General features: G+C 60.6%; 215 protein-coding genes and 4 tRNA genes (2 of these 219 running past the window's edge). 102 read left to right on the forward strand and 117 right to left on the reverse strand.

Translation table 11 applies throughout. From position 1 onward, the window contains the following. Nucleotides 1-331 carry the 5' portion of an IBR domain-containing protein gene (locus tag KF814_02205; protein ID MBX3234940.1) on the reverse strand. Its footprint begins 113 nt before the window's first position, so the window shows 331 of its 444 coding nt (coding positions 1-331); it begins with the start codon at nt 329-331; its stop codon lies beyond the left edge, outside the window. Between the two features lie 269 nt (nt 332-600). Here KF814_02205 and lnt point away from each other — a divergent pair, with 269 nt between their 5' ends. The 7 genes from lnt to KF814_02240 all read left to right on the forward strand — a co-directional run bounded on the left by lnt (nt 601) and on the right by KF814_02240 (nt 8,948). Then, nucleotides 601-2,127 carry an apolipoprotein N-acyltransferase gene (lnt, locus tag KF814_02210; protein MBX3234941.1) on the forward strand — a complete coding sequence of 509 codons (1,527 nt, stop codon included), beginning with the start codon at nt 601-603 and terminating at the stop codon, nt 2,125-2,127. 21 nt (nt 2,128-2,148) lie between these two features. Further along, nucleotides 2,149-3,292 (forward strand): peptide chain release factor 2 gene (gene prfB, locus KF814_02215; GenBank protein ID MBX3234942.1). Its coding sequence is split into 2 segments (ribosomal slippage): nt 2,149-2,217 and nt 2,219-3,292, totalling 1,143 coding nucleotides; the frame shifts between segments, so codons are not numbered across the junction. Between the two features lie 110 nt (nt 3,293-3,402). Beyond that, a complete protein-coding gene (gene lysS, locus KF814_02220) occupies nt 3,403-4,884 on the forward strand; it encodes a lysine--tRNA ligase (protein MBX3234943.1) in 1,482 nt (493 codons plus the stop codon). A gap of 2 nt (nt 4,885-4,886) precedes the next feature. Continuing rightward, on the forward strand, nt 4,887-6,164 hold the full coding sequence (locus tag KF814_02225) for a lipoprotein-releasing ABC transporter permease subunit (protein MBX3234944.1): 1,278 nt from the start codon (nt 4,887-4,889) through the stop codon (nt 6,162-6,164). 150 nt (nt 6,165-6,314) lie between these two features. Next, nucleotides 6,315-6,977, forward strand: coding sequence for an ABC transporter ATP-binding protein (locus KF814_02230; GenBank protein ID MBX3234945.1), 663 nt, complete (start codon nt 6,315-6,317; stop codon nt 6,975-6,977). Nucleotides 6,978-7,076: 99 nt separating this feature from the next. Next, nucleotides 7,077-8,294 (forward strand): conjugal transfer protein TraF, encoded by a 1,218-nt coding sequence (gene traF / locus KF814_02235; GenBank protein ID MBX3234946.1) that lies wholly within the window; start codon nt 7,077-7,079, stop codon nt 8,292-8,294. A 48-nt stretch (nt 8,295-8,342) separates the two neighbouring features. Next, complete coding sequence (locus KF814_02240) at nt 8,343-8,948, forward strand: hypothetical protein (GenBank protein MBX3234947.1); 606 nt, start codon at nt 8,343-8,345, stop codon at nt 8,946-8,948. A gap of 8 nt (nt 8,949-8,956) precedes the next feature. Here the strand turns inward: KF814_02240 and KF814_02245 are convergent, their stop codons facing one another. From KF814_02245 to KF814_02290, 10 genes are all read right to left on the reverse strand, one after another. After that, a complete protein-coding gene (locus KF814_02245) occupies nt 8,957-10,018 on the reverse strand; it encodes a GAF domain-containing protein (protein MBX3234948.1) in 1,062 nt (353 codons plus the stop codon). Nucleotides 10,019-10,042: 24 nt separating this feature from the next. Continuing rightward, nucleotides 10,043-10,849 carry a tryptophan synthase subunit alpha gene (trpA, locus tag KF814_02250; protein ID MBX3234949.1) on the reverse strand — a complete coding sequence of 269 codons (807 nt, stop codon included), beginning with the start codon at nt 10,847-10,849 and terminating at the stop codon, nt 10,043-10,045. A 115-nt stretch (nt 10,850-10,964) separates the two neighbouring features. After that, a complete protein-coding gene (gene trpB, locus KF814_02255; GenBank protein MBX3234950.1) occupies nt 10,965-12,155 on the reverse strand; it encodes a tryptophan synthase subunit beta in 1,191 nt (396 codons plus the stop codon). Between the two features lie 49 nt (nt 12,156-12,204). Further along, nucleotides 12,205-12,834 (reverse strand): phosphoribosylanthranilate isomerase, encoded by a 630-nt coding sequence (locus KF814_02260; protein ID MBX3234951.1) that lies wholly within the window; start codon nt 12,832-12,834, stop codon nt 12,205-12,207. 4 nt (nt 12,835-12,838) lie between these two features. Continuing rightward, entirely contained in the window at nt 12,839-13,153 is a 315-nt protein-coding gene (locus tag KF814_02265) for a hypothetical protein (GenBank protein ID MBX3234952.1), read from the reverse strand. After that, nucleotides 13,150-13,974 (reverse strand): indole-3-glycerol phosphate synthase TrpC, encoded by an 825-nt coding sequence (gene trpC, locus KF814_02270; GenBank protein ID MBX3234953.1) that lies wholly within the window; start codon nt 13,972-13,974, stop codon nt 13,150-13,152. The genes KF814_02265 and trpC overlap by 4 nt, the downstream gene beginning before the upstream one ends. A gap of 2 nt (nt 13,975-13,976) precedes the next feature. Continuing rightward, complete coding sequence (gene trpD / locus KF814_02275) at nt 13,977-14,990, reverse strand: anthranilate phosphoribosyltransferase (GenBank protein MBX3234954.1); 1,014 nt, start codon at nt 14,988-14,990, stop codon at nt 13,977-13,979. Nucleotides 14,991-15,084: 94 nt separating this feature from the next. Continuing rightward, nucleotides 15,085-15,648 carry an aminodeoxychorismate/anthranilate synthase component II gene (locus tag KF814_02280; GenBank protein MBX3234955.1) on the reverse strand — a complete coding sequence of 188 codons (564 nt, stop codon included), beginning with the start codon at nt 15,646-15,648 and terminating at the stop codon, nt 15,085-15,087. Nucleotides 15,649-15,733: 85 nt separating this feature from the next. After that, entirely contained in the window at nt 15,734-17,236 is a 1,503-nt protein-coding gene (gene trpE, locus KF814_02285) for an anthranilate synthase component I (protein ID MBX3234956.1), read from the reverse strand. A gap of 12 nt (nt 17,237-17,248) precedes the next feature. Next, a complete protein-coding gene (locus KF814_02290; GenBank protein ID MBX3234957.1) occupies nt 17,249-17,956 on the reverse strand; it encodes a LysM peptidoglycan-binding domain-containing protein in 708 nt (235 codons plus the stop codon). Nucleotides 17,957-18,192: 236 nt separating this feature from the next. On the opposite strand from KF814_02290, the gene KF814_02295 reads away from it, so the two are divergent. The 3 genes from KF814_02295 to ligA are packed head-to-tail and all read left to right on the forward strand — an operon-like array spanning nt 18,193 to nt 23,059. Further along, complete coding sequence (locus KF814_02295) at nt 18,193-19,146, forward strand: AAA family ATPase (GenBank protein MBX3234958.1); 954 nt, start codon at nt 18,193-18,195, stop codon at nt 19,144-19,146. After that, the gene (locus tag KF814_02300; protein ID MBX3234959.1) at nt 19,146-21,047 is read left to right on the forward strand and encodes a hypothetical protein; all 1,902 of its coding nucleotides are present in this window, start codon (nt 19,146-19,148) and stop codon (nt 21,045-21,047) included. Before KF814_02295 ends, KF814_02300 begins: the two co-directional genes overlap by 1 nt. 2 nt (nt 21,048-21,049) lie before the next feature. Next, complete coding sequence (ligA, locus tag KF814_02305) at nt 21,050-23,059, forward strand: NAD-dependent DNA ligase LigA (protein ID MBX3234960.1); 2,010 nt, start codon at nt 21,050-21,052, stop codon at nt 23,057-23,059. Here ligA and KF814_02310 read toward each other — a convergent pair. From KF814_02310 to KF814_02335, 6 genes are all read right to left on the reverse strand, one after another. Further along, the gene (locus KF814_02310; GenBank protein ID MBX3234961.1) at nt 23,034-24,347 is read right to left on the reverse strand and encodes an HlyC/CorC family transporter; all 1,314 of its coding nucleotides are present in this window, start codon (nt 24,345-24,347) and stop codon (nt 23,034-23,036) included. The genes ligA and KF814_02310 overlap by 26 nt on opposite strands. Before the next feature lie 285 nt (nt 24,348-24,632). Further along, entirely contained in the window at nt 24,633-25,313 is a 681-nt protein-coding gene (locus tag KF814_02315; GenBank protein MBX3234962.1) for a septal ring lytic transglycosylase RlpA family protein, read from the reverse strand. An 11-nt stretch (nt 25,314-25,324) separates the two neighbouring features. Next, nucleotides 25,325-25,735: an ACT domain-containing protein gene (locus KF814_02320; GenBank protein ID MBX3234963.1), complete on the reverse strand. Its 411-nt coding sequence runs from the start codon at nt 25,733-25,735 to the stop codon at nt 25,325-25,327. A gap of 26 nt (nt 25,736-25,761) precedes the next feature. Further along, on the reverse strand, nt 25,762-26,064 hold the full coding sequence (locus tag KF814_02325) for a cupin domain-containing protein (protein MBX3234964.1): 303 nt from the start codon (nt 26,062-26,064) through the stop codon (nt 25,762-25,764). A gap of 90 nt (nt 26,065-26,154) precedes the next feature. Continuing rightward, the gene (locus KF814_02330) at nt 26,155-29,697 is read right to left on the reverse strand and encodes a vitamin B12-dependent ribonucleotide reductase (GenBank protein ID MBX3234965.1); all 3,543 of its coding nucleotides are present in this window, start codon (nt 29,695-29,697) and stop codon (nt 26,155-26,157) included. Between the two features lie 327 nt (nt 29,698-30,024). Then, a complete protein-coding gene (locus KF814_02335; GenBank protein ID MBX3234966.1) occupies nt 30,025-30,465 on the reverse strand; it encodes a DUF4359 domain-containing protein in 441 nt (146 codons plus the stop codon). 73 nt (nt 30,466-30,538) lie between these two features. Here KF814_02335 and KF814_02340 point away from each other — a divergent pair, with 73 nt between their 5' ends. Beyond that, nucleotides 30,539-30,829, forward strand: coding sequence for a hypothetical protein (locus tag KF814_02340; GenBank protein MBX3234967.1), 291 nt, complete (start codon nt 30,539-30,541; stop codon nt 30,827-30,829). Between the two features lie 9 nt (nt 30,830-30,838). On the opposite strand, the gene KF814_02345 is transcribed toward KF814_02340, so the two are convergent. Then, nucleotides 30,839-32,104: an MFS transporter gene (locus KF814_02345; protein MBX3234968.1), complete on the reverse strand. Its 1,266-nt coding sequence runs from the start codon at nt 32,102-32,104 to the stop codon at nt 30,839-30,841. A gap of 241 nt (nt 32,105-32,345) precedes the next feature. Continuing rightward, entirely contained in the window at nt 32,346-32,753 is a 408-nt protein-coding gene (locus KF814_02350) for a hypothetical protein (protein ID MBX3234969.1), read from the reverse strand. Nucleotides 32,754-32,897: 144 nt separating this feature from the next. Between KF814_02350 and mtaB the strand changes: the two genes are divergently transcribed. The 3 genes from mtaB to KF814_02365 all read left to right on the forward strand — a co-directional run bounded on the left by mtaB (nt 32,898) and on the right by KF814_02365 (nt 37,401). Continuing rightward, nucleotides 32,898-34,253 (forward strand): tRNA (N(6)-L-threonylcarbamoyladenosine(37)-C(2))-methylthiotransferase MtaB, encoded by a 1,356-nt coding sequence (mtaB, locus tag KF814_02355; protein MBX3234970.1) that lies wholly within the window; start codon nt 32,898-32,900, stop codon nt 34,251-34,253. Further along, nucleotides 34,250-35,608 carry a tRNA (N6-isopentenyl adenosine(37)-C2)-methylthiotransferase MiaB gene (gene miaB / locus KF814_02360; protein ID MBX3234971.1) on the forward strand — a complete coding sequence of 453 codons (1,359 nt, stop codon included), beginning with the start codon at nt 34,250-34,252 and terminating at the stop codon, nt 35,606-35,608. The genes mtaB and miaB overlap by 4 nt, the downstream gene beginning before the upstream one ends. Before the next feature lie 743 nt (nt 35,609-36,351). Beyond that, complete coding sequence (locus KF814_02365; protein MBX3234972.1) at nt 36,352-37,401, forward strand: hypothetical protein; 1,050 nt, start codon at nt 36,352-36,354, stop codon at nt 37,399-37,401. Nucleotides 37,402-37,419: 18 nt separating this feature from the next. Here KF814_02365 and KF814_02370 read toward each other — a convergent pair whose 3' ends face one another. The 4 genes from KF814_02370 to KF814_02385 form a co-directional block, all read right to left on the reverse strand. Continuing rightward, nucleotides 37,420-38,136: a ribonuclease H-like domain-containing protein gene (locus KF814_02370; protein ID MBX3234973.1), complete on the reverse strand. Its 717-nt coding sequence runs from the start codon at nt 38,134-38,136 to the stop codon at nt 37,420-37,422. Then, nucleotides 38,133-38,534, reverse strand: coding sequence for an 8-oxo-dGTP diphosphatase MutT (mutT, locus tag KF814_02375; GenBank protein ID MBX3234974.1), 402 nt, complete (start codon nt 38,532-38,534; stop codon nt 38,133-38,135). The genes KF814_02370 and mutT overlap by 4 nt, the downstream gene beginning before the upstream one ends. 107 nt (nt 38,535-38,641) lie before the next feature. After that, nucleotides 38,642-39,364, reverse strand: coding sequence for an A/G-specific adenine glycosylase (locus KF814_02380; GenBank protein MBX3234975.1), 723 nt, complete (start codon nt 39,362-39,364; stop codon nt 38,642-38,644). A gap of 157 nt (nt 39,365-39,521) precedes the next feature. Next, nucleotides 39,522-39,887, reverse strand: a complete 366-nt coding sequence (locus tag KF814_02385; GenBank protein MBX3234976.1) for a hypothetical protein — start codon at nt 39,885-39,887, stop codon at nt 39,522-39,524. Nucleotides 39,888-40,311: 424 nt separating this feature from the next. On the opposite strand from KF814_02385, the gene KF814_02390 reads away from it, so the two are divergent. Beyond that, nucleotides 40,312-40,602, forward strand: a complete 291-nt coding sequence (locus KF814_02390; GenBank protein ID MBX3234977.1) for a PilZ domain-containing protein — start codon at nt 40,312-40,314, stop codon at nt 40,600-40,602. A 165-nt stretch (nt 40,603-40,767) separates the two neighbouring features. Further along, nucleotides 40,768-41,388, forward strand: coding sequence for an acetate uptake transporter (locus KF814_02395; GenBank protein ID MBX3234978.1), 621 nt, complete (start codon nt 40,768-40,770; stop codon nt 41,386-41,388). Between the two features lie 43 nt (nt 41,389-41,431). Here KF814_02395 and KF814_02400 read toward each other — a convergent pair whose 3' ends face one another. Continuing rightward, nucleotides 41,432-42,154 (reverse strand): SDR family oxidoreductase, encoded by a 723-nt coding sequence (locus KF814_02400; protein MBX3234979.1) that lies wholly within the window; start codon nt 42,152-42,154, stop codon nt 41,432-41,434. 120 nt (nt 42,155-42,274) lie between these two features. Between KF814_02400 and KF814_02405 the strand changes: the two genes are divergently transcribed. Genes KF814_02405 through KF814_02415 form a run of 3 tightly spaced genes read left to right on the forward strand, consistent with a single transcriptional unit; the run spans nt 42,275 to nt 43,072 of the window. Then, nucleotides 42,275-42,493: a hypothetical protein gene (locus KF814_02405; protein ID MBX3234980.1), complete on the forward strand. Its 219-nt coding sequence runs from the start codon at nt 42,275-42,277 to the stop codon at nt 42,491-42,493. A gap of 2 nt (nt 42,494-42,495) precedes the next feature. Continuing rightward, nucleotides 42,496-42,756: a type II toxin-antitoxin system RelE/ParE family toxin gene (locus tag KF814_02410; GenBank protein MBX3234981.1), complete on the forward strand. Its 261-nt coding sequence runs from the start codon at nt 42,496-42,498 to the stop codon at nt 42,754-42,756. 7 nt (nt 42,757-42,763) lie between these two features. Continuing rightward, nucleotides 42,764-43,072: a hypothetical protein gene (locus KF814_02415; protein MBX3234982.1), complete on the forward strand. Its 309-nt coding sequence runs from the start codon at nt 42,764-42,766 to the stop codon at nt 43,070-43,072. 22 nt (nt 43,073-43,094) lie between these two features. On the opposite strand, the gene KF814_02420 is transcribed toward KF814_02415, so the two are convergent. Further along, nucleotides 43,095-43,637, reverse strand: a complete 543-nt coding sequence (locus KF814_02420) for an NUDIX hydrolase (GenBank protein ID MBX3234983.1) — start codon at nt 43,635-43,637, stop codon at nt 43,095-43,097. A gap of 27 nt (nt 43,638-43,664) precedes the next feature. Here KF814_02420 and KF814_02425 point away from each other — a divergent pair, with 27 nt between their 5' ends. The 8 genes from KF814_02425 to KF814_02460 all read left to right on the forward strand — a co-directional run bounded on the left by KF814_02425 (nt 43,665) and on the right by KF814_02460 (nt 55,064). After that, entirely contained in the window at nt 43,665-44,849 is a 1,185-nt protein-coding gene (locus KF814_02425; GenBank protein MBX3234984.1) for a methyltransferase, read from the forward strand. 189 nt (nt 44,850-45,038) lie between these two features. Beyond that, complete coding sequence (locus tag KF814_02430) at nt 45,039-46,565, forward strand: trehalose-6-phosphate synthase (protein ID MBX3234985.1); 1,527 nt, start codon at nt 45,039-45,041, stop codon at nt 46,563-46,565. 149 nt (nt 46,566-46,714) lie between these two features. Beyond that, nucleotides 46,715-48,685: a hypothetical protein gene (locus KF814_02435; GenBank protein ID MBX3234986.1), complete on the forward strand. Its 1,971-nt coding sequence runs from the start codon at nt 46,715-46,717 to the stop codon at nt 48,683-48,685. Nucleotides 48,686-48,936: 251 nt separating this feature from the next. After that, complete coding sequence (gene lon / locus KF814_02440; protein MBX3234987.1) at nt 48,937-51,333, forward strand: endopeptidase La; 2,397 nt, start codon at nt 48,937-48,939, stop codon at nt 51,331-51,333. Nucleotides 51,334-52,066: 733 nt separating this feature from the next. Then, on the forward strand, nt 52,067-52,756 hold the full coding sequence (locus KF814_02445; protein MBX3234988.1) for an HNH endonuclease: 690 nt from the start codon (nt 52,067-52,069) through the stop codon (nt 52,754-52,756). Nucleotides 52,757-52,791: 35 nt separating this feature from the next. Continuing rightward, the gene (locus KF814_02450) at nt 52,792-53,226 is read left to right on the forward strand and encodes a DUF1810 domain-containing protein (protein ID MBX3234989.1); all 435 of its coding nucleotides are present in this window, start codon (nt 52,792-52,794) and stop codon (nt 53,224-53,226) included. A gap of 134 nt (nt 53,227-53,360) precedes the next feature. After that, entirely contained in the window at nt 53,361-53,780 is a 420-nt protein-coding gene (gene msrB, locus KF814_02455) for a peptide-methionine (R)-S-oxide reductase MsrB (GenBank protein MBX3234990.1), read from the forward strand. A gap of 204 nt (nt 53,781-53,984) precedes the next feature. Next, a complete protein-coding gene (locus KF814_02460) occupies nt 53,985-55,064 on the forward strand; it encodes a hypothetical protein (GenBank protein MBX3234991.1) in 1,080 nt (359 codons plus the stop codon). Nucleotides 55,065-55,201: 137 nt separating this feature from the next. On the opposite strand, the gene KF814_02465 is transcribed toward KF814_02460, so the two are convergent. From KF814_02465 to KF814_02480, 4 genes are all read right to left on the reverse strand, one after another. Further along, nucleotides 55,202-55,615, reverse strand: a complete 414-nt coding sequence (locus tag KF814_02465) for a response regulator (GenBank protein ID MBX3234992.1) — start codon at nt 55,613-55,615, stop codon at nt 55,202-55,204. A 98-nt stretch (nt 55,616-55,713) separates the two neighbouring features. Continuing rightward, the gene (locus tag KF814_02470) at nt 55,714-56,292 is read right to left on the reverse strand and encodes a DsbA family protein (GenBank protein ID MBX3234993.1); all 579 of its coding nucleotides are present in this window, start codon (nt 56,290-56,292) and stop codon (nt 55,714-55,716) included. 159 nt (nt 56,293-56,451) lie between these two features. After that, entirely contained in the window at nt 56,452-58,389 is a 1,938-nt protein-coding gene (locus KF814_02475; GenBank protein MBX3234994.1) for a response regulator, read from the reverse strand. A 129-nt stretch (nt 58,390-58,518) separates the two neighbouring features. Beyond that, complete coding sequence (locus KF814_02480; protein MBX3234995.1) at nt 58,519-59,307, reverse strand: cyclase family protein; 789 nt, start codon at nt 59,305-59,307, stop codon at nt 58,519-58,521. A 141-nt stretch (nt 59,308-59,448) separates the two neighbouring features. Between KF814_02480 and KF814_02485 the strand changes: the two genes are divergently transcribed. The 5 genes from KF814_02485 (at nt 59,449) to KF814_02505 (ending at nt 66,179) form a co-directional block, all read left to right on the forward strand. Beyond that, entirely contained in the window at nt 59,449-60,588 is a 1,140-nt protein-coding gene (locus KF814_02485) for a hypothetical protein (protein MBX3234996.1), read from the forward strand. A 175-nt stretch (nt 60,589-60,763) separates the two neighbouring features. Then, the gene (locus tag KF814_02490) at nt 60,764-61,117 is read left to right on the forward strand and encodes a hypothetical protein (GenBank protein ID MBX3234997.1); all 354 of its coding nucleotides are present in this window, start codon (nt 60,764-60,766) and stop codon (nt 61,115-61,117) included. Between the two features lie 31 nt (nt 61,118-61,148). Then, nucleotides 61,149-62,510: a DUF3391 domain-containing protein gene (locus tag KF814_02495; protein ID MBX3234998.1), complete on the forward strand. Its 1,362-nt coding sequence runs from the start codon at nt 61,149-61,151 to the stop codon at nt 62,508-62,510. 179 nt (nt 62,511-62,689) lie between these two features. Continuing rightward, nucleotides 62,690-63,934, forward strand: a complete 1,245-nt coding sequence (locus KF814_02500; GenBank protein ID MBX3234999.1) for a DUF3391 domain-containing protein — start codon at nt 62,690-62,692, stop codon at nt 63,932-63,934. Nucleotides 63,935-63,986: 52 nt separating this feature from the next. Next, nucleotides 63,987-66,179 carry a B12-binding domain-containing radical SAM protein gene (locus KF814_02505; protein MBX3235000.1) on the forward strand — a complete coding sequence of 731 codons (2,193 nt, stop codon included), beginning with the start codon at nt 63,987-63,989 and terminating at the stop codon, nt 66,177-66,179. 79 nt (nt 66,180-66,258) lie between these two features. Here the strand turns inward: KF814_02505 and KF814_02510 are convergent, their stop codons facing one another. Next, nucleotides 66,259-66,894 (reverse strand): peroxiredoxin, encoded by a 636-nt coding sequence (locus tag KF814_02510; GenBank protein MBX3235001.1) that lies wholly within the window; start codon nt 66,892-66,894, stop codon nt 66,259-66,261. A 197-nt stretch (nt 66,895-67,091) separates the two neighbouring features. Between KF814_02510 and KF814_02515 the strand changes: the two genes are divergently transcribed. After that, a complete protein-coding gene (locus KF814_02515) occupies nt 67,092-67,460 on the forward strand; it encodes a pentapeptide repeat-containing protein (protein MBX3235002.1) in 369 nt (122 codons plus the stop codon). A 16-nt stretch (nt 67,461-67,476) separates the two neighbouring features. On the opposite strand, the gene KF814_02520 is transcribed toward KF814_02515, so the two are convergent. The 4 genes from KF814_02520 to KF814_02535 all read right to left on the reverse strand — a co-directional run bounded on the left by KF814_02520 (nt 67,477) and on the right by KF814_02535 (nt 71,880). Continuing rightward, nucleotides 67,477-70,428 carry a DUF748 domain-containing protein gene (locus KF814_02520; protein MBX3235003.1) on the reverse strand — a complete coding sequence of 984 codons (2,952 nt, stop codon included), beginning with the start codon at nt 70,426-70,428 and terminating at the stop codon, nt 67,477-67,479. A 13-nt stretch (nt 70,429-70,441) separates the two neighbouring features. Then, nucleotides 70,442-70,518 (reverse strand) — tRNA-Arg (locus tag KF814_02525). Between the two features lie 14 nt (nt 70,519-70,532). After that, a complete protein-coding gene (locus tag KF814_02530) occupies nt 70,533-71,654 on the reverse strand; it encodes a site-specific integrase (protein ID MBX3235004.1) in 1,122 nt (373 codons plus the stop codon). A 28-nt stretch (nt 71,655-71,682) separates the two neighbouring features. Next, nucleotides 71,683-71,880, reverse strand: a complete 198-nt coding sequence (locus KF814_02535) for a helix-turn-helix domain-containing protein (GenBank protein ID MBX3235005.1) — start codon at nt 71,878-71,880, stop codon at nt 71,683-71,685. 273 nt (nt 71,881-72,153) lie between these two features. Here KF814_02535 and KF814_02540 point away from each other — a divergent pair, with 273 nt between their 5' ends. Continuing rightward, entirely contained in the window at nt 72,154-72,657 is a 504-nt protein-coding gene (locus KF814_02540; GenBank protein ID MBX3235006.1) for a JAB domain-containing protein, read from the forward strand. Between the two features lie 182 nt (nt 72,658-72,839). Here the strand turns inward: KF814_02540 and KF814_02545 are convergent, their stop codons facing one another. The 12 genes from KF814_02545 to KF814_02600 all read right to left on the reverse strand — a co-directional run bounded on the left by KF814_02545 (nt 72,840) and on the right by KF814_02600 (nt 87,224). Next, a complete protein-coding gene (locus KF814_02545; GenBank protein MBX3235007.1) occupies nt 72,840-73,046 on the reverse strand; it encodes a hypothetical protein in 207 nt (68 codons plus the stop codon). A 157-nt stretch (nt 73,047-73,203) separates the two neighbouring features. After that, on the reverse strand, nt 73,204-74,226 hold the full coding sequence (locus KF814_02550; protein MBX3235008.1) for a hypothetical protein: 1,023 nt from the start codon (nt 74,224-74,226) through the stop codon (nt 73,204-73,206). A gap of 79 nt (nt 74,227-74,305) precedes the next feature. Next, nucleotides 74,306-74,581 (reverse strand): hypothetical protein, encoded by a 276-nt coding sequence (locus tag KF814_02555; GenBank protein MBX3235009.1) that lies wholly within the window; start codon nt 74,579-74,581, stop codon nt 74,306-74,308. Continuing rightward, nucleotides 74,578-75,771: a hypothetical protein gene (locus KF814_02560; protein ID MBX3235010.1), complete on the reverse strand. Its 1,194-nt coding sequence runs from the start codon at nt 75,769-75,771 to the stop codon at nt 74,578-74,580. Before KF814_02560 ends, KF814_02555 begins: the two co-directional genes overlap by 4 nt. Nucleotides 75,772-75,865: 94 nt before the next feature. Beyond that, nucleotides 75,866-76,129 carry a hypothetical protein gene (locus KF814_02565; protein ID MBX3235011.1) on the reverse strand — a complete coding sequence of 88 codons (264 nt, stop codon included), beginning with the start codon at nt 76,127-76,129 and terminating at the stop codon, nt 75,866-75,868. Nucleotides 76,130-76,317: 188 nt separating this feature from the next. Continuing rightward, entirely contained in the window at nt 76,318-77,316 is a 999-nt protein-coding gene (locus tag KF814_02570) for a replication initiation factor domain-containing protein (protein ID MBX3235012.1), read from the reverse strand. A 9-nt stretch (nt 77,317-77,325) separates the two neighbouring features. Then, the gene (locus KF814_02575; GenBank protein MBX3235013.1) at nt 77,326-77,616 is read right to left on the reverse strand and encodes a helix-turn-helix domain-containing protein; all 291 of its coding nucleotides are present in this window, start codon (nt 77,614-77,616) and stop codon (nt 77,326-77,328) included. A 680-nt stretch (nt 77,617-78,296) separates the two neighbouring features. Beyond that, on the reverse strand, nt 78,297-79,730 hold the full coding sequence (locus tag KF814_02580) for a hypothetical protein (GenBank protein MBX3235014.1): 1,434 nt from the start codon (nt 79,728-79,730) through the stop codon (nt 78,297-78,299). A gap of 12 nt (nt 79,731-79,742) precedes the next feature. Next, nucleotides 79,743-80,963, reverse strand: a complete 1,221-nt coding sequence (locus KF814_02585) for a hypothetical protein (GenBank protein ID MBX3235015.1) — start codon at nt 80,961-80,963, stop codon at nt 79,743-79,745. 29 nt (nt 80,964-80,992) lie between these two features. After that, nucleotides 80,993-81,913 (reverse strand): IPT/TIG domain-containing protein, encoded by a 921-nt coding sequence (locus KF814_02590; protein ID MBX3235016.1) that lies wholly within the window; start codon nt 81,911-81,913, stop codon nt 80,993-80,995. A gap of 621 nt (nt 81,914-82,534) precedes the next feature. After that, on the reverse strand, nt 82,535-82,936 hold the full coding sequence (locus KF814_02595; protein ID MBX3235017.1) for a hypothetical protein: 402 nt from the start codon (nt 82,934-82,936) through the stop codon (nt 82,535-82,537). A 13-nt stretch (nt 82,937-82,949) separates the two neighbouring features. Continuing rightward, nucleotides 82,950-87,224, reverse strand: a complete 4,275-nt coding sequence (locus tag KF814_02600) for a hypothetical protein (GenBank protein MBX3235018.1) — start codon at nt 87,222-87,224, stop codon at nt 82,950-82,952. Between the two features lie 456 nt (nt 87,225-87,680). On the opposite strand from KF814_02600, the gene KF814_02605 reads away from it, so the two are divergent. Further along, nucleotides 87,681-87,917, forward strand: a complete 237-nt coding sequence (locus KF814_02605) for a hypothetical protein (protein MBX3235019.1) — start codon at nt 87,681-87,683, stop codon at nt 87,915-87,917. A gap of 367 nt (nt 87,918-88,284) precedes the next feature. On the opposite strand, the gene KF814_02610 is transcribed toward KF814_02605, so the two are convergent. From KF814_02610 to rph, 3 genes are all read right to left on the reverse strand, one after another. Beyond that, a tRNA-Pro gene (locus KF814_02610) sits at nt 88,285-88,361 on the reverse strand. Further along, nucleotides 88,352-88,966: an XTP/dITP diphosphatase gene (locus KF814_02615; GenBank protein ID MBX3235020.1), complete on the reverse strand. Its 615-nt coding sequence runs from the start codon at nt 88,964-88,966 to the stop codon at nt 88,352-88,354. Before KF814_02615 ends, KF814_02610 begins: the two co-directional genes overlap by 10 nt. A 1-nt stretch (nt 88,967) precedes the next feature. After that, nucleotides 88,968-89,711: a ribonuclease PH gene (rph, locus tag KF814_02620; protein ID MBX3235021.1), complete on the reverse strand. Its 744-nt coding sequence runs from the start codon at nt 89,709-89,711 to the stop codon at nt 88,968-88,970. Between the two features lie 500 nt (nt 89,712-90,211). On the opposite strand from rph, the gene KF814_02625 reads away from it, so the two are divergent. Both KF814_02625 and KF814_02630 read left to right on the forward strand, forming a co-directional pair. After that, complete coding sequence (locus KF814_02625; protein MBX3235022.1) at nt 90,212-91,354, forward strand: response regulator; 1,143 nt, start codon at nt 90,212-90,214, stop codon at nt 91,352-91,354. A 31-nt stretch (nt 91,355-91,385) separates the two neighbouring features. Further along, nucleotides 91,386-91,985 (forward strand): hypothetical protein, encoded by a 600-nt coding sequence (locus tag KF814_02630; protein MBX3235023.1) that lies wholly within the window; start codon nt 91,386-91,388, stop codon nt 91,983-91,985. Between the two features lie 62 nt (nt 91,986-92,047). Here the strand turns inward: KF814_02630 and metH are convergent, their stop codons facing one another. Further along, nucleotides 92,048-95,737 carry a methionine synthase gene (metH, locus tag KF814_02635; protein MBX3235024.1) on the reverse strand — a complete coding sequence of 1,230 codons (3,690 nt, stop codon included), beginning with the start codon at nt 95,735-95,737 and terminating at the stop codon, nt 92,048-92,050. A 196-nt stretch (nt 95,738-95,933) separates the two neighbouring features. Here metH and KF814_02640 point away from each other — a divergent pair, with 196 nt between their 5' ends. Beyond that, nucleotides 95,934-96,713, forward strand: a complete 780-nt coding sequence (locus KF814_02640; protein MBX3235025.1) for a hypothetical protein — start codon at nt 95,934-95,936, stop codon at nt 96,711-96,713. Nucleotides 96,714-96,860: 147 nt separating this feature from the next. Next, nucleotides 96,861-97,313: a hypothetical protein gene (locus KF814_02645; GenBank protein MBX3235026.1), complete on the forward strand. Its 453-nt coding sequence runs from the start codon at nt 96,861-96,863 to the stop codon at nt 97,311-97,313. Nucleotides 97,314-97,419: 106 nt separating this feature from the next. Here the strand turns inward: KF814_02645 and KF814_02650 are convergent, their stop codons facing one another. Both KF814_02650 and KF814_02655 read right to left on the reverse strand, forming a co-directional pair. After that, nucleotides 97,420-97,689: a DUF2007 domain-containing protein gene (locus KF814_02650; protein ID MBX3235027.1), complete on the reverse strand. Its 270-nt coding sequence runs from the start codon at nt 97,687-97,689 to the stop codon at nt 97,420-97,422. A gap of 182 nt (nt 97,690-97,871) precedes the next feature. Continuing rightward, complete coding sequence (locus KF814_02655; GenBank protein MBX3235028.1) at nt 97,872-98,156, reverse strand: hypothetical protein; 285 nt, start codon at nt 98,154-98,156, stop codon at nt 97,872-97,874. Between the two features lie 50 nt (nt 98,157-98,206). On the opposite strand from KF814_02655, the gene KF814_02660 reads away from it, so the two are divergent. The 4 genes from KF814_02660 (at nt 98,207) to KF814_02675 (ending at nt 102,921) form a co-directional block, all read left to right on the forward strand. After that, nucleotides 98,207-98,962, forward strand: coding sequence for an iron-containing redox enzyme family protein (locus KF814_02660; GenBank protein MBX3235029.1), 756 nt, complete (start codon nt 98,207-98,209; stop codon nt 98,960-98,962). Further along, entirely contained in the window at nt 98,959-99,837 is an 879-nt protein-coding gene (locus KF814_02665) for an SUMF1/EgtB/PvdO family nonheme iron enzyme (protein MBX3235030.1), read from the forward strand. Before KF814_02660 ends, KF814_02665 begins: the two co-directional genes overlap by 4 nt. A gap of 153 nt (nt 99,838-99,990) precedes the next feature. Then, entirely contained in the window at nt 99,991-102,243 is a 2,253-nt protein-coding gene (locus KF814_02670) for a PAS domain S-box protein (GenBank protein MBX3235031.1), read from the forward strand. 33 nt (nt 102,244-102,276) lie between these two features. Further along, nucleotides 102,277-102,921 (forward strand): response regulator, encoded by a 645-nt coding sequence (locus KF814_02675; protein MBX3235032.1) that lies wholly within the window; start codon nt 102,277-102,279, stop codon nt 102,919-102,921. Between the two features lie 34 nt (nt 102,922-102,955). Here the strand turns inward: KF814_02675 and KF814_02680 are convergent, their stop codons facing one another. The 3 genes from KF814_02680 to KF814_02690 all read right to left on the reverse strand — a co-directional run bounded on the left by KF814_02680 (nt 102,956) and on the right by KF814_02690 (nt 104,238). Further along, nucleotides 102,956-103,510 carry a hypothetical protein gene (locus KF814_02680; protein MBX3235033.1) on the reverse strand — a complete coding sequence of 185 codons (555 nt, stop codon included), beginning with the start codon at nt 103,508-103,510 and terminating at the stop codon, nt 102,956-102,958. A 127-nt stretch (nt 103,511-103,637) separates the two neighbouring features. Continuing rightward, entirely contained in the window at nt 103,638-103,961 is a 324-nt protein-coding gene (locus KF814_02685) for a hypothetical protein (protein MBX3235034.1), read from the reverse strand. 52 nt (nt 103,962-104,013) lie between these two features. Continuing rightward, nucleotides 104,014-104,238, reverse strand: a complete 225-nt coding sequence (locus KF814_02690; GenBank protein MBX3235035.1) for a zinc ribbon domain-containing protein — start codon at nt 104,236-104,238, stop codon at nt 104,014-104,016. Nucleotides 104,239-104,320: 82 nt separating this feature from the next. Here KF814_02690 and KF814_02695 point away from each other — a divergent pair, with 82 nt between their 5' ends. From KF814_02695 to KF814_02705, 3 genes are read left to right on the forward strand one after another with little or no spacing between them, the layout of a single operon-like run. Then, nucleotides 104,321-104,584 (forward strand): hypothetical protein, encoded by a 264-nt coding sequence (locus KF814_02695; GenBank protein MBX3235036.1) that lies wholly within the window; start codon nt 104,321-104,323, stop codon nt 104,582-104,584. Nucleotides 104,585-104,595: 11 nt separating this feature from the next. After that, nucleotides 104,596-105,807, forward strand: a complete 1,212-nt coding sequence (gene hemW, locus KF814_02700) for a radical SAM family heme chaperone HemW (protein ID MBX3235037.1) — start codon at nt 104,596-104,598, stop codon at nt 105,805-105,807. A 22-nt stretch (nt 105,808-105,829) separates the two neighbouring features. Further along, nucleotides 105,830-106,030, forward strand: a complete 201-nt coding sequence (locus tag KF814_02705; protein MBX3235038.1) for a hypothetical protein — start codon at nt 105,830-105,832, stop codon at nt 106,028-106,030. Between the two features lie 13 nt (nt 106,031-106,043). On the opposite strand, the gene cax is transcribed toward KF814_02705, so the two are convergent. Beyond that, nucleotides 106,044-107,114 (reverse strand): calcium/proton exchanger, encoded by a 1,071-nt coding sequence (gene cax, locus KF814_02710; GenBank protein ID MBX3235039.1) that lies wholly within the window; start codon nt 107,112-107,114, stop codon nt 106,044-106,046. Between the two features lie 32 nt (nt 107,115-107,146). On the opposite strand from cax, the gene KF814_02715 reads away from it, so the two are divergent. Both KF814_02715 and KF814_02720 read left to right on the forward strand, forming a co-directional pair. Beyond that, on the forward strand, nt 107,147-107,818 hold the full coding sequence (locus KF814_02715) for a hypothetical protein (GenBank protein MBX3235040.1): 672 nt from the start codon (nt 107,147-107,149) through the stop codon (nt 107,816-107,818). Nucleotides 107,819-107,869: 51 nt separating this feature from the next. Beyond that, complete coding sequence (locus KF814_02720; protein MBX3235041.1) at nt 107,870-108,163, forward strand: ATP-dependent Clp protease adaptor ClpS; 294 nt, start codon at nt 107,870-107,872, stop codon at nt 108,161-108,163. Between the two features lie 50 nt (nt 108,164-108,213). On the opposite strand, the gene KF814_02725 is transcribed toward KF814_02720, so the two are convergent. Next, a complete protein-coding gene (locus tag KF814_02725; protein ID MBX3235042.1) occupies nt 108,214-108,525 on the reverse strand; it encodes a hypothetical protein in 312 nt (103 codons plus the stop codon). Between the two features lie 233 nt (nt 108,526-108,758). Here KF814_02725 and KF814_02730 point away from each other — a divergent pair, with 233 nt between their 5' ends. The 4 genes from KF814_02730 (at nt 108,759) to KF814_02745 (ending at nt 111,726) form a co-directional block, all read left to right on the forward strand. Next, complete coding sequence (locus KF814_02730) at nt 108,759-109,436, forward strand: DUF3386 domain-containing protein (protein ID MBX3235043.1); 678 nt, start codon at nt 108,759-108,761, stop codon at nt 109,434-109,436. Beyond that, on the forward strand, nt 109,436-109,891 hold the full coding sequence (locus KF814_02735) for a DUF5069 domain-containing protein (GenBank protein ID MBX3235044.1): 456 nt from the start codon (nt 109,436-109,438) through the stop codon (nt 109,889-109,891). Before KF814_02730 ends, KF814_02735 begins: the two co-directional genes overlap by 1 nt. Before the next feature lie 292 nt (nt 109,892-110,183). Then, nucleotides 110,184-110,783, forward strand: coding sequence for a hypothetical protein (locus KF814_02740; protein ID MBX3235045.1), 600 nt, complete (start codon nt 110,184-110,186; stop codon nt 110,781-110,783). A 385-nt stretch (nt 110,784-111,168) separates the two neighbouring features. Continuing rightward, nucleotides 111,169-111,726: a universal stress protein gene (locus tag KF814_02745; protein ID MBX3235046.1), complete on the forward strand. Its 558-nt coding sequence runs from the start codon at nt 111,169-111,171 to the stop codon at nt 111,724-111,726. Nucleotides 111,727-111,996: 270 nt separating this feature from the next. Here KF814_02745 and KF814_02750 read toward each other — a convergent pair whose 3' ends face one another. Genes KF814_02750 through KF814_02770 form a run of 5 tightly spaced genes read right to left on the reverse strand, consistent with a single transcriptional unit; the run spans nt 111,997 to nt 115,749 of the window. Further along, nucleotides 111,997-112,725, reverse strand: coding sequence for a TPM domain-containing protein (locus KF814_02750; protein ID MBX3235047.1), 729 nt, complete (start codon nt 112,723-112,725; stop codon nt 111,997-111,999). Beyond that, nucleotides 112,722-113,480 carry a hypothetical protein gene (locus KF814_02755; protein MBX3235048.1) on the reverse strand — a complete coding sequence of 253 codons (759 nt, stop codon included), beginning with the start codon at nt 113,478-113,480 and terminating at the stop codon, nt 112,722-112,724. Before KF814_02755 ends, KF814_02750 begins: the two co-directional genes overlap by 4 nt. Before the next feature lie 48 nt (nt 113,481-113,528). Beyond that, nucleotides 113,529-114,797, reverse strand: coding sequence for an FAD-dependent monooxygenase (locus KF814_02760; protein MBX3235049.1), 1,269 nt, complete (start codon nt 114,795-114,797; stop codon nt 113,529-113,531). Between the two features lie 8 nt (nt 114,798-114,805). Further along, entirely contained in the window at nt 114,806-115,375 is a 570-nt protein-coding gene (locus KF814_02765; GenBank protein ID MBX3235050.1) for a hypothetical protein, read from the reverse strand. Then, nucleotides 115,372-115,749, reverse strand: coding sequence for a hypothetical protein (locus KF814_02770; GenBank protein MBX3235051.1), 378 nt, complete (start codon nt 115,747-115,749; stop codon nt 115,372-115,374). Before KF814_02770 ends, KF814_02765 begins: the two co-directional genes overlap by 4 nt. A 191-nt stretch (nt 115,750-115,940) precedes the next feature. Here KF814_02770 and thiS point away from each other — a divergent pair, with 191 nt between their 5' ends. From thiS to KF814_02815, 9 genes are all read left to right on the forward strand, one after another. After that, complete coding sequence (thiS, locus tag KF814_02775) at nt 115,941-116,141, forward strand: sulfur carrier protein ThiS (protein ID MBX3235052.1); 201 nt, start codon at nt 115,941-115,943, stop codon at nt 116,139-116,141. Continuing rightward, the gene (gene cysK, locus KF814_02780; GenBank protein MBX3235053.1) at nt 116,138-117,067 is read left to right on the forward strand and encodes a cysteine synthase A; all 930 of its coding nucleotides are present in this window, start codon (nt 116,138-116,140) and stop codon (nt 117,065-117,067) included. The genes thiS and cysK overlap by 4 nt, the downstream gene beginning before the upstream one ends. Nucleotides 117,068-117,244: 177 nt before the next feature. Beyond that, nucleotides 117,245-118,063, forward strand: coding sequence for a molybdopterin-synthase adenylyltransferase MoeB (gene moeB / locus KF814_02785; GenBank protein ID MBX3235054.1), 819 nt, complete (start codon nt 117,245-117,247; stop codon nt 118,061-118,063). Nucleotides 118,064-118,093: 30 nt separating this feature from the next. Beyond that, a complete protein-coding gene (locus KF814_02790) occupies nt 118,094-119,335 on the forward strand; it encodes a threonine synthase (protein ID MBX3235055.1) in 1,242 nt (413 codons plus the stop codon). Next, the gene (locus KF814_02795) at nt 119,332-119,604 is read left to right on the forward strand and encodes a MoaD/ThiS family protein (protein ID MBX3235056.1); all 273 of its coding nucleotides are present in this window, start codon (nt 119,332-119,334) and stop codon (nt 119,602-119,604) included. The genes KF814_02790 and KF814_02795 overlap by 4 nt, the downstream gene beginning before the upstream one ends. Before the next feature lie 2 nt (nt 119,605-119,606). Further along, nucleotides 119,607-119,846: an NIL domain-containing protein gene (locus KF814_02800; GenBank protein MBX3235057.1), complete on the forward strand. Its 240-nt coding sequence runs from the start codon at nt 119,607-119,609 to the stop codon at nt 119,844-119,846. Nucleotides 119,847-119,917: 71 nt separating this feature from the next. Continuing rightward, nucleotides 119,918-120,721, forward strand: a complete 804-nt coding sequence (gene moeB / locus KF814_02805) for a molybdopterin-synthase adenylyltransferase MoeB (protein MBX3235058.1) — start codon at nt 119,918-119,920, stop codon at nt 120,719-120,721. 1 nt (nt 120,722) lies between these two features. Further along, nucleotides 120,723-121,232, forward strand: a complete 510-nt coding sequence (locus tag KF814_02810) for a M67 family metallopeptidase (protein MBX3235059.1) — start codon at nt 120,723-120,725, stop codon at nt 121,230-121,232. 81 nt (nt 121,233-121,313) lie between these two features. After that, the gene (locus KF814_02815; protein ID MBX3235060.1) at nt 121,314-121,649 is read left to right on the forward strand and encodes a hypothetical protein; all 336 of its coding nucleotides are present in this window, start codon (nt 121,314-121,316) and stop codon (nt 121,647-121,649) included. A 104-nt stretch (nt 121,650-121,753) separates the two neighbouring features. On the opposite strand, the gene KF814_02820 is transcribed toward KF814_02815, so the two are convergent. From KF814_02820 to KF814_02880, 13 genes are all read right to left on the reverse strand, one after another. After that, a complete protein-coding gene (locus KF814_02820) occupies nt 121,754-121,963 on the reverse strand; it encodes a hypothetical protein (protein MBX3235061.1) in 210 nt (69 codons plus the stop codon). Nucleotides 121,964-122,005: 42 nt separating this feature from the next. Then, the gene (locus KF814_02825; protein ID MBX3235062.1) at nt 122,006-122,200 is read right to left on the reverse strand and encodes a hypothetical protein; all 195 of its coding nucleotides are present in this window, start codon (nt 122,198-122,200) and stop codon (nt 122,006-122,008) included. Between the two features lie 130 nt (nt 122,201-122,330). Further along, nucleotides 122,331-124,007 (reverse strand): ABC transporter ATP-binding protein, encoded by a 1,677-nt coding sequence (locus KF814_02830; protein ID MBX3235063.1) that lies wholly within the window; start codon nt 124,005-124,007, stop codon nt 122,331-122,333. A gap of 72 nt (nt 124,008-124,079) precedes the next feature. Next, the gene (gene def, locus KF814_02835) at nt 124,080-124,610 is read right to left on the reverse strand and encodes a peptide deformylase (GenBank protein ID MBX3235064.1); all 531 of its coding nucleotides are present in this window, start codon (nt 124,608-124,610) and stop codon (nt 124,080-124,082) included. Nucleotides 124,611-124,688: 78 nt separating this feature from the next. Further along, nucleotides 124,689-125,492, reverse strand: a complete 804-nt coding sequence (locus tag KF814_02840) for a HEAT repeat domain-containing protein (GenBank protein ID MBX3235065.1) — start codon at nt 125,490-125,492, stop codon at nt 124,689-124,691. Between the two features lie 15 nt (nt 125,493-125,507). After that, nucleotides 125,508-128,624: an efflux RND transporter permease subunit gene (locus KF814_02845; GenBank protein MBX3235066.1), complete on the reverse strand. Its 3,117-nt coding sequence runs from the start codon at nt 128,622-128,624 to the stop codon at nt 125,508-125,510. A 13-nt stretch (nt 128,625-128,637) separates the two neighbouring features. Continuing rightward, nucleotides 128,638-129,801, reverse strand: a complete 1,164-nt coding sequence (locus tag KF814_02850; GenBank protein ID MBX3235067.1) for an efflux RND transporter periplasmic adaptor subunit — start codon at nt 129,799-129,801, stop codon at nt 128,638-128,640. Then, nucleotides 129,798-131,153: a TolC family protein gene (locus KF814_02855; GenBank protein ID MBX3235068.1), complete on the reverse strand. Its 1,356-nt coding sequence runs from the start codon at nt 131,151-131,153 to the stop codon at nt 129,798-129,800. The genes KF814_02850 and KF814_02855 overlap by 4 nt, the downstream gene beginning before the upstream one ends. Nucleotides 131,154-131,242: 89 nt before the next feature. Next, nucleotides 131,243-132,337, reverse strand: a complete 1,095-nt coding sequence (locus tag KF814_02860; GenBank protein MBX3235069.1) for a spermidine/putrescine ABC transporter substrate-binding protein — start codon at nt 132,335-132,337, stop codon at nt 131,243-131,245. Nucleotides 132,338-132,377: 40 nt separating this feature from the next. After that, entirely contained in the window at nt 132,378-133,154 is a 777-nt protein-coding gene (locus KF814_02865) for an ABC transporter permease (protein MBX3235070.1), read from the reverse strand. Next, the gene (locus tag KF814_02870; GenBank protein MBX3235071.1) at nt 133,151-133,954 is read right to left on the reverse strand and encodes an ABC transporter permease; all 804 of its coding nucleotides are present in this window, start codon (nt 133,952-133,954) and stop codon (nt 133,151-133,153) included. The genes KF814_02865 and KF814_02870 overlap by 4 nt, the downstream gene beginning before the upstream one ends. Before the next feature lie 94 nt (nt 133,955-134,048). Next, nucleotides 134,049-135,191 (reverse strand): ABC transporter ATP-binding protein, encoded by a 1,143-nt coding sequence (locus KF814_02875; GenBank protein MBX3235072.1) that lies wholly within the window; start codon nt 135,189-135,191, stop codon nt 134,049-134,051. Nucleotides 135,192-135,233: 42 nt separating this feature from the next. Further along, nucleotides 135,234-135,509, reverse strand: coding sequence for a hypothetical protein (locus tag KF814_02880; protein ID MBX3235073.1), 276 nt, complete (start codon nt 135,507-135,509; stop codon nt 135,234-135,236). A gap of 131 nt (nt 135,510-135,640) precedes the next feature. On the opposite strand from KF814_02880, the gene glgC reads away from it, so the two are divergent. From glgC to KF814_02895, 3 genes are all read left to right on the forward strand, one after another. Then, on the forward strand, nt 135,641-136,879 hold the full coding sequence (glgC, locus tag KF814_02885; protein MBX3235074.1) for a glucose-1-phosphate adenylyltransferase: 1,239 nt from the start codon (nt 135,641-135,643) through the stop codon (nt 136,877-136,879). Beyond that, on the forward strand, nt 136,854-138,716 hold the full coding sequence (locus KF814_02890) for a hypothetical protein (GenBank protein MBX3235075.1): 1,863 nt from the start codon (nt 136,854-136,856) through the stop codon (nt 138,714-138,716). Before glgC ends, KF814_02890 begins: the two co-directional genes overlap by 26 nt. 126 nt (nt 138,717-138,842) lie before the next feature. Then, nucleotides 138,843-139,910 carry a DEAD/DEAH box helicase gene (locus KF814_02895; protein ID MBX3235076.1) on the forward strand — a complete coding sequence of 356 codons (1,068 nt, stop codon included), beginning with the start codon at nt 138,843-138,845 and terminating at the stop codon, nt 139,908-139,910. A gap of 37 nt (nt 139,911-139,947) precedes the next feature. Here the strand turns inward: KF814_02895 and KF814_02900 are convergent, their stop codons facing one another. Next, nucleotides 139,948-140,979, reverse strand: coding sequence for a hypothetical protein (locus KF814_02900; GenBank protein ID MBX3235077.1), 1,032 nt, complete (start codon nt 140,977-140,979; stop codon nt 139,948-139,950). Between the two features lie 610 nt (nt 140,980-141,589). On the opposite strand from KF814_02900, the gene KF814_02905 reads away from it, so the two are divergent. Next, complete coding sequence (locus tag KF814_02905) at nt 141,590-143,254, forward strand: hypothetical protein (GenBank protein ID MBX3235078.1); 1,665 nt, start codon at nt 141,590-141,592, stop codon at nt 143,252-143,254. A gap of 120 nt (nt 143,255-143,374) precedes the next feature. After that, nucleotides 143,375-143,450 (forward strand) — tRNA-Arg (locus tag KF814_02910). Nucleotides 143,451-143,563: 113 nt separating this feature from the next. Here the strand turns inward: KF814_02910 and KF814_02915 are convergent. After that, complete coding sequence (locus KF814_02915; protein MBX3235079.1) at nt 143,564-143,746, reverse strand: hypothetical protein; 183 nt, start codon at nt 143,744-143,746, stop codon at nt 143,564-143,566. Between the two features lie 123 nt (nt 143,747-143,869). Here KF814_02915 and KF814_02920 point away from each other — a divergent pair, with 123 nt between their 5' ends. Next, on the forward strand, nt 143,870-144,331 hold the full coding sequence (locus tag KF814_02920) for a CoA-binding protein (protein MBX3235080.1): 462 nt from the start codon (nt 143,870-143,872) through the stop codon (nt 144,329-144,331). A gap of 113 nt (nt 144,332-144,444) precedes the next feature. On the opposite strand, the gene KF814_02925 is transcribed toward KF814_02920, so the two are convergent. From KF814_02925 to KF814_02985, 13 genes are all read right to left on the reverse strand, one after another. Beyond that, nucleotides 144,445-144,921 (reverse strand): hypothetical protein, encoded by a 477-nt coding sequence (locus KF814_02925; GenBank protein ID MBX3235081.1) that lies wholly within the window; start codon nt 144,919-144,921, stop codon nt 144,445-144,447. A gap of 71 nt (nt 144,922-144,992) precedes the next feature. Next, nucleotides 144,993-145,589 (reverse strand): DUF3365 domain-containing protein, encoded by a 597-nt coding sequence (locus KF814_02930; GenBank protein MBX3235082.1) that lies wholly within the window; start codon nt 145,587-145,589, stop codon nt 144,993-144,995. A 297-nt stretch (nt 145,590-145,886) separates the two neighbouring features. Beyond that, complete coding sequence (locus KF814_02935; protein MBX3235083.1) at nt 145,887-146,354, reverse strand: ankyrin repeat domain-containing protein; 468 nt, start codon at nt 146,352-146,354, stop codon at nt 145,887-145,889. Between the two features lie 20 nt (nt 146,355-146,374). Then, entirely contained in the window at nt 146,375-147,709 is a 1,335-nt protein-coding gene (locus tag KF814_02940) for a BamA/TamA family outer membrane protein (protein ID MBX3235084.1), read from the reverse strand. Nucleotides 147,710-147,832: 123 nt separating this feature from the next. Then, complete coding sequence (locus KF814_02945; GenBank protein MBX3235085.1) at nt 147,833-150,007, reverse strand: LTA synthase family protein; 2,175 nt, start codon at nt 150,005-150,007, stop codon at nt 147,833-147,835. Between the two features lie 23 nt (nt 150,008-150,030). Next, on the reverse strand, nt 150,031-150,948 hold the full coding sequence (locus KF814_02950; GenBank protein ID MBX3235086.1) for an NAD-dependent epimerase/dehydratase family protein: 918 nt from the start codon (nt 150,946-150,948) through the stop codon (nt 150,031-150,033). 22 nt (nt 150,949-150,970) lie between these two features. Further along, nucleotides 150,971-152,125 (reverse strand): DegT/DnrJ/EryC1/StrS family aminotransferase, encoded by a 1,155-nt coding sequence (locus tag KF814_02955; GenBank protein ID MBX3235087.1) that lies wholly within the window; start codon nt 152,123-152,125, stop codon nt 150,971-150,973. A 42-nt stretch (nt 152,126-152,167) separates the two neighbouring features. After that, the gene (locus tag KF814_02960) at nt 152,168-152,554 is read right to left on the reverse strand and encodes an EamA family transporter (protein MBX3235088.1); all 387 of its coding nucleotides are present in this window, start codon (nt 152,552-152,554) and stop codon (nt 152,168-152,170) included. 16 nt (nt 152,555-152,570) lie between these two features. After that, nucleotides 152,571-153,425 (reverse strand): hopanoid biosynthesis-associated protein HpnK, encoded by an 855-nt coding sequence (hpnK, locus tag KF814_02965; protein ID MBX3235089.1) that lies wholly within the window; start codon nt 153,423-153,425, stop codon nt 152,571-152,573. Beyond that, nucleotides 153,422-154,588 carry a bacteriohopanetetrol glucosamine biosynthesis glycosyltransferase HpnI gene (gene hpnI / locus KF814_02970; GenBank protein ID MBX3235090.1) on the reverse strand — a complete coding sequence of 389 codons (1,167 nt, stop codon included), beginning with the start codon at nt 154,586-154,588 and terminating at the stop codon, nt 153,422-153,424. Before hpnI ends, hpnK begins: the two co-directional genes overlap by 4 nt. 214 nt (nt 154,589-154,802) lie before the next feature. Beyond that, entirely contained in the window at nt 154,803-156,173 is a 1,371-nt protein-coding gene (locus KF814_02975; GenBank protein MBX3235091.1) for a sigma-54-dependent Fis family transcriptional regulator, read from the reverse strand. Further along, nucleotides 156,170-157,543 carry a hypothetical protein gene (locus tag KF814_02980; GenBank protein MBX3235092.1) on the reverse strand — a complete coding sequence of 458 codons (1,374 nt, stop codon included), beginning with the start codon at nt 157,541-157,543 and terminating at the stop codon, nt 156,170-156,172. Before KF814_02980 ends, KF814_02975 begins: the two co-directional genes overlap by 4 nt. Before the next feature lie 95 nt (nt 157,544-157,638). After that, on the reverse strand, nt 157,639-158,322 hold the full coding sequence (locus KF814_02985; protein MBX3235093.1) for a tetratricopeptide repeat protein: 684 nt from the start codon (nt 158,320-158,322) through the stop codon (nt 157,639-157,641). A 609-nt stretch (nt 158,323-158,931) separates the two neighbouring features. Between KF814_02985 and KF814_02990 the strand changes: the two genes are divergently transcribed. Then, nucleotides 158,932-159,447: a hypothetical protein gene (locus tag KF814_02990; GenBank protein ID MBX3235094.1), complete on the forward strand. Its 516-nt coding sequence runs from the start codon at nt 158,932-158,934 to the stop codon at nt 159,445-159,447. 63 nt (nt 159,448-159,510) lie between these two features. Here KF814_02990 and KF814_02995 read toward each other — a convergent pair whose 3' ends face one another. Next, the gene (locus tag KF814_02995) at nt 159,511-160,125 is read right to left on the reverse strand and encodes a RidA family protein (GenBank protein MBX3235095.1); all 615 of its coding nucleotides are present in this window, start codon (nt 160,123-160,125) and stop codon (nt 159,511-159,513) included. A gap of 380 nt (nt 160,126-160,505) precedes the next feature. On the opposite strand from KF814_02995, the gene KF814_03000 reads away from it, so the two are divergent. Both KF814_03000 and KF814_03005 read left to right on the forward strand, forming a co-directional pair. Further along, nucleotides 160,506-160,955, forward strand: coding sequence for a hypothetical protein (locus tag KF814_03000; protein ID MBX3235096.1), 450 nt, complete (start codon nt 160,506-160,508; stop codon nt 160,953-160,955). A gap of 248 nt (nt 160,956-161,203) precedes the next feature. Continuing rightward, complete coding sequence (locus KF814_03005) at nt 161,204-162,685, forward strand: hypothetical protein (protein ID MBX3235097.1); 1,482 nt, start codon at nt 161,204-161,206, stop codon at nt 162,683-162,685. 188 nt (nt 162,686-162,873) lie between these two features. On the opposite strand, the gene KF814_03010 is transcribed toward KF814_03005, so the two are convergent. The 8 genes from KF814_03010 to KF814_03045 form a co-directional block, all read right to left on the reverse strand. Beyond that, nucleotides 162,874-164,115, reverse strand: a complete 1,242-nt coding sequence (locus KF814_03010; protein MBX3235098.1) for a hypothetical protein — start codon at nt 164,113-164,115, stop codon at nt 162,874-162,876. 248 nt (nt 164,116-164,363) lie between these two features. Next, nucleotides 164,364-164,930 (reverse strand): DUF2294 family protein, encoded by a 567-nt coding sequence (locus KF814_03015; GenBank protein MBX3235099.1) that lies wholly within the window; start codon nt 164,928-164,930, stop codon nt 164,364-164,366. Between the two features lie 19 nt (nt 164,931-164,949). Next, nucleotides 164,950-165,147, reverse strand: coding sequence for a hypothetical protein (locus tag KF814_03020; protein MBX3235100.1), 198 nt, complete (start codon nt 165,145-165,147; stop codon nt 164,950-164,952). Between the two features lie 295 nt (nt 165,148-165,442). Continuing rightward, nucleotides 165,443-166,849 carry a sigma-54-dependent Fis family transcriptional regulator gene (locus tag KF814_03025; GenBank protein ID MBX3235101.1) on the reverse strand — a complete coding sequence of 469 codons (1,407 nt, stop codon included), beginning with the start codon at nt 166,847-166,849 and terminating at the stop codon, nt 165,443-165,445. A gap of 287 nt (nt 166,850-167,136) precedes the next feature. Beyond that, complete coding sequence (locus KF814_03030) at nt 167,137-169,155, reverse strand: PAS domain S-box protein (GenBank protein MBX3235102.1); 2,019 nt, start codon at nt 169,153-169,155, stop codon at nt 167,137-167,139. A gap of 31 nt (nt 169,156-169,186) precedes the next feature. Next, nucleotides 169,187-169,540, reverse strand: a complete 354-nt coding sequence (locus tag KF814_03035) for a P-II family nitrogen regulator (GenBank protein ID MBX3235103.1) — start codon at nt 169,538-169,540, stop codon at nt 169,187-169,189. 65 nt (nt 169,541-169,605) lie between these two features. Next, nucleotides 169,606-172,929 (reverse strand): DUF2309 domain-containing protein, encoded by a 3,324-nt coding sequence (locus KF814_03040; GenBank protein ID MBX3235104.1) that lies wholly within the window; start codon nt 172,927-172,929, stop codon nt 169,606-169,608. Then, nucleotides 172,926-174,626: an NADH-quinone oxidoreductase subunit L gene (locus KF814_03045; protein ID MBX3235105.1), complete on the reverse strand. Its 1,701-nt coding sequence runs from the start codon at nt 174,624-174,626 to the stop codon at nt 172,926-172,928. Before KF814_03045 ends, KF814_03040 begins: the two co-directional genes overlap by 4 nt. A gap of 375 nt (nt 174,627-175,001) precedes the next feature. Between KF814_03045 and KF814_03050 the strand changes: the two genes are divergently transcribed. The 3 genes from KF814_03050 to KF814_03060 all read left to right on the forward strand — a co-directional run bounded on the left by KF814_03050 (nt 175,002) and on the right by KF814_03060 (nt 176,427). Next, nucleotides 175,002-175,367, forward strand: a complete 366-nt coding sequence (locus KF814_03050) for a response regulator (protein ID MBX3235106.1) — start codon at nt 175,002-175,004, stop codon at nt 175,365-175,367. Between the two features lie 144 nt (nt 175,368-175,511). Next, the gene (locus KF814_03055) at nt 175,512-175,922 is read left to right on the forward strand and encodes a response regulator (GenBank protein MBX3235107.1); all 411 of its coding nucleotides are present in this window, start codon (nt 175,512-175,514) and stop codon (nt 175,920-175,922) included. Nucleotides 175,923-176,031: 109 nt separating this feature from the next. Continuing rightward, nucleotides 176,032-176,427 (forward strand): VanZ family protein, encoded by a 396-nt coding sequence (locus KF814_03060; GenBank protein MBX3235108.1) that lies wholly within the window; start codon nt 176,032-176,034, stop codon nt 176,425-176,427. Here the strand turns inward: KF814_03060 and KF814_03065 are convergent. The 3 genes from KF814_03065 to KF814_03075 form a co-directional block, all read right to left on the reverse strand. Next, on the reverse strand, nt 176,424-176,846 hold the full coding sequence (locus KF814_03065) for a hypothetical protein (protein ID MBX3235109.1): 423 nt from the start codon (nt 176,844-176,846) through the stop codon (nt 176,424-176,426). The two genes, KF814_03060 and KF814_03065, sit on opposite strands and share 4 nt — an antisense overlap. 36 nt (nt 176,847-176,882) lie before the next feature. Then, entirely contained in the window at nt 176,883-177,737 is an 855-nt protein-coding gene (locus KF814_03070; protein ID MBX3235110.1) for a hypothetical protein, read from the reverse strand. Nucleotides 177,738-177,858: 121 nt separating this feature from the next. Next, a complete protein-coding gene (locus KF814_03075; protein MBX3235111.1) occupies nt 177,859-179,631 on the reverse strand; it encodes a SagB/ThcOx family dehydrogenase in 1,773 nt (590 codons plus the stop codon). A gap of 284 nt (nt 179,632-179,915) precedes the next feature. On the opposite strand from KF814_03075, the gene KF814_03080 reads away from it, so the two are divergent. The 17 genes from KF814_03080 (at nt 179,916) to tadA (ending at nt 192,578) form a co-directional block, all read left to right on the forward strand. Continuing rightward, nucleotides 179,916-180,338 (forward strand): hypothetical protein, encoded by a 423-nt coding sequence (locus KF814_03080; GenBank protein ID MBX3235112.1) that lies wholly within the window; start codon nt 179,916-179,918, stop codon nt 180,336-180,338. Nucleotides 180,339-180,424: 86 nt separating this feature from the next. After that, nucleotides 180,425-181,192 (forward strand): tetratricopeptide repeat protein, encoded by a 768-nt coding sequence (locus KF814_03085; protein MBX3235113.1) that lies wholly within the window; start codon nt 180,425-180,427, stop codon nt 181,190-181,192. 49 nt (nt 181,193-181,241) lie between these two features. Continuing rightward, complete coding sequence (locus KF814_03090) at nt 181,242-181,559, forward strand: tetratricopeptide repeat protein (protein ID MBX3235114.1); 318 nt, start codon at nt 181,242-181,244, stop codon at nt 181,557-181,559. Nucleotides 181,560-181,581: 22 nt separating this feature from the next. Continuing rightward, nucleotides 181,582-181,782, forward strand: coding sequence for a hypothetical protein (locus KF814_03095; GenBank protein MBX3235115.1), 201 nt, complete (start codon nt 181,582-181,584; stop codon nt 181,780-181,782). Nucleotides 181,783-181,846: 64 nt separating this feature from the next. Next, nucleotides 181,847-182,929 carry a hypothetical protein gene (locus KF814_03100; protein MBX3235116.1) on the forward strand — a complete coding sequence of 361 codons (1,083 nt, stop codon included), beginning with the start codon at nt 181,847-181,849 and terminating at the stop codon, nt 182,927-182,929. 54 nt (nt 182,930-182,983) lie between these two features. Then, nucleotides 182,984-183,802, forward strand: coding sequence for a class I SAM-dependent methyltransferase (locus KF814_03105; protein MBX3235117.1), 819 nt, complete (start codon nt 182,984-182,986; stop codon nt 183,800-183,802). 57 nt (nt 183,803-183,859) lie between these two features. Beyond that, the gene (locus tag KF814_03110) at nt 183,860-184,171 is read left to right on the forward strand and encodes a PqqD family protein (protein MBX3235118.1); all 312 of its coding nucleotides are present in this window, start codon (nt 183,860-183,862) and stop codon (nt 184,169-184,171) included. Nucleotides 184,172-184,176: 5 nt separating this feature from the next. Further along, a complete protein-coding gene (locus KF814_03115; GenBank protein ID MBX3235119.1) occupies nt 184,177-185,088 on the forward strand; it encodes a radical SAM protein in 912 nt (303 codons plus the stop codon). Beyond that, on the forward strand, nt 185,081-186,196 hold the full coding sequence (locus KF814_03120) for a radical SAM protein (protein MBX3235120.1): 1,116 nt from the start codon (nt 185,081-185,083) through the stop codon (nt 186,194-186,196). The genes KF814_03115 and KF814_03120 overlap by 8 nt, the downstream gene beginning before the upstream one ends. Before the next feature lies 1 nt (nt 186,197). Further along, nucleotides 186,198-186,356, forward strand: coding sequence for a hypothetical protein (locus KF814_03125; protein ID MBX3235121.1), 159 nt, complete (start codon nt 186,198-186,200; stop codon nt 186,354-186,356). 73 nt (nt 186,357-186,429) lie between these two features. Then, entirely contained in the window at nt 186,430-186,636 is a 207-nt protein-coding gene (locus tag KF814_03130; protein MBX3235122.1) for a hypothetical protein, read from the forward strand. A 10-nt stretch (nt 186,637-186,646) separates the two neighbouring features. Then, a complete protein-coding gene (locus KF814_03135; GenBank protein ID MBX3235123.1) occupies nt 186,647-187,552 on the forward strand; it encodes a hypothetical protein in 906 nt (301 codons plus the stop codon). Then, nucleotides 187,549-188,607 (forward strand): radical SAM protein, encoded by a 1,059-nt coding sequence (locus tag KF814_03140; protein MBX3235124.1) that lies wholly within the window; start codon nt 187,549-187,551, stop codon nt 188,605-188,607. Before KF814_03135 ends, KF814_03140 begins: the two co-directional genes overlap by 4 nt. Continuing rightward, the gene (locus tag KF814_03145) at nt 188,576-190,255 is read left to right on the forward strand and encodes a nucleotidyltransferase family protein (GenBank protein MBX3235125.1); all 1,680 of its coding nucleotides are present in this window, start codon (nt 188,576-188,578) and stop codon (nt 190,253-190,255) included. The genes KF814_03140 and KF814_03145 overlap by 32 nt, the downstream gene beginning before the upstream one ends. A 171-nt stretch (nt 190,256-190,426) precedes the next feature. Then, nucleotides 190,427-191,032 (forward strand): sigma-70 family RNA polymerase sigma factor, encoded by a 606-nt coding sequence (locus KF814_03150; GenBank protein ID MBX3235126.1) that lies wholly within the window; start codon nt 190,427-190,429, stop codon nt 191,030-191,032. Next, nucleotides 191,029-192,045, forward strand: coding sequence for an anti-sigma factor (locus tag KF814_03155; GenBank protein MBX3235127.1), 1,017 nt, complete (start codon nt 191,029-191,031; stop codon nt 192,043-192,045). The genes KF814_03150 and KF814_03155 overlap by 4 nt, the downstream gene beginning before the upstream one ends. A 44-nt stretch (nt 192,046-192,089) precedes the next feature. Further along, on the forward strand, nt 192,090-192,578 hold the full coding sequence (gene tadA, locus KF814_03160) for a tRNA adenosine(34) deaminase TadA (protein ID MBX3235128.1): 489 nt from the start codon (nt 192,090-192,092) through the stop codon (nt 192,576-192,578). On the opposite strand, the gene KF814_03165 is transcribed toward tadA, so the two are convergent. Genes KF814_03165 through KF814_03175 form a run of 3 tightly spaced genes read right to left on the reverse strand, consistent with a single transcriptional unit; the run spans nt 192,575 to nt 204,444 of the window. Further along, complete coding sequence (locus tag KF814_03165; GenBank protein ID MBX3235129.1) at nt 192,575-193,333, reverse strand: 4'-phosphopantetheinyl transferase superfamily protein; 759 nt, start codon at nt 193,331-193,333, stop codon at nt 192,575-192,577. The genes tadA and KF814_03165 overlap by 4 nt on opposite strands. 15 nt (nt 193,334-193,348) lie before the next feature. Next, entirely contained in the window at nt 193,349-195,061 is a 1,713-nt protein-coding gene (locus KF814_03170; GenBank protein ID MBX3235130.1) for a cyclic peptide export ABC transporter, read from the reverse strand. 17 nt (nt 195,062-195,078) lie between these two features. After that, nucleotides 195,079-204,444 (reverse strand): amino acid adenylation domain-containing protein, encoded by a 9,366-nt coding sequence (locus tag KF814_03175; protein ID MBX3235131.1) that lies wholly within the window; start codon nt 204,442-204,444, stop codon nt 195,079-195,081. Nucleotides 204,445-204,745: 301 nt separating this feature from the next. Between KF814_03175 and KF814_03180 the strand changes: the two genes are divergently transcribed. Beyond that, nucleotides 204,746-204,835 (forward strand) — tRNA-Ser (locus KF814_03180). A gap of 453 nt (nt 204,836-205,288) precedes the next feature. Here KF814_03180 and KF814_03185 read toward each other — a convergent pair. Then, a complete protein-coding gene (locus tag KF814_03185; GenBank protein MBX3235132.1) occupies nt 205,289-206,818 on the reverse strand; it encodes a DUF2779 domain-containing protein in 1,530 nt (509 codons plus the stop codon). A gap of 126 nt (nt 206,819-206,944) precedes the next feature. Here KF814_03185 and KF814_03190 point away from each other — a divergent pair, with 126 nt between their 5' ends. Next, entirely contained in the window at nt 206,945-208,330 is a 1,386-nt protein-coding gene (locus KF814_03190) for an MATE family efflux transporter (GenBank protein ID MBX3235133.1), read from the forward strand. Nucleotides 208,331-208,355: 25 nt separating this feature from the next. Here the strand turns inward: KF814_03190 and KF814_03195 are convergent, their stop codons facing one another. Further along, nucleotides 208,356-209,708 (reverse strand): 2-dehydropantoate 2-reductase, encoded by a 1,353-nt coding sequence (locus KF814_03195; GenBank protein ID MBX3235134.1) that lies wholly within the window; start codon nt 209,706-209,708, stop codon nt 208,356-208,358. A 92-nt stretch (nt 209,709-209,800) separates the two neighbouring features. Between KF814_03195 and KF814_03200 the strand changes: the two genes are divergently transcribed. Beyond that, nucleotides 209,801-210,532 carry an NAD-dependent deacylase gene (locus KF814_03200; GenBank protein MBX3235135.1) on the forward strand — a complete coding sequence of 244 codons (732 nt, stop codon included), beginning with the start codon at nt 209,801-209,803 and terminating at the stop codon, nt 210,530-210,532. On the opposite strand, the gene KF814_03205 is transcribed toward KF814_03200, so the two are convergent. Then, nucleotides 210,518-211,246 (reverse strand): HAD-IA family hydrolase, encoded by a 729-nt coding sequence (locus KF814_03205; protein MBX3235136.1) that lies wholly within the window; start codon nt 211,244-211,246, stop codon nt 210,518-210,520. The genes KF814_03200 and KF814_03205 overlap by 15 nt on opposite strands. 312 nt (nt 211,247-211,558) lie before the next feature. Here KF814_03205 and KF814_03210 point away from each other — a divergent pair, with 312 nt between their 5' ends. The 9 genes from KF814_03210 (at nt 211,559) to KF814_03250 (ending at nt 223,030) form a co-directional block, all read left to right on the forward strand. After that, nucleotides 211,559-212,725, forward strand: coding sequence for a response regulator (locus KF814_03210; GenBank protein ID MBX3235137.1), 1,167 nt, complete (start codon nt 211,559-211,561; stop codon nt 212,723-212,725). A gap of 387 nt (nt 212,726-213,112) precedes the next feature. Further along, nucleotides 213,113-215,860, forward strand: coding sequence for a valine--tRNA ligase (locus KF814_03215; protein MBX3235138.1), 2,748 nt, complete (start codon nt 213,113-213,115; stop codon nt 215,858-215,860). Further along, nucleotides 215,857-216,738, forward strand: a complete 882-nt coding sequence (gene nadC, locus KF814_03220; GenBank protein MBX3235139.1) for a carboxylating nicotinate-nucleotide diphosphorylase — start codon at nt 215,857-215,859, stop codon at nt 216,736-216,738. Before KF814_03215 ends, nadC begins: the two co-directional genes overlap by 4 nt. A gap of 11 nt (nt 216,739-216,749) precedes the next feature. Next, entirely contained in the window at nt 216,750-217,601 is an 852-nt protein-coding gene (locus KF814_03225) for a biotin--[acetyl-CoA-carboxylase] ligase (GenBank protein ID MBX3235140.1), read from the forward strand. Nucleotides 217,602-217,633: 32 nt separating this feature from the next. Then, entirely contained in the window at nt 217,634-218,404 is a 771-nt protein-coding gene (locus KF814_03230; GenBank protein ID MBX3235141.1) for a type III pantothenate kinase, read from the forward strand. Nucleotides 218,405-218,531: 127 nt separating this feature from the next. Beyond that, complete coding sequence (grpE, locus tag KF814_03235) at nt 218,532-219,089, forward strand: nucleotide exchange factor GrpE (protein ID MBX3235142.1); 558 nt, start codon at nt 218,532-218,534, stop codon at nt 219,087-219,089. A 46-nt stretch (nt 219,090-219,135) separates the two neighbouring features. Next, nucleotides 219,136-221,067 carry a molecular chaperone DnaK gene (gene dnaK / locus KF814_03240; protein ID MBX3235143.1) on the forward strand — a complete coding sequence of 644 codons (1,932 nt, stop codon included), beginning with the start codon at nt 219,136-219,138 and terminating at the stop codon, nt 221,065-221,067. Between the two features lie 81 nt (nt 221,068-221,148). Then, nucleotides 221,149-222,261, forward strand: coding sequence for a molecular chaperone DnaJ (dnaJ, locus tag KF814_03245; protein MBX3235144.1), 1,113 nt, complete (start codon nt 221,149-221,151; stop codon nt 222,259-222,261). 31 nt (nt 222,262-222,292) lie between these two features. Continuing rightward, a complete protein-coding gene (locus KF814_03250; GenBank protein ID MBX3235145.1) occupies nt 222,293-223,030 on the forward strand; it encodes a 16S rRNA (uracil(1498)-N(3))-methyltransferase in 738 nt (245 codons plus the stop codon). 6 nt (nt 223,031-223,036) lie between these two features. Here the strand turns inward: KF814_03250 and KF814_03255 are convergent, their stop codons facing one another. From KF814_03255 to alaS, 9 genes are all read right to left on the reverse strand, one after another. Further along, on the reverse strand, nt 223,037-224,017 hold the full coding sequence (locus KF814_03255) for a hypothetical protein (GenBank protein ID MBX3235146.1): 981 nt from the start codon (nt 224,015-224,017) through the stop codon (nt 223,037-223,039). A 2-nt stretch (nt 224,018-224,019) separates the two neighbouring features. Further along, nucleotides 224,020-225,696: an IPT/TIG domain-containing protein gene (locus KF814_03260; GenBank protein MBX3235147.1), complete on the reverse strand. Its 1,677-nt coding sequence runs from the start codon at nt 225,694-225,696 to the stop codon at nt 224,020-224,022. A 235-nt stretch (nt 225,697-225,931) separates the two neighbouring features. Further along, nucleotides 225,932-226,396 carry a RidA family protein gene (locus KF814_03265; GenBank protein ID MBX3235148.1) on the reverse strand — a complete coding sequence of 155 codons (465 nt, stop codon included), beginning with the start codon at nt 226,394-226,396 and terminating at the stop codon, nt 225,932-225,934. 11 nt (nt 226,397-226,407) lie between these two features. Beyond that, nucleotides 226,408-227,562, reverse strand: a complete 1,155-nt coding sequence (locus tag KF814_03270; protein MBX3235149.1) for a phosphopentomutase — start codon at nt 227,560-227,562, stop codon at nt 226,408-226,410. Nucleotides 227,563-227,625: 63 nt separating this feature from the next. Continuing rightward, nucleotides 227,626-227,952, reverse strand: a complete 327-nt coding sequence (locus tag KF814_03275; protein MBX3235150.1) for a PilZ domain-containing protein — start codon at nt 227,950-227,952, stop codon at nt 227,626-227,628. A 27-nt stretch (nt 227,953-227,979) separates the two neighbouring features. Continuing rightward, nucleotides 227,980-228,669, reverse strand: a complete 690-nt coding sequence (deoC, locus tag KF814_03280) for a deoxyribose-phosphate aldolase (GenBank protein ID MBX3235151.1) — start codon at nt 228,667-228,669, stop codon at nt 227,980-227,982. A 55-nt stretch (nt 228,670-228,724) separates the two neighbouring features. Further along, the gene (gene mltG / locus KF814_03285) at nt 228,725-229,777 is read right to left on the reverse strand and encodes an endolytic transglycosylase MltG (protein ID MBX3235152.1); all 1,053 of its coding nucleotides are present in this window, start codon (nt 229,775-229,777) and stop codon (nt 228,725-228,727) included. Further along, nucleotides 229,674-230,276 (reverse strand): Holliday junction resolvase RuvX, encoded by a 603-nt coding sequence (gene ruvX, locus KF814_03290; protein MBX3235153.1) that lies wholly within the window; start codon nt 230,274-230,276, stop codon nt 229,674-229,676. The genes mltG and ruvX overlap by 104 nt, the downstream gene beginning before the upstream one ends. Before the next feature lie 2 nt (nt 230,277-230,278). Next, on the reverse strand, nt 230,279-230,686 hold the 3' end of the coding sequence (gene alaS, locus KF814_03295) for an alanine--tRNA ligase (protein MBX3235154.1). It continues 2,223 nt past the right edge of the window; 408 of the gene's 2,631 nt are visible here — the last part of the coding sequence; its start codon lies off the right edge, out of view; its stop codon occupies nt 230,279-230,281.

Here is a 230,686-nt window from a genome sequence, read left to right on the forward strand (position 1 = left end):
TGACTTTTTCTCCTCGCCCCCTCAACATAATCCATTCCGCTGCGTGGCGGGCCAACAGTTCCGGCGCAAACCCCGCCCATGCGAACAGTCGTTGGGTATTGAGGGTGACCAAAACCGTTACGGAGTCGGACGCCGCCCCGAACGCGAAGACGTACTGGTAGGCCAGCCGAAAGACGAGCTGCGGGCCGTCCGGTGCGACCACTCCACCGGAAGTGCAACGGGGACATCGTACATGAATGAGTCCCTTCCGTTCGTCGAAGCCATCCGGAAACCGGATGTTGTCCGGAACAACTACGGCGCCGCAGTTGGGTGTGGGACAGATCCGCGTCATGACTCCACTCACGCGACCAGGCATATAGACCTATTAGAGAGGCCGTTCAACCTAGGTGCCACCCTAGGTCGAACACCTGGGGTAGCGGGAGGTTCCCTGTAGGCCACGGAAGCCGCGGTTGAAACAACTCAACGGTTTCGTTAAGTTACGTGGTGATGACTCTCTCCAGGGGCCGCCTCATTCTGCTTGCCTGCCTCAGCGGCATTCTGTACCCCTTGTCCTTTCCAGCATTTGATCTTGGATTCTTGGCCTGGATTGCCCTCGTCCCTATGCATATCGCGATCGAGATGAGCGAGCCGCGCCGGGCCTTCCGAGCCGGCTGGTTGTGCGGGACCCTGGCCTTTACCGGTTCCATGTTCTGGGTCATTACGGCCATGAATGTGTACGGCAAAGTGCCGTTCGGAATCGCCATCCTCGTGATGCTCCTGCTCACGGTCTATCTGGGCCTCTACATCGCTCTGTATGCCGGTATCCTGGCATCGATCAGGAACGCCTGGCCAGGCTTCGGCCTGTTACCGGCTCCGTTTCTGTGGGTCGCGCTGGAACTCATCCGCACGTATTTTTTATCCGGCTTGCCCTGGTCCCTCTTCGGCTATTCGCAGTATCAATGGCTGCCGATCATCCAGATGGCGGACCACTTCGGGGTGTACGGCGTCTCGTTCCTGCTCGTACTCGTCAACACGGCGATAGCCGAAGGGCTGCTCTGGTCCGTCAAGGCATACCGGGGCTTTCAGATCCGATCCTATCCCTGGCCTTCCGCGGTGGCGGCGGGGTCTGCCTTCACGGTCGCGCTCATCTATGGCACGACCCTGCTCTCTTCGGCGGAACAGGGGCCGACTCGCACCATCTCCGTCGGCGTCGTACAACCGAACGTCGATCAAGCCCAGAAATGGGACGTTGCCTTCCGCCAGGAAACCATGAATCGGTACCAGCGCCTCACGCAGGGGCTCGGCGAGGACCTCGACTTGGTGGTGTGGCCCGAAGCGGCGACGCCGTTCGTCTTCGACATGGAGCCGCAATACCGCCTGCTCGTCACGGACATCGCGCAACGGGCTGGAGCGCCGTTGCTCTTCGGAAGCCCGGCCCTTCGCCGTTACCCGGACGGCCGTCCCTATTTGATGAACAGCGCCTACCTGCTCAGCACCGACGGGCAGATCCTGGGACGGTACGACAAGCAACATCTCGTCCCGTTCGGCGAATACATTCCGCTGCACAACTCGGTGCTCTTCTTCCTGGATAAGCTGGTAGAAGGTATCGGCGACTTCGAACCGGGCCCGGGCCCGACGCTGCTCATGTTCAAACCGCGCGAGAAATTACCTCCGATGGCGGCCGCAGCGACTGCGCCGGATTTCCATCTCCGATTCGGTGTCGTCATATGCTACGAGGTCATCTTTCCAGACCTCGTCCGCCGATTCTCCGCCAACGGCGCCGATTTCATGGTGACGGTAACCAACGACGCGTGGTTCGGTCCTTCCTCGGCCCCCTATCAGCATTTCGGCATGGTGGTCTTTCGCGCCGTGGAAAACCACGTGGCCTTTGCACGCGCCGCCAACACCGGCATCTCCGGTTTCATCGACGCCTACGGTCGCGTCACGGAAGCCTCGCCGATATTCACCCAAGGCGCATGGAAAGGGACCCTGACCGTCGGCCACCAGCAGACGTTTTACGCGCGATATGGTGATCTCTTTGCGTATGGCTGTGCTATAATCGCGGCGCTTTTGTGCCTCAAAGGGTTCTTCTTCCAGGGCTCCGAACCCGAGCCGGCCGGTGAGACGCCGGCCGGTCGCCCAGCTTGACCCAGAAAGGACCGTGCCATGTTGTTGGATGAAATTCGGACCCGTGTGCGAGCCGTCGGGGAATTGGTGGCGGAGTTACGGGGGCATCTTTGACCTCGATCGCATGACGACCGAACTGACGGAGCTCGACGAGAAGACCTCCCGTCCGGATTTCTGGAAAGACCCGCAGAGCGCCGCCAAACTCAATCGCCGCAAAGCCGTGCTCGAACGGGGACTGGCCCGTTGGCAGGAAACCGAGCGTCGCCACGGCGACATCGGCGCGATGCTCGAACTGGCCGCCGAGTCCGGCGATGATGAACTGGGGCAGGAACTCGCCACTGAACTGACTCGCCTCGAACAGGGCGTCGAACAGCAACGCATCGAGCTGTTGTTGTCCGGTGAGCGTGACGGCAGCAACGCCATTTTCTCGATCCACCCCGGAGCCGGCGGCACCGAATCCCAAGATTGGGCCCAGATGCTCTTGCGCATGTATGTGCGTTGGGCGGAGCGCAAGGGCTTCAAGGTCGAGACGCTGGATTTTCTCCCCGGCGAAGAGGCCGGTATCAAGAGCGCGACATTGTCCGTATCCGGCCCCTACGCCTACGGGTACCTGAAGGCGGAAGCCGGCGTGCATCGATTGGTCCGCATCTCCCCATTCGACGCCAACAAGCGGCGCCATACGTCGTTTGCCTCGGTCTTCGTCTACCCCGAGTTGGATGATGACGTCGAAGTCGTAATCGACGACAAGGACCTGCGTATCGATACGTTTCGAGCCGGCGGCGCCGGTGGGCAGAACGTGAACAAGGTCGAGACAGCCATCCGCATCACGCACCTTCCGACCAACATCGTCGTGCAGTGCCAAAACGAGCGGTCGCAATTGCAGAACCGGATGGGCGCGATGAAGATCCTCAAGGCGCGGCTGTTCGAGCTCGAACAGCAGAAGAAAGAAGCCGAGTTCAATGCGATCGTCGGCGAAAAGAAAGATATCGCCTGGGGCAGCCAGATCCGGTCGTACGTGTTCCAGCCCTATCAATTGGTGAAGGATCACCGCACGGGGCACGAGGTCGGCCAGGTCGCGGCAGTGATGGACGGAGATATCGACGGATTCATCGAAGCCTATTTGAAGCGCAAACTCGCGGGCGGCAAGGCACCGGAACCGACCGCGCTGAAGGATGAGGAACTCTAGCCGACGTCGCTCGTGAAGCGTGCAATGTATCTCGTACCCAAGACGGGCGAGCAATCATCGGGGCTCACTTCCCGCGCTTCACGAGAGACAAGAGACGAAAGACGACACCAATGGATGAACAGAACGATCAACGCCAACAGCGGATCAAGAAATTAGACCACCTGCGCCAGCTTGGCGTGGCGCCGTACGGGACTCGCTTCGAGGTCAAGGACCGCGCGGGCCAGTTGATCCGCGCTCACGGCGAAAAGGCCAAAGACGTACTCGAGCAGGAACAGATCGGTTGCACGATCGCAGGCCGCATCGTAGGCTTGCGACGATTCGGCAAGGCCGCCTTCGCCGTGCTGCAAGACGGATCGGACCGGCTGCAGGTGTATCTCAAGAAAGATACGCTGGGCGATCAGGCCCACCAGATCGCGGAGGGGCTCGACCTCGGCGATTGGATCGGCGTGACCGGCGTCCTCTTCCGCACCAAGACCAACGAGTTCACGGTCGAGGCCAAGACACTGACGTTCCTGAGCAAGGCGCTCCGCCCGTTGCCGGAAAAGTGGCATGGTCTCACCGACGTGGAGACGCGGTATCGGCAACGCTATGTCGACCTGATCGCAAATCCGCAGGTGCACGAGATTTTCGCCACGCGCAGCCGGATCATCACGGGCATCCGCGCCTTTCTCATCGAGCGAGGCTTCCTCGAAGTGGAAACCCCGATGATGCATCCGATCCCGGGCGGCGCCGCGGCCAAGCCTTTCGTCACACACCACAATGCCTTGGCTGCCGACTTGTACCTCCGCATCGCGCCGGAGCTGTACCTCAAGCGCTTGATCGTCGGCGGCTTTCCGCGGGTGTTCGAGATCAATCGGAACTTCCGGAACGAAGGCATTTCGACGATCCACAATCCGGAATTCACGATGCTGGAATTCTACGTCTCCTATGCGGACTACCACGACCTAATCGTGTTGACGGAAGAACTCGTCAGCCGCCTGGCGAAGGAAATCTTGGGAAAAACGACCATCGAGTACCAGGGAGCCGAGATCAACCTGGCCGCGCCTTGGCGGCGCTGGTCCTACCACCAAGCGATTCTCGAAGTGAACGGGCTGCCGGCCAGCGTCCTCACCAACCGGGATGAAGCCCTGGCAGCGGCCAAACGCCTAGGAGTGGAAGTGTCTCCGAAAGAGTCGCTCGTGAACATTTTGAATGAGATCTTCGAAGAAACAGTCGAGCCGAAGCTGCAGCAGCCGACGTTCGTCACCGACTACCCGATCGAGATTTCTCCGCTGGCTCGCCGCAAAGACAGCAACCCGGCACTGACCGACCGGTTCGAACTCTATATCGCAGGACGCGAGATCGCCAACGCTTTTTCCGAGTTGAACGATCCCCTCGATCAGCGCGAGCGGTTCGAAGCCCAGGCCAAGCAGCGCGAGGCGGGCGACGAAGAAGCCCACCTGGTGGACGAGGATTTCCTCCGGGCCCTCGAGTATGGGATGCCGCCGACGGCGGGCGAAGGTATCGGCATCGATCGCTTGGTAATGTTGTTCACCAATCAGGCCTCGATCCGCGATGTGGTCCTCTTCCCGCAACTTCGGCCGGAAAAATAAGGATGGCCTTACCGTACGAAATCTTCATCGGCCTCCGGTACCTGCGCGCGAAACGCCGCAACCGCACGATCTCCTTCAATACGGTCGTCTCCATCACCGGTATCACGCTCGGCGTCGCCGCCTTGATCGGCACCGTCGGCATCATGACCGGCTTCAAGGAAGACATCCAGGCCAAGATTCTCGGCACGACCGCCCATATTATGGTGAACGACCGGACCAAGGAGTCCATGGGGGACTATGACGAACAGGTCACCAAGGTCCAGGCGGTCCCGGAGGTCGTCGCGGCCACGCCCTTCATCTTCCGCCAGGTGCTGCTGACGTCACAGTCCGGGGTCCAGGGCATCATTCTGCGCGGCATCGATCCGGCCCGCGAGGGCAAGGTCACCGAATTGGCCAAGAATATGGTGGCCGGAAGTCTCGACGACCTGGGACACTCGGTCAAGGTCACGATCCCCGAGAAAGAACGGGAACCGAATGGACCGGATTCGGCCATGCGCCCCGGCATCATCCTGGGCAAGGAACTGGCCATGCGGCTGTCCGTGTTTCCGGGCGACCAGTTGAACGTCGTCTCCCCGGTCGGGCCCGTCACCGGGGCAAGCATGACGCCGAAGATCCGCCAGTTTGTCGTGGCAGGGATCTTTCAATCCGGCATGTACGAATATGACTCGTCGCTGGCCTACATCGAGTTGGGCGAAGCGCAAAAATTCTTCAACATGGGCGCCGCCGTGACCGGCATCGAGGTGAAGGTGGCCGACGTGTTCCGCGCAGCGGATGTCGCCCGCAGTATCGAACATACGCTGGGGTTCAACTACTGGGCGCGCGATTGGATGCAGATGAACCGAAACCTGTTCTCGGCGTTGAAGCTCGAGAAAACGATGATGTTTCTCCTGCTCGTCTTGATCACCATCGTCGCCTCGTTCAACATCGTGAGCACCCTGACGATGATCGTGACGGAGAAACAACGGGAAATCGCCATCCTCAAGGCGATGGGAGCGACGCGCAAGGGCATCATGCGCATCTTCATGCTCAACGGCCTCATCATCGGCTGCTCCGGAGCCGCCATCGGCGTCCCGTTGGGCTACGCGTTCCTTTGGCTCATCCAGACCTTTTGGCACTTCGACCCGACGGTCTACTACATCTCGCGCATTCCGGTGCATGTCCTGAGCGAGGACGTGTTCCTGGTCGCCGGTTCGGCCATCGTGATCAGTTTCGCCGCCACGCTCTACCCGTCGCTGCAGGCCGCCAAGCTCGATCCCGCCGCCGCGCTGAGGTACGAATAGACGGCGGAACGTACGATTTGCTGATGTGGTGGTCTGGCAATTGATTTTTCTAAAAACTATTCGCTCAACACATCATCAGATCGACAATTTGATGCTCGCTGAGAAGATCCTTCATTCACCCAATCACGAGATCAGTAGATCGACAGATTCATGATCCAGGTCGTCAATCTCTATAAATCCTTCCCCATGGGCGGTCAGGAGTTGGTGGTGCTCAACCACATCAACCTTGAGATCAAACGCGGCGAATTCATCGCGATCGTGGGGGCGTCCGGAGCGGGAAAGAGCACGTTGCTGCATATCCTGGGAACCCTCGACCGGCCCACGAAGGGCACAGTCTCATTCGACGGGCAGGATCTGTTTCAGCTCGGCGAGCAGCAGCAGGCGGAGTTCCGCAACAAACGCGTCGGATTCGTGTTTCAATTCCACCATCTGCTGCCGGAGTTCACCGCGCTGGAAAACGCCTGCCTCCCCGCGATGATCCAGCAGCGCGATCCCGCTCAGACGGAGGCCGAAGCGACTCAGCTTCTCCGCGAAGTCGGCCTCGGCGATCGGCTGTATCACAAGCCGGGGGAATTGTCCGGCGGCGAGCAACAGCGTGTCTCCGTGGCCCGCGCCCTGATGCAGCAGCCTGACCTCGTCTTAGCCGACGAACCGACCGGCAACCTCGATACCCACACCGGCGATGCCCTCTTCGGATTGCTCCGGCAGTTGAACCGATCCCGCAACACCACCTTCGTGATCGTCACACACAACGACAAACTTTCGGCGCAGGCGGATCGGATCATTCACATGCAGGACGGCATGATCGTCTAGCGGTAGTGACCGTACATGGGTGACCTGCGACGCAAGCGACCAGGAGACGTTTCCCCCGAATACATGCTCACCCGCACCTCGCGATCGGAGACTGAATAGATGCGCAATTTCTTGACGGGTTTGGCTGGTTTGCGTAGACTGACCGAGCATTGCTCGACTACGGAAAACCTCACACCTATGCTCAATAGGACCTCAGTTCGCATCCTCTCGTTGCTGGTCTTGTTTCTTAGTCCGCTCGCTGCGGAAGCGGTGGAATTCGTTCCGGTCGGAGCCCGCCAGATCGGCATGGGCGGCGCCGGTGTCGCCACGACGACCGACTCCCTGGCCACCTACTGGAACCCGGCCGGGATGGCGATGAGTAAGAAGTTCGACATTCGGATTCAAGGCGGAGGCCAGATCGTCGACCGGGGCGACGTGTTCGATACGGTGAAGGAAATCAATCACCTGAACTTGAACGACACCTCCGCGGGCAACATCGCCAAACTCCAGCAACTGGTCGACCGTATCAATAGACCGAATACCAATCTGCAGGCAGCGGCCTCGGGCGGGTTTTACGTCAAAGGCAACTTCGGCGAACACGCGCTGGGCTTTAATGTCTCCGACGTGGCGACGGCCGGCGGCTTCGTGCGCAGCCCGGTGGGTTTTACGAACAGCGGCACCAGCCTCACGGTCAACGGCCAGTTGGCCATGAATGGGCTTGAGGCGCGCCAGGCGGCCTTGTCATACGCCTATGCATTCGCCGACCGGATGTTTTCGATCGGTGTCACCGGCAAGATCATTCAGGGCGCCGCCTATACCGGTGCGACCAATATCCGGGGGGCCAGCGACGATGTGAAGGTCTTCGAGGACATCGGGCGGGCCAAGCTCTCGACCGCAGTCGGCATCGACGTCGGCGCCATGTTTCGGCCGTCATCCTGGTTGCGCGCCGGCATCGTAGCCAAGGACATCAACGCTCCGACCTTCGACGCGCTGAACGGGGATAAATTCAAGCTCCTTCCACAGGTGCGAACCGGTGTCGCCATCAACCCCTATAACTCGCTGACGTTGACCTCCGATATCGACATCACCAAGAACAGCACCCTGACGCCCGGGCTCCACAGTCAAATCCTGAGCCTCGGGGCCGAACAGACGATCCTTTCTGAGCTCCTCTCATTCCGGCTGGGCGCTTTCAAGAACATGCAGGATGCAAAGACCCCATTTATTCCTACGTTTGGCTTCGGATTACGTATACTTGCCTTGCGCATCGATATCGGCGGCGGGTATGATTTCAGAGACCAGGCGGCTCTGGCTTCCGGGTCGATCGCGATGACGTTCTAGTCCATCTCAACGTTTTTGACTCATTCTGATACACTTACAACAGAGCCTATGAAATCCAGAACTCAACAGACCTGGCGATCCCTGTTTGCACTCCTGTTCATCACCCTTCTCGCCGGTTGCGGCGGCCTCCAAGAAATGTGGGAAGGTCCGGCGGCCAGGGGTTTCTACCCGAAAACGATGGCGATTCTCCCGATCTCCGGGGCCTATGACAGTGCCCGGGAGGACGTGGAAGAAGTGGTGGCCAAGGTACTCGTGAAGAGCCGCCGTGTGGAAAAGGTCGTGCCTCCGGACCAGGTCACGGACACCTTCCAAACCACGAAGGACGCCTTCGACGCCCTAGTGACCTACTTCTCCCGCATGGAGACGACCGGCCAGTCCGATAAGTCCTCGGCCGTGAAGATCGGCCAAGCGCTCGGCGCGGATTCCCTGTTAGTGGTGAAGGTGAACGCCTGGGAATATACCCGAGAGGAAGGCGACAACATCGCCCGTGTGGGCTTAAGTATGCGCTTGGTAGACGCCGTGAACGGCGCCATCGTGTGGAAGGCGCGGCACCAAGTGCAGGAAAGCTATCTGTTCATCCGCCCCGACATGCGGGACCTGGCCACGAAGTTGGCCACCGACATGATCAAGTACATGCCGCCGCAGAAGCGGTAAGCCTCCTCCTACTTTTTCAATCGCAGATTCTCGATCGCCAGGCCGAATTGGTTCGACAGGCTGGAGAGCTCCAGCAAGTCCCAATTGCTGAAGGGCTTGCCGCTGCGCTTGTTGACGACCTCGACCACGCCGACCATCTCCTGTCCCGCTCGCACCGGCACCGACACCAAGGTTCGAACCGGCACGGTTCTCTGCCACCCTGAGGCGGCGGGCAGCCGGCTGTCTTGGGTTCCGTCCTTGACGAGGATCGCCTGCCCGCTTTTCACGACCCCGGCGGCCGTCGGTGACTCCAACCCCTTGATCGACTCGGCCCGCTCTCCCGCCACCGCGCGCAATTGCAGGGCGGTATTTTCCCCGGCAAGAAACAAGGCGCCGACCTCGGCTTCCAAAAGCCGCACGGCGGCATCCACCGCCCGCCTCAGCTTGTCGTCTTCAGTGAGAGCCGAATTCAGGACATCGCTCACCTGCTCGAGGTGCTGAATCCTGAGAATCTTCGCGGCATATTTCCTGGTCAACCTGGCGTGGTCCAAGGCGACCGCCAACCAAGGCTGGACCATGGCGAGCGTGTCCAGAATCCTCCGCCGGTCCGCCGATGCAGTCTCGCCCGTATGGATCAGGATGAGTCCCTCGAGTCGACCTACGCGGTGAAGCGAAAAGGCTCGCAGCTCGCCGCTCGACGCCTGCCCGTCCCGCTGTGCCTTTTCCAGCACCTCCTGCCACTCCTTGGCCAGAGGCGCATCCCCGCTCCCGGCTTCCGCCAAGCAGGTCATTTCCTTGGTTTGCTCGTCCCGAACGTAGATCGCGATCGCGCTCACGTTCGTCAGTTGCCAAAACTGCTGCACGAACATCGCGGCGACCCCGATCGGCGAACGCCCTTCTTCTTCAGAACTGCTGACGGTTTCCAGCAAGCGCTGCTGAAGAGTGAAAATCCATTGCTCGGGAGCAGGGACGGAGGAACGAGTGGAACGGGTCTTACGACCAGCGGAGGAAGCGGCGGATCGTTTCGGAGCGGTCTTCTTGCGTGGTGCCTTGGTCGAGGGTCGTCGGGTCTTCCGGCGAGGAGCTGCCATGTCACCTTCCTCTCGTTGAGTCCATCATGCCTGTGCCGGTTGCATGGCCGCCTTGAGCGAACGCACGAAGGCGCCGACCTGTGGCACCAACCGGCTATCCTGTCCATGTTCGGCCACACGCCGCACGATCGCACTGCCGACGATGACGCCGTCCGCGATCTTGCCCACCCGGGCGGCATCCTCGGGAGTGGCCACACCGAATCCCACGGCCACCGGGGTCTTGGTCACTTTCTTGATTTTCGCGACGTTCGCCGCCACATCCGGCACATCGTCCAGTTTCCCGCCGGTAATGCCGGTGATCGATACGTAGTACACGAAGCCGCCCGACTGCTTCGCCACATAATCTCGGCGGGAGGCCGTGCTGGTCGGGGCTAAGAGAAATATCAAATGCACTCCCGCCTCGTCGGCCGGCTTGCGCAGCGGTCCCGCCTCGTCCGGGGGCATATCCGGGACGATCAGCCCGTCCACACCTGCCTCGGCAGCCTTTCGGCAAAAATCCGCCTCGCCGAACGCGTGGATATTGTTGTAGTAGGCCATCAGGACGATCGGAATCTGGGTTTGAGCGCGCAGGGATTTCACTGATTGAAGAATCTTCCGCAGCGTCGTCCCGCTGCGCAGCGCACGCTCCGCCGCCTTCTGAATGACCGGCCCGTCTGCAATCGGATCGGAAAAGGGCACGCCCAGCTCGATCACGTCGGCGCCGGCACGCTCCAATTCAAGCACCAGCTGTTCCGTCTCCTGGAGCGAAGGATCGCCCGCCATGATGTAGGCAATCAAGGCCTTCTCGCGTTTGTCCTGCAATCGGCTGAAAGTCTGATCTAAGCGATTCATGGTTTGCATCTTACGAGACGTCGTTCGTCTTTCGTGAAGCGCATCTCGTCTCTCGCTGGCACATCTCCCCGACGGCTCTTCTTGCGAGACACGAACATGCTTCTCGAAGAACGTCTTATAGAGTGACTCCCTTGATCCTAGCTACCTGTTGCACATCCTTGTCGCCGCGGCCCGAGAGATTGGCCACGATGATCTGGCTTTTCTTCATCCTGGGCGCCACTTTCACGACTTCGGCGATGGCATGGGCGCTTTCCAAGGCCGGCACGATGCCTTCTTCTCTGGCCAACAGATCGAACGCCGCCAAGGCCTCGTCGTCGGTAGCCGAAGTATATTGCGCGCGGTTCAGATCTTTTAAGTGGGCATGCTCCGGTCCGACCGCCGCATAGTCCAAACCGGCGGACACCGAATGCGTGAGGTTCACCTGGCCGTTCTCGTCCTGCAGTAGATAGGTCATCGTACCTTGCAAAACCCCCGGACGACCGCCCGCAAAGCGCGCGGCATGTTTGCCGCTTTCCACTCCGAGTCCGGCTGCTTCAACCCCCACGAGCTGCACCTTCTTGTCCGGCACGAACGCATAGAACAGCCCCATCGCGTTGCTGCCGCCTCCGACGCAGGCGATGAGTCGATCCGGCAACCGCCCCTCCAGCTTGAGGATCTGCTTGCGCGCCTCGCGGCCGATCACCGATTGGAAGTCGCGGATCATCATCGGATAGGGATGCGCCCCGAGCACCGAGCCGAGCACATAGTGGGTGTTCCGTACGTTCGTCGTCCAATCGCGCATCGCTTCGCTGATCGCATCCTTCAGAGTCCGGCTGCCCGCGTCGACACCGGTGACGGTCGCGCCGAGCAATCGCATGCGAAAGACATTGAGCGCCTGCCGTTCCATGTCTTCCGTGCCCATGTAGATTTCGCAGCGGAGACCGAACATGGCCGCTACGGTCGCGGTGGCGACGCCGTGTTGGCCGGCGCCTGTTTCGGCGATCAGCCGCGGCTTGTTCATGCGCTTTGCCAGCAGGGCCTGCCCGATGGCGTTGTTGATCTTGTGCGCGCCGGTATGACAGAGGTCTTCGCGCTTGAGATAGATTTTCGCCCCGCCGAGTCTTTTGGTCAGCCGTTGGGCGAAGTAGAGCGGCGTCGGACGACCGACGTATTCCTTCAGGTAATGTTTGAACTCGACCTGGAACCGCTTGTCGCGACGAGCTTTCTCATAGACGGCGTCCAACTCCAGGAGCGCCGGCATGAGCGTTTCCGGGACATAGCGCCCGCCGTATTGTCCAAACCGTCCGTGTCGATCCGGTAATGCCATGGCAACCCTCTCGTGGTCCCGAGCGTGGTGAAGTATAGACGCTGCGGGACTAGGTGACAAGTCGCGCCGCGGCGAGAAACGCCCGCACTTTCCCGTGGTCTTTCCGTCCCGGCGAAGCCTCGACGCCGCTGCTCACGTCCACGCCGTAGGGGCGCACCTGCCTGATCGCCTGCGCGACGTTTTCGGGTGTAAGCCCGCCGGCCAACAACACGGGCGCGGCAGCGGCGGCCTCCGCCGCCAGACTCCAATCCGTCACCTGGCCGGTGCCGCCGTAGGCATCGGGAGAAAACGCGTCCACCACGAAACCCCGAACCTGCGCGCGGCCCTTGAACTCGGCCAATGCCAGGAACGATCGCCGATCTTTCAACCGAATGGCCTTGAGGGCCGGACGACCGAGCAGTTCACAGTAGGTCGCCGGCTCATCGCCGTGCAACTGCGCCAACGCCAGGCCGCAGTCGTCCATCACATCCCGCACGACCTTGGCGTCCTCGTTGACGAAGACCCCGACCGGAATGACGAACGGCGGCAGCCCCCGGATAATCGCCTTGACCGTCGCCGCCTCTGCACAGCGGGGACTCTTCTTATGGAAGACGAAACCCAGCGCATCGGCGCCGGACTCGACCGCCACCGCCGCGTCCTGCTCGTTCGTGATCCCGCAAATCTTGACCTTGATCGACATGACCTCAGCACTTCGCCTTGCTGGCCTGCTGGCCGTAGAAGCCCCGGTACGACCACTCGCAGGCCTTTCCGCCGGAATTGAAGGTCAGGCCGATCGTCTCGTAGCGGCCGTCGATCTGCTGCACCGACCACTCGCAGACCTCACCGCCGTCCTTGAAGGTGTGGCACTTGTTGGGAATGCCCAACTCGCGGATCCGTTCGTCTTTGGTCGATCCGATCCACTTGTCCCACTTCGGAACGAACTCGTGCACGTCGGTGCTGGCGCAGCCGCTCAAAGACAAAACCCCCAGCGCTACAGCCGAACAGAGCAGACGGTTCATGCCTCCTCCTTCTTGGTGTCCTCGCCCAGCAGTTCCTGAATCTTCTTCCCGATATCGTCGGCGCGGATCAACGACTCCCCGATCAGCATGGCGTGCGCGCCGCATTCGATCAGCCGTAGCACGTCGGCGCGCTTATGGATGCCGCTTTCGCTCACGATCAATTTGTCGGCGGGGATCCGCTTGGCGAGCCGCTGCGTTACGCCCAGGTCGGTTGAAAAGGTTTTGAGATCGCGATTGTTGATGCCGATCAACCGTACGTCCGGCAACCACTCGAGCACAACGTCCAACTCACGCTCATGGTGCGTTTCGACCAACACGTCGAGGGCCAATTCCTTCGCCAGCGCGGCAAAGTCGATCAGTTGACGCTTCTCCAAGGCCGCGACGATGAGGAGAATAGCATCGGCTCCATGCGCGCGGGCCTCGTAGAATTGGATGTCCGAGACCATGAACTCCTTGTTCAGCGCCGGCAGCCCCACCTGCTGCTTGACGGCCGCAAGGTATTCCAAGCTGCCCTTGAAGAAATCCTTATCGGTCAGGACCGAGACCGCAGCGGCGCCGTGTTCCCGATACGCCGAGGCGATCTTCACCGGCTCGAACCGCTCCTCGAACTCCGGGCGCAGGAGTCCCAGGCTCGGGGAAGCCTTCTTCACCTCCGCGATGATGGCCGGGCGATCCGGCCGCCGCGTGGCATCCAGCGTCACGGCAAACCCCATCACCGGGGCGGCGTCTCGGATCTTCGCCTTGAGCTCCGACAGATAGCCGCGGCTGTTCTTGTGGCGAATTTCGGCTTTCTTATGTTCGATGATACGGTCGAGAATCACGGCTAGGCCTTCTTGGTAAATGCGATGAGCCTGTCGAGTTTTTCCATGGCGGCGCCGGCGTCGATCGCCCGTTGCGCAACGGCAAATCCCTCCTGCAGCGTCGCGGCCTTGCCGCCGGCCACGATGGCAGGTGCGGCATTGAGACACACGATGTCGCGTTGCGGCCCCTTGCGTCCCTGCAAGATGTCCCTGGCGATACCTGCGTTGTCCTCCGCCGTTCCGCCCAGCAACGCCTTCGGAGCGACTCTGGTCAACCCAAATTCCTTGGGCTCGACGAAGTAGCTCGAGACCACCCCAGCCTTGCCTTCGGAGATCCGAGTACGGTCGGTCAGCGTGATTTCATCCAGCCCATCCATACCGTGGACGATGAAGCAACGTTGGGAGCCCAGATGCACGAGTACTTTCGCGAGCAGCTCGGTCAGCCCCGGGTCGAACACGCCGACGACCTGAAGCCCCGCGCCGGCCGGATTGGTCAGCGGGCCGAGAATGTTCAGCAGGGTGCGAATCCCCAACTCCTGACGAGGCGCCGCGCAATGTTTCATCGCGCTGTGGTAGAGCGGCGCAAACAGGAAGCCGATCCCGACCTCATTGACGCAGTCGGCCACTCGATCCGCCGGCAAGTCGATCCTGACTCCCAGTGCCGCCAGTACGTCGGCGCTGCCGGACTTGGACGAGACGGACCGGTTGCCGTGCTTCGCGACCGTGAGGCCCGCCCCAGCGACCACGAAGGCGGCCGTCGTGGAAATGTTGAAGGTATTTGCTCGGTCGCCGCCGGTGCCGCACGTATCGACCACCTTGCGGTCGGCGACCCGGATCTTCAAGGCACGGGCCCGCATTGCCCGCACGGACCCGGCAATCTCCTCGACCGTCTCCCCCTTCATCCGCAATCCCATGAGATAGCCGGCGATTTGAGCGGAGGTGGCGCTGCCATCCATGATTTCGCCCATGACCTCTTCGGCCTCTTTTTCGGAGAGGGCGATTCGATCGGCAAGCTTACTGATGGCGTCTTTGATCATTCCGGGATAGGAGTTCAGCGATCAACCCGCAGCCTTCAGCCGACAATTCTCAGGGTTTGCTGATGGCTGGCGGCTCACTGCCGACCGCTGGTTGCTAGAGCTTCAAGAAATTTCTGAGCAGATCTTTGCCCGCCGTGGTCAGGATCGATTCCGGATGGAACTGCACGCCCTCAATGCCGAGGGTCTTATGCCGCATCCCCATGATCTCGCCCGCATCCGTTTCGGCGCTGATCTCAAAACAATCCGGAAGATTCTTCCGATTCACGATCAACGAATGGTAGCGGGTCGCTTCGAAGGGATTCGGCAGGTTACGGAATATCGTCTTCCCGTCGTGACGGATCATGGACGTCTTCCCGTGCATGAGGCGCTCCGCGCGGATGACCTCTCCGCCGAAGGCCACCGCCAACGATTGATGCCCCAGGCACACCCCCAGCAGCGGCAACTTGCCCCCGAACATGCGGATCGTCTCGACCGACACCCCCGCTTCCTTCGGCGTACAGGGTCCGGGGGAGATCACGATGCGGCTGGGCTTGAGATCGACGATCTCTTGGAGCGTGATCTTGTTGTTGCGGTAGACCTGCACGTCCTCACCCAACTCGCCGAAATACTGGACGAGGTTGTAGGTAAAGGAGTCGTAGTTGTCGATCATGAGCAGCATGTCAGTGGCTCGCAGTGGTCATTCGTCGTTCGTGAAGCGTATCTCGCGAGAAACAGTGAGCAAGGCTTTCTTCACGCCTCAAATCCTATTCCAGCCCCTGCTCCGCCTGTTCGATCGCCTTCATCATCGCGCGGGCCTTGTTGCAGGTTTCCTCGTATTCATGTTCGGGGTTCGAGTCCGCCACGATGCCGGCGCCGGCCTGGATATAGGCTTGCCGGCCCTTGATCACGACTGTGCGGATGTTGATGCACATGTCCATGTTTCCGGAAAAACTGAAGTAACCGACCGCGCCGGCATAGGGCCCGCGCCTGGTCGGTTCCAGTTCTTCGATGATTTGCATCGCGCGGATCTTCGGCGCGCCGGACACGGTGCCGGCGGGAAAACAGGCACGCAACACATCGTAGGACGTCTTACCTTCGTCGAGGTCGCCTGTGACCTGTGACACGATGTGCATCACGTGGGAATACCGCTCGACTTGCATCAGTGAATCGACCGTAACGGTGCCGCGCTTCGCCACTCGCCCCACGTCGTTGCGCCCCAAGTCCACCAGCATGACGTGTTCGGCCCGTTCTTTCTCGTCGGCCAACAGGCGGCGCCCGAGTTGCTCGTCTTCCTCCGGCGTTTGCCCCCGTCGTCTCGTCCCGGCGATCGGACGGAGCGACACCTTGCCGTCCTCGCAGCGCACCAAAGTCTCGGGCGACGACCCGACCAATTCAACCCCGGCGATTCGCAAGTAATACATGTAGGGCGAAGGATTGATGACCCGCAACGCGCGATAGAGCTGAAACGGCGTCGTGTGGATCTGCGTCTCCCAGCGCTGCGAGAGCACGGCCTGAACGATGTCTCCCGCGCGGATGTACTCCTTGGTCCGCACGACCATCTTCTCGAAATCGGCCTTGCTCATGTTGGAGGTGAAGGTGATCGGCTTGCGCCGCTGCTTCGGACGCAGGCGCTTGGCCGGACGCTTCAACCGCGCGATCATCTTTTCGATCCGGGCGGTGGCGTGGCGGTAGGCCTCGCGGACGTCGCGCTCCTTGTTCGATTCCAGATAGGCGTTCGCAACGACTTTGATTTTCTGCGAAACGTTGTCGAAGATCAGCAGAGTGTCGGTCAGCAGGAACGCGAAGTCCGGGAAGCCGACGCTTTCCTTGCGGCGCGCCGACAGCTCTTCGAACGTCCGCACCATGTCGTAGCCGAAAAAACCGACGGCGCCGCCGACGAAACGCGGCAGCCCCGGGACGGTCACCGGCCGATACTCTTCCATCAACTCTTGCAGCCGCGCCAACGGATTGCCGCGGCTTTGAATACGGATCGTCTTCTTTCCGCGCGTCAGAACCAGGTCACCCTTCTGCTCGTGGATGACGGCGGCGGACCCGCTGCCCAAGAACGAATAGCGCGCCCAATTCTCCCCACCCGCCACGCTTTCCAGCAAATAGGCCGTGGGGCCATGATCGATCTTGGCGAACGCCGACACCGGCGTCTCATAGTCCGCCAAAATCTCCCGATACAACGGAATCAAGTTCCCTTCCGCCGCCAGGGCCCGGAATTGATCCAGGCTCAATGAATAGGGTTGCTTGTTACCGGCCATCTCGTTCAGTCGTCAGGGTTGGCTCACGATCAGTTTCTGCCCCACCTCGATCTGGTCCTTCGAGAGATTGTTCCACTTCCGCAACTTGTCGAGGGACACGTGATATTTCAATCCGATCCGGTAGAGCGTCTCGCCGGCTTTGACCGTATGGGTCATACCGACCGCCGGCGCGGCTTCAGCCCCCGCCGTTTCCATTTCACCGAGCGCCGACTTGGTCTTGTCCTTCACGTCGGACTTGAAATCCAGGATATCCGACGACAGGTCGTTCTTCATTTCCGCTTTCATATCCGCAAACGGCTCGGTGGGAGGTGAGAGCGACTCCGATTTGGCGGGCTTCTCAGCCTTCTTCGGTTTCGGCACCGTCGTCAAGCGCCGCATGTCTTCCTGTGCCCGCTTCTCCAGCAATGCGGCTTCCTTCATGGCCTGCGCTTCATCCTGAATCTGGGCCGCCTGCTGCCGCACGGCTTCTACCTGCGCGCCGAGTTCCCGATTACGCGCTTCGTACTCGGCCAGTTCGCGCTTCGCGCGCTTGACCTCGCTGTCGAGCTCCGCGCTGCGTTTTTCTTCCTGGGCGAGCAGCCGCTGAAAGTTCAGGCTCCGCGCCTTCTCGGCTTCATACTTTTCGGACATGACGCAACCGGAGAGGAACAACAACCCCGCCGCCATCACGCCGCATTTCATCATGGTGGTGCCGATGACTCGTCCATGCTTGTCGTACATTGCGCCACTCCTCCCTTGCCGAGTCACATCACATGACTCTTGCCGTTCACACGAACCGTGAGTTTGTCCGCGTCCCTGCTGGCCTGCGGCGCTCATAAAGGGACTTAGAATACGGGCCAAATCAGCGAAAGTCAAAGTGAAACGGGCGCTGCGGTGGTTTGACCCTCTTGCCGACCCTGTGTTACGGTTCGACCGAGAACGACGCTCATTCTATCCAAAGGCACCCCCGAAAGACCATGCCTCCACTGTCGCAACCGGCCGCCGGACGGACGGTCCAAATCGACGGCGTGACGCTCCATCTGGCTCGGCCGATGACCTCAGCCCAAGATTGGATCGGCAATCGCGAGATTCTCAAGCAACTGCTGGCCTGCTGGCTGGTGATCGATCCGCGCGATTTGCCGCTCTCGCCCAGAATTACGGGGCAACCGGGCATCGGCAAGACGACGCTCGCAATGGCCGGGGCCCGCGAGCGCAAGCAGGACCTCTATATTTTTCAATGCACCGCCGATACGAGGCCGGAGGATCTGCTGGTCACGCCCGTGCTGGCTGAATCCGGCACAATTACCTACCACGCCTCGCCGCTGGTGACCGCCGTGCTCACGGGGAGCATCTGCGTCCTGGACGAAGGCAACCGCATGAACGAGAAGAGCTGGGCCTCCCTGGCCTCGCTGTTGGACCACCGGCGCTGTGTGGAATCCATCGTCGCCAGCATCCTCATCCATGCCCATGAAGACTTCCGTTGCTGCGTCACCATGAACGAAGATGCCTCCACCTATGAGGTGCCGGACTACATCCTGTCCCGCCTCCAGCCGACCCTGGGCATGGGCTTCCCGACGAGAGAAGACGAGCTGGCGATCCTGAAATACCACCTGCCCTTCGCGCCGACGGACATGTTGGCCCTGACGGTGGAGTTTCTCCAGGAGGCTCACCGGCTAAGCCTCGACTATTCCGTACGAGACGGCATCCATTTGCTCCAATACGCGTTGAAGCGCCGCGCGCAGGACCCGACTCATCCGTTGGCCGCCGACGAGGCCTGGCGCGAGGCGCTCATCAAAGTGTTGGGCGAAGAGGCGCTGGATCTTCCGACGCAATCGCGCCGCCGTAAACGCGCGCTCGGCGATCAGGCCCTGCCGCAAGGGATGGGCGATTTCTTTTTTGAAACCGACGATCCTCTACACCCCGACCGCTGATGGCAGCCCCGACGCCCGAATCGGCCTCCGTCTTCCGTCTCTCTCCCCGTATTGAACTCTTGCCCGTCCTCCACGGCAGCGGCGACATGGCCCAGGAGGTGCGCGAGACCGTGATCAGCCGCCCATTCGATTGCCTGGCGCTCCCCCTTCCACCCTCGTTCGAGCGTCCCTTGGAAGATGCGGTATTCGATCTCCCCGCAATCGGCATCGTCGTCCAACGAGAGTCCGACGGAGGCGAGACCGAGCGGGTCAACTTCGTGCCGGTCGATCCCTGCCAGCCCGTGATCATGGGCATTCGCGTCGCCATGGGCGAAGGTATCCCTCGCGCCTACATCGACCGAGAGGTGGCGTCATTCGAACCAGTCTCGTTCATCTCGCCCGATGCCTATGCGTTGAAGCAGCTTTCCCTCTCGGCCCTCGCCGCCGCAATGGTGCCGGTCCTGCCGCAACCGACCGCGGGTTCCCAGCAGCAAGCACGCATCGCCTGGATGGCGTTCCAACTCCACCAGCTGGAGATGGAATATGAGTCCATCCTCTGTCTCTGCCAGTTGGCGGATTGGCCATGGCTCAGGGAAGCCTACCGGCAGCGGGCACCATTTCAAGAGCCGGAGGTCGTACAAGGGTGGCCGGAACGGTACCGGGCAGACAAGGACTCCCTGTACTTCTTGTTGGGAGAGCTCCCCTTCATCACGGAACTCTATGAGCGGCGGAGGGCCACGGTCCACTCGGATCGCCACCTGTCCGTCGACGGTATCAAAGAGCTGCTGCTCGAAACCCGCTCCCGCTGGCAGGCGTCTCATGACGAAGAAGGGCAGTCGGTTCCGAGCTGGGTCACGCCGCAGTTGTTGCAGTCGTACCTGCAATATGTCCGGAACTTGGCGCTGCTCGATCGGCGTCTGACTCCCGACCTTTACAGTCTGGTACTCGCAGCGAAACAAATGGCCGGAGATGCATTCGCCGTTCGGCTGTTGGAGACTGCAAAAAGTTATGCGTACCAGGAGGACCGCACGTCGTATCTCCCGGTAGTCTCAGCCGGGCTTGGACAGCTGGAACTACCGGACGGACGTGTCCTGCGCGCGACCAATCGATTGCAGGGTACGCCGCTCGTATGGCGATCGCTTTCGCTTCGGCCGAAGCCGGCGCGCCGATCCAGCCGCCGCTGGTCATACCTTTGGAACCCGAATCGGCAATGTTCCTGGCCTCCCGAGGATACGAAGATCGAAAGTTTTCACACCCACGTGCGCGAACAGGCCAAGGCGATCATCGGGTCCGATCTGGCCAAGGTCGAGAAATTCTCGACCTCCTTCAAAGATGGGATCGATCTTCGTGAGAGTCTCCGCCATTGGTACAAGCGCCACCAACCTGGTGGGTCGAAGAAGCTCGAGATTTACGTGCGTGAGATTCCCCCGGCTCGAGGAAACGTCGATACCGTCATCTTCTTGTTCGATACTCCCGCCGATCCCGAAGACTACAGTTGGCAAGCGACCTGGTATGCCGAACATGCCGAAGAGTCGACGCTCTGTTTCTACGCGACCCCGTTCTTGCACAACATGGTCGGGCCGGGCATCGGCCAGTCTCGGTACGGCGGCGCGCTGTTCATGTTTCCACCTCGACCCATTGCCGACATCTGGACCGACGAGGGGTTGAGCTTTGCCAAGACACTGGAGGAACGGTTGATCGCCGCCGGAGCGGTACACTCACGGGAGACGCACATCGCCCTGGTCACCCCGGTTCCCCCGCGGGCGCAGTGGCGGCGGATCGCCCGTCATTTCGGTCGGCGGCTCGTTCCCATTCCCTTGAGCCGGTTCTCGGGTCAATTGATCGATCGCTTGCGCCGATTTCACGTACTCAACGGCCACGAAATCCGAAGTTTCGCCGCCCAATTCATTCGCGAGTCCTGACCATGTCACGCACCGACGCCGCCGCGCGTATTGCCGAACTGCGAAAAGAGATCTCCCGCCACGATCACCTTTATTACACGAAGGACAAACCGGAGATCTCCGATGCCGAGTACGACCGGCTCTTTCGTGAACTGGTCGACCTTGAGGCTGCCCATCCGGACCTCGTCTCGCCCGACTCACCCACCCAACGGGTCGGCGGAGCACCGCTCGATGAGCTGACCAAGATCGCGCACGTCAAACCCATGCTCAGTCTCGACTCGATCATAGAACAGGGCGAGGTGCTGGCGTTCGACAATCGCATGAAGCGCGAACTCGAAACCGCACAGGTTGCCTATACCGTGGAGCCGAAATTCGATGGACTGTCCGTAGAACTCGTCTACGAGCAGGGTCGGTTCCTGCGCGGAGCCACCCGCGGAGACGGATCGATCGGGGAAGATGTGACCGTCAACCTGCGGACGATTCGAAACCTGCCGCTGCAACTCATATCGGCCTCGTCTCCACCGGCGCAACTGGTCGTGCGCGGAGAGGTCTACATGAAGTTGGATGAATTTCAGCACCTGAACCGTCGGATGACGGAACGGGGCGAGGAAGCCTTCGCCAATCCACGGAACGCTGCAGCCGGATCATTGCGCCAGCTGGACAGCCGCATCACCGCCTCGCGGCCGCTGACGATCACCTGTTACGACATCATGGCCCTGGCTGGGCCGGCGCCCGCCACGCATTGGGACGAACTCGAAGCCTTGGCAGGCTGGGGCCTCCCGGTTCCCGAACACCGCCGGCGCTGCCAATCCATCGATGAGGTCCTCGAGTTCCATCGCGCCACTGATGCCACGCGAGAGCAACTCCCCTTCGAGATCGACGGGATCGTCGTCAAGCTGGACCGTCGCGACTGGCAGGATCGACTAGGCAGCAAATCCCGTAGCCCCCGCTGGGCCATCGCTTACAAATTCGCGCCCCGCAAGGAGATCACTGTCATCCAAGACATTGCCGTATCGGTCGGACGCACCGGGACGCTCACCCCCCTCGCTCTATTGAAGCCGGTTGAAGTCGGCGGCGTGACGATCAGCCGAGCCACGCTGCACAATGCGGACGAGGTGGCGAGAAAAGACGTGCGCGTCGGAGACACCGTGAAAGTGGAGCGGGCCGGCGACGTCATTCCCGCAATTGCGGAACGGGTGCCGGTGCCGGGAGAGGAGCGAAACCAACCGTTTCAGATGCCGGATCATTGCCCGGTCTGCGGTTCAGCGGTGGCTCGGGAAGGCGCTTACTACTACTGCACCGGCCAAACAGCCTGCATGGCGCAGCTCAAAGGCGCCATCGAGCACTTCGCGTCCAAGAGCGCGATGAACATCGACGGGTTGGGGAAAAAGACCGTCGCACAGTTGGTCGACCAAGGCCTCGCGCGGGACCTGTCCGACCTCTATGCGCTCTCGAAGGAGCAACTGTTGACCTTGGAAGGGTTTGCCGATCGCTCCGCGACGCTGCTGATCGAGTCGATTGAGCGCAGCAAGGGCGCGACGTTGGACCGGTTTCTCATGGGACTGGGCATCCGCCAGGTGGGCCAGCATATCGCCCGCGTCCTCGCCAAACAATTCGGTTCGTTGCCCCGCCTCATGGAAGCGTCGCAGGAGCAACTCCTCGAGGTGCGTGAGATCGGACCGGAGATTTCCGCGAGCCTGGCCTCGTTCTTCAGCGAGGACCGAAATCGTCGGGTGATCGCGCGGCTGTTCGAGCGGGGCTTACGGATTGCGGTCCAGGAGAGCCCGGCTGCTGCGAGCCAGACCCTCTCCGGAAAGACCTTCGTGTTCACCGGCGGACTGTCCGGCTACAGCCGCGACCAAGCCAAACAACTCGTGGAGTCCCGCGGCGGCCAGGTCTCCTCCAGTGTCAGCAAGAAAACATCCTATGTCGTGGTGGGGACGGAACCGGGATCGAAGTTGGAGCAGGCGCAGAAACTAGGCGTGAAGATCCTGACCGAGTCGGACTTTACCGATCTCCTGAAACCTGACTGACCGGCATGGCCTCGCCGACCACCGCCTCGACGTGGGACGGGTGTTTTTCTTCCTTGTAGATCTGCACGCTCTTGATCACGCGGGGATCGGCCTCGTGGATCACCAGCCGGCAGTTGCCGATGTGAACCTCCTCGCCGACCTTCGGGATCCGGCCGAGCTCGTGCTGAATCAGGCCGCTGATCGTGACGGCATCGTCCCCCAGATCGACCTTGAGGAAGTCGTTCACCTTCCGCACTTCCGTGCGGCCGTGAACGAGGATCTGATTCTTTCCGATACGCTTGATGAGCTCCTCGGTGATGTCGGTCTCATCGACGATTTCTCCGACCACTTCTTCCAAAAGATCTTCCAGCGTGACCAGTCCCATGACCCCGCCGAACTCGTTGACGACGATCGCCATGTGCCGCTTGTCGAGCTGAAACTGCTTCATCAGGTCGTCGGCCGACTTGGTATGGGGCACGAACAGCGCGGGGCTTGCGATCTCCCGCACCTTCATTTCACTGAGCCCCTGGGCTAGGGCCGTCAGGGCCTTCGTCTTGTACAGGATGCCGATGATGTTATCGAGCGTCCCTTCGTACAGCGGAATCCGTGAATACTTGGACTTAAACAGAAGCTCCTTCGCCTCCTTCAGCAGGAGGTTGCAGTCGAGCGCGAACATGTAGATTCGCGGGGTCATGCAGTCTTCCGACGTAATGTCCTTGAGCTGGAAGACGTTCTTGATCATTTTGACTTCCTGCGCCTCGATCACGCCGCTCTTGCTGCTTTCGTCCAGCATGATCTTCAGCTCTTCCTCGGTCACGAAGGGCACGCTGAGCCCTTTGCCCCCGGTGAGCTTGTAGATCAGCGGCACGACGAAGAACATGATCGGTTTCAACACCTGCTGGGCCGCATAAGCGGGATAAGCCATGTTCAAGACGACCGGCACGGAGAACTTGGCCGCCAAGGTTTTCGGCACCAGGTCTGCGAAGACCAGCAAGACGAAGGTCAGGATACCGACCAAGACCGCGAAGGCCTCGCCCAAGACCCCCTCCAGCCCCTGCCCGCCGAAGCGGTTCAACGTGATGATGGTGGCCAAGGAAGCCGTGGCCGTATCAATAAGTCGGTCGGCAACGAGAATGGTCAGGAGGAGTCGCTGCGGATCGTTTCTTAAATGAAGGGCCATTTCAGCCCGCTTGCTGCCTAGATCCGCCAGCGCCCGCAACTTCGTATCGTTGACGGAGTAGAACCCCACCTCGACGACGGAGATCACGGCCGACAATAGGATGAGGAATATCAGTACGATAATGTCCATAGACGTATCGAGATCAGGCCCGGTTATAACTGGATTGGGAGTGGATTGTGCGTCCTTGGATCACCAGGTGGATGTCAGACCCGGTGACAGGCTGCCAGTGAAAGAAGATGAGTTGATACGGTCCTCTCGGGCCACTATCATCCATCGCGTTATACAATTATCACACGGACGGTAACGCATCAAGCGTTACCGCGATTCCAACAAAATCGACTTCCAGCCAATTTTCCAATAACTTATCTTCCGTTCCCGCTCGGGAACCCCTAACAAAAACCCGTAGTCATCGCATCATGTGTCGTCCCTGACGATGAAGGGATCGATATCCAAGGCCCGCCTGAGGTGGGCTGCCGCCTGCTCAGCCTGGCTTTCGTCAGTGAAAGATCCGGCATAGACACGGTATCGCCGTCCAGCCGGAAGATCGACCCCGATGATGCGAGAGCCGGGATAGGCACCCTTCAGCCGTTCAACCAACGCCTGGGCATTGGCGGGGTCCGCAAACGAGCCGACCTGGACCCGCAAGACGCCCAATTCCGCCCCCCGTCCCTGGTAGTCGATCACTTTCAATTCGATCTCCTCGGTCCCCCGCCCGACCATCCCCAAAGCTTGGGCTCCGGCCAGCGAGAGGTCGAGGATACGGCCGCGAGCGAACGGGCCCCGGTCGTTGATCCGCACCGTGACTTGCCGCCCCGTGCTGAGTGACCTGACCAGCGCCACGGAGCCCAGGGGCAATGTCCGATGGGCCGCCGTCAGTTTGTGCATGTCGTAGACTTCCCCGTTGGCGGTCCGGTTGCCATGAAATCCGGGACCATACCAGGACGCGCTGCCGCGCTCGATGAACCCAAGCGGATAACCGGGAGGATAGATGGGGCGGCTCTGGCCCCAGCCGGCACACCCTCCGAGAAGACTGGTGAGAAAAAGAACGAGCAGGAGAGGAAGAAGACGCTGCGTCAGTGTCTTCTCCCCCTCCATCGTGAGGTCGGTTAGAATTCGTCGAGGGATTGGGTCCGCAGGACCCCAAGAGCCTTCGTGGTATTCGAGACCGTCAGCACCACGATGGCGCGTTTTCCTTCGCGGGACGGGGTGCAATAGCCGCACTTGATGTTGATGCGGGCCCTCGTCAGCGAATCCGCCACTTGCTTCAGCGCCCCCGGCTTGTTCTCCAAACTAAGGATCAGCGCCGTTTCTTCCCGAAACTTAATCTTGGCTTTCCTGAGCGCGATGCGGGCTGCGTCAACATCCGCCACGATCAGCCGCAACTTTCCCTGCCCGGTCACTTCCGGCGCGGAAAAGGCCTTGATGTTGACTCCGGCGGCCCCGAGAACGGCCGCGACTTGGGCTAGCACTCCCGGCTTACTCTGCCCGCTGACGGCAAACTGCGTGGTTGTCGGCATCGGCTCCTCTCCTCTGATGGTTCAGATCAACGATGACCTTCGCGTTTGTACCCGTAGAGCCATCTGGCGGTAGTGCCCCCGATATTCCTCACGGTATGGGGGATGCGGGCTGGGATGACAATTTCCTCTCCCACGGCCGGCCGCACCAGGCGCCCGCCGAATTCCAGTTCGAGGCGCCCTTCGAGAACCAAGACCAGCTCATCGGTCGCGTGGGCGTAATCCTCCCACACTTGCCCGGGCGGATCAACCCAAACATCACAACTGAAGCCTCTTGCACGCCACCGCTCGGCAATCTCCTCGCGGGCAACCATGGATGATTCACCGCTCATCCCAATATCCCGATCAAACTGCCGAGGGGATGCAGCTGCAGGCACCGCATCCCCTCGTCCTAGATCATCAGGACAGCGACTGCGGCGTCACTACGAGCAGCCGCTGGTTTCGCCGCAGGTCATGCACTTCAAGCATGTGCCGTTACGCACAAGCGTGAACTGTTTGCAATTCTGACAGGGATCGCCTTCGTAGCCCTTCTCCCTCGCCTCCTGCCGCACCGAGGTCACGGTCAAGGTCTCCCGCTTCAGTTCCAGCTTATGGGCGACACTGCCGTTCCCGTGGCCATGGCCGTTGCCATGCCCATGGTCGTGCAGACCGTTGCGGCGCGGCAGATGCTCGGTGAGGATCGACGACTTGGCCAAGGCCGTCATGTCCACTTCCTCGGCCACGCATTCCGGGTCTTGATCGTCCTTTTTCATCGAGTCCATCCGCAAGTCTTCTTCCTGCACCTGCGCGAGATCCTTCCGCTCGAGGTAGGTGATCGCCAACTCGCGGAAGATGTAGTCGATGATGGACGTCGCCATCTTGATGCGATCGTTCAGCTTGACCGGCCCGTTCGGCTCGAACCGGGTAAAGACGAAGGCCTCGACGAATTCCTCCAGCGGCACACCGTGCTGCAAGCCGAGTGAAATGGCGATCGCGAAGTTGTTCATCAGGCTGCGGAACGCGGCGCCTTCCTTATGCATGTCGAGGAAGATCTCACCGACCGTCCCGTCTTCGTACTCGCCGGTCCTGATGTAGAGCTTGTGACCGCCGATGATGGCCTTTTGGGTATAGCCGCTGCGACGCGCCGGAAGCGGCCGCCGTTTGGCCAAGTACCGAACCAAGACGCGTTCTGCCTGTTTTTCTGCTACCTGCGCGACGCTGGGCGCCGCTTCCACCGCTTTGCCCGAATCGGATGACGCGTTCAACGGCTGGCTCAGCTTCGACCCGTCGCGGTAGAGTGCCACCGCCTTCACCATGCTCTTCCAGGCGAACATATAGGCCGCCTTCACGTCCTCGAGCGTCGCGTCGGCCGGCATGTTGATCGTCTTGCTGATCGCCCCGCTGATGAACGGCTGCGCCGCCGCCATCATCCGAATGTGGGCGTCGACCGCGATATACCGCTGGCCTAGACGCCCGCAACGATTGGCGCAATCGAAGATCGGCAGATGCTCCGTCTTCAGATGCGGCGCCCCCTCCACGGTCATGGTGCCGCAGCAATAGTCGTTCGCGGCGACCACATCCTCCTGGGTGAAGCCGAGGTGTTTGAGCATGTTGAACGTCGGATCGGCGATCTGCGCTTCGGTGATGCCGAGTTTCTCCCGACAAAATTCCTCGCCGAGCGTGAATTTGTTGAAGGCGAAATGGATCTCGAACGCCGCCCCGAGTTGCCCCTCCAGCCGTTCGAGCGCCGCCTCGTCGAAGCCCTTCTGACGCAACGTGTCGTGATTGATGAACGGCGCGCCCTTGAGCGTCTGCCGCCCCACACAGTAGCCGACGATATCCTCGATCTGGACGTCGTTGTAGCCGAGCGCCGCCAAGGCCGGCGGAAGACTCTGGTTGATGATCTTGAAATACCCGCCCCCCGCCAACTTCTTAAACTTCACCAGCGCGAAGTCCGGTTCGATGCCGGTGGTATCGCAATCCATGACGAGCCCGATCGTGCCGGTCGGGGCGATAACGGTGACTTGCGCGTTCCGATAGCCGTAGGCGGCTCCCAATTCCAACGCGCGGTCCCAGGCGCGTCGCGCCGCCAAGAGGATTTCCGGCTGGCAATGTTCCGGCTGAATTGCCATCGGCCTGATGGTCAAGCCTTCGTACTCGTGTTCCGCTGCGCCGTAAGCCGCGCGCCGGTGGTTCCTGATCACGCGCAGCATGGATTCGCGGTTCTTCGCATAGCCGGGGAACGGGCCGATTTCGGCCGCCATTTCCGCCGACGTCGCGTATGATTCACCGGTCATGATCGCGGTGATCGCGCCGCAAAGAGCCAGCGCCTTCGGCGAATCGTAGGGAATGCTCTGCCGCATCAGGATCGTACCCAAGTTCGCATAGCCGAGGCCGAGCGTCCTGAACTCGTAGCTCTTCTGCGCGATGGAACGGCTGGGGAACGACGCCATCAAGACGCTGATCTCCAGCGCGACCGTCCAGAGCCGCACCGCATGCCGGAAAGATTCGAGGTCGAATTCGCCCTCGGCATTGAAGAACTTCGACAGGTTCAACGAGGCCAGATTGCAGGCCGTGTCGTCTAGGAACATATACTCCGAGCAGGGGTTCGACGCGTTGATCCGTCCATCCTCCGGACAGGTGTGCCACTCGTTGATCGTCGTGTCGTACTGCGTCCCGGGATCGGCGCAGATCCAAGCCGCCCAGGCGATTTTGTCCCACAGGTCGCGGGCCTTGACCGTCTTGATCGCCTTGCCGTCGGTCCGCCGGCGCAGTTCCCAATCGCCGTCCCGCTCCAAGACTTCGAAGAAGCCGTTCGGAATCCGGACGCTGTTGTTGGAATTTTGCCCCGACACGGTCTGATACGCCTTGCCGTCCCAATTCGTGTCGTATTCATGGAAGACGAAATGGGTGTAGCCCTGCTTGGCGTAGTCGAACATGCGCAGGAGGTAGGCCTCGGGGACCATGTCCCGACGGGCCGCCGCTACCGCCTCCCGCAAGGGCTGGTTCTTCTTCATGTCCAGTTCGACCTGGCTCTGGCCGTCGTTCCCCTTGAGGGTGCAGGCCTTGAGCACGCCGTTCAAACGCTGCGCGCACACCTTCGAGCCGGTCACCATCGCGGCGACCTTCTGCTCTTCGATCACCTTCCAATCGATGAACTCTTCGATGTCGGGGTGGTCGAGGTCGAGGCAGACCATCTTGGCCGCCCGCCGCGTCGTCCCGCCGGACTTGATCGCGCCGGCCGCTCGGTCGCCGATCTTAAGGAAGGACATGAGCCCGGAGGACCGTCCGCCGCCCGACAATGGCTCTCCGTCTCCGCGCAACCGCGAGAAGTTCGTGCCGGTCCCGGAGCCGTACTTGAATAGCCGCGCTTCGCGCACCCACAGGTCCATAATGCCGTTCTCATTCACCAGATCGTCCTCGATCGATTGAATGAAACAGGCATGCGGCTGGGGATGCTCGAAAGCGTTGGCGGCCTTCACCACGTCACCGACCTTCGGGTCAAAATAGAAGTGGCCCTGCGCCGGCCCCGTCAAGCCATACGCGTAGTGCAACCCGGTGTTGAACCACTGCGGCGAGTTGGGGGCGGCCATCTGATAGGCCAGCATGTAGCACATCTCATCATGGAACGCGGTGGCGTCTTCCGGGGTCTTGAAGTAGCCGTGATTCTTGCCCCAGAACGTCCAACAACCGGCCAGCCGCTCGAAGACCTGCCGGGCATCCCGCTCACCGGTCGTGACAGGCTTCCCTGCGGCATCGACCATCGGCTTTCCTGCCGCATCCAACTGCGGCACCCCGGCCTTGCGGAAATACTTCTGGGCCAGGATGTCGATGGCCAGCTGCGTCCAGGATTCCGGAACATCTATATTCTCGAGTTTGAACACGGTCGATCCGTCTGGATTCCGGATCTCCGAGGAGCGCTTGACGAATGCAAGACCCTCATAGGGGCTCTGCCCACGCCTGGTGAATCGCCGTTCAATCCTCACTGGTCCCTCCTTAGCGATTAGGTGCCGAGCGATTGGTACTGGTTGAGTGTGAAGCTGCTGTGAAGAGCTGAAACGCAACCGGAAAGGGGTCTCATCCTTGACGTGACCGCTGAACCAACCCCCTGCAAGCGCACTATATATAGCTATTCAAAAAACCTGTCAAACAAAATGTTGTGGTTTGACTGTGAAATGAGGGGATAAGCTGGTGATAGTCAGGAAGGCAGAATTGACGCCGGTTTCAGACGATTTTTGGCGAGTTATCCACAAGTTGACCGGGGCCAAAAGGAGGGAAAGTCTCTGGTAGAGCCATTTTTCTTCTCACTACGGTCAAAAGGCCAGTCGACCGACCTTCAGAGTCACCTCATCGACACCTCGGATCGGGAGAAAATGCTCGGCCACACCAAGCACCAACACCCGTTCATCCAGCACATGTGTCTCGAAAAGGCTGAAGAGTCCCCAATTTCGTCTCGTGCTGTTGGGGCGCACGACGCTGTCGACCAATTGGATGCCTCGCGCGCGAAAAATTCCCTTGATGAGGTTTTGCTCGGCGCGCGACGCCCCTTGATCCATCTTTTCGATTTCTGCCGCCAACCGCACCTCGACGAACCGGACATATCCGTCCATCGTCGGATTCGTCGCGGCAAGGGCCACCGCGGCCGCCAGTCCTGCCGCAAGAAGTGCCAGGCGGATCAGGCCTCCACGGCTCTGCGTGACGCCGGCCCGAGATGCCGACATCCGCGACGTCGGTTTGACAATTGGACTTGGCATGTTTAGCTTACGCCCAATTTCGGCGGGCCTTTCGCCCGTCCTTATTGCCTACGACTGCCATGAGGAGGGCACTATGTTCGTGTGGAACAAACGTCTCGTCGCGGGATTACTCGGGGCCTTCGTCCTGTTGCTCGGAGTCTTTCTCCTCCAAGGCTCGCCCGATTCCAGCAGCGGGTTGAAAATCCACACCACCCGCTGGATGGCGCTCAACTATGCAGGCCTGATCGTCTGGGTGTTCATCTGGATGTTCGATCAGGCCCGGGTCCGCGGCAAGAACGTGTTGCTGTGGCTCGTCCCGTTTGTGTTCGCCCCCCTGCCCACCCTGATGCTGTTCGTCCTCTTTCTGCAGCGAAAACTGAAATAGCGAGTTGTCTTAGCAGGACACACTCGCCTCGTATGCCTCTTCAGTGAGCACGGCATGGGCTTCGACTGGGCGGCGCAGATGCCAGAGCATCCAGAGCCCCGGAACCGCAGCCAAAAACGTCACGAAGAAGAACGGCCCCCATCCCATGAGACCCACGAGTTTCGCCGCGGGCCAGCCGAGAAAGACACGCCCGAGTGCTTCCACCGAGGACAGCAGCGCAAATTGGGTAGCGGTATATCGGTGATCGCACAGGGACATCACCAACGCCACAAAAGCCGCCGTCCCCATTCCACCCGTCAAGTTCTCGAACCCCACCGCAAAGGCCATCACCGCATAACTTTTCCCCACCCAGGCGAGCCACATAAACGACAGGTTGGAAACCGCCTGCAGCAGGCCGAATACGAAGAGGCTGCGAAAGAGTCCCATGCGAGGCATGAGGCTCCCTCCGATGAATGCGCCGAGAATGGTTGCGCCGATGCCCATCGCACGGATCAACCCGATATCCTCGGACGTAAACTCCATGCCGCGGAGCAGGAACGACGTCGTCAAGGCGCCGGCGAAGGCGTCCCCTAATTTATACAGCACGATGAGCCCCAGCAGCGCGCCGGCCATAGGGCGGGTGAGAAACTCCTGCAACGGCCCCCAGACCGCCTCCTGCATCGACTTCGGCCCTTCATGGACCTGCTCCGGCTCGGGCGCCATGAGAATCGTGATCAATCCCAGCAGCATCAGCCCGGCCATGCAGAGATAGGACGCGGGCCAGCCCATCCTGGAAGCCAGGATCAACGCGAGAGAGCCTGACGCAATCATCGCGAGACGGTAGCCCATGACCCAGGTAGCGGCGCCGAGCCCCCGCTCATCCGGTTTCAATAGGTCGGTGCGGTAGGCGTCGAAGACGATGTCTTGCGAAGCGGAAAGGAAGGCGACGCCCAAGGCCAATCCCGCGAAGACTTGAGCCCCGGCCAAGGGGCCGAGCAGCGCCATCGCAGCGAGGGCCAAGGCCAGCCCGAACTGCGTCAAGATCATCCAGCCGCGCCGCCGACCAAGCCAGGGCGGCACCAGCCGGTCCATGACCGGAGCCCACATGAATTTCAATGTATAAGGAAGGCCGACGTAGGCAAACAGTCCGATCGTGCTCAGGTCCAGTCCTGCCTCGGTGAGCCAGGCCTGAAGCGTTCCCCCGGTCAGGGCCAAGGGAAGACCGGAAGCAAAGCCCAACGGCAACATGAAGCCGAGTCGAGGACTCCAGAGGCTGCGAAGTGTGGCTGCGCTCATCGGATCAACAAGGTCTCACGATCATAGACGGCAGCATATCACCAACCCACTGGTCATGCGCGGAGAATCGTGAAAGCATGCCCTTCGAGACTCTCACGAACGGCGCGCGGACGATCGCAGAGAAGTCGCGTCTGCACGGCTGTCTGATTGCGGCTTCGGAGCTTGGAATGCCGGGAGCACTCCAGGAGGGTGCAGGGAAAGAACGACTTGAATGGAAAACAACCCGGGAACGGAAACGGACTCAGCACTCCTGCCCGTTGAAACGGCAGGGCTTGTAGCGGGCAATGTCGAACTCGATGTTTTCCTGGTAGACGCGTTCGTTGCCGTTCACGCCGTCCTGCTCCGGATCGTTCCACATCGTGTGGTCCCACCAATAAAACAGCGGATACTGCTCCGTGTAGTACACCGGATTGCCATAGTTGCTGCGAGAATACTCTTGAACCATCCTCGCGGTGATGTAGTCCACCTTGCCGTCTCCCTTGAGGGAGAACAACATGATGAACATGCGGGCCTCGTGATCGTAGAGTTCGTCGATGCGCGTGCTGACGTCCGGCTCGAGGGGCAAACTTTCTTTGGACCAGCCGGCACCGGTCGGGAGCAGCAAAAGCAGTCCAAGAATGAGGCTGGCGGCGAAGGGACCTTTCGTCATCGCTCCGAGTTCCTTGTGATGTCCGTCTCGGGCATGTTTTGTCATCGTACCATTCGCTTTTGCGCCTCTTCAAGAAGTGGAAGCAGATTTCCCTCTGCACCTTGCCTTGCCGTGCGAATCCTTGGCCTCTTATAATCGCGACCTATGTCCGATCAGACTCCTCGCGCCTCGCTACATACCCTCGGCTGCCGCCTCAGTCAGTCGGAGACGTCCATGATGGGCGATCTCCTGCGCAAGAAGGGCTATCGGCTCGTCGAGTTCGGCGAGGACACCGATCTGCTCGTGCTCAACACCTGCTCCGTCACCGAGAGCGCCGAAAAGGATTGCCGCTACGCAGTCAGGAAAACGCTCCGCCATTCGCCGCAAGCCTTCGTTGCCGTCACCGGCTGTTATGCCCAGACCGGCGCAGCCCTGCTCCAATCGATCCCAGGGATCGACCTGATCGTCGGAACCGAATTCAAGATGAAGCTCCCGGAGTATCTGCCGCCGCCAAAGCACCTGCAGAAGAGGACCGCGCCGGAGCTCCAGCACAGCCGAACCATCGACCGGGAGGATTTCATCCTACCCGGCACCGCCTACTCCGACTCGACCCGGGCGCTGCTGAAGATTCAGGATGGCTGCGACTTCATGTGCAGTTTCTGCCTGATTCCGTTTGCCAGGGGCCGCGAACGCAGCCGGGTCTTGATCGACGTCCTTCGTGAAGCCAAGGAATTGACCGACGCAGGCTATCGAGAGCTGGTGTTGACCGGAGTGAATATTGGGCGGTACCGGCAGGAAGGGGCATCGCTCGTCGATCTGCTCCGCCAGCTCGAGGCAATTTCGGGCGTCGCGCGAATCCGGATTTCTTCGATTGAACCGACCACCGTCACCGAAGACCTTCTCGAGCATATGGCTCACTCTTCGAAAGTCTGCCGCTATCTCCACATCCCCCTGCAAAGCGGCGATGACCGGATCCTGGAGGCCATGAACCGGCGATACAATCTCCGCGAGTACGAGGCCCTGATGGACCGGGCCCTGGCATTCATGCCCGATGCAGGCTTCGGAACTGATCTGTTGGTCGGCTTCCCCGGCGAGGACGAAGAATCATTCGAGCGCACAAGAGAGGCGGCAACCCGACTCCCCTTCTCCTACTTCCACGTGTTCAGCTATTCGGAAAGGCCCGGAACTGCCGCAGCCAGGCTGGAATCGTCATTGTCCCCCGGAACGGTGCAGAAAAGGCGTCAGATCCTGACCGAGCTTTCCCGAGAAAAAGCCCTCAGCTTCTCCCAACGCCATATCGGGCAGACCTTACCTGTCCTCTTCGAAAAGGGAGAGCGACAGGGGTTGCGCACCGGAACAAGTGGGAATTTTTTGCGCGTTGGGCTGGCCAGCAAACTGGACCCGGCCGGCACGATACAGGATGTCACGATCACCGGTATAATGGACGGCCTCGCCGTCGGAGAACTCTCCCCAACGGCGAAGCACGATATAAAGGCACCCCTTGCGATGGTTGCACGATGACCTCTTCGGCTAAACCACCTACAGTCCATATCGAAACCTACGGCTGCCAGATGAACGAGTACGACACGGAATTGGTCCGGTCGCTCCTTCGAAAGGCCGGGTTCGAGTTCACCGAGGATCGGGAGCGGGCCGACGTGATCCTCATGAATACCTGCGCCATCCGCGAAAACGCCCATAACAAGGTGTTCGGGCACCTGTCGGAATTGAAAACCATCAAGGAACAGCGCCCGCTCGTAGTCGGAGTCCTTGGCTGCATGGCACAAAATCTCAAATCCGAATTGACGGAGAAGCAGCCGCTGGTCGATGTGCTCGCGGGCCCGGACGCTTACCGGCAACTCCCGGAGCTGCTGACCAGCGCCCTGGCGACTCAGGAGCAGGGGCTTGCCCGGCGCGGACTCGCCGTCGATCTGTCGGAATACGAAACCTACGACGACATCCTTCCTGAACGGGACGGAGGCATCAACGCCTGGATCGCCATCATGCGGGGCTGCGACAACTTCTGCAGCTTCTGCGTGGTGCCTTACACGAGGGGACGGGAGCGGTCGCGCGACCCCCAAGGCATCGTGCGTGAAGCGGAAGCAGCTGCGGCTCAGGGCCATAAACAGATCACGCTGCTCGGCCAGAACGTCAACTCCTACCGCTTTGATGACTGGGACTTCGCCAAACTGATTTTAGCGGTAGCTGAAGTGCCGGGAATCGAGCGGGTCCGGTTCACCTCGCCGCACCCCAAAGATTTTCCGGAGAACCTGCTGGATGCCGTGGCCGGCCACCCCAACATTTGCAAACACATCCATCTGCCGCTCCAATCCGGCAGCGACCGGATTCTCGAAATGATGAACCGAACCTACAGCCGCAAGGACTACTTGAGCCTGGTCGAGCGCATCCGTCGGCGACACCCCGGCATTGCCTTGACCACGGACATCATCTGTGGCTTCTGCTCGGAAACCGAGGACGAGTTCATGGATACCTACCGGACCGTCCAGGAAGCCCAGTACCACTCCGCCTACATCTTCAAGTATTCGGAACGGAAGAACACCATTGCCGCCCGCAAGTTCCCCGACGATGTCCCCGAAGAGGTCAAGGGTGAGCGGGTCAGCAGGCTCGTAGACCTCCAGCGCCCGGTCACTGCCTCGTTCAACCGCGCCGTCATCGGCCAGACCCTTCCGGTCATGGTGGAGGGCGATTCCAAACGTTCAGCCGAACAATGGATGGGACGGACCGATACGAACGTCACCGTCATTTGGAACAAGAGCGACGCCCCCGTCAGCCTGGGAAGCCTCCAGCCCATCACGATCCACGACGCCAACGCTGCGGTCCTGCTCGGACGGCTGGAACGGCGCGCAGCGAGAATCTGAATCCCTACGGCAAATACCTGGTCTTTCATATCTCCTGTTTCATCTCTCGCAGAGAGATGGATTCTTGATGACGGTGCAGACAGCCCGTCGGCCTGATTTGAATCGCTTCACGCTTCACGAGATACATCTTCTCCCCCACCACCTGTGCCACCCTGTGCTTGCCGGTACAACCTCGGACACCCCTGCCCAGTCTTGGACAGGGGGATGCCAATTTTTCGACGTCCCGTCGTCAGACTGACACACTTCGCTATGGTTCTATTCAAGTGGATGGTTCGAATGTCCTCACAGCGGCCGTTGGGATCAGACTCCCTCACGATGCCATTTCGATCCCCGTAAAACCAACAAGTTAGGACAGCTACTCTCCCTGCAGCCGGATCACCGGAATCCCCGTATTCCAGGCTGACTTAACGCAGCCGGATCTCTCCCCAAGACAACCGATAAGTACCTGGAAAGAGGGCATAGCCCTTGCTTGACCACTGACATCACTGACTATTCACAAGGCCCTCAACCACCAACCAGCCCCAGAGGATTCCCATGAAGAAGGACACCGCCCGGATCCAAACCGAAGAGGCCCCTCGCGGCCTGAGCCTGGAAACGATTATCGCCGTAGGTGTGTTTGGGTGGATGGCCTTAGGCATGGTGATGATGGGCCTGGGGATTTGGTAACAAACCTCGCGCCGTATTCGCTCCAGTTAAGATCCGTGTCGCCGGCCCGCGTGGCCCATCCGAAGAGGAGTACCCCGATGCAGCTCCAGCCGAAGCCTTCATTCCACCGAACCACCCTGCGTACAAGCCTGTTGAGCCTCGCACTCATGGCTTCGGTCGTCTCCGGCTGCGCCTCTTCGTCCTCGACGATGCCGTCTCCCGAAGTCCGACAAACTCAAGGTTCAGTGCGCTTGGAAGAAGTCGCCGATTGGTCTTTCGAAGCCGCACACCCCTTCTCGATCGATACGCCCTCGTTGAGCCAGATCCTCCGGGGCGTGATGATCGCGGAGGCGCAATCCGATCTATCGAATATGCCCGTGGATGGCAGCAAGCCGATGAGAGTGTTCAGCGATGAGGACGTCCAGTATCTCGCTCCCCTGCTGGCCCAAGCGTTGTCTCAAGCGAAACCCGAATACGTGGTCGCTTTTCGACTGTCCTCATCGGCAGGGTCAGGCTCTGAACCCACCACGGGCATCCTTTACGCCCAGAACGACCAGCTGTATGTCACCATTACGTCGCACAAGGGCAGCCTCGCAAAGATCGATCCGGCCTTCATGACCGATGGTCGACGGGCGCGCCTGATCACCTTTGCCGATGAATCGGCCGGACGGATCGAACAGACTCCCTCCTCCCTCTCGCAAGGGAACGCCGCGCAAAAGTCGTTGGCGATCAACTACGCTCAATTCACCAAGCAAGAGCCGGCGCAGCCCGTCGCCCAAGCCCCGCTCTCGGCCCCCGTAGCGACTGCCCCTGCTGCACCTGCGGCCTCACCCGTCGTTGTCGCTGCCGCAGTTGAGGACTACCACCGCAAACGAGTGACGGCAGGCAAGGAACCGGCCCCGGAGCCGGTGAAGAGCCAGGCCGTGGATGCTCAAGGTTCCGACGAAGCACTCGGGAAGGCGAAGCAGGATTTGGAGGAGGCGCGTCAGGCGATCGCTAAGAAAGACGCCAAGATCAACGCCCTCCGGCGCGACCTCGAGTCTATGCGGGTCCAGTTGGAAACCATCGATAAGGAACTGCGGGCGGTGAAGACCAAGCAGGCGCCGAAGCGCGAGAAGAAGGGCATCGCCGAGTTGAGCATCCGCTGATCACTCGCTCCGCTTCAATCACCCGACATCGATCAGATCGGACTTCAGTAGCACGATCTCACTCGAAACCGGCTGCCGGAAATTCATCCGGCAGTAGCAGGCGTACGTCACATACGTGTCCTGCAGGCAATAGCGTGCAATCTCCGGCCCCTGCCCTCTCGCCCACATTTCCTTGACCTGATCCCCGCTCCCGGACTTAGTTTCGACATTGAGCGCCCGGGCCAGTACGTCCAGCTTGATCCAACCGCGATTGTCCCAGTTGCTCCACATCGCCATCGTATCGTACACGGGTTCGGCCCTGAATTTGGCGAGGCTGATGTCCATTGCCGGCTTCACCTGATGGATCATCGAGCGTTTCTTGATGAAGGGTAGGTCGAAATTGAGCCCGTTGTGGGTAATGAACAAGGAAGGCCTCGACTGACCGATATGAGCCCAAAATGCGCGGAGTAGCTCCCGTTCATTGCCGCCATACCAGGAAGTCGCGCCCCGTGGCTCCAAGTTGTCCGAAAACTCGAGCAATCCGATGCAGACGATGCGGCTGAAGGTGCCGTCGAATGACGACTTCTCGTAGAGCTCGTCCTCGACCCGCTGCTGTTCCTGCGCTTCACCGACCGCAAAGAGGTCCCCTCCGCTGTCCGCAAAGGCCGACTCCCCCGAAGCAAGCTGCCGCCCGACCAGCCGGGCCCATTCCTCGCGAGGCGCCTGCACCGTTTCAATGTCCAGTACGACCTTCACCCCTGCCTCCTCGTGGCCTGCTGAAGCGCGTGAATTACCGGTTGATCAGCGGGCGGAAAATCGTAGCCTGCCAGCTCGAAGGGATACACCCAGCGGATCTCCGCACAATCCAACGGCATCGCCTCTCCTCCTCGCATGCGACAATGAAAAAAATGCAACTCCACGATCTTTTCCGGATACTCGTGCCTCACCGTCTGGAACGGCACGGGATCCTGGACGAGAATGTTCAACTCTTCCAGCAATTCCCGGTGGAGACATTCCTCCAACGACTCGCCCGCCTCTCGTTTCCCGCCGGGAAACTCCCACAACCCGCCAAGATGCACGCCGGCCTTGCGTTTGGCGATGAGGTATCGTCCTTCATGAACGATCAACCCGGCAGCAACCTCGATATGCCTCATAGAAACCTCAACGCTGATAGCCTACGGCTTGCGGCCTCTGGCTCGAGATCGAAAAGCCGGCATCCTGATTTTCGACTGATTGCCATCGGCCACGGGCGCGTGCCGACTTACTTTGCCGGCTTGAACGGATAGCTCTTGCAGAGGTTCTTCATGGGACAGAGCAGGCAATAGGGATTTCTTGCGCTACAGACGGTCGCGCCAAAATCCATGATCGCCTGGTTGAAATCGTACCCCTTCCCGCGTGGAATCAGCGCCTCCGAAAGTTCCCACAACCTGGCCTTCTGCACTTTGGGATCGCCTTCCGCAATGAATACTCGATGGAGCACACGGATCACGTTGGTGTCGAGGATCGGTGCATCCTCGTTGAATGCGAAGGACCGGATCGCGCCGGCCGTGTAGCGACCGATCCCCTTGAATGACAAGAGTTCTTCAGGATCGCTCGGCAACTGCCCGCCATATCGCACGACGGTTTCGCGGGCGATGCTGTGGAGCCGCTCGGGCCGAATGTTGTATCCCAACGGATACCACGTCTTTTTCACATCGGCCACCGGGGCTTCGGCCAAATCGGCAAACGACGGGTAGCGCTCAAGAAACTCGTGGTACTTCGGGATCACCCGATCGACCTGCGTCTGCTGCAACATCACCTCGGAGACCAGAATATGGTACGGATCAGAAGTCTTCCTCCAGGGAAGGTCGCGCCCGTTGGCCGCATACCACTTCAGCAGCCGATTCTGAAACTTGCGTTTGAGCCCCTGGTCCACCAACGGCTGAGGACTTCTGGTTCGCTTCGATCGCGGTTTTGCAGTTTTGGAACGAGACTGTGTGGGCATGCGATGGATTTCCAAGAGGTGGCATTCTAGCAGGATGTCGAAAATTTCCGCCAGTTCTGTCATCTCGACCGGCGCCGACTCTGCCCCCGGGCGTTGCACCCGAGGGCGGAGTCGGCGCCGACGGAATGCCTCCGCAGCGTCCACAAGGCGGGATAGTCTACTGAGGCGCAGCCTGAACGTTGGTCGCTTCCTTCACCGGTGGATTGATCACAATATTCGGCCCCTGCACCTTCGGCAAGATCCCCGCCCCCGGTTTCTCGAGCAGCCTTAGATCATGGTCATTGATCGACAGGCTCTGCGACACGTGACGATCGTCATAGGCCGCCGCTTCCCCCAAAGCCTTTTCACCGGTTCCGTTGCCTCGTCCGGGATCATTGGCCAAGGCTTGGCCATTGACCGGATCGACCGCCTTTCCCATCGGGTAGCCGGGATGCTGCGGCAACATGGCTGGGTTCCCGAATGCCACCCCAACCAGCAGAAAGCAGCAGAAGCAGGTACCGCATGCGACAATTGAGGTTCTCATGGTGCAAACCTCCTTAGTTGGATGGTTCCGGTCCGGGTGCAAGAGACCGAGCGCGTGAAAAACACCGACGCCCTGGCGACAACAAGTCGCCAGGGCGCACCTCGGAAGTCGTGAACAGGGAGAATGAGGCTGGAATTTTCCTGACCCCGGGTTCATCTCCACCTCTGTATCAACCTGCCTACCGCTTGAGCGAGAGGTCAAGAGCCTCCCGCCCCTTGCGCACAGCCTGTTTGCGGCAATCGGCTAGGGATGGGCCCCATAATGGGCCTGCAGCCATACTGGCCGAAATACCCTAGGAAATTTCCCGAAGCCGAATGGGCGGGGACGTAATACCGGACATTCCACCCGTGAGCCTATGCTATGTGTGTAAGCGAAACCCCACAGCCGATCTCGGAACATGGAAAGGGGCTTCTCGGCTACGCCAATGCGACTTACCGTTCGATACCAGGTCTGCCTCTCGACCATTCCCTTCGGGACCGGCGAGGGTGAATTGCTCGATCTGTCGCTCGACGGCTGCCGCATCGAAACGACCCTTCCCCTCCCCGTCAACACGTACCTCGAACTCAGGATCCTGCCCTCGATTGAGGAACTTCCGATTTTGATCGACCTCGCGGCAGTCCGCTGGGTCCACCACCAGGAATGCGGGATTCAATTCCTCGCCATCCACCCTCCCCATAGAGAACGCCTGCGCAAGCTGCTCCAGCAAACGGAATGACGCCTGCGCCGTGCCATCGGGCCGGAAAGGCAGCCGTATCTATCCTGTGCCCCTACGTGGATCCCCATAAAAACCTCTTGTTTTTCTTGGGCCGCTCTTGCATCCTCTGGGCCGTTTGCGCTGCGGCAGATCCTTGCCGGCCGGCCACCTGTACCGGAGGAATCGATGACGACGGAAGAAAACCAAATTCGACGGATCGATGTCTTGGCGATCGGCCTCTTTGGACTGGCCGTGGGGGCCCTGACCCTGGGGATCGCTCAACTCGGGTGGATTTCACACAAGAACACCGTGGGGGCGCTGGTCATTGCGCTGATATTCGGTGGAATCGTGCAACTGCTCGCCGGCATCACCGATATCCGGTACAACGAACAGTTGGGCGGCACGGCGCTCACGATGTACGGCTTCCTCTGGATCACGCTCTGCACGGTAAAACTCGTGAATGCGAGCGGCACCTTCCAGTTCGACAACGTACTCTACGCGCCGATCAATTTTGTGTATGCGGTTTTCTCAGGCGTCATGGTGTACCTCACCGCCTATAGAAACCTGACACTGAGCGCGCTGCACGTCATCATCACGTTGACCTTCCTCGCGACCACATTCGCCCGCCTGGATTTCATCAGCGAATTGCTGCCCGGCATCGGCCATATCGTCGTGGGTTTGATGGCCTTCTACCATGCGGTCGGCAGCCTGACCCAGGCCTTCACCGGCCAGGCATTGGTTCCGCTCGGTCCCCCGCTGTTGATCCACCGGCGGACAACAGTGTCCAAAATCGCTAAGGTCATGTGATTGCCGAGGAATCGGCCGCAGCGATTGCAAGTCGAGACCTGTCCTACCAGTCCGCTCCGATCCGATCCACAATGATCTGATGCACGACGGCCTGCGGCCCCAGACAAGCCAGATACAAGGCTGTTTCCGCGATATCGTACGGATCGATCTTCTCGCTTCGCGCCCGTTCTCCCTCCGCCGCATCCACCAACTCGTCGGCCACCCCGCCCGGACAAATCGCCGTGGCCTTGATCTTGAAGGGCCGGCCTTCGTCAGCCAGTGACTTCGTTAACGCCATGATCGCATGCTTCGAGGCGCTGTAGGTCCCGGTTCCGGTCCAGGCCTGCACCCCCGCCACGCTCGACATGTTGATGATCAGCCCGCCGCCCTGCCGCTTCATCTGTTTGAACCCTTCCCGACAACAGAAGAAGGTCCCGCGCACGTTGGTATTCATCACTTGATCGAAATCGGCCGTAGCTGTTTGCGCCAAGTGGCGCCCGCCGAATACCCCCGCATTGTTCACCAAAATATCCAGCCGGCCGAATCGCCTCACCGTCTCGCTCACCAAAGCCGAAACCTGCCCCTCATCCGCGACATCGGTTTGTATCGGCGTCGCGGCGCCGCCCGCGGCTTCGATTCCCGCTACGGTTTCTTCGCACTTATAGAACCGCCTGCCCGCCACCACCACTGATGCCCCTTCATCCGCAAAACGGCGGGCAATGGCACGCCCAATTCCGCTGCCGGCTCCGGTCACGACGGCAATCTTTCCTTGTAGGCGCTTGCTCATTGGATATCCCCTTCCTCTACAGTCTCGTGGTTCGTGAACCGTCCCTTCGACCGCAATCTTCCGCTCCTTGCATTCGGCTCCGTTTGGCTCGTATCCTGTGACCGCTCGACCGGAATACGCATGACCGACAAGGCAAAAACCGTCTCCGACCTGACGCTGGCAGAACTGGCGACCTTGGTGCAGGGAATGGTCGACGACCGTCTGCGAATGTTGATCGGCGATCCCGATCTCGGCGCGCCACTGGGAGAGGCCGTTCGCGATCGCCTGAAGCGGTCCCTGTCCGAATCAACCCGCGTCACTGGTGATGAGCTGGCCGACAAACTCGGCCTACGGTGGTAACCATGCCCTGGTTTCGCCTGGCCTTCCGCCCCGACGTCGCCACGGATCTGGCTGCCGTCGACATCCCGACCGCCCAGCGTCTTTTCGATAAGACCAAATGGCTCGCATCCAACGTCGACAACCTCCGGCATGAGACCGTGGCGCCGGACCTTCCCGGCATCTGCAAGTATGCCGTCGGAGACTGGCGCATCTTCTACTCGATCGACCGAGCCGATCAGGTCGTCGACATCCACCACATCGCGCAGGCAAAGCAGACTCACTGAGCATTCGATGCTGCACCTGACCTGGCATGCAATCGAACGACTCCGGACACTCGTGACGGAGCATCCAGAAGATCCGATCGTCCGAGTGCAGGTCCGCGACTTGGACGAGCGTCGCTTGTCCTTCTCCATTACCCTGGAATCCATGGCCCTGCCGGACGACGAACTGCAACATATCGAGGGATTGACCGTGGCGGTCGCCCGCGGCAGCGTGCACCGCATGGAAGGAATCACGTTGGACTACGAAAGCGGCAAGGGATTTGCGTTTATCCATCCGCAGTCCAACGAGGGGGGATTGATCATGCCCCACAGTAACTGACGGGGCCGATGTGACCGATTGTTCAGGATTTCATGCGGGGCAGCACATCGCCCACGTGCACGGAGAAGGTACCCTGTTCCAGTTCCCGCACATACCGAGCCAACGCCTCGTGGACGACGGGAAACGCCAGCTCGTCCCAAGGGATGTCGCTGGGACTGAACAGCCGGACATCGAGACTTTCGATGCCGGGCTTGAAGGCCTCCGTGCGCATCGCGCCGCGAAACAGCACATGCACTTGGCTGATCCTCGGCAGACTGAAGACCGCATAGAGAGCAACCGCCTCGACTTCGGCGTTGGCTTCCTCCATGGTCTCACGGATTGCCGCCTGTTCCGTACTTTCGCCGATCTCCATGAAACCGGCGGGAATCGTCCAGAGACCGGTGCGTGGTTCGATGGCACGCCGACACAACAGAATCCGGCCTTCCCATTCCGCGATGCAACCGGCCACCACTTTGGGATTCTGGTAGTGTATCGTTTGACAGGTGTCGCAGACGAACCGTGGCAGGTTGTCGCCCGGCGGCACCTTTTGCGAGAGCGCAGCTCCGCACTGACTGCAGAACTTCATTGGGCCTCCCGGTGACGAGGATAGTGCATGGATAGCACAAATTGGCAAATGTTTGCACCCTGCCCCCGCGGCTTGGAGCCGGTGCTGGCGGACGAGCTGCGCGCCCTCGGTGCAGAGTCGGTGCAGATGACGGCCGGCGGGGTGCAATTCCGCGGCTCACGGACGCTCTGCTGCCGCGTCAACCTGGAAAGCCGTATCGCCAGCCGCGTACTCTGGCAACTTTCGCGCATCCCCTACCGAAACGAGCAGGATCTCTACGACGCCGCGTTCGGCGTCCGATGGCAGGAGTGGTTCACCCCGCAACACACGATCAAGGTCAAAGTCAGCGCCCACCATTGCTCGTTGCGCAGCCTGGACTTTGTCACGCTCCGCATCAAGGACGCCGTCTGCGACCGTTTCCAACACAGTCGAGGCGGCAGGCCGAGTGTCGACACCCATACGCCCGATGTGCTGATCGCCGCCTACCTCGATCGGGACACCTGCACATTCTATATCGACACGTCGGGCGAGCCCCTATTCAAACGGGGCTGGCGCAAATCGGCCGGAGAAGCTCCGCTGAGGGAGAACTTGGCTGCAGGCATCCTGAAACTCGCGGGATGGACTCCGGACACCGTCTTGTTCGATCCCATGTGCGGCAGCGGAACGTTCGTCGTCGAGGCGGCCCATATGGCGGCCGGCATCGCACCGGGACTCGGCCGTACCTTCGCATTGGAGCGACTGCATTCCTTCGATCGCCGTCGCCTCGACGATCTCCGCGCCGCGCTTCGCACCTCAACCACCGCTCCCCAGACCGGCATGATCCATGCCGCCGACAACAGTGAGGCCGCCATCCAGTCCATCCGCGCGAACCTCAATGCCGCGGGTCTTGTCCACGCGGTCACACTGCACCGCGGTGACGCCCTGGAGCAGCAGGCGCCGTCGGCATCCGGTATGCTCGTGACCAATCCACCGTATGGCCACCGCATGGGCAACGTCGACGAACTCGATACGTTCTATCCGAAGTTCGGCGACCGGCTGAAACAGCAATTTTCCGGCTGGACCGCCTTCATCCTCACCGCCGACATGAAATTACCCGGCAAACTCCGCTTGGCGCCCGCACGGCGAACTCCGTTGTTCAACGGCGCCATCGAATGCCGTCTCTTTGAATTTCGCATGGTCGCCGGCAGCCATCGCAAACCCAGGCCCGCCCATCCCGACAACGCGCGCGTCTAGTTACCCGACCTCTTCCGACGATCGTCAGGCTCGGATCACGCGCTTCTACGTATACGTATTGCCACCAAACGACTGTCCCGATCTGACACAACCCCTGGTAAAAACCTTGACAGACGCGTCACGGGCTTCTATTTTGAAATCACCGGCCCGCGCGCTTGCGTCAGCCGAACACCATCTTGTCGGAGGGTCATGAGCCTGTCCCACGTCCCAAGCGAACAACTGCAGCCGCATCACGACCTGGCGTTGTCACGGTTGATCCTCGTGTCGAACCGCGAACCTTACGAACATCGGCTCCTGAAAAGTCGGTTGATCTGGGAAAAGACCTCGGGGGGATTGACCTCGGCGTTGGATCCGGTCATGCGCCGCATGGGCGGAACTTGGATCGCCTGGGGAAGCGGAAAGGCCGACCGGGAGGTCGTGGATAAAGACATGGTGGTGGAAGTACCGCCGGACGCCCCGACCTATCGACTGCGCCGCGTCTGGCTGGAGTCCAACGAGGTCAAGGGTGGATATCAGGGCTATTCCAATCAGGTACTCTGGCCGCTGTGCCACATCACATTGGATCGGGTCGTGTACCGGAAAGCATTTTGGCACGCCTATCAGACCATGAATGCCCGTTTCGCGGAAGCAGTGCTGGACGAAATCCGAGGCAAGTCCGGGCTGGTGTGGGTCCATGACTTTCATCTCGCGTTGCTCCCGGGACTGATCAAGGCTTCTCTGCCGAACCAACGCGTCGCCTCCTTTTGGCACACTCCCTGGCCTGGCCCCGACGTCTTTCGCATTCTTCCCGAACGGCGTGAGCTGCTCGAATCCCTCCTCGCCAACGACGTCCTCATGTTTCAAACGCCGAGCTTTCTCCATGCGTTCGTGGAATGTGTGCGTGAGTTTCTCGACGTGGACGTGGACAGCGATGGTCAACGCGTGGAGTACCGCGGACACGTCACCCGGCTCGTCGCGCACCCGATCAGCATCGGCTACCAGGAACTGTCGGAACGGGCCCGGTCCGGCTCCGTCGAGCGCGCGATGGACGTGCTCCGCAAGCTGCACGTTTTCCATCCCGAAACTCGCATCGGACTGGGAGTCGATCGGTTGGACTACACGAAAGGCCTGCTCAAGCGCTTTTGGGCCATCGATGCCTTCTTCGAGCAATACCCGCAATACCGAGGCAAATTCACCTTCATTCAAATCGCCGTCCCGACCCGCGGAGACGTGGATGCCTATCGCGACTATCGTGAGCTGATCAGAGAAACCGTTGAGGACATCAACAAGCGCTACAGTTACGTCACGGGACTCGGCAGCCCGGACGCGGCGCGTTGGCGCCCGATCGAGCTGCGGGAAGGCCGCATCGGAATCGATACCCTGGCCGCCTACTACCGGATGGCGGACTTGGCGCTCGTCAGTTCGGTGTATGACGGCATGAACCTGGTGGCCAAGGAATACGTGGCCTGCCAGGTGGAGGAAGACGGTGTCCTGCTCGTGAGCCAGATGGCCGGCGCGGCCGAAGAAATGACCGACGCCCTCGTCATCAATCCCTACGATCCCGAGGGGGTAGCCGATACGATTCGACAGGCCCTGGAGATGCCCGAGGCAGAACGACGTCAACGCATGAGACGTATGCGTACCCATCTTGAGACCCACGACATTCGGGCATGGGCCGATGCCTGTTTGCGGGATGCCGGCCTCTTGCCCCCGGAAGACGCTCCGTCTATCCTGTAACGACCGGCGAATGTCGGTCGTTGCGAGGACTGTTTATCCCTACGACATTTCACAGAGTCCGCTGTGGCCTGCCTGGAGGCTCCGGCCTGGGGCGGCGCTCTCCAAGCGGCTTCTCCGGATGGGCCACGCTTCCATTGCTGGTGATAATCTTGGCTGCGACCGGCTGCGCCGGCCTTTCAGGACTGTTTGCGAAGTCCAGCCAGGCCGAGCGCCCTCCCGACCGGCGAAGCCAGGCGATCCTTCCCCGTCTTCACCCCACCCTGACCGCCGATCTGAACGACAACCTGGGGCAGCACCTATCCGAGGTGAGAAAAGCCCTGGCGGAGCAGGCCGGGAAACCGGCCCAGCTCAAACGTGACCTCGCGCGCAAGGTCCTGGCCGATCCACTGGACGGCTTAACGGTCGTGGAACATACAGGCCTTCAGGCGATGGATGCGGCTGAATCGGGAGTCGATGGCCTAGCCGGTGTCATCGATGTGTTGGAAGGCGCAGTCGACCAAACCGGCAGTACCTTTCAGCCGTTGACGTTTCCTGCAGTCCCGGTGAGTGAAGCGCTGCTCGAGTTCGTGACGACGATCTTGGAGCGGGCCCATCAGGATCGCGAACGCGCACTCAGGCACCTGTCGCCTCAAGATCGGGAGTGGTTATTCGCGCAAGCTGAACGGATCGCCCTGCATTTTGTGCCGCAGCTCACGCTGCCGGCCCATGCCCAGGAAGCGGAAGCGACGGCTCGCTTTGCCGCGCTCGTAGCCCAACAGATCGACTATCCCTTGCTGATCTCAGCTGCGCAGCGTCTGGCGCGGTTGGGCAATCACAAATTTTTGAAGCAGCTCGAACTCGCGTTCCAGGGACGGAAACCGATTCCCAATCCTCCGGCCGGTGTGACCGGCGACGTGTTGCTGTCTCATCAAACCTCTTACGGCCTGATCCTCATCGGCGGCGCCGGCCCCAACAGCTATGTCTTGGAGAAAGGGGCCGCCTTGATCATCGACCTGGGCGGCAACGACACCTACCGAGGGATGGTCGGCGCAAGCCCGAACACGGACCTCGGAAACAGTGTCGTCGTCGACCTCGGGGGCAACGATACCTATCAGACCACCACCCTCGGCTTGGCAACCGGCCGACTCGGTATCGGGCTGGTGATCGACCACGGGGGCGACGATACCTATCAACTTGCCCCGGGGTCCGGCGGCACAGGGCTGGCCGGGATCGGCGTGCTGTTCGACGGAGGCGGGCATGACGTCTACGAAGGCAGCCGCTTCACGCAGGGGGCGGGCTTGGCTGGACTCGGCCTCCTCATCGACCTATCAGGCAACGATCGATACCGAAGTCATGGTTACGCGATGGGGTTCGGTGGTCCCCTCGGGGCAGGCGCCCTGCTGGACATGACGGGAAACGATTCCTATGTCTGTGGAGACAAATACCCCAGCGCCTACAATGCGGCAGACGCACCCGACGCAAAACCGACCGATCCCGCTTTTCAATATGACTGTTTCGGCATGGGCGCCGGCGTGGGGCTGCGGATCTTGGGCAAAGCCGGCTCACCCGCCCCCAACAACCTCGCGGGCGGATTGGGGATGTTGCTCGACGTGGATGGCGACGATCGATACCACAGTGCCAACTTCGCACAGGGCCACGGCTACTTTTTCGGTATCGGCGCGGCGCTGGACTTAAACGGCGACGACGATCACCAGGGAGCCCGCTATGGCCACGGCAGCAGCGCCCATGCCGGAATCGGCTTGATGGTCGATTACCAGGGCAAGGACCGCTATGGCTCGAAAGGCCCCTTCTATAATGGAGGGACTGCGTGGGACAGGAGCGTCGCCCTCGGCATTGACGGTGGGCAAAGCAGTGACCTCTACGACCTTCCGGCCTCAACGGGACTCGGCATGGGCGACCACGGGGGATGGGGCCTGTTCGTGGAGGAAGGCGGCGCGGATCAATATGCCATCAAGCGAGGGCTCGGCATCGGTTCGGATGGGAGCATTGGAGCTTTTATCGACTTAGAAGGCCGTGACGACTATAGCTCCGTCCCGCCCCCAGCCCCGGGAACTCACCCGGAACGCCTCAATCGTAAGACTTACTTGGAATCTCCGGGCAGCCTCTTCATCGATCGCTGACCAACGCCGTAACGGTCGCGCGCGCTTCGGAATCAGAGACTGCGCACGTTCACATCCGCTACCAACCGCCGTTGTCGACAGTCAAGCTTCCAGCTTCGACTCCCATGAGAATTTTCTCTCCCGCTCGTCACAACTTGACTCACTTTCCACTGTGGCTATCTTCTTTTCTCAAGTGGCAGATGCGCCTCGAAAGTGAAGGCGTATGCGGTGACGAGTCGATTGTCCCGCCCGATTGCCCAATGGAGGACGACATGCACGAAGCGGATACAGCGATTCTGACGAATCTTCCCGTGTTGCCGGTGAAACGGACGGTGCTCTTCCCGGGGGTCCTCATGCCCCTGACGGTCGGACGGGACCGTTCCGTGGCCGCAGTTGAGGCAGCCCTCCGCACGGAGGACAAGACAATCCTGGTCGTGGCGCAGCGGGATGCGCAACTGGAAGCGCCGGGCCAAGACGAGCTCTATTCCATCGGAACGAGGGCAGTCATCAAGCAGACCGCCCGAGCGCCGGAAGGACATTATAACGTCCTGATCCAAGGGCTCGATCGTTGCGTGCTGCTCAAGGTGAATGAAGAGGAAGGCTTTCTCCAGGCAAGGGTCAGGCAGCTGCCCCCGATGACCGATCGAGGGACGGAGGTCGAAGCGCTGCACCGCGCCATCCTCGACATCATCAAGGAGTTGCCCAAGCTGATCCAGACTCCAGGCGTTCACGAAGCGGTGTCGGCCCTCGGGTCCGAGGAAGATCCTGTCGTGCTGGCCTATCGCCTGGCGTCCCTGCTGAACTTGACCCTGGACGGCGAACAGCAACTGCTGGAAGCCACGACCCGTGGCGATTTGCTGCGCGCGCTGTACGCCGCCCTGTCACGCGAGGTCCAGATTCTCCAGCTCCGCGACAAGATCGCAAGCGAAGCCCGCGAGAAACTGGGCAAGACGCAGCGGGAGTATCTGTTGCGCGAGCAAATGAAAGCCATTCAGCAGGAACTCGGCGAGTCTGAGGACGACGAGAGCGAGCTGGGGACGCTGCGGAAAAAGCTTCAAGAGGCGGATCTTCCGGAGCATGTGCGGAAGGAGACGGATCGCGAACTTGCACGCCTCGCGAAGATACCTGCGGCATCGCCGGATCACCAAGTCATTCGCACGTACCTCGAACTCGTGCTCGAATTGCCCTGGAAGAAGTACTCGGAGGACCACCTCGACCTGGCGAAGGTCCGGCAGGTCCTGGAAGAGGATCACTACGGCATCAAGGAAGTGAAGGAACGCATCGTCGAACACCTGGCGGTCTTGAAGCTAAACCCGACGGCCAAGGCGCCGATCCTCTGCCTCGTCGGCCCGCCCGGCGTCGGCAAGACCAGCCTGGGGCAATCCATCGCCCGCGCGATGGGACGCGCCTTCGAGCGGTTCAGCCTGGGCGGCGTCCATGACGAAGCGGAATTGCGCGGCCATCGCCGGACGTACGTCGGCGCACTGCCGGGCCGGATCGTCCAGGCCATGCGGCGCGCGGGCGTCAGCAATCCCGTCCTGATGCTCGACGAAGTAGACAAGATGGGGCGCGACTTCCGAGGCGATCCCGCGGCCGCGCTGTTGGAAATTCTCGATCCGGCGCAGAACCACACGTTCCGTGATCACTACCTGGATCTGCCGTTCGATCTGTCGAAGGTGTTCTTCATCACGACCGCGAACACCCTCGACACGATCAGCCAGCCCCTGTTGGACCGGATGGAAATCATCCGGCTCCAGGGCTATAGCGAGCGGGAGAAAGCCGAGATCGCGCGGCGATACCTCTGGCCGCGACGGCTGAAAGAATCAGGCTTGAACGCGGAACAGGCGTTGCTCTCGGACGAGGTGTTGAATCTCGTCATCAGCCGCTACACGCGAGAAGCCGGTGTCCGGCAACTCGAACAGATGCTGGGGCGGTTGACGAGAAAAGTGGCGTTGACCTTCGCGGACCTGCCCGAAGGCGCCGAACGTGCGCCCGTGTCCATCCAACCGGACCTCCTCGGCGAATGGCTCGGCTCCGAGCGGTTCATGCCGGAAGAAGCGCGGAAGAACCTGCCGCCCGGCGTGGCTACAGGCCTGGCCTGGACACCGACCGGCGGCGACGTGCTCTACATCGAGACGACCTTGCTGCCCGGCAGCCATGAGCTGACGTTGACAGGACAGCTGGGCGACGTGATGCAGGAATCGGCGCGCGCGGCCCGAAGCTATCTCTGGTCGCACGCCGAAAGCATGGGGCTCGACATTTCGCGGTTCAAACGGAACGGTGTCCACATTCACGTGCCGTCGGGCGCCATTCCGAAGGACGGGCCGTCTGCCGGCATCACCATGGCCACGGCGCTGGCATCGGCCTACGTCGGCAAAGCGGTGCGGAGCGACACGGCCATGACGGGCGAGATCAGCTTAAGCGGATTGGTCCTGCCGGTCGGCGGAATCAAGGAGAAGGTGCTGGCCGCGCATCGCGCGGGCATTCGCCGGATCATTCTGCCGAAGGCGAACCAGAAGGATTTGAAGGACGTGCCGCAGGAAGTGCGGGACGAATTGACCTTCATCCTGGCCGAGCGGATCGAAGAAGTCCTGCCGGCGGCATTCAACAAGGATGTCGAGGCAACGACGGACCGACCTGAACGGCTCACAACATCAGCCGCATCGTAAGGGCACGAGGCCCCGGCGCAAGCCGGGGCCTTACCCTATCGGATCAAGACGCATCAACTTCTCCCCAATTTGCATCCAAGCTCAACAACGATTCCTGACAACATTACGTCTTCTCTATACCAGACGCCCATATACGAAGACCGATTGGTATTGCTCTGTGACAAGCCTGGCCCTAAAAAGGATACTGATTTCAAGAAGTTCCGAGGAGGATAGCCTGGATTGCAGGACGGGGATCAGATATTCGTTCTGGATACTGAGAGCCTAGAAAAGTCATACCCTACTCCTTGGAAACAGTCTGTGTCAGAAGCAAAGGCGATGAGTGGTAAGACTAAGTTAGAACTAGCGGTGAGTGTGGGCGACAACATCTCAAAGGAACAAATTGCATTTAAAATGCCAACGGTATACGGCGCCTTGCAGAAAGCCTGAAATAAAGCACACCGTTAGGTGTTTAGAACCATGGATCGGGAAAAAGTGTTAGCAACTGTCTTGGGCTTTAAGCATAGAATGCGACCAGTTGCCGCCAGGGAGTCCGATGTTTCATCATCGCACTGAGGATCGTCAGGAACTTGCACATCCAGGCGCCGAGTGCCACCTTACACTATGCGTCTCACTCGGTCTGCCCCCCTGTCGCGATTGAGTGGCGAGATGCCGACGAGGACGGCGATTCGCTTGTTCGTCAATGAGCCCAGTTCCGAAAGACTGGCCATCAGGGTCGAGGACAACGAATCTTTACATGAGCGACAACGTTCTCTCGCACAATGAAATGTGTCGGCGCGAAGGAGCCACTCTCCAGAGAGGGATGAATTTTGGCCTCGGCGGGAATCATTCCGTTATCCTGATGTCCGTGCGCCCGAATGCTCCCTATCGAGATCGTCTCGAGGACGGTGGAACCACACTGATCTATGAGGGGCATGACCACCCCAAAACTACCTTCTGCCCTAACCCAAAGGTCGTTGATCAGCCTCAATCGCTTCCATCAGGCAGACTCACCCAGAACGGCAAGTTCCACGAGGCAGCGCAGAAGTTTAAAGAAGGAAAGCGCTCCCCAGAGCGTGTGCGCGTCTATGAAAAGATTCGGTCAGGGATTTGGTCATATAACGGCGTGTTTCATCTTGTCGACGCGTGGCAAGAAAAAGATGAGCATCGAACTGTCTACAAGTTCAAACTCGTGGCGGTTGAGGGAGACGAAGACTTTGCTCAACCAGTCCATGTGGATGCGGAACGACGACGACTCATCCCCACTTCCGTCAAGCTTGAAGTTTGGAAAAGAGACAGTGGCAAATGTCGGCTCTGTGAAGCAACGGACGAACTCCACTTTGATCACATTCTTCCCTTTTCAAAGGGTGGAACCTCACTCACAGCCGAGAATATTCAACTTCTGTGCGCCAGACATAACCTCCAAAAACGTGACTATATACAATAAACACAAAACTGAGGCGTACCTCTCTAAGCTCACTCATGACAGTTAACTACAACCTCCACCGCTTCCTCACCGCCCAAGCGCCCACCTACGACACAGTCCTCGCTGAACTTCGCGCCGGAAAAAAGACCAGCCATTGGATTTGGTTCATCTTTCCGCAGATCGCCGGTCTTGGTCACAGCGCGACGGCACAACAATTCGCCATCACGTCGCTCGATGAGGCAAAGTCGTTTCTGCAACACCCAATCCTAGGCCCACGACTCAGAGCCTGTACTCAGCTTGTTCTCGACGTGAAGGGGCGTAGTGCTGACGAGATCTTCCCCTACCCGGACAATCTGAAATTCCGATCCTGCATGACCTTGTTCACGACCGCCGCCACCGACGACGGCCTCTTCAAAGCCGCCCTGGACAAATACTTCGACGGCCAGCCCGACCCAAAGACCCTCGACATCCTCGCGCAGCAATCGGCCTAGCACATGCAGACCCTCCCCTCGCCGGAGCACATAAACGGGCCATCCGCCCGCCTTGCCCTTCCGTAAAACCCTATGTAAGGATGGGATGCTCGGATCGACTGACCTTCAGTCACCCGTGAACCAAGGAGATCGCTATGCCAGCCAAGATTGAAATAGGCCCGATTGTGAAAGTGGTGAAGTCCGATGAGGAATGGAAGAAGCAGCTCGCGCAGCTTGCCTACCAGGTGCTGCGCCATGAAGAGACCGAGCGGGCCTTTACCAATCCGCTGCACGAGAACCATGCCTCGGGCATCTACTACTGCGCCGGATGCGAGTTGCCGCTGTTTTCCTCGGAACACAAATTCGACAGCGGGACCGGCTGGCCGAGTTTCTGGCAGCCGCTCGATCCCAAAGTGATCGAAACCCGCACCGACACGAAATTCTTCATGACCCGCGTCGAAGTCCACTGCGCCCGCTGCGGCGGCCACCAGGGCCACGTGTTCAACGACGGGCCGAAACCGACGGGCCTGCGCTACTGCATCAACGGCGTGGCGCTGAAGTTCATTCCGGCATGACCTTGCAGTCCCGCCCTTTTGCCTCGCACGGACGGGACTGCCCTGCTCGGCCCTGACGTCTGGAAATGCGACGCCACTTGCTATTTGGTCACCTTCCCCCCTAGACTGAACCATTACCTGGCCTGCCCATCGTCGATGCGACTCCTCTTCTTACTCATTTCAGCCTTTATGCTCTCGACCGGTTGCTCGCGCTCGAGCGACCTCGTGGCAAGCAATCTCAACGCCTGCCTCGTCGTCACCGAAGCCGAGATCGAACTGGCCCTCGGTACGCCAGTCATGCAGGGGGAGCGACAAAACGACCAGCAGTGCCTCTACCACGGCAAGAAGAATCCGCAAGAGACCGTGTTGGTGGAACTCACGCCCGGCACCGGGGGAGAAAAGAAAAGCCTCTTCAACAGCGAGCGGATGAAATCGGATCGCACCCTGATTCCCGGCATCGGCGACGGTGCCTTCACCTTCCGCTCCCCGGTCGGCGGCATTCAACTCACGTTCATGAAAGGCGACGCGCTGGTGACGCTGTCGCTGTCGTCCTTCAAGCAGGGCAACCCGCTCGATGCCGTCACCAATCTGGCCAAGGTTGCAGCGAATCGATTGACCGCCCGTTTGGCTGTGCCGGGACAGGCCTCGATGGGCGCAGGCCTCACCGCCTCGGCTTCTCAATCAGCCGGTGACTGGTACGGGTGCCTCCCCGTCGGCATGATGTTCGGCAAAGGGCACCTGACCATTACGGATCGAGGGGAATGGACCATGACCACGGCGGTGTTATCACCCGGCACCCTGGTGGCGGATCGCGGGCGATGGCAGGTCGAGTCTTTTCAGGACATCCTGCACGGCACATATCACCTGGGCGGAAAAGAGTCGTTCTCCACCACGGGTATCCTAAGCATCAACTGGGACCGTTTGCCCAAGAATCAGCCGCCCAGCCGGTTTGACCGAACCCTGTTTCAAGCGTTGAACGGCATGCCGCACAAGATCGCGGTCAAACGGCTGCCGCCCGTTGAGCCGGCGCTCGTGGGAACATGGGAAGGGTCGGCAAAGTTCGTGGATCACCAGGAAGAGTTCATCTGGACGATCACCGCCGGAAACCTCTCGGAATTTTACCGCGCAACTCTCCAAACCGGTCGCCTGGAACAGGACAACGACCAGTATCGGCTCGTCGTCCCTCAAGGCAAGTCCCCCGCCCTCGCCATCCGCTTTCCATCGAAAGACCAGATGGAGTTGACGGACCCTTCCGGCTCCGTCTCGCAATGGACCAAAAACGAGAAGCTCCTTTCCCGCTGTTAGCCTAGTTCCACTCCGGTTGCACGCGCGCAGCGCAATCCATTGAGCCCTGTCACTCGGGTACTCCACATCGACGGCGCTTCGGCGTCGACTGCCGGTGCGGGATCGTGCTCTACAGCGCGACGAATTCGAGAAGCGGTCTAACGGGAAGGCAATCGCATCACGGGCGAGGGGGCATTGAGGATTTCGCGGACTTTTCTGACGAGCAGAGAGGACGAATAGGGCTTTTGGAGAAACCAGCCCCCCAGGGTCCCTTCGAAGTTATGCTGAGAGACCAGACCCGAGACAAACAGGACGGGCAAGGTCGGATGGTGGGATCTGAGCCGTTGCACCAGCGTCGGCCCCGACATGATCGGCATCATGACATCGGCCACGAGCAGACCGAATCGTTCAGGCGCCTGCTCGAATAACTGCAGTGCCTCTCCACCGCTCATCGCACGAGACACTTTGAAGCCATTCAGCTCCAAAATCGTCCCGGTGAGCTCACAGACGGAGCGTTCATCGTCTACGAGAAGAATAGAGGGACTGGATGGCATGCGATCGGCTGCATTCATCGAAGGATGACTCCCGGGGTCGGTCGCTCTGAGTGCCATTCAACCGTAGCACCCAAGGCAGATTGCGTCAAAAGTTGCAGCATCAACGCGACGGCTGCTTAATGGTGAGCCAAAAATCCCTGAATTTCTTCCACGGCAACCAGCCCGACAAGGATGCAACGATCTTCTCGTTCCAGCAGCGGTACCCCCGCGTGTTCGGCGTCGGCCCACCCCGCAGCCCAGCGTTCCACAATCGGACTGACGTCCTCCGCCGACGGTGACGCGATCCGGCCAGGCTCGAACCCTTGTCGTTGTCCCGCTTCTTGCAAGATCTCCGGATCAGAGATGTCCTTCCCTTCCACCCAAAACAGTCGATAGAGGGATCGGATAAATCCCGCGGCTCCGGCCGCGTCCATCCGAAGCGCTCGAATTGCAGCCTCGATCGCTGCGCGGGTGTTCGGTTTGCCCTTCGGCACCACGATGGACAGCTCCGGCGCCAAGCGTCGCACCACCGTCACCTCCTGCCGCAACTCCGCTCCCAGGTGGCCGGACCAGCGTTGCATCGGCGTCGGTAGGTGGGGAGCATGCTGCACACCGCGCCATTCCACCGCCTGCATGAGGCCGCTGTCGTGCAACCGCTCGTGCATCGCATAGCAAAACGGGCAATTGAAATCGCTGTAGAGCACGGATCGACGCATCGCTCGGCCCCCTCTCATTTCGGCGCTGAAGCATACGCGCGCCGCGGCCGCACAATCCAATACTTGCGGCATATACGAACGATAGTCGTCCACTATCTTCGCAACGGGCACAGGCGGTGTTGAGGCAAGAGGTGAAACGTCCGGAATAGCGGGGAAGACTTACCCGGCGATGAGGCCGACCTGAACCAATTTTGTTCGCAGGTTGGTGATGGTGAGCGGTTTACCGAGGACATCATCCATCCCAGATTCGCGACAGCGCTGATGATCATCATGCTCCACGCTGCCGGTCAGCGCGATAATAATCGGCTGACTTTGTGCGGAAGGGGCCGCGTGCCGAATTTTCCGTGTCGCCTCATACCCGTCGATTTCCGGCATGTGACAATCCATCAAGATGACATCGTACTCCGTGCGGGCGGACGCCTCGATAGCTTCCCTGCCGTTTGAGGCAACTTCGACCTGACAGCCCAGCTTCTGGAGAAACTTACACGCCACCACCTGGTTGACGTTGTTGTCGTCCACCACGAGTACGCGCGCGGGGCGCGACAGTAGCTTCCGATCAGCCATGCCGGTTTGTATCTCCGAAGGCCGCCTCATCGTCAGATCAACGGCGCGGGAAATCGCCGGGAGCAATCTGGTCGTAAACCAAAACCGGCTGCCGACACCCGGTACGCTCTCGACATCGATGACGCCCCCCATCATCTCCACCAAATCCTTGCAAATGGCCAACCCCAGCCCGGTTCCTCCGAAACGCCTGGTGATGGACTCATCCGCCTGTTGGTAGCGTTGAAACAACCGCGTGCGCTGCTCAGGCGTAATACCGATGCCCGTGTCTGCGATTTCCCAACGAAGTACAGCGGCGTCGGATTCTCGGTCAGGGTTCTGCTGCTTTGCCACTCGAATATCGACGCCTCCCCGGTCGGTGAATTTGAGGGCGTTCCCCACGAGATTGAACAAAATTTGTCGCAGACGAATGGGGTCGCCACGGAAAGAGCCCGGAACATCGTCAGCCACCTCCGTTTGTACCGTGATACCCTTTTTGCGCGAGATCTCCGACAGCAGCAGGACGACGTCACGCAGCAGCATCCGAACGTCCACATCCGCCACTTCCAGCCGCATTTTTCCCGACTCGATTTTCGACAGATCCAGGACGTCATTCACCAACGCGATGAGCGCTTCTCCGGACCGTTGGATCGTTTCGACATAGCTTTGCTGTTCGGGAGACAGCGTTCCCTGGCGCAACAACTCTGCGCAACCCAACACACCGGTCATCGGTGTCCGCAAGTCATGGCTGACCGTCGCGAGGAACATGGTCTTGGTCCGTGCGGTTTCCTCTGCCCGTTCCTTTGCCTTCCGCAATTCCACCGAAGCCGAAATGTCGAGGCCGTAGGCCCGAACCAGCGTGGTCCGTTCGATGGGAAAGAACGACCAAGACAGATGCCGGTCCCCGATGCCGACCTCCAGTCTTTCCATGGTCTCACCCGAACTCACGCAGTGACTCAAGATTCTCGGCAAGTCTTTCGGCAACAGGATTGAGGGATCGGTCGCGCCGTTTCCCATTTCGTGCAACAGCCCGATCACGGCCGCATTCGCGTAGCAGATCGTGCAGTCTTGATCGAACTCCACGATCGGGTGGGGCGCCTGTTCGGTCAGCTTGGCCGCACGACTGACTTCACGCTCAGCCTCCCGCTGGGTCGTCAAGTCTCGACAGATGACGAAGGCCGCCGTGCCCTCTTGAGCATGGGGGTTCGGCCTGACTTCCATTTCCAATTCAATACACGCTCCATCAGGACGATCCAAGGAGACGGTCGCAGATTGAAGCGGCGAGGAGGATTCGAGAACTCGATCGATGGGACAATAGGCCGGCACCAGTCCGAGGCCCCCGCAGCTCAGCAGATCATGCAATCGCACCCCGACGATACCGGTGTGCCGGCCCATCAGACCGTACACGGCATGGTTGACGTTCGTGACGACCCCCTGCCGATTCACCACGAATACCGCTTCTGCCAAAGAGTCCAGCAACGACCGGTAGTCGTCCGGCAGAAGCCGACCGACCGGCTGGCAGGAATGTGATGACACCTCGGACTCCGGCAATGACATGACCCCGTCCTGCGATACAGGTTCTCTCGTTATCGGCATGCAGGCTTAATTCTTGAGATTTCGGTCTGTTCACAGACATTGTCGGAAAAAGCCTACGGGAGTACCCCTGGCGCGCTTTCACCGCAATCCTCACGGCAGGACCGCAATAATCCGTACTGGTCCCCCGGACCCTCCTTTGATCTTCAAGGGCAACGCGATGACCGAGGCGCCGGTGGTCGGCACCCGATCCAAGTGGGCCACGTTCTCCAAGGCATACAACCCCGCCCCGTTGAGGACCTGATGCACTGGAAAGTCCTGCGAGGGTCCGTAATCCACGCTTGCCGTATCGATACCGATTCCCCTGATGGAGCGCTTAGCGATCAGATACTCCACCGCTTCACGAGAGTAGCCTGGGAAATGCAGCGTACCGGGTTTGTCTGGCGCACTGCTCCCGAAATACCGCGCACGATCGGACCAGCCTGTCCCCCACCCCGTAAAGAGAAGCACCAGGGACCCGGGAGGAACGGAACCATGATTCGATTCCCACTGCTGGATGTCCTGAATCGACAGGCGATAATCCCAATCAGCCTCAACCGACCGACGCACGTCCAGCACCACCGCGGGGCCCATCAGACGATCGAGGGGAATGTCATCCACCGACAACTGTCCCTTGGCAAAATGGATGGGTGCATCCATGTGGGTGCCGGCATGCTCGGACATCGTGAACTGCCCCGAGGCATACCAATAGCCTTGCGCCGTCTCACCCCAAGCCGTGCTTTCCCGCGAAAATGGGAGATTCCCCGGCCATGCGTGCGTGGTGCCATCCAAGGCATAGGTCAAGTCGACGATTTGCCCAGCCGAGGTCGATCCTGGCGCACAAGCGATCACCGAGAGCATGAACCCCAAGGTGAGCACACCTAAAGTATTTGTAGAAGTCATAGCCACAAACTCCCTTCAAGGCATAAGGCCTTGACCATTCGAACCAACCCCACTCCAAGCGCTATCAGTCTCGAAGCGAATAGGGTACCCTTCAGCCGCTGCAACTGCAAATTCAAGCGATTCGCACTGCACGGAGCCTGCATGGGACTCACGGCCACAGATTTTTCAGGAACACGATTCTCCGTCACCTACCAATTCACCGAAGCCGCCACGGAAGCCAGAACGCGGGCCGAGTTGCTCTGCATTGAGCAGACAGTAGAAGCCACTGACGAGATCATTCCGCAAGGACCGATTCGTGATCACCTCCTGGGACGCATGACGCAGTTTCGGTCACTACGTGACCACCTGCATGAAGCTGTCCTTACTTTCCCCGTCGAACTGCTGGATGAATCCCTTGAATCTTTGTGGCACGTCGCCTATGGGATTGCCAGCCTGCGGGAAGGAGTCCGGATCACCGACATGTCCCTTCCGGAAGCAGCGCTTTCGCGCTGGAGCGGGGCCCGATTCGGCGTGGAGGGCCTGCGCACCCTGCTCAATGCGCCCAGCCGACCGCTCGTCTGCGCGGTGTTGAAGCCGTTAGGCATGAGTCCCCAACAACTCGGCTCGTTGGCCTATGAATTCGCCCTCGGCGGCGTCGACATCATAAAGGACGACCAGGGATTGTCGAACCATCCGTTCTGTCCCTTTGAAGAGCGGGTATCACGTTGCGCGGACGCCGTGGCCCGTGCAGCAAAGGAAACCGGCATCCGCTGTCTCTACGCCCCGCACATCGGGGGCAGTTGGCCGACTCTCCGCGCAAGAGCCGACCACGCACGTCGAGTCGGTGCCGGGGCATTGCTTGTGTGCCCCGGCATTACAGGGTTCGACCAAATGGCCGAACTCGCCAAACAGACTGGTGCTCCGCTCCCGATCCTGTCTCACCCAGCTGCGCTCGGTTCGTATTTTGCACCCCAAGACTCCGGCATCGCCCCGGATGTGCTCTTCGGCCTCTTGCCTCGGTTAGCCGGAGCAGATGTCACCATCTACCCAACCTTTGGACTCACCTACCCGATCTCCATGGCAGACTGTCAACGGATCGCAGCAACCTGCCGGCGTCCGATGGGACGCATCTTGAGCATACTTCCGTCTGCCGCTGGGCGCATGGGACCGGCGCGGATTACGGAGATGTCGGCCTGCTATGGCCAGGACGTGGTCTATGTGCTGGGTAGCGAAATTCGCACCCATCGGTCAGGGGTCGCAGCAGCCTGCCGGGATTTTTCCCGACAACTGTTGGGGACCTGAAAACTCCGGACTATTAATAATTATTTACATTACTATTTATTTATAACTATTTATAAATACACATATTTATAAAGACTAAAGTTAATCTAAAATACGCCGAAAGAGTATGCGATCCGGTAGGGCCTCCTATACCTATACCTGGGTGCTCTCCCTACTCGTGACGAGGAGGTGTCAAATGGTGAACGCCCTTCAGACCGCGCTCTCCGGAATGACAGCCTTTTCCCGCAGCGTCGGCACGACGGCAAACAACCTAGCCAACGTGGCTACGCCGGAATTCAAACGCGGCCGGACGGAATTTCAAGAAGCACAGAACGGCGGCGTCCACACGTCAAACTCCGTGGACTCCCGACCAGGCCCCCTCATCTTCCAACAAACCTCCCAGAATCCCGTGTTCGAGGAACAGTCGAACGTCGACATGGGCGAGGAGATGGTCAACCTGATCCAAGCTCAACGGGAGTTCGAACTCAACGTCAAGGTCGTCGGCACAACCGACGCCATGCTCGGCTCACTCCTCAGCATTCGCAAGTAACGGCCCGTAGCGGGCGCATCGGACGAGAGACGTGAGCACCACGGACCCATCAGGAGCCAATGCGATCGACGAAGGAACGTCGAGGCTCCATCCCATCCCTCTCGCGACCCTCCGCATCGGAATGTACGTGCACCTCAACTGCTCCTGGTTCTTGCACCCCTTCGCCCACCAACAGTTCAAGCTCTCCTCCGAAGATCAGATTCAACGGATCGTCGCCCTGAATCTCCCCATCCTGGTCGATCCATCAAAGTCCGACGTTCCACTCGAGATCGATCCGCCGGCGAGTGACGACGCACCGATGGAATCGACCGAGGCGGCCGACGCCAATGCGGAGGCCATCGCCGCTCCCCCACTGCCCACACCGCCGACGCCGAAGGAGCCGAAGCCGCAGAGTCTGGACAACTACCTCTCCGATTTGCGCGAAGCCGAGCAGCTGTGCAAGGGCGCCTGTGCGGATTTTCAGCAGGCGTTCAGCGAGCTTGGGGCCGGCCATGACACCGGAGTCGCCGGAGCCAAGACCGTAATTAACCAGCTCGTGCCCCTGGTGTCCGATGAAACGGTCACGGGCGCACTCAGCGGCTTGATGAATTCCCTCCAGATGGACGAGAGAGATGCGCGACACGCTCTGAACGTCTCGGTGATCTCCATGATGGTGGGCCAGCAACTGGAGTTGTCTGCGGAGGACATCAAGGTGCTGGGCATCGGAGCCTTGCTTCACGATGTCGGGGAGCGAAAACTTTCACCGGAGATATTGGCTCGTCGAGGCTCGCTCAGCGCCGAAGACCAGATTATCTACGCCGGCCATCCGGATCTGGGGCTGGATGTCCTACAGGACATCCCTTCCTTTCCTGCCGAGGCGCTTCGCATCATACAGTTGCACCATGAGCGAATCGATGGATCAGGGTATCCGCGGCAAGTGTCGGGTGAATACCTGTCGCTGCTGACGAAGATCGTGATGGTGGCGGACGTATACGACGACTTGGTGCAACCCGCGCCCCCCAAACGCCCCCTCACACCGAGCGAGGCCTTGGCTTACCTGTTCCGCCATACCCAACGAACGCTGCCCCGAGAGATCGTCGTCTCCCTGATTCAAACGCTCAGCGTCTATCCGCCGGGCACGATCGTCGAACTCGTGAACGGCGCATACGGCCTGGTGTTAAACGTGAATCGGCAAGAACGACTGAAACCACTCGTGCTGGTCTATACCCCCGCCGAGTCGGAGTCGGAACCGCTGGTGGTGAACCTCATGACCGACCCGAATAGGGCGATCGCCCAGCGGGCGGCTCGCCATCGCCTTTCCCCTCGTGTTCTCAAGTACTTAGACCTCACCCGCTGGCTGTCGTACTTCTTGCGCGGCAGCACCTCACCCCCCAACGAAACCATTTCTAGGTAATACCCGAGACTCCTGCCTCAAGGTTCAAGCCCTCGGCACCGATAAGAACCTACGGATAACATTGCATCACAACCGAAATATTCGGCATACACGCAGGTACCCACTTGGCAAATCAGGCCGATAATCCTTCTCCCCCTTCCCTGGCCAACGGCGTCCCCACCCGTCCCGAGGACCTCTGCGTGGGCATGTACGTTGATCTCAACTGCTCATGGTTCAAGCATCCGTTCCCGTGGAGATCCTTCAAGATTACGTCCGAAAGCCAGCTGGCAACGATCCGTGGGCTCCATTTGTCGTCTGTGCTGGTCTATCCCAGCGAATCGAACAATGACACTGCGAGCAATGCGCCTGCAGCGGAATCCAAACCGTCTGCGCCGGCCGTCACCGGCACGCAGAAAGAGCAGTCGGCGGCAATTCCCATTGCGCTCAGCCAGGCCGACTACCAACAGACCGTGAGTTTGGGCATCCAGGTCTACCAGCAAGTCGTGCAACGCAGCGCGCAGATGATGAAAGATCTTTGCAGCGGATCGATCGAAGGGTTAAACAATGCCAAGCTCATGATCAACAGCATCAGCACGCTGATTGCGAACACGGAAGCGGCCAGCACGATGGCCAGCATGTTCGACGCCGAGGAACTGGATAACGCCAGCGTGCTCCACGCGCTCAATGTCGGCACCATGTCCATGATGGTGGCTCGCCACTTCAAGATCGACGAGGAGGACCTTCGCCTCATCGGCATGGCCGGCCTCTTGCACGATATCGGGGAACGGCGAATCCCCCTCCGCATCGTGAGAAACCGTTCTCGGCTTTCCCGCGTCGAGATGCAGGAATACCAGCGCCACCCGCAATTTGCCGTCGACATGTTGAAGCAGTTCCCAAGCTTCCCCGAGGAGGTCCTGGATATCATCCGAAATCACCATGAGCGGCTGGACGGATCCGGTTATCCGAACAAACTCAAGGCCGAGCAGATCCCTCTTCCGACCAGAATCGTGAGCGCCGTCGAACACTACGATTCCTGCATCAACAATCAAGAAGCCGAACAAGCGATGTCACCGGCCGAAGCACTCGCGCACATGTACAAGAATCAGAAACACCTCTTCGCTTCGGAAGTGGTGGTCGCGATGATCCAAACCTTCGGGGTCTACCCGCCCGGCACCGTCGTCGCGTTGACGGACGGTACCTTTGGGCTGGTGCTCAACATCAATCTGGAATTGCGCCTCAAGCCGCTCATCCTGGCTTATAACCCGGCATCGCCGAAGGGTCGGCCTGAGATCGTGGACCTGGCGCAGGTCGGGGATCGCTCAATCGTCAGGGCGCTCTCCAAGAACGAGCTTCCGCAGGAGATCAAGGAGTACCTCCAGCTCAAACGTTGGACCGGATATTTCATCCAGTCGTCCATACACACCATCCAGGAACAAGCCGCCTGATCCACGTCGGGAGGCTGGCGAGAAGCAGGAGCAGTGTGATATCTCCCCCTGCATGGCTTCCCCTCGTGTGCTGCTGCTGATTCCGCCGCTGACGCAGCTCAACACCCCCTATCCCTCGACCGCTTATCTGACGGGATTTCTGCGCTCACGCGGCTATGAGGCCGCACAGGCCGATCTTGGGATCGAAATGGTGCTCCGGATATTCTGCCGATCCGGCTTGGAGCGGGCCTTCGCCGCAATCAAAACCGACTCGCAAACCTGGCCGGGGGAAGTGCAGCAACTGCTCGCGCTCGAGACCGCGTACCTCGATACGATCGATCCGGTCATCGCCTTCCTCCAGGGACAGGATGAGCGATTGGCGCAACACTTGGCGAGACCGGGCATGCTACCCGAAGGACCACGGTTTTCATCCGAGTCTCGCCCCCAGAATCCCGGCGCCCGCCCGTCACCTGCCGATCTCGCCCGCCACCGTGCCACGCTATATCTGGAAGACCTGACCGACCTGCTCCACCACACGATCGCACCGTCCCTCTCGCTCAACCGCTATGCGGAGAGCCTGCTGCAATCCACCGCCTCCTTCGGCCCCATCGACGAGGCGCTGCAGGCTCCGCCCGACTTGACCGCCGAACTGCTGATCGACTGCCTACGCGAGCAGCTCGACCGCATCGATCCGGACCTGGTCTGTCTGACCGTCCCGTTTCCGGGCAACCTGATCGGCGCGTTGCGCCTGGCTCAGGCCGTGAAACGCCTTCGCCCCCACGCTCGCATCGCCATGGGCGGGGGATATGTGAATACGGAACTGCGGCGCATCCGTGACCCGCGCATCTTCGCCTACGTCGACTTCGTGACTCTCGACGACGGCGAACGCCCCCTCTTGTGCCTGCTCGAATATCTGGCCGGACATCGTCCGGCTGAGCGGCTGCGACGAACCTTCATGCTTGGCGACGGGCAAGTCGTCTTCCGGGACGGATCTTCGGAGCCCGACTTTTCCATGGACGAGATCGGCACTCCCACCTACCAGGGTCTTCCCCTCTCCCGATACCTGTCGATCGTCGACAGCTTCAATCCCATGCACCGTCTCTGGTCGGAGGGGCACTGGAACAAACTCACGGTGGCCCACGGCTGCTACTGGAAACAATGTACGTTCTGCGACGTCGGCCTCGACTACATCGGCCGGTACGACCAGGCCCCGACCGCGAGACTCGTAGAACGGATCGAGTCGTTGATCGAGGAAACCGGGCAGCGGGGATTCCATTTCGTCGACGAAGCGGCGCCGCCGGCGGCATTGAAGTCTCTTGCCCTCACGCTGCTGGAGCGGGGGCTCACGATCTCCTGGTGGGGCAACATACGATTTGAGGAAGCCTTCACCCCCGACTTGGCTCGCCTGCTGGCCGCGTCCGGCTGCATCGCCCTGACGGCCGGATTGGAAGCGGCATCCGACCGCTTACTCGAACAGATGAAGAAGGGCATCACGGTCGATCAAACCGCCCGGGTTGCGGCGGCGTTTCGCGATGCCGGCATTCTCGTCCATGCCTATCTCATGTATGGTTGCCCGGGCGAAACCCTGCAGGAAGCGGTTGATTCCCTCGAGCGAGTACGCCAGCTCTTCCGACAGGGTCTGCTGCAATCGGCCTTCTGGCACCGCTTCACCGCCACGGCGCATAGTCCGATCGGCCTCGCCCCCGCCGCTGCGGGCATTCGTATCCTTGGGCCAAAGTTTGAAGGGTTTGCGGAAAACGATCTGCGCCATCATGACCCGACCGGCGCCTGTCCTGCCTGGCTCGGGGACGGATTGCGGGCAGCGGTCATGAACTACATGGAACAAGCGGGACTGACCCTCCCCATCGCCCGTTGGTTCGACCGTCGCATTCCGGTCCCGCGCGTACCGAGGAATTGGCTGCACCGGGCATTGACCGCCGCAAGCCCCCTTGAGGAGCGGGCGGAACGACGTTGTGTGTGGTTGGGAGCGGCGCCGATTCTGGAGCAGCAGAGCCAGTCACGTTCGCGGCTCATTCTTCCCACGAGGTCGGAAGACTGCTGTGTGTCGTTGCCTCCGGAGGAAGCTGAGTGGCTTGCGGGCCTGGTGCAGGAGGCGACTCCGAAACGGAAACAGGCCGGCCAGGAGTACCCACGGCTCAGCGAACTTCGCAGTCGGTTTCCCGGACGAGGCCGGCGGACGTTTGCCCGGTTCTGCGAGACGGAGGGCTGGAAAGAGGCCCGTCGGGTCGGATTGATACTTGTTTGACGGTTCTGTGTTGGACGGGAGAAAGAGCCGGGGGAGCCAGGCGATCGCCCGACTCCCCCGCTCTTGAGAAAATCTACGGCTACTTGTTCGGCTGCGGGGTGAGACGGAGATACGGCTTCACGGACTTGAACCCCTTCGGGAACAGCGTCTTGGCTTCCGCATCGCTCACCGCCGGGGTGATGATGCAATCCTGTCCATCCTTCCAATTGACCGGCGTCGCCACCTTGTACTTCGCCGTCAATTGGAGGCTGTCTACGACCCGCAACAACTCATCGAAATTTCGGCCGCAAGAGGCCGGATAGGTCAGCATCAGCTTGATCTTTTTGTCCGGCCCGATCACGAATACCGAGCGGACCGTCATGTTGTCCAGCGCGTTGGGGTGGATCATGTCGTACAACATGGCCACCTTCTTCTCCGGATCCGCGATCAGCGGATAGCTGACCGTGCAGTTCTGGGTTTCGTTGATGTCCTTGGTCCATCCCCGGTGGTCTTCCAAGGGATCTACGCTGATGGCCAGCACCTTCACGCCCCGCTTTTCGAACTCACCCTTGATGCGCGCCATGTAGCCCAGTTCTGTCGTACAGACCGGCGTATAGTCCTTGGGATGGGAAAATAGAATCCCCCAATTGCTTCCCAGCCACTCGTGAAACGTGATCTTCCCCTCGGTCGTCTCCGCGGTAAAATTTGGGGCTTCATCGCCCAATCGTAGTGCCATGTCGTCCTCCTCCCTGGAAAAGTGGTGAGTGATTGCTTATGAATGAGCAAAGAGCGGGAAAGATTAGACTACCGCGTCGGAGCAACGAGGCGCAAGCGTGGGATTGCCGTCTGGACCGCTGGTCAAGAGCGAACCCCCTCCCTCTCAAGTTTTCCTACCTCCGTCCGATACAGTCTGCAGACACCAGCGGAGCGCCTATGGAAAATCCTCGCGTGCCCAAATCCACCCTGCGCATAACCGTCGACCCGATGTATCAATTGCTTCGGGAAGGCTGCATCACCGAATTCAACGCCAAGAAATCATCCGGTGAACGAGTGGACCTGCGCAGTTGCGATATGCGAGGCCTGGACTTGCGCGGGTTGGAGGCAGACGGGCTCGACTTCAGCGATTGCTACTTCCGCCAAGCCGACCTGCGTGGGGTAGATTTCCGAAAGGCCCGGCTCGAAGGGGCCAGCATCAACGCGGCCAAGATTTCTGGAACCTATTTCCCCCAGGAATTGACCGCCGGCGAGATCGAATTGTCGCTACTCCACGGCACCCGCATGCGGTATCAGCCGAAAAACTAATCCTGCCCGTCGGCCGCTACTTACCGGTCAGATTCAATCGCATCCGAATCTTGTCCTGCTCCCCTTTCGCCACCTCAACCTCGACGAGGAACACGCGGTCTTCCGGAACCTTGTTTTGCGCTACCAGGTCCTCGCGTACGGCTTTCGCGCGGGTCCTGGCCAATTCGCGCAACTCATCCTCATCCACCGTCATGGCCGGCACGAGTTCCGCCTGCATAGCCTCGGCTTCCAACACGCGCACGACGGTCTTCCCGTTCGGCAAGACTTCGCTTTTCGTCGCCTGCTTCCCCAATTTTTCCGCGTAGAGATCGCCCAGCAGTTCTAGTTCCCGCTCTTTGGGCAAGGCGGCTTGCAGATTCTTCTTTCCACCTTGCGTAAAGCGCCGTTTCAACTCTTCGGCGATCTTGTGCAGAGCCAGCGCATCACGATCCTTTTTGGGATCGGCCGATCCGCTAATTTCCAGCCTCAGCGCCGGACGCTCCTCCAGGGCCTTCGCCAGCGAGGCCAGTTTGGCATGCTCCCCCTGCGCCAATTCGCCGACGCCCGGCTCGAATTCCATATACTGCAGATCGTCTCCGCCCCCACCGACCAGCCCGCCGAGTGCAGCAAACGGCGACGTGGCCACCTTCGTCACCACATTGACCAGCGTATTCAGGAGCATGCGGCCGTAGCGAAAGTCCGGCTCGTTCAAGTCACCACGAACCGGGAGATCGATATCGATCCGACCGCGCCGGTCCTTGAGGAGGGCCACTGCCAACCGTACCGGCAATGAGGTGGCATCGGGACTGTCGGTCTTCTCACCGAACGTGAGCTGATCCACCAGGACTTTGTTTTCCCCGCTGAGATGCTTTTGTGAAAGCTCGTACTTCAGATCCAGCGACAGTTTTCCCTTGGTAAGAGGGAAACCGACATATTTTCCGGCATAGGGCGAGGCCACGGTGAGATCGACTCCCTGAAACAGCACCTTGATATCCGTGTAGGCATCGCCGCTCAGCGGATTGATCTTTCCCTGAATCTTGACCGGCGCAACATTGTCCACCGTGCCGGTAAGGGACACGTCCGCCTTCGCCAGGTCCTTCGAGGACAGTCCTTTGATTGCGCCGCTCAAGCCATAGATCCCCGTGGCCACTCTCGGCTCGATCGAATCGTCGGTGAAGGTGGCGGCGAGTTTCGACAAGGTGATTGTATCGATTACAATCGGCGTCGGGCCGGCGGCAGGCCGCTTGGGCGAAGCCGGCTCAGGCGAAGCAGGCGCGGGTCCCGCGGGCTTGTCCTGCTGGACCATCAGGTTGGAAACGTTCATCGCGCCATCCTTCGCCACCACGAGTTGGACCGCCGCATCCTTCAGGGCGATCTCCCCGATCTTCACGTTCGTCGGCTCCACATCCAGCAGCACATTCTTCAGCCCAAGCGACGTCCAACTCAGCATTTCCTGATCCGAGGGGCGATGCCACACATGGAGATTGTTCACCCCCAGTTTGCCGCGATACCGCAGCATCGGTTCCGACTCCGGTTTGCTCCGGAACGTCACATCGCCGAAGAGTTCCACCTCACCGTCGGTGACCTCCGCTTGGACTACGCCATCAAGATACGGCTGGAAGGGTCGCAATGCGATATGCGACAAGGACAGTGACAGGTCAACTGCGGGCTTATCGAGTCGCACGGTTCCCTTCGCATCGATCTCTCCGGTTTGGTTCACGCGCAGGCTGACGGACAACGGCATTGCGCCCCGAAGCGGAACCTGCACTTCCTTCAACGACACGGCAAGGTCATCGATCGTCAGCTCCGCCGGCGTCTTGACCGAGCGATCTTCAAACGCCACCCCTCCCTGCTCGATCACAGCCTCTTTCAACAGCACCGTCCAGGGCCGTACCGGCTCGCCTGTCTCAGCCGGTGGAGTCGGTTTCGCGTCGGCCGGCGGCGTTGGTCGACCCTCCGCAGGAGCGAAGAGCCTCGCAAAGTTGACCGCCCCGTCCGGTTCGCGCCATCCTCGGATCCGTGGTGCAGTCAGACGCACCACCCCCACCCCGACGTCGCGCTTGGAGAGATCCACGTCGATTCGCTCGACCAGGAACGACGGGAATGCGATCAGCGGCTCCGGATCGCCAGGCTCGTTCAGGCTGAAGTCGGCGAGAAGGAATCGGCCGTCGCTCAATTGAAAGTTGACGGGCGTGCCGTTCGTATCGAACCGGTAATTACCGGACACCGTGACGGCTCCGCCGGTGAGATCAAACCGGAATTGCTCGCGCACACTCGGCCAAAAGGTCGCCAACTTGACATTGGAGAGGGCGAACTTGCCGTGCGACTCCAGCGGGTCCAAGAGCAACGTGCCTTCCCATGCCAGCGTCTCACCCTGCCCGAACTCCGCCGTGAACGCGTACGCGTTTTCGCCCCCCTGCCTTGTGCTGAAGTTGCGCAATGTCACCTCGATGGGGACGACGTCGATCGCCACAGGCCGGCGCTTCGTTTCGTCCCGAAACTCCAGCACCCCTTGATGAATGCCCAGTTCGCGAATTTCAATCAAGGGAATTGCGCGGCGGTCTTTCGGCTCAACAGGCGGCGGAGCCTCGGCTTGATCCGGCTGCGGCGGCACGAGCCCCAGGAGATTGAGTTTGCCGTCCGGCTGGATGCGCAGAAGGCCATAGGGCAATGTCAGCCGAATTTCATCGAACTGGTAGGCCGACCGGACCAGCGAAGTCGCCTCGAAGTTCACGAAGAGCTCGTGAAAGCCCACCATGGGCGTCCCGTCCTGCTGCTGAATTTCGAAGTCCGTCAGCTGGATCGTACAGGTGAAGGGATTGAAAGCAATGCCGCCGAGGAGCACGGGGTGCCGGAGCGTCTCGGCAACGGAAGGAATCACGTAACGCGTGACGGCAAAGGGCACACCGACGAAACCCAGCAACGCATACAGGGCCAACAGGCCGCCGGTCAGACCCAGCCACAGTCGGTATCGGGAAAGAAAGGCCATTGAAAGGATGGATTGGCGCGCCCGGCTGGAATCGAACCAGCGACCCTCAGCTTAGAAGGCTGATGCTCTATCCAACTGAGCTACGGGCGCCCCTTATCTTTCAGTTACTTACGAGATGTTCGCTCAACGGTCACACCGGGTAGTGTTCCCGGCGTGTTCTGCTGGAGGTATCCATGAACCTTCAGGGCCGCTTGAGTCAAGTCTCTCTCTTCGATCGCATTGTATCGTTTCCACATCTTTTCCGACTTATGCCCAACAATTTTCATAGCAGTTGCGGTGTCCACTCCTGCTCTCCTGAGATTCGTCGATGCGCAGTGCCGAAGATCATGGAATCGAAAATCCGTGAGACCGGCATTCCTCAATGCGGTCTTAAACGATCGACTGATGCGTTCGATAGGGCGTCCTTTATAAGTGAAGACATGCCTGGTGGCCAGGCTTCTCGTCCGCCCAATCCGCTGTAGCATCATTTTTACGTCAGGAGTCATCGGAACCTGTCGGCCAACCCTAGTCTTAGTATCCGTCGAGCGAAGAGTAATGAAGCCGCGCTTTACGTCCACGCGATCCCAGGTCAGACCGACTATCTCACCGAATCGCTGCCCGAGTTGGTACGCCGTAAGCAGTATAGGACGAAGATGGGGTTTGGCAGCCTGATACAACCTACCCCATTCTTCCTCGGTCAACACCCTGTCACGCTCGTTCTCGGGATTAGGCAGAGGCACCCTTGAAGCCGGGTTCGTCTGGAGGAGGCCTCGACGAATGGCAACATTCAGACAGTGTTTCAGCGCAATGTGGTCATGGTTAACGGTCTGAATGCTTGCCCTGCAACCGTTGGCCTTTTTTCTCTGAGCCCGGAAGGTCTCGACATCTTGAGGCCGGATCTCTGAAAGCACCTTATGCCCGAAATAGGGAACAAGATGCTTCGCCATGCTATGGGTCCGGCCGACGAAGGAACGTAGAGACTTCACTTCCACGAGGTCCAGATAGGTCTTTGCCCAATCCTTGAACAAAACGGGCGTCGCACGTTCGCTCGACTCCTGGCCAAGGAGAATGCGGGTCTTGATTGCCGCTTCCATCTCTCGAGCAATCGTTTTATTGAGGCACCCAACCTTCCAACGTTTCTTGCGTGCCCCAACCACGCCGCTCGCGAGGACCAGCGACTTGCCGTCCTCGCTGTCGATCACCCGAAATTCAACATAGTAGCTGTCTGGTCGCTTAGTCAGTCCCATGTCGAAACCTTCCAGTCATCCTGCTTCGCTACTGAGATCGGGAACAGTCGATTCTCGGCGTTACCGTGTGCTGAGCGATCCAACTATCGAGATCCTGTTGCCTAAATTTAACCAGACGGCCGACCTTTACGAACCGGAGTTTCCGCGCCGACACCCATCCGTAAAGGGTTAATTTTGAAATGCCTAGATACTCCGATGCCTCAACCAATGTCAAAAGTCTGCCCATGTTAGCTCCTGCCGGGAATTTGTGAAAGATACCTATTGGGCCTTTTGCACCTCTATATAGGCCCGAACTAAATTACCGCCGCCGTGGGAAATGCATTGAGCGGGTGCGGGCCGGAGCTGGGGAGCAGGGGGACAGGCCCTCCCGGTCCCCTCCGTGCCGGCCGCCGCCCGTCCAGGCCTGCCCCCTGCGAGAGCCCCGGCTCGCGTCCTCCTTCACGCCCCACCCTCCCTGTTTGTGCAGGGTGGGGCTAAAATATTTTTTTAGGAGGCGGCCATGCCGTTCGATGGTCACAACGAAGTGTTGAACAGTTCACCGCGGTCGAACTCGAGCCGGACGTACGGAATCCCTCGTTACCGCGTGACCCTTGTTCGAGAGGGCCGTGCCCTTCCAGCCTCGGGGACCGTGCAGACGTCCGTGGGAGCCGCGGCCCTCCTCCGGCCCTTGTTCGAGGGCTTGGACCGGGAGCACTTTCTCATCTGTGGCCTGGACGCCAAACACGCCGTCATCGGGATTAACATCGTCTCGATCGGCTCCTTGTCGCTGGCCATTGTCCATCCGCGCGAAGTCTTTAAGCCGGTGATCCTCATGAATGCCGGCGCCTGCCTCTGTGCCCACAACCATCCTTCAGGAGACATCACGCCAAGCCAGGAGGATCTGGTCCTCACGAAGCGCTTGCGCGAGGTCGCCGACCTGCTGGGCATTCCGCTCCTGGACCATCTCATCCTCGGGGACGACCGCTACTATAGCTTTGCGGATCAGGGCTGGCCTGGCAGCTAGCGCAACAGGCGCAGCACCCACGCAGCTCCGGCCGCCACGAGCGCGAGCCCGATCGCCGCCGTCCCCCAGGCGACGAGGTCGGTGGCCAGCGCATTGCCGATCGTCTGAATCTGTGACGCCGTCATGGGTCTCTCTCCTTCGAACAGGGGAGGCAGGCGGCGAGCGCCTGCCTCCGATCGCGCTTAGCCGCTGACCAAGCCGCGCACCCGCTTAAAGGCGTAGATCGCCAGGGCCACGCCAATCAAGGCTGTGGCCCACAACAGCAGATCCCCCCGCACCGTGGAGACATCTGCCGACACCGGAAACAACTGGGCCGAGGAGACCGCCGGGACCGCCAAGGCGACCAGGATCGCCATGAGCAGTCCCTTGAGCCATTCCAAACCGCGCATACCCCACCTCCCTGTGTGGTGGACCCGTCCACCGAACGCCGCCGGATTCCTCTCCGGCGGAAGAGCGCCTCAGTGTCCCTGAGGCAAGAGCAGCTTGATGATCAGGCCCACGGCAAAGCCGCCGAGCCAGAAGATCGCGGTCAAGAAGGTCATCGCCTCAATCGCCGGTAGGTCCATAGAAAATCCCCTCTCCCACCAGACGCATCGCGCCATCTTCGAAGACTTCGGACACCGTGAGCCCATAGCGCCCTACGATTTGAGCCGCCGTGAGGATTTCGCCACTGTCGAGCAAGTACCGCCAGCTGCCTCGCTTCGCGGAGAGGCCAACCCCGCCCAGCACGCGTATAAACGGCCGGCGCCGCTCAGTGACGGCCGCCGGTGGTGTGGTCGCCCCGAAGGGGCCGAGCAGACTGCCTGGGCCTCCAGATACCATGGAGGGCCCGCCATTCGTTGCGGTGGAGGCACTGGCCGACGTGCTGGCTGCCCCAGGCGTGCCTTTCTGCGCCGTCAAGGAGGACCAGGGCCGCCACAGCATCAGCGCGAGGGCGAACAGCCCTGCGGCGATGCCGATCGCCACGCGTGCCGACTTGAAAATCGTGTGGCTGCGCTTTTCTTCCCGAATCGCCGCCGCCGCATAGCTCGAGTAATAGGCATAGACCGACGGGGCATAGGTCCCGACGAACGCCCGAATCGTCTCGTTATCTTCAGGATTCCCGCGCACCTTGCCCTGATACCGGTTCGACATCCCGACAAAGGCCAGCTTGCGGAACTTCACGGTCGCTTCGATCAGCCGTGTCACCCCTTGCGACATCTGCCGGAAGTCCTGACTCATGAGCAGGATGTCCACCCCATAATGCCGATGCGTTTCGAGCCAGCGCAGCAAGCCGGCCTCGACCTTCTGCATGGACCGGAAGACCGTCTGGGCCTCATCGATGATCACGGCCGAGCCGGGCTGGACATGCTGGAAGGCCTGCAACACTTCAGTAGAGTCTCGCCATACGGTGATTTGCTGTTCCAGGGTCTCCCGCTCGATGCCGGTAAACAGCGCCAGCCGGTCGAGATAGATCCCATCGACATAGATGTAGAGGCGGCGGCCGTGACGGACCCAGGGCAAGAATTTCTCGCAGACCGCGTGATAGGACTTCCCCGAGCCCGGCACGCCTTCGTAGAGTTCGATCATCGAGGCCTCTGCAACTTGACCCAGATGGTCCAGGCCAAGACCGCCGTCCACCAGTAGGCCCAGAGCATGACCAAGGTCTTCATGAACCCCACCGGACGAATGGAATGGTTTGCAGGATGAACCGAGTCCCCATCGCGCCCGCGACAATGGCCAGTGCTTGGCTCATGCCCGTGGCCCCCAGGACCCAGGCGTATTGATCAGGAATCACCGGCAGCGTCAGCCCTGCCGTCCCGATCGTGCTCAGGGAGCTATCCGCCACAGAGAGCAGTGAGTCCCAGAGATCCAGGCCCCAATCCGTCAGCGAGAAGAAGAACTCTTGAAGCCAGCAATAGATCAGCGTGAGGATCGCGGTCATGTGCGCCCTCCGACAAAGATGATGCGATAAGCGCCGAGCGAGGCCATCGCAATCACGAGCGTACGCAGCACAACGAAGAACCAAGCCCATTGATTGAAATCGACCTGCTGATTCCCGAAGTAGGCCGAGGGCAATGCCACCACCGGCAAGGTCGAGGGCCAGGCGAGCGACTTAAGCAGGTTCAACGTCCCGAGCAGCCCGCTATTGCTCCAGGCCGTCTGATGCTGCTGCAACACACTCCCAAACGTCCGGTTCTCATGCGTGCCGGCGGCACAGGAGGTCGTGGCCTGCGTCTCTTCCTGTTGCGTCGTCGAGCCGTCCGGATTCTGGGTCGTGGTGGTGGTCGTCGTGGTTTGCTGTGACGACGTCGTTTGTTGGCTGCTGCCCGAGGGCGGCGGCACGTTATCCACCACGACGGCATCGCCCGCCGGGACTGGTTTCGGCTTCACTTGGGTCGGCAGCTCTTGTGGGGAGACTGCCTGGCTGTCGATCGCATCCGCCGGACGCGGCGCTTGCCCGTCACCCACCGGGCCACTGTGCGATTCGATGGACTTGGGATGGGAGGCCGGCAGGGCCACGAGATAGTCGTGGACCTGTTGCTGGGTCGGGGTCTGAGGCGTGGAGCTCAGAGTGGTCCCGCCCATGACGATCATGTCCGAGCCATCGCCACACGTCTCCCAGCCCCCGAAGGCCCAGCCCGCCGGGACTGGCCAGACTTGATACGCACTGAGATCACAGTAGCCGTTGGTATGGATACGTGCCCATTGGCCGGTGCAGCCCCCAACCGGCGAGGGACAATTCCCGCCGGCCGTCACGGGGAATTGTGCGTAACCGGGGATCGAGTAGCCGGTGCCGGGGGATGCGGCCTGTTTTACGCCTTGTAGATCCGTGCTGCTGTAATACAGGTCAGCGATGATGAAGCCAGCGGCCACCCCTAAGGCCGCCCAGCCTACCGGCCCCGCGACCAATCGCAACGCCATCGAGACCGGAGTCGGCGCGACGGCAGCCGCGGCGACCTTCGCCGCAATCGAGGACCGTTGCGCGGCCAGGTAGGCGATCCGTTCGGCCTGCGCGACCACGCGGGCATATTGCGTAGTCTGAAGCGCCAACGATTCCACTGGCGCCAGACAGAAGGACGCGAAGAGCAGATAGATGAGGACGCTATAGCTGGTGAGTGACAGTTCCTTCATAACCGTCCCGATAGAAGACCGGTGAGGAAGGCCAGTAAAAGGACCGCGATCAGGATAATGGTGAGGTCCACTGGCCTTCCTCCGTCCGGAATCCTTACTTCATGCCTTCCAAGGCGGTGAGATCGAAGAAGACCTTGCCGGTCTGTTCGAACTTCCGCACCTCGATCGAGGCCCGCGCCGGTTTGCCTTCCAACTGCTTGACCACGTCAATGAGCGGGAACGCGTCCTCCGGAATGTTCACCCGCAAGTTCCCCGGATCTTTGCCCTTGAGATACAGATCCACCGACCGGAACACTTTCCCGTCCTTGCTCTTCCGTTCCACATACCCCTGCACCTGTCCGTCCGCTTTGAGTTGCATCGATCGTCCCTCCTTGGAGAATCGGATCAGCGAGGCGCCTGATCCACACGCCTTGGCCTTTCGGCCGAGCTTTGGGTTTGAACCAAAATTCCGAATCACAGTCCGTGCAGACGAGGCAGAGCACCCCGTCTTTCCAATGACAGGGCCTGCCGCGCACGCCACAGCCGGGACAGCCGCGGGAGTAGCCGTTAGGTCGCCTTGAGGACATAGGGGGTGCCTCCTCCGCCAGGTCGTTCATGCAGCAGCGCATAGTGCTTGGACTTCCACTTGGTCGTGCCGGTGTAGATCAGGTCATGGAGAAACCGATCGCCCATCCGGGCGACGACGACCGCGAGCATGGGGCTGACCGCCTTGACGAGCCACAGGGCGACCTCTTCGAGCCGTTGCTGGACCTGCTGGATCACGAGCCGGCAGCGCCGGAAGCCTTCGGTGAGCCCGTGCCACCAGGGCAGCAGCGGGGCCCGATACTTTTCATAGGGCGCCGCCTCCCGCGTGATCTCCCGAAAATCGATATAGGACCGCAAGACGCCGACGATGAACGATCGCCAGTCTTCGTGATCGAGGTACAAGAAGGCTTTGGCGCAGGCTTGTGCCCGTTCGGCTTTAAATTCCAGTTCCCAGCGGACCCCGTAGGACGCGGCATCTTCTGCTCCATGGGTTGCCATCTCGAGCCGCTTGTCATACACGCGCAGCATCGTCTGACTCTCACGGCTGCCGAAGTACAGCGTCTCGCCCGTCCGGACGCCCGTGCGATGATTCGAGGCCTCCAGGGCTTTGAATTTCGTGGAACGGGTCACGGCTTTGCCCTCATCGACGGCCGCTTTCACCGTTGCGACCGAGACCGTGGCCTCCCGGTCATCCAAGGCCACATCGATCCGGGTGACGTGCCCCCGATGGGTGTGAATCCAGGTCAAGAGGTCCTTGAGCCGCGTCTCCTCCCACTGGGAGACGATGCCGCCGGAGAGGTCGACGTGGACTTCACACACATTGCGATGAGCACCCGTCCCGAGTTTGCCGACGCCCCCCTTGCCTTGGGTCATGAGTTTCGCCACGGGGTAGCCTCGGAAGCCCTTCTCACTGTCGATCCAGTCGCCACCCAGCTTGATCAGCACCTCGTCGAGCGCCATATCGGGCACGGTGAAGGACAACCAATCGATCGACTGTGTGAACCCCTGAGACTCAGACATCCGCAGCTCCTACCCTTTCCGTGCGATGGACGCCCCCGTCTTACCGAGTCGGGGGCGAGTCCGCTGCGCGCGCCGCCGGCTGTCGCCGCCGGTCGCGCTGCGCTGTCCCTCCTCCCTGGTCGACCGGGCTCCTTGCCCGTTCTGCCTGAGGGCGGCTTTCACCGCTTCAAGGTCGAACCGGACGAACCGACAGACACGCTCCACAGGGATTTGGCCTTTGTTGTAAGCCCGCCGCACCGATCGCTCGCTAATCTGCAACACCTTTGCGAGTTGCGGGATCGTCAGTAACGTCTTCCCCATAAGACTCCTTTCTGGCTGCTTCGGTCAGAACGATCCGACCTTACTCAGCCAGGCACAGTGGATGAAAGATACGTTGAGCGGTCAGGAGCGGCCACTAGCGGACAGAAGAGGACAGAATGTCTAGCAGAAATCTGGATGCTCCACGCTCCACAAATCGACTCGCCGGGCAATCCGTGTATCGCCGAATCACCAAGAAGTAATTCTTACTTGCGACTCAGAAGCCGCTCCAGGAGCCACTGTACGCAATGCTATAGTGGAAAGACCTTATACCTCAAGGAGGGCAAGGGACTACCAAAGTAGTAGAGGACTACTGTGGAAAAGACTCGAGCCAGCCGACACTTTTTAGAGGAAAACGCTGGCCAGGGCCAAAATACTGGCTATAGGTCCGAACGGCTCTGAGCCGTGACCAGCGCAAGCGCGCACTTCACACCGCATAACCGAGAGGAGATGTCGGACAGACATGAGCTTAAAAAATACCAAGACGGGGGGCAAGGGCACTCTTCGTGAAGGAAACGACAGAGCTGGATCGCGACTTCATTTCGCACACCCGAGAGACCACCAGCCGAGGGTCAGCCAACCTTACGACCACTCACCCAGCAATTCTGAATAGTCCACAAACCGGCGAACCCAGCGGGATCTCATGCTGGCAATGTTCGCCATAAGCCGGCACCCAAGCGCCACTACTCCGTGTGATCTTTGCTCTGTAACAGGACGACCAGACGCTGCTGATCTTTCGGGGCCAGGTCGGACAGCGGAACCAATCGACCAGATTGCAGAAGCACGATCGTGTCGGAATCATCGTTCAACGGAGCGGCGACGAGCACCTTCTCAACGTCTTCTCCGTCGATTACGGGAAAGCCCCCAGCCACTTGCGTAAAGCTCATATAGGCGGTGAGGACACACACGACACCTGGCGGAATCCGCACCGTGGCGGTCGCCGTCGAGGAAGCAAACGAGCCAGTCGAGTAGCTCGAAGGAAAGAAGAGCGGTTCGCCCATGGCCGGCATCATTTTCACCGTGAATTGAGTCGGCACCGGAATATTAGTCGCTGTGAGTGTGACGGTTAACTCGCTGGGGGTCGTCGCGGCCAACGACATATCGGGTGAAGTGTACGATCCACCCGGCGTGGCGGGAACAGTTGTTCCGGCGATAGTCGTGATTGTGAGTGTCGGCAGGGCCGTCAGCGCCGGCGTGCTGGTCGCGGTGATAGGGCCTAACGTCGTGGAGGTGGACGCGACCGGGTCGGTGGCGTTCAGCGTACACGTCGTGCACTCGATTCGGACTCTTCCCGCATAGCCAAAACCGCCGCCGCCGACGCACGAGTTATTGCCTCCCTTGGCTTGGACCGTGCCTTGCTGGGTGACCTGCGGGGCCACCAAGCGAATGGCGCCGCCGCTTCCAGCCCCAGCCCCGGTCCATGCGCAGGGGGTGGAGCCCACGCCGCCATTGGCAGTGACAGATCCCGTGGCTTGAATGGTAATTTGTGTGGTCGAGGCAAGCACAATGGCCCCGCCACCGCCAGCCCCGGCTGGTCCATTCTGTGTGGTCGTGGCCACACCGCCACCCCCGCCGGACCCGCCATAGAGGGGAATCAAATTCACGAACGACGAATGGGCCCCGTAACTGCCGTCTTGTGTGAAAATCGCCGGCAGCAAGCCTGGCCCCCCACCGCCAGGGCCCTGCCCGGCCGTCCCATTGCTGGGATACGTACCGCGGATCCCGCCATTGCCACCGTTGTATCCTCCGGGTCCTCCTTGGCTACCAGGTGTCACGCCCCAGCTGCCACTCGTCCCGCCCACCACCGCATCGTCCCCGTTGACACGGATCGTCCCGGCAATCGAGATATTCCCTTGCGCGAGCATCGTCACGGGCGTGTTCGCGGCGTTCCGTTGAAACGTGACCGTGACACCCGAGGGAATGGTGATCGTGGTGTAGTTCAACACGCCATCGGCAGGCAACGTGACGACCATGTTCGAGGCAGGCGCAAAGGCCCCCAGGGAGCCCGTGCTGCCGCTGTTAAACGCTTGCCCCCATGCCGGAGATCGCGCCAGCACGGTAAGGACGAGACTGAGGCACAGCACGGAGACGTAGCACGAGAGACGGTGCGTCATCATGAGCAGTCCCCTCTATGGCAGTGTGAAATCGCTCCAGGCATTCAGGACACTCACCTGCCCCGCCGGCAAGGTAACGCTGAAGGTGGCGGTGGAACTTGCCAAAGTCCCCGTGGACGTAGCCGTCGAAGGAGCCGCGGCGGCGGCGAACTGCGGAATCTGTTTCAGTTTGAAGGTAGAGCCCACTGGGATATTCGTACCCGTCACCACCACCGAGACGGGATTCGTCGTACCACCCGGCAATGTCAGATCGGCCGTGGAATAGGTGCCGCCCGTTGTCGAAGGCGTCGACACGCCACCAATGGAACTGATGCGGAGGGTCGGCAGTCCAGTTAACGCGGGGGTGCTCGCGGTAGTGACCGGGCCACAGGACGTGCTCACCGAGGGGGAGGTGGGCGTCACCGTGCCTGAGAACGTGACTTTGAAGGCCTCAAGCCTGACGCGGCCAGCGCCCGCAGAGGGGCTCCCCCCAACCCCGCCGCTCACATTGAGCGTACCGGTGCCGGCAATCTCGGGCGCCACAAAGCGAAGCACACCCCCACTGCCCCCGCCAGAATATTGCGGATTGGGCGCCAGGATCGACGCGCCCCCCCGGGCAACCACGGCCCCATTGACGGTAATTTTCGTCGACGAGGCGATCACCAGCGCGCCGCCCCCGCCGCCGCCGGAGATGCCCGAGGTGCTCGTGTTCCCGTAGTAGCCTCCGCCCCCGGATCCGCCGAAGAGGGGAACCAGACTGATGAAATTCGGCGCGCCGTAGGTCCCTCCGGCCCCAAAGGTCGCAGTACTCGTGGATCCATCGCCCCCGCCCGGGCCCTGGCCTGCCGAGGGCGCATTGTTCGAGGTCCCGCGCGCGCCGCTCTGGCCCCCTTGAAAGCCCCCTGGCCCTCCCAAACCTCCCGCATACACCGTCGGGCCTGAGCTGGCATACCCGGTTCCCGGTGAGCCATCCAGATTGATCGTCCCGGTGATCAAGACATCCCCCGTCGCCAGCATCGTCACGGGCGTGTTGGCCGCGTTGCGTTGGAATGTCACCGTCACGCCCGAGGGGATGGTGACCGTCGTGTAATTCAAGATCCCGTCGGCGGGCAAGGTGATCACCGTATTGGAGACCGGCGCCAGCGCCCCGAGACTGCCCGTGCTGCCGCTGCTGAACGTTTGCGCGTACGCCAACGGGGCGGCGCTCATCGCCAACGCGAGACCACTCACGACTCGGATGAAGCCCATCAGTCTCATAACTCAACGCCTCCTTCTCTCTCGAATGCCTACGGGAGCAATTCACTCACGGGCGGCGCCACGCTAAAACTGGGCCCGGTCGGCGCCATTTGAGCCGCAGGCAGGAATTCGCTCGTCGACGGCCCCGCACTGAAGCTCGGTCCATTCACCGTGCCTTTGGGAATCCACACACTGACATGGGACTTCGCGTGGACGAAGCCCCAAGTCGGGGCGGCGACCGACACGGTCACCGCCCCGCTGGTCGCCGTGCCCAAGGGCGTCGTGACGGTGAACGTATAGGTGCCGGGTGGCACGGTTGAGGCGACATGCAAGGCGAGCGGCAAACTCGTCTCGGTCACCCCCGTCTTGATGGTCGCCGTAATGCCTGCATTGGAAAACGTCACGTCCGTCGCTTGCTTGAGGCCCGTCCCGGCGACGGTCACCGGCACTTTCGTGCCTTGTCCCAACGAACTGGGCGTGATGCCGCTAATGGTGGGCGCGCCGAGAATCGCCAAGCTCTGACTACTGGTGGCGCTGCCATTAGTATTGGTGACTGCTACGGTTCCGCTCGTGACCCCGGAGGGCACCGTGGCGATAATCGCGTAGGCGGTCGAGGAGACGACCGTCGCTGCCGTGCCGTTGAACGTGACGGTGTTGTTGGAAGGGATGGTGCTGAAGCCGTAGCCTTGGATCTTCACCTGAGCGCCCACCGATCCTCTCGCCGGCAGCAGCGCATAGATGCCGATGCCGCTCGCGCCAGGCGTGAAGCGGTCGATGCCGATCAGGTTGCCGACGGCGTCATAATTGTAAAGCGCCGTGTTGCCGGCTTCATCGACGACGGCGGTGAGGCGGCCGAGATCGTCGTAGGCATATTGGGCTTCTCCGGCATAGATAACATTGTTCGAAGCAAGTTTAATTGCGATCAGAGTGACTAAAAGAAGGCCTCGCCCGACTCGAAGGCAAGAGAACATTACAACCTCCGTACTACCTTTCTTCCGCTGCGACCAGAACAAGAATCAATGATTACTTTGTGGTATCCCTATGATGAATGACGATCACCTTCGTATATCCGTTTGTTCCGGGTGGCGAAATGCTTTAGAACATTCCAAACTCCAAGAACGGAGGTCCTTCCTCGGTCTCCAAGGTGACATCGCCAGAATTCAACGTATGAATGCGTAGACGGCGCATAGCTTGTTTATTTACCTCTCCAAATTGAGCCGGCGATACATTAAGGATGGATGCACATGGAATGGAATTGACTTGACTACATGACTCACAGACCAACAGACACGGTCCGTTGTAATCAGCAGCCAATCATTCAAACTGCGAAAACTGCCAATCACTGGCTCTTCCAGATCAGTAAGATCAACCTTCTGCAAGATCTCTTCTTGTTGCGTTCCTTGCATTCGATCAAAAATCGATGTGTATCTACCGTTTCCCCCTTTCCGTTCAAATATAGATTTTAGCGCTTTGGACTTGGATTGTTTCTTCATATGACCGACCTCTCACGGCAAGAAAGCTCTCAAGAGAATTGTGTCAGCATTGACATGAGTCAACTCGAACTTTGGCCTTCGTAATGAATCTAATGTACGCTAGGCCTTGTTGAATGGATGGCCTTCATCAGGTCCGAACCGTAGCTTTCGACTGAAGAAATACCGCTCTACTGCATAACTGGCAAACCCTCGATTCGTTGCAGTCGTTTCATCCCATTCATCACTGTAGGGGTTGGGTATCAGATACACATCACTGAAAGTAATTCGGCTCTCGCTTTGATCATATTTCCATGTACCGGTGACCCGTAATGGTTCCGCTCTTCCTTTCACCTTGATTTCCTGTGCATAGGTACCATCCGATTTAAGAACAAGGCTGTCCGTCCCAAACTCATACTCCGCCACATAGGTTCCAGGTATTTCTTCCTGGTCGGGATGTAATAGACACCCGGATATCGGAACCACTAATCCGATTGAGAGAACCAATTGATAAAGGAATCGCATGGCCCGTACGTGCTCACTTTCTTCCGCTTAAGGAGCAAGGATTTGGTTCTGTCCACGAGAAGTTTTGTTCAACGTTCCGCATCGGCCCAGTCTTCCCTTTTCTATCCGCCACTAAGTGGTAAAAGAAGGAGTGAGTGCCAGCTACATTTCTGATTCGAAACGTCACGGTCCCATTTTTATTGTCAACAACAGAAGCGCCTGCAAACCCTCCGACTTGGAATGCCGTGCTAGACCAATCCAGCGTTAGTGGATTAAGCAGGGTATCCCATGCTGCCTCGAACGTACCGTAATTGATGCCGCCCTTCGTTTTGCATCCATTGAGCTTGAAAGCTTGCCTCATTTTCTCAGCACCCGGTGACTCACTCATTTCAACCGTTTCAACGTCGTATGACCGGTAATTTCTCACATCTTTATTGTGCAGGCCCGTAGACCACTGCCAGAAAAAAGTTGCATTGGTTTCCCATGTGAGACCTGTGGGATCAATGAGGTTAATTGGGTTGTTGGCAACGTATCCGTACAAATTGGTCTCGCCCGAATCAAATTCCAACGGGTCTTCTCCCAGAAACCGCTGTATTTTTGAACTGTAGAACCGGGCTCGGTAATACATCACGCCCGTACCATCCTCCTCACGTCCCGTGTACTGGAACGCATTGGTAGACGAACCTGTCTTGGTTGTCTTGCCAAACGGTTCTTGGGTGTAGGTCGTGCTAGACGCCCCACTGCCATCGGTCAACGCCACTGTCGTCCCCAACGCATCCGTCTGATAGTACTCATCTCCCCCGGATTGCTTTCGGATGAATGGTTCGTCGATAGACAGGCTGCGAACATAAGTAGCCGTCGGAGTGCTGCCAGAGAGTTCAGCCAGGAGATCCTCCCCGTCGTACCAAAAGCCAGTCGTTGCGCTGTTGATAGTCTTGCTGCTCCTCCGTCCCAACCCGTCGTACACGAAGCTGGCAGAGAGACTTGGTCCGCTGATGCCCGTCAATCGATTCCGGGCATTCCACGTGTACGCCGTGGTGCCTGAGGCATCAGTGAACGACGTGAGATTGCCGTTGTTGTCGTACACCAGGTTGGTGGAGGCACTGTTGAAGCGGGTTTGCTCATTGGCCGCATCGAAGGCCGTGTTCGTGACGGCCTGGGGGATGAGCGTCGCAGCCGCATTGGCGCGGGTCACCTTGACTCGATTGCCGGCCGCGTCATTCTGATAGGTGAGGGCCTCGATCGTGGTCGGCGTCTTGATGTGATCGATGCTCAACAGCCGATTCGCATTATCGTAGCCGTAGCTCGTGACGACGCCGTTGGGATAGGTCAGGCTGGTACGTCGCCCCGCATCATCGTAGGCCAACGTGACGGTCTGTGAGCCCTGCGTGACCGTCTTGAGCCGTGAGTTCTTATCATAGGTGTAGGTGACATCCGTCTGACCGGTGGCAGAGAGTTTGAGCCGGCGCCCGATTTCGTCATACTCCACCGTCACCGTGCCCGGCGTCGTGGTCTCCTGCACCCGCGGATGATGGCCACTGCTCACCGTATCGTAGGTCCAGGTGATGTTGCCGCCCACCGAGTCGCTGACGCTGGTCAGGCGACCGATCGCGTCGTAGCCGAATGTGACGGATGAGTCCGGATAGGTCGCGCCGGTCCGGCGGTTCAGCGCGTCATAGGCAAAGGTCGCGACCTGGCTCTTCCGATCCGTGAACTTCGAAAGATTGCCGTTGGGGTCATACTGATAGCTCTCCGTCCGGTTCAGCGCATCCTTGCGCGTCTTCAGCCGATCCATTTCGTCGTACGTATAGGTCGTCGTCTGATTCTTGGCATCCGTGACCGTGAGCAGATTGCCATTGTTGTCGTAGCTGAAGCTGGTCAGCCCGCCGAGCGCATCTTGGATCTGCGTGACGCGGTTGAGGTCGTCATAGCTGAACCGCGTCTGCATGCCGCGCGGATCGGTGAGCAGGATCAGCCGCGAGACCGCGTCATAACTCCGCGTCGTGACGTTCGACAGTGCATCGGTCGTGCTCGTCAGATTGCCGGCGCTGTCGTAGGCAAAGCTCGTGACATGGGACAGCGGGTCCGTGATGCTGGTCGGCTGGCCGGTGGTACTGTATTGAATCACCGTCTGCTTGCTTTCGGGATCGGTAATGGTCGTGGTGCGGGCCGTATCGTTATAGGCGAACGTGGTCACATTGGCCAGCGTCATCGCATCCGTGATCGTGGCCAGCCGGTTATAGGTTGACTCGTAGGTGAACGTGGTCGTGTTGTTCTCCGGATCCTTGATCGTCAAGACATTGCCGTTGCTGTCGTAGGTGAATTCGGTCCGGCGGGAGAGCGGATCGACGACCGCGGTCAACTTGTTCGTGCCGGTTTCTCGTTCGTAATTCGTGATGTTCGATCCCGGCCGCTCGACCTGCGTCATGTATTGCGAGCCGTTCATCCGGTAGATCGTGACGTTCCCCCGCGGGTCCGTGACATTGGTCTGCGTGACGGTCGTCCCGGCCAGCGTATAGGCGAAGGTGTAGGTGCCGCCATCGGCCAGGATCTGTTTGGCCACGCGGCCGTTGATATCGTATTCGTTGCGCAGATATGTGATGCCCCGCGCATCGGTGATCGACAGCATGCCCTCATTCCAATAGTAGGTCTGGGCATATTCGCCATAGCTGTAGGTCGTCCAGCCGCGTGCGGGATCGGAGACCCGCGACAGCCGCCCATTGGAGCCGACATAGTAGACATAGCTCACCGTCCGTCCCATCGGATCGGTAATCGACGAGATGACGTCGAAGAGCGAAAAGCCGCGCTTGATTTGGGTATAGATGAAGGTCAGCTTCCGCCCGGACGGCTCCCGGACCTCCGTCACCCGCTGTGAGACATCGCGAATGATCTGGATCTTGTTGTTGTAGCGATCCCGCTGCTCGACCAGCCAGCCGGCAGAATTAAAGGCGTAGATCATGCCATCTTTCCAGCGCAGTTCGGCGGTCCCGTCGCCGAATTTCGTGATCGCGGCGCCCTTGAACAGGGGAAAGGCGGTGTTGCGATACTTCCCGTCGGCTTCCTGGGAAAACAGGTACCGGCTGAAGTCCGGCATCTGAAGTCGCAAAGCCGTTCCCACCACGGCGAGTTGGATGTGATAGTTAAAGCTCCCGCCCTCCCCGAACGGCCCAATCCCGGCGGCCAGGCTGCGATAGGTGCGCGTGATGTGCACGGGCAGCACACCCGGCAGGAGCAGATCCGTCTTCTGCAGCGTGAAGGCCCCGGTCGTCACGTCCACCGGATCGGCCGCTGAACAGGCCTGCCCGTCCGAGGGGCAGAGCTTCGCAATGTCGACCTGTTCCGCCGTCCAGTACGCATAGCAAAACTGTGGTTGCCCCACACCAGGATCGGGAATAATCGTGCGGCCGTCGGGGCTGACGGTCCCATAGCCCGCCAATTTCCATTGATGCGAAGCGGGATCCGCCGAGGGCGACTTATCGTAGTACCAGAACTGCATGCGGGTGCCGGGATCGGCGCCGGCTTCATTGGGCGCCGTCATGGGCACCGGCTTGGTGGGCACGCCGCCGCCTTGCTTCTCGAAGCTGACCAAGTAGACGGTTCTGGGAGCGGCGTTCGCCGGAATCCGTGGGACTCGGTCCGGCGGAATGGGGGTGATGGCCACCTGGGTATTCGGGTGGCCGTCGGTGCCTCGAATCACCGTCCCATCCGGAATACTCAAGGTCAGCCCCGGCACATGACTGGGACGCACCTCTGATTTCGCGCCAGGCGAAATCGTGTACAGGGTGGGATGCGTCTGCACGACCCAGATGGGATCGGCGAGGTCGAGCGCTTTCTCCATGGATACATTCACAAGCACGGGGTCGGCATGCATCATCCCGCCTGGCGTGCCGTTCTTGAGTGGCTTCCGAAACTGATCGAGTGAAGCATGATCGATGTTGATGAGCTGATAGCCGCTCGGCGGCTGGGGAAACACGAATCGGCCGGCGGCATCGGTCGTGGCGCGTTGCCCGGCGAGCGTGACCAAGACTCCGGCGAGCGGTGTGGCATCCGCGGCAGATAGAATGCGTCCGCTGACCGGTCGGCCGGGGGCTCCAACCGGCTGTCCGGGCGTCGCCGTGACCGTCACGCTGCCCTGTGCGGGAGGAAGATCAGGTTGGCTGGAACGGAGCGAAGGAACGAGGCCACTGCTTGACGACGTTTGCGCCAGGAGCGCGAACGGGGTAGAGAAGACGACGCCGAATACCCATAACCCAATCGTGAGCCAACGTAAGCGACGTACACGAAGGCAGCCTGCCAATGCGTTCACCATGACGCTCCTGGTTATGTCGTGCGGTGCAGACTCCTTTGCCTGTTGCTATCCATGGTCATCATCGAGGCGCTGCTTCGATGCCAAGCTCACAGATTATGATCATCGGGACCACGGTGAGTGTGACGGTCATCGATCGTTAGGCTCGACGCAAGGGGCCATCATAGTAACTACGTGCGTGGAATAGCCATGCAGGCGCACGTGTACCGGAACAGCGTATTCCACGCAAGATGGCCGTTCGGCCCTACCCAGGAAGCTGTATCCCGCGCTCGTGTCCGGATGCCAGGGCTTCACGACGGCCGGCTCCATGCGCAGGAATCGCGCCAGCCTTAGCTGTCACTCACCCTGCGAACCATTCGCTGATTGTTGGTTGTTACTTCTGTTTCCTCCGTGAACTGTGCGGTGGCTCTCCGCTTCCTGTGTGAGAGCCACCTTCATTTCAACCAAGGAGGAAACAACATGGGCACGAACAACAAACCGGTGCACACGCTGCGATGCGGCACCATCAAGGCGACGATCTGGCGGAACCAGAGCGAGAACGGTCCGTTTTTCTCGACGACGTTCACCCGTCCATTCAGAGATCAATCGGGTGTCTGGAGAAATGGGACATCGTTCGGCTTGAACGATTTGGAAGCGCTGCTCACGGTCACCCAGCAAGCCAAGAAGTGGATCGCTGATCAGATACCGAAGCCGTAAATCGCCAGAGGGAGGCTCTTCATGAAAGGAGGGCCTCCCTCTACCGATACCGAGCTCCCCTACACAAGGCGCTTCTGAGAGAGATGGTAAGTTGTGACGAAAGCAAGTACTAACCCTACGTGTTCCCGGCGTGTTCTCTTTACAGCAAAAACGGCCCGAAGGGGCCTTAATTCAGCCCAACAGAACCGAGGGCATACAAACGCGAGAAGCTGCTCCAGACGATGGGTTTATCACTTCTATCAGGGGATTACGAGGAACTATTGGAAAGGCTTAGAAGGCTGATGCTCTATCCAACTGAGCTACGGGCGCCTTCTCAAAAGTTGGGAATTGCGAATGCTGAAGGCGACGCGGTCGACCAAGCTTTGTATGGTCGGGGCGAGAGGATTTGAACCTCCGACATCCTGCTCCCAAAGCAGGCGCGCTACCAAGCTGCGCTACGCCCCGACTGGTTTATTCTCCACCGTAATCCGCCTGATCATGGACTTAGCCTTGCCGAATGCACGGGCACGATGACTGATCCGGTTCTTGGTTTCCGGCGACAACTCCGCCAGAGTGCAATTATACTCCGGCACGATGAATACGGGATCATAACCGAAGCCGTGCGCCCCCACCGCCTCTTCGGCAATGAAACCTTCCAGAATGCCTTCGACCGTCATGGCCTGCCCGGTCGGCAACGCCACCGCCGCCACCGTCACGAAGCGTGCGCCTCGCCTGGGCTTCGGCACCCCTTGGAGTTCCTGAAGAAGCTTCCGGCAGTTATCCTCATACGTCGCGTGCTCGCCGGCGTACCGTGCCGCAAACGCTCCCGGGCGACCGCCCAATGCATCTACTTCCAACCCGGTATCATCCGCCACGGCCGGCAAACCCGTGTGGCGAGCGATCTCCCGCGCCTTCTTGATAGCGTTGGCCTCACAGGTGTCCCCATCCTCCACCACTTCCGGCGCACCAGGAAAGTCTGCAAGGGTGCGAACGACCAGCCCCGGTTCCGCCAGCAGCGCCATGAGTTCCTGTCCTTTGTGGGGATTCCTGGTGGCCAACACGATCTCCATGTCAGCCAAGCGCTCCGATCAGCGACTTCTGGATGCCCACCAAATGCTGGATGGCGCCCCAACCCAGATTCAAAAAATCATCCATGTCCTTCTTATGGAACGGAGTCCGTTCCGCCGTACCTTGGACTTCCACATAGCGGCCGGCGCCGGTCATCACGAGATTCATATCGACCTCGGCATGGGAATCCTCTTCATAAGCCAGATCGACCAGCACCTCGCCGCCCACCTTGCCGACACTGATCGCCGCGAGGTAATCGGTCAAGGGCAGTTTCTTGATCAGACCTTTCTTCTTCACCACCGTCAGGGCATCCGCCAGCGCGATAAAGGCGCCGGTGATGGAGGCGGTCCTGGTGCCGCCATCGGCTTGGATCACGTCGCAATCGATCCACACCGTCCGTTCACCCATTTCGCTCGTATCCGTGACCGCCCTCAGCGCGCGTCCGACCAATCGTTGAATCTCGAGCGTACGTCCGCCCTGCTTCCCCTTCACCGCCTCACGCGGCGAACGATCGTGCGTGGCTCGCGGGAGCATGGCATATTCGGCTGTGACCCATCCCTTCCCCTTGTCGCGGAGAAAAGGCGGCACCTTCTCTTCAACCGAGGCCGTGCAAATGACTTTGGTGTCCCCCATCTCGATGAGGACGGACCCTTCGGCATGCTTGATAAAATTACGCGTAATTTTGACCGGCCTGACTTGGTCGCGTCGGCGACCGTCAAACCTGGTCAATGAGGCCCCACTACTCATCCCATACTCTCCTTCCTCACCCGGAACCGAAGGTCGGAATTATAGTGAACAGGGTATCAAAGAGCAAATGAACCAGCGCGCCACGCGCTGGCGAGCTGATGGGTCATTCGTCCGGCGAATGCCGCTGCTTTTGGACTGGCAATCGTGTCGAACCTGTGTATAATCCGCTACCAGTGTTCACAAACTTGATGCCCCGACGGCGATTTCTGTACAGCGGCATCCCTTCAGGCGTCATTCCTGACGACAGGCTCCGTCGGTTTCGACTTGGACGCGCCGCACTTGCCCACAGCCTCTTCTCCACATTTCAAAGCAGTTAGCTGAATCAGCACCGACCACTCAGTCGGGACGAATAGGGACCTTCACTAACGGATCTTGATGGCACAAAAGGTGCATCGTGTTTCCGAGTTCTCTCAATTAGTTAAGGCCCACAGTCATTCTACCGATAATGATCCGACCTGCGGTTCCCATCCATTACTGATCGAACCTTACGAGCCACGTGTATGAGCATACAGACAGCCGCCTCGCGGACCAATCACCCCTCCCTCGTTGAAAACCGGAAGGTCCTCATCGTGGATGACGAGGAGCCGATCCGTCGGCTCCTCGGCTACCTCCTCGAGCCACATGGGTATGTGGTGACACTGGCGGCCGAATCCCGGGAAGCCCGGCAGCAACTCGAAAAGAATACCTATGCCTTGGTGTTGTGCGACGTGAACATGCCCGGCGAGTCGGGCATGGACTTGGTTCGCCACATCCTCACCCAATACCCATTGACCGCCGTCATCATGGTCACCGGCCTGGACAGCCCGGTCCTTGCGAACGCGGCGTTGGACATGGGCGCGTTCGGGTACGTCATCAAGCCGTTCGAGGCGAACGAGGTCTTGATCAACGTCGCAAACGCCCTTCGCCGCCGAAAACTCGAGATCGAAAACAGCATGCACCGGGAAAACCTCGAGGAGGTTGTCCGAACCAGGACCATCGCGCTGCAACAGGCCCTGGATTGGCTGGAGCGAAGCGAGAAAGAACTGCGGCTGTCCCGCGAGGAAACGATTCAGCGGTTGGCGATTGCGGCGGAGTTTCGCGACAGCGCCACCGCCCAACACATTCAACGCATGAGCCACTACTGCGAGCTGTTGGCCCGCCGGTTCGGCCTGTCGCCCGATCGGTGCGATCTGATCCGCACCGCCAGCCCGATGCACGACATCGGCAAGATCGGCACGCCGGACCACGTGTTGCTCAAGCCCGGGAAGTTCACACCGGAAGAGTTCAACGTCATCGCCCAACATGCGGACATCGGCTACCGAATCCTCAGCGGCTCGGACGCGGAACTGCTCAAGGTCGCGGCCTTGATCGCCTGGACCCACCATGAACGCTGGGATGGGAGCGGCTACCCGCGCAACCTGAAAGCGGACGGCATTCCCATCGAAGGACGCATCGCGTCCATCGCGGATGCCTTCGATGCCTTGACCACGGAACGGGTCTACAAACCGGCGTTTCCCTTCGAACACGCCGTGGACCTGATGGTGAAGCACAAGGCCCAACATTTCGATCCGGACCTCATCGACGTATTCATGGGCTCCATCGACGACATCCGCCGAATTCACGATCAATACGCGGATCGGTCGATCCGCACTCCACTGCGCTAATTCACCTGTCAGAACAAGGATGGGCTGACGAATGGCATCACGAGCACCCCAAGGATCGAGAAAAAGCCGGAACGAACGTGCCTGTAGCGATGCGGCCGCCAAACCCGCGGCCATCGACTCATCCGTCCCCGAGCCGATCGCCCATCCTGCCAGGTTCACCAGAAACTGGATCGCCTATCTTTGCGAGAACCTCGCCTCTTCCGGGCTCATGCCGACGTGGGAAGCGGCCACATACCTGACGGACAATCTGTTCGGCGAAAAGCCGAACCCGCGACTCCTGGGCACGACCAGCCCCTATGAAGATACGAACCAGCTGCTGCACCGGCTGTATCAACCGCTGGTCGAAGCGGCCAGCCGCGACGTCGCCCTGCCCGCGACCGCCATGATCCATGTTTTTACGGACGTGAGCCTGACGGGGAATTCAGCAGTATTGGTCGTGTTGTTTCCGGGTCACAATCGCCCGCAACAACTGCTGATGCTGGATGCTGCGAAGGCCTGGGACCTGGTGTTTGAAGATTCGGCCTCGTTCAACGCCTGGGCAGAAGAACGCTATCGCTGGATCAGGGGCTCGCTGCAATCCGCATCAAACGCCATCGCCGCTTCACGCCCCCCCGTCCTCGAAGCGGTCTGACACGCGCAGGCCTCTCCAAGCGATCAGCCTCTGGCCGACTGCAGGCGCCGTGAGCCGAGGCGTTACGCCGTCGGCTCGTAGTTGAGATTGGGGGCCAGCCATCGTTCCACTTCCGCAACAGCCAGCCCCTTGCGTTTCGCGTAGTCTTCCACCTGATCGTGATCGATCTTCCCGACGGCAAAATACTTGGCATCGGGATGAGCGAAGTAGAGCCCGCTCACGGAAGCCGCAGGCAGCATCGCGTAAGACTCGGTCAAGCTGACGCCGGCCTTCTCCTCGGCGTGAAGCAACGCGAACAACGTTCGCTTTTCGGTGTGGTCCGGACAGGCCGGGTAACCGGGCGCGGGACGGATCCCCCGGTATCGCTCCCGGATCAGGTCTTCATTGGACAACTGCTCCCCTCGTCCATATCCCCACTCCATCCTCACTCGCTGATGGAGATACTCTGCAAAGGCTTCCGCCAGGCGATCCGCCAGAGCCTTGGCCATGATGGAGTTGTAATCGTCGTGGTCCTTGTCGAACCGGGCGCAAAGCGGCTCGATGCCGATGCCGGCCGTGACGGCAAACGCCCCGAGAAAATCCACACGGCCGCTGTCCTTCGGAGCGACAAAATCCGCCAGCGCCAGGTTGAACTGATCGGCGGGCTTTTCCGTCTGCTGCCGCAACGTGTGGAAGGTCGCTACTCGCCGATGGCGGTCGGAATCGGCATAGACCTCGATATCGTCCCCGACTGCGTTGGCCGGCCACAGTCCGTAGCAGCCGCGCGCCGTCAAGAGATTCTCCCGGACGATTTCTTCCAGCAGCCGCTGCGCATCCGCCAGCAACTCTTTGGCTTTGGACCCGACCGTCACATCCTCGAGAATGGACGGATAGCGGCCGCGCAATTCCCATGTGTGAAAAAACGGCGACCAATCGATGAACGGAATCAGATCACGCAGCGGCTGCCGCTCGATGACCTGGAGACCGGCCTTCGCGGGAATGGGAATATCCACGGCCTTCCAGTCGGTCGGCAAATGACGGCTCCGCGCATCCGAGAGCGGGCGCAAGGGCTTTGCGCCCCGATCCTGGTGGGCCTGCCGGACCCGGGCATAGTCCTCGCGGGTCTTGCGGGCAAACTCCTCGCGATGGTCACGATTCAACAGGCTCCCTACGACCCCGACCGCCCGTGACGCATCAAGCACATGCACGGTCGCATTCGCATAGGAGGGAGCGATCTTCACGGCCGTGTGTGCCTTGCTTGTCGTGGCCCCGCCGATCAAGAGCGGCACCTGAAACCCTTCGCGCGTCATTTCCTTCGCGACGTGCACCATTTCATCCAACGACGGCGTGATGAGTCCGCTCAGGCCGACGACGTCGACCTGCTGCTCGCGGGCGGTCGCAAGAATCTTCTCGCAGGACACCATGACTCCCAGATCGATGACCTCATAATTGTTGCAACCGAGCACGACCCCGACGATGTTCTTGCCGATGTCGTGCACATCGCCCTTCACCGTCGCCAGCAACACTTTCCCGTTCGAACGGGAGAGGCCGGACTTCGCCTTCTCGGCCTCCATGTACGGCATGAGGTACGCCACCGCCTTCTTCATCACGCGGGCGCTCTTGACGACCTGCGGCAGGAACATCTTGCCGGAGCCGAACAAATCCCCCACGACATTCATCCCGGCCATGAGCGGACCTTCGATCACGTCCAACGGCTTGGGATACTTTTGTCTGGCCTCCTCCACATCTTGGTCGATGTAATCCGTGAGCCCCTTCACGAGGGCGTGCGACAATCGTTCCTCCACTGGTAGCCGACGCCATTCGTCGTCCTTCACCGCCGCCTTGCCCTTTTGCTTCACGGTCTCCGCGAAGGCCACTAACCGCTCGGTGGCGTCGGGACGTCGGTTCAACAGCACATCCTCCACGAGCGCCAACAGGTCCTTGGGAACTTCTTCGTAGACCGCGAGCTGGCCAGCGTTGACGATGCCCATATCGAGACCGGCCTTGATCGCATGGTAGAGGAACGCCGCATGCATCGCCTCGCGCACGACATTGTTGCCTCTGAACGAGAATGAAATATTGCTCACGCCGCCGCTGACCTTCGCCAGCGGCAGGTGTTGTTTGATCCAGCGGGCCGCATCGATGAAATCGACCGCGTAATTGTTGTGCTCCTCCAGTCCCGTGGCCACGGTCAGGATGTTCGGATCGAAGATAATGTCCTGCGGCGGGAAGCCCACCTGCTCCGTCAGGAGCTTGTACGACCGCCCGCAAATGTCCGTGCGCCGGGCCAAAGAGTCGGCCTGGCCCCGCTCGTCGAACGCCATCACGACGACAGCCGCACCGTAGCGGTGAATCAGCCGAGCCTGCTCGAGAAACTTGGCTTCGCCTTCCTTCAAACTGATCGAATTGACGATGCCCTTGCCCTGGAGATTCCGGAGGCCTGTTTCGATGACCTCCCACTTCGAACTGTCGACCATGATCGGCACGCGCGCGATGTCGGACTCCGCCGCCAGGAGCCGAAGGAATTTCTCCATTGCGGCTTTGGAATCGAGCAGCCCCTCGTCCATGTTGATATCGATGATTTGCGCGCCGCCTTCGACCTGCTGGCGGGCCACGGTGAGTGCCTTGTCGTATTCACCGGCCAAGATCAATTTCGCGAAGGCCGGCGAACCGGTAATATTGGTTCGTTCGCCCACATTCACGAAATTGGACTCGGGACGCACGGTCAAAGCCTCCAAGCCGCTGAGCCGAAGGAAGGGCGGGACCTGCGAGGGCTTGCGCGGAGCGACGTCGTGAACGGCTTCTGCGATCTTCTTAATGTGGTCGGGCGTCGTGCCGCAGCAACCACCGACGATGTTGAGCCAGCCGTTCTGAGCCCACTCGCGAAGCTGCGGGGCCAGTGAATCCGGCGTCTCCGGGAATCCCGTCGGAAGCAAGGGATTCGGCAGCCCCGCGTTGGGATGGCTGCTGATATAGATCGGCGCCAAGCCCGACAGTTCCTCAATCAGCGGGCGCATCTCCTTTGGACCCAACGCACAGTTCATGCCCACGCTCAGCAACGGCACGTGGGAAATCGAATTCCAAAATCCTTCGACGGTCTGGCCCGAAAACCCTCGATTGCTGCCGGCCTGAATGAATGTCACGGAAGCCATGATCGGCACCTGCCGAGCACCCTCCGCATAGAGTTTCTGAATGGCAAAAAACGCCGCCTTGGCGTTCAACGTGTCGAAAATCGTTTCCACCAACAAAAGATCCGCCCCGCCGTCCAGCAAGCCGCGTACTTGATCGGCATAGGCCTGGACGAGTTCCTCATAGGTCGTTCCCCGTGCGGCGGAGTCATTGGAGTCGGTGGACACAGACGAGGTTTTCGTCGTCGGTCCGATGGCGCCCGCGACGAAGCAACGCCGCTTCGGCTGCTGTTTCACCACCTGTGCCACCGCGCGGCGCGCGCATTCCGCGCCGGCTTTCGATAGTTCGTAGCCCAGCTCGTCCATCCCATAGTCGGCCAGCGACACCGCTTGAGAATTGAAGGTGTTCGTCTCGACGATGTCGGCCCCGGCCTCCAGATAGTGACGATGGATTTCCTCGATGACGGCCGGTCTGGTGACATTCAGAAGATCGTTATGGCCCTTGAGGTCCTTGTGCCATGACCGAAACCGCTCTCCTCGAAAGGCAGCCTCGTCGAGTTTGTAGCGCTGAATCATCGTGCCCATCGCGCCGTCAAGGATCAGGATGCGCTGGCGTAGCAGGTCGTCAATTTCATGCTGTGGCATAGGTACTCGAATCATCTTTCTGTCACCACGCACCAGCGGATGAGGAACCGAAGTGCCGGGTGACTGGTATGGAAGTGCCCCATCATATCGGGAAGGAACTTTATGCGGCAAGCAAATGCCCGGTTGTCGCCTTGACTTTGCGCCACCCTGCCGATACGATGCCGACCATTGTCTGGCTCGAGCCTGAGCTGTTCCAATGGCGCATCAGACAGTGACCCGCCTGATACTCTCCTTGCTTCTCATCGTCAGCATCGCCTGGCCACCGGTACCGGTACGCGCAGCCGGCCCCTACTTCGAGGACGGGTACCTTGGCCTCAGCCAGACGCAACTCCACGAGAAAATGGGGCTCCCGCAAGCCGTCCGCGACCGCAAGTCGGCTTTGCGCGTCTTTACCTACTACCCCATCGGGGATTGGGACCAATACTTCAAGAAAGTCGTGTCGCCGGAGAACGGAGAGGACGTCTACACGTTCAAGCGGAACAACGTCGACGTCCGCTATTCCTTCAGCTACACCTTCGACCCCAACGACCAGAGTGAAACCAGACCGCTCTTCGTCCGGCTGGTCGACGTCGAATTCTCTCCGCCGGTTCCGCTTGCCAGAATTCCTGAGCTGGTCCCGGAGTTTCGCCCTTCGGAGGATCCGTCGGCTCCCGTGTTTCGATCGAACATCATGCTCCTGTTCTTCAAGGGCGGCCCATCCCCGGATGCCCGCTTCATCGTGAGGGAAAAGGGCAAGGATTCGCTGGATTGGTCGCTGGCCTTTCAAATGTTCGCCCTGCAGGGATTGCCCGACCCATTGACCTCCAAAGCGCTCATCGACCGTATGGAGATCAGCACCCAGAGCCTCCCATTGGTGAAGCTCCGCCAGCGGAACACGCACGACCCGATACTCAACCCCTACAGCAAGGAATTTGCGCAGCAGCCGCCGCCTCCGCCCGCAGTCAAAAAGATTCCGGTCCCCAAATACGCGGATTAAGGTCCCGCACCTGGACGCTCACGATCCCTCCCCCTGCCCACCGGTTTGCCGACACGTGCCGACGGGTCCTTGACGGACTGAAAATTGTTTGTTTAGCATGCATCAGCATATCCTCACAGGTAGCCGACCGAATTTGAAAGGGATCCCGTGACCGATCAAGCCTCAGCCCCCAGTTCCTCGGAGACTGCGCCCGCAGGCAAGCAGGAGACCCCGTTTCTGTTCCAACGCCCAGTCCGGCTCATCATCAACACGTTCCTCGGCCTGTTCCTCGTGAGCCTTATCGCCTTTCGGTTCGTTCCCGGATGGCTGGATCCCGACTTTTCCAAGCACATCGAAAGCCATCGAGTAATGGTCGGCATGACGCGTGAGCAAGTACTCGAAGCTTGGGGCGGCCCCAACACGATGAACGTGAGCCACACCAGCGAGGGACTACGCCGGGAAGAATGGATCTTCGAGGATTGGGAGAGTTCGTCGGTCGTCAAGCACCGCTATCTCTATTTCGAGGAAGGCAAGCTCATCGGCGGACACTTCTCCGGTTCGGATGTGCGCATCCCGATGAAAACCGAACCGGCGGCGGAAAAACCCAAGGGGCATCCCTAGGACAAGCAGGCATCAAGGAAGGCCGGATCTGTGTGCACCGCAACAGCGCCGAGCGGACGGCTTCTCGGACATTACAAGGAAGCCGGCGGCCGTTTCCCGCGACCGGCTATTCGCCCTCGCCGGACATCTCCCTGATCTGCAAACTGAGTCGGCTCAACAGCTCTTCGGCGCGATCCCGCTCCGCCTCCGCCACCATCACGCGACTGGAAAGAAACGGCACGCCGGGATAGAGTCCGCCGACATGCTCGTGCTGTACGACGTAGGCAATCCCATTGCCGTCCAGCAAACTCTTGACCACGGCCAACTCCCCGGCATCCCCCGGTTCCCGCACCGTCACCAACCTGCCCGACTCCGGTTTACCCGTCCGATAGAACATCCGGCGCCTCCGCTCTGCTCGCCCCGCGCACCGCGACCGCATTCCGCACAGCCGCCTCGCGATTCCCACGATCGACTACGTAGATGAACTCGACAGTATCTGCGGGATTCGTTGCAATTCTCCGGGATGCTGACTACACTGAAATGGATGCACCTGCAAGGCAGGCCGCACCGCCGGAGCTTCTAAGGGGTTTCCGTTATCTGAACGCGCCGTTCCTTTCCGGCGCCCCCGGAGACGGTCAACACCCGCTTCCATTCGCGGATCTGATAGACGGCCCACGCTTGCGGCTCATTCTTGTAATACGCGTCCGGATCCTCTCCGGAGGCGTTCAGATAGATCGGTTCCGTAAACCCTTCGTCCAGGACATAGTCCAAGAGACAATCGGTCGTGAACCCTTTGCCCCGCAGTGAAACCTCGGCCAGGAAGTTCAGAATGTCGTCGGAGTTTTGGATGGTGATAGGCTTCATCGACTCGTACGTCGCCGATTGTAGCGATTGAGAAAGAAGGAAGGCAAGCCATGGCAACGAACGCACTCCCGCGGACGGCATTTCAAGAACGGCTTCTGGCACTGATGGATCGCAAACACCATTGGGCCTGGCCGGTCATCATGGGGCCCGGCATCTCCAAGGACCAGCTGCGGATCCACTACCAGCAGGAATACCACGTGTACGTCCGAGATTTTCCCGTACTGCTGGCTCGGGTCCACGGGCAGAACCCGCCGCCTGACGTGCGGCGGATGTTGGCTGAAAACATTTACGAGGAAGATACCGGCGGACTCTCGTTCGGCCGCTCCCATCCCGAGCTGTTCAACGAGATGATGCGGGGGCTCGGGTTTGAGCCTGCCGATTTCGACCGGGCCAAGCTCTTTCCCGCCAGCGCGCAGTACCGGCGATGGCTGGAAAAGGTCACGGCCAGCCGAGACTGGGTGATCGGTGCCGCGGCCCTCGCGGTCTTCGTCGAAGGCAGCGTCAAGGATCGCAAGGAAATCCTGGAACCGTCCAAACCCAAAACAGAGGAAGAGATCGAGGCGTACGTGAACGCGCACCCCTTGGTCTGCCACCATCACATCGATCGCCGTCAGATGGATCTCATCCGCGCCCATCAGAAGGTCGAAGCCGGTCACCGTCAGGATGCCTATACGATGGTGACCACCTATGCCAAGACGAGAGCCCAGCAGAACGCGGTGCTCGCTTGCGTGAAAACCGGACTCCGCCTCTGGATGCGCTATCGCGACAGCATCGCCAAGGCCTGCCGCTTGAAGAACCCCCGATGAACAGCCTTCTCCTCCGGATTATGCTCCTCGTCGGGTTCTTTTGGAGCCTCCCGGCGGACAGTCGCGCGGACGACATGGTACTCGTGCCGGCCGGCGAATTCTTCATGGGGGGAAACGGTGACAGCGAGACACTCCCGGACGAGCAGCCAGCACGGCGAATCTGGCTCGGCGCATTTTTAATCGACCGCTACGAAGTTACCAATCAGGAGTATGAACGGTTCGTTCGGGGCACGGGCTATCCAGCCCCCGCGAATGCCTCTGCGGCAGCGACGCTCTGGGAAGGCACCACTCCCATGCCGGGCATCGAACGACACCCAGTCGTCAACGTGAGTTGGCTCGATGCCGTTGCCTACTGCCGATGGGCCGGCAAACGGCTCCCCACCGAAGCGGAGTGGGAAAAGGCTGCGCGCGGAACGGATGGCCGCAAATACCCGTGGGGACAGGAGTGGGATTTGACCAAGGCCAACAGCGCCAGCTATTGGGCGAAGGACACCGTCCACTTTGCCGACAGCCAAGATTGGGAGAATTTTTGGCTCAAAGGCCGTGGTGCATCCCTGTCCAAAGAAAAGGGCCTCAAGGGTGAGGTGTTGACGATGCCCGTTGGGTCGTTCCCCGAAAGCGTGAGTCCTTATGGCCTGTTCGACATGGCAGGCAATGTCGCCGAATGGGTGCAGGACTGGTACAACCCCAATTATTACCGCACCGGTCCGCTCACCGACCCGCCCGGTCCGGAACGTGGAGCCATCAAATCCATGCGCGGAGGTTCCTGGCTCAAACCGGCTGTCAGCCTGCGGACCAGCGATCGGGATTGGGGCACGATGGACAGCCGCCCCTCCGGCACCGGCATCCGGTGCGCCCGCGACTCATACCAATAGACGCCCACCGCCCCGTACGACTGCGCTCCCAAGGCAAGATTCCACGAGACGGCCGGCTGTCCACTTTTCACGACTTGCTAGGTCATCCTCCCCTTCTCCGCTTATACTGACTGTACTGCCAGACAGCCTCAGTAAGGCTACCAGGAACGATGCATGATGCCACTGCGACTACAGGTCCAACAGGCTCCACTTGCCGTCGTCTTGGCCCTCCTGACCGCTGCCATTTTCCTTACCGACCTCCGCTTCGAATATGGCGTCGCGACCTGGCTGCCCTACTTCATCCTGGCGCTGCCGGTGGCGAAACTCTATGCCCCGCGAATTTTGCTGTTCGCCGTGGCCAGCTGGTCGACGCTGATCCTCGCCAAATTCCTGCAGATGCCGCCGGCTGGCTATGTCGACACCGCCGTTTTCAACCGCGGCATCGCCATCGTCACCCTCTGGACCATGGCCTTTCTCCTATACCGGCACCGCACCCTCGGCCAATTGATCCATGAGGAAGAGCGCCGAGTCAGCGAGATTCTGGACGGGGCCCTCGATGCCGTCATCGCGATCGACCCTCCCGGCCGTGTTACGGCTTGGAACCCCCAAGCGGAAAAGACATTCGGATTCAGCCGCGACGAAGCCCATGGCCGACTGCTCTCGGATCTCATTATTCCTCCGTCCTTTCGTGAGGCGCACGGCAAAGGATTGCAACGGTATGGTGAATCCGGGGACGGCCCGATATTGAACCGCCGAATCGAGGTCGTGGCGCGCCACAAAGACGGCCGGGAATTTCCGGTCGAGCTCTCGGTGATGCCGCTCCGCGTCGGCCGGACAATCAGTTTTTGCGCGTTCGTACGAGACATCACCGAGCGCAAGGAGCTTGAAACCACGCTACGCCGAGCCCGGGAGGTCGCCGAAAGCGCCAGCCAGGCGAAAAGCGATTTTGTCGCCAATATCAGCCATGAAATCAGAACCCCGTTGAATGCGATCTGCGGGACGACCGACCTCTTGCTCTCCACCACGCTTACCGGCCCACAACGCCGCTATACGGAAATGTGCCAGAAGGCCAGTCAGGCGCTGCTGCATCTGGTAACCGATCTCCTCGACTTCTCGCGCATCGAGTCCGGCCGGATGTCGCTGGAGCGCAAACCGTTCGATTTACGCCAGGTCGTGGATCGAACGATCCAACTGATGGGACCCCGGGCCGACGAAAAACGCCTCACTTTGTCGGCGCACGTGGCGGACGACTTGCCGCACATGATTCAGGGCGACGCCTTCCGCCTGCACCAGGTGCTGCTGAATCTGATCGCCAACGCCCTCAAATTCACCAGCCAGGGCTACATCTCCGTCAAAGCCACGCCGGTCGACGGTGAGCGGGATTCCCCGCGCTTTCGACTCAGCGTCAGCGACAGCGGCATCGGGATTCCGCCCGATCAATTGGAGCGAATCTTCGACCGGTTTACCCAGGTCGACAGCGCGGCCAGCCGTCAGCATGGCGGCGTCGGCCTCGGCTTGGCCATTTGCAAGCGGCTGGTGGAACTCATGAACGGCCGCATCTGGGCGGAAAACAACCAGGGCGGCAGTACGTTCTTCGTCGAACTTCCCTTGATCCCTGCGGCGGCAACGGAAGCCGTCGCCGGCGACGGGAGTCACGCGCTGCCGGCAGCCCCCACGGTCACCGCCCCAACTGCTGCACCGTCCCCAGGCCTCCATATCTTGGTCGCCGAAGACTCCGCAGAGTCGCGTGAGCTGATTCACTATTACTTCCAAGGCACAGCGCATCGGGTCGAAACCGTCATCGATGGTGACGAAGCTGTTTCGCGCTACTGTGCCGAAAACTACGACCTGGTGCTGATGGATTTGCAAATGCCCGGCATGGATGGATTCACGGCAACCCGCCGGATCAGGGCCTGGGAGATTGCGCAAGGTCGCACCGCCACCCCGATCATCGCCCTCACGGCGAATGCGTTCCGTGAAGCCGCGGACCAAAGCGCCGCTGCCGGCTGTACCGGATTTCTGACGAAACCGATCGCCCGCGAACTTCTCCTGAGCACGATCGCCCGCTATAGGCCGTCTTCCACGCCCTCCGGCACCGTCGTAACCGCCGGACAACCATCGGAGCGCCCGTGGAACGAGGTCACGCAGCGCATCGACCAGGAGATCAAAGACCGTCGTCCTCAGTTTTTGAAATACCGCCGGAAGGACCTCGCGACCCTGCAAGACGCCGCGGCCCGCGGCGAGTATGAGACCATCGCCCTTCTCGGCCACCGCATGAAGGGACTCTCCGGCTCCTATGGTTTTCCCGAGATCGGCGCCATCGGACGCCGGCTGGAATCGGCGGCCGCCGGCAAGGACCTGGTCGCCATTCAGACTCAACTGGAACAGTTGGCGGCACTTGTGAAACAGGGGGATGAAGCGGCCTAAGCGTTTCACCACCGAGCCTTTGGAGGACGGACGATGAGCATCTTGATCGTCGACGACTTCGACGAAGAGCGGGAACTACTTCAAACGATCTTACGCGGTGCTGGTTTCGGCCCCCTCGTTCCGGTCGGATCGGCTCGGGAGGGTCTGCAGATCTTGGGAGTCGGAAAGAAAATGCGTACGCCGCCGGAGGTCGATTTAGTCCTCATGGACCTGGCGATGCCCGAGATCGATGGTCTGGAGGCCTGCCGCCGAATTCGAGCGGAAGACCGCTTGCAATCCCTGCCGATCATCGTCATCACGGCACGGACGGAGGCTGAAGACATCCAGGCAGCCTACACGGCCGGGGCGACGGATTACATACGGAAGCCCGTCATCCCAGCCGAACTGATCGCCCGGACCGCGAATTCGCTGAGCCTGAAGCAGGAGACCGACGCGCGAAGGCAGCGCGAGCAGGAATTGCTGGAGCGGACGAAAGAGCTGGATCACGCGTTCGAGCAAATGACGCGTCTACACGGCACGTTGCAAATCTGCGCCAAGTGCAAGAGGGTGAAGTCCGAGGGGAGTTACTGGCAACGGATCGAGGACTTCTTACGGCAACACTCAGGCCGAAAAATCTCCGAAGCCGTCTGTGATACGTGCATGCACCAGGCCTATCCCCACCTGAGGCAGACCAAGTAAGACGCGTGTTTGCCGATACGTCTTCGCCTTTGCGTCACGGATGCGACGAGTCCCTGAGCGCGAATTCCAAGGCCTCGATCCGCACCACCGGCATGATCAACCCCAGCCCCTCTTCCTCGTGAGAAAAGTCGTAGATCACCGACTCCTCCGGAATCAGCCGGCCCGCCAGAACCACGTCGAGCTCCACCGGCTTGCCGCCGGCTAACCGTTCCTTGATTATGTTGACCTGTTCCGTTGTCGTCGCGACCAACCGGCCCGGCAAGTCCTCATACTTGAACCGTACGACTCCCCATACCGTCTTGTTCATCTTCGGGCCGAGCACGACGGGAAACCCCTGCTCCTCCGCTTCAAACGCTGACAGTTCCCCCTGCCAGACGAATGCGAGTCGTCTGGAGAGGACTTCGTTGCCCGTCCGTTTGGCGTCCCGGTCACGATTCAGGGCAAACAGTCGCTCGTCATGACCCGGATCGTGGTGCCCTCCGCCGTACAGAACGACCCAATCCGGAGGGGCTCCCTCCAACTCAGTCAGAAAGGCCTCGATGTGGGCCGGCTCCAACAGAAGCTGAGTGTCGGATGGCAGCTCGCGCAAGGCATCCTCAAGCGACGGACGGAGGGGGCGAATCCCGGAGAGTTCTTGAGAACACGAGAGGGAGGGAGCGCTGAAGAGTGCCAGGATGGTGAGAACTAATGCCCACCGAACGCCACGCATGGGAGGGCTAACCCGGAACCTGACCGCGTAACCGGGCAAATTGGTCTTGCAGCGCGCGAACAGCGGGGTCATCCCACCCCACGACACCCAACTCGACGAGCACGGCAATACGAGGGGCTGGATCAAGCCTGGACGATAGCGGTGGGGAGACCGACAGCGTCTTGAGCACTTGAGTATAAACGCCCAGCCAGGATTCGGTCACGGCGCGCAGCCCCGCGTCCGAGCCCTTCATTCTCCCCAACCGCACCTGTTGTAGGAGCTTGATCAGGGGATCAGACTGGGAAATCGTTCCGATCGCGCGGTGAAGTTGTTCTTCGTCTTCGTTCGACATCAGCGGGTGATCCGGTGAAAGCGATGGACGGCACCCCGGCCGTCTCCGTCGGTTAGTTCATCGAACAGGCGCCGGGTCCACGAGGATCGCCGCAGCTCCCGCAAGATCCGCCGCCGGAGGGACTCGACCAATCGCCCGTTGCCCCCACCCCGAATGCAGAAAACTGTTTGTTGAGCGAGGTGCCCTTGCAGGAAGGACAGGCAGGCGCGGCATTGCCCTGGACCAACAGCTCGAACCGGTGATTGCATTGCTGGCAGACGTACTCGAAAATAGGCATGGGTTATACTCCTTGATGACGACGGCATTATAGAAACCCCGAAACCACTTCGCAATCATGAGTCCGCACAGGAGCTTGTACGATGGTTACCGAAGAACGTGAGTTTACGTTTCGCATTTCGCTTGAAGCCCGCTTCCCCGACGACTACGACGGCGCCGACGATGAGTATGCATGGCTGCGCGAATGGGAGACCCGTATCAAGCCCCACCTTCTCAAACAACTCTTTGACTCGCTCCGCCAATATCCGGCCTGGAACGCCCACGTTCGCAATCGCGGGAAATCGCCCCTGGAAGAAATCGAAGTCGCGTTGGAGCGTGACTTCGCCAAGCCACAACTTCCGTTTTGACGCGAGCCAGCATGACGGACCGACCCGAACGGGGCCTTTACATTCACATTCCATTTTGCCACCAACGCTGCCACTTCTGCGCCTTCTATCTCGAGATCCATCAACCCAGACTGACGGAGCGGTTCCTGTCGGCGCTGCTCTCCGAAATGGATCATTACCAAACCAGCCGGCCGTTCGCCGGGCACCCCCTCGATTCCCTCTACTTCGGCGGCGGTACCCCAACGACGCTCTCCTCCGAGCAACTGGCCACCCTGATCCGGGCGGTCAGGGCTCGCTTCGGACTTCAACAGGGCGCGGAGATCACCGTCGAGGCCCACCCGGCCGGCGCATCGGCTGAATCACTGGCCCGCCTTCTGGCCGCCGGGGTGAACCGCGTGAGTTTCGGAGCGGAATCGATGGATCCGCGTGAACTCCAACGGGTAGGCCGGCCCGGCTCCCCGTTGGAGACCGCACAGGCCGTCGGCTTGGCTCGCGCGGCGGGTTTTCACAATATCTGCCTCGATCTCATGTACGGACTCCCAGGCCAGACCCTGCACAGTTGGTCACGCTCCTTGGAAGCCATCCTCCACCTCGCACCGACTCATGTGTCCTGTTACGCCCTGACGATCGAGGAGGGTACCCATTTGCAGGCATCGATCAGGCGAGGCTCCGTACCGGCTCCCGATGAGGGGCTGCAAAACGACATGGAGGAGCGGGCGGAACAGGTCCTCACCGAAGCGGGTTATGTCCGCTATGAGATCTCCAACTACGCCCGCCCAGGTTATGCCAGCCGCCACAACCTGCTGTACTGGACGAACGGCCGGTATCTCGGCCTTGGCCCCAGCGCGCAGTCCTATGTCGGCAGCAGACGTTTCGGAAACGTCGCCGATCTCGACCAATACATGGCCCGTCTCGAGGCGGGAGCATTGCCGGTCACAGAGGACGAAACGTTATCGGAGCAGCAGGTCACAGCCGAACAGGTCATGTTCGGTTTGCGATTGTGCGAAGGCCTGCCGATGGGCGAACTCGAGCCGGCGCTACCGGCAAGGCTTCGCGATCAACTCGACCATCTGCGCCGGGAGGCCCTGCTGGAACGGCATGACAGCCGCCTTCGGTTGACGCCGCTGGGGCGAACGCATTTCGATACGGTGGCGGTGAGCTTGCTGGGAAGCCTCGATTCGAGCCATCAGACAGGTCATTTCTTTCCATTGACTTCCGGATCGGTGCGAGCGGAAACTGAATAGTACAAGCAGGAAGGAATACCCTATGCCCGTCAACATGGACCCGACCAAGAAACGCCGCCGCTTCTCGCAGGCTCAGACCTCCACCGCCGCAACTTCAGATGCCGCAACCGCCAAACCGGAATTCGGCGGTGTGACCGCAGACGATGAGGAAAAGGACTTGGCCGAAGCGGAAAGCAAGAACCTCTGGGATGCGACGGAAGTCATCGACATGGATACGTTTTAACCGGCGCGACCGATCAGGCCGGAAGGAAGAAAAAGGCAATCGCCAAGATCAGGTAGACGCCGAGCAGCATCACACCTTCCATCCAGTGCGACTCCCCGTCCATGGCCACGAACCCGACGATCAGCACCGACATCGTGATTGCCGCCACCTCGAACGGCGTGAACATGAGATCCAGCGGAGATCCGAAGAGATAGCTGGCAAAGACCAAGAGGGGCGCGACCAGCAGCGCGATCTGCAGACTGGAGCCCACCGCAATTCCGAAAGCCAAGTCCATTTTGTTCTTGAGCGCAACCATCACGGCCGTCGAATGCTCGGCTGCATTGCCTACCAAGGCCACAAGAATCACGCCGACAAAGATCTGAGTCATGCCGAGCGCCTTGGCCGCGGGTTCGATGGAGCCGACCAGGAATTCACTAAGCACCGCGATGGCCACCGTCGCAATGATCAGGACCGTGATGGACTTGGACATGGGCCAGGACGCCTCACCATCATCATGGCTCCCCTCTTCCCCTGAGAACAGATGGCGGTGCGTCCGGAGGGAAAACGCAAGGCTCAGCAGGTAAATGAGAAACAGCACGACAGCGATGGCCAAACTCAACTCGTGTTCGATGGCGGGCCCCCGATCCGGCGCGGTGACGTGAAACAACGCGGGCACGACCAAGCCCACTGCGGATAGGAGGAGTAAACTCGCCCCCATGCCGGCCGCGGTTTGATTGAACTTCTGCCGTTCATGCTTGAGCCCTCCCGCCACCATCGATGCGCCGAGCACCAGCAGAATGTTGCCGAGGATCGAGCCGGTCAAAGAGGCCTTGACGACATCGTGCAGCCCTTCACGGAGAGCAGCCAGCGCGATGATGAGTTCCGCGGCATTCCCGAGCGACGCGTTGAGCAGTCCGCCGATGCCGGCCCCGACATGGGTCGTCAGGTGCTCGGTCGCGGTGCCGAGCAAGCCGGCCAAGGGGATGATCGCCAATGCGGATGCCGTAAAAATCAGGATCGGATCGGCGTGTGCGATCTCCAATCCCACGGCGATGGGCACGAAGATCAGTAGCAGATTGAGCCAGGATTCGAGTAGAAATCGCATAGGTCTCCCTTGACTGAGAACGTATCCAATCCATGATCACGGATGATCGACCAGACGCGCTGTTTCACCCCTTTCACCTCTGCGCTCCCCGCACCCTGGAGCTCCTGCTGCAGCGATTTCGCCGGATCCATTTCCGTGACTACATGGCGCTGCGTCTCACCCCGTTGACGGGACTCACCGCGTACCAGGATCGGATGGGCGACAACCATCCGGAATTGGTCACCGCAGGCCGGATCGTCCAAGGTCATGCGGTCGGGGACATCCTCGACAAGGAAGCGGTTGCCTGGATTGACCGGACGCTGGCAGACGAACAATGGCGCCGTCGATGGCATGACGCACTCGCCACGGACCGGCGGTTTCAGCGAGGCCTGTTCGACCTGACCCATGCCATGCGCATCGGACAACACACCGTGCCTGGACCAGCGGCTCTGCTCCGGCTCCTGGATGCGGGCTTCGCCGAAACCCCTTTCGACGTGACGTGCGTCAAGACATTGAGCGGAGCGACGACTGACCTGGCCACAGGTTATGCGTTCGAATACGGCTTGGGTTTGCTGAAAACCGCTGCGGCCGAGTTTCACACGGTCAGCCTGGCGGCCCGGCACCGCCTGGTCGCCGTCACCGATTCGACCTCCCACCACGAGTTGCTCGCCCTCACCCTCGCGCGCGAGGCACCCGCGACGACCTATATCCTGATACGACCCTAGACGTTTTTCATTCACAGGCCGACCGCCGCCTGTTACACTTCGGCCCGACCCATGAGCACACTCACACCCGTTTTCACGCCCGAAACCGAAGAGACGACGGACATCGGCACCGGCGACGACCTCGAAGCGCGGGTAATCGTCTTCAACTGCGATTGCCACACTTATCAACAGGTGATTACGCTCTTCTGCAAGGTGATTCCCGGGATGAGTTCGTCCAGGGCCTTTGAATTGGCCTGGCGCATCGACCACGAAGGACAAGCGACGGTCTATACCGGAGAAAAGAAAGCGGCGGAAGACATCGGGAAACAGTTGGCCTCGGGCGGGCTGCGCGTCTCGGTGCACTAAGCCCGCGCACACCGCCCCGCCCGGCGCGTGGAGGCTCTCGATCGGAAGGGTCAGTGGCTGGACCGTTTCTTCCCCGCTGGCGCCGAGCCCTTTCGGCCGGCGGATTTTGACGGCTTGGCCTTGGCTGGTTTCTGTGAGCCTTTCACTTCCCCATGACCGGCTTTCGCCTGCTTCGCTCCCTTGCCGGTCTGTGGCTGGGCACCCTTTTGCTGCTGGGTTGCGACCGCCTTGTAGTAAGATTTGTTCAGCTTGTTGAGCATGTCCCCGCTGAGCACACGGACCTGGTACAGCTCAAACAACTTGGCGATGGCCTTTGGATCGCCCTTTCGGGCCAAACCCAGCAACCGTCGGCGTTGATTCATTTCTTCTTCTTCTGTGTGAGACGCGGCTCGCCGCTCCATAACACTCCTTTCTACAACCCACTGGCCCTGAACACGTAACCCGGACGAATATCGGAGGAAAGGCGCCGTAGTTTAACAGATTCGGCCCACCCATTACTACAGATTATTCCTGCCGCCCCCCGGTTGTGGAGCAACCCAACCCGTCACTATAATCAATCGAGACTTTCACCCTATCCTTCCAAAGGAGCCGATGCATGCAAGCCAATACGACACAGGACCAAGCCACGGACGTGGCCGACGACCCTCAAGCCCGCGCCTGCCTACGACAGGCCTTTGAACAGACCGCCCGCTGGCAACCTGACTTCAAGGGGTTCACCGCCGATCTCACCGTCAACACCAATGGCAACGCCGTCAGCGGTACGGTGGCCATACAAGGCCCCCGGCAGGTGACGGTTTCCCTGCCCGATCAGGCGCTGCAAAAGTGGGCCGAGGAACAGATTGGAATGATCGCAGTCCATCGCGCGCCCCGCAAGTTCGACGAGGCGGACGGCCGGCATCGGCTGACCTTCGGCGAAGACAGCGAGCATCCCCTCGGCCGGCGCCTCAACATTCACGGGGACGGCATGTCGTCCCACTACCGGATCAAAGGCGACCGCATCACGCAGATCAATCGGGTCACGCCCCACGTCGCGTTCACGATCAATGTGGAAGACAGCATGACGACCCAGGACCAGAAGCACCTCACGACACGCTACACCGTGTACTACTTTGCGCCGCAGGATGCGAAACTGCGCAACGTAGAGAGCTTCACCGACGCGCACGTGCGAGTTGGAAAATCCGATTTGCCCGCGACCCGGCAGATCATCTCCTTTGAGAACGGAGCGGTGCAGGTGCGCACCTTAACCTTCACCAACCATAAGTTGCTGGCCTGATGGACTTACGCACCGGCTTTCCCCGCAGCATGAAGGTGACGCTGGAGGGCTATGTCCATCTCGCGCGCATGATCGACAAATGCCGCGCCGTCCTGGCCCGGACCGAAGGCGAATATATCTATCCTTGCCCGATGGATGATCGGCTGTTGGACTATGCCGGCATTACGGCGGAGCAGTTTACGGCGGCGGTGAAGGCTGACCCAAGCGATGCCGGGGTGGCGAAGTGGTTTCGACGAACCGCCACCCCGCACAGCCCGGCCGAGCTCGAGGAATGGAACCGGAAGCTCCTGACCCGCGGTCCCAGTTCCCCGGACAGCGCAGCCAAGTTCAAGAAGTACCGGGATGCCGCGGACCCTTCCCGAACCGACATCACGGCCTGGTCGGACTTGCAAGACCTCGAAGAAGGCCGCACGGTGCCCAGGCGCCAGGCTGCGACGGGGTCTGCCACGACGTAGCAGGATTGGACAGCGGTTCATCTCTTCTCGCCCATCGCCCGTCGGCAGTATCCGATCAGATTCAATCTCGTCACTGTTCAGATACAGACGACGGGAAGTTGCTCGAGAACGCTTCCGATCAGTTTTGCTTCCCCGTGATTGAGACCGTCTCCATTGATCCAGGGATTCGGCTTGTGCGCTCTATCACTCAGCCTGGATCCTGCGTGCGTGGCAGGCAGCAGGCACACATTTCGCTTTCAGCCTTGGACAGGCATCACATGGTAGTTCACCACCACCAACGGAGGACCTCCATATGGCATTGATTCAAGTCAATCTCGTGCCGGGATCCGGAGATCAACTGCTCACCTTCGACAGCGACACAAATCTAGAGTGGCTGAACCTCACCGCCACCGCCGATCGGTCCTATCTGGATATCCTGGGCGGGTCCGGAGGCTACACGACGACCTATGGTTTCCGATACGCCACTGGTGCGGAGATTTCGACACTCTGGCAACACGCGGGCATTACAAAATTCGGATTGGGCCAGACGGTGCCATTTCCGGCCAGCAATCACGCCTCAATTGAAGCCCTGATCCAGATGATGAATGGTGTCGCTCTGTATCCTTCTGTCACCAGAGGGTCCGTGCTCGTCCAGACCCAGGGTATGATGCAGTTTCGTGGGAGCGGCACACCGACCCCGGCCACGCCCATGAGCGTGGCGCAACTGTGGCTGTTCAAAAATAATCCGAATGGGTCCTACGCGGACACCAATCCCGGCAGAGGCGCAGGGCAACGTTTTCCTGAGATATCCTCGTATCTCGTCAGAAATCGGGTTGCTGCTCCGCTTTCACCCACGTCTCTGGTGACCAGAGGCGGGAAAAGGAAACAGGCCCGTCGAAGCGCGAAAACGTAACCGCTTCGGGACTTTAGACAATGAGGCTCCCTGAGGTAGACACAAACCAACTCAGGGAGCCTCGGTCCAAACGCGACGGGCACCGTTGCGCGTCACCCTCACCTATTGAGCAAGATTCAGATCGCCATCCCTGCCGGACGCGGCGTTTGCGAAGTCCTACTATCACCCTCCATTGATTTGTCGGACACAGAAGCATAGGCTGAAGCTTCCATCGCTGCGGTCGGCTGACGCCCAGGAGGCATTTGTGCCGCCGCTTGCGACCACCCCCTCGCAGTGAGGGTCGGCATGGATGCCCGCTCCCCCCCACCCGATTGCAAGCAGCGCCAGACCGACAGCACCACATCTCGATGAGGCGTGCAGGGCTTGCTGCACGCAGGGTGACCCCATGACGACCATCACGACGGGCGACCAGCCCAGACTTACACCGCATCATGCCTCCGGCACTCTGTCCTCGGCAAAACACATGCTCATCGTCGTCGATGACTCGAGCGAGTCCGCCAAGACCCTCCACTACGTCGGCCTTCTGCTCCGGGACATCCGAGACGTCACCATCACGTTGTTTCATGTGCTCAACCCCATGCCGCGGGAATTGATGGAACACGGAGGATCGGAAAATCCCGACACGGAGGCACGGCTCAGCGCTCAGCTACGGCAGGCCCAGGAGGAGTGGGTGCGGACCGAGGAAGCACTTGAGTATCCGATTCTGATCAAGGCGCTTGAGGAACTCGGACAAACCGGCTTCCCACTCGACCGAGTCTCACTCAAGCTTGGGCATGAACGCGATGTCGCCGACACCATTATCGACGAAGTCCATGGAGGGGAGTACGGCACCCTGGTCGTGACGCGTTACGCACGCGGGAGCGGAAGGCGTCTGTTCGGTTATGGGATGATCGATCGACTGATGAGGGAGTTGCCTGGAACCGCAGTCTGGATCGTGGGCTAGGCAGCAGATGTGGGCCCGTCGACCGATGACCTTCCGAGGGCGCGCGTGACAACTGCTCCTTCCAAGCTTGCTATCAGCCCCTCTAGAAAGGCCGGAAACATTGGTCCCTGTGGGGACACCGAGCGAACCTCTGACACGCGATTATGATACGGTACAGGGCGGGTGGCGTCGAGCTGGGCGCCCTGGTGCGCGCAACGAAAGGGACCCATTGGGAAATGTGTGGAGTGAGCACGACAGGGCTGGTCGACGACAGGACCCGCCTACTGATCTTTATTTCCAGCCTTCGCCCCCCATCCCTCCGCCCATGCCGCCGAAATTCCCGCCGAATCCACCCTGACCGGTTCCCCAATATTCGCCTTTGCGGATGCGTCCGAAGGGATGGCGTAAGTCCGGTCGGCTGAGCCACCACAGAAACCAGAGGGCGCCGCTGGCGGTGGTGACCGTAATCCAAAATCCCAAGCCGCGGAAATGCGCCCTTTGTAGCGACCCGACACGGATCTCTTGCGCGGTCGATGCAAGCGCGACGGCGGTGCGGTAGAGCCCCTCGCCGAAATGCCCGTTCTTGATCGCAGGATCGAGATACTCATGGCCGATCTTCCCGACGACATCCCCACCCATGACGGGAATCATCCGACGCCCCATCGTGACAGCGGCCTGCCGTTCCTGGACCGACAGCAGGATCAGCACCCCATGTTCTTCCTGCGTGCTGCCGATGCCCCATTTCTGATACAGGTCCGTCGCGAAATCGTTGGCCGATCCGTACGGCTTCAACGCCGGAACCGTCACGACCACCATTTCGACGCCGGTCTTTCGTTCCAGATCCTGGCACACCGATCGAATACGTTCGCGCCACTCCTGGTCAATGACGCCGGCATGGTCGCTGACATATCCAAGCGGCTCCAACGCGGGCGGTTTCTCGCGTGCCTCAGCCAACGACGCTGCGCCGAGGCACAAGACCCAGCAGAACGAGATCAGAACCGACAGGTGCCGACGCATCATCGAGATTTCGCGCCCCCGTTCGCGCAGACGTACCGGAAAAGTTTCTCGAGATCCGCCACGTAACGTTCAAACAACCGCGGCACCTCCACCGGTCCCGGCGAAATCTTTCCCCGCTTGAGGTTCAACACGTCCATGATCCCCGGCAATTCGCATCCGGCCATTCGCTGGATGTCCGCGATCAGCGCATCGGAATTGAACATCACGGTTCCTCCGGCGAGACGCTGCAATCCGCGGAGGCAGGGCAAAAGCCCCGTAAGCGAGAACGGCAGGAGCATGGTGGTCGCCTCTTCCGTGGCGCCGCCTTCCACAAATCGCTGGCGTACGCGCACCAAATTACCCGCAACCCCCTGGAAGACTTCGATGGCCAGATTGCTTCGGTCGATGTGGAGCCCGATAAAGGGGTCTCGGCCCGACAACACGCGATGCTGTTCTTGAATCTCAAGGTATTCGAGCGGGAACAGCGTGGAAGACGTTTGAATCTCGTCGGCAGTGACCATCAAGGGCACGACGATCTGTTCACGACTCCATCGACGCTGCGCATTGGCATAGCGTTTAAGGATCTCACGATCGGAGGAGGCCAGGCACAGCAACAGGTTGAGATTCGAGCGGCCGGGCAAAAATTCCCCTCGCACGGCGCTGCCGTACAGCACGATGCCTTCCAGGGCCGTCCCCAGGAGCGCACTCGTCTCCTTCACATAGCGAGTCAGTAGGCTTTGAGTATCGGACGGAACGTCCAAGGCAGTAGGTTGAGTCACGACCACCTCATCCCGCGTTGCGTCAGGCTCATCGATTCTTCTCCTCCGTTAGTCGGCGGACCGCACCGAAGCCCAGGGATCTGGAAGAAATCCCGCTACCATCATGCGATCGAGCAAGGAAAACGGCGGGCGGTTACGCAGCCCCGCCGTGGTGCAGAGCACACGATACCGCAGCCGCGCATTGCGATCGAGTGTCTTGAACGAGCGATCCCGTAAAAAGGCCAGGAGCGGATTTCCCGTATTCCAGAAGAACACCTGCTCATCGGCCAGTTGTTGAAGCATCGTCACATGGGGCCGCCGGGCGGACTCAAAGGCAGAGAGCGCGGAGGCCGAGCAGTCGCCTCGTTTCAACCAATCAGGAATCATCTCCGCCACAACCAGGGCATCCACCATCGCCTGCATCCGCCCCTGCGACGCGTGGGGGTTCATGGCATGGGCTGCATCACCGATCAAGAGCGCCCCATTGGCCACCCACCGCTCGGTCCTGACCCGCCCGGTGGGCATGTACCCGGTTTGACTCCAGTCGAGGAGGCCCTTGAAGGTGGGTTCCATCGAAGGGTCGATCCTCGTCCAACTGTCTCGAAGCGCGTCGAGCCCTCTGGCCTTGATCGCATCATACGACCCGGCTTGGATCATGTAGAACACGTAGGCCTTGCCTTCGGCTGCGGGGAAGAGGCCGAGAATCGACTTCGTGCCGACCAGGTAACGGCCTTCGTTGAACTCCATTCCGGCATCCATCAACGCGATGAGGTAGCCCTCGGCATAACGGTGCAGGTCCGTGTTGATCTTCAGCCCCTCGCGTACTTTCGAAAAGGCTCCGTCCGCGCCAACGACGAGACGTGAGGAGATGTCCACCGGCTCCCCCTGTCGAACAGCGTGGAGACCGACGACCCTGTCGCCCTCAAACCGCAAGCCCGTGAACTGCGCGTCGTACCAGAGTCCCTCGGAGTTCGCCTCGGCCAGCGCCTCAAGGATCGCATGATGCGCGACGTTCGGCAGAGTCACGACCGCTTGGTTATAGGGAGCGGGCAACTCGGAATAGTCCACCGTGCAGAGCCGCTCCCCGCCGGTTCGGCAGAAATTGAATTTGCGCACGATGCGCGTGGCATTGGCAGGCAAGCGATGCAGCAACCCAAGCCGGTCCAAGACCCGCTGCCCGTTCGGCTGCAGAATCTCACCCCTGAGCCCTTTCGGAGGCCCAGCGGCCTGCTCGATCACGAGTGAACGGATTCCCTGCTGCGCCAGCATCAGCGCCAGGACGGCCCCGCCGCCCCCGGCACCGACGATTGCCACATCTGTTTCCACCCTGCGTCCCATCCTGTCGCCTACTCTCCCGTCCAAGGCACGAATCGGTCACGGTCGTTCCACAAGGCCAGGAACTTCTCCCGCGCCTTGGCCGTCACGGCCCGGTCCGTGATGACGTCCAACCGTTCATCATTGTACCGATTGCCGCTGGTAGTGTGGTTGGCCGAGCCGGAGGTGTTGACCTCATCGTCGATCACCACCTGTTTCAGATGCATCAAGCCGTCATGCTGGTTCACGCGAATCGGCACACCCGCCGCACGCAAGGCCTTCGCCGCAGCCTGTTGCTTGGGATCGCTCATCCTCTCACGGTCGGTAATGACACGAACGTCCACGCCTCGGTGCTTGGCCTCCACGAGCGCCTTGACCACGGCAGGCGCGGTCATGCCGTACACCGCAACATAGATGTAGCGTTTCGCATGTCCATACAGACCCACCACCCGCTCGATCGGTAAATCCTCCGGCGCATAGAGGACTTCGATGGTGGCGGCAAATCCGCCGGACGCGGAAGTGAATAACGCGAAGGCGAGCGCAAGGACCACACAGCGAGAGAGCGCACGAACGTTGTGCCTGGAGCGCGATCGCGGAATCACTCGAGGTCAAAGAGAGTCCGGAAATGGTCGTCCGATTCGTTCCAGGCTTCCGGCGAAGTCTGGGAAAGCCAGGTCCGAAGGAAGGTTTTCTGATCGGGGGTCAGCATCTGCTTGATCTGGTGCGACCGTCCCTGCAGCGGCTGGAGAAACCCGGCCCGCGTCCTGAAGTCCAGCGTCGCCGTCCGGACATACATATTGGTGTACATGGACGGCTTCTCGTCTTCACCCTCCCCCTGCACCCAAACTGAGAGAAATTTCTCAAGCTGCAATCCGGCGCTGTCGAGCGCCGGTTCCGTGTCGTGAAAGAGCTCGTTCTCCGATTCCTTAAGCGGCATGGCCTCGTGGGCCCGAAATAAGAAATTTTTCTTCCACATACCCTACCCTCCAGACCGGCGCATACTGTAAGCTAGCGCTATCGAAAGTCAAGAAAGCGGCCCCGGGTCGGGACCCGCCGGTCAGCGCACACACCGGAAGGCCCGAGGGGATGGTCGTTACCTTGACAAGATGCGAACCCGTTTGCTAACTTCTTGAAATTCTTTAGACTCTTACCTTCCGAGGAGCGGGCATGCAGGTCATGATCAATGGAAAGTCCGAGCAGATCGCAGGGGGCAGCGTCCTCGATCTCCTCAAAGCCAAGAACATCGAACCCCAGATGGTGGCGGTCGAGGTCAACGACAAGATGCTGGAGCGAACCCACCTGGAAAGCACCCAGCTGAAAGACGGCGATCAAGTCGAGTTCCTGTTCTATATGGGCGGTGGTCGGTGACCGCAAGCGCGCATAAAGAAATCACTCAGCTCATCGGCAACACGCCGTTGGTGCGACTGAATCGCCTATCCAAGCCGGGAGCCGCGACGATTTACGCCAAGGTCGAGTCGTTCAATCCCGGCGGGAGCATCAAAGACCGTATCTGCCTCAACATGATCAATGAGGCGGAGCGACAGGGGAAACTGAAACCGGGCGGCACGATCGTCGAGCCGACCAGTGGAAACACCGGGATCGGGCTGGCCCTCGTCGCCGCGGTGCGTGGATACAAATTGATCCTGGTCATGCCCGAGAGCATGAGCATGGAGCGCGCAAGCCTCCTGTCTTCCTACGGAGCCCAACTGGTGTTGACCGCCGCCTGGGAAGGCATGAAGGGCTCGATCAAGGAAGCCGAGGCGATCATCGCGCAAAACCCGTCCTATTTCATGCCGGACCAGTTTTCCAACCCCGCCAATCCGGCCATGCACCGGATGACGACGGCGCCGGAAATACTGGACGCATTGGATGGAAAGGTCGATGCCTTCGTGGCGGCCGTGGGAACAGGCGGCACCATCACCGGCTGCGGCGAGGTGATCAAGGAACGGAATCCGGCGGCGAAGGTCATTGCCGTGGAACCGGCCGGCTCCCCGGTATTGTCCGGCGGCGATCCGGGACCGCACAAGATTCAAGGCATCGGAGCGGGATTCGTCCCGAAAGTCCTGAACCGCAAGCTGCTCGACCGCGTTATCACGGTGACCGACGACGAAGCCTATCAAACGGCCAAGTTGCTGGCGAAGAAGGAAGGCCTCTTGGTCGGGATTTCGGCAGGCGCCAATGTCTTCGCCGCCCAGAAAGTGGCGGAGGAACTCGGCCCGGGCAAGAACGTCGTGACCATTCTCTGCGACACAGGCGAGCGCTATATCAGCATCGAAAAGTACTTCAACATTTGAGAACAGAAGCCGTCAGCGGGCAAGCTCTCGGTAGCTCGCCGAGGCCTATTCACCGTATAGAGGAATGGATGCTCAAAATGGCCTTCCAGCAAGGCCGCAGGCGAGAAGAGACCGGAAGCGTACCCTCCGGAGTGCGTTGAGGATCTCGTCGAGCTGAGAAGAAGCTTCCCGACGATCATGGAATTTACAGAATCACAGATTACCCGCTACAGCCGGCACATTCTCCTGCCCGAGGTAGGCGGGAAAGGACAAAAGAAGATCGCCAAGGGTAAGGTATTGCTCGTGGGGGCCGGAGGACTGGGCTCGCCCGCCGCGCTCTATTTGGCGGCCGCCGGTCTCGGCACCATCGGCTTGATCGACAGCGATGTCGTCGACCTCACGAACCTCCAGCGGCAGGTCCTTCACCACACCTCCGACGTGGGACGCCCCAAGGTCCTGTCGGGCAAGGAAAAGATCCAGGCCCTCAATCCGGACGTGAATGTCTTGATGTACGAGGAGCGCCTGAATGCGGGGAACGCGCTGAAGATTTTCGGCGAGTACGACGTCATCATCGACGGCGTCGACAATTTCCCGACCAAGTTTCTGATCAACGACGCCTGTTACTTCGCCGGCAAGCCGCTGATTCACGGCGGTATCCTCCGGTTCGATGGGCGGGTCACGACGATCATTCCGAAGAAGTCCGCCTGCTATCGATGCGTCTTCAAGAAACCGCCGCCCGAGGGCTTGGTCGCCTCCTGTCAGGAAGCCGGGGTCATCGGCGTGCTGGCCGGCATTGTCGGCACGATCCAGGCCACCGAAGCGCTCAAGCTGATTCTGGGACTGGGCCGTCCGCTGACGGATCGACTGCTCGACTTCGACGCCAGACGAACCCAATTTCGCGAGATCCGCATCAAACGGAACCCGGATTGCCCGCTCTGCGGCGAGCATCCCACGATCACCGAATTGTTCGAGGACGGCAATGTCGGACCGTCCTGTGCGTTGCCGGGCCAACAGTAACTTTGTAGCGAAGGTGTCTCCATGGCAAAGATGAAAGCGCTGGTCTGTCGCGAGTGCGGAAAAGAATACCCGGCGAAAGCCATTCACGTCTGCGAGATGTGCTTCGGCCCCCTCGAGGTGAAGTACAACTACGACGAGATCAAGGGGGTCGTCTCGCGCAAGAAGATCGAACAGGGCCCGCAAAGCATGTGGCGCTACATCGACCTGCTCCCGGTCGAGGGAACCGCGCTCATCGGCCCTCATGCGGGACTGACCCCGATGGTCCGCGCCAAGAACCTGGGTGCGTTCCTCGGCATCGACGAGCTCTACATCAAGAACGACACGGTCAACCACCCGACCCTTTCGTTCAAAGATCGCGTCGTCTCGGTCGCGCTGACACGGGCCCGCGAGTTGGGCTTTGAAACGGTCGCCTGTGCCTCGACCGGCAACCTGGCCAATTCGGTGGCCGCGCATGCAGCGGCGGCCGGCATGAAGTGCTACGTGTTCATTCCCGCGGACCTCGAAGCCGCCAAGGTGCTCGGCAACCTGATCTACAAGCCGAACGTGGTGGAAGTGGAAGGCAACTACGACGACGTCAACCGGCTCTGCAGCGAAATTGCCGCCGAGCACGGATGGGCCTTCGTCAACATCAACATTCGTCCCTACTATGCGGAAGGGTCCAAGACCTTGGCGTTCGAGACGGTGGAACAGCTCGGGTGGCGCACGCCGGATCAGGCCGTCATCCCGATGGCGTCCGGCTCGCTCCTCACCAAGATTTGGAAGGGCTTGAACGAAATGCACGCCCTCGGCCTGGTGGACGAGGTCCGGACCAAAGTCAACGGCGCCCAGGCGGAAGGCTGCTCTCCGATTGCCACGGCGTTCCTGGCGGGCAGAGACTTCTTCAAGCCGGTCAAGCCCAAGACCATCGCCAAGTCGCTGGCCATCGGCAACCCGGCCGACGGTTACTACGCCTTGAAGGCCACAGCCGAAAGCAAGGGCGCCATGGAAGCGGTGACCGACGAGGAAGTGGTCGAGGGCATCAAGCTGTTGGCTCAGACCGAAGGCATCTTCGCGGAAACGGCCGGCGGCGTGACGATCGGCGTGCTGCGCAAGTTGGTCAAAAAAGGGATCATCAAGAAAAGCGACGTGACGGTCGCCTATATCACAGGCAACGGGCTCAAGACGCAGGAAGCCGTGGTGGATGCCGTGGGACGTCCTTACCGCATTCAGCCGAGCCTGCTCAGCTTCCAAAATACCTTCAAAATGGGAAAGAACGGTGGTGGTGACGCATGATTAAAGTACGCATTCCGACTCCCCTGCGGACCCTGACCAAGGGCCAGGGAGAAGTCGAAGCCCCTGCAGGCAGCATCGACGATATGATCGGCACGCTGGACGCAACCTATCCCGGCCTCAAGAGCCGGCTTTGCGACGAAAAGGGCGACCTGCGCCGCTTCGTCAACATCTACGTCAACGAAGAGGACATCCGTTTCCTGAACGGAAAGGAGACCTCGTTGAAAGACGGCGACGAAGTGTCCATCGTCCCAGCCATCGCCGGAGGCTAATCATGACGAGCCTGCGTTTTCACATTCGTTTTCCGGAAACCAAGATCAAAGAACCGATCATTTACCAGATCGGCCATGAGTTCAAAGTCGTCACAAACGTGCGCCGGGCGGACGTGCGCGAGACGACCGGCTGGATGGACCTTGAACTCACGGGCGACACGGCGGAAATCGAGCGCGCGATCGACGGATTCCGCGCCAAGGGCTGCGTCGTCGACCCCATCGAACTCAACGTGGTGGAGTAACTCACGCCGATCGCACCTCATGGAGGCTGTCCCGCATTCGACGTTCCGCTTCGCGACGAGAGACCAACGACATGGAATTTACCGATACGCAAATACAGCGTTATAGCCGGCATATCATCTTGAGCGAAGTCGGCGGCAAGGGCCAGATGAAGCTGGCCAAGGCCAAAGTCCTGCTCATCGGCGCAGGAGGTCTGGGATCTCCGGCCGCGCTTTATCTGGCGGCAGCCGGCATCGGCACCATCGGCCTCGTCGACGGCGACGTCGTGGACCTGTCCAACCTCCAACGGCAGATTCTCCATTCGACCGCGACCCTTGGCCAGCCGAAGGTGGAATCAGGCCGCAAGACGATCACCGCCATCAATCCCGACGTGGACGTGAAGACCTTCCAGATGAACGTCGACAGCGACAACATTCTTGATTTGGTTTCGAAATTCGACGTCGTGCTCGACGGATCGGATAACTTTTCGACCCGCTTCCTCGTCAACGATGCCTGCTTCTTCGCGAAGAAAACACTCGTGTCTGCGAGCATGTTTCGTTTCGAAGGGCAGCTCACGACAATCAAGCCCCATGCTGGCTACCCCTGCTATCGCTGCTTGTACCCGGAGCCTCCGCCGGCCGGCCTCGTGCCGAGCTGCCAGGAAGCCGGCGTGCTGGGCGTCCTCGCGGGAACGATGGGCATTTTGCAGGCCTCGGAAGCGATCAAGGAAATCCTCGGCATCGGCGAAACGATCGCCGACAAACTCCTGATCTACGATGCGCTGGAGATGAAATTCCGAAAAGTCTCGCGCCCCAAGGATCCGCGCTGCCCCCTCTGCAGCTCGACCCCGACCATTACCAGCCTCGGTGGCGACTATACCGTCACCTGCACGATCTGACGTGGCGGACCTGTCGATTCCCCAACGAATCCTGGATGAGATCGTCGCGCACGCGCGCGAGCTGACGCCGTATGAGTGCTGCGGCCTGCTTGCCGGCAAGGACGGCACGGTCACGGACCTCTACCGCATCACGAACGTGGTCGCGCTCGAAGGAGCCTCGCAACTGGCGAGCTTCGACGACGCGAAGCTCTCGCACCTCTCCCGGCTGTCGCCCCAGGAGCGCGCCGAGATCGCCTTTGTGATGGATGCGCGGGATCTCGCGCTGGCGCAAAAAGACATGCGGAAGCGAGGCTTGCAGCTTCAGGTCGTCTACCACTCCCATCCGCACGACCCTGCCCGCCCTTCCGTAACCGACATCAAGATCGCCACGGATTACGAAGACTACTGGGGCAAAATCAATCTTCCGATTCCGGCCTACACGATCGTCTCGCTCATGCACGCAGCGCCCGATCTGCGCACCTACTGGATCAAGGGCGGAACCGTCAGCATCACAGACCTGCGGATCATCTGACGTCGACGCAATTCTCCTCTACCAATCCCCAGGGGACGATGCCATAATTGCCCTTTCTTTTTTGACGGGAGGGGGTTTGCCATGCGTCATCTGCCGCTCTTCATTGCACTTATTGCGATCTATTTCGGCGCGGGCCTGGCGACGCCGCCGGCTGCGAATGCCGTGGAGAAGAGCTTTTACAGCCCGGTGATCCATGTGGACAAGGAAAACAGCCGCATCCTCATTTCCACCTCCGGCTCGGTCTTTTGGATTGAAGTTCCGGAAGCGGCGAGGCCGCACATGGACAAGCTTCCGATCTCCGGATTAGCCGATTTCGTGGTAGAAGTGACGGAAGGACAACCGCCGGTACTGAAGAGCTGGAAGGTCAAGTCGGGAGAATCGACCTGCCTGCACTTTGACGGAAAAGTCTGCAAATAGGCTGAACGCAGTTGGTGAGTTCGTGATCTGGTGAGTTAGCGACCTGCCGTTTGCTCATTGGACGTTGCTCCAATTAACGATCCACCGGATCACCACCTCGGACGTTACTCGGAGCTGCCGAGCATGTCGTCGACCAGCGGACGGTTGATGTCGGTACAACCCATGCAGATCGTATCGAACAACGCCTCGTGGTCGGAGACGAAGTTCCGACCATCGACCAGCTTCTCTGCGATCACCTGGTCGTAGCAGACGTCGCAGAGCATCATCAATCCGCGCTGGACCCCGACCGTTTTTCGTCCCGCACTTCCTCCCATGACCGGCCTCTCCTTTATATGATCACGGCGTGCGCCTGCGCGCTACACCGACCCTTTTTGTCTTGCCACCCAGAAATCTTCCTGCTCCAGGTCGATTCCACATTCAGCACATTCATAGGGCTGCTCGGCCGGGGGGATCGATAATTCCGTCCGCACAAGACGCCCCCGGCACACATGATAAAACCGCCCCCGTGCATCCTCGGTATCCAACGGATCGTGTTCGTAGACCAGAACCATCGTTATCCCTCTTCCTAGCTTCATTCACGAAAGACATTCATGCCACGTTGCACGAAGAGTATCTCGTGAAGCGCATTTCGTATCTCGAATCCAAATCCCAGTCACGACACGTCGCTTCACGAAAGACGCGTCAAATTTGAAACTGTGCCTCGTAGAGCGCGGCATAGACGCCCCCGCGTCGAATGAGATCCTCGTGTACGCCTTCCTCGACGATCATTCCCCGCTCGACCACGACGATGCGATCCACGTCGTGCAGGGTCGCCAGGCGATGCGCGATGATGAACGTCGTCCGGCCTTTCGTCAGATCGTTGAGCGCCTCGCGGATCTTCACCTCGGTTTCCGTATCGATATTCGACGTCGCTTCATCGAAGATCACGATCGGCGGATCTTTGAGCAGCACGCGGGCAATCGACACCCGTTGTTTCTGGCCGACGGACAACTTCACGCCGCGCTCGCCGATCCAGGTATCATAGCCGTCCGGGAGAGCGGAAATAAAATCGTGGGCCCGCGCCGCCCTGGCCGCCGCTTCGACCCGCTCATGGCTCGCGGTCAAGTCGCTGTAGAGAATATTCTCGCGCACCGTCCCGTTGAACAGAAACGGCTCCTGCTGCACCAACCCGATCTGGCTTCGCAGGAACCCCAGAGGCATGTCCCGCACATCATAGCCGTCGATCAAGACCGCGCCGCTCCGCACGTCGTAAAAACGCACCAAGAGTTTCAACAGCGACGTCTTCCCCGCGCCGCTCGGACCGACCAAGGCAATCCGCTGTCCGGCTTCGACATGCAGGTTGACGTGGGACAATACGGTGCCTTCGTGCCGATACCCGAATGCGACGTCGCGGTACTCGACCCGACCCCTCAGACGTTGGACGGGAGCAAGCACGCCAGGGCGATCCTGGACCTCCGGCTTCGCGTCCAAAATTTCAAACACCCGTTCGCTCGCCGCCAAGGCATGCTGCAACATGTGGTTGAGCGAGTGGATCTCATTCACCGGCGTATAGAACAGCGTCAGGTAGGACAAAAACATGACCAACTGCCCGACCGTCAAACGGCCGGCCATGACCTCTTGGGCACCGTACCAGAGGATCAGGACAGTCCCGCTGCTGCCGACGAAGACCATCCCAGGCCAATACCACGACCACAGATACATCGCCTTCAGGCTGTTCTGGCTGTAGGCCTCGCTCAGTTTCTCGAATCGACGACGCTCATACTCATGCTGACTGAAGCCGATCGTTTCCTTGATCCCGGACAATGCATCCTGCAGATAGGCATTGAGCTCCGCCACGCTCTTTCTCGTGTTGTAATAGTACCCGTGCACCCGGCGTGTGAACCACACGGCAGACACGATCAGGATCGGGATCGGCACGAGGGACAGCAGGGCCAGCTTCCAATTGAGCGTGAAGAGCATCACGGTGATGCCGACCAGCGTGAGCGAGGCGGTCAGCAGCCCTTCGAGCCCGTCCACAAAAATCCGCTCGACATGCTCCGTGTCGCTGGTTACCCGGGTCATGATTTCACCCGTGGACCGATTCTCAAAATAGCTCAACGACAGCCGCTGCAATGCAGTGAACACCTGCATCCGCAACGAATGCACGGCCTGTTGCTCCAGCTTGTTGTTGAAGCGCACGCGCATGAAACTGGCGACGTTTCGCAACACGTAGGACAGCAGCAGCGCGCCGAGGACCGCCGTCAACAGATCAGACTGACGGGCCTGGATGACATCGTCGATGACGATCTTGATCAGGTAGGGCGGAACGAGTTCCAACGCCGTGGCCACCGCGGCACAGACAAAGGTCGTCACCGCCAGCCATTTGAACGGCTTCAGATAGGAAAGGACTCTGAGGAGAGATTTCACAACACGTCGGCGAGCCGGACCGGGTTAGATGACGCTGGCCGGTTCCTTCTGCCAATATTTCTGGAATTCTTCCATCTGCGTCAGCGTGGACATGTCGGTCATCCGATCAAGGAACACCTTCCCGATCAGGTGATCGATCTCGTGCTGGATGCAGACCGCATAAAGTCCGCTGGCCTCGATATCCTGGCGCTTGCCCGTCCGGTCCAGCGCCGTTACCCGCACCATGGAGGGACGGGTCACCTTGCCGCGCAGACCGTCGACGCTGAGACAACCTTCCCAGAATTCAGCCTGTTCAGGACCATAGTACACGATGGTCGGATTGATCAACACCGTCGACGGGAAGCCCCCTTCACCCGGACAATCCATCACCACCAGCTGCACCGATCGCCCCACCTGCGGCGCGGCCAAACCGATGCCCGGCTCGTCGTACATTGTCTCATACATATCGTCGATCAGCTGCTGGAACGCCGCCTTCTTGATTTCGGCAGGATCCACCGCTTGCGACTGCTGCCGGAGAATCGGGTTCCCCAGCTTCGTAATTTTCAGAATGGCCATCGCGTTTCCTCGCTCAAAAAAATCTAACACAGGCTCCCGCGGCCCCGCAACCAAACGAACGCTCGGCGCGCGGGCCGCTCAGCCGCTGCGTCGGCGCTGCTGGGGCGGCGGCAGTTCGAACGAGTCCTTCGAGGCATTCCACCACTCGGTCCATTCCTGCATCCAATTTTGCCGGTCCTGCTTGCTCGAGGCTTCCCAGTCGTGGAACTCGGTTTCGTGACGGGTCAACATCCAGAGCGATTGGACCGCAGAGATCGCCACATACCGCTCCTCATCCGCGACCAGCTCGATCAGGGGCTGGATCACATGTTTATCCCGGATATAGCGGGATTCGAACGCCGCCACCTTCCTGATGGTCGGGTTGGCATCCTTCGCCATCACCTCGATAGCAGCGGGAGCCTGCAACGGATCGAGCCTCACCGCCACGCGCAGGGCGTGCTCCCGAATGCGCGGCAACTCGTTGACCTGCTTGGCTGCTTCGAGGAGAGCCGGCACCGCCGTGGGCGATTTCAGCATCGACAGCGTTTCGATCGCGTTGTATCGGATTCTCGGCCCCGGCATCGTCAGGGCCTTGGTCAGGACCGGCACGACCGATTCACCCAAGTGCACGAATTCCCCCATCGCCCAAAACTCCTGCTTGCCTTCCAGCAAAGGCAACAAGGCCTCCGCGCGCTGCAGTTCTTCCGCAGACAACGGGTTGGTGTTCGGCGCGACCGACACGTCGGGAATGGGTTCCGACTTGGGCGGCATCTCATAGGGCACCTGGACGAGCCACACCGTTTCGGCCGATGCCGTCGGGGCAAGGGCGATGCTCTGCCACAACGCGAACAGAAGGACACCCAACTGGCTGATTCGATCACGACCGGCTGCGGGGGATCTCATGCGACGATTCCTTTCCTATCCTTGGGACATATGCTCAGGCTCCGGGGCTCCCGGAGTCCCCGAATGTTGCGAAGAGGCCGAACGACGGTGCACCAGCTCATACAAGACTGGCAGGACCACCAGAATCAGCACGGCGGCCGTCAACATGCCGCCCACGACGACCCGCGCCAACGGCTTCTGGGCTTGCGAGCCGATGCCTGTCGCCAGGGCGGCCGGCAAAAGTCCGATGGCCGCGCCGAGCGTCGCCATGAGGATCGGACGCATTTGCATCTCGGCCCCCTTGATGACCGCCTCGCGCAGGCCAAGCCCGCTGACCCGCAGCTCTTCTATCCGAGAGATTAGCAAGAGTCCCCCCAGAATCGCCACCCCCAGAGTCGAAATGACGCCGACGGCGGCGGAGATGCTGAAATTGGTGCCGGTCAGGACCAGAGCGAAGACACCGCCGATCAGCGCAAACGGCACCGTCACGAGCACCAACAACGCATTTTTGAAGGAATTGAACGTCGTATAAAGAAGGAATAGGATCAGCAACATGCTGAGCGGAACGATACCGAGCAGCCGTTTCTGCTCCTCCTTCAACTGATCGTACTGGCCGGCCCACTCGGTTCGATAGCGCTCTGGCAACTCGACCGCGGCCGCAATCTTCCCCTGCGCCTCCTTGACGGTACTCTCAAGGTCGCGATCGCGCACACTGAACTTGATCGGGATGTATCGTTCATTGTTCTCCCGGTAGATGAGGAAGGCGCCGGTCTGGGTCTTGATGGTCGCCAGCTGCTTCAGCGGGATGCGCGCGCCATCCGGCGTGTTGACCAGGATGTTGCCGATCGTCTCGGCATCCCGGCGATATTCAGGCAAGAACCGCACGACCAAGTCGAACAGCCGCTCTCCTTCAAATACCTGGGTGACGCCCTGCCCGCCGACGGCGGCCTGCACCACGGCATTGACGTCGGAGATTCGCAATCCATACCTGGCGCTGGCCTCGCGGTCGACCTGAATCAGCAGATTCGGTTGTCCGACCAGCCGGAAAATACCCAGGTCCTTCACACCCCGGATGCCACGCATGACTTCCTCGATTTCCATTGCCTTGGCTTCCAGGACTTTCAGATCCGAGCCGAAGAGTTTGATCGAGTTTTCCCCTTTCACGCCGGACATTGCTTCTTCGACGTTGTCCTGGATCACCTGTGAGAAGTTGAAGATCACGCCGGGAATCGATTTCAGCCGCCCTTCGATTTCCTCGATCAGTCGGTCCTTCGTCATCCCAGGGCGCCATTCTTTCCCAGGCTTCAGGTTGGCCAAAAATTCTCCGTTGAAGAAGCTCGTCGGGTCGGTGCCGTCGTCGGGCCGCCCCAGCTGAGAGACGATCGTCGTCACTTCCGGTGAACTGCGGAACATCTGCCGGATCTCTCCGGTCAAGCGCGCGGCCTCGTCGAAGGAGATGTCGACCGGCATGGTGGCCCGAACCCAGAGATTACCTTCCTCCAGCGCCGGCATGAACTCGCCGCCCACAAACTGCAACGCCACGAGCGATGCCAGCCACAAGACCAGCGAGGCGGCGAGCACCTTGACCTTGTGCCCGAGCGCCCACTCAAGCGTCGATAGGTAGCGGCGCCGCACCGCCGCAACGAGCACCGTATCCTGTTCGGTAATCGCCCCCTTCAGCAGCAGCGAGCACAGCACCGGCGCGAGCGTGAACGCCATCAAGAGCGCGCCGGCCAATGCAAATCCATAGGTGATGGACATGGGCGCGAAAATCCGTCCGGGTACGCCCGTCATCGTGAACAGCGGAATGAACGCGACCACGATGATCGCGGTCGAGAAGAAAATGGGACGCCCCACTTGTCTGGCCGCACGGACGATGACTTGGGGTACGGTGAGGCCGGTGCGTCGATCGTGCGCCAAATGGAAGAAGATGCTTTCCACCATCACCAGCGTCGCATCGACGATGATCCCGAAATCGATCGCGCCCAGCGAGATCAAGTTCGCGGATTGCTTGATCAGCACCATCATCGTGAACGTAAAGAGCAACGACAGCGGAATCGTCAGCGCGACGATGATCGAGGCCCGCAAATTCCCCAGAAATACGAGCAGGATCAGGAAGACCAGAACCATCCCGCTGATGAGGATGTCCGTGACCGTCTCGACGGTCGTGTGGATCAACGCGGTGCGGTCGTAGAAGGTTTTGATCTTGACGCCATCCGGCAACTTCCACTTGTTGAGATCCGCGACTTTCTCCCGCACCCGCTCCAGGACATTCAGCGCCTTGTACCCCCGCTGCAAGAGAATGACCCCTTCGACCACGTCGTCCTTGTCATCGATGCCGACTTTGCCGAGCCTGACGCGATGGCCGACGGTGACGGAGCCGAGGGTCTTCACGAAGATCGGCGTCCCTTCTTTCTCGACCACCATCACGTTCTCGATGTCCTGCAGGTTGTTGATCAGCCCCAGCCCGCGAATGTTGTAGTTCTGCCCTCCGACGGTGAGATAGTTCCCGCCGACGTTGGCATTGCTGTTGCTGAGGGCCTCCATGACCTGGGCCAAACTGACGCCGTAGCTGATCAATTTTCCGGGATCGATATCGACGTGATATTCGCGGGTCGTGCCGCCGAACGCGGTCACGTCGATGACCCCGGGAATGCGCCGAAATTCCCGCCGTAACTGCCAATCCTGAATGGTCTTTAGGTCGGTGAGACTGGTCTGCGGAATACCCTCAAGCTCATAGCGATAGATTTCGGCGATCGCCCACCAGGGGGAGAGGGTCGGCTGAACGTTTTGCGGGAGTGTGACCGTCGCCAGACGGTTGATGACTTCCTGCCGGTCGAAAAAGTAGTTCGTGTCGAAATCGAAGTAGATCTTAATATCGCTCAACCCGAAAATCGACAGCGAGCGGATGTCGGCCAGGCCGGGCATGCCGTTGAGCGCCACCTCGAGCGGAATCGTGATCTGCCGTTCGATTTCTTCGGCGGACCAGCCCGGATACTGCGTGATGACCTCGACCATCGGCGGCGAGGGGTCCGGATAGGCGACGATGTCGAGGAGATGAAACGCGTACAGACCGCCGAACAAGAGGGTCAAACCGAGAGTGCAGATGAGGAACCGCTGGACGAGGGAGAGTTCGACGATGCGCGCGATCATGCGATGTGAACGCTCATCCCTTGACGTCCTGTCCCTTGACCAGCACGGCGCCCTTCGTCACGATGCGCTCGCCGGGCGTGAGCCCTTCCAGCACCCGCACGAATTCCGCCGACACGCTGGAGACCTTCACTTCCTTCTTCACGAATTTATCGCCGGCCTCGACCAGATACACGAAATGCTTCCCATCGATTTCGACCACGGCTTCCTTGGGGATCGCCAGAAACGGCAGCGCGTCGCCCACGTCCAGGCGCAACCGGGCGAACATTTCCGGCTTGAGCTTCTGCTCCTGGTTGTCGACCCAGGCGCGCACCTTGATCGTCCTGGTGTTAGGATCGACCACGTCGCCGATGGAAGCGACCACCGCACCGAAGTCGGTCGAGGGATAGGCTTCCACGTTGACACGGGCCACCTGGCTCACCTTCACCAACGCCAGGTCCCGCTCGTACACGTCGGCCACCACCTGCAGCCGCTCCAAATCCGCCACGGTAAACAACACCTGCCCGACGTCTCCTCCCACCGACTGGCCCGGCGTCACGGTCCGTTCGACCACCGTTCCCGTCAACGGGCTCTTCATCTCGAAGCGTGAGGTGATGCGCTGCTGCGCGAGCGGTTTATCCAATTCGGAAGCGGAAATGCGCAGGGAAAGCAACCGTTCCTTCGCCCGCCGAAATTCCGCGCGAGCCTTGATGAGATCGTTTTCCGCCTGCTTCAGGTCTTTCAAGGCAAGCGCTTTTGTCGCGTAGAGCTCCTTGGCCAGTTCCTGTGCCCTGGTGGCGTACTCGAGGTCGGAGGCTTCCTTGACGAATTCCGAGTAGGCAGCGGTGATGTCGGGGCTGTCGATGACGAGGAGAGTATCGCCGGCCTTGACGCGATCGCCCAAATGGGCGCGCACCTCCACGACACGGCCCTGGAGAGGGGATGAGATCTTCGAATAGCGATCTTCTCCATACGCGACCTTGCCGACCAACACCAACTCCGGCTGCACCGGCTTCAACTGCACAACCGCCGTTTCCACTTGGCCGGCTATGGGAGAAGCCGGCTGGCCTGCGGCGGTTTGCACGGCGCCCGTCGCCGGTTCGCTTGAAGTCCCCGGCGTCGTGGGCTCCTGAGTCTGACTGCAGGACCAGACCGTGCAGACCGACAGCGTCATCAGCAGACGGGCCGCCGCCAAGGTCATGACGACACCTCCTGCCCTACGGCACTCTCCAATTGAAACAGGTTGTGCTGGTAGGAAAACAGGGCCTCGATAAAGTTCTGTTGAATCGTCCGGGACGTACGCGCGGCATCGAGCAAGTCCAGAATCGTGGCCCCTCCCCGCTCATAGGCCCGCTCGACGATAGTAAAGGTGGAGCGGGCATCGTCCAACACGCCGGCCAGGTAAGCCTCGACCAGCCGCCGGCTCTGCAGGAGGTTGTGATGGGCCACCTCGATCTCATTTTCCGCTTGATTGACGGTCTTATCCAAGTCCGCCTGAGCGGATTGCACCGCCACCTCGGCTTGGACGATCGCACCTTGGTTCCGGTTGAACAGGGGCAGCGGCACGCCGAAGTTGAGGAGGCCCATCTGCTGGTTGTCCGGACCGCGAGGCCCCTGCACCGAATAGCCGGCCCCTACCGTCACGTCGGGAAACCGGTAGGCCTTGGCCAGCTTCAAATCGGCTTCCCGCTGCGAAAACGAGGAGCGTTTCGATCGAATGTCCGGACGCATTTGGATGGCCGCAAACCGCAGCTTGCCGATGTCGGGATCGACCCGCCGATAGTCCAATTCCGTGGTCAGCTCCACGCGAGTCCCGGCGGAGATCCGCAAGAGCTGGCGCAGGTCGGCCCGCGCCGACTCAGCCTCCTGTATCGCGCCGATGACCTGCGACTGAAAGTCCACCATCTGCAGCCGGATCCGGATCAGATCGATCTCGGCGATATAGCCTTTCTTGAAACGAATCGTGTTCACATCCAGGATGCGCGCGAACCGGTCACGATTCTCTTCCGCCAAGGCCAATCGGCGTTGAGCCAGCTGCACACGGAAGTAGGCATCTTTGACGGCAAAACTCAGTTGGCGCACGGCATCCTCGAAATCCGCTTCGCTGGACTGCACCCCGTAGGCGGCGCTTTCCACGCGGAACCCGCGTTTGCCGGCCGTTTCGAACAGCTGCTGCACCTGGCTGGTAATTGCGCCGGTAGTGGCGGGGTTGTTCCCCTGCGTAAACGAGGCCACATTGCCGACCTGCAGCGTGGGATTCGGCAGGAGCCGGGCGGTGATCTGCTGGCCTTTGTTGGATTCGATGCCGTATTTGGCGATCAGGAGGTCGAGATTCTGTTTCAGGAAGAGGGCGAGTGCCTCACCGAGACTCAACCGCACGGCGCTGGGTAGTACCGAACTCGGCGCGGGCCCTTCGGCGGCGTTGAGTAGGATCGGGAAAGAAATGGAGACCGTGCCGATCGCAATCAGCAGCAGGATGCGGGCGATGCCAAAGCGACTGCCCCTGGCGTGACCGGAAACTCCGCAACCTTGGCGGACGATGAAGGACTTCAAATCGCCTCCCTGTCGGCAGCCCCACGCAAAACCGCGACATTATACTGACTTTCCCTTGCCATGGAAACAACGGATAGAGCCGAATGGAATTAGCGCATCTTCAGCTCCGTCCAGGCCCGATCATAGAGGCGAACCGCCTTCCCCACGTCGCGCATCCATTCCAACCGGCCCAAATCATCGACCGCCGGGTACACCGCCACGTTGGCCCGAACCTCCGGCGTCACACGTTCACGCGCATCGCGGGACGCAGAGGCAAATTTGAGCCGTTCCGACGTGCGGGCGGCGATCTCCGGTTCCATCAGAAAATTGATGAACTTCATCGCCAGCCGTTTGGAGGGTGCGCCCTTCAACACGACCAGGCAGTCGGCCCAGACCGTCGCTCCCTCCTTCGGCACGACGTAGCGAAGCGAGGGCCGTTCGACCATCGCTCGAGCCACCGGACCTCCCCAACCATGCGCCAGTACCACCTCGCCCGAAGCCAGTAGCTGGTCATAGTGGTCGCTGGTGTAGGTCTTCACCAAAGGCTTTTGTTGCAGCAGTTTGTCCTTGGCCGATTCGATTACGGCGGGATCCGTGCTGTTCATGGATTGTCCCATCGACCGCAGCACCGCCCCAAAGACCTCGCGCTGATCGTTGAGCATGCTGATCCGTCCTTTATAGCGCGGGTCCCAGAGGACCGCCCAACTATCCGGCGGGGTGGTGATGACGGCCGAGTCATACCCGATGCCGACGGTCCCCCAGAGATAGGGCACGGAGTAGCGGCGATCGGGATCGAAGGGCAGATGTTGCAGATGCGATTCGAGGGAGGCGGCATTGGGAATCTCGGCCTGGTCGAGTTCGGCCAAGAGCCCCTGCTGGATCATGATCGACACCATGAAGTCGGACGGCACCGCAACGTCGTAGCCGGTGGCGCCGCTCTGGAGTTTCGCCAGCAATTCCTCGTTACTGCTGAAGGTGTCGACCACCACCTTGGCATGTTCCCGCCGCTCGAATGCTTGAATGATCTCCGGTCCCACATAGTCGGACCAGGTGAAGTAATGGAGCACCGCCCGATCGTCTGATCCATGCCCGGTCCCGGCTCCGTCACAGCCACTCCACAGGCCGACCATCGCAAGCGCGCCGAGCAAGGCGATGAGACCGGATCGACGCAGGAGCCAGGGCACCGATGCACTGTGTTTCATCATACGAGATACGCTTCACACGCGACGTTCGACGAATGCCGTGCTAGGTCTCCTTGCGCTGCAGGTGGAGCGAGAGCCCCACGCAGACCATCGACACGAGCAGCAAGAGCGCGGACAGCGCGTTGATTTCCGGCGTCACCCCCGCCTTGATCATCGAATAGACTTTCACGGGCAAGGTCGTGGCCCCCGGGCCTGCCAGAAAAAACGTGACGAGAAAATCGTCGAGCGAGACCGTGAAGGCCACCAACGTCGCACCCAGGACAGCGGGACGCAGGAGCGGCAGCGTGACATACCGGAACGTTTGCCAGGGGCTCGCCCCCAGGTCTGCCGCCGCTTCGAGCAAGGCAGGGTCGAGCTTGCGCAACCTGGTCCGCACCATGATCGTCACCAACGGAATGTTGAAGACAATGTGCCCCAATATCACGGTTGTGAGCCCGAGCGGGACGCGCAACGTGACGAAGAACAACATCAGCGCGACACCCATCATCACTTCGGGGATGACCAGGGGGAGCACCAGCGCCCCTTCGAGGCCGGCTTGGCGGCGGTGCGGCATGCCTTCCATCCCTAGGGCAATCAAGCCGCCGAACGTGACGGCTCCGACCGTCGAGATGACGGCGATAAGCAGGCTATTCCACGTCGCGGCAAGCAGAGCTTCGTCCTGCCAGAGCACCGCGTACCAATGTAGAGTGGCACCTCGCCAGGCCATCGACAGATGCGCGGCGTTGAATGAATAGACGACGAGCACGAGGATCGGGCCATAGAGAAACGCCAGGCTGAAGGCGCTCGTCAGGGCCAGTGCGCCGGATTTCCGCCGCGTCATCGTGCCTCTCCCCGTCCGACCGCGCTGTCCGACTGCCGATAGTGCAGCAACACCGCCCCCATCACCACCGCCATCAACACGAACGAAGCCGCCGACCCGAGCGGCCAGTCCCGCACGACCAAATATTCGTGTTGAATGAGGTTGCCGATCATCATGCTGCGGGCCCCGCCCAACAGGTCCGGGGTAATGAAGGCGCCGATCGACGGAACGAACACCATCACACAGCCGCCCACGATCCCCGGCTTGATGAGGGGCAGGATGATCTTCGTCAACACCGCCCAACGCGAGGCATAGAGGTCCCAGGCGGCCTCCACGAGGATGGGGTCGAGCCGCTCCACCGCCACATATACTGGAAGCACCATGAACGGCAGGTACCCGTAGACCAACCCGATCAATACGGCCAGCGGGGTATAGAGCAGCTCCAGCGGGGATTCGATCACGGCCAGCGCCTCGAGAAGGCGATTCACCAGTCCGTCATGGCGCAGGATAATCATCCAGGCGTAGGTCCGCACCAGGAAATTCGTCCAGAACGGCAACATCACCAGCATCAAGAGCAACGGCTGCCAACGAGCCGGACTGCGGGCGATGTAATAGGCCAAGGGCAGCCCCAGCAGGAAACAGAACGCCGTGGTGAGCGCGGCGTACCAGATCGATTGCCCCAAAATCTTCGCGTAGAGAGGATGGACCAGATCAGCGTAGTTGGAGAGGGTCCAGTCCCATTCGATCCCGCCGTACGTCCCGCGAGAGGCGAAACTGATCACGAACACCAGCAGCAGGGGGATCACGAACAGGATGACCATCCAGAGGAGGCCTGGTGCGGCCAACCAACAGGGTCCGCATCGCCGGACCGGTTTTCCCGTCGCCGGCGACCGCTCGAGGGCTGCTCCGTTCATATCATGCGCCGAATACCCGGGCGGCTTTCGCCGCCCAGTGCAGAAAGACGTCGTTCCCCGGCTCAAACCGTTCGCCCCGTTGCTCGACCGACCCGATCGTGAGGTCCCACAGGACATCAGGCGCCAGGCGCACGAGACATTTCACCGTGCTCCCGGCAAACAGCATTCTTTCGATTCGTCCCGGCAAGACATTGTCGAAATCGCCGCTCCGCGTCACGCGCATGGTCACGGCCTCGGGCCGCAAGGACAGCACTGCCCGTCCGCCCGCGCCGTTCTGCGCGGCACCATCGACCGATAGGCTCGGCAGGCCGGACCGGTGCGGACGAAACCACAGCCCCTGCCCGTCTCGCTCCACCTGCCCCGTCAGCTCGTTGGAAACTCCAAGGAACCGGGCGACGAACAGGTCGGACGGCCTGCTGTAGACCTCGCGCGGGCTGCCGACCTGGAGCATCTGCCCCCGGCGCATGACCGCGATCCGATCGGACATCATCATCGCCTCTTCCTGATGGTGCGTCACGCAGACGCAGGTCAGCCCGGCCCGCTGCTGGATGGCTTTCAATTCCACCTGCATCTCCTGCCGCAACTGCTGATCCAGCGCAGCCAAGGGTTCGTCCAGCAGAACGACGGCCGGTTTGTTGACGAGGGCTCTCGCCAAGGCCACCCGCTGCTGCTCGCCCCCGGACAGTTGAGACGGAAGTCTGGCGTCTTTTCCTTCCAACCGAACCATATCGAGCGCGCCTCGCACGGCCTGTTGAACGTCGGCGGAACCGACCCCGCGCATACGCAGGCCGAAGGCGACATTATCGAACACGGTCAGGTGTGGGAAGAGCGCGTATGACTGAAAGACGAGATTCACAGGCCGGCGATTCGGCGGCACGCCGAGCATGGGATGGCCGTCGATGCGCAGATCGCCTTCATCCGGCTCTTCGAAGCCTGCCAACATGCGCAGCACGGACGTCTTTCCGGCTCCGCTGGGCCCCAAAATCGAAAAGAATTCTCCGCGCTCGACGGTAAAGGACACGCGGTCCACGGCCGTGACCGATCCATGCCGACGCACGAGGCTGCTGACCTCGATCGTCGGCCGAGAGACGGGGGCATGGAGCGATTCGGAAGAAGGGGGCACCGGCGGGGAGATATCCACCATCGAGGTCGGGGCCGGGCGCGTCGAAGGACGCGCGGACGGCCATCAATGGTCGAGCGGCATTTTCGAGCTGACGTCCCGCAGGTGCTTGCGGACGCGCACCTGATGCTCGTGCTTCCGGAGCAATTCCCGGCGAATGACGTCGCGGTCCTCCGCCACGATCCGCACCAAACGATCGTTATCCTCGGCGAACTCGCGAACCAGCTCGGACAGTTTCTGCACCTGGCGCTCGAGCCGCTCCAACCGCCACACCATCTCCTTCATCGGATTGGCCGCAGCCCCATCCTTCATCGTCGCCGGCAACGCGTTCTGTCGCTTCATGGTCACTCCTCCCTGATTCCGCTTGCGCCCACAGAGGCTCTCGTGAATCGTAGTATCAACCGAGTCCGGCATGAAGTCAATCATTCTGCTTTCTTCCTATTTGCAGACGGTCCTGCTAGAATCACCTTCCGATGCCGAACATTTTCACCATGATCCTCGCGGGCGGCAAAGGTGAGCGCCTGCATCCGCTGACGGAGCAACGAGCCAAACCGGCCGTGCCGTTCGGCGGGAAGTACCGCATCATCGATTTCACCCTCAGCAACTGTCTCAACTCGGGCCTGCGGCGGATCGCGGTCCTCATTCAATACAAGTCCCATTCGCTGGACCGGCATATCCGCACGGGCTGGAATATCCTCAACCCCGAGTTGCGCGAGTACATCGCCTCGGTCCCGCCGCAGCAACGCATCAGCGAAGATTGGTATCGCGGCACCGCCGATGCCGTCTATCAGAATCTGTTTCTCCTCGACGAGGACAAACCCGAATATTTGCTGATCCTCGCCGGCGACCACATCTATAAGATGAACTACGCCGACATGTACAACTTTCTGGTCGAAAAGCAGGCGGATGCCGTCGTCGGCGCCATCGAAACGCCGCTCGAGGATGCCAGCCGCTTCGGCGTGATCGGTGTGGACGAGGACCATCGCATCCTCCGCTTCGACGAAAAACCGGCGAACCCCACCCCCATTCCCACCGATTCGTCTCAGGCGTTCGTGTCGATGGGCATCTATCTGTTCCGAAGCGAGGTGGTGCGCGAGCAGCTCGTCCGGGACGCGCGCGAGGGCACGACGCACGACTTCGGCAAGAACATCATCCCGCGCATGATCAAGGAATGCCGCGTCTATGCCTTCAAATTCCAAGATGAGAACAAGAAGGACGTGAAGTACTGGCGGGACATCGGCACGCTCGACGCCTATTGGGAAGCCAACATGGACTTGGTCGACGTCGATCCCCTCTTCAATCTGTACGACGAGGCTTGGCCCATCCGAACCTATCAGGGGCAGTTTCCCCCGGCCAAGTTCGTCTTTGCGCAGGACTATCAGGGCGGCCGCATGGGGGTGGCGCTCGACTCCATCGTCTGCGGCGGCTGCATCATCTCGGGTGGGCGCGTGCAGAATTCCGTGCTCTCCCCGCATGTGCGTGTGCATGACCATGCCGACGTGCGGGAATCCGTCGTCATGGAAAACGTCGTGATCGGCGCCCACGCCAAGATCCGGCGCGCGATCATCGACAAGGACGTGATCATCCCGCCCAAGACGGAGATCGGCTTCGATCCGGCCGCCGACCGGCAACGATTCAAGGTGACCGATTCCGGCCTCGTGGTCATCTCCAAGGGAATGAAACTGCATGCCGCCGTCGATCCATCCGGTTGATCTGATCGAGACGCTCCGCAGCAAGCACCTGACCCCCGCGATCATTTTTCTGACCTCGAGACGCGCCTGCGACGAAGCCATGCAGGCCTTCGAGCGCAGCAACGTCCAACTCCCCTCGGTCCGGCAAGAACAAATCGCCGCCGTGCTGCGCCAGGTCACGGAACAATTCCCCAGCATCGCCGAACACCCGTTGATCGAAACCGTCCAGCGGATCGGCGTCGCGGCGCACCATGCCGGCCACCTTCCTTCGTGGAAAATCGCGGTGGAGGAGCTCATGCGGACCGGCTGCCTCGACGCGGTGTTCGCCACCACCACCCTCGCGGCCGGCGTCGATTTTCCGGCGCGCACGGTCGTCGTGACCCAATCGAGCATCAGGAAATCGCGCGACTTTACGGATCTGACCGTCAGCGAGATCCAGCAACTCGCGGGCCGGGCCGGCCGCCGCGGCAAAGACCTCGTCGGCTTCGCCGTGATCGCGCCTTCACCCTACATCGACCTCGCGGTCCTGACCAAAGGCTTGACAGGCCAGCCGGAAGCCATCGACAGCCAATTCGTCATCACCTATCCGATGGTGTTGAACCTCTTGAAGGCCCATCCGCTGGAACATATCCAGCCGATCCTTGCCAAGAGCTTCGCCCAGTTCCAATTAAACCAGCGCACCGAAGTGCTGGAACGGAAACTCGATACAATCCGAAAGGACATGGAACCGTTCGGGCCGCGGGTCTGCTCGGATTGGATCACACAGTGGCAGGTCTTCGACCAGGCCCGTCGACGCAAACACACGCGCCCTCAAACTCGCCGTCAGGAGCCGCCGGATGTGGCGGCCCGCTTACATTTCCTGACGCCCGGCCGGGTGGTCGGGCTCGTGCGCGGGCGCGGGATCGTACTGCGGCAATATCGCAGCAAGGGACAGCGCGCCCCGATGATCACCTTGATTCGCGAAGGCGGCGCCGTCAGCGAATGTCCCGCCTCGATCGTCACCCAGGTCTTCGACCGCACGTTCGAATGCGAGGAATCGCCGGTCTATCCCTGGTGTACGCCGGTCACGCTCGATCGGCTGATTCACCAGCTCGGCGATTTGCCGCCGCGCCTCCCGTTATTGCCGATTCTGGTCCAGCCGGAAGAGGACATCCCGTTGGACAGTTCGATCATTCAAACGCTGGGCGATTTCACCTGCCCCGCCTGCCCGTCACGGCAGGCCTGCCAGAAAGATTTCGCGCAGGCTTCTAGATTGCGCCAGGAGATGCACCGCCACGTGAAATCCATCCAGGCGCTGCAAACCAGCCTCTGGCACCGGTTCCAAGAAAAGATCGAAACACTTCAACACTTCGGGTACCTCAGCCCCACGGCCCACCTCACGGCAGACGGCGAATGGGCCAGGCTCATCCGAATCGACCACTCGCTCCTCATCACGGAGCTGATCCGAGCCGAAGCCTTCAGCGCGATCGATCCGCCGCTCCTGGCCGCCATCATGGCCGGCATTGCGCACGACGACGACCGGCCCGGCTCGTTTCCTCGCGGCAGCACGGGGCTCGTCTCGCTCCTGTTCCAAGTGCGCAAGTTGGCCGAGAGTCTCACGCCCTATGAGGAACCGCCGCTTTTACGCGCGGACATCGCGTCCCTCACCGAACGCTGGGTGGCCGATCCCACGCTCACCTGGATCGGCTTGTCTCGCCAAACAACCATGGCCGAAGGTGACATGTACCGGCTGTTCGCAAGGACCTTGGAATTTCTTTCCCAGATCAACCAGCTCAAGGCCACGCATCCTTCGCTGGCGGAAACGGCCGACCGCGCCATGACCGCGATGCGCCGGGGCGTGCTGGAGGAGCTGCCATGATTTCGTCGTGCGTCGTTCGCGAAGCGTCGTTCGCCGGGAACGGGCTCACATCTTCCATGAATCATCGCATCACGCGCAGGCTTCCGTTGCGCACCACGCTTCACGTGCCACACTTCACGGAGGCTTATGGATACTAACGAGTTGGAACGTTTGCTGCTCGAGCAGCCGGTGTCGTTGCTTCATCGCCTGGCGCGGGGACGGGTCAGTCGCCATTTCCGAAGCGGCAAGCGCCGCTTGGTGGAGATGTTGCTGCGCACGACGGCCGAGAACCGTCCAGGGCTGATTTCCGACCTCACCGCCTTGATCGAGGAACAGGCCCGCAAACGAGAAGCGCAACCTCCCTCACTGCCGCGTCCGCAGCCGCGCCGTGAAAAACCGGCCAGGCCATCGCCCTTTCAGCGTCAACCCAAGACGGAGGAACCGAGCCACCACCACGAACCGCCGGTCTCGCTGCACGAATGGCTCTCCGGCATCGGCGTGCCTCCGGTTCAACCGTTCGTGCCGGACCCCTGGCAGATCGACGCGCTCGCCAAACTGGTCGACTTCGACGTGATCGTGAGCGTCCCGACCGGGAGCGGCAAGACCTACGTGGCGATCGAAGCCACGAAACGGGCGATGCAGGACAATCGAACGGTAATCTACACCTCGCCGCTCAAGGCGCTGTCGAACACCAAATTCACGGAGTTTTCCCGCTTGTTCGGCGCGGACCAGGTCGGCATTCTCACGGGGGACCGGCGAGAGAACGCGCAGGCACCGCTTCTCATCATGACGACGGAGATCCTGCGCAACCTGCTCTACGATGCGGCGGGAGGCGAGATCGATGTGCGGTTGGACACGTTGGGACTTGTGATCATGGATGAATCACAATATTTGGCGGACCCGGAGCGCGGCGTGGTGTGGGAGGAGACGTTGATTTTCTGTCCCGGGCAGGCTCGCCTGCTTCTGCTCTCAGCCTCGATCGGAAATCCCCAAGACATCGCCGACTGGCTCACCGCGATTCGCCCTCAGCCCTGCGCCCTGATTCGCCATACCAAGCGGACCGTACCGCTCCGCGCGGGCTACCTCCACCCCAATGGCAAACTCACGCCGCTATTCAGGACCGCAGGGATTCCCTACGGACAACCTTACCTCATGCACCCCGAAGCCAAACGATTGTTTGCGGAGTACGAAGAAGAAACCGGCACCGCGCGCTGAGGGGCGAGCACCGAGAGATTCAGACCGAACAGTCTGTCTAGAAGGTATAGTTCAGAGACACAGTTGGTCCGTGCCGCAAGGATTCGAACTTCGTCAACGGGGCGGTCGAAGACGACCCGTCGGCAAAGTTGATCTTCCACTGGTCGCCGAAGAGCACCCGGTTCCACCACACCCGATAGCCCCCGCTCAAATAAAGCCGATCGACGATCCGCACCCGCACGGCCACATCGCTGTTCGTCCCGATTCCATAGCCGGTCATACGGAAACTCGGGTCTTTGGACAAGTCCGTTCTGAGATAGTGCGTGTCTTCGTTATCGAGATAGGACAGCAACATTGCGACTCGAGCATCCACACTGATCCGCGGATCGATCTGATATTGAATTTCCCCACCCACGCGGCCGGACACCCAGGTAGTCGTATTGTTGATCACCGATTGGCCGCTGAATCGCACCGTACCTGGAACCGAGCACCCATAGAGGGGGTTCAAGGGCGACGTCGTGCATTCGACCTGCGTGATCCCGGTGACGACGTGCTTCTCCCGCCAATACTGAAATCCCGCAAAGAGGTCGAATCGCCCGCGCTTCCCGGCAAACTCCTGCACCACCGCCCCCACGTCGCCGTTCAGGTACCAGAGATTGTTGCCCGACACGTCGCTGAGGGTCCGTGAAAACCGATGTTCCCCGCTGACGCTGGCGCCCTGGCTGGCGGCCCCCTGAGCGCTCAGGAAGTCGTCGTCGGTAAGGCGTCCGCCGCCGATCTCGCCGAACCCCAGCACGCCACGCACGAACAGCCGGCTGCGCAGATCAACCCGCGCATTCAACTCCACCACATTGGTGCCCGTATCTTTGTATTTGAGTTTGGAGGTGGGGTTGCCGAGGTTCGGATCAAGACCATTGGCATTGTGCGACCAGGTCGTTTCCCCCTGACTGAACCATCCGGTAATCCCCACATCCACGCGCGCGATAGAGGAAGGCACCGCCGGCGGTGCATCCGCCGCGAGGACGGGAGAGCCGGACAGCAACCATGCGCCCCCCAGCAGACCCAGGCACAGAAACCGGCCAGGCATCATATTGGGCCGCCTGTCGGACAGGAAGTCGGAACGGGCAACCAAGAGGAGAGAGGCATCGTCATATACTCGCTTCCGGTCATCCGCTGATGGACGACCTTATTGATTTTGGGATTGCGCGGCCTCGCCATGATCCCGAGGGAAGATTACGTATGATTCTCGAACGAACGGGAGCAAGAAATACCTTACCGCGCACGGAAGGTCAACTGAATTTTTGTCGCAACATCGATCATCGATGATCGCAGAGACGCATCGAAAATATTTCGTCGCGAACGCCATGCGACTGAGCAATGTAGTTCTAATTTGCACGATCGAATGCCGTACGCCTACAGCAATCAGGATGTGATTGGGAATTACCCTGCAGAAATTTTCGTGGCAGGTTGGTCCCTCAAAAACTCGTCTCATTAAATTTCTTGCTTGACCATTGCATGGTATTTCGCTAGGGTCAACCTTGATACGACACCTGTACGGGAATCTCACGTATTCTCTGCTGAGAAAATCCCTACAAACAAGCGGCAACATTCTCTCGTCAGTCTGTTGTGGCACAACAGTTGCTGAGCGATCAGCAACTTGACTCCTCATTTCATCAGATTCACCTAAGGGAGTAGTGACCATGAGATCTGCACAATCCACCTTCAAACATTTTCTCGCCGTCCTGGCCATCGCCATTGTGCAGATGCTTATGTTCGGCACTCCGTCATATGCGCAGGTAATCACCACGTCGCCTTCGGCGCTGTCGCTCACGGTGGCGCAGGGCGGAACCGTCAGCGGTACGCTCTCGCTCTCGAAGACCGGCACCGATGTGCACAGTTATTACATCAGCACCAATCAAGGATGGGTATGGTTGAATCCGGCTTACGGCAGCACCCAAACCATTTCCACCGAAACCGATCTCTTGACCGTGACCGTGAACACCTCGGCCATGGGACTCATTCCGGGAAGCTATAGCGCCGTCGTATATTTGGGTGAAACCGGCCCCGGCGTCTCGACGGTCGTTCGCGTGCCGGTTTCCCTCACGGTTACGGCCGCCGGCACGACACCGCCGCCCCCGCCGCCCTCAACGACGCCGCCACCGCCTCCGCCTTCAACGACGCCGCCACCGCCGCCGCCTTCGACGACACCGCCGCCCCCGCCGACAGCGACGCCCCCGCCGCCGCCGCCGACCAGTTCGTTGACGTCGTTCATCCAATCGTTCCCCGGCTCGCTGGCGCTTGCCGCTCCGCAGGGCACCAATCCGTCCGGCGTGGTGAATCTGCAAAAATCCGGCACGACGACACATAGCTATTCGATCAGTACGAACCAGGGCTGGATTTGGCTGAACCCGCCCTATGGGAGTACGCAGACCATCACCTCGGAGATCGATCCGCTCACGGTGACCGTCAATACGGCTGGCCTCGCGGTGGGGTCTTATTCGGCCGTGGTCTATATTCTCGAGTCCGGGCCGGACATCCCGGCTACGACCTTGCGGATTCCGGTTACCGTTACGGTGACGGCCCCCGGCACGACACCGCCGCCCCCGCCGTCGACAACACCGCCTCCGCCTTCAACGACGCCGCCGCCGCCTTCGACGACACCGCCGCCCCCGCCGACAGCGACACCCCCGCCGCCGCCGCCGACCAGTTCATTGACGTCGTTCGTCCAATCGTTCCCCGGCTCGCTGGCACTTTCGGCGCCAAAGGGTACGAACCCATCCGGCGTGGTGAATCTGCAAAAATCCGGCACGACGACACATAGCTATTCGATCAGTACGAACCAAGGCTGGATTTGGCTGAACCCGCCCTATGGGAGTACGCAGACCATCACCTCGGAGATCGATCCGCTCACGGTGACCGTCAATACGGCAGCCCTGGCGGTCGGATCCTATTCCGCCGTGGTCTACATTCTCGAGTCCGGGCCGGATATCCCGGCCACGACCTTGCGGATTCCGGTTTCTGTGACCGTCACGGCCACCGGAACCACGGCACCGCCGCCCCCGCCGCCGCCCTCGCCGACCGGAGGCGCCACGCCGCCGCCCCCGCCGCCGCCTCCTTCGTCCACGACGACCACCGGGACGATGACGGTGTCATGGAGCGCCAACACGGAAGCGGACCTGGCAGGCTACCGGATCTACGTGGGCACGCAAACCGGCGTGCACCCGCAGATGTTCGACGTGGGCAACGTGCTTTCGAAACAGCTCACGTTGCCGCTCGGCTTCACCTACTTCGTCGTGATCACGGCCTACGATAAGGTCGGGAACGAAAGTTCCCCGTCGGCGGAGTTGAGCCGGAGCGTGTTCTGATCGCGAAGAAGTCGCGTTGCAGACTTGACCAGTCCGCCCGCGGACCTGTATAACGAGCGCTGCTTCGTGCCGCTTGTCGGCCAAAGTCTCCGACTCTCCGGCAGGCGCACGAGGCATCCGGCGCCCGTAGCTCAATGGATAGAGCACCAGACTACGGATCTGGGGGTTACAGGTTCAAGTCCTGTCGGGCGCGCCATTCGGCACGAACCATCCATCCAACATCGACTACGGCGGCAGATCCTCTCGCCCAGCGAGTTCGTTCTCGCTCGCCCTCTTCGACGTACCAGGGTGAGTACGCCTGCGTCGTCCTCACTTGCGAGCGAGCTCGGCGAGCTTCGGTCTCCTCCCCCTCGTTACGATGTTGAAGGATAGTTCGTGCCGTACCAGCTTGCTCGACCGCTGGCCCATCCCGCGTAGCCGCTCTTCCTCACGCCAGCGGATAATCACCTCAATCTGATCTTCCTCTTTCTCGTCCGGCAAAGCCGTTCTCATTCGCCCTCTTCGACATACCCCGATAAGACAAAGAGCCTGTATGCCAGCCGACGGTTCCTGTTACCATTCCCCCGGGCTGCATGACCCAAATCGGCTTGCGCCATACGAATGGGGGAGCTCGGCATGACTGACATGAACGCGGCTTGGCAAAGCAATCTGATCGATGATCCGGCGGAACTGCGGCAGTTGCTCGGCTCGATGAAACGCATCGCGGTACTTGGAATCCGCAGCGAGCACTTCGCTTCTCGCCCCGCATTCTATGTACCGGAGTACTTGGCGTCGGAAGGCCTCGATGTGATTCCGGTGCCGGTGTACGAGCCGGATGTCTCGACGATACTCGGCAAGACCGTCTTTCGCCGCCTCGCCGACATTCCCGGCGACCTGGACCTAGTCGACGTGTTCCGTCGCTCCGAGGACATTCCCGCGCATCTTGAGGATCTGCTCGGCAAGAAACCGAAAGCGGTCTGGTTCCAATCTGGGATACGAAATGACGAGGTGGCGGAGACGCTCGCCAAGGCTGGAATCAAAGTCGTGCAGGACCGCTGTCTGATGGTCGAGTACCGCCGGTATCTAACTGGCGGGTAACGCAATCGGTCATTTCAAGACAGACAAGACGTCACGGTATCAGGCACCATGAGCCGGCCTGCTCCCGCCGACTTGATAGCAGTACTTGGCGCGGGTTCAAGACCGTCTCTTCTTTAGGTCGGCTCCCCCGCTCCGGCGCGGCAGGCCGGGGTATCTTGATCTTGCGCTGCGTCCATCACCCTGCTGTTCACTTCCGACACATAGATGGAGACCCCGCTCTTTTCCTTCACCGCCTGCTGCAGAAGCGGGATACGTTGGCTCAACAGGGCATGGTACGTGTCGGTGAATTGCTCTTCGGTGACTTCCTCGCTGGTCAAGCGCGAGGCGATTTGCAGCCAGCTTCGATCGACCTCGTCCTTCATGAGTTGGGCGGTGGGTGAAGGGTTTCCGCTCTGCAGATCCGACCGGCTAGCCACGATATAGTAGAGAGCTTCGACCGGCACGTGATCCTTCGTGCAAGCGGTCGTTCGAAACACACGGGTGTCGCTCTCGTTGAAATTGCCGGGGTCCTCCGGCATCGCCTGAACGGTCGCGGCCAGCGTGACCAAGTTGAGCCAGATCAATATCCCGGCAAGACGCACCTTCTTCATGACCGATCTCCTCGCTCCTCCGCTGGGCTGCACGATGGCTTCTCGTCGGCAATCACTGAGACAGCCCTGACCTAATTGGCAAGGGGGATAGTGATCAACACCCCACCCATCACGTCTCCCACCTTGAAGTCCCGCTTGGGACTTTCCGGATGCACATTGTGGCAATGGGCACAGGTCGACGACAGGGCCTTGTCCGGATAGATGGCCTGAAAGACGCGAGTTTTCCCGTCGCTCACGATGCCTGTGTAAGGCCGCTCAGTATTCGTGAGCATTTCGGTGAGCGCGGTCCGTTCGAAATCCGTCGCCGGCCCATTCTTCCTATTGATCGCCCAATTGCTGATCAGCCGAAACTTGATGTTGTTGGGTTGTTTCGCCACGAGTCGACCGGATTCGAGCAGGAACTGCGCCGGTAGCGGCAAATCACCATCCTGCCTCCAATGTTCCGACGCGAAGACGATCCCGCGTTTCTGCATCCGGTCCACCACCTCGGTCGAATAGAACGTGCGATCGGCCTGCAGCACGCTGTGGATATAATCGGCCACGCGCTGAGGCGCGATGCCTTTCTGGGCATCCGCTTCCTTACTCGCGACAGACAGTCCCCATTGACCGAGCAGGCTCGTGACGATCGTGCCTACGGCAAGTCCGAAGCAAAACCCTCTCATCTGCATGGTGCGTCCTCCCTGTCTACTTGCTGGTTACTTCGGTCACTGGGCATCGCATTGGACGACGTCTCCCAATAGCGTCGCACCCCTTCGGCTCTCACATCTACTCCCATTGCACTGAGTCGAACCGACAGACATCGAACAATTTCACCTCGTATGCCTGGACAAGGTGTGAGTCGGATCACATGAGAACCAAGCCTCGAACGATTACCTCGAAGCCGTAGAAGTTGATTGTAGCAGAAGGGGCTCTGCGCGGCCGTCTCATCGCGCCGGGCACGCATGCACAGCAAGTCTCATCGAAGCTTATTCCCGAGCCTGAAGGAGCGGAATGATCTCCGCATGCCCGAGCGTGGTTGCGATACTAAGCGGGCTCGGCAGATACCAGTGATGGCTCGGCATCGAGGCGCCCCGCTCCAACAACAAAGCCACGATCGCACGATCTCCCTTTGAGGCGGCAGCATGAAGCGCCGTCCACCCGCTCACGTCGGCGGCATTGACGTCCGCGCCGGCATCCAACAGCGCCCGCACCAACTCGACATAGCCATGCCCCGCGGCCACAATCAGCGGGCCTGTGCCGATGAGTGGAAACCGCCTATTCACGTCCTGTCCTTCCGTGATGAGGCGCTGCACCCTCTCAAGATCGCCCGAGGCCGACGCGTTCAGCATCGACAGCGAACAGCCGGCCTGCAGGCTGCTGACCACTGTGGCCATGAGGAGGAAAGTCACCGCCCTTTTGGTTCGCGAGACCTTGTGCTTTCGGGAGTCGTGCATGGCGGTTCCGACGATCACTGTCAAAACGGATAATCCAGCCCGACGAACACGTTCGCCCCATCCTTACCATACCCGATGTCCAGACGACCTACGACATTCGGCAGCGAAATCACGCGAAAGCCGATTCCCGGATTGATTTGCGGGTTCGATAGTTTATCGAAGCTGAAATGTCCCATCACCCGGCCGATATCGACGAAGGGCGCGACCTCCAGATCTAATTCATGTTCGAAGATTTCGCGGCGGCTGAACCGAAAGCGCTCCTCGAAATTCACGAGGAGAAGCGTATCGTCCACGAAACGGTTTTGCCCGAACGCTCGCAATGTGGTTTCGCCCCCGAGGGTGGGCTGTTCGTAAAACGGCGTCTTGTTGCCGTTGACGGCATCGGCGAGAAAACGCGCGACGAACACCATCCGGTCGTTGTAGTGAGGAATGAACTGTCTGGCCTCGAAAGTCGTGCGCAACCATCGGTTGGGCTCCCGGCGCTCCAGGTTCTGGTTGAGTTCAACGGAACCGATGATATAGGTCCCGCTCGTCGTCACCAGTTGTTTGTCCCTAGTGTCGTAGCGCAAAGCCAACTTATGGCCGAAGACCTGTGCGCCTTCCAGACCGGTCAAGTGGGGAAAAAGCATTTTGGTCTGCGGCAGGGATTTGACGGCGCCTTCCTCGACGCGGACGTCGTGGAACCGTTCGCTCCAGAGCAGGGCCAGATCCTGATTGAAATTGATGCCGGCCGTCAGTTGAATGAGCGTCTCGCGCGACGTGTAGTTGGTTTCCGCGCTCTCCGACGCATGGTTGCCGATCCCGAAAAATCGGCGGAAGGCGTTCTTGAACCAGGTGGCCTGGGCCGCCAGAATGTAGCGCCCTCCACCCGCCGCCACATTCTTGTAGTTGAGATCGATATCCCGCTGAATCTTCGTGCTGTACGACGCGACGGCGCTGTATTGCTCCGTATCAGACGGGTATCCGAAATAGTTGACGGAGAACGTTTCCCCGATACTGGGATTGTGCAGGTATTGCGGCGCAACGATATCGGTCAGCTCGCCCTTGGCATTCGATTTGAGGATCGGCATCAATGCGCCGACCCAGTATTGCTCATTGCGATTGTATGAGAAGGCAGGCAGCGGAATCGCCGTATAGCCTTCCTTTCCCGCAAGCGATTTGAGTGCTTCCTCTTTCGCTTCCGCTTGTTTCAATTCCGCGCGCTCGCTTTCCGTCTCTTGGACGGGAACATCGGTGCTCGGCGGAAGTTTTGGGTTGGGATCACCCGGGCGTTCGACGGTGATCAGCACTTGTCCGGTCGAGACCCCAGGCAGGAGGAACAGCGCGCACAGAGAAAGGGCCAGCCGGATCAGCATAGGAAATTCGCGGTCATCACCCCTTGCGGCACGTGCGGATCAATCGGCAGACCATGAAACCAGAGTCTTCAGGCCCTGTCAAAGCGACTTCATCCGGATCGGCGCGATGCCTCCTGCGCGCCCCTATTGTATGACTGCCGGCCCATCAGGCGACCAGATCCTATTGCGCTCCAGCGCCCTGTTCCAGGCCAGGTACCGAGCGCCCATCGCATGCAAATAGGAGATTCCCGCGGGCCCCTTCTCGATGTCGTATCTTGTACTGGTTCGAAGATCCAGATCCGTCCGGCTCAAGAGTCCCCGCCGGAACGAATACTGCCAAATGCCCGTCTCGTCGGCTATGCCGATCGCGTCGTCGTACACGCTGCTCAAGTAGGCGCGATTCTCGATCCGGCAAGGACCGGCCAACACACAACTCAGATCCTGCCCGACAAAGGGTTCGACGCGCGGCATCAGGCCGATTGCCGTCAGGACCGTCGGCGCGATATCCACCTGGCTCGCGACCTGCTTCACCGCCCCAGCCTGAAAACCTCGTTGTCGCCGCAACGATTCATCCAGCCAAACGAAGAGCGGCGCCATGTAATGGCCGACTTGCCGTTCGTGGTCCGACTCGCCCACCGCCTCGTGCCGTCCGTGATCGCCCAGGATCAGCACAATGGTGTTGTCGAGCAGTCCGTTCTTCCGCATCCGGCCGAAGACCCGTTCAAGTTCGGCATCGAAATACCTGAGCGCAGCCACGTAGCCGTCCGGGTCTTTCGTGAGGGCTTGCACATCGGGATGACTCGCCGGAACGGCAAACGGATGGTGCGTGCTTGTGGTCAGCGCGGCCAGAAAAAACGGCGTGCCCTCCGTCCGCAGAGCGGTCACACGATGCTCGATAAAATCCAACAGGGCCCCGTCGGTCAGGCCCAACCCCAGACGTTCGGCCTGTTGCGGAAAGTCCTGCTCCGCGTAATACCGCTCGATCCCGTTACGTTCCAGGAATTCCCTCAACCCCGTGAGGTCGCTGTCCAGACTCACGACCATTTCGGTATGGTAGCCCGCCTGCCGAAGCACCGACGGCATGCAGAGAAAGTCATGCGTGCGACGAGTCTTGATGACGGCGGTCCCCTGCCTGGGCCAAGCGGAACAGAGCGTGGCGAACAGACCGCGCAAGGTCTGTACGCCGTTACTGAAAAAATTCGGGAAGTACAGGCTCTCATCCTTCAATCGATCGAGGAAAGGCGTCAGGCGAATATCCGAGGCGGTCTGGTCCCCCGGTCTCGACGAGCCGGAGGGCGTATACCGCCGGCCGAGGTACCGCCGATCGAGCCCCTCGACAAACAGCAGGACGATATTGGGCGGCCGTGTGAAATACGGGGCTTCCGGATGGCGCTGGGTGCCGATGAACGGATAGTCAGGCCCGGCGAAGACCCGCTCCCCGTCACTCGCAAGGCGGACCCCGTCATCGGCCTGTATTTCGGTCATCCGAAACGGCAAGGCGGACGGACTCCAGCTGAGCTGCGATAAGAAGACGTCTCGAAACGGATGGTGCGCGAACAACACGGGATTTTGCGAAAGGCTGTAGTAGGCCTCGCTGTCGATCGCCTCCCACACCAGCGACGAGGCCGGTGGGGGCGTGAGCCCCGCAGCCGTCACGCCGACCGCGGCCACCAGCATCATCGTCAACCCGGCCGACGTTCCTTGCTGCAGCGCCTCACTGTGTCGGTGCAACGCAGCCCGAAACAACGCCGTCCAGGTGGCGGCAAACAAGACCAGGAGCCCCCAAAACAGTCCGATGCGGGACAGCCATTTGCTCGGATCCTCCAGCTCGGCTCCGGTCTGTTCCGCAGCCTGCGACGGGCCGTTTTGGCCGAACGCATGGATCAACTCGTCCAGATACTCGAAGAACACGAAATCCAAATGTTGGTGGTTGTAGGCAAAGTAGGACAGATCGGCCGTCGTGACGGCGAAGAGCCCGACCGCCGACAGCAGGGAAACGCCGGAGATTGCCCGACCGAAGAGCTCCGTGCGCGGCAGTGTGCCGCCCCATCCGCCCAGGACACACAACCCCGTCACCAATGCCGCCAGGAGCAGGACCAAACCGAGACCGATAGCCGCGACATAGAGATCGTTGCCCAGCCCCGCGAGAAACGTCCTCACGAGCAGGCCGGGGACGCCTGGTTGGCGAGCCATCACGTCCGGCGCCAGGCACACCCGCTCGGCCTGTTGGATCAACAGGAAGAGCACGCCCCAAAACAGGGACAGGCCCCACCACGGCACCGGCTGGCCGCCGGCAATGGTCATGATGCGCTGCTTCACTGTGGTGCTCGACCGCTCCGCGTCTAGCAAGCCCACTTATGACGGAACCAGTCCACGGTCCGGCGCAACCCGTCTTCGAACGACACCGTGGGATACCATTCCAGCTCGCGCGCGGCCTTCTTCGCCGTCACTTCTTTTCCCCCGAAATCGCCGGGACGAGCGGGGACGAAATCGAGCTGGACTTGATCGCCGAGCACCTTCTTGATCCCCTCCGCCACCTCCAATACCGTCACCTTCCTGGTTCCCTCGAGGTTGTACGTCTGATTCGCCGCATCCTCCTTCATCGCCAACACGTGGGCATCCGCCATGTCCCGTACGAACACGAAGTTCCGGTACTGTTCCCCCTTGCCGGAAATCGTGAGCGGCTGCCCGCTCAAGGCCTTCTTGATGAAGATCGGGATCAGGAGTTCTTCGCGCATGCGCGGTCCGTACGGAATACCGTACCGGAGGATGGTGAACGGCACCTGATAGAGCTGCCGATAGTTGTGGCAGAGCATCTCGGCCGCCATCTTGGACGAGGTATAAATGTGCCCGGCGGATTCGAGGTGGAACGGGACTGTTTCGTCGACCACCTTCCCGTTCGCCGCGCCATTGTAGACCCACACGGTGGAGGCCAGATGAACCCGCCTCGTGCCGTGGACCCGCGCGGCCTCGAGAATGTGGGTCGTCCCCATCACGTTCAAGGCCGTCGAATACACCGGATACTTGTAGGCGTAATTGACGTTCGAGACCGCAGCCAAGTGAAAAATATGCTCGGCCCCCTTCGTTGCCGCCACGACCGAAGACAGGTCCATCAGGTCAATATCCTCGAACTTGACGTCCTGCCGGTGCGGGCGCACACGATGGTCGATCACGGTCACGTCGTGACCGGCGTCAACCAGCGCGTCGACGACGTGTGAGCCGATGAAACCGCTTCCCCCTGTAACGACGACTTGTGACATGGCAAGCCGCTCCTTTCGTAAATTAGCCGATGACGTCTTTCAGCGCGTGAATCACTTGATGGGCATCCGCATCCTCCATGCCGGAAAACACCGGCAAGCACAGGTGGCGGGCGCAGTAGTCTCCGGACACAGGCAACACCCCGGAAGCGTATGAGGCAAAGACGGGTTGCTTGTGCAGCGGCTCCTCATAGACTTCGCCCGACAAGGAGACGCCGTACGTTTCCCGCAGCAGCGTCTTGAGGGCCTTGCGGTCCTGCTGCCTTTTGGGAAGCACCAAGTACTTGTAGTAATTGCAGACCCCTCCGGGAGGGATCGAAACCAGATCTAGGTTTCGCAGCCCGGCCAATTCCTCGTCATACAGTGCCGCGATCCGTTGCCGGTCGGCGATCATCGCGGGAAGCCGTTCCAGGTGTTTCAATCCGATGATGGCGTGCGGTTCGGACAGGCGCCAGTTGGCTCCCATGCGCACATGTGCGTTTTGAGTGAAGCTGGCTTTCCCCTGATCCCGGTAAATCTTGGCTTCGGCCGCGATATGGGCATCGTTGGTCACGATCATGCCGCCTTCTCCGGAAGTCATGACCTTCGTAGGGTAGAAACTGAAGGACGAGGCGATGCCGAAGCAGCCCGCGCGTGTCCCGTTCAACGCCGATCCGTGCGCATGCGCCGCATCCTCAACGAGCCACAGGCCCTTGCGTTTCGCCCATTCCTGCAATTCCGGCATCCGCCGCGACACAATACCGCCGATATGGACGACGATGAGCCCGTCGGTTTTCGGCGTGAGACGATGCTCGAGATCCTCAGGCCGCACCCCGAACGATTCCGGATCCATGTCGACCAGCACCGGCCGGCCTCCCGCATGCACGACCGCAGCAGCCGTGGCAAAGAAGGTGTTGGTGGGGACCAGCACGTCCTTCCCTGCTACTTGCAGCGCCCGCAAGATGATCTCCAACGCGCTGGTCCCGCTGTTGACGGCCACCGCATGTTGCGTTCCGGAGAATCGGGCGAACTGTTGCTCAAACTCGGCCCCATATTTTCCCAGCGTCAATTGGCCGGTCCCGAGCACCTCCTCGATGCGCGCGGCGATCCAGGCCCTGTCTTCCGGCAAGAATTGGATCCTTGCGGCGGGAACCTTGCGGGCGGGAGGCAGAACCGTGCTCTCGGAAGTAACACCTTGCATGAGTGACTCCTCTCGTCGGAAATGGAGTGAGTGATCGGGCTCTTAGGCGGTTTCCCCACCGCCCGCCGTGATCAAGATGACGCCCAGGATGACCAACAGAATGCCGGCCCAGCGCAGGGTGGGCACGACTTCGTTCAGAAGTACGACGGCCAAGACTGCGGCCATACCGAATTCGAGCGCCGTCATGGGAAGCACCACGGTGATGTCGGTCCACGAGAGCGCCGCGAGGAACAGAAAGTAGAAGACCGCGTTCAAGCCGGTGCCGATGACCACGTAAGGATTCGTCAATGCCCGCCCGAAGTACGCGACCAGCGCCGCCGGCGCATACTGGTCCAGCGCGCCGACCTCCTGCATCCCCTGCCGCACAAAGATCTGCCCCACGGCCGCCGCAGCCGCCGCGATCGTCATGACGATCAGCACTTTGAGCATGCATTCCTCCGTACGTTCATCGGCAATCGCTGAAGGCCGCCGGCTTGATCCCGCACAGGGTCAGCGTGGCTTTCACCTTGGGGCTGATCAGCGCGTGCAATTCCTGTTCATGTTCATAGTCCGGCATGCTGTGGTCGATCTCGGGGCAGCGGCGGACCGCGGGGTGGCAATAGATCTCGGTGACGCCCTGCGGCAGAGAACGGAGAAAGCGCTCGAGAAGGTGGGCCGTCACATGGCCGGAATCATGCAGCCCGAACACGAAATCGTTCGAGGCAACACCTGCGAGCCGGAGGCGCAGGCGCATCAACCGGATCCAGGGCCACAGACCTGCCCAAGACAGCACCCGGGACGGGGCGCGGTTTCCGGCCGCTCGGAGCGACGGCAACAACGGCTCATAGGGCACACGGACCGCGCGTAGGCCAAATTCCCGCCCGACTTCCAGAATCAATCCCAGCACCGTCGGATGCACATGCATATGATTGTGGGCGTTGACGTGATCCAGTTCGAACCCCGTCCGGCGGAACGCCTCGAACTGGGCCCGGATTTCCCTCTTCAACTGCCGTCGCACGCCGGGTCGGAAGAAGAACTTGACCCCGGCACGGACCAAGCGAGTCGAAAACTCTCCCGCGCCGTCGACAAGGTCCGGCACCTCCGCCACGTTCGACACCGGCCGTCCTTCGACCAGCACGAGGTGCAACCCGACCCTCAGAGAAGGCAGCCGCCTGGCGCGCGCGATCGCATCCTGAACCGCCGCCGCCCCGACCATCAGACTGGCTGTCGTAAGAATCCCGTCCCGATGCGCCTGTTCGATCGCCTCATTGATCGGCAGGGCCAATCCGAAATCATCTCCGGTGACGATAAGCGCCTTCACGCGCGATCTCCCGGGAGCACCAGCCGGCCGTCCCTCGTCAGCACGAATTCCGCATCACGCCAAATCGTCGTCCGCTTCGTGAACGCCAGCACCCACGACCCGAGAGCGGCGATATCGCGGAAGGGAACCAACCACAGCCATCGCATTCCCTCACGATCCTCCAACCCCCAACGCATGATGCAGCCGGCCAGTGCCAGCCGGAGCAGCACCGCGGCCAGGAGCACGGCAATTCCCACTGGAGCCCCAAACGTCAGGAGTGCGAACAGGCACGCGAAGGGCACGGGACGAATCACGACGGTGGAAAAGAGCGCGCCGGGTCTGGCGGCCCGGTTGTTTTGATCCCAGTAGACGAGGTGATTCCACCATTGCGCCGGAGTCTTGAGGTCCACCACCGTGTCGACTAGGTAGGGAAGAATGACCATCCGCTTCCCTCTCGTCCAAATCCGCCGCCCCATCTCATAGTCTTCGACCAGGTAATCCGCCAGGCTCGGAAGGCCGCCGATCTCCGCCAGCGTCGATCGGCGTAGCGCGGTCGAGGCCCCGAGACAGAACTTGGCAGCGCCGGTGACCAGGGCGAAGGCCATGTTGGGCGTCAGGTCGGTGTTGATCGTCAGCAGTTCCATCGCCTCAAACCACGTGTCGGCTTCGCTGGCTTTGTAAAGCGTGCAGACATAACCGACAGCGGGATCGGCCAGAGGCGCGACGACGGTCTTCAGATAATCGGGGCGAAGCCGGATATCGCTGTCGCTGATGACCAACAGGTCATGGCGCGCATGCTTCAGTCCCCCGATCAAATTGTTGATCTTCCCGTTGGGGCCTGCGTTGAAGGCCTCGATCGCCACCGTGACGAGGTCCGCGCCGAATTCCTCCTGCAGGGCATGCAGCAGCGGGATCGCCGGATCGTCCGTCCGTTGGACCGAGAAGACGACTTGAAAATCGGGGTAATCCTGCCGGCAGGTACTCCGAAGATTTTCCGCGAGGTTTTTCTCAAGACCGCAGACCGGTTTGAGAACGGTGACCGGTGGCCATTCCGTGAAGGCGCGCGTCACCCGGTAGGAGCGGTTCCGACGGAATTGCAGCAAGGCGAGCAGACACAACAAGCCATAGATCGCCCCGAAGACAACCGGGATCAAGCAGATGATTTGGAGAATGGATAGAACCATGCCGATCGTCACATCATTGCCACATAGCGACAGCCTTCACACCACTGAGCGAGCAGGAACCGGGCCAGGCGCGTGACAAGCGGCGACAGGAACAAATGCCAGTAAATCGGAGGATCCAGAGATATGGAGGTCGGACGGCGTGGGGGAGTTGTAAAGTTTTTTGAATCGGCGTCAAAAACTTTGGACGCCGATCTTCAGGCTGACCCGAGGCTGGTTACTGTGTGTCCGGCCGGTGTTTCAACTTGTACTGCAACAAGCTCCGGCTGATCTTTAGCAACTCTGCGGCTCGTGCCTGGATGCCGTTCGACTGAGTCAAGGCACGACTGATCATGTGGTCCTCGACGGTTTTCAGCGTTCGGTCGAGCGCCGCGTCGAGAGGAAGCAATCGGTCCAACGCACCGGCCCAGTCCTGACTGGGAGTGAGTTCGAGCGGCAAGTCTTCCGCTTGAATTTCATCCCCCTTCGCCATCAACGCCGCATGGGCAACGACGTTGTGCAGTTCCCGGACATTCCCGGGCCAACGGTGCCGCAGCAGCAGCCCCTGCGCGCGAGGCGAGAACCGCTGTCCCCGGACCGTCCCCTCTCTGGTCAAGGTCTGCAGGTGAGTCTCGGCAAGCAGGAGAATGTCGTCCTGGCGCTCCCGCAAAGAAGGCACGTCGATCCGGACGACACTCAACCGGAAATAGAGATCTTCTCGAAACCGGCCGTTCTGCACCTCCGCCTTCAGATCTCGGTTGGTGGCCGAGAGAATTCTGACATCGACCCGGATGGCTTTCTCCGTCCCAACCCGCCGGATCTCCTGACTATCCAACGCGCGGAGTAACTTTGCCTGAAGCGGCAGCGGGAGTTCGCCGATCTCGTCCAACAGGAGCGTTCCCCCGTTGGCCTGTTCAAATAGCCCCAAATGCCTGGCGTAGGCGCCGGTGAAGGCGCCCTTCTCATGACCGAACAGCTCACTCTCCGCCAACGAATCGGCCAAGGCGCCGCAATTGATGGCCAAGAACGGTCGCCCGCTCCGCGGCCCGCCGAAATGGACCGCGCGGGCCACCAATTCCTTCCCCACCCCGCTCTCGCCGGCTATGAGAACCGCGCTTTTCGACTGGGCCACGCGATGGATTTTTTCCACCACGGCCTGCATGGCCGGACTGCGCCCTACCAGATTGTCGAGACGATGGCGATGTTCCAGTGACCGAGAAAGGCGTACGTTTTCCCTGGCGAGCACGCTGCGCTCCGCGGCCCGTCTGATCGAACGAAGGAGTTCGTTGTTTTCGAACGGTTTCACGATGAAGTCATACGCGCCCCGGCGCATGGCCTCCACCGCCCGCTCGATCGTGCCATAGGCCGTCATCAGCACGGTGGAAGTCGTCGGGCACAGTTCCCGTGCCTTGTCCAACACCGTCATTCCATCCATTTCAGCCATGCGGAGATCCGTGAGCAAGACATCTATGGTAGACTCCCGCAGCACCGTCAACGCATCGGTTCCCTTCTCGCACGTCACGACTTCATAGCCCTCGCCGCGGAGCAACTCGTCCAGCATCCAGAGATAGTTCTTCTCGTCATCGACAACCAGGATGGTTCCGGTCACAAGGCCTCCGCTGAAGCCAAACGGACAGGGTGACCCGTTAGAGTCATCGCACGGTTCGATTCGGTAACCGGCAGCACGATGGTCACCGACGTGCCCTGATCCGGCATGCTGGCCACCTGCACCGCCCCCCCATGCCCGAGGACGACACGACGCGCCAACGCAAATCCAAGCCCGATACCCCCGCCGCGCTTTGTAAAAAACGGTTCTCCGAGCCGCTGCAGGTCTTCCGGCGCCAGGCCGACGCCCTGGTCTGTCACCGTCAACGACACCCTGGTCCCGTCCTCCGACAGGACCTGCGTGATTGTGACGACCCCTCCGGACGGCATGGCCTGAAATGCATTGCGGACGAGATTCGCCAGCGCCTGATGAAGAAGATCATAGTCGCCGCACACCATGACGGCAGTACCGCCGGCCAGCATTCTGAGCGTGGCGCCGGAAGGCACGGACCAGGCCCTGGTCGCCAGGACAATGCCGTCGAGCAACTCGGAGAGGCTGACCGGCTCCTGCCGTAAACCCAACGGAGCAGCGAGGCGAAGGACGCCCTCCACCGCCTTGTTGAGCCGTGTCGTCTCCTCCAGCACGACGGCGATATGACGCTGCGTCGACTGGTCCTTGACCCGTGCGGCCAGCATATCGACCGCCCCCCTGATGATGCCCAACGGATTTCTGACCTCGTGAGCGATTTGCCCTGCCATTTCCCCGAGCGCGGCCATCTGACTCACATGCTGAAGCCGTTCCTCCATCTTGGAAACTTGATCCAGCCGTTCCGTCAGCTCCAACTGCGCGTGCTTCAACTCGTCGTTCCGTTGCGTCAACGTCTCAGCCAGCTTCCGATAGCTCTCGCCCTGCGCCCGCTCTCCCTTCGCAAAGATAAACACCAGCAATCCCGTCATGGTGAAATACACGATCGCCGCCACGGCGTCCTGAAATTCCTTCACGCGAGTGATCGACGCCGACAACTGTTCGCCGGTGACGATAAACCCGATCATGGCCACGATCGACCCACACACCACCCACACCACATCTCGTCCCGCCAACTTCGTCGCGGCGGATACGATGGGCAGCAGATAGACCAGCTCGTAGATGCTGCCGCTGCCGTCCGTCGCCGCCACCAAGATTCCCGCCAACACCATTTGAACCAGAATACTGATGCGCAGGAGGAACGTGCGTCTGGCGAGGTCCAAACTGGATTCGGCGAAGACCGGCGCGAAGAGTTCGATCGCCTGCAAGACCATGATGGCTGAGAAGGACAGATAGGCCGCGATCGACGTGGGATGGCTGGCGCTCCCTAACGAAAAGAGGAGCGCGGCAAGTAAGGCAAGCGTCGATGCCTTCAGGACTTCGAACGGGGTCAAGCGAGGAAACGTCATAGAAGAGCTCTGGGTGAACCGGAGCATCCACGGACACACGCTAGAGGCCCTGGAGAACAGGCTGTCACAGCGGAGCCTTGCGAGGCTCCGGACACCTACGGCTTCGGCAAGGAGGCGAGGAGCGCCGAGGCCTCTTGGCGATGGCGACGGTCACTATCTGTTTGAGGCATGGAGGGAGCCGATTGGAGCATCGTCAGCAACTCCTTCCTTGCTTCAGCAAAATCTTGACGCTTGACGTACACCCGCGCCAGATCCAACCGCGCGTGGGCGTAAGACGGATCGGCTGCCGTGGCCTGTTTGAGATAGGTGACCGCAGCTTGGGCATCCCCGCCCATGAACCAGGGCAGCTCCTCCAGCATCATACCCATCATGTGCAAGGAGGGGGCGTGATTCGGCTGGATCTCCAAAGCACGACGGACATGCGCTTTCAAATCCGCCACCGTAAGGGCCGAGGCCATCATGCCCTTCAGCTGAGCGGCGCTCCCCGTATTGGCGGCATAGAGATAGTGAGCCTGCGCGTTCCGTTCCTCCCGCTCCAACGCTTGCTTGGCATACTTGGCGCCTTCGTCGTATGCGGCCTTGCGGGTCGCCGGATCGGTGCGTTCGTCGCCGAGGTCGAGATGCAAATCCGCGAGCCTGACCAACGCATTTACGTTGGGCTGCCGCCCCGCCTGCTCGGCCAGCACCGCCCGGATGCTCCCTTCGAGAATCTGCTGCGTTTCGGCCGGCGTCACGGCGGGCCAGGCCAACACCCCGAGCAAAAGCGCCGAGGCCCGCATCGTTATCGCGGCCCTTCGCGCAGCGCTCGCAAGAGCGCGTGCTGCCCGAGTGTTCAGCGTTCTCCAGCTTCCAAATGGCATCGGCATGGCCTCTTACATCCACAAATGAACGTCTCGCCTGTCGTGACCGAGCAGGGACCGCCGCGACGCGAAGGGGTTATCATAATCTCCTCCCTGGCGAACTGCCAGGGAAGGGCGAAGCCACCGCAACTCCCGCCGCAGAGGATTCCAGACCGGCGGCGATGTCACGCAAAGCCAATAGGCATGGACCGTTGCGCGATTCGCATGGTTCATTCTCTGTGGCATGCTCCACAGATTTCACGGTTCCACGCTCTCCATTTCGATCATTTTCAGACTAGTCCTACAAAGTACCGAGTCACTTCCGATATGTGAAGGCAACGGACCAGGAATTGCCGACCGGTCGGCACGAGGCACTCGCCGGATGGCCACCCTTGCCTAGTATCGCCGCAGCAATCGGTCAAACACCCTCGTGCGACGGGATTTTGCTGAGCGGATCGCGGTGGCACAGGCATTGCCAATGTCACGGGCACCGGGTCGCACCCGCCACCGATCATCAATGGATGGGTTTGTCGATCCTAAGGAGGCGTTATGTCTATATCAGGTATCGGGTCGTCGTCTATGGTGCAATGGCTCCAGAGTTACCTCTCCAACCCCAAAACCCCGGGCGAGACCCAGGCCGCATGCGGCTGTCAACACTCATCCGATAGCGCATCGATTTCTCAAGATGCGATCCAACAGAATGCGAACCAGGCCTTGCAGTCTCTTGATCCAAGTCAGGCCTCCGGCGCAAGCGCAACCCAAGGCCATCACCATCACCGTCATCACCATGGGAGCGGTCAGCAGGAGGGGAACTTCGTGAGCCAACTTGCTCAGGCGATCGCGACTGACCTCCAGCAGGCAAGCGGGAACACCACCTCAGCCGACGCCTCGGTCGCAACCGGGGATACCCCGGCCCAGCCCGTCAATTCGACAGGCGATTCCTTTGTGACTCGGCTGGCCGACTTGATTGCCCACGACTTACTTGCGCAGTATCAGCAACAGTCCCAAGCCTCGACATCCGCTTCCTCAACCAGCACCGGCAATCAGGTTCCCCCAGCGGCCTGAACTCACGCAACGCCTGCGGGCCGGCCCACGTGACGGTGGCCCGCAGGCACCAGCCTCCCCGGCCTAATACGGGGACGGCCCTCCATATCCACCCCGTCCGCGTCCGCCACGACGCCGTGGGGCCCCCTCGGAAGGGCCATCCGACGGACGCGACAGGACTACCACGGGTGCCTTCGCGACGACACGGATCTCCACCAACGCCTCGGAAAACGCGAGTCGCTGTACCTGCAGCACCGTGCTCGCGACCTCCGGATGGTCGCTGTAGATGTCTCGTCGGACCTTGGGCCCCACGGTCAACAGCACCGGCATATCCGTAACGTAGAGCGTCTCCTCAAGCACGTCCGCCATGGTCAAGCTAAACTGCTGCAGGACCTTGGCAACATTGGCATAGGCCTGACGCAACTGTGCCTCCATGTTCCCCTTGCCTGCTAGTCCTCCCTTATCATCCAGGCTGACTTGCCCGGCCACGAAGACCAACCCTCCGGACTTGACACCTTGCACCAGTCCGAATTCCTGCTCCCACGGCGTGCCCAACGGCTTAATTTCCTTCGTCGAGGGTGCAACAGGGCCGGGATATTCTCGCCCAGGATGGGACCGTGGGGAGTCCGCACATCCTGCGCTCAGTACCCCGCCAAGCAGCAATAGACCCTGCACCAACGTTGTCCCCTTCTGCTTCACCTTTCACCTCCTCCTTGAGCTGATCCCATGCATCAGTCATCCGTCGCGCCTCTTCGCGTCTGTCCATCGGTCAACGGTCCGCGCCCTAAGGCCCTTCCTCAATCGAACAGTCGTCCGTTCCGTCGCAGAGGTTACACATGGTCCGGCACAGGTGATTCCGATGACTCTGGACGCCATCCGACAGGGGCCTTTCGGCAGCACACCTGCTCCATCGTTGTCGGAGTGGTCCTACAATTTATCGGGCGCTCATCCCACCTACGATTGCGGCGGGCCAGGAATTGTCGTCCGTACCCAGGCGACTATATGACGTGGGGTGAGTTTCCATCACCGTTGGTGCAACGCACCGGTGCACGCGCGAGATATCTGGAGGTACATAACCCATGAGTGGTCGTACCGGATTGCCTATGCTGCTGTGGCTGGGATGCGGAATTGTGCTCGGAGTCATGTCCGATCATTACTACGAAGGTTCGCACCGTGACTATTGGAGGGAACAAGAAATGCCGGCCCATTTTCAGGAGGCGGCTGCACAACTCACTCAGGCTCTCGCGCTTTCGAATGCCCAACAGGCCCAAGTCGAACCGATCGTCGTCCAAGCATACCTTCAACTCCTGGAACTCCGATTCGCGCACCAACCGGAAGTCGAAAGGATCATCACTCAAACGATCTCCCGTATCAGTGAGCACTTGTCGCCCGATCAGCAGGACGAACTGGGAGAAGTCTATGCCCGCCTCCAAGATCGCTGGCAACGTTCGCGGAACTACCTGCTCGAGGCCGCTGTCCAGTCTCCGCGCAACCCTCCGGTTAAGGTGACTGCAGCCGGAACACCGTGAGCCGACTTTGACCGACACAAGACGAAGCCGGCAATGGGGCGGTGCATTGGTGCCATCCCGCCGAACCGCTCCGCACGAAGACCGTCTGAGGCCTCGCCTCACTCTCATGGACACTTCGTTCAGTCAGTGCGCGCGAGGAGGTACCCCACCAGTGCGACGCTAGAGCAAGACAGCATAGAGCGGCCAGAGACCAGCAAGAGTCCAGAGCCCCCAATCAGCTATTTCTCACCTGAACAGGGAGGCTCAGCATGAAACGTTGGCTCTACCTCGTGACACTTGTCATGGTCGGTCTATTGCAAACAAGCCCGCTGAGAGCAGAAGTCACGCCGGAAGAACTCAGGAAACTCGTGGATGAAGCGGTCGAGAAGCGACTCCGTGAGCTCAAACGACGGGAAGGTACCGGTGAGCGCAAGGACAACGCTCCGGAATCGGCCAACGAACCCGGGGTCGGTTCGCTGCCGGAAGTGGGACGAGAACGAAGAGCCGACACGCAACCCGCCTTGTCGTTCGGCTCCACCGGATCCGGCCGTCTCGTATACGCCAAACCCTTCGTGACCGCTCCCAAAGCCATCGTCGGCGGCTACATGGACATTCAATATCGAACCCAACGGCACGCGAGCATCGACAACGGTTTCGGTGGAGTCGCCAGCGGCTTCGATCAACAACGATTCGTACCGTTTATCTATGCCGACATCACGGAACACGTGAAAATGGCCTCCGAGCTCGAAATCGAGCATGGGATTCGGGAGACATCTTCCAATGAGTTGGAGTTCGGCCTCGAGTTTGCCCATATCGACTATTTGGTGAACGAACAGTTCAATCTGCGCGCAGGCATCCTGCTGCTGCCCCTCGGCAAGTTCAATCTCCTTCACGACTCGCCGCTGAACGATCTGACCGATCGTCCCCTCGTCAGTCAGTTCATCATCCCCTCCACCGTTTCGGAAACAGGCATCGGCTTTTACGGAACCTTGTATCCGGGACGAACCAGCAAGCTGGACTATGAGTTTTATGTCACGACCGGCCCTTGCGGGTACGACAAGGCCGGCACGCCGCTGGTGAATGAAGCGGAAGGTACCCGGGGAGCGCGCCAGAGAAAATGCAGCAGTACCGATGGACTGGCGATCAACAACGGCAAAACGGTCGTCGGGCGCGTGGCCTATAGCCCGGTGCTGGGAATCGAGGTCGGCGGCTCCGGGTACTACGGCAACTCGGCGCCGGCCGGGAACTACAATCCATTGAGCATCATGGCGGTCGACTGGACTCTGCAGCGCGGACCGTTCGAACTCCTTGGCGAAGCGGCCTGGGCCTATGCACGAGGGAATTCGCGCGCAATTCAAACGAACAATCTGGGAGTCCTCCCCGGCTCACTGCTGAGCAGCATCGATCCAAGCAACAATAGTCTGGGGGTGCCGCCGCAACGCATGAATGGGTTTTATGTTCAGGGGAACTACCATTTCATGCCGGCGTTCTTGACCGCACTGTCGCCGAAACGATTCGGAGAGGGCGCGACCTTTACCGCCGTCATTCGCTACGACCGCGTGAACACCAACTTGGACAATCACGCCGGATTCGGCCAGATGGAGCAAATTTCCTTCGGGCTGAACTATCGGCCGGTTGAAGATGCGGTGTTCAAGCTGAGCTATCAGTATCAGCCGAAGGCCTTCAACCCGAACACGGTCCAACGCATCCATGACGGAGCGTTGGTGCTGTCAGCGGCAACGTATTTCTAGCTTGAGCCGGAAAGTGGCCGACCAGCTGTGCTACAGGCGCGGGCGGAAGTTGCAGGAAGAGTGCGGATCTCTATGTCGTAGGCCACCACGGAGAACAAGCGAGGACATCGACTCATAAAGGAAGTGACAGGGGTCCCCAGGCAAGCCACATCGACGGGATACTTACCAGTGAACATCCCCAAGTGGGATCACCGGCCCCCGTAGGTTCGCGCGGCGTTATCAATGGCCTGTTGAATAGAAGCCAGGAGTAAGGGATTGGCTCCGTACTGCCGCCGGGCCTCGTCGAAAAGACGGGTCTTCATCAGTTGCACGTCGGCGGGGGACTTGCCGCGAAAGGCCTGCTCCAGGGAGGCAGCGGACCTGGTTCTGATCGTGCCCATCTCGCTAGGACTCGGCATGGTGGATGTGCGCTGGAGATCCGCCTTGATTCGCGTCAACTGCCCCACTGCCCGCTCCTTCACTGCCACGAGACTCCCGACCGCTCGTATCTGAATTGCGGCGCGTGCCGGAGGCGAATCGGGCAATCCCGCCAGCGACGCCGCCACCGCCTGCCGAGCCGGCAAGGTCTGAAGCCGCACAGCCTGCTCCATCTTCCCCAGAATCGCGGTGGCCCTTGCGGCATGGTACTGAATCAGTTCAACAGCGGCGCGGACCGGCTGAAGTTGTTGACCAATCTGAGTTACGGCGCTATTGAGCGCCGGTTCCAGTTCACGTTGATAACGCTCGATCAAGGTGGCAGCCTCGGCTGCCACTGCCACGGCCAATTTCGGCACGTCCAAAACATTCTGTATTTGCAGAATCCGGCTGATGCTGGCCAACAACGCGTCGGTCCCCAAAAGCACGACGTCATTGAATTTCCTCTGCAGTTTCGCAGCGGCAACTCCACGCTGCGCCATCGCCACTTGCTTCGCATTGGCTAATTGGCGCCCATTGATCTCCGCCGCCTGATTTAGTTCCGTCTCGATCATCCGCCGCATGGATTCGAGGGACCCATCGGCGAGCAACCGTTTATTTTCCAACATTGGATCGGTCACGCCGGCCGATGAAGACGGATTGGTCGCGCCAAGGCGCGGAGGCGCGCTCTGCACCCCGATAGCTCCCAAACGGTTGCCCGCACCGCCCCCCGGTAGCATGGTTTGTGGACCGGGCACCGCCTGTGTCGCCGGCTGGTTCAGGCTCGCCTGCAGCCGAGCCTTGTCCTCCCCCGTCAACCGGCTGGCTTCAGCCAGCGCGTTGCGCAACGACCGGAGCCCCTCATCCGCGAGCTGTTGCGCCTGTGAAATTTGTCCCGTGGTTTCGGTCTCAACCTGCCGCAACGCCTCATCCAACTCTTGCTGCCGGGACACCCGATCTTTCTCCAGTTTCCGCTGGATGAGTTGAAGCGCGTTGATCGCCGCATCCACGACGCAGGTCGCACCGGCCGAAACCACTGCTGCCGTGCAACTAATGACGCTCTCGCAACAGGCCCATGCGGATGTGGGAATACTCACAGCCAGCAGGAAGCAGCAAGGCAAGCTCAGAGAGCGAAGCAATAGCCTCGATGGACGAATCGACGCAGGAATTAGATTGGCGGAAGATGGCTCAGGTTGGAGCAGGTGACACCCCGCTTGTCAGGCCGGATGGCCGGATTGGCGGGGATTGTACCAGGTTGGCAGGCCACCCGGTAGGTGGAGAAAGTTCAGACTTTGCTGCTGGCGCCGGCATAGGCGGTTGCATGGACGCCGGACGTCGCCGCCTCTTCGAGGCGGATGGCCAGATGACTTTGCCCGGCGATGGGGTCGAGGCTGGCGACAATCTCCCGCACGCGACGCCCCACGACTCGCTCGATCCGTTCCTTCAGCATGTCCTGACAGGCCCGCATCATGGCCTCATGCACTTGCCTCAACAAATCCCGTCCGGCCTCGGATTGGGCGAGGCGCTCTTCCGCCGGCACCGCCACACTGCGCGTCAACGTGACGTCGATGACATCTTCCATCATATCCACGGCGACATGGGAGTAGTTGGAGCGCATGAACTCGGTGTGGAAATTGAGCGTTGCCAGCATGACCGCATATTCGATGTCCGCCTTGCTCTGTGTCTGCTCCATGATGTGTCTCCTACAGGGCGTGGGCCGCAGCCGTTGGGGGCGAAGCCTGCCCAGCTTCACCCCGTCCAGAAACCGATCCACCAGAAACGCATCTGCGGAGCGTACTCCCGGCTGAACCGTCGCTCCGCAGATCAGGCATTCGCTTGCCGTGCCGCTCATGGGTTCATTGCTCCCGCAACTAGACTGCCGTCACCACCGCCAGCCGAGCCCGTTCGACACGCGGCTCCACGCGATGGCGCCGGTTGGCCAAGATCACAGGGTCCACGATGTCGCCGCACATGAGACAGTGCATGGCTGAAAACTTTTGTCCCTGCGTCTCCAGTTGATCGTCATAGTTCTCTCTGAACATCGGACTATTGCAGCGAAGGCAATTCATGAGGTCCTCGCAAAAAAAAGGTGATGCGCGAACAAGATGTCCGCGAGATGAATACAACTTCGCTTTGCAAGCCCCGATCCAGCAATCAGGAACCGGCTGAAGGAGGGGCGCCGCACGAATATCCTGGATTTTCAATGCAGTGATGCGGAAGTCAAGGCACGGTTTTCGTCCGTCGTTCTCGTGTATCTCGCCATACTGCCGATGCGGTGCGAGCACGCACGTGCTCTGCCGCACATCGTGCACGGGCGCTCATCGCTTGTGGAATGGGAAAGAGAAAACGGGAAGCGATCGGAGTTCAGGAGCGGGGCTTTCTCCGTCGATCCAACATCCAGCGGGTGATGCTCAATTGCTTGGCCGCAAGGGTTTTATTGCCGCCCGACCTGGCAAGCACTTCGGCAATGATGCGGTCTTCAAGATCGGAGAGCGACTGGGTGCCGACCTCAAAGGCGATGTGGACCTGATCCGAATCCGCTGGTTGCCCCCCTTGAGGCATCGGTGTAGGCACGCCTTGAACCGGCATCGTCGCCTGGTTGTGGAGGTCTGACGGGAAATGCTCGGCTTCCAGACTTGCACCGCGGCAAAAGAGCACCGCCCGTTCGATCAGATTGCTCAGTTCCCGCACGTTGCCCGGAAAGGGATAGCGGCGCAGCAGGACCTGTGAGCTCGCACCCAACATGCGCACCGGTTTCTTCAACGCCGAAGCCGAGCGCGCGAGAAACTGCTCGGCCATCGGAATGATGTCTTCGGCACGGTCACGCAACGGAGGCACCGTCATAGTCACGACGTTCAACCGGAAGTAGAGGTCTTCGCGAAATTCTCCCTTGGCGACCGCATCCTTAAGGTCGCGATTCGTGGCCGCCATCACCCGCACCTCGATGGGGATATTCGCGCCCCCGCCTACCCGGCGGATCGTCCGTTCCTCCAACACCCGCAGCAGCTTGGCCTGCAGCGGCAGCGGGAGATCGCCGATCTCGTCGAAGAACACGGTTCCGCCTTCCGCCAACTCCATCAAGCCGCACTTTCTGCCCGTGGCGCCGGTGAAAGAACCTTTTTCATGCCCGAAGAGCTCGCTCTCGAACAAATCGCGCGGAATCGACGGACAATCCACCTCGACACAGGGCTTCGCGGCACGCGCGCTGTTGTAGTGAATGACCCGGCCCATGTACTGCTTTCCTGTGCCTGTTTCCCCCTGGAGCAGCACGGTGACCCGATCGTTTTTCGCCAACTCGCGGATCTGCGCCAGGAACGCTTGGGTGACCGGGCTCTTCGCGATGACGCGATCCAGCGCATAGCGCGCGACATCTTGGCCGCTGTGGAGTTGGACCTGCCGCTGAAGGGTGAGATAGTCGGCCGCCCGACGCAGCGTGTGCAATAGATCGTCCATATCGATGCTCTTGGCCACAAAGTCGAAGGCCCCGAGCCTCATAGCTTCCACTGCATCCTTCACGGTCCCCCTTGCGGTCAGCACGATCACCGGCAACGACGGGGAAAGGTGCTTGACCCGCGCGAGCACATCAAGGCCGGAAAGGTTCGGCATCACGAGATCAACCACCAGCATATCCGGCTCGAAGGAGCGCAAGAGGGCCAACGCCTCCTCGCCCGTCCCGGCCGTCTGTACTACATAACCGTGGTCGCGCAGCCGCAATGCAAACGCCTCGCGCACCGAGGCTTCATCTTCGAGCAGTAGTAAGTTCCACGCCATATCTAAAATGCCTGGGAAGACGTATATCGCGTACCGAGCGTAAGACGTAAAACGTCGGACGTCAAATATCAGCCGCTTCAAGGGACAGAACGTCTTGCGTATCTCGTCGTCCGTATCTCATTCTGATGTCTCACGTCTGACGGCTACGGTATTGCCGGTCCGGGCACAATGCTCAAAATGCCCGTCCGGCAAGGCCGCAGCAAGCGCAGGGTTGAGGCGTACTGAGAGCCGTACGTCGAGGCTCTAAGCGCCGCGAGAACGCTGACGGGGGCATTTTCAGCATTGCGCTAAGCCTCGTGCTTGAGCGGAAACCATACATCCACCACTGCCCCACTGCCAGGCGGACTCTGAATCACCAACTGCCCCTGGTGTCGCTCGACGATATCCCTCGTGATCGTAAGCCCCAGCCCCACACCCTTGGCCTTCCCGTTCGTGAAGAAAGGTTCGTAGATCCGTTTCAAGTCTTCTGCCGGAATGCCCTTCCCCGAATCCGAAAACCGCATGAGCACGCCCGGTACGCGTCTGGTGTCCAAAGCGAGCGTCACGGTCAGGTCGCCGCCGCCGGCCATGGCATCGATCGCATTCATGACAATGTTCAGGCAGACCTGAAGAATATGCGCCCGCGACCCCTCGACGGCAGGCAAGTCCGGGACGATGCGCTGTTTGACCATGATGCGGTTCTTGATGAGATTCGGCCGCAGCAGCGTCAGGGTGTCGGAGAGCACCGACGCCAGATCGCAGGCTGCGATATCGAACTGCCTGGGACGCAATTGCCCGAGGTGCGATTCCAAGAGCCCGTCGATGCGCGCCGCCTCCCGAGCGATCAGCCGGCAACGGTCCCGGGCTTCCTGCGGCAACGTCGCCTGCTCGGACAGATGGGTCGCCAGACTGCCCAATCCGATGAGCGGATTGCGCACCTCGTGCAAAATACCTCCCGCCAACTGCCCGACGAGCTTGACCTGTTCCGTGTGGCGCAGGGCTTCGAGCATCTGCTCGCGCTCGCTCAGGTCCGTGAGAATAGCCATGAAGTACTGCGTGGTCCCATCGGACGCTTTGACGGGGCTCACGCTCTCCCAGACGAGGAATTCCGAACCGTCTTTGCGTCGATTGACGAACCGCTCGACGAAGGGTTGGCCGCCGCGGATCGACTGCCACAGCCGTTCATAGAACTCCGGCGGGTGCTTGCCGGACTTCAAAATCACCGGACGCTGACCCAGCACTTCCTCCCGACTCCAGCCCGTCATCCGTTCCAGGGCCGGATTCCACTCGAGGATTCGCCCGGACGTGTCGGTCATCATCACGCCGTCCTGCGCGGAGAGGAAGAGGCGGTGATAGAAGTCGATCTGGGTTTCCTCGTGGCGACGGCGCTCCAGCACCGTGCCCACCGTATTCGCGACCGTACAGAGGAATTCTTGCTCCTTTTGGGAAAACCGGCGGACCTCGCGCGTATGGGCCGTCATCACCCCATAGACTCGGTCTTCGACGAGCATCGGGACGCACATGCCCGCCACCGCGCCGTGGTCGGTCAGGAGACGCGAAGGGGAAAACCTGGTCTCGCGCCGCAAATCTTCGACGATCACCGGCACTCGTTCTCGGATCGCATATCCCGCTTGTGAATGAGTCCCGCCTTCGATGGGCAACTTATCGGCCAGGTCGTCGCGAAGTCCGGTGCCGGCCAGAATGAAGAGCTGGCCGTCCTGTGCGCGAGGCACCAGGATCTTGCACAAATCGACTTCCAATGCGGCAGCGGTTTCCTTCACCGCCTCGTTCATCAACTCTTGCGCCGACACGCCGCTGACAGCCAGGGTACCGATCCGCGCGAGCACGGATTGGAAGCGCGCGACATGGGAGGCTTCGAGCGCCAGCTGTACGCGCTCGGTCGCGTCTTCCAACACGATCAACACGCCGCGTCCGCCCCGGTAGGGCACGACGTTCAGGCGAGCCTCATAGTACAAGGCGCGACCGCGCCGATCCGTGAGCCGATACTCGGCGTGGGAGCGCTCTCCCAGCGACCGTTTATTCCAGGCGATAGCCTCGTCGAGGAGCCGTTTGCGGAGACCCGGGCCCGCGCCCTCAGCGGGCGGGGCAGGCGCTTCCACCAATTCGGCGAACTGGGAGTTTTCAAAGATCAGGATGCCGTCGGAGACGAAACAAAGTCCGCCGTGGATGCAGTCGCTCAGCCAGGCAAGCACCTCGGCGGCGGCCACTTCGGATTGCACCGTCGCGGACGCCTTGGGACGGCTTCGTTGGGAGGAGGCCATGGATCCCGTCGCGGCCTGCCGTGGCCCACGGATCGTGCGCTTCACGGGGCTCGTCACGTGAGTATACCGGGGCGCATCACGCGCGTCGAGGGGCGGCGCTGCGGCCCGGGGAGGCCACGAAATGATCCCGCCGCGTCACGGCAACGTCGCTGACGAACATGGCTCCGGAATGCTTGTGAAACAGCGGCCCCAACCCGCCGAGAATGGGCTCGATCCGCTCTTCCGGCACCACCGTAAACACAATCACCTGGCTGCTCGTATCATCGAACAGCAGGTGCCCCTCGTGAAAGCCGTGGTGTCCCTTCCCGGATACGTTGTTGATGATCGTGTACCCGGTCGCCCCGACCCGATCCAGCAGGTCCGTAACCATCTTCAAGTGCTCGCCCTGCACGACAATGCGAATTTCCTTCATCGGATGCAACGTCAACATACTCCGCGTCCCCCTCCGTTAGCCCTGATCTCGACTGGTTAGTTTCCACCCGCTCCGTTATACACCTATACACCCGCCGCGTCCGCCAGCTCGCGCGCCCACGAGGAGCCTTCCTTGCTGGCACCGTTCAACCCCGATTCCTCCGTCGCCGCCGGCCCGGCCTCCGCAGACACAACTTGCCAGCCCGTCATGATGTCGTGACGATAACAGCGCCCGTCTTCCGGCTCATAGACCATCAGCAACACCCACTCATTATGCACCAAACGCTCGATGCCCGGATGTTTCGCGATGACTGCATCCACCCGTGACCTCGGCGCCTCGATCACGGCCAGCAAACGCATCGGCTCATGATACGGGGCCGGCCCGTTCAGGACGGTCTGAGCCGGAAGGCCGAGCCGCAAGTCGCTGCCCGCTCCGCTCATGACGCCGACCCGGCCGACGATGTTGTGATAGACCTTGCTGCCGCTCCCATAGACTTCGTTGTCGACGGTGGAGAAGTAATGCTCCATGTTGATCCACTGGGCCACCACGAGCGGCGCCGTCATGATCGTCTCGAGCAGTTTGCCCGATTCGTCCTGGCGGTGGTCATACGAATGCAAAAAAGATCGTCCCTGGAGATTCAAGGGCCTGGTCAGTTCACGCCGCCCGATTACCAACACATTGTTCTTTGACAGGCCCCACTCCGGACGAACCTGCGCCCAGTCCACGCTCCGTCGCGACGCTCTGGTCGCCGGCTTGCGGGCCGGTGTCTCGATCGCGTGTCCATCCAGGGCCGCACCCCGTTCACGAGCCGTCGCTTCCCCCGCCTCATCCAAATCGGCCAAGAGTCGGACCAAGTCCTTGCGGTGGGTCGGCGGCACGTCCTCGAGGTCCACGATCTGCACGCAATCCGACGTGGTGTCATGCCGCGCCGCCACGAAATGAGTATCGCTCGGAATCACGATGCCGCGCGCCTGCAGAGCCTCCCGTACCGCTCGATTGTTGGCCATCGCCGCAAAGGCCCGCGCATTCGGCAAGCCGGTGTTGCCTCCGCAGGCCCCGCAGTCCAGCGCCGATTCATAGGGATTGTTGTCCGAGGTGCTGCCGTGGGCGCAGATGACCACCAGCCGCGAGAATCCAGACGTGAATCCCATCAGGCGCAAGGCGGCTTCCACTCCGTAGGCCTGCTCGGACAGGCTGAAGCCGTTGTGCGTGATCCGCTGAAGCCGGGAGGACACGCCGCGGGTCGTAATGTCGTGCCGTTGCCGCAGTTGCTCGTAGAACGAGAGCTCCTGGTCCGGCGACAACCCCAGCGTCTCCGCAATGGCGACTCGGCTTTGCTCATCACCCTCGCCCAGCGCGTACCGGCGGATGGATTCGATCAGGGCAGGCGTGACCGCGGAACCCAACGACGGCGCCAAGCTGCGGAGCGCGGCGCGAATGGCGGCCCGATGATCGGCTGCTACGATTTCCTCCGCTTCGGCCCTCGTCAACTTGTCGATCGTCAAGGTCGTGGCCAGCTCCGGCAGCCACCATTGCTTGAACCAATCGCTGATCCGCCGGTACCACAGCGGAAACAGCGTCTTCCCCAGCAACGGCAGGCCGAACATCCAGCCCATGGCTTCGACCATCACGTAGGGCGTCACCACGTTCTGCTTCAAATCATGCAGCAGCGTATGGCCCGCCTTGGCCAGTTGCCCGAACAGGCGATGACGGCTGGCCGCCGCGCCGTGGTAGCTGCGGGGAATTTCCCGGATATGGTTCTTGGGCTTGAGCAGGACCGGCGCTTGCGCGACATGGTGCTCGCCGCCGAAACTCTGATACTTCAACGGAATGCCGAAGAAGCCCGCGACGCCGAAGGTCTCATAGCCGCCGAGGTGTTCGAGATGGCGGCGAAACACTTCCGACCGCACATCGATACAAAACACCATCTGAGCCAACGGCCGCGACGTATCGGGCGCCACGATGGCACCGTCCGCCCGCCCGCCCGCCTTCGCTGAGTCGGTCAGCTGTCGGACGATATCGCGCCGGTGCGCGGTCTCCAACGCTTCGAGCCAGCGCGGCCCATGCTGCACGGAGGGAAATCCGTCCAGCCAATCACACAGCGTCACGGCATCCATTGTGGCCGTCAACATAATATGTTCGGTCGGAACGCCCAGCGCAACGGCCAAATCGACCAAGCGGCGAGCCGTACGCGTCACCCGCTCGCCCAGCCGCCCTTGGGCGGTCTCCTCGAACCAACGGCGGCCGAACTCGTTCCACTCGCTCGAGCCGGCAGCCCCTTTGCGCTTCGTCCACTGCCGCACCTCATGTGCCGCCTGCGCCGGGAGCCGTCCTTCCAACGCGCGGCGCCTGAGCCAATGGGCATAGGGCGCCTGTTCGATGTAGCCTCGAACCGCCTCGTAGGTCCCCGCCACCTCGAGCCGCTTGCGGCATTCGACCTCGACCAACTCCCGCTCATAGAACAGGCGAACCGCTAAATACTTCACCAGATCGATGGGATACTGCACCTGCCAGGGATGGCCCTGTTCCTCCGAGCGCCATTTGATGTAGCCCGTCCAACCGGGCAACGCCGCCAAGTGCAGGGCAAAGTAGGATTCGAAAGCCGACTTAGGGATGCCCATGAGCTCGAGACTCTGCAACACCGCCTCTTCAGGGCGATCATCCAAGGCGTCGAGTTTCTTCACGACGTCTCGGACTCCGCGCAGACGCCATCCCGCATCGTATCGCGCGAGCCGCTTCCAGGACCGGTAGAACGTATGTTCACGATCCGGCATGGACCAGGAGGCCTCGCCCTCGTCCAAGAACACGGCGCACCACTTGATCATCTGTTCGTTGATGTCGGAAACGATCGTCGTGCCGAGCGTGCGATCGCACCAGGTCGAGAGGGTCTCATTCGACAAGAGATCGACCGATTCCCAGGGCGTGAGGGCATCGGTATACTCCGACGGCTGGTTTTCCAGGCAAGCGGTCAGCCAAGGCACGAGGGTCTGCACCTCTTCACGCTCGACGCCGGCGGTGCTGGAGGAAGGAATCGGATCCTCTTCTCCGAGCCCATGCATCATCGACAGCCGCAGTACTTCGAGGTGAGACAAGTCGCGCCCGGCAAACCGCACGCGCTTGTCCGTGGCAATCGGCGCGAGGACTTCGAGAAGATCCCGGGTCTGGATGCGGCCATCCTCGCAATGCCGCCGGTACAGACGATTCACCAGGTAGCCTCGCCCCCCCAGGAGCCGCTCGGCCCGCTTCACCGCCTGCCCGAACGGCAACTCCTCCAGCCCATGCAACGGATTGTGGTGGATGAAGGTTCGCATCGGCCAGTAGGGCGAAACGATCTCGCCGGCCAATTGCACATGCGAGCGCAATTCCATGCGCTCGGTTTCTCTGGAGATATGCCGCTCGGTCGTCATCCCCCCACCCCCTGAGCATCGACACCCCTTGCCTGGCCAACCCGCCCGAACAGCTTGCGCCGGACCGCGCGCATGAAATCCTCGACGTAGAGCCCATTGAGGAACGCGACATAGGCCCAGGCCCGCACCGGCTCCATCCAAGTCGGCATCAGGAACGGCAGACCTTTCGCTTCGCCATAAATCACCCCCCACGCAGCCAACACCAAGACAGCGGAACAGCCGACGAAGAGATCAAACAACGAGCGGTTCCATTGAGCTGCCTGGAGATACCCCATTGCTTCCCCCGGCCCCGGATACAGGAAGTGTGTAAAGGCTTCCCCGGCCCAGAGATAAGTCAGACCGATCAAAGCCAAGGCCGCGAGCATGGTCACGGAGACCTTCCAGGATGCGCCGGCCTGCATGCGATAGAGGCTGAACATGGCCTGAGAGGCCGTCACCCATCCAAAAAACAGAAAGATTACCGCTCCCTGCCCATCCTGCAAGGGAATTTGCACCACCCCATGAAGCGCTAAGAGAATCACCAGCGGCAGGACCAAGGTCACCGCCAATCCGGTCGTCCAAGTCATAGCGGAGAAGGGCTGCGGAGCCGCGCGCTTCATCCCGGACGGCAACTTGAACTCGACGCGGGCCTTGTGAATGTTCGCGCCGGAGTTCAAGAACAGCGTGGCCTTGAAGAGCCCGTGCGCGCAGAGGTGGAAAACCGCGAGGGCAAAGGCACCGAGGCCGCACTCCATGACCATGTACCCCATCTGACCCATGGTGGAATAGACGAGCATGCGTTTCACGCTCGGCTGCGTCAGCATCGCCGCAGCACCGATCAACGCCGTGACGGCACCGATCACGAAAAGCAGGTGCAGGGTCGTGGGCGCTTGGCCGAACAGGGGAGCAAGCCGGTTGACGAGGAACCCTCCCGCGTTCACGATGCCCGCATGCATGAGGGCCGATACCGGAGTCGGCGCTTCGAGGGTTCCGATCAACCAGACGTGCAGGGGAAACTGGGCCGATTTGGTCATCACGGATAGGATGAGCAAGAGAGTCGCGACCGCCGGAACCTCCATCTGCCACGCCCCTGCCAGCAGTTGAGCCGGCGCGGTCCGGAGCCGTTCCGACAGGCCGGTAAGATCCAAGGTCCCGTAGGCATGGTAGAGCATGACCAAGGCGAGCCCGAAGGCCACGTCGCCCAGACTCTGGACCCAGAAGGTCCGGCGGCCTGCCGAAACTGCTGCGCGATTCCCAACCTGGAACGCAACCAATGTGGCCAACAGCCAGGTCACGCCATGCCAGTAGAGAAACATCCAGAGCACGTTCCCGCTTGTGACGAGGCCGAGCAATACCGAGGTCAGACTCCCGACCAGGGCAAAAAACCGGGCGTAGCCTTGGTCCCCGACCATGTAGCGCTCTGAATAGACATGAATGATGAGGCTGACCAGGCTGATCAGCATCAGCATGACGGAGGAGAGTCGATCGACGACAATCGTATACGAGAGTGGCCCGCTGGGTTCACCGATCAGCGTCAGCGCCATCGGTCCCTTCGCAAGCACCAGCACGAACGTGGCGACAGCCGACAACGCAGCGCACCACAGGGCAACGATTCCAACGCGGGCGCTTCGCTCTCCCCACTCCCGACCAAAAAACCAGATCGAAAGGCCGCTTACCATCGGCGCAAACATCGTTAACAGCGGTAACAAGAATTCCATTCGGTCCAATCTCCCGACATCGCGATGTGCCGAGCCAATCAGCAAGAAAAAGGCCCGTCAGCCCCTGCACGGAAAACACCGCACTTCATATATTCTTCAGCCACTTACAAATACAGCCTGCTCCACCTGGCAAGAAGATGAGTCCTCAGGTAGTGCACCAGCGCACAGTCGTGCAAGGGTGCACGGTCTCTGCACGATCATTCAGGGCCGCGATCCTTTTTCTCCGGCTCTCTCAGCACTCTGCAGTTTCTCGACTTTCCTAGACAGACCCAGCCACCAGCGGTAAGATTTCCCCATCACTGATGGTTTCGGCCGGCCGCACGCTCACCGCTGCAGCCCTACCGCGACCCAGACCGCCTCGGAGAAGGAGCTGACATGGCAAAGATCATGGTCATCGACGACGAATCCTCGATTCGCAGCCTACTGCGAGAGGTGCTGGAAAAATCGGGGCATCAGGTCGTTGAAGCCCGTGACGGCCGCGAGGCGTTGGAGTTGTATCAGAAGGACAAAGCCGATCTTGTCATCATGGACCTTCTCATGCCGGAGGTCGACGGCCTCGAAGCCACCCTCCAGCTGAGCCGTGAATACCTCGATACCAAGATCATCGCCATGACCGGCGCGCAGGGCGATCGCAACTTTCTGGACATCGCCAAGCTGTTCGGCGCCCGCCGTACCTTTGAGAAGCCGTTCGACCTCAAGGAAATGCTCCACGCCATCGAGTCCGAATTGGCCCACAAATAAGCCAGCGGGCCACATACACCCTCGAAAGCAGCCCCCCCGTACGGGGCTGAGGTGCCAAGCCTCAATCCTCTCTTCATTCCTCAAGAAAGCCGTCGATCCAGCCGAGCTAGTAATTGGTGAACTGACGGCGAGGAGAAGAGCCCCATGGCCGGTTTCGGTGCAACCGCTCGCATTCTCGTGATCGACGACAGCCGGGACTTTCAAGTCCTCGTGCGGACCTATCTGAACGGCACCGGATGGACCGTTCACGGGGCCGCCGATGCGCTGCAGGCCACCGGAATGGCCCTGAGGGAAAAGCCCAAGCTGATCCTGCTTGACATCGGACTCCCCGGTGGAGACGGGTTCATGCTGCTCGATCGCCTGCACGCCAACGTCCATACCCGCGGCATTCCCGTCATCGTGACCACCGCACAGACAGCTGCAGGGCTCGAAGCCAAGGCCAAGGCCAAAGGCGCGCAAGCCTTCCTGCAAAAGCCCTTTGAAAAACAGATATTGCTGGAAACGCTGGAATCAGTTCTGCGAGAATCGGCCGACGCGACGAACAAGCCGCACTGATCGTCACCCGCCTCCGCTCTGTCACAGGTATCCACCGGACGCGGATGCCTGGCGGGATACCGACACGAAATCGTTCGACTCCACTGGTTCACCCGCAGCGCAATCGACGATGTGGACCATAGCCTGGCTGCTCTATGCCTGCCTAATCATCGCCTCGGGTGTGTACCACACCGACTTCGTCATGCATTCGCACTGGGAGTTCGTGCGGTGGCTGCCGCCCCTCGCAGAGGTAAGGACCTACGGATTCTGGCAGGATCTTGCCGTCAACGTGCTGCTCTATATTCCCTTCGGGCTGCTGTTTCTCCAATCACGACGACACGTGACGGGCCGAACGGTGCTGCTGACGGTGGGGATGGGGCTCTTGCTGTCCTGCGGCGTCGAGCTCTACCAACTCTATTCGCACAACCGCAGGCCCGCCCCGTCGGATATCGTCTGTAACGTGACCGGGACGTGGCTGGGAGTCAGGGCCTTCAGAAACCGGTGGCGTCCCAACCGCGACGCCTAGTTCCATCCGGTGGGGTCGTAGCCTCGATCCCGCAAACAACGGTCGACATAATTCTTATACGCGCCGCTTGGAGGGGGCTTCGTGAACAGCCCCCTGAGGAATCCGACGGTCGCTCCACTCGCGGCCCCGACCATCGCCCCACGACCAGGATTGCCCCTGATGGCACCTCCGACTGCACCGCCCGCGGAACCCAAGGCTCCACCGCCGACCGTGTTCGTCGCAACCTGGCCGGCCTTACCTTCGGCAGGTGATGCGCCCGCTTCTTCCGCCAGCACCATGCACTCTTTGATGTCGGCTTCCGCCGCCTCGGCCCCGACCTGCTGATAATGTTGGTTCGGATACAGAATGGGCTTGTGGGCCGAACACCCGCTGGCCACCAGCCCAACCAGACACAACCAGAGCCTCAATACCGACTCCATCTTCAACCCTAGCCCCACGCCTCTCCGGCTCCTTCCCTAGACCCTACCGCCCAAATCCTTCCGCACTAGGGTCCGCATCATGGACGGGTCGTTGTAGCCGACCTCGCTGAGCGCATCCATGAGATGCATGCCCTTTGAGGCGACGAGTTCTTTCGCTTTGGCGTAATTCTTCGCGCTGAATCGGGCCACCGCAGGCTGTCCGTTGACGATCTGGCAGGCCAGGACCTCGCCACCGACTTCCAGCGTGCCGCCCTCTTCGACCAACTTCTTGGCCTGCCCCGCCGAGATCTGGTGGAGCTGCGCAAATTCCTCGAGCCCGCCGGTCTCGACCAGCCGGCCATCCGGCATGATGCAGAGCCGTTTGAAATGCGGCGACCAATCCTTGCGAAAGTCGATATACTTGATGTCTCCGCCCTTGGCCACGGCCCGGTCCAACGTCCGATAGTCCAAACCGAGGTTTTTCTGCTCGAGCTTCTTCTTGAGCTCATCCGGCAACGTCCGGCGAAACACCTCGGCCGCTGCATCGCTCAAAGGAAGGTTTCGGGCCCGCGCGAATTGCTCGGCTTCGGCAAACTGCATGAGGTCCAGCACGAAGGTCTGCCTGGGGCCGGTTCCGCCCGCGTCGACGAGGCTCGCAAACAGGCCACGGGTCAGCAGGCCGCCTTCCTGCGGATACACGTAGACCCCACCCTCGTTGAGCAACTGCGTCATCTGGTCCAACGGCACGTCGTAGCTCTCGGACAGCACCTTGGCGTGGCCGGGCAGATCCTCCTGCAGCGTCATCGCACAGACGGTCACATTCCCCGGCGCGTCCCACTCGGAGTAGTCCTCGATCACGTTGTACAGGACCACCGGCTTCGGCTTGTCGGCCTTCTTCTTGATCTTAAACATCGGTTAGCTCGTACTCTCGTTTCTCGTCGTTTGTCCCCTACTATCCCTGACGTAAGACGGGAAACGGAAATAGGAGCCGCCGACCATTCCGTATCTCGTCAGGAATCCTTCGTCTCCCGTCTTACCTCTCACGGTTGACGTGATAATACGGCGGCAGCGTCAGCAGGCGCGCATCTTCCAACGGGCCACCGATGGTGAAATGGTAAAGCGACTGGAGTGCATGGGAGGTGATCGCCACGACCTCGTGCACCGCATCATCGAAAAAACAGCCGATCCCAGTGCCCCTTACACCGGCCGCTTCCGCTTCGAGATACAGGATCTGCCCCACCAACCCGGCTTCCCAGAACAGGCGTGGATACCACCACGGCCTTCCCGAGCGCAAGCGCCCTTCGAACTCCGCCAGCATGCCCAGCGAGAAGGCGCTGTCGCCGGCAATGTCTTGATGGCAACTGACCTGAACCGCGAGGCGTTTGGCGTCGCCTTCGAGCACCCAATAGAGCGGCAGTCCTTCTGGAGAACCAGGGGCCGGCACCCACTCCAACTCGGGGTTCATCTGTTGTCGGACGAAGGCCAGCTTCGAAGGATCGCGCAGCAGTACATACAAACCAGGCCTGAGCCCCTCCACCCGATGCACGAACAACATCAAATGAATGGCCGGATCATGGGGCCAGATATCCCAAGGAGTCGGCCGTTCGAGCGGCGGTCGTTCGACCCTGGGCATGAGCCGCTCGAGGATATGGAAAAACTGCTCAGCCGTAATCGAGGTACGGCCATCGAAGGCCACGGCGCTGCGCCGCTGGCGAATGATCGTGGCCGCGTCGATCGCGGTTCGTGAAGCATGAAGCGCCTGAGCCCGAGTGGGCAACAGTGATTCTCGCGGCACGGCCTCGCGCTCTTTAGAGGTTTTCCACGAAGCCTCTGCCGCTTCGTCGATGATGTCCCAATGGACCGCATGGTCATGACTCAGCCGATTGGGCTTCCCATGCCAGGGTCCCTCACACAGATCCTTCACCACCTCCGGATCGAGGTAGAGGGGCACCTCCCTGAGCGCCTCACGCTTCACGAACGACCCTTCACGAGTCAGATTCTTTCCAGGCCACACCAGCGCGACGCAATCGGGGTGCTCCGGCTCGACCTCGGCAAAATCCTCCGTCCGGTGTGTGCCGAACAGGCGGGCGATCGTATTCTGATCCACCCCATCGAGCAGCAACATTCTCCACCCCAACGTAGAAGCGGCAACCCTGGCGGCACCGATCGCATGGCCCACGTCATGATTGCAGTAGCGGAAGGCCCGCTCGCCGTACTTCCAGGCCTCGCGCCAATGGACAGAGGTCAGTCCGAACAGGAATGCACCGGCCGGAAAGGGTGCGAGAAGTCGCGCCAACAACTTGGGAGCAAACGCCGCGCGATATTCCAATGCATGTTCCTTCGGCGCATAGTGATACAACCCCGCGGACAGTTCCAGCCCCTCGAGGCTCGGCATGACCACGTAGCCTTCGGTTGGATGAAGATTTCCCGAGGAGGGATTGCTCCGGAGCGCCCATTCGGACTCGCCGGCCCGTTTCCAAGCTGAGAGAGCCAAAGCGAACTCGAAAAACCTGGAAAGGTTTCGAATCGTCACCGCCTGCGACGGAACAGCGGTATGATCAGAGAGCGCGTCGTATGTCGGCGAAACCGGTTTCTCATCCGCTTGGAGTAACGGCAACGGAACAAGTTCGGCTCCGAGGAAACGCCGAAAAGGATCCGGCTGGTTCGCCCAATCCAGATAGCCGAGCGAACGAGCATAGCGATTGAACTGATGCTTGGTACGATCGTGGTACCAGATCACCCGCTCGATCGGATCGGCCGAAGCAGGCCGCTCCAGCGGCTGCGTGATAGGAAGCTCGCGACTCATGATGGGAGTCTAACGACGCTCCGCTGAAAAAGTAAACGCACTCAAATACCGCAAACCGTCGTTCGTGAACCGTATCTCGTGGGAGAGGCCACCGACGATACGGCGCGATCACGTCGACCCACGCCTTCACACTTAATATCGTTCTTCTTGCTGCTCGCTCCTGATGGGATACGCTTCACGGTTCACGAGCGACGCTCCCCCTCATTGACCTCCTTTCCCCTCCCCCAGTATCCTGCGTGGATCAGACAAGATCCTCTTCACGAACCACACTCCACGAGTTGGTCATGCGCTTCGATCCGGCCCTTGCGGCACAACATGCTTTCGCACAAGCCGAACCGGAACTCGGCACCGATTGGGACGAGGCGGTCGGTTTGGAAGACACCTTTTCATCGAATGCCGGCGCAACGGCGCGGGACGCTTACGAAGAGCTGTTGGCCCTGGCCTCACGTCATGCTGGGGCTCGCTCCTTCCAGGCTTTTTGTATCTTCATTACGTGGCAGCAGGCGGCCGAAGAGACCATCGCCCGCCACTTCGAAACAGGCATCCGGCTCTGTGAGGCCTATTTTGCCGATCCGTCAGCTCAGCCGGACCCACATTTTGAGTCCGTATCGGAAATCTATCGCTCGTTCCGCGAAGGCTTGGGCCTGGAGGAAGAAGACGACCTTCATGCGGAATTTCGCAGGGACACCCCCAAGGGCGGAGACTGACAGGAGAACGTATCTCGAGAAGCGTTGATCGTCTCTGGTCGGAGACTGATAGCTTCGGGGCAGGTACGCTTCACGAGCGACGAACCATGGCCGAGAGCGACAAACACCGCGCGCGGATTTTCATGCATCGAGGCGACTTGCTGCAGGCCCGCGCCGCTTGGGAAGCTGCGGTCAAGGACGACCGGGCCACCGGGTCGCCGCGCGACCTGTCCAATAGTCTCGGGAACCTCGGCAACGCCTACGCGTTGGCCGGTGAATTCGACAAAGCCGAAGCCTGTTACAAGGAAGTCCTGAGCATTCAACGCACCGAGCAGAACCCCCACGCCATCGCCCACACGCTCGTCAATCTTGGAAATCTCCATGTCGGCGCAGGCCGCCATGAAAAGGCCCGTCCCTATTACCTGGAAGCCCTGGACCTACTGACGCCGTTGAACGATCACCGAGCGCTCGGCATCCTCTACCACAACCTGGCCATGGAGGAAGCGCGCCAACAGCGGTGGGACGACGCAGTCCGATTGTTCCAGCAGGCGCTCGATTCACACCGTGTCGTCGGCAGCGAAGACGGCCTCGCCGCGACCTTCACCCAGCTCGGCAAGACGCTCCTTGACTGCGGCCGGTCAGTCGAAGCGGAGCGTTGCTTCAACAACGCCTCGGAACACTTCATCAAGCTCGGAAATCCGGCGGGAGAAGCGGCGGTCATGCGAGAACTGGCGGATCTCTACGAAGGCCGGGGCGATACCCTGTCCGCCGTCCGTTGCGTCGAACGACTGCACCATCTGGCGTTGGGAACCGGGCGAGTGCCGTCCGCCGAAGACAAGGCGCGCCTGGCCCGGTTGCGGGCCGCCGGTAGCTGAACTGTTTCCGGTGGTGTTAGAATCCCGCGCAACGAAGGAAGGAACCACGATGGATATCAGCGCCTTTCGCCAAATGGTCGAAAAGAACCCAAAAGGCTTCTTGGGTCGCTACGGGCTCGGCAACAAGCTTGTGCAAGAGGGCGGAAGCCTGGAGGAAGCGGTGGAACACCTGACCGTCGCGACCCAACTGGATCCAACCCATATCGCCTCGCACCTCGCCTTAGGTAAAGCCTTGGTCAAACTGGGGCGACAGGTCGAAGCCAAGCCGGTCCTGAAAGCCGGGATTGACGCCGCGACGTCGGGACGATCCAACGGCGGTATGGACCTCGTACCTGAAATGCAGCAGCTCTTACGCACCTTGGGATAAGGGCCAGGAGGAAAGGGAGGCCATGGACCTCGATCAAGCCAGACAACGCATCGACGCCGCCATCACTCAGTATGGGCACCGAGCCGCCCCTATGATCGACCTCGTCATGAACGAAGTGCGATCGGACATGGGGGCCAAGGCCTTCAACGAACTGGTTGAGGAATTCGACCTCGAACTCGAATTCAACATCGCCCCGATGGAATCCGACTTCACGAATAGCTGATTCTTTCTCGCTGACGCTTCCCACTTTTTCCTTTGACCTGTCGCATTTTGCATTACCATACGTCATGCCTTTGATCTGGTGTTCCATCTCCGCGCATGGTTTCGGCCACGCCGCGCAGGTCGTCCCGGTCCTGAACGAGCTCGGCCGGCGCGTTCCGAATCTCCGCGCCCTCCTGCGCACCGAAGTACCGGCAGCCTTTTTCCAGCCCCGGCTCACGATTCCCTGGGAGCTGCGGCCGGCTCCTCAGGACATCGGCTGCATTCAAGACGGACCGCTGACCATCGACGTTGAAGGCACTTGGGCCGCTCACCGTCTCTACTTGGCAGATTGGTCCGGCAAGGTAGCGGCCGAAGCGCGTGAGATCATCGCCGCGAAAGCCACCTTGGTCCTCTCCGACATTGCCCCTCTGGGCGTGGCGGCTGGCGTAGCGGCCGGCATCCCGAGCATCGGCATGTGTTCGCTCTCCTGGGACGTCGTGTTGGAAGCCTTGCAGGCTCCCCGCGCCAACGACCACCCTGCGATCATCGAACAGATCCGAGCCGCCTATGGAGAAGCCGACCGCTTCTTGCGCGTGGCACCGGCGTTATCCGTCTCCGCGTTCCCCCAGGTGACCGAGATCGGGCCCATTGCCGAGCCGGCGCCGCCCGAGCGCGAGCGCCTCCGCCAGGCCATGGGGGCACGCGAAGCCGACCGCCTCATCCTGGTCGGATTCGGGGGCATTCCGTTGAAGCAACTTCCCTTCGCTGCGATGGAGCGCATGTCTCATGCGCGCTTCGTGCTGGATGGGGTGGTCCCGGAAGGGTATCAGCGCATTCGCTCACTATCGACGCTTGGCATGCCGTTCAAGAGCCTGCTGGCTTCATGCGATCTGATCTTCACCAAACCGGGCTACGGCACCTTCGTTGAAGCGGTAGCCTTGCGAACGCCAGTGGTCTATGTACGCCGGTTCAACTTTGCCGATGAAGAGTCGTTGATCGGCTACCTGCATCGCTTCGGGCGCGGAGCGGAGCTGTCGCGGGAGGCTTTCTCCAACGGGTTGTGGGAACCGACGATCGAGGCACTGCTCAAGACGCCGATGCCTGCCACACCTCCTCCCGCCCTGTCCGGCCCCGGCGACGCGGCCGCAATCCTCGAGAAATACTTCTAAAGTTCCGCCCCCTCACCGGCGACAGGTCGTCCCGTTCTCTCTATAATGTGCGCCGTGGGCCTACTGAGTTTTTCCATACGCGCGGTCGCGCGGCTCTGCAATCGCGTCGGCCTGCTCGCACAAGACCTCGCCTTCTTCCTCGATAACCTCCTGCCCGCGTTGCTGCCGCCTTCGACCCTGACCCGTTCGATTGCCGGTCACTATGCCCACACCTATGAGTTGACCCCGTCGTGGCTGGTCTCCCATGCGTATGAATGGCAGCTGGACGCGTGGGAACAACAGGTGGCCGACCGGTACCTACCCCGCCATGCGCGCGTACTTGTCTTGGGCGCCGGCATCGGGCGGGAATCGATCCCGTTGGCCTTATCAGGCCGGTCCGTCATCGGAATCGACATCGATCGGCGGGCTTTGCGCTTCGCCCGCGAGGGCGCGCTCCGGCTCACGAAGGGAGCGGATTTTCTGCAAGCGGATTTCTACCGGCTCCCGTTTACCGATTCATCGTTCGATGCCCTATTGTTGTTCGGGATCATGTACAGTGCCATGCCCGGCCGTCGCGCTCGACAGGCCTGGCTCCGCAGTAGCACGTCCCTGCTGCGGGAGGCAGGCTGCCTCGTCCTCTGTTTTCTCACCGAGCCTCCGGTGCGCTCACGCAGCAGGCGGCTGAGCGATCGCATCAACGGCTGGCTCTGCCGACTTCCCGGCTCAAACCACGAGTACCAGCCCGGGGACACCTGCGGCCAATCACACTTCCTCCATGCCTTCCAGGACGAACAGGAACTGCGCCAAGAAATGGGCGAGACGGGATTGGCCATCGTCGAGTTGAACTGGGGGAAGGGCTACGCCGTCCTGGCCCGAAGCGAGCTGCGAGCATAATTCCACCTCGCCTTTCGAGCGACCGGCCTACGGCAGTTCCCCATAGCCAGGACCTCGATGATTTGTTATGCTCCCGCCCCAATGGACGAGATCTATCGCAAGAGCCCGGATTTTGTGGAGCGGGACGTCGCGGGTGAATGCATCCTCGTGCCGATTCGTAAACGTGCGCAAGATGCCCGGAGCATCTACGTCCTGAACGAAACCGGCGCCGCCCTCTGGAAACGCATCGACGGTCGCCGCACTCTGGACGACATCCTGCGGGACTTCCAGGAAGAATACGATGTCGCGCCGGAACGGTTGGCACAGGATGTCGTCACACTGCTGGAGGATCTCCGTTCGATCGAGGCCATCACCATCTCGTCCTCCTGATGCCTATGGTCCACGAGACCCGGTTGCGTCACATTCCGGAACGGTTCCCCCTGGCCTGCCAGTGGGAAGTGACCTGCCGCTGCAATTTGCATTGCGTCATGTGCTACACGGACTGCTTCAACGTCCCGGAGCAGATCCGCCGCGAACTTCCCCTGAGCGACCTGCTGCGCATCCTTGATCAATTGGCCGAAGCCGGCACCTTGGAACTCTGCATCACCGGCGGCGAACCGCTGATGCGGCCGGATTTTTTCGAGTTCTACGAGCGCGCCGTCGCGTTGGGCTTTCTGGTAACCCTGTTTACGAACGGAACCCTGATCACGGAAACCGTTGCGGACCGGTTCGCCGCCTCGCCTCCGGCCCGCGTCGAAATCAGCCTCCACGGTATGACCAGCGCGACGTTCGACGCGATCACCCAAGCTTCCGGTTCTTACGACCGTTGCCGCCACGCAATCGAGTTGCTCCGCGCGCGGCACATCCCGCTGGTGTTGAAGACGACGGCGCTCACGATCAATCGAGACGAGTTGCTCCACATCAAACGGCACGCGGCGACACTCGAGGGTGTCTCCTTCAAGCTCGGGGAGGAAATCCGGCCCGCCTTGAACGGGGACGGCGACGCATTCCGCCATGCCTTGGGTCAACGGGAATTGGCTGAACTGCATGCGCAGGACAACGACCTCTCGGCTGATGCCGGCCGCGAGCGCGCCGCCGCGACCGCCCCCTGTCGAAGCGGACTGCAACGCTTCCATATCGACGCATATGGAACCCTGCAGCTCTGCTCAGGCAACCGGCGCGAAGGGTATGACCTGCGGACAGGCTCGTTCCACGACGGATTCTATCGAGCCCTCCCAACCTTCGGTTGCCCCTGGAAGCCCTCGAGCCCAATTGAGTTCCTTCAACCGGCTGGTGTTCATGGCTGACACCCGCACGGTCCCCACCCTGCAATACCGCGAGTTCAGCCGCGCCGCCCATGACCGGGCTGCCGAGCATGGCCGGGTGATCAAGGCCCAGCTGGAAGTGACCTACCGCTGCAATCTGCATTGCCGCCACTGTTACACGGACCCGCACAACAACTCGGCATACTTCCCTCGCGAATTGTCTTTTGAAGACATTTTGCGCCTCCTCGACGAGATGCGGGTGCTCGGGATCGTCTGGCTCAATCTGACCGGCGGCGACATTTTCATGCATCCCCGGTTCTTCGACATCTACGAGGCTGCCTATCGCCAAGGCTTTCTGCTGCAGCTCTACACAAACGGCACCCTGTTCACGCGCGGGGTCATCGAACGGCTTCAACAGATGCCTCCCTTCACGATCGACATCTCTTGCCACTCAGTGGACGAAGCCTCGTTCGACTGGTTCACGCAGGTGCCTGGTTCGTTTCGGGCCTTCCTGCGCGGAATCGACCTGCTCCAAGAAAGCGGCCTGCCTTATACTTTCAAGACCAAGGCCATGACCTGGAACGTCGGTGAGCTGTCCGCAATCAAAGCCTTCGTCGAATCGCATGGGCAACGGTTTACCTTCACCACAACGCTCTCGCCTCGGCTAGACGGAGACTGTGGTCCCCTGGCACTTAGACTCCCCCCTGAACGGATCGTGGCGTTGGAATCGGAGGGGCGCGACGAGTTCCCCGGGAGGAACTGCGGCGCGCAATTACCTGGGGACATTCCATCCGATCGCTTATATCGTTGCGGCTGCGGCACCGACACGATACACATCAATGCCTGGGGAGAACTCGGAGCCTGCACGATGGAATATGAGCATCGCCTCCCGCTTCATAACCGTCCCCTTGCGGAGGCTCTCACAGAGCTGTTCGCATCGATTCGCCGACGGCGGTATGAGACCGACAGCCCTTGCCGGACCTGCCAGGTCACCGCACTCTGTGACAAGAAGCCGACTGATGCGCGCCGTGAATACGGGACGGCGGAGGCGCCGATCGTCCACGCCTGTGCAGTAGCCGTCGGACGGGCGGCACGATTGGGATTGCCGATCGTGCATCCGTTGCAACCGCAGGCGAAGCACGCTGGATAAAATGAACCGGACCAAGCGACCCTATCAACCTACGCAAGTCTTTCGCGTGGCGCTCGAGCCGGACCAGGCCATCTTGACGTCCTGCAGCATCGCCGCGATGAGCTTCATCGGCAAGGGCAACGCGCGATGCAAGTCGCCGCTGCAAGTGCCGCCATTGTGATGCAAGAACGGCAGTTCCTCCGGCATGGGCGGTGGGGACTCAGACGCCACACAGTCGTAAAGGATAGAATACGATGACACAGAAAAAAGCCTATCAAGCTCCGCAGTTATTTCGTGTCGAACTCAATCCTGAACAGGCGATCCTGACTCAATGCAGCACCATGACGATGAACACCGTTGCAGGCTTCGGTTCCAACACCTGCAGGGGTACCGGGACCTTCCCCTGCAAACAGGGCGACATGACGTTCGGCGTGGGAGACAGCGGGCCCCGCCTCTCATGAATGACAGGCTATGACATTCACGCTGTCCATCGCAGGACTGGCCATACGGGTCACAGAACCGGAGAACCGCCCAACGGTTGCGTGGCCGTTGCGGCCGTTCGAGCGATTCCTAGCCGATAACGCAACGCCGCCGGACATCACCGCGACCGTGGACGTCACGGAACGCTTGCCGGACCTGCCTCGGGCCGATGTTCGCTTCGACGCGGAAGCAGGCCTCTGGACCTTGTTCTCCGCCTCAGACGGCTATGTGCTCGAATGCCGAGATCCCCTGACCTTGGCCCCCCGCAGCCTGGCAGTGATTTCCTCGGATTTTCGGAGCCTCCGCATCTGGACGACATCAAACGGCCTTCCGGGGACCTGGAGTTGGGCACCGATGCAGGTGTTCAATCCCATGCTGGAGGTCGCCTATGTCACGTTGCTGGGTCGCCGCGGCGGGTGCCTCATCCATGCATCCGGCAGCGTCATCGACGGCTGCGGATACCTCTTCAGCGGCCACTCAGGAGCCGGCAAATCCACGCTGGCTGCCATGTTTGCCGATCAAGGCGCGGTCGTGCTGAGCGACGAACGACTGGTGCTGACGCGGGAAACTGATGGATACCTCATGCACGGCACACCCTGGGTCGGATCAGGGCAATATGCGGCCAACGCCGCGGGACCGCTCACCGCGCTCTACACAATCGCCCACGGTCGCCACGGTCACCGGCTCGACAACCCCAGCCGAGGCATGTTGCTGTCGCAGCTGCTGCAGCAGACTTTCCTGCCGCAGTGGGATCGTGAGGCGATGGGCGGGACGTTGGCGTTCCTTGAAGCCTGTCTCCGCGAAACGTCTCACGGGCGCCTGACCTTCCAGAACGATCCGTCCGTGGTGGCGTTTGTACGCAGGACCCGGCCCGCGGGCTCAATGGTGGCCCCATGAGAACCCGGCCGCTGGACGACTTCATCGAGCGCCATGCGGTCCATTCGGCGGCAGCGCGCCGCCCCGAAGGCGTCACATTCGAACTGAGCTACGGATGCAACCTCCGCTGCGTGCATTGCGCCAATCCCACCCATCGAGCCTTGCCTGCCGAGCTGTCCACCGAAGAGATCTGTGGCATCCTTGAACAGATCGCCTCGCTCGGCGTGATGACCGTGACCTTCACGGGAGGCGAGCCGACGGTCAGGCCGGACCTGCTTCAGATTCTCGACCACACGCAACGGCAGGGCCTGCTGATCCAACTTCTCACCAACGCGACCAGACTCACACCTCAGCTCCTCGATCGCCTCGAGTGCCTCCCCGTGACTTCACTCAACGTCTCGATCTACGGCGCCACGGCGGAACGGTACGAGGCCATGACCGGCATCCCCGGCTCCTATGCCCAATTCCGCCTGGGCCTGCAGCTGCTTGCGACGCGCCGGCTACCGGTGACCCTGCGCATGCCCGTCACCAGCGTGAACGTGGACGACCTCGTCGCTTGCCGCGACCTGGCTGATTCGCTCGGACTCCCGTTCCAATATTGTCTCGACATTACACCGCGCACGGACGGCGATCTCACACCCCTGACCTATCGTCTGGATCCACTCACGAAGGCAGAGATCGATCATCGTCTGCTGGCCGGCCGCCTGGCGGCCTGGGTGCCGGACCGCTGTAACCCCGACCGGCCCTTTATCTCCTGCGCTTGCGGCCAAAGCCGGTTTGCCGTTACGCCCTACGGCCACATGAACCTCTGCATCGGATTCCCCTTCCCCGGCTACAATCTGCGTACCGGCACGATCCGGGAGGGATGGGACGTGTTGAAGCGAACGGTCGATGAGGCAACCCCGAATGAGCGCGATCGCTGCCCCAGTTGCGACCTCCAGCGCTTCTGCCGCCAGGGCCGCGCCGACGCTTGGCTGGAAACCGGGGATATGAGCCGTTGCCTCCCGCACTTCAAACAATGGGCACAAGCACTCGAAGCCACCCATGCGCTCCTTGACCCTCGACGTCCTCGTTGACCGATACGCCGCCGTCAGCGACGCGAATCGCCGTCGCCTCGACGCGTTAGCCGGGCTGCTGGATCGGTTCGCCTCGCAGGGCATCGAAGTCATGTTGCTCAAGGGGGCCGACCTGCTCCTGCGCTGTTACGGCCCGAAGGGCACACGACCGCTGGCCGACATCGACCTTCTCGCGCGCGAGCGTGATCTACCGACCCTCGACCGCTGCCTGCGAGAATCCTCATTCAGGCCGCTGATCGACGGGAACCCCGCCTATGCCTGCCCTTCCACCGGACTCATCCTCGACATCACGACCACGCTGTGGTACCTCGACGAGGCTTCGCTGGACACAGTATGGCGGCGGGCGATGCCGCAACCCGTCGGCTCCGCACAGGCGCTCGTCATGTCGGGCGAGGACTTGCTGATTCATCTGACCGCTTACAGCGTTCTGCATCGCGGGCACCTCTCCGAATCATTCATGCAGGACCTCTCGCAGTTGACACGTACGGTGTCCCTGGATTGGGATCGCATTCTGCAAGACTCGGCCTCCTGGGATCTGCAGATGCCGTTGCGTCACGCCTTCACGACCGCTCTGGCCAACAGACCTGAGCCCCTCATTCCGGACTGGGTACTGTCGCGCCTGACTCCCGCGTCGCAGCGCGATCGCCTGTGGCTGGCGCTGTTGAGCAGACTCGTCACAGGACCGCCCATCGCCGAAGTGGGACATCTCTTGCTGCTGCTGTCGCAGCCGTCCGGTCGCCGTTGGGTGTGGCTCCGCAACACCCTGTTCCCCACGCGCACGTTCCTCGGCTATCGCTACGGCGAGTCGGCCGCACATCAGCCTTGGCGAACAAGACTGCGGCGATGGCGGGATCTCTTCCGTGCGGCGGCGGTCCTTGGCTGCCGCGTGATGGCTCGGCTTGCAGGCGGCACGGAAGCGTCGCTTCGCAGACGAGAGCCGCTCGAGTCGGTGCCGGCAACCGCCGCGATTTCTGCCGCGGACCTATCTGAACAGGTCCCCCTTTCGCTGATCGGCAACCGTGTGACCTTTCGTGTCGCCTCCGACAGCATGACGCCCACACTGCAAGCGGGCGACGAGCTCACCATCGGTCCGGCAACCGGCCTTCGCATCGGTGACCTCGTGCTGTATGAAAGCGAGGAAGGATTGGTCTGTCACCGGCTGCGCGCCACGAACGAAGCCGGCGAACTTGTCATGAGCGGCGACGCAGCGCCTTCGGCAACGGAGGCCGTCGACGGCGCTCGGGTGAAAGGTCTCGTCAGCGCCGTCATCCCACGCCGCGCATCCCAACAGTACCTGCGGCACCTGGTCCGACAAGCCGGCCGCCGGCTGCTCTTGGGCCCACTCGGGCGGATCGGCGTTGCGCTGCTCATGCCCTGGCTCACGGTCACGATCTGCGCCCGCACCTCGATCCGATCAATGGCGCTGTGGCACCCGATCGACCGTGCTCGTGGACTCTCGCGGCGGACACTCGAAACACGACTCGCGAAAACGGCGGCGGATCAGCGCCCATTGTCGTTGCGCGTGTCCTTCGGCTCGACAATGCTCGGCTCATTGGAGTGCGCCTCAGGCCGCATCGAAGTCGGTGCCGTCGGTCGGCGATTCGGTCTCGATCGTCTTTTTCATGAGATCGCCGATCGTCCCTCCTGAAGCGGGCAATCCCCTCCCTCTGAGGACAGCTTCAGAACCCAATTCAAGCCCGCAACAAAAGTTCTGGATTCCTGCGCACTTAAACACAAATCCTTTTGGCCGTTTCGCACGTAGAGTGTTATAGTGTGGCGTGTTACGGAGCCGCGCGTTGAGCATGAGACGACCGAGCTAATGGACGCCAGTTCCCCCCACGCCGCTTCAACCATCGATCCCAAGCTGTTGGCCCGTGTGGCCAAGGGCGATCACCAGGCCTTCAGCCAGCTCTACGACCAATCGAGCACGCTGCTGTATACGCTCGCATTCCGCATTCTCGGCGACCGCGAAGAAGCTGCCGAGTTGATTCAGGAAGTCTATTTGGAAGTCTGGCGCAAGATTGCCCGATATGACGCAGGCCGTGGCACGCCGATCGCCTGGTTGGTCACTCTGACCAGGAGCCGCGCGATCGACCGGCTCCGTTCCCGCTCGTCGCGCGGCCAACGCCTGACTGTAGATTCGCTGGAACATCCGCTGGTCTCCCAGACCCCGGACGTCAGCCCTAACCCGCAAGAGGCGCAGGAGGACCTTCAACTGCGGCAGGTCATGGCGAAGGCGATCCTTGAACTGCCCGGACCGCAGCAGCAGGCGATCGAGATGGCGTTTTATCAAGGACTCACGCATCAGGAAATTGCAGCCAAACTAAATCAACCGCTCGGCACGGTGAAGACGCGCATCAAACTGGCAATGAGCAAACTGCGGGCCTCGCTCCATCCGGTACTGCACCCGGATACGGCTCTATGACGCACGAAGAACTTGAAGAAGCGGTCCCCCTCTATGCCATCGGCGCGTTGGAACGCACCGAACGGCAGGCGATCGAAGCCCACCTCCTGTCCGGTTGCGCGACCTGCCATGCCTCGTTGAAGGATTACCAGACCGTGGCGGCCCTGTTGCCCTTCGGGCTCACCCCCAGCACCCCGCCGGCGTCGCTCAAAGCGCAAGTCATGGCGGCTCGCAACCCGGTCGCGGCAGTGGCGGTTCCCGAAAAGCCTGCGCCGCGCAGCAGCCTCGAACCGGGGGAATGGATGAACCATCTTTTCCCGCCGATCTCGCCGGTCCGCTCCTGGCCCTTCCGCTTGGCCATGGGTTTGGCCAGCCTCCTCATCGTGGGCGGCGCCACCTACTTGGGTTGGCTCTACTACGCGCAGACGGCCTCGAACTCGGGCCAGATCGAACAATTGCAGGCCACGCTGCAGAAGGAGGCGGCGCGCGCGACCGCGCTGCAGACCGATCTCAAACAGCGGGAGCAGCACGAAGGGGAATTGAAAGCTGAGTTGGATCAACGAACCGCGGAAATCACGGATTTGCGGGATCAATTGATTCAGCGTGATGCGGAGGCCGACGACCTTCGTACGCAACTGGCGCAGCGCGATTCCTCAATGCAGCGTCTCGTGCGGCAGAATGAGGAATTCACGAACTTTCTAAAGAGTCCCGCGTCGAAAGTGGTGTCACTGGCCGGCTCCGATATGGCCAAGGAAGCGGGCGCGTTCCTGCTCTTCGACCCCGTCACCAAGCGGGCCTGGCTCTACGCGTTCAACCTGCCCGCCCTCCCAAGCGGCAAGGTCTACCAACTCTGGGCCATCGACGACAAACCGGTGAGCGCCGGCATCTTCGGACTCGACTCCGGGCAAAAGGGCCGCCTCCTGATCAAGAGCCTGCCAGATTTCACCCGCATGAAGAAATTTGCGGTGAGCGTGGAACCGGACGGGGGCCGCCCGCAGCCGACCGGAGCGATCTATCTCATCGGTCAGACCTAGCCTCTCCTTTTCTGCGGCTGCTCCGTGCTAGCATGCCCGCCGACATGCCCATTCAAGACGACGATCTTCGATATATGCGCCAAGCCCTGGACTTGGCCCGCAAGGCACCGCTGATCGGCGAAGTGCCGATCGCCGCCCTCCTCGTGCGCGACGGTGCAGTCCTCGCGAGTGCCCACAACCGGCGCGAAACCTGGCAAGACCCGACAGCCCACGCTGAGATGATGGTGATCCGCGATGCGGCTGGCGCCACCGGAAGCTGGCGTCTCACCGAAACCACTCTCTACGTGACATTGGAGCCCTGCACCATGTGCATCGGTGCCATCGTGCTCGCCCGGATTCCTCGCTTGGTCTTCGGAGCATGGGACCCGAAAGCGGGCGCCTGCGGCTCCGTAATCAATATTCCTCCTGAACCCCGACTCAATCACCGCGTGGAGGTCGAGGCCGGACTGTTGGCCGAAGAAAGCCAAAGCTTACTGCAGGAATTTTTTCGACAATTGCGGAAGGAATCGCTGCTGCGCAATGAGGAGAATTAACCGGGCAGACGGGGCGACCACTCGCACATCTGCAGTCGACAGTCCGCTCCGTCGAAGGCAATCGCCCCCACCAGCCCATCCGGAATGTCCAAGGCTCGGATGTGCCACTGGGTCGAGTAAAGAGTGCCATCGCTCGGCATGATGAGTCCCTGCCGATCCGTCTCCCACTGCACGGTGAATCGCTGCAGGCCTTCGGCGAGACCGGTTCCACGTCCTTTCAGGAATGCTTCCTTGGCCGTCCAGTAACGATAGAACAGCCGGCGTCTTGTTTCCCCCTCGACTTCCGCCACCTGACGCGCTTCAGCGGGAGAAAAAAACCGCTGTGCCAGTTCCAGTTCGTTCAGGCCCTCGCGGCTCGATTCGATATCGACTCCGACCTCTCGCACCCAGGCCACCGCAATCGTCGCATGGTCACCGGAGTGGGATAGGCTGAACCGTAAGGCAGCCGCGGTTCCAACCTCATCAAGCAAGAACGGCTTGCCATAGGCCCCCATCTGAAACTGTAAGGCTTTTGGATCGCGGCCGGCATAGGCCCCGAGGATCACGCGAAGCAGTCCGTGAGAAAGGAGGAATCGCCGTCGATCGCGCGGGAACGCGAACCGGCGCTCCCGGGCCGCCTCCTCTGCGGAGAGCAGCTCACGAAAGCGATCCGCCTGCGTTTCATAGCGGCTCAGCGGGCAGAACCAGACGTGAAGATCGTGCGAGCCGAGGGGAACGACCGAGGGGGCGAGGGTATCGTTGCTTGAGAGAGTCATACCGATCGGGACGGATCAACCGGCCCCGCCGCCGGCAGCCGGCCGCAGAACCGGCTTCAATTGCGCCGTGCTCCGGCCGGTAACGGCACGCGAACTCTGAAGGGTGACCTCGGCGATTCTCCCCTCATCCAATTTCAACACGCGATCACCCAAGTGAAAGTAGCGATCATCATGGGTCACAACGATAACGCCCTTTCCACGGGCCCGTAAGGCAGGCAGCAGCTCGCCATAAAAGATTTCCTTGTACTGGGGATCCTGATCGGCTGCCCATTCATCGAACACATAAAAAGGCCGATCCTCCAACATCGCCGTCACCAACGCCAGCCGCTTGCGCTGGCCCTGGGAGAGATTCACGGTGGAGTATTCCCCGTCTTGGATCGTCACTTTATGCTGGATACGCAAGGCCTTCAGCCATTCATCCGCCTGATCGGCAACCAGGCCCGGATCCAACCCCAACAACCGCTTGAACAGATAGAAGTCTGAAAAGACTGCAGCGAAATGCTGGCGGTACCAATCCTGCGTCTCCGCCGCGATCGTTTCCCCGTTCATTCGAACGGCTCCCGACTGAGGCCTATACAGTCCCGTCAGGAGCTTCACGAAGGTCGATTTGCCGCTCCCGTTGCCGCCCACGACGAACAACAATTCCCCCGTCTCGATCGCGAGGTCGATCGGCCCAAGGGTAAACTGACGATCGTCGTCCTTGCCCGCTTCGTATGTGAACTGAGCGGCGGAAAACTCGATGCGGTGCGGCCCCTTGTCGATCAGGCGATCGGCCCCACCTTCCTTGCTGCTGCCGTCCAGTTCGACACCCAACTCCTCGATCTTTTCCAGCGCAATTCGCCCTCGGCTCATGGTTGGCACCATCCCGATCACTCCCCACATGGGGCCGATCATGTAGAGCATGGCGAAAGCATAGCCGGTCAGGGACTCGCCGGAAAGGGATAGGAGCGAAGGAAAGACCAGCAGGATCATGCCGATCAATCCGTAAAAGAGCAGCTGGGTCCAGCATTCGGAGTACAAATATTGCTTCGTGGCCGCAAGATTGCTGGCGCGCATGGCCTGAACGGCCTGCTCAACGTCGGTGGAAACGAAGGCTTCCCGTCTCGCCCGATGCAGCATGAGTTCCTTGGTGCCCTCGGTCAGGCTTCGAAAGTGACCGAACAGCGTCCCCTTGGCCTCACGGACGGCCAGCGAGGAATCCAAGAGCCGATTGTACAGTTGGCGGTAGCCGAGAAGCCCGAGCACCGACAGGATCACTACTCCCGCAAACGCCTGCCAGGACAACCATGCCAAATACGCGGAGCAACCGGCAATGATGGCCAGATTGACCGCCAGGCCCGGCAGGCAATTCACCGCCCAGGCGAGCGCGTTGGTATCCTCCGTCAGCGTCGCGAGAATGGCAGGGGCGCCGCGCGTCTCCAGGGTCCGGTATGGAGCGCGAATGATCTTCCAACAGAGCCCCATTCCCAAGCGCGTGATCGTGTCCTGCGCGAACTTCACCAACAGAAGTTGTGAGGCGTAATTCGCACCGACTTTGAGAAGAGCAAGCCCGATGAAAGCGGCTCCAAGCAGCCGTGGGACCGAGCCTCCGGCGCTGATCAGTTTGTTGATCACCGCCAACAACCCGACGCTCGACAAACCGGCCGCAATCCCGGCCAGCACCATGAACAGCATCATGGACCGCGCATCGCGCAGGAGGAACTGAAGAAACCGCACCGTTTTCATCATGGTGGATGGCCTAATGGTTAGGCAGCTTGGGAAGGCGCGTTGTGCTCCTCGTCGTCTCCATGCGGATGGAGATCGGCCAAGGCTTCCGCCCAAAACCGCTGCAGGTGGCCGGCCAAATCCTGAACGTGAGGAGCGACGAACAGGCGTCCGGAATCCTCGGCAGGCAGATAGAGCGTCTGACTCCGTCCCAACGCGGAACTGCCGAAAACCAACCTGGTATCGTCGGCAGTATGGGTCAAGGGATGTTTCGAGGCGATCACGTTCAGCACAGGGCCGTGGAACAGTTTCAATTCATAGCGCGCTGCGGCGTGGAACATCGCGTACGTGACCTGGTCCTTGTACAGAAACTCATCCTGGTGCTCGGCCGCTTCGGTATGGTGCATCAGATTCCATAGCTGTTTCAACTTTCCCTGCCAGAACGACGGCCATCGGTCCACGGGCAATTCACGCATCAAGCGGATGTAGGTACGTACCTTCTGGGTCATGAACTGGATCGGCCACAGCACATAGGGAGGACGATGCCAATGTTGCGCGTATGACCGCGGATGCCAGGACTCCATAATCGCCAACACCACCTGCTCGCCCTGTGTCCGCAACTGTTGCGCGATCTCGTATGCGGTCAACCCGCCCGTGCAGGTGCCGCCGATAAGGTAAGGCCCATGCGGTTGCACCGCCCGAATCTCCGCGATGTAATGCGCCGCCATCTCCTCTACGCGCAGGAAGGGCTTTTCTTTTCCGTCCAACCCCCGTGCTTGCAGCCCATAGAACGGACGATTTTCTCCGAGCAGCTTGGCGAGACGGGCAAACACCAGCACATTACCCCCGACGCCGGGCACCGCGAAGAACGGCGTTTGAGTTCCCTCGGGTTGGATAGCGACGAGCGTCTGCCAGCGCACGGTGCAGCCTTCGTCGGCCAGCAGGTCCGCCAACTGTTCGATCGTGGGAGCCTGGAACAATACCGCCATCGGGAGCCGCTTACCGAACGTGCGCTCGATCGCGCTGAACATTCGAAGCGCCAACAGCGAATACCCGCCGAGGTCGAAAAAGTTGTCTTTCACGCTGACGTGGGTGACGCCGAGCACCTGCTCCCAGATGGCGGCCAGCTGCAATTCGATCCGGTTGCGCGGCGCGATCACCAGAGTATCGTTCTGGTGTGACTCGACCGCCGGCATCGGAAGCGCCGCTCGGTCCACCTTTCCGTTGGGCGTGAGCGGAAACGAAGACAGCGGTACGATCGCGGAAGGCACCATGTAGTCCGGCACCGTCTCACGCAAACTCTTCCGCAGCTGCTGCGGATCGCAACTCATCCTCTCCTGAGGGGTGACGTAGGCGACCAACCGTTCGTCCCCTGGAACATCCTGCCGCACGATGACGATCGCCTGCTTCACGCACGGATCCTGCGCCAGCACATGTTCGATCTCGCCCAGTTCGATACGGAAGCCGCGCAGTTTGATCTGGAAATCTATTCGCCCGATGTAATCCAGACGTCCGTCGGCCAGCCATTTCACCTGATCCCCGGTGCGGTACAGCCGCTCCCCTTCCCGGAAAGGACTCGGGACGAATCGATCGTGAGTGAGGGCCGGAGCCCCCCGATAGCCCCGCGCCAGTCCGAGACCGCCGATGTAGAGTTCTCCGGGTATCCCGACGGGCACGGGCTCGCGCTGCGGATCGAGCACATAGACCTGCGTGTTGGCGATCGGCCTGCCGATGGGCACGGTTCGCTCCGCCGACCGCACTTGCTCCAGCGTAGACCAGATCGTGGTCTCCGTCGGCCCGTAGACATTCCAAACCGATCCGGCCCGCGCGAGCAGATCCTGCCCCAATTCCTTCGGCATGGCCTCGCCCCCGCATAACACCTTGACGCCGCGACCACCTTTCCAGCCGGACGCGACAACCATGCGCCAGGTCGCGGGGGTCGCCTGCATGACCGTCACTTCGCCGCGATCCAGCGCCTGAGCGAGCCATCCCCCGTCGGTCGCCTCTTTGCGGGTTGCCAACACAATACGGGCGCCGACGATGAGCGGCAGATAGAGTTCCAATCCGGCAATATCGAAGGACAGCGGCGTGATGGCCAACAGAGTGTCCCGCTTGGTCAGTCCCGGCTCCTGCCGCATGGATTCGAGGAAATTGACCAGGGCCCGCTGCTCGATTTCGACGCCTTTCGGTTGCCCCGTCGACCCAGACGTGAACAGGACATAGGCCAGATGGTGCGACGCGGCGAGCGGCGAAAGATTCTCCTCCGGATGATGGGCAATTGTGGCGGCATCTCGATCCAAGCAGAGGACCTGCAGTTGATGCTGCGGCAGCCCTGCCAACTGCGCCGATTCAGTAACCAATACAAGCCCAAGACTGGCTTCCAGCATGGCGGCCAATCGCCTCGAGGGAAGACCTGGCACTAACGGTAAGTACGCGCCTCCGGCCTTCATGACCGCCAATAGGCTCACGAGCAGATCGACGGAGCGGTCCAGACAGATCGGGACCACCACATCAGGCCCCACCCCCTGCTCGCGCAGGTAGTGAGCCAGTCGATTGGCGCGCCGATTGAGCTCGGCATAGCTGAACTCCCGATCGTGAAAGACGACGGCCACGGCATCAGGGTTGCGGTTGACCTGCGCTTCGAACAATTGCGCGAAGCACGTGTGCTCCGGAAAGGGCGCCCCGGTCGCATTCCAATCCTGCAGCAGCTGCCGTCTCTGCTGAGGAACAAGGACCGACAAGCGGCCGATCGCTTGCTGAGGCTGCTCTGCGATCTCCTCCATGAGCTGGCGATAATGCATCAGCCACCGTTCCACCGTAGCCCGGTCGAAGAGATCGGAATTGAATTCCAGATAGGCCTTCCTCGACGCCAGCGGATCGATCGAGAGCCCCAGGTCCAGCTGGGCGGCGCCGCGGCTGACCTCGTAGGGGGTCCAGGATAGGTGCAGAAACTCCGTGCGGGCGAACGGCGTGTTGGCGAAGTTGAACAGAATCTGCACGAGGGGCAGACCACCGTGGCTGCGATCCGGGCGCAACTCCTCCACCAGCTTTTCGAAAGGCATGTCCTGATGCGCGTAGGCTTCCAGCGAGAGGTCTCGGACCTTGCCCAGCAGGTCATGGAACGTCGTCTCCGGCGATAGGTCCGCCCGCAAGACCAATGTATTCACGAACGTCCCGATCAAGTCCTCGATGGCCAACCAATGGCGGTTGGCGATCGGTGTCCCGATTACGATGTCGCGTTGCTGGGTGAGCCGATGCAAAAGCGCGAAGAATCCCGCCAGAAAAACCATGTACAGCGTGACGCCCTCGCGGACGCTGAGCTGCTTCAGCCGGTTGATCAATGCCCAAGGCAGGTCGATGGATACGTGGTCGCCTTTGAACGAATGCACCGGAGGTCGCGGCCGATCCCCTGGCAGCGACATGACGGGAAGATTTGCGAGCTTGGATTTCCAATAGGCCATCTGCTCGGTCTGCACCGGGCCGGTCAACCACTCCCGCTGCCACTGCGCAAAATCGGCGTACTGGATCGTCAATTCCGGCTTGAGCACCACCGGGCGTCCTTCGCAAGCGGCGTTGTAACAGGCAACCAACTCGCGCGCGATGATCCCATACGACCACTGGTCGGAAATGATGTGGTGGGTCGTGACCATCAAGATATGGTCTTCTTCTCCAAGATCGATCAGCAACACCCGCAGTAATGGACCGCTGATAAGGTCGAAGGGCTGACGCGCCTCGGCCATGGCGAGTTCCGCTGCCTTGTCTTCCCGCAGGTCATGTGCGAGCAGTCGCAGATCCATTTCTCGCCACACCGGGTCGAGATTCGCATGGAGGACCTGCCTGGCGTGCCCCTCGACCTTGACGAAGGTGGTGCGCAAGGCCTCGTGGCGCTCGACTAGTCGATGAATCGCGCCGCGCAGGGCGTTCTTGTTCAATGGCCCGTGCAAGCGAACGCTGGCGGGAATATTGTAGGCCGCGGCGTCCGGGGCCATCTGGTACAGCACCCACATCCGCTCCTGCGCGAACGACAGAGGCAAGGGCCCGACCCGCTGGACCCGCTTGATCACGCGGGCAGCCTCGTCCCGAATCGGCCTGGTCGTGGCGCTGGCATCGCCGATGACATCGGCCAGCGTGGCGATCGTCGGCGTTTCAAAGACCCGCCGCAGCGGCAAGCGCACGTGAAACAGGGCTTGCACCCGAGAAACAAGCTGAGTGGCCAGCAGGGAATGGCCACCGAGTTCGAAGAAATTGTCGTGGATGCCGATGTCCTTCACGTGCAAGATCTCGCCCCACATATGGGCCAGCATTTGCTCTGTGGCGGTGCGGGGTGCGACGTACTCGGCGGTCACGTCGACTTTGCTCGCCCGGCTGTCGAGCGCAACCCTCAAGGCCTGCCGATCCACCTTACCATTGGGCGTCTTCGGCAAGGCCTCCAGTTCCGTGAAGGACGACGGAATCATGTGCGCAGGCAACAGGCCCCGCAGCCGCTCCCGAAGCTGGACGAGTCCAAGCCGGTTGTCCGGTCGCGGCACGAGAAACGCGGCGATGCGCTTGTCCCCTGGCTGATCCTCTCGAACTTCCACGACTGCCTGCTCGAATTCCGGTTGCCGGTTCAGGACCGCTTCGATTTCTTCCAGCTCGATTCGGTAGCCACGGATCTTCACCTGTCGATCTGCACGGCCCCGATACTCCAATTGCCCATCGGAGCGCCAACGGACAAGGTCGCCGGTGCGATAGATCCGGGCCCCGGAACGTCCGGAGAAGGGATCGGGAAGGAATCGGGTGCTGCCGGCTGCCTCGGACCGGCCCAAGTAGCCGCGTGCGACACCGACACCGCCTATATGCAGCTCGCCCGATACTCCGATCGGAACGGCTCGCCCCTTCTGATCCAGCACGTACACGGATACATGGGGAATCGGCCGGCCGATCGGGATCTCCGCGGGAACCGGCCCCTCGCACCCCAAGCCCGTCAAATCGTAAAACGTCGCGGCAATAGTCGCTTCCGTCGGTCCATAGGTATTCAAGAGTCCGACTTCTCGGCCGATGAGTTTGCCCCAGCGCTCTACAACCTGCGGCAGTGCCCGTTCCCCGCCGATAATCACGTGGCGCACGGATGGGGGCCACGGCAGTGCCTCCACGTCCATGCGTGTCACGACCTCATGCCAGTACGCCGTCGGGAGGTCAAGCACCGTCACCTTCGACCGCGCGCAGGATTCGAGGAACTCGGACACAGAATCGACCATGGTGGCGTGACGCAGTACCAACGTCCCACCCGCAGCCAGACAGGGGAAGATTTCCTCGGCCGCTTGATCGAAACTCAGAGACGCAAATTGCAGGACCTGATCGCCGGTCTTCAACTTAACGGCCGCTGTGATCGCTTGCACGTAGTTGGCTAACGACCGTTGTTCGATCAGTACGCCTTTGGGATGCCCCGTCGACCCGGACGTGTAAATGACATAGGCCAGGTTGCCCGACGATGCCGCCGTAAATGCCTCGCTGTCCGGGCAGCGCCCGATTTCGCCCCACTCCGAATCAAGACAAATCGTGTGGGAATTGGACACAGGCAGACGGCCGAGTTGATCCTGCTGCGTGACGATGACCCGAACCAGGCTGTCGGCCAGCATATACTCCAGCCGCTCGGTCGGATAGTCGGCGTCCAGGGGCAGGTAGGCCCCTCCGGATTTCAAGATACCCAGCAGCCCGACGATCATTTCAGGAGTCCGATCGAGACAGAGCCCCACGACGACGTCCGGTCCGACTCCCCGCCGGCGCAGATAATGCGCAAGCTGATTGGCACGGGCGTCCAGTTCTCGATAGGTCAACCGGCGGTCGCCCTGCTGCACCGCGAGGGCGTCCGGCGTTTTCCGCGCTTGCGCTTCAATGAGCTCCTGCACGCAAGGCGCATCGCCGATCGGAGCCCGGCCGCCGCTCCATTGCTCCAGCACCGCCCGCTGTTCTGCCTCATCCATCAGGCTGAGTTCGCCGATCGCCAAACCCGGCGATGAGACCAGCCCCTCGAGGGCTCGAACAAAGTGCCGTTGGAACCGAACCATCGTGTCGGCATCGAAGAGCCTGGGTTTGAATTCGAGGTATCCATGCATGCCCCGGGAACCTTCGGACAGTTCCACACAGAGATCGAACTGCCCGCTGTGCTGAGGCAATACGTAGCCGTCCCACCGAGACACGTCGGCAACCGGGGCGCCGACCGTTCCCCTGCCCAGTTCCTCATCCAGCTCGGCCAGCAGTTTGAAACGCTGCAGCACGAACAACACCTGCGACAGCGTACCCTGCTGACGATCTTGCGCGGACCGCACCTTCGTCGCCAACCTCGAGAACGGATAGTCCTGGTGGTCCAACGCCTCCAATACCGTTTGTTTGGTAACGGCCAGGAGTTCGCGTCCCGTCATCTCGGCATGCACCGCGTTTTTGAGCATGACGACGTTGACGAAGTCGCCGATGCTGTGGGCAAAACGCGCACGGTGTCTGCCGAAGACCGGCGAGGCAATCGCAATATCCTCATGATTCGTGTAGCGATGGAGTACGACCTGAAGCGCGGCCAAACACACCGCATAGCTCGTGGTGCCTTCGGATTTCGCGATGGCCTTGACCTTCCTCGCTGTTTCCGTCGTCACCGCAAACCGATGCCAGCCGTAGGGCTCCGGCTCGATCGTGGCCCGCGGGCGATCGTAGAACGATTCGTAATTCGGCCACTCGCCGGCCAACCGCTCTTTCCAATAGCGCGCCAGTTCCTTCCCTTCCTCGCCATCGAGCAGTTCCTTGTGCCAGGCCACATACTCGGTATAGGGAGTCGGTTCCGGCTGACTGGCAGGCGCGGTACCGGCGACACGTCGTTCATACGCACGGCGCAATTCATCGACCAGCAGCGTCATGGACCAGCCGTCGACGGCAATATGGTGGGCAACCAGCAGGAGCATCGGGGACACCGACCCGCTGAACAACTGGGCGCGCCACACTGGTCCGCAGACCAGGTCGAAGGGAACGGCCGCCACGTCCAACGCGGCTTGCCGCACCCGCTGCCAATCCCACTCCTCGGCGTCAGTCTGTGACCAGGCAAACGGCAGGGCATCGTGGACCAGCTGCACAGGAATGTCTTCCCGAGTGTCATAGGTCGTACGAAGCGTGGCATGGCGCGCGCTTAACTCAGTCAGCGCCTGCTGCAGCAGAACCGGGTCGATCGGTGATGGAAGCCGGAGCAGTACCGCGACATTTGCAGCAGAACTTTCAGGAGCGAGCTGGCTCAGGAACCACAAGGCCGCTTGATTTTCAGAGAGGAAGTAGCAGGTCTCCTCCGCGGCCGGCTCGCCCGAACGCGAGCCACGCCCGGCCCCATCGGCAACCGAACGTTCCGCGATGAGGCGGGCCAGATCATTCAGCGAGGCGCCTCCGAGCACGGACTGAAGGGACAAGACGATGCCGAATTTGGTCTCGACCACGTGCAACAATTCGGCAGCCAACAATGAATCGAGCCCGAGGAATTGCACCGGCCGATCGAGGGAAATGGGCTGCCCTCCCCCCGCCAATCGTGCGGCGACGAGGTCTCGGAGATATTCGGCGATGATATTGCGGCGCGGTTCCGGTGCAAGGCGTTCAAGTTCTTCGAGCGTCGGTGGAATCAATTCGCGTTGCCGAACCCACGGGCGGGACCGACTAGCCCCGATGACGGCCAATTGGCCGGCCAGAAATTGTTGCCGGCACGCCCGCCGCTGAATCTTTCCGCTGGAGGTCTTGGGAAGGCTCCCGGCCTTGATTAACACCAAGTGCGCGACATGAAGATCGTGCTCCTCGGATACCGATGCCCGCACCCGCCCCGCAATTTCTTCAATATCGAGGCCGACTTCCTGCCGCGACACTTCTTGCACCACGACCACATGCTCTTCCCCGTCCTCGGGAATCGAAAACGCCGCCGTCCCTCCGCTTCGGAAGGCCGTATCACAACGCTCGACGGTCCGCTCGATATCCTGCGGATAGTGGTTCCGTCCGCGTACGATCAGCAGATCTTTGAGACGGCCGGTCACATACAACTCGCCGTCCTTCATGAAACCGAGATCGCCGGTCCGAAGAAACGGCCCGTCACCGGTATCGCGCAACGTGGCGTGGAAGGTTTCTTCCGTCTCAGTGATTTTGTTCCAATAGCCGAGCGTCGTACTGCCGCCGCGCAACCAGATTTCCCCCACCTGTTGGGCCGCGCAACGGCTGAGCGTCTCCGGATGCACGATCGCGACTACCGTATCGCCGACCGGCTTCCCACAACTTACAACGTACCGTCCGGCCGCCTGCCCAGGCGAAGCCTCGCGTACCACGCCTTGCTCGAGCAAATCGGAGTCGAGCGGCAGAATTCTTGGAGATCCCACGCCCGACTTCAGGGAAATCAGCAACGTGTATTCAGCCATGCCGTATGCGGGGAAGAATGCGTCGGGTCGAAACCCGGCCGGAGCAAACGCCTCGGTGAAATGCGCTACCGTATCGGGCGCGATCGGCTCGGCGCCGCAGCTCGCCACTCGCCAGCCGGAGAGGTCCAAGACCTTTCGCATCTCAGGCTCCACCGCCTCGATACAACGGCGATAGGCAAAGTTAGGCCCCCCGCTATGGGTGATACGATGGCGCTGGATGGCTTCGAGCCAGCGCCCGGGCCGTTTTAGGAATACGAGCGGAGACATCAGGAACGAGGGACGACCGGGCCAAAGCGGCTGGATAATTCCCTTCACGAGCCCGTAGTCATGGAAATGCGGCATCCAGGAAAGCGTGATGGAGTCGGCATCGTAGCAGCCGGCCTCCGTGATGTATCGGCATTGATGGACGAGATTGTCGTGGCTCACCATGGCCCCCTTGGGCGCCGATGTCGAGCCGGAGGTGTATTGGAGATAGGCCAATGAACTGGGAAGGGGATCGTTCTGCTTCCACTGGTCGGCCCAGGACGGGTCCACATCTTCGATTGTCAGCCAGCGCTCGAGCGGAATCGGCAAGGCGCCCAACTCCGCCCCGCGAATCGTACCGAGCATGGCCTGGCTGCTCACAATGCCGGCACAGCCGGAATCAACCGCAATCCCGTAAAATCGCGCGGCGCTCTGCTTGAGTCGTACCGAATCGAGCTGAGGAACGGGAACCGCAACCAGCCCGGCATAGAGTGCGCCCCAGAAGGCCTCCACGAAACTCAAACCGGGTGGAAAGGCCAGGAGAAGTCTGTCTCCGGCCGTGAAACGGGAGCGAAGATATGAGGCAATGCTGCGGGCACGAAGGTCGAGGGCGCTATACGTGAGTGTGCCGGCGACAGTCAGCCCGTCGCGGAGAAACAGATAGGCGGGCTGGTCCGGCTGATGCTCGGCTCGCCATCGAAGTACCTGAGGAACACTCTGAAACGAAGGAACTTGTGGAAGTTGTCGTCTGGTCACAGTTTGGCTCAAGGCCGGTCGAACATTTGAAAGGGCGCTGTTTTACTTACGATTCGTTGATGCGCAGCAGAGATCTATTCCGGACTTCGTACTCGCAGAACCGATCAGCCCGCGCATCGCTTCCAAGGTTCATGGGTACGGTTTGAGTCTACGGCACCCCCCGTACATCGCAAAACAGAATCACCTTTTTCTCAATAGAGACGCCTCCCTAATGTCCAATTCGATTCTCGGCCAAACGCATGATTTTATTTGAAAACGGCGAGCCGGCAGGTTAAGCTGCCCCCCTTGACCGGCCAGGGCAGGAGAGGTGCGAGAGTGGCCGAATCGGACGGTCTCGAAAACCGTAGTCGGGGTAACTCGACCGTGGGTTCGAATCCCACCCTCTCCGCCATACAGAGCTCGCTCGACCCGGAGCCTTCTTAATACGTCCCAGCGACGGAATACTCCCCCTCGTGTACTCTTCTCGATTTGCTTGGCCCGCAGACCGACCGTGCAAGTCGTTGAACAGACGCAGGCTTCCAGCCTAGGGGCAGGCAAGGCCGCGAACAGCTTCCCTTGCCCCACCCAAGTCAGGGCCATCCCCCTCCTCTAGTGACCTAGGAGCCCAAGGCAAAGCAGGCTACTGTGGCCTCCTCACTGGAGGTGCCCATGTTCGAACATACCGAATTTGGATTTGCGATGACGGTGCTGGCCATCGCGGGCATTGCCCTGATGGCGGACGAGAAGATCGAAACCACCTGCATCAACGTGGTGAAGTGGGTCAAGAAACGGGGACGGGCCTAGGTACGAGGGACAGGTTCCGACAGCCCTCCCAAGACAGGGCTGTCGGCGTCGGCAGTGGGATTCAAACCGGCAGATCGCGAGCCGAGACCTTCCGCTTCAACTCACGCCGCAATTCTACCATCGCCAGCGTGTCGCGGGCACAGTAGCGCAACAGCGCCTCTTCAATCCTGGTTCGTTCCACCCAGTCGCTGAGTTCAAAGACCATCCGATAGTATTCACGGGCCGCTACCCCTCCGTCCCTGATCTCCAAATCTTCGTAGCTCAAGGACGGCACTACGGCCGGTAGCACGGTTTTGATCGAGTAGGATCCGCCGAAGTCCGGATGAAAGTAATGCATCTTGACTACCTCGTGAAGATCCCACAGCCTGGCGATGACTTTTCTAATGTTCGGGCGAAGGGCGGGGAAGATTTCCGCCATGCGCTCGAGGATCGACCGTTCATAGCTGGAGTAGACACAGATGCTGCCCTCACGGCCCAACGCCTCCAGCAACGCCACGACCAACTCTTCTCTCGCATCCCGCGCGTCACGGCTGAGATATTCCGCATGGTCCAGCGTCCCGTCCGCTCGTTCGATGTGGTCGGACCACTGAATCGGCAACACTTCGTAGGGCCTGGTGTTCGCATACTTCGGCACCGCCGGCATGAAGGTCTCGAAGTCGAGGTGATGGACTGGAAACCGTACCGTATCCAGCGCCTGCCGCAGCCCGGAGCCGATCCATTCCTTCTGTTCCTTGACCAGCCGCTGCACCGGCGACAACTCCACTTCGTCCGGAATCTGATCGATCGTGTCGATCCCCTTCAGAATCAAGTGTGCAAAGGTCTTCTTGCTTCCCGGAAGACGAAAGATCCAGCGTGGCGATTTGTCCTGCGTGCAGTGGTCCCAGAAGGGGCACTCGTAAGGACTCCGGCAATGTTCGCCCGGCTCGATGGCCGGAACCTGCCCCGACGCGAGCAGCTCCTTCATGGCTTGCAGGCGGGGCTCAACCGTCGCCAACTGGCCACGGATCGTCTCGGTGAGAGGGCGAATGGAGAACAGGGCTTCGAGATCGATGGCGCACCCGTCGAACACATACTGGGTGTTCACGTGCATGAGACAAATCTCTGCCAGTCTCACCCCGGCACCCTGGAGCACGTAGCTCTGGATAGTCAAATCGTCCAGATGCGTCGGTTTCTGGCGAGTGGACGACTTCACCTCGATCAAACGCCAGGTCGGCTGCCCCTCCTCATCCGTCCCAACCCGCTCGAGCACATCGACACGCACCAGCACGTCGTTGAATTGAAACGCGCCTTCGAAAATCGCCGGCACAGTGGGATCAGCCAATAACGTGGCCGTCTGCTCCAACGCCTCGCGTGACTGGCGATAACCCGCCGTTACCAATCGTCCGCCGGAAAATCGCCGTCTGGCCCACTCGCCAAGGTCCGTACCCATGTCGAGGATGGCCTGGGTCGCGGCATCAGGCGGCGTCGCCAAATCGGGGCGGTGGATTTCCAGATATAAACGCTTGTGGCATTGGAGACCGGACAGGTACCGGGACTTGGACAGACGATACGCAGGGCGAGGCAAAGGCTCCGGCAGAATCGGCATGGACATGATGCAGGCTACCGAAGCCCTGCGCGGTTGTCCAGCCCTGCACAGCCGGGAACGTATGGTACCCGTCTGATGGCCGGGGCGAAACTGGGCGCATGCCCTCCCCTTATCCGCCATACGCACGAAGGTATGCGATCTTCGTCCCCGCGGGTGGCGGCCATTTTCAGCATCCTGTTACTATGCGCGACCATGGCAAACCGTGTTGCACAAATCCGCCGTTCGGTCATGACGCTGGCGTTGCCGGTCACGGTCAGCAGCCTGTTGCAGCGAACCGAGGGCATCATCGCCGTATTTTTAGTGGGAGGCCTCGGGGCGATCCCCATCGCCGCCGTGGGACTTGGCCAGCTCCTGGCGTTCATTGCCACCACGCTGGTTTCGGGACTCTCCGTCGGAACGAACGTGGTCATTGCCCAACTCTGGGGCGCGCGGCGTCATGAGGATGCCGGTCAGGCCGCCCGCCATTTCCTCTGGTTGGCCATGCTGGCCTCGATGCTGTTGGTGGGATTTGGCCTCTCACTCAATCGCCTGGCAATGGAGTTGCTCGGTGCACAGCCGGAAGTCATCGCGCTGGCAATGCCCTACTCGACGCTGATCTTTCTCGTGATTCCCTTCACGGTCTTTCTTCAAGTGCTCTCATCTCTGTTACAGGGCACCGGCGACACGAGGACGCCAATGTACGCCATGATCCTCGTCAACGCGCTGCACGTCTTGGTGGCCTACCCGCTCATCTATGGGCTCTGGGGTCTCCCGGCATTCGGCGTGAAGGGCGCCGCCATGGCGGTGGGAATCGCCGAGGCGATAGGCACGGCGTTTCTCGTTCATCGGTGCCGGCCCCTGTTTCGGAGTTCCGCCTTAGTGCGATGGGACCTCGTGCGCACGATCTGGCATATCGGGGCACCGGTGTCAGGAGAACGGATCGTCCAACAGGCCGGTATTCTCGTCTACACCAAGATCGTCCTGATCTACGGGACCGTGTCCTACGCAGCCCATCAAGTCGGGCTCTCGATTGAATCCTTGTCGTTTCTCCCCGGCTACGGCTTTGCCATTGCCGCCGCAACGATGGTGGGCCAAAGTATCGGCGCCGGCAAGTATCAGCGCGCGAAGATCGAAAATTGGGAAGCCAATCGAATGGCGACGTTCGTGATGTCCGGGATGGGGTTGGTGTTCTTCTTTTTCCCCTACGCGCTGCTCCGCGCCTTTACCAGCGACGAGGCAGTGATCGATCTGGGAACGGTCTTCCTCCAGATCGTGGCGCTCCTCCAGGTCCCGTTGGCCCTGACGATGGTCTTGGCCGGCTCGCTACGCGGAGCCGGAGATACCCGCTTCATCATGGTTGCCACGATGATCGGCATGTGGGCCGTTCGCGTCCCGATCGCGTTTGTCGCGGGCGCGTGGCTGCAACTGGGGGTGTTCTACGTCTGGCTGGCGATGATCGCAGACTGGACGCTGCGGATGGTTCTGATGCTCTGGCGCTATCGGTCGGAACGCTGGAAAGCGATACAAGTCCTGCGCTGACCGGCCGTCTGGCGAATCCTTGTCTCTAACAATGCGTGCGCTCTTCAGCCGGCGGCCGCGTATCTTTGCCGGAGCCCACCCGTACTTCGATGCGGCCGACACCCTTCACATTCGCGCAGAGATCACCCAAACCCGGGGTGACGAGGCGGTAAGGTCCGCCCTTGCCGTCCGGCAGCGGCGCCCCGTCGAGTTCATACAAGAGCAACCCAAACTCCCGCGCCTGTTGGAGCGTCAGCGTCGCGGCATATTTCCCGTCGAGCGAATGGAATGTCACATGGTCGGCATTCACACCCAACGCCGGCACCTCCAAAAGGCCGCTGACCCGCACCGCCCGTCCCGTCATCCCCGGCATGACGACGCCGATATCCTCGACCTGCTGTTCCTTCGGCAGCTGCACCAAAGCTGCGCGGGTCAACGATACAGGCTGCACGACCGCGCCGTCGATCCGAACGACGCCCGGACCGGAAACTTCCTTTTCCGTCACCGCCTTAATCATCGCCGTCAGCGCTTCGTTCACCGGTGTCGGAATGCCAAGTTGGCGTCCCATTCGCACGATATAGCCGTTCAAATAATCGATTTCCGTCGGCCGTTTGGCCTTCCAGTCGTCATACATGGACGTATGGATGTCACGGATCTCCTGGGTCCACTTCACGACCTTCTCCGCCATATCAGGCGCCAACGGGACCTTAAGCGCAGCCGAGATCGCCGCGACCTCTCCGACGATCTGGCGAATCACGCCCATCATCTCGGGATTGTCCAACGCCTTCGCGACCTTGTCGTCGATCAACACGGTGACCGGGTTGAAGACGCAGTTCCAGCACATTTTCTCCCACTTGCTCTTCCGGATATCGTCGCTGATCTGACAGGAGACCCCGGCCTGTTTGAAGACCTCGGCGATCCGCAGCAGCCGGTCGCTCTGGTGCCCCATCAACTCGCCGATAGCCACGGCCCCGCGCTTATAATGATCGATGACTCCCGGCTCGACGATCTTCGAATAAATGAAGGCCACTCCACCGACCACGCAGTCACGCTGGAGACGAGCAAGAATGCGATCCTCGGTGTCGATCCCGTTCTGCAACGTGAGAATGATTGTCTTGTCGGTGAGGACCGGCTCGAGCTGGGCCATCACCTCATCGAGGTCGTAGGCCTTGACCCCCAGAATTACCAGGTCCGGCGCAGGAAGCTGCCGTGGATCGGAGGCGGCGGGCGGATGGACGGTAAACGTGCCCTTCGCGCTGCGAATCGTGAGACCACGCTGCTTGACCGCCTCGAGCGTTCGATGACGTAGCAGGAACGACACATTGGGATTGCTCTTGGCGAGTTGCGCTCCGAAATATCCGCCGACCGACCCTGCTCCGACGACCATGATCTGTTTCATGCCATGCTCCACTCGTTTGCCTTCGCGAGGCGCGTACTATAGCATGCGCCTGCGCGTGCGAAACAGGGACTCTCCCTCACTGGACCCGCAATATGGGAAGCGGATCAACGCTCGGCCTTATCCAATCCAAATTGGCGGCAGCCTCGTCCGTCACCGTTTTGACCGGCGCCGGCATTTCGGCTGACAGCGGCGTCCCGACCTTCCGCGGAGCCGACGGGCTTTGGCGTAGCTTTCGCCCCGAAGACCTGGCGACACCGGAAGCCTTTGAACGGGACCCTCGGTTGGTCTGGGAGTGGTACAACTGGCGAAGAGAACTGATTTCGACGAAAGGGCCGAATCCGGCACATCAGGCCCTCGTCGAACTGGAACGGCGCCTCGACCGGTTTTGGTTGATCACACAGAACGTGGACGGCCTCCATCGCGACGCCGGCTCGACCCAACTGTCCGAGATTCACGGCAACATCTGGATGGTTCGGTGCACCGCCTGCCATTCCGTCACCGAAAACCGGGAAGTGCCGATCCCGATCCTGCCCACGTGCCGTACTTGCCGCGGATTGCTCAGACCGCACATTGTCTGGTTTGGGGAATCGCTCGCGGAAGAGGATCTGCAACAGAGCTACCGAGCGCTGCAGAATTGCGAGGTCTGCCTGATCATCGGGACCTCCGGCGTCGTCTATCCCGCTGCCGGATTCGCGTCTGTCGCCAAGTCCGCCGGAGCGTTCGTCGCGGAAATCAATCTCGATCCCACTCCTCACTCCGAACTGGTCGACGCGGCCCTGCAGGGCCGCGCGAAGGACCTGGTCCCGCTGTTACTGCCGACCTGACAACAGCGGCAGCAAATCCGTCAACGTGGTAATCGTGTGTGATCCCGGCACTGCTCCGCCCTTCTCCCCGCGTGCCACGTGCACGGCCGCTAAACCGGCATTCAACGCGCCTTGCACATCCTCCCGCACACTGTCCCCGATATGGAGAGCTTCGCCCGGATCGGCCGCATGTTTATCCAAGGCTTCCTGGAAAATTCGGGTGGAAGGTTTGGCCGCGTGGGCCAGGCTTGAAATCGTGATGGTATCGAAGTAGTCGGCAATCCCGAGGCCGCGCAGGATCGGAAACAGGCGCGAGTCGAAATTCGAGATGATGCCGAGCTCATATCCGCCCTCCTTCAAGGTTTTCAAGACAGTCAGGGTCTCCGGATACAGCCGCCAGGTTTCCGGCCGCTCAAATACTTCGAATACCTCTTCGAAGAAATCATCGAAGCCTTCAAACATGCCCACCCGGTAGAACACATTGTGGACGATATCGAACCACCAGAGCCGTTCGGATTGCTTGATCGCCGCCGGCTCATGTACCGCAAATACCGGAGGCGGCGCTTCGGAAAAAGCCCTGGTAAACGCCGTCTTGATGGCATTCAATGACTCTCCGGTTTTCTTGAATCCATGCCGTTCGGCATGGTGGAGATAGATCTCCGCCACGGAACCTTGGATGTGAAACAACGTCCCTGCCGCATCAAAGAACACGACCTGATATGGCCCGGTCTCCATCGCCAATTCCTTCCCTTCAGCCTCTGCGCGAGGCCCTCACCGGCTGCCGGACAAGATTGTCCGCGCGCAGCCGTTCAGCGGCATCGAAGGAGCCCCCACTGACCATTAGGGTCTCTCCCCAATATCAAGCGGTCGAATTTTCCACCGGAATCAGCGGACTTATCAGTGCTGCACTGGTGCCTGTGCTGGCACAGAGGTTGGATTCTAGGGAGCCGGTGCGAGTATGTCAAAGCTCGCAGAATTCGGCCTTTTCTTTGACAGTTCCAGACCCCTTTGTTAGCTTCGATTCAATTGTAGAAAGCAGGTGATCGGATGGGCTCGACCATCTTCGTCGTCGACAGCAGTCCCGCCGTGCGTCGCATGGTGGAACAGATTTCTGCACCGGAGGGTTACGAGGTCATTGCGTTCCAAGATGGGCCCACCGCGCTCGATGCAGCCCGGAAGCTGACGCCGGCCCTCATCATCGCCGACTACCATCTCGACAACATCACCTTTTCAGGATTCTGCAAAGAGGTTGGGAAGCAGGACAACCTGGCCGAAACCTTGATCGTGTCGCTGGTTGATGCCACCGACCGGCTCGACGAAAGCAAGCTCCGCTCACTCGGTGTCCGATCCCTAATAAAGAAGCCTTTTCAAAGAGAACAGTTGCTGGAAACCATCCGAGGCGTGCTCTCCGGCAGCAGCGCCAAAAATGCCGGAGCCAACGCCTCGAAGAAGCGCCAGTGGCCGCCGATCACGACGGCTACCGACAACGAAGACGACGCGGATCATCCGATGGATTCATCCGCGATCGAGGATGACGCCCTGCCCGGCGACCTTGCCAAGGAGTCGACAACCATGACGCCAGCATCAGCCAGAACAACGGCCGCCGCCACGCAAAATACCAGTTTCGGCGGCGAAGAAATGATGAAGGGGCTCTTCGATCATCTGCTCCAATCAGCCATGCAACAAGCGGACACAAAAATTGCCGAATTGCTGCCGGCCGCGATTGCCAAAGAAGTGAACGGACAGGTCAAGGTCGCCGTACAGGCAGCCGTGCAAGACGAGGTGGCCAAGCAATTGGCCGCCGGCTTCTCACCAGAAAAGATGAAAACCGTCTTGCGCGAATTGGTGCAGGAAGAACTCAGCCGTCACTCGACGGAACAGACTGGCGCCATGGAGTCGGCCGTACGACGCACGGTTTCGGAAGTAGCTCCACCGTTGATCGAGCAATCGACGGAGAAGCTGGTGCGAGAACTGACTGACTCCCTGGTGGAGACTCGTCTGCCGAGCACCGTACGGGCACAGTTCGGCTCGATCGATCAGCTGGTGAAGGACGAGGTACGGCAGGCCGCCGCTGCCCATGCACGGGAAACGGCAGAGAGTACCGTCCGCGGCATGGCAAAGGAACAGATCCAACAGGCGGTTCAGCGGATCGTACCGGATGTGGCAGAGACCCATGTGCGGGAAGAGATCAAGCGGTTGAGTGCTGCGGACTGACAGGCCGGACTACGAGGCGTTGAGGAATGGAACCGACGCCTGTTCCATCCGTCCCGAGAGACACCAGGCGTCGATCCTGACTACGCCCGTTTCGCCTTCTTCGCCGCCGCGCGCCGCGTCCGAGCCAGTCTCTTGACCCGCTCCACGTTCTTCCGGTGCTTCTTCCGCACTTTCCGATCTTTCTCGCGTCCCCTCGCCATCATGCCTCCTCAAAGAAGTAGTCAGACCGGATACGGCTGAATACCGCACATCCGGCGGCCGTTGTATAACATAGCGCTTTACCACTCCACAACCTCTGCGATCCTCGAATCTATCCCGCGTTTACCTTGAGAGCCGGCAGGCCGCGTGCTAAGATGCCGCCCGCTTACAATCCGTGTCCCAACGAATATGTCTGGCCCCCAACTCGAAAAAGTCTACACACCCCGGCAAGTCGAGGATCGCTGGTATCAGCGCTGGATCGACGCAGGGATCTTTCACGCCGCGCTGCCTCACAAGGGCAAGCCCTTCAGCATCGTGATTCCTCCCCCGAACGTGACGGGCTCGCTTCACGTAGGCCATGCGCTCAATAACACGCTCCAGGACATCCTGGTGCGCTGGCGCCGTATGCAAGGCCGCAACTGCCTCTGGATGCCCGGCACCGACCATGCCGGCATCGCCACGCAAAACGTGGTCGAACGGCAACTGCAGGCGGAAGGTACCACGCGGGAATCGCTTGGGCGGGAGGAATTCCTGAAACGCGTGTGGCAGTGGAAGGAGAAATCCGGCGGCACGATCATCTCACAGCTCAAGCGGCTCGGAGCATCCTGTGACTGGGAACGCGAACGATTCACGATGGATGAGGGCCTCTCCGAAGCGGTGCGCGAAGTCTTTGTGCGACTACACCAGGACGGTCTTCTGTACCGCGGCGAACGGCTCATCAATTGGTGCCCCCGCTGCCTGACAGCCCTGTCGGATATCGAAGTCGAACACGAGGACATCACCGGCAAACTCTATACGATTCGCTATCCGTTGGCCGACGACCCTTCCCGATACCTGTTGGTGGCCACCACTCGACCGGAAACGCTCCTAGGCGATACTGCCGTGGCAGTGCACCCGGAGGACGATCGCTACAACGCGCTCATCGGAACACGGGTGCGGTTGCCCTTGACTACTCGAGAGATTCCGATCATCGGCGATCCGATCCTGGTGGATCGTGAGTTCGGTACCGGCGCGGTGAAGATCACCCCGGCGCACGACTTCAACGACTTTGAGGCTGGCAACCGGAATGGGCTGCCTCGCATCAAGATGATGGACGTGCATGCGGCCCTGCGTTTGGCGGGCACGCTGCCCGATCCCGCCCTGGCCGGGATGCTGGAAGGATTGCCCGCCGCCAAGGCCAGGCCGAAGGTTGAGCAACTGCTGACGGAACGAGGGCTGCTCGAAAAGATCGAACCCCACAAGATGGCGCTGGGCAAGTGCTATCGCTGCAAGACGGTGGTCGAGCCGCTGCTGTCGGATCAATGGTTCGTGAAGATCAAGCCGTTGGCCGAACCGGCCGTGCAGGTCGTGGAAGACGGACGCGTCCGGATCATCCCGGAAACCTGGAAAAATAATTATCTTGGTTGGATGCGGGATATAAAAGACTGGTGCGTCTCGCGGCAAATCTGGTGGGGTCACCAAATCCCGGCTTGGTATTGTGAAACTTGCTACGGCACCCCATTCCTACGGCGCGCTTCCGACGGAGCACCGCTCATTCCCTCCGATGCGAAGGCGATCGTGGCGAAGACGGCACCGCAGACCTGTCCAAACGGTCACAGCGGCGGGCTCGTCCAAGACCCGGATGTGCTCGATACCTGGTTCTCATCGGCCTTGTGGCCGTTCTCGACCTTCGGATGGCCGAAACAGACAGCGGAATTGAAAGCGTTCTATCCGACCTCCACACTCGTCACCGGCCTCGACATTCTGTTCTTCTGGGTCGCCCGCATGATCATGATGGGGCTTAAGTTCATGGGCGATGTACCCTTCCGCGACGTGTATATCCACGCCTTGGTGCGCGATGCCGAAGGACAAAAGATGAGCAAGTCCAAAGGCAACGTGATCGATCCGCTGCACGTGATGGACCAGTTCGGCACCGATGCGCTGCGCTTTACGCTCGCCTCAATGTCTTCCCCAGGGCGCGACGTCAAGTTGGCCGAGGAACGCATCGAGGGCTACCGCAATTTTGCCAACAAAATTTGGAACGCAGCCCGATTTATCCTGATGAATCTCGAGGGTGAACGATCCTCGACCCCACCGGCCCAGCGCTCGTTTCCAAACCGCTGGATCCTGAGCCGACTCAATTCAACGATCAGGACCGTGACCGAGGAACTGGAACAGTACCGGTTCGATCGCGCTGCGAGCGCGCTCTACCAGTTCGTTTGGCATGAGTACTGCGATTGGTACCTGGAACTGATCAAACCGGCCTTACAAAACCCTGCAAGTGAACAGGCGGCCGAAGCCCGCTGCACGCTGGTCGAAACCTTCGAAACCGTCCAGCGGCTGTTGCATCCTTTCATGCCCTTTATCACCGAAGAGATCTGGCAGACCCTACCGCACGAGGGCGAAAGCATCGTCCGCAGGCCCTTCCCGGTCGCTCGGGCGGAGTGGGAATCGCAAGAGACCGAAGCGCTCTTCGCCCTCCTCGACCGCACTGTGAGTACGGCACGAATGGGACGCTCGCTCCTCAATTGTCCGCCCGGTCAACCGCTCACGTTCCATGCTATCGGTGCAGAAGCCCGTGACGAGCAAGCTCTGACCAAGATCCAAAGCCATATCGCCCACCTCGCCCGAGGCACCGTTGCCGTGAAACCGGCCGATTCATGGCCGGCCCAGCGTACGCTACGGCTGGTGGCCGAAGGTCTCTCTGTCGGTGTCAGCGTCGAGGGCGATGTAGAACTTCAGAAGGTGCTCGACCGGATCAAGAAACAGCTCGAGGACGGCAGAAAAGAAGCAGACCGATTGAACGGTAAACTCTCCAATCAAGAGTTCGTGGCCAAGGCTCCACCGGAAGTCGTGGTTGAGCAACGTCAGCGCCTTTCGACCCTACGCAAGGACCAGGCCATCCTCGAAAGCAGTGAAGCCCAGATCCGCCGCATGCTTGCTGAGCTCGGCACATGAAACCGATCCCGCGCGCCCACCTCCACACCGTCGTACAGGCGGCCCTGGCGGAGGACCTCGCTCAGGGCGACGTCACGACTCAAGCCCTGTTTCCCTCTCCGATTCGCGCCCGAGCCACCATTGTCGCCCACCAACCGATTACGGTGGCAGGCGTGGCCGTGGCTCGTGAAGTCTTCCGCACAGTCGACGCTTTATTGCGCGTTACCCAAAGTGTGGCAGACGGCACGGTGCTCAAGCGCGGCGCCGTCGTCATGACAATCGAAGGCGACGGACGCTCGCTGCTGATGGCGGAGCGTGTCGCCGTCAACTTTCTTCAGCGACTGTCCGGCGTCGCCACCCTTACTGCCGCCTTCTGTGCAGCAGTCCGCGGGCTTCGCACGGCCATTCTCGATACTAGGAAAACGACCCCAGGACTCAGGCGGTTGGAAAAGTGGGCCGTGGCCCTGGGCGGCGGCCGCAACCATCGCTTCTCGCTGGGCGACGCGATCCTCATCAAGGATAACCACTTGGCACTGCTGCACGCGGAGAGCGGAAATGTGACCGAGGCCTGTCTGAGAGCTCGCAACCGATCCCGCAGAAAGTTTCTGGTCGAGGTTGAGGCCAAGACCCTGGAGGAAGTGCGGCAGGCGCTGGCCGGTCGCGCCGATGTCATCCTGCTGGACAACATGTCTCCCGCGATGGTGCGGAAGGCCGTGGCGGTCATCAAGGGGCAAGCCAAAATCGAAGTGTCCGGCGGCATTACGCTCAGCACGGTTAGACGCATGGCTCAGGCGCGACCGGACTTCATTTCGGTCGGCGCACTCACCCATTCCGCCCCGGCCGTGAATTTGAGCATGGATCTCTTTCCCCTCCCGAGAACAGGCCGCCGGCGCCGCTGAAGGAACCTGCTGTGCCGCTAACCGATCCGCTCAACATGGATCGTCTTCGTCGGTCATTGACCACAAGATGCTTCGGCCGGACGCTGCGCTACCTTCCACAGACAGACTCAACCAACGCCGACGCCCTCCGTCACGTGCAGCAGTTCAGAGAGGCACCGGTTCCGCACGGGATGGTCATTCTTGCGGAAAGCCAGCGAGCCGGACGAGGCCGTCGCGGCCGATCGTGGCATTCGCCGGCCGAAGGTAATATCTACTGTTCGCTCATCCTGGCGTCCGGAGCCGGCACAGGCACTCCGCTTCACGCCCTATCGTGGACTCCCCTTGCCAGCGCCCTGGCTGCCGCCGATGCCTTGGCTCGGCAAGGCAACCTGCCGGTCGTCGTCAAATGGCCGAATGATGTGATGATTAAGGGAAAGAAGGTCGGAGGCATTCTGTGCGAACAAACGAACACAGCGGACAAACAGAGCGCCGTCATCGTGGGGATCGGCCTGAACATCAACAGTGACCCAGCGGACTTGCCGGAAGATCTCCAGGCAACCGCCACCTCCCTCTCCGCCGAACTCCATCGTCCCGTCGATCGCACGGAGCTTGTGGCCGATCTGCTTCTGGAATTGGAACGGCGCTTGGACCTTCTCTGGAGGGAGGGACCTGATGAGCTGGCTGCCGAGTTCAGCCGACGATGCGATACGCTCGGCAAACACGTGCGCATCACATTCAGCCAGCAGGAACAGGTGGAAGGGAAGGCCTTGTCGATCGGCGAGGATGGGCATTTGAGAGTTGCCGTGCACCCCAGCGGTACCGGTGACGAAGATGATCGCACTATTGAGGTCCGTAGTGCGGACGTCGTGCATTTGAGAGGGTGAAACCAGAGCACTGATCAGCTACACTGACGACAATGCTGCTTACGATCGATATCGGCAACACCAATGTAGTCTGGGGCCTGTTCGAAGGGTCAACTCTGAAAAACGACTGGCGTCTCGCAACCGATGCCAGACGGACCGACGACGAGTACGGTGTCTTGTTTCTGAATCTGCTCGAAGCCCACGGCCTCACACCGGCGCACATCGACGGGTGCATCTTGTCCAGCGTCGTGCCGGCCCTTACTGCCACCTTCGAGACCATGGTGCAGCGGTTTTTCCATCAGACGCCGCTGATCGTGTCCATGGACATCGATTCCGGGCTGACCCTGCGCTATGCCAACCCCCGGGAAATCGGCAGCGACCGCATCGTAAATGCCGCCGCTGCCTATGCCCGATACCGCACCGACCTGATCATCGTGGATTTTGGCACCGCGACAACCTTTTGCGCCGTGACCAAGGCCGGGGAATATCTCGGCGGCGTCATCGCCCCAGGGCTTGGGATTTCTGCCGATGCCCTGTTCTCTCGTACGGCCAAGCTGCCGAAGGTGGAAATCATCCGCCCCAAGACGGTGATCGGCATCGATACCGTGGGCGGCATTCAAAGCGGACTCCTGTTCGGGTATGTCGGCCTCGTGGACGGCATCGTTCGTCGGATGGAACGGGAACTCGGACAGACCTGCCGCGTCATTGCCACTGGGGGGCTTGCCCCCGTCATTGCGAAGGAAACCGAATCGATCCAGGAAATCCTCCCCGATCTAACGCTGGAAGGGCTCGAGTTCCTGTATCGTCGTAACCGAAAGGCCTGATCGTCGCGAGTGAGTCTTCGTCTAACCTCGACTTGGGCCTTCCGACTCGAAAAATGACCAAAATCTTCTGATTCCCTGTTGACTTCGATTTAGCTGTGGCTATCTTCCACCCGAACAAGGACATACCGTGACTGAAGAAGACAAGAACCCCAGTAGTATTGAGAACTTGGACGCCACCACCTCTGATTCGGCTGCGGAAGAATCCATTGCAGCGGGAGATCTCCAACAGGCCCTCGCGGCCAAGACGGAGGAGTGCAAGGGCTGGAATGATCGGTATCTGCGCTTGGCTGCCGAATTCGATAACTACAAGCGGCTGGCGCAGCGCGATCAGCGAGACCAGGTGAAATTTGGGAACGAGCAGATTCTGAAGGAATTGCTTCCGGTCATCGACAATCTGGAGCGCGCGATCAAGTCGGCAAAGGGCCACAGCACATCCGATCCCCTGATACAGGGAGTCGAGCTGACGCTCAAGCAACTCGTCGGGGCCATCACCAAATTCGGAGTCAAACCGGTGGACAGTGTGGGACAGCCCTTCGATCCGGCCTCCCAGCAAGCGGTGGCACAGGTTCCGTCGGACACCGTGCCTGAAAACCACGTCGTGGAAGAGTACCAAAAAGGCTACTTTCTCCACGATCGGATCTTGCGGGCCGCCATGGTGAGCGTCTCGACCGGGGCATCTCAGTAGCATCACGACTATTTATTGAACCGCAATATCGCCAAGGAGCCAACCCATGGGCAAAGTCATCGGAATAGACCTCGGCACCACCAATTCCTGCGTCGCCATCATGAGCGGTGGTGATCCAGTCGTCATCGCCAACGCGGAAGGCAGCCGCACGACCCCCTCGGTCGTGGCCATCACCGACAAGAGCGAGCGGCTCGTCGGTCAGATCGCCAAACGCCAGGCCATCACCAATCCGGAAAACACCATCTTCTCGGTCAAGCGCCTGATGGGACGCAAGTTCCGCAGCCGCGAGGTCCAAGAAGCGATGAAACGCCTCCCCTACAAGGTGGTCGAAGCGGACAACGGCGATGCGCACGTCGAATTGCGCGGCAAGCGTTACAGCCCGCCGGAAGTGTCGGCCATGATCCTTCAGAAGATGCGGCAGACCGCCGAAGATTATCTCGGCGAGAAGGTCACGGAAGCCGTCATCACCGTACCGGCCTACTTCGACGACAGCCAGCGGCAAGCCACGAAGGACGCGGGGCAGATCGCCGGACTCAACGTCCTTCGCATCATCAACGAGCCGACTGCCGCCTCGTTGGCTTACGGGTTGGATAAGAAAAAGGACGAACGCATCGTGGTCTACGACCTCGGCGGCGGTACCTTCGACGTCTCCGTGTTGGAGATCGGTGAAGGAGTCTTCGAAGTGAAATCCACCAACGGCGATACCTACCTCGGTGGCGACGACTTTGACCTTCGCGTTATGGATTGGCTCGTCGAGGAGTTCAGGAAAGATCAAGGGATCGATCTGCGCAAAGACCGGATGGCCCTGCAGCGGTTGAAGGAAGCCGCGGAACGCGCCAAAATCGAACTCTCATCCTCGCAAGAAACGGAAATCAACCTGCCGTTCATTACGGCGGATGCCAGCGGACCGAAACACCTGGTCACCAAACTGTCCCGTGCCAAATTGGAACAGCTCGTCGATGACCTGATCCAGCGGACGATCGAACCCTGCAGGAAGGCGATGTCCGACGCCGGGGTGAGCGCCAAGGATGTGCATGAAGTGGTGCTCGTGGGTGGAATGACCCGGATGCCCAAGGTGATCCAGGTCGTGAAGGAATTCTTCGGAAAAGAGCCGCATCGCGGTGTGAACCCAGACGAAGTCGTGGCCATTGGCGCCGGCATTCAGGGCGGCGTGCTCAAGGGCGAGGTAAAGGACGTGCTGCTCTTGGACGTCACCCCGCTCTCGCTGGGCATCGAGACGCTCGGCGGCGTCTTCACGAAGTTGATCGAGCGCAACACCACCATCCCCACGAAGAAAAGCCAGGTCTTCTCGACGGCCGCGGACAACCAGACCGCCGTCACGATCCGAGTCTTCCAAGGCGAACGCGAAATGGCCAACGACAATAAGTTGTTGGGGCAGTTTGATCTCGTCGGCATTCCTCCGGCTCCCCGCGGTATGCCGCAGGTGGAAGTGACATTCGATATCGACGCCAACGGCATCGTGCACGTCTCGGCCAAGGATCTCGCGACCCAAAAGGAACAGTCCATCAAGATCACCGCCTCCAGCGGCTTGAGCAAAGAAGATGTTGAAAAGCTGGTGAAGGATGCCCAATCCCACACCGAAGACGACAAGAAACGGCGTCGGGTGGCGGAAGCCAAAAACCAGGCGGATTCCTTGATCTACAGCACCGAAAAGAACCTCAAGGAACACGGCGACAAGATCGCCGAGGACGACAAGACCAAGATCACCGACGCCATCACCGCCTTGCGGAAAGCGATGGAAGGAACCGAACCGGAGGCCATCGAATCCGCAACACAAACCTTGACGACGGCGTCCCACAAGCTCGCTGAAGAAATGTACAAGAAGGCTTCAGCGTCAGCCGGTCCCGGAGCGGGCCCCGAAGCCTCCTCGGCCGGCGACGGCGGAGGCGAGCATGCGAAGACCGACGAAAAGGTCGTCGACGCTGAATTCGAAGAAGTCGATAAGGACAAAAAGTAAGCTCACAAGGCAGTATGGAAGACCGAACTCCTCCAAACTGAAGTTCGGTCTTCCTGCAATCCACTCCAAGAATCATCCCCAGTGGCCAAGCGCGACTACTACGAAACCCTCGGTGTTGAGCGGAACGCCTCCGAAGAGGAACTGAAGAAGGCGTATCGTAAACTCGCTCGCCAATTTCACCCCGACCTCCATACCGCGCACGATCAGAAGAAAAAGGCGGAAGAGAAGTTCAAGGAAATCAATGAGGCCTACGAAGTCCTGAGCGATCAGGAAAAGCGGCGCCGGTACGATACCTTCGGCCATGCAGGCGGACCGCAGGGCGGCCCCGAAGGCTTCGACTTCGGTCAGGGCGGTTTCGGCGACATCTTCAACGATATTTTTGAGGATTTCTTCGGCACTCCGAGAGGCCGAGCCCGGGCGGAGCGAGGAAACGACCTTCAATACAACCTCGAGATTACCTTCGAGGAATCCGTCTTCGGGAAGGATGCGAAGCTCAAGATTCCTCGTTGGGAAACCTGCGCAGACTGTAAAGGGACCGGCGCGCGGTCGGCCACTGCCGTGAAGATGTGCCCGGCCTGTAAAGGCCAAGGGCAAATGCGCTTTCAACAGGGATTCTTCAGCGTGAGCCGCCCCTGCGGACAGTGCGAGGGCGCCGGCCAAATCATCACCGAGCCCTGTAACACCTGCAGCGGACGTCAACGAATTCGCGCTGAACGGACGCTCTCCGTGCAGATACCGCCGGGAATCGAATCAGGAATGCGTTTGCGGCTGTCCAACGAAGGCGAGCATGGCGTCCAAGGCGGCCCCCCCGGCGATCTCTACGTAGCGATCAACGTGAAACCCCACTCACTGTTCCGGCGCGAGGGGCAGGATATCGTGTGCGACCTTCCGGTCAATCTCGTCACGGCCTCGCTCGGCGGACGAGTTGAGGTGCCCACGCTGAAGGGCAAGACCTTGATCAAAGTTCCGGCCGGCACTCAGCCGGACAAGACGTTGCGATTGAAAGGATTGGGATTCCCCAGCCTCAAGGGTGGCCATACGGGTGATCAGCTGTTTACCATCAAGATCGAGATCCCCACGAAGCTGAGCCAGAAACAGAAGGAACTGCTCGAGGAATTCGGAAAAGAAAGCGGCTATGCCCAGGATCGCGACAGCGACGGATTCTTCGACAAGATGAAGACCTTCTTCGAGTGAACGCGCTTTTTCCCCTATCATCTGACCAGCCATGCCGGCGTTCTTCATCCGCGCAGATGCCGTTCAGGATGACCGAATCCTTCTCACCGGCGAGCTATGCCACCATCTCACCGCGAGCTTACGGATCAAACAGGGTGAGACCGTCCTGTTGACGGACGACCGTGGGCGACGGTACCGGACGTCGGTAGACCAAGTAGCAAAATCCTCCCTCTCCCTCAGGATTGTTGCGCAGGCCGAGGCTCCTCCGCAACAGGGTCCGTCCTTGCTGCTCGCGCAAGCGATCCTCAAGGGCGACCATATGGACTGGGTGATTCAGAAGGCCGGCGAGCTAGGGGTTGCCTCAATCATTCCTTTGATTGCCCGGCATGGGGTCGTCCGGCCGCGTGAAGACCGTATTGCAGCTCAACTGGCACGCTGGCAGCGAATTCTCACCGAGGCGGCTCAACAATCGGAGCAATGGCGTCTTCCGCTCATCCAGGAGCCGGTCGAAGCCCGTACATTCTTTGCCGCCCCTCCCACCCCCTATGTGATGGTCCTCCTCGAACGGCACGGCGGCGCTCGCCTATGGGATGTTCCTTTGCCGGTCGAGCCAGTCGACCTGGTGGCAGTGGCCGTGGGGCCGGAAGGAGGCTGGGCAGAGGAGGAGATCGACGCGGCTCAACGGCACGGAGGACAGGCCATCGCGCTGGGCGCGCAAATCCTTCGTGCGGAAACTGCGGCCATTGCGGCGGTGAGTATTCTGCAATGTCGCGTGGGACGTCTCGGATAGAGGCCGCTATGGAACTGACTGCAGTGCGAGAATGGTCCCGCCTTCACCGGCTGCCCAGCCGGAGCCGGGGGATGGGAAGGTCAGGGCCATCAGCGATCGCTTCACGGGATTCTCCGACTCAACCCAATTGAACCCTGCATCGATGGTCCGCAAGATCTGTCCCCGCTCGCCGACAATCCACCCCTGCTGCGGGCTCGTGAAGCGAACGCGAATCAGGTCGGTCAATTTGCTGCAGGTCCGGCCACAGGGTAACGTACGATCGGCCCACCTGGTCCCACCGTCGGTCGTCTGAAAGAGCGCTCCGGCATTCCCGACTGCCCATCCGTTCATGTCGTCCGTAAACGCCACGTCAAAAAACGTTGCGGAACTCCGACTGTCTTGCACCTGCCAACTCTGGCCCCCATCGTTCGTAATGAGAATCGCGCCTAACGCGCCGACGATAGCGCCGTGCCGTTCGCTCGAAAACACCACGGCATGCAGTGCGGCACCGGTGCCGCTGGACTGATCGTTCCAAGTCACACCGCCATCTTTCGTGGCGAGGATCGTCCCGTTTCCACCGACCACCCACCCCTCCCGAGCCGAGCGAAAGGCAATCCCATACAACGGCGCCTGCGTGGGGACGACTTGCGAAGCCCAGGTTTCCCCCCCATCACGACTCACGCGGACCGTGCCGTTCGCCCCGACGATCCACCCCTGTTTGGCATCGACAAAATGGACTGCCGTCAAGAGTGCCGTCGTCCCGCTGGCGACCTTTTTCCATTTCTTTCCGCCATCGATCGTCTTCAGGACGATTCCACCGGACCCTACCGCCCATCCCACCTGAGCAGTGAAGAAATGGACACCTAGAAACGTGGCTTCTGACCCGCTCTTTTGGGCCACGACGGTAACTCGTGGATCGGCATGGACTGAGGTTGCCCATCCCTGGATGGACAGCATCGTGCAGGCGGAAAGAACCGCCGCGAGAAACCCGTGACGCGTCGGCTTCATGTTCATTGATTGGTGCTGGATTCCGGACGGTTATTCTGCCAATACCCCTGATCGGGAATGCCCTTCGGCTCGATGGTAAAGGAACCGGCCTCCAAAGTGATCCACTGCTTCGGGCCACAGCATGTCCCGTCGGCGCGCAGATCCCACGAGCCGCGACGGACGATCAGCGGGCCGGTCATCGTGTCAGGCAAGTATTCGCCCGGCTTGCCGAAGCCGACAATATGCCGCCTGGGAACACGCACTTTGATCTCGGTATCCGTCCAACTCAGCACGACCGCCGCAATGCCGTTGAACAGCACTTCCGTTCGCGACACATTCTCCTCGAGTTCCGGGCTTGTGCGCGCGTAGATGCTGTCTGTAATCCCGACCTTGCTCGCCTCGGCAGTCTTCAGGAATGTTCCAAATCCGGTACCGGTGATCGTGACCGTCTCGTCGAGACCGGCCGACTTCGGGCTGTAGGAAGAGATCATCGGCTGCGCCACGGTGAACGTGCCGGCCTCCGTCTCCACGACGCCATGCGACGCGCAACAGGTCCCGTCGGGATTGGCCTTATTTCCACCCCGCTTCACCACCACCGGCCCGCTCTTGACGCTGAACGGAACCCACACGTCGATACGGTCGTCATGCCAGCGATACACGATGGCCGGTACGCCGCCGATCTCGACGCGATTGTCTCCCTTGCTGAAGTCCATGAAGTTATACGGCGTCGCCCCGCTTTCGGAATAAAAGCCGAAATGTTCGCCGTTAATGCGTAGCAAGGTCCCAACCGGCGCACTCGCCGGGCTCACCGAAGTGGCCTTCGGTGTATGCACGGTAAAGGTTCCCAGGTTACGGGCCTGACCATTGCGCGTCAGAACCATCGGCCCGCTCTGCGCATCCAGCGGCACGTGCACCACGATCGCCGTGTCGGACCAGCTTGCGATTGCCGTCACCTGATTCCCGATGGTGATGCTATCTTGCGGAGTGCGTGTTGCCCCGAAATCACGTCCGAACAAGACGACCTTCGTCCCGACCGGCCCCGCCATCGGATCGACGCGGATGGAAGCCAACAGCTTCACCGAGGCGGAGTTGCTCACCGTATGTTGCACAGGTGCACAGCAGGAACCGTCGGGCAACGGATCCGAGGAGGCAAGGCGCACAACGACGTCACCGTTCTGCACGTTGGTCGGCAGCTCCACATCGATCTTGTCGTCGCGCCATTTCCGCGCGCGAACCGGCACACCGCCGATCAGCACATCGTTGACGCCGAAGATGGAATTGGGGTCCCGTGGGCCCGCCGTGTTGCCGAAGTGTTCGCCGAGGATTTCGATGATGCTGCCCCGTTCCGCTTCCGTCGGTGTCACGGACCGGATGCTTGGCTGCAGCACCGAGAAGGATCCCGCGCTCAGCTTTTTCTTGCCGATGACGACATCGACCGGCCCATTGCCGGCTTTCGATGGGACCTTCACTTCAATGAGATCGGACTCCCAGCGCTGAACCAGCGCGGGCACGCCCTTGAAAGAGACCTTGTTGAACTGCGGGGACTTGTACGCGCCGAAGCCCTTTCCGGTGATGGAAATCGTCGCGCCGGGAACGGCGGCGGCAGGCGTCAGCACAGGTGATTCCGCCAGGGCCACGCCGGCCCACATCGCAAGGGTCAATCCGGTCAGGCTGCCGATGGACGCCATGATATCTCTCATGGGGTGTGACTCCCTTGTGTCAGCAAAGAAGGTTGTCGCCCGTGGCGTACCGGCTCATGATGAAACCAGGTCCTCGGGCATGAGGCCCCGTCACGTGGCACACAACCCCACGCAACTAAGGCGGAGAGGCCGGAAGGGGGGTACAGCGTCAAGCAAAGGGACTCACGGACTATAACAAGCTGTTTTTTTTGCTGTCAAGGCAACCGCAGGCAAGACAAGACGGAAGGAAATGGAATCAGGCAGCGGAGACTTGCACGAGCAATTCCAGCTCGATGGAGGCATTCAACGGCAATTCGGCCGCCCCCAGCGCGACACGGGCATGGCGCCCGGATTCCCCGAAGATTTGCACGAGCAGATCTGACGCGCCGTTGATCACGGCAGGTTGTTGCACGAAGCCTTCAGCGGAGGCCACATGTCCCACGACCCGCACAATCCGCTTGACGCGATCCAGGGATCCCAACTCGGCCCGCACGATCGCCAAAGAATTCAGCAGCGCCACACGTGCCGCCTCTGCGCCGCGCTCCACGTCCAGGTCCTTTCCCAGCTTCCCGGTCACGGCGACCTTGCCGTCGCGAAAGGGCAACACCCCGCTCAGGAACAACAGATCCCCTGCGAGCACGGCCGGGACATAGCTCGCCACCGGTTTGGGAGGTGCCGGCAAAGCGATCCCGAGATTCTTCAGCGCCGCTTCAGCGGACATCGCATACTCCTTTACCCCGAACGCAAGGCGTCCAGGAAACTATCACCCCAGGGCAACCTGGTGGCATGTAAAGCTTCCCCGATCGTCTGCGCTAGATCGGCCGCGGAAGTCCTCGTCCCCAAATTCACGCCGCGCGCCAACTTTGGACCGGTGACAAGGCAGGGCACATATTCCCGGGAATGACCTGGTTTGGGCCTGGCGCAGTCAAACCCGTGATCACCCGTGACGATCAAAAGATCGCCCTGCTTCAACGACTCCTGGATTTCGCGCAGGCGCCGATCGAACTGTTGAAAGGCGTCGACCGTACCCTGCAGATCAAGGCTCAGCAGTGAAATGCTGGCATAAATCAGCCCGCGCGGCACTTTCGTGAACATGCCGACGATTTCATCCATGACCGCCTCGGGCTGCATCAGCGGAATCGAACGCGTGACCCCGCGGCCGCTGAACAGATCACCGACTTTACCCACCCCGATCACAGGCTGGCTTGCGCGGCTCAATTGATCCAGAAGGGTGGGGCCGGCCGGTTCCACGGCAAAGTCACGGCGGCGGTCCGAAAGCACGACGTGACCGGGCCGCCCGCTGAAAGGATAGGCCACGACGCGAATTACCGACGCTAGGCTCTTCAAGAGCCGCCTGGCTTCACGCGCCAATTTGTAGAGTTCTTCTGCCGGAAGGACCTGTTCGTGCGCCGCCAAGAAGATCGTCCCGGTGCTATCCACCCAGGCGATGGGCATCCCGGATGCCCGATGCCGACTGTCGAGTTCCGGAATCAATTCGGTGCCGACCGCGGTGCCGTTGCCCAACGTCTTCTGGCCGATCGCCGCCTCGAGCGCCGTCGCGAGTTCTGGCGTAAAGGTGCTGCAGGGCTGATACGCTTCTTCAATAACGTAGCCGGCCAATTCCCAATGGCCGGTGAGGGAATTCTTGCCTTTGGTGATGAAACCCAGACGACCGAAACAGCCTTCCGGTTGGGCAATTGCGCGAATCCCTCGAAACGATCCGAGATGACCGAGCCCCAACTGTTCGAGGTTGGGTAGGAACAGCCCGTCCGCCGTCGCGGCCAGTCGCTGCAACGTGTTGCAGCCGCCGTCACCGTAGGCTTCAGCATCGGGAAGTTCGCCGACACCCAAACCGTCGACGGCAAGGAGCAGGATTCGGGTAATCATGGGGCGCACTATATCAAATTCCGCAGAACGAGCAAGTTTCTCGACTGGAATTGGCGTGGGGAATCAATGCTCGGCAGGAGTCGGCCCGTGGCTGCGCACAAAATCTTCCAACCGACGCTCGTCCTTGCTGGGGACGGTGAGGAACTCGACGCCGAATTCTCTGCGGGTTGCCCAGCGAACTCGAGCTAATTCGATCTGCACCGGCGAGATTCCCGGTGCCGGCGTGATGGACAGGGTGATGTAGCCCTCGTCCCCCAGAGCAACCTCAGTCTCCACCGCACACCCGCCGAGCCCCAGGTTGTAAACGACACCCTCGCCTTCGATTTCCTCGCTCGAAAACGCCACGGGACAACGACAGCTGATACGGTGGTGCTTGCGCGCTTCGCCCACGTTGCGCCCCCTCCGATCGTCGCCGATTCAGCAACGGGACGGTTGTGCGGCCCGCCACTCTTCGAGAATCTTCAGGCTGGCGCTCGTACCGATCCGGTCTGCCCCGGCCTCTAACATGGCCATCGTCGACTTCCAGTCCCGAATGCCGCCCGACGCTTTGACCTTCGCTCGGCCAGCCACGGCCTCCACCATCAGCCGGACATCTTCCACCGTCGCTCCGGCCTGGGAAAATCCCGTGGAGGTCTTCACATAGTCCATCCCGGCCTCAACCGCCAATCGACAGGCCGCAATCTTTTCATCCCGCGTCAACAGGCATGTCTCCAGAATGACCTTGTGCTCGGCCTTCGGCGTGGCCCTGACGACTTCCATCATATCGGAGCGCACGAGATCGTAATCTCCGGATTTAAGGCGGCTGACATTGATCACCATGTCGAGCACCGTCGCGCCCCGCTCCACACCCTCGACCGCCTCGGCCACCTTCATCTTCGTCGTATGGCCCCCCAAGGGGAATCCAACCGGAATCCCCACCCGAATCCCGGTTCCGGCCACAGCCGCCACTGCTTCATCGATATAGCAGGGAGGAATGAAGATCACACGGAAGTCCAACGACTTCGCTTCGGCACAGAGCCGCAGCACATCCGTCTTCGTCGCTTCGGGTCGCAAGACCGTATGGTCGAGATATATCGGCAGCGCCTCCATCCAACTGACTTGCTTCATCGTGCGTATGCCCTTTCAGTATGTCGATGCGATCGAACCTGGGCTCGTGAGCGGGTCAGGCGCCGTGCGCAACCAGGTGCGCCTTCGCCCGCTTCCGGAAGGGTTCCTTTTGATATTTTTCCACCGCCCGGTTGTGTTCTTCCAATGTTGAGGAAAATTGGTGTGTGCCGTCGTTGCGCGACACGAAATACAAGTAGGGTGCCGCCGCAGGAAACAGTGTAGCCCGAATGGCATGGGCTCCTGGACTTGCGATCGGCCCTGGCGGAAGACCCTGCACGCGGTAGGTATTATAGGGGCTGGGACTGGACAGGTCCCGCTTGTGAATGTTGCCATCGAACGCCGGAAGACCGTAGATCACGGTCGGATCACTTTGCAGCGGGATCTTCTTTCGTAAGCGATTGTGGAACACCGCCGCGATCAATTCCCGTTCGTCCTTCGCGCCTGTTTCCTTTTCGACCACCGAAGCCAGGGTCAGGACTTGATGGCGCGACAGGCGCAGCCGAGCCGCCTGCTCTTGGAGATCCGGCGTCCACACCCGATGAAGTTCGTCGACCATCGCCCGGATCACGTCTTTGGCTTTCACCCCCCGCGGAAAGTTGTACGTCTCGGGGAACAGATAGCCCTCCAGCGAGTCCGCCTCGATTCCAAGCGACGCAATGAACGCCCGGTCGCGCACGAGTTTGGAAAATTCGGTCGGGTCCGTGAGGTGCTGCTCGGCCAACACCTCCGCAATCTGCGCCAGGGTATAGCCCTCCGGCACCGTGACGGGATGCAGCACGACCTTGCCTGCCAGCAGTTTGGCGAGAATATCCTCGGGAGTCATGCCGGCATCCAGTTCATATTCGCCGGGACGAACCCGCTTGGCGCTGTCACGCGCCTTGCCGAGAAGGAGGAAGGCGGACCGGCTGCGAATCAACCCGTCCTGCTTGAGCAGGTTCGCCACCTGCTGGAAGCTGCTGCCTTCTGGGATGATGACGGTTTGGGAAGGAGGTGTGACGGGCCCGCTAGCGACGGGGCTCTGTGCCCACCGCAGCATCTGGTAGCCCGCAATCCCCGTCAGGAGCAACACCACCACGGACAGCCCGATGATCGCTTTCGTTCGCATCATGCGTATGCTCTTCGCTCGAAGATGCGGAACCGTCGAGCGGGGCCTCTCCGTCAAAATCCTGGGAGATGCCCGTCGTCTCGTCCAAGCTCCGCAGGTAACTCTGGAGCAGGATCGCGGCTGCAATGCGATCCACGATGCCCTTGCGCTTGCGCCGGCTGACATCGGCGGCGATCAAAAGATCTTCCGCCGAACGCGTGGTCATTCGTTCGTCCCATGTTACGACCGGCACGGACAGCGCCGCCTCGACCTGCCGCACGAACTGCGCAACCGCCCGAGCAGCCGGGCCGAGTTCGCCGTCCAACCTGAAGGGCATGCCGATCAGGACCCGCCCGACCTCGTGCTCACGCACCAAGTCCTGAATATGCCGAAGGTCGGCCTCAGGACTGCGGCGTTGAAACGTTTCGAGCGGCTGAGCGGTCCAACCCAGTTCGTCGCTCAGGGCAAAGCCGACCCGCTTGGTTCCATAATCAATTGCGAGAATGCGCTGCCCTTTAAGCAAGTTTACCGCTCCAGTGTCTTCTCGACCAGTCCAAACACCTTTTCCAAGGCCGTGCCCAGTCCTTCGGGGTTTTTTCCGCCCGCCTGTGCCATTTCCGGACGCCCGCCCCCGGTGCCCCCGACCTCGGTCGCCATGGACTTGATCAACTCGCCGGCCTTTAGTTTGCCGACAAGATCCTTGGTGACCACCACCAGCAATGTAACCTTGCCGTCGTTGGCAGCTCCCAGGGCCACGACTCCGCTTCGCACCTTATCCCGTAGTTGATCGGCCAGGCCTCGCATGCCGTTGACGTCCAACCCATCGGTTCGCTGAGCATGTACGGTGACCCCTTTGATCTCCCGCACCTGCGCATCACTCGCGGAAGTAGTGGCCATTTTAAGTTTGAGATCCGCGAGTTCTCGTTCTTTGTC

It is taken from the genome of Nitrospiraceae bacterium (assembly GCA_019637075.1).
Lineage (GTDB): Bacteria > Nitrospirota > Nitrospiria > Nitrospirales > Nitrospiraceae > JAHBWI01.

What these genes read in the sequence shown, in the direction of transcription:
- lnt (MBX3234941.1), top strand. Translation starts at nt 601, where the DNA reads ATGCATATCGCGATCGAGATGAGCGAGCCGCGCCGGGCCTTCCGAGCC.
- lysS (MBX3234943.1), top strand. Translation starts at nt 3,403, where the DNA reads ATGGATGAACAGAACGATCAACGCCAACAGCGGATCAAGAAATTAGAC.
- KF814_02225 (MBX3234944.1), top strand. Translation starts at nt 4,887, where the DNA reads ATGGCCTTACCGTACGAAATCTTCATCGGCCTCCGGTACCTGCGCGCG.
- KF814_02230 (MBX3234945.1), top strand. Translation starts at nt 6,315, where the DNA reads ATGATCCAGGTCGTCAATCTCTATAAATCCTTCCCCATGGGCGGTCAG.
- traF (MBX3234946.1), top strand. Translation starts at nt 7,077, where the DNA reads ATGCGCAATTTCTTGACGGGTTTGGCTGGTTTGCGTAGACTGACCGAG.
- KF814_02240 (MBX3234947.1), top strand. Translation starts at nt 8,343, where the DNA reads ATGAAATCCAGAACTCAACAGACCTGGCGATCCCTGTTTGCACTCCTG.
- KF814_02245 (MBX3234948.1), bottom strand. Translation starts at nt 10,018, where the DNA reads ATGGCAGCTCCTCGCCGGAAGACCCGACGACCCTCGACCAAGGCACCA.
- trpA (MBX3234949.1), bottom strand. Translation starts at nt 10,849, where the DNA reads ATGAATCGCTTAGATCAGACTTTCAGCCGATTGCAGGACAAACGCGAG.
- trpB (MBX3234950.1), bottom strand. Translation starts at nt 12,155, where the DNA reads ATGGCATTACCGGATCGACACGGACGGTTTGGACAATACGGCGGGCGC.
- KF814_02260 (MBX3234951.1), bottom strand. Translation starts at nt 12,834, where the DNA reads ATGTCGATCAAGGTCAAGATTTGCGGGATCACGAACGAGCAGGACGCG.
- KF814_02265 (MBX3234952.1), bottom strand. Translation starts at nt 13,153, where the DNA reads ATGAACCGTCTGCTCTGTTCGGCTGTAGCGCTGGGGGTTTTGTCTTTG.
- trpD (MBX3234954.1), bottom strand. Translation starts at nt 14,990, where the DNA reads ATGATCAAAGACGCCATCAGTAAGCTTGCCGATCGAATCGCCCTCTCC.
- KF814_02280 (MBX3234955.1), bottom strand. Translation starts at nt 15,648, where the DNA reads ATGCTGCTCATGATCGACAACTACGACTCCTTTACCTACAACCTCGTC.
- trpE (MBX3234956.1), bottom strand. Translation starts at nt 17,236, where the DNA reads ATGGCCGGTAACAAGCAACCCTATTCATTGAGCCTGGATCAATTCCGG.
- KF814_02290 (MBX3234957.1), bottom strand. Translation starts at nt 17,956, where the DNA reads ATGTACGACAAGCATGGACGAGTCATCGGCACCACCATGATGAAATGC.
- KF814_02295 (MBX3234958.1), top strand. Translation starts at nt 18,193, where the DNA reads ATGCCTCCACTGTCGCAACCGGCCGCCGGACGGACGGTCCAAATCGAC.
- KF814_02300 (MBX3234959.1), top strand. Translation starts at nt 19,146, where the DNA reads ATGGCAGCCCCGACGCCCGAATCGGCCTCCGTCTTCCGTCTCTCTCCC.
- ligA (MBX3234960.1), top strand. Translation starts at nt 21,050, where the DNA reads ATGTCACGCACCGACGCCGCCGCGCGTATTGCCGAACTGCGAAAAGAG.
- KF814_02310 (MBX3234961.1), bottom strand. Translation starts at nt 24,347, where the DNA reads ATGGACATTATCGTACTGATATTCCTCATCCTATTGTCGGCCGTGATC.
- KF814_02315 (MBX3234962.1), bottom strand. Translation starts at nt 25,313, where the DNA reads ATGGAGGGGGAGAAGACACTGACGCAGCGTCTTCTTCCTCTCCTGCTC.
- KF814_02320 (MBX3234963.1), bottom strand. Translation starts at nt 25,735, where the DNA reads ATGCCGACAACCACGCAGTTTGCCGTCAGCGGGCAGAGTAAGCCGGGA.
- KF814_02325 (MBX3234964.1), bottom strand. Translation starts at nt 26,064, where the DNA reads ATGAGCGGTGAATCATCCATGGTTGCCCGCGAGGAGATTGCCGAGCGG.
- KF814_02335 (MBX3234966.1), bottom strand. Translation starts at nt 30,465, where the DNA reads ATGCCAAGTCCAATTGTCAAACCGACGTCGCGGATGTCGGCATCTCGG.
- KF814_02340 (MBX3234967.1), top strand. Translation starts at nt 30,539, where the DNA reads ATGTTCGTGTGGAACAAACGTCTCGTCGCGGGATTACTCGGGGCCTTC.
- KF814_02345 (MBX3234968.1), bottom strand. Translation starts at nt 32,104, where the DNA reads ATGAGCGCAGCCACACTTCGCAGCCTCTGGAGTCCTCGACTCGGCTTC.
- KF814_02350 (MBX3234969.1), bottom strand. Translation starts at nt 32,753, where the DNA reads ATGACGAAAGGTCCCTTCGCCGCCAGCCTCATTCTTGGACTGCTTTTG.
- mtaB (MBX3234970.1), top strand. Translation starts at nt 32,898, where the DNA reads ATGTCCGATCAGACTCCTCGCGCCTCGCTACATACCCTCGGCTGCCGC.
- miaB (MBX3234971.1), top strand. Translation starts at nt 34,250, where the DNA reads ATGACCTCTTCGGCTAAACCACCTACAGTCCATATCGAAACCTACGGC.
- KF814_02365 (MBX3234972.1), top strand. Translation starts at nt 36,352, where the DNA reads ATGCAGCTCCAGCCGAAGCCTTCATTCCACCGAACCACCCTGCGTACA.
- mutT (MBX3234974.1), bottom strand. Translation starts at nt 38,534, where the DNA reads ATGAGGCATATCGAGGTTGCTGCCGGGTTGATCGTTCATGAAGGACGA.
- KF814_02380 (MBX3234975.1), bottom strand. Translation starts at nt 39,364, where the DNA reads ATGCCCACACAGTCTCGTTCCAAAACTGCAAAACCGCGATCGAAGCGA.
- KF814_02385 (MBX3234976.1), bottom strand. Translation starts at nt 39,887, where the DNA reads ATGAGAACCTCAATTGTCGCATGCGGTACCTGCTTCTGCTGCTTTCTG.
- KF814_02390 (MBX3234977.1), top strand. Translation starts at nt 40,312, where the DNA reads ATGCGACTTACCGTTCGATACCAGGTCTGCCTCTCGACCATTCCCTTC.
- KF814_02395 (MBX3234978.1), top strand. Translation starts at nt 40,768, where the DNA reads ATGACGACGGAAGAAAACCAAATTCGACGGATCGATGTCTTGGCGATC.
- KF814_02400 (MBX3234979.1), bottom strand. Translation starts at nt 42,154, where the DNA reads ATGAGCAAGCGCCTACAAGGAAAGATTGCCGTCGTGACCGGAGCCGGC.
- KF814_02405 (MBX3234980.1), top strand. Translation starts at nt 42,275, where the DNA reads ATGACCGACAAGGCAAAAACCGTCTCCGACCTGACGCTGGCAGAACTG.
- KF814_02410 (MBX3234981.1), top strand. Translation starts at nt 42,496, where the DNA reads ATGCCCTGGTTTCGCCTGGCCTTCCGCCCCGACGTCGCCACGGATCTG.
- KF814_02415 (MBX3234982.1), top strand. Translation starts at nt 42,764, where the DNA reads ATGCTGCACCTGACCTGGCATGCAATCGAACGACTCCGGACACTCGTG.
- KF814_02420 (MBX3234983.1), bottom strand. Translation starts at nt 43,637, where the DNA reads ATGAAGTTCTGCAGTCAGTGCGGAGCTGCGCTCTCGCAAAAGGTGCCG.
- KF814_02425 (MBX3234984.1), top strand. Translation starts at nt 43,665, where the DNA reads ATGGATAGCACAAATTGGCAAATGTTTGCACCCTGCCCCCGCGGCTTG.
- KF814_02430 (MBX3234985.1), top strand. Translation starts at nt 45,039, where the DNA reads ATGAGCCTGTCCCACGTCCCAAGCGAACAACTGCAGCCGCATCACGAC.
- lon (MBX3234987.1), top strand. Translation starts at nt 48,937, where the DNA reads ATGCACGAAGCGGATACAGCGATTCTGACGAATCTTCCCGTGTTGCCG.
- KF814_02445 (MBX3234988.1), top strand. Translation starts at nt 52,067, where the DNA reads ATGAGCGACAACGTTCTCTCGCACAATGAAATGTGTCGGCGCGAAGGA.
- KF814_02450 (MBX3234989.1), top strand. Translation starts at nt 52,792, where the DNA reads ATGACAGTTAACTACAACCTCCACCGCTTCCTCACCGCCCAAGCGCCC.
- msrB (MBX3234990.1), top strand. Translation starts at nt 53,361, where the DNA reads ATGCCAGCCAAGATTGAAATAGGCCCGATTGTGAAAGTGGTGAAGTCC.
- KF814_02465 (MBX3234992.1), bottom strand. Translation starts at nt 55,615, where the DNA reads ATGAATGCAGCCGATCGCATGCCATCCAGTCCCTCTATTCTTCTCGTA.
- KF814_02470 (MBX3234993.1), bottom strand. Translation starts at nt 56,292, where the DNA reads ATGCGTCGATCCGTGCTCTACAGCGATTTCAATTGCCCGTTTTGCTAT.
- KF814_02475 (MBX3234994.1), bottom strand. Translation starts at nt 58,389, where the DNA reads ATGTCATTGCCGGAGTCCGAGGTGTCATCACATTCCTGCCAGCCGGTC.
- KF814_02480 (MBX3234995.1), bottom strand. Translation starts at nt 59,307, where the DNA reads ATGACTTCTACAAATACTTTAGGTGTGCTCACCTTGGGGTTCATGCTC.
- KF814_02485 (MBX3234996.1), top strand. Translation starts at nt 59,449, where the DNA reads ATGGGACTCACGGCCACAGATTTTTCAGGAACACGATTCTCCGTCACC.
- KF814_02490 (MBX3234997.1), top strand. Translation starts at nt 60,764, where the DNA reads ATGGTGAACGCCCTTCAGACCGCGCTCTCCGGAATGACAGCCTTTTCC.
- KF814_02505 (MBX3235000.1), top strand. Translation starts at nt 63,987, where the DNA reads ATGGCTTCCCCTCGTGTGCTGCTGCTGATTCCGCCGCTGACGCAGCTC.
- KF814_02510 (MBX3235001.1), bottom strand. Translation starts at nt 66,894, where the DNA reads ATGGCACTACGATTGGGCGATGAAGCCCCAAATTTTACCGCGGAGACG.
- KF814_02515 (MBX3235002.1), top strand. Translation starts at nt 67,092, where the DNA reads ATGGAAAATCCTCGCGTGCCCAAATCCACCCTGCGCATAACCGTCGAC.
- KF814_02520 (MBX3235003.1), bottom strand. Translation starts at nt 70,428, where the DNA reads ATGGCCTTTCTTTCCCGATACCGACTGTGGCTGGGTCTGACCGGCGGC.
- KF814_02530 (MBX3235004.1), bottom strand. Translation starts at nt 71,654, where the DNA reads ATGGGACTGACTAAGCGACCAGACAGCTACTATGTTGAATTTCGGGTG.
- KF814_02535 (MBX3235005.1), bottom strand. Translation starts at nt 71,880, where the DNA reads ATGGGCAGACTTTTGACATTGGTTGAGGCATCGGAGTATCTAGGCATT.
- KF814_02540 (MBX3235006.1), top strand. Translation starts at nt 72,154, where the DNA reads ATGCCGTTCGATGGTCACAACGAAGTGTTGAACAGTTCACCGCGGTCG.
- KF814_02545 (MBX3235007.1), bottom strand. Translation starts at nt 73,046, where the DNA reads ATGCGCGGTTTGGAATGGCTCAAGGGACTGCTCATGGCGATCCTGGTC.
- KF814_02550 (MBX3235008.1), bottom strand. Translation starts at nt 74,226, where the DNA reads ATGATCGAACTCTACGAAGGCGTGCCGGGCTCGGGGAAGTCCTATCAC.
- KF814_02555 (MBX3235009.1), bottom strand. Translation starts at nt 74,581, where the DNA reads ATGACCGCGATCCTCACGCTGATCTATTGCTGGCTTCAAGAGTTCTTC.
- KF814_02560 (MBX3235010.1), bottom strand. Translation starts at nt 75,771, where the DNA reads ATGAAGGAACTGTCACTCACCAGCTATAGCGTCCTCATCTATCTGCTC.
- KF814_02565 (MBX3235011.1), bottom strand. Translation starts at nt 76,129, where the DNA reads ATGCAACTCAAAGCGGACGGACAGGTGCAGGGGTATGTGGAACGGAAG.
- KF814_02570 (MBX3235012.1), bottom strand. Translation starts at nt 77,316, where the DNA reads ATGTCTGAGTCTCAGGGGTTCACACAGTCGATCGATTGGTTGTCCTTC.
- KF814_02575 (MBX3235013.1), bottom strand. Translation starts at nt 77,616, where the DNA reads ATGGGGAAGACGTTACTGACGATCCCGCAACTCGCAAAGGTGTTGCAG.
- KF814_02580 (MBX3235014.1), bottom strand. Translation starts at nt 79,730, where the DNA reads ATGATGACGCACCGTCTCTCGTGCTACGTCTCCGTGCTGTGCCTCAGT.
- KF814_02585 (MBX3235015.1), bottom strand. Translation starts at nt 80,963, where the DNA reads ATGAGACTGATGGGCTTCATCCGAGTCGTGAGTGGTCTCGCGTTGGCG.
- KF814_02590 (MBX3235016.1), bottom strand. Translation starts at nt 81,913, where the DNA reads ATGTTCTCTTGCCTTCGAGTCGGGCGAGGCCTTCTTTTAGTCACTCTG.
- KF814_02595 (MBX3235017.1), bottom strand. Translation starts at nt 82,936, where the DNA reads ATGCGATTCCTTTATCAATTGGTTCTCTCAATCGGATTAGTGGTTCCG.
- KF814_02600 (MBX3235018.1), bottom strand. Translation starts at nt 87,224, where the DNA reads ATGGTGAACGCATTGGCAGGCTGCCTTCGTGTACGTCGCTTACGTTGG.
- KF814_02605 (MBX3235019.1), top strand. Translation starts at nt 87,681, where the DNA reads ATGGGCACGAACAACAAACCGGTGCACACGCTGCGATGCGGCACCATC.
- KF814_02615 (MBX3235020.1), bottom strand. Translation starts at nt 88,966, where the DNA reads ATGGAGATCGTGTTGGCCACCAGGAATCCCCACAAAGGACAGGAACTC.
- rph (MBX3235021.1), bottom strand. Translation starts at nt 89,711, where the DNA reads ATGAGTAGTGGGGCCTCATTGACCAGGTTTGACGGTCGCCGACGCGAC.
- KF814_02625 (MBX3235022.1), top strand. Translation starts at nt 90,212, where the DNA reads ATGAGCATACAGACAGCCGCCTCGCGGACCAATCACCCCTCCCTCGTT.
- KF814_02630 (MBX3235023.1), top strand. Translation starts at nt 91,386, where the DNA reads ATGGCATCACGAGCACCCCAAGGATCGAGAAAAAGCCGGAACGAACGT.
- metH (MBX3235024.1), bottom strand. Translation starts at nt 95,737, where the DNA reads ATGCCACAGCATGAAATTGACGACCTGCTACGCCAGCGCATCCTGATC.
- KF814_02640 (MBX3235025.1), top strand. Translation starts at nt 95,934, where the DNA reads ATGGCGCATCAGACAGTGACCCGCCTGATACTCTCCTTGCTTCTCATC.
- KF814_02650 (MBX3235027.1), bottom strand. Translation starts at nt 97,689, where the DNA reads ATGTTCTATCGGACGGGTAAACCGGAGTCGGGCAGGTTGGTGACGGTG.
- KF814_02655 (MBX3235028.1), bottom strand. Translation starts at nt 98,156, where the DNA reads ATGAAGCCTATCACCATCCAAAACTCCGACGACATTCTGAACTTCCTG.
- KF814_02660 (MBX3235029.1), top strand. Translation starts at nt 98,207, where the DNA reads ATGGCAACGAACGCACTCCCGCGGACGGCATTTCAAGAACGGCTTCTG.
- KF814_02665 (MBX3235030.1), top strand. Translation starts at nt 98,959, where the DNA reads ATGAACAGCCTTCTCCTCCGGATTATGCTCCTCGTCGGGTTCTTTTGG.
- KF814_02670 (MBX3235031.1), top strand. Translation starts at nt 99,991, where the DNA reads ATGATGCCACTGCGACTACAGGTCCAACAGGCTCCACTTGCCGTCGTC.
- KF814_02675 (MBX3235032.1), top strand. Translation starts at nt 102,277, where the DNA reads ATGAGCATCTTGATCGTCGACGACTTCGACGAAGAGCGGGAACTACTT.
- KF814_02685 (MBX3235034.1), bottom strand. Translation starts at nt 103,961, where the DNA reads ATGTCGAACGAAGACGAAGAACAACTTCACCGCGCGATCGGAACGATT.
- KF814_02690 (MBX3235035.1), bottom strand. Translation starts at nt 104,238, where the DNA reads ATGCCTATTTTCGAGTACGTCTGCCAGCAATGCAATCACCGGTTCGAG.
- KF814_02695 (MBX3235036.1), top strand. Translation starts at nt 104,321, where the DNA reads ATGGTTACCGAAGAACGTGAGTTTACGTTTCGCATTTCGCTTGAAGCC.
- hemW (MBX3235037.1), top strand. Translation starts at nt 104,596, where the DNA reads ATGACGGACCGACCCGAACGGGGCCTTTACATTCACATTCCATTTTGC.
- KF814_02705 (MBX3235038.1), top strand. Translation starts at nt 105,830, where the DNA reads ATGCCCGTCAACATGGACCCGACCAAGAAACGCCGCCGCTTCTCGCAG.
- cax (MBX3235039.1), bottom strand. Translation starts at nt 107,114, where the DNA reads ATGCGATTTCTACTCGAATCCTGGCTCAATCTGCTACTGATCTTCGTG.
- KF814_02715 (MBX3235040.1), top strand. Translation starts at nt 107,147, where the DNA reads ATGATCACGGATGATCGACCAGACGCGCTGTTTCACCCCTTTCACCTC.
- KF814_02720 (MBX3235041.1), top strand. Translation starts at nt 107,870, where the DNA reads ATGAGCACACTCACACCCGTTTTCACGCCCGAAACCGAAGAGACGACG.
- KF814_02725 (MBX3235042.1), bottom strand. Translation starts at nt 108,525, where the DNA reads ATGAATCAACGCCGACGGTTGCTGGGTTTGGCCCGAAAGGGCGATCCA.
- KF814_02730 (MBX3235043.1), top strand. Translation starts at nt 108,759, where the DNA reads ATGCAAGCCAATACGACACAGGACCAAGCCACGGACGTGGCCGACGAC.
- KF814_02735 (MBX3235044.1), top strand. Translation starts at nt 109,436, where the DNA reads ATGGACTTACGCACCGGCTTTCCCCGCAGCATGAAGGTGACGCTGGAG.
- KF814_02740 (MBX3235045.1), top strand. Translation starts at nt 110,184, where the DNA reads ATGGCATTGATTCAAGTCAATCTCGTGCCGGGATCCGGAGATCAACTG.
- KF814_02745 (MBX3235046.1), top strand. Translation starts at nt 111,169, where the DNA reads ATGACGACCATCACGACGGGCGACCAGCCCAGACTTACACCGCATCAT.
- KF814_02750 (MBX3235047.1), bottom strand. Translation starts at nt 112,725, where the DNA reads ATGATGCGTCGGCACCTGTCGGTTCTGATCTCGTTCTGCTGGGTCTTG.
- KF814_02760 (MBX3235049.1), bottom strand. Translation starts at nt 114,797, where the DNA reads ATGGGACGCAGGGTGGAAACAGATGTGGCAATCGTCGGTGCCGGGGGC.
- KF814_02770 (MBX3235051.1), bottom strand. Translation starts at nt 115,749, where the DNA reads ATGTGGAAGAAAAATTTCTTATTTCGGGCCCACGAGGCCATGCCGCTT.
- thiS (MBX3235052.1), top strand. Translation starts at nt 115,941, where the DNA reads ATGCAGGTCATGATCAATGGAAAGTCCGAGCAGATCGCAGGGGGCAGC.
- moeB (MBX3235054.1), top strand. Translation starts at nt 117,245, where the DNA reads ATGGAATTTACAGAATCACAGATTACCCGCTACAGCCGGCACATTCTC.
- KF814_02790 (MBX3235055.1), top strand. Translation starts at nt 118,094, where the DNA reads ATGAAAGCGCTGGTCTGTCGCGAGTGCGGAAAAGAATACCCGGCGAAA.
- KF814_02795 (MBX3235056.1), top strand. Translation starts at nt 119,332, where the DNA reads ATGATTAAAGTACGCATTCCGACTCCCCTGCGGACCCTGACCAAGGGC.
- KF814_02800 (MBX3235057.1), top strand. Translation starts at nt 119,607, where the DNA reads ATGACGAGCCTGCGTTTTCACATTCGTTTTCCGGAAACCAAGATCAAA.
- moeB (MBX3235058.1), top strand. Translation starts at nt 119,918, where the DNA reads ATGGAATTTACCGATACGCAAATACAGCGTTATAGCCGGCATATCATC.
- KF814_02815 (MBX3235060.1), top strand. Translation starts at nt 121,314, where the DNA reads ATGCGTCATCTGCCGCTCTTCATTGCACTTATTGCGATCTATTTCGGC.
- KF814_02820 (MBX3235061.1), bottom strand. Translation starts at nt 121,963, where the DNA reads ATGGGAGGAAGTGCGGGACGAAAAACGGTCGGGGTCCAGCGCGGATTG.
- KF814_02825 (MBX3235062.1), bottom strand. Translation starts at nt 122,200, where the DNA reads ATGGTTCTGGTCTACGAACACGATCCGTTGGATACCGAGGATGCACGG.
- def (MBX3235064.1), bottom strand. Translation starts at nt 124,610, where the DNA reads ATGGCCATTCTGAAAATTACGAAGCTGGGGAACCCGATTCTCCGGCAG.
- KF814_02840 (MBX3235065.1), bottom strand. Translation starts at nt 125,492, where the DNA reads ATGAGATCCCCCGCAGCCGGTCGTGATCGAATCAGCCAGTTGGGTGTC.
- KF814_02845 (MBX3235066.1), bottom strand. Translation starts at nt 128,624, where the DNA reads ATGATCGCGCGCATCGTCGAACTCTCCCTCGTCCAGCGGTTCCTCATC.
- KF814_02850 (MBX3235067.1), bottom strand. Translation starts at nt 129,801, where the DNA reads ATGACCTTGGCGGCGGCCCGTCTGCTGATGACGCTGTCGGTCTGCACG.
- KF814_02860 (MBX3235069.1), bottom strand. Translation starts at nt 132,337, where the DNA reads ATGATGAAACACAGTGCATCGGTGCCCTGGCTCCTGCGTCGATCCGGT.
- KF814_02865 (MBX3235070.1), bottom strand. Translation starts at nt 133,154, where the DNA reads ATGACGCGGCGGAAATCCGGCGCACTGGCCCTGACGAGCGCCTTCAGC.
- KF814_02870 (MBX3235071.1), bottom strand. Translation starts at nt 133,954, where the DNA reads ATGGTCATCCTGTTCGTGATCCCCCTGCTGCTGGTGTTCGTGATCAGT.
- KF814_02875 (MBX3235072.1), bottom strand. Translation starts at nt 135,191, where the DNA reads ATGGTGGATATCTCCCCGCCGGTGCCCCCTTCTTCCGAATCGCTCCAT.
- KF814_02880 (MBX3235073.1), bottom strand. Translation starts at nt 135,509, where the DNA reads ATGAAGCGACAGAACGCGTTGCCGGCGACGATGAAGGATGGGGCTGCG.
- glgC (MBX3235074.1), top strand. Translation starts at nt 135,641, where the DNA reads ATGCCGAACATTTTCACCATGATCCTCGCGGGCGGCAAAGGTGAGCGC.
- KF814_02890 (MBX3235075.1), top strand. Translation starts at nt 136,854, where the DNA reads ATGCCGCCGTCGATCCATCCGGTTGATCTGATCGAGACGCTCCGCAGC.
- KF814_02895 (MBX3235076.1), top strand. Translation starts at nt 138,843, where the DNA reads ATGGATACTAACGAGTTGGAACGTTTGCTGCTCGAGCAGCCGGTGTCG.
- KF814_02900 (MBX3235077.1), bottom strand. Translation starts at nt 140,979, where the DNA reads ATGATGCCTGGCCGGTTTCTGTGCCTGGGTCTGCTGGGGGGCGCATGG.
- KF814_02905 (MBX3235078.1), top strand. Translation starts at nt 141,590, where the DNA reads ATGAGATCTGCACAATCCACCTTCAAACATTTTCTCGCCGTCCTGGCC.
- KF814_02915 (MBX3235079.1), bottom strand. Translation starts at nt 143,746, where the DNA reads ATGAGAACGGCTTTGCCGGACGAGAAAGAGGAAGATCAGATTGAGGTG.
- KF814_02920 (MBX3235080.1), top strand. Translation starts at nt 143,870, where the DNA reads ATGACTGACATGAACGCGGCTTGGCAAAGCAATCTGATCGATGATCCG.
- KF814_02925 (MBX3235081.1), bottom strand. Translation starts at nt 144,921, where the DNA reads ATGAAGAAGGTGCGTCTTGCCGGGATATTGATCTGGCTCAACTTGGTC.
- KF814_02930 (MBX3235082.1), bottom strand. Translation starts at nt 145,589, where the DNA reads ATGCAGATGAGAGGGTTTTGCTTCGGACTTGCCGTAGGCACGATCGTC.
- KF814_02935 (MBX3235083.1), bottom strand. Translation starts at nt 146,354, where the DNA reads ATGCACGACTCCCGAAAGCACAAGGTCTCGCGAACCAAAAGGGCGGTG.
- KF814_02940 (MBX3235084.1), bottom strand. Translation starts at nt 147,709, where the DNA reads ATGCTGATCCGGCTGGCCCTTTCTCTGTGCGCGCTGTTCCTCCTGCCT.
- KF814_02950 (MBX3235086.1), bottom strand. Translation starts at nt 150,948, where the DNA reads ATGTCACAAGTCGTCGTTACAGGGGGAAGCGGTTTCATCGGCTCACAC.
- KF814_02955 (MBX3235087.1), bottom strand. Translation starts at nt 152,125, where the DNA reads ATGCAAGGTGTTACTTCCGAGAGCACGGTTCTGCCTCCCGCCCGCAAG.
- KF814_02960 (MBX3235088.1), bottom strand. Translation starts at nt 152,554, where the DNA reads ATGCTCAAAGTGCTGATCGTCATGACGATCGCGGCGGCTGCGGCGGCC.
- hpnI (MBX3235090.1), bottom strand. Translation starts at nt 154,588, where the DNA reads ATGGTTCTATCCATTCTCCAAATCATCTGCTTGATCCCGGTTGTCTTC.
- KF814_02980 (MBX3235092.1), bottom strand. Translation starts at nt 157,543, where the DNA reads ATGACGTTTCCTCGCTTGACCCCGTTCGAAGTCCTGAAGGCATCGACG.
- KF814_02985 (MBX3235093.1), bottom strand. Translation starts at nt 158,322, where the DNA reads ATGCGGGCCTCGGCGCTTTTGCTCGGGGTGTTGGCCTGGCCCGCCGTG.
- KF814_02990 (MBX3235094.1), top strand. Translation starts at nt 158,932, where the DNA reads ATGTCTATATCAGGTATCGGGTCGTCGTCTATGGTGCAATGGCTCCAG.
- KF814_03000 (MBX3235096.1), top strand. Translation starts at nt 160,506, where the DNA reads ATGAGTGGTCGTACCGGATTGCCTATGCTGCTGTGGCTGGGATGCGGA.
- KF814_03005 (MBX3235097.1), top strand. Translation starts at nt 161,204, where the DNA reads ATGAAACGTTGGCTCTACCTCGTGACACTTGTCATGGTCGGTCTATTG.
- KF814_03015 (MBX3235099.1), bottom strand. Translation starts at nt 164,930, where the DNA reads ATGAGCGGCACGGCAAGCGAATGCCTGATCTGCGGAGCGACGGTTCAG.
- KF814_03020 (MBX3235100.1), bottom strand. Translation starts at nt 165,147, where the DNA reads ATGAATTGCCTTCGCTGCAATAGTCCGATGTTCAGAGAGAACTATGAC.
- KF814_03025 (MBX3235101.1), bottom strand. Translation starts at nt 166,849, where the DNA reads ATGGCGTGGAACTTACTACTGCTCGAAGATGAAGCCTCGGTGCGCGAG.
- KF814_03035 (MBX3235103.1), bottom strand. Translation starts at nt 169,540, where the DNA reads ATGTTGACGTTGCATCCGATGAAGGAAATTCGCATTGTCGTGCAGGGC.
- KF814_03040 (MBX3235104.1), bottom strand. Translation starts at nt 172,929, where the DNA reads ATGACGACCGAGCGGCATATCTCCAGAGAAACCGAGCGCATGGAATTG.
- KF814_03045 (MBX3235105.1), bottom strand. Translation starts at nt 174,626, where the DNA reads ATGGAATTCTTGTTACCGCTGTTAACGATGTTTGCGCCGATGGTAAGC.
- KF814_03050 (MBX3235106.1), top strand. Translation starts at nt 175,002, where the DNA reads ATGGCAAAGATCATGGTCATCGACGACGAATCCTCGATTCGCAGCCTA.
- KF814_03055 (MBX3235107.1), top strand. Translation starts at nt 175,512, where the DNA reads ATGGCCGGTTTCGGTGCAACCGCTCGCATTCTCGTGATCGACGACAGC.
- KF814_03060 (MBX3235108.1), top strand. Translation starts at nt 176,032, where the DNA reads ATGTGGACCATAGCCTGGCTGCTCTATGCCTGCCTAATCATCGCCTCG.
- KF814_03065 (MBX3235109.1), bottom strand. Translation starts at nt 176,846, where the DNA reads ATGGAGTCGGTATTGAGGCTCTGGTTGTGTCTGGTTGGGCTGGTGGCC.
- KF814_03070 (MBX3235110.1), bottom strand. Translation starts at nt 177,737, where the DNA reads ATGTTTAAGATCAAGAAGAAGGCCGACAAGCCGAAGCCGGTGGTCCTG.
- KF814_03075 (MBX3235111.1), bottom strand. Translation starts at nt 179,631, where the DNA reads ATGAGTCGCGAGCTTCCTATCACGCAGCCGCTGGAGCGGCCTGCTTCG.
- KF814_03080 (MBX3235112.1), top strand. Translation starts at nt 179,916, where the DNA reads ATGCGCTTCGATCCGGCCCTTGCGGCACAACATGCTTTCGCACAAGCC.
- KF814_03085 (MBX3235113.1), top strand. Translation starts at nt 180,425, where the DNA reads ATGGCCGAGAGCGACAAACACCGCGCGCGGATTTTCATGCATCGAGGC.
- KF814_03090 (MBX3235114.1), top strand. Translation starts at nt 181,242, where the DNA reads ATGGATATCAGCGCCTTTCGCCAAATGGTCGAAAAGAACCCAAAAGGC.
- KF814_03095 (MBX3235115.1), top strand. Translation starts at nt 181,582, where the DNA reads ATGGACCTCGATCAAGCCAGACAACGCATCGACGCCGCCATCACTCAG.
- KF814_03100 (MBX3235116.1), top strand. Translation starts at nt 181,847, where the DNA reads ATGCCTTTGATCTGGTGTTCCATCTCCGCGCATGGTTTCGGCCACGCC.
- KF814_03110 (MBX3235118.1), top strand. Translation starts at nt 183,860, where the DNA reads ATGATTTGTTATGCTCCCGCCCCAATGGACGAGATCTATCGCAAGAGC.
- KF814_03115 (MBX3235119.1), top strand. Translation starts at nt 184,177, where the DNA reads ATGGTCCACGAGACCCGGTTGCGTCACATTCCGGAACGGTTCCCCCTG.
- KF814_03120 (MBX3235120.1), top strand. Translation starts at nt 185,081, where the DNA reads ATGGCTGACACCCGCACGGTCCCCACCCTGCAATACCGCGAGTTCAGC.
- KF814_03125 (MBX3235121.1), top strand. Translation starts at nt 186,198, where the DNA reads ATGAACCGGACCAAGCGACCCTATCAACCTACGCAAGTCTTTCGCGTG.
- KF814_03130 (MBX3235122.1), top strand. Translation starts at nt 186,430, where the DNA reads ATGACACAGAAAAAAGCCTATCAAGCTCCGCAGTTATTTCGTGTCGAA.
- KF814_03135 (MBX3235123.1), top strand. Translation starts at nt 186,647, where the DNA reads ATGACATTCACGCTGTCCATCGCAGGACTGGCCATACGGGTCACAGAA.
- KF814_03140 (MBX3235124.1), top strand. Translation starts at nt 187,549, where the DNA reads ATGAGAACCCGGCCGCTGGACGACTTCATCGAGCGCCATGCGGTCCAT.
- KF814_03145 (MBX3235125.1), top strand. Translation starts at nt 188,576, where the DNA reads ATGCGCTCCTTGACCCTCGACGTCCTCGTTGACCGATACGCCGCCGTC.
- KF814_03150 (MBX3235126.1), top strand. Translation starts at nt 190,427, where the DNA reads ATGGACGCCAGTTCCCCCCACGCCGCTTCAACCATCGATCCCAAGCTG.
- KF814_03155 (MBX3235127.1), top strand. Translation starts at nt 191,029, where the DNA reads ATGACGCACGAAGAACTTGAAGAAGCGGTCCCCCTCTATGCCATCGGC.
- tadA (MBX3235128.1), top strand. Translation starts at nt 192,090, where the DNA reads ATGCCCATTCAAGACGACGATCTTCGATATATGCGCCAAGCCCTGGAC.
- KF814_03165 (MBX3235129.1), bottom strand. Translation starts at nt 193,333, where the DNA reads ATGACTCTCTCAAGCAACGATACCCTCGCCCCCTCGGTCGTTCCCCTC.
- KF814_03170 (MBX3235130.1), bottom strand. Translation starts at nt 195,061, where the DNA reads ATGATGAAAACGGTGCGGTTTCTTCAGTTCCTCCTGCGCGATGCGCGG.
- KF814_03185 (MBX3235132.1), bottom strand. Translation starts at nt 206,818, where the DNA reads ATGTCCATGCCGATTCTGCCGGAGCCTTTGCCTCGCCCTGCGTATCGT.
- KF814_03190 (MBX3235133.1), top strand. Translation starts at nt 206,945, where the DNA reads ATGCGATCTTCGTCCCCGCGGGTGGCGGCCATTTTCAGCATCCTGTTA.
- KF814_03195 (MBX3235134.1), bottom strand. Translation starts at nt 209,708, where the DNA reads ATGAAACAGATCATGGTCGTCGGAGCAGGGTCGGTCGGCGGATATTTC.
- KF814_03200 (MBX3235135.1), top strand. Translation starts at nt 209,801, where the DNA reads ATGGGAAGCGGATCAACGCTCGGCCTTATCCAATCCAAATTGGCGGCA.
- KF814_03205 (MBX3235136.1), bottom strand. Translation starts at nt 211,246, where the DNA reads ATGGAGACCGGGCCATATCAGGTCGTGTTCTTTGATGCGGCAGGGACG.
- KF814_03210 (MBX3235137.1), top strand. Translation starts at nt 211,559, where the DNA reads ATGGGCTCGACCATCTTCGTCGTCGACAGCAGTCCCGCCGTGCGTCGC.
- KF814_03215 (MBX3235138.1), top strand. Translation starts at nt 213,113, where the DNA reads ATGTCTGGCCCCCAACTCGAAAAAGTCTACACACCCCGGCAAGTCGAG.
- nadC (MBX3235139.1), top strand. Translation starts at nt 215,857, where the DNA reads ATGAAACCGATCCCGCGCGCCCACCTCCACACCGTCGTACAGGCGGCC.
- KF814_03230 (MBX3235141.1), top strand. Translation starts at nt 217,634, where the DNA reads ATGCTGCTTACGATCGATATCGGCAACACCAATGTAGTCTGGGGCCTG.
- dnaK (MBX3235143.1), top strand. Translation starts at nt 219,136, where the DNA reads ATGGGCAAAGTCATCGGAATAGACCTCGGCACCACCAATTCCTGCGTC.
- KF814_03250 (MBX3235145.1), top strand. Translation starts at nt 222,293, where the DNA reads ATGCCGGCGTTCTTCATCCGCGCAGATGCCGTTCAGGATGACCGAATC.
- KF814_03255 (MBX3235146.1), bottom strand. Translation starts at nt 224,017, where the DNA reads ATGAAGCCGACGCGTCACGGGTTTCTCGCGGCGGTTCTTTCCGCCTGC.
- KF814_03260 (MBX3235147.1), bottom strand. Translation starts at nt 225,696, where the DNA reads ATGAGAGATATCATGGCGTCCATCGGCAGCCTGACCGGATTGACCCTT.
- KF814_03265 (MBX3235148.1), bottom strand. Translation starts at nt 226,396, where the DNA reads ATGTCCGCTGAAGCGGCGCTGAAGAATCTCGGGATCGCTTTGCCGGCA.
- KF814_03270 (MBX3235149.1), bottom strand. Translation starts at nt 227,562, where the DNA reads ATGATTACCCGAATCCTGCTCCTTGCCGTCGACGGTTTGGGTGTCGGC.
- deoC (MBX3235151.1), bottom strand. Translation starts at nt 228,669, where the DNA reads ATGAAGCAAGTCAGTTGGATGGAGGCGCTGCCGATATATCTCGACCAT.
- mltG (MBX3235152.1), bottom strand. Translation starts at nt 229,777, where the DNA reads ATGATGCGAACGAAAGCGATCATCGGGCTGTCCGTGGTGGTGTTGCTC.